The organism is Curtobacterium sp. ODYSSEY 48 V2 (assembly GCF_023712625.1).
Lineage (GTDB): Bacteria > Actinomycetota > Actinomycetes > Actinomycetales > Microbacteriaceae > Curtobacterium.
In genome coordinates this window covers 172134-346312 of the sequence record NZ_JAMAXX010000004.1, presented here as the reverse complement: position 1 = coordinate 346312, position 174179 = coordinate 172134, and the positions used below count along the sequence as shown (strand labels likewise).

The 174179-nt window shown below is 71.9% G+C and carries 158 protein-coding genes, 4 tRNA genes and 1 other RNA gene (1 of these 163 only partly in view); 63 read left to right on the top strand and 100 right to left on the bottom strand.

From position 1 onward, the window contains the following. The first annotated feature begins 144 nt into the window (after nt 1-144). The 6 genes from M3666_RS08610 to M3666_RS08585 all read left to right on the top strand — a co-directional run bounded on the left by M3666_RS08610 (nt 145) and on the right by M3666_RS08585 (nt 4512). On the top strand, nt 145-879 hold the full coding sequence (locus M3666_RS08610) for a hypothetical protein (RefSeq protein WP_251154998.1): 735 nt from the start codon (nt 145-147) through the stop codon (nt 877-879). Between the two features lie 69 nt (nt 880-948). Continuing rightward, nucleotides 949-1470, top strand: coding sequence for a hypothetical protein (locus M3666_RS08605; RefSeq protein ID WP_066654081.1), 522 nt, complete (start codon nt 949-951; stop codon nt 1468-1470). Between the two features lie 127 nt (nt 1471-1597). After that, a complete protein-coding gene (locus M3666_RS08600) occupies nt 1598-1984 on the top strand; it encodes an Imm26 family immunity protein (RefSeq protein WP_251154997.1) in 387 nt (128 codons plus the stop codon). Between the two features lie 140 nt (nt 1985-2124). After that, nucleotides 2125-2529, top strand: a complete 405-nt coding sequence (locus tag M3666_RS08595; RefSeq protein WP_251154996.1) for a hypothetical protein — start codon at nt 2125-2127, stop codon at nt 2527-2529. Then, complete coding sequence (locus tag M3666_RS08590; RefSeq protein WP_209682817.1) at nt 2526-3743, top strand: DUF6188 family protein; 1218 nt, start codon at nt 2526-2528, stop codon at nt 3741-3743. Before M3666_RS08595 ends, M3666_RS08590 begins: the two co-directional genes overlap by 4 nt. A 151-nt stretch (nt 3744-3894) precedes the next feature. Then, nucleotides 3895-4512, top strand: a complete 618-nt coding sequence (locus tag M3666_RS08585; RefSeq protein WP_209682820.1) for a hypothetical protein — start codon at nt 3895-3897, stop codon at nt 4510-4512. A 65-nt stretch (nt 4513-4577) separates the two neighbouring features. On the opposite strand, the gene M3666_RS08580 is transcribed toward M3666_RS08585, so the two are convergent. Then, nucleotides 4578-5801, bottom strand: a complete 1224-nt coding sequence (locus M3666_RS08580; protein WP_209682824.1) for a S9 family peptidase — start codon at nt 5799-5801, stop codon at nt 4578-4580. A gap of 23 nt (nt 5802-5824) precedes the next feature. Here M3666_RS08580 and M3666_RS08575 point away from each other — a divergent pair, with 23 nt between their 5' ends. The 4 genes from M3666_RS08575 (at nt 5825) to M3666_RS08560 (ending at nt 11153) form a co-directional block, all read left to right on the top strand. Next, nucleotides 5825-6406, top strand: a complete 582-nt coding sequence (locus M3666_RS08575) for a DUF3000 domain-containing protein (RefSeq protein WP_374109572.1) — start codon at nt 5825-5827, stop codon at nt 6404-6406. 29 nt (nt 6407-6435) lie between these two features. After that, a complete protein-coding gene (locus tag M3666_RS08570; protein WP_374109574.1) occupies nt 6436-7674 on the top strand; it encodes an HRDC domain-containing protein in 1239 nt (412 codons plus the stop codon). Nucleotides 7675-7800: 126 nt separating this feature from the next. Then, entirely contained in the window at nt 7801-9012 is a 1212-nt protein-coding gene (locus M3666_RS08565; protein WP_081984825.1) for a thiolase family protein, read from the top strand. Nucleotides 9013-9014: 2 nt separating this feature from the next. Then, nucleotides 9015-11153, top strand: coding sequence for a 3-hydroxyacyl-CoA dehydrogenase NAD-binding domain-containing protein (locus M3666_RS08560; RefSeq protein WP_251154995.1), 2139 nt, complete (start codon nt 9015-9017; stop codon nt 11151-11153). Between the two features lie 190 nt (nt 11154-11343). On the opposite strand, the gene dxs is transcribed toward M3666_RS08560, so the two are convergent. The 5 genes from dxs to dut all read right to left on the bottom strand — a co-directional run bounded on the left by dxs (nt 11344) and on the right by dut (nt 18610). Beyond that, complete coding sequence (dxs, locus tag M3666_RS08555) at nt 11344-13278, bottom strand: 1-deoxy-D-xylulose-5-phosphate synthase (protein WP_251154994.1); 1935 nt, start codon at nt 13276-13278, stop codon at nt 11344-11346. A gap of 187 nt (nt 13279-13465) precedes the next feature. After that, nucleotides 13466-16303: an aconitate hydratase gene (locus M3666_RS08550; protein ID WP_066654071.1), complete on the bottom strand. Its 2838-nt coding sequence runs from the start codon at nt 16301-16303 to the stop codon at nt 13466-13468. A gap of 128 nt (nt 16304-16431) precedes the next feature. Next, nucleotides 16432-17133 (bottom strand): DUF3159 domain-containing protein, encoded by a 702-nt coding sequence (locus M3666_RS08545; RefSeq protein ID WP_209682836.1) that lies wholly within the window; start codon nt 17131-17133, stop codon nt 16432-16434. 263 nt (nt 17134-17396) lie between these two features. Further along, nucleotides 17397-18119 carry a DUF3710 domain-containing protein gene (locus tag M3666_RS08540; RefSeq protein ID WP_235426579.1) on the bottom strand — a complete coding sequence of 241 codons (723 nt, stop codon included), beginning with the start codon at nt 18117-18119 and terminating at the stop codon, nt 17397-17399. Continuing rightward, nucleotides 18116-18610 (bottom strand): dUTP diphosphatase, encoded by a 495-nt coding sequence (gene dut / locus M3666_RS08535; RefSeq protein WP_209682839.1) that lies wholly within the window; start codon nt 18608-18610, stop codon nt 18116-18118. The genes M3666_RS08540 and dut overlap by 4 nt, the downstream gene beginning before the upstream one ends. A 77-nt stretch (nt 18611-18687) precedes the next feature. Between dut and M3666_RS08530 the strand changes: the two genes are divergently transcribed. Next, nucleotides 18688-19119: a DUF3093 domain-containing protein gene (locus M3666_RS08530; RefSeq protein WP_251154993.1), complete on the top strand. Its 432-nt coding sequence runs from the start codon at nt 18688-18690 to the stop codon at nt 19117-19119. A gap of 292 nt (nt 19120-19411) precedes the next feature. Here the strand turns inward: M3666_RS08530 and M3666_RS08525 are convergent, their stop codons facing one another. Next, complete coding sequence (locus tag M3666_RS08525; protein ID WP_066658128.1) at nt 19412-19711, bottom strand: DUF4193 domain-containing protein; 300 nt, start codon at nt 19709-19711, stop codon at nt 19412-19414. A gap of 318 nt (nt 19712-20029) precedes the next feature. Here M3666_RS08525 and sepH point away from each other — a divergent pair, with 318 nt between their 5' ends. Further along, nucleotides 20030-21034, top strand: a complete 1005-nt coding sequence (gene sepH / locus M3666_RS08520; protein WP_209682847.1) for a septation protein SepH — start codon at nt 20030-20032, stop codon at nt 21032-21034. 94 nt (nt 21035-21128) lie between these two features. On the opposite strand, the gene M3666_RS08515 is transcribed toward sepH, so the two are convergent. Then, nucleotides 21129-22295 carry an alkaline phosphatase family protein gene (locus M3666_RS08515; RefSeq protein ID WP_251154992.1) on the bottom strand — a complete coding sequence of 389 codons (1167 nt, stop codon included), beginning with the start codon at nt 22293-22295 and terminating at the stop codon, nt 21129-21131. 25 nt (nt 22296-22320) lie between these two features. Here M3666_RS08515 and M3666_RS08510 point away from each other — a divergent pair, with 25 nt between their 5' ends. Continuing rightward, nucleotides 22321-24807 (top strand): DNA topoisomerase (ATP-hydrolyzing) subunit A, encoded by a 2487-nt coding sequence (locus tag M3666_RS08510; RefSeq protein WP_251154991.1) that lies wholly within the window; start codon nt 22321-22323, stop codon nt 24805-24807. Between the two features lie 453 nt (nt 24808-25260). On the opposite strand, the gene M3666_RS08505 is transcribed toward M3666_RS08510, so the two are convergent. Beyond that, nucleotides 25261-27378, bottom strand: coding sequence for a type IIA DNA topoisomerase subunit B (locus M3666_RS08505; RefSeq protein WP_066654061.1), 2118 nt, complete (start codon nt 27376-27378; stop codon nt 25261-25263). Nucleotides 27379-27555: 177 nt separating this feature from the next. Between M3666_RS08505 and M3666_RS08500 the strand changes: the two genes are divergently transcribed. After that, complete coding sequence (locus M3666_RS08500; RefSeq protein ID WP_066654059.1) at nt 27556-27780, top strand: hypothetical protein; 225 nt, start codon at nt 27556-27558, stop codon at nt 27778-27780. Nucleotides 27781-27810: 30 nt separating this feature from the next. Here M3666_RS08500 and M3666_RS08495 read toward each other — a convergent pair whose 3' ends face one another. From M3666_RS08495 to M3666_RS08475, 5 genes are all read right to left on the bottom strand, one after another. Further along, the gene (locus M3666_RS08495) at nt 27811-28584 is read right to left on the bottom strand and encodes a type 1 glutamine amidotransferase (RefSeq protein WP_066654057.1); all 774 of its coding nucleotides are present in this window, start codon (nt 28582-28584) and stop codon (nt 27811-27813) included. Continuing rightward, nucleotides 28581-29840 (bottom strand): MurT ligase domain-containing protein, encoded by a 1260-nt coding sequence (locus M3666_RS08490; RefSeq protein ID WP_209682856.1) that lies wholly within the window; start codon nt 29838-29840, stop codon nt 28581-28583. Before M3666_RS08490 ends, M3666_RS08495 begins: the two co-directional genes overlap by 4 nt. Before the next feature lie 4 nt (nt 29841-29844). Next, complete coding sequence (locus M3666_RS08485) at nt 29845-31137, bottom strand: RNA polymerase sigma factor (RefSeq protein WP_251154990.1); 1293 nt, start codon at nt 31135-31137, stop codon at nt 29845-29847. A 192-nt stretch (nt 31138-31329) separates the two neighbouring features. Then, on the bottom strand, nt 31330-32655 hold the full coding sequence (locus tag M3666_RS08480; RefSeq protein WP_209682862.1) for a nitrate/nitrite transporter: 1326 nt from the start codon (nt 32653-32655) through the stop codon (nt 31330-31332). A 113-nt stretch (nt 32656-32768) separates the two neighbouring features. After that, nucleotides 32769-33701 carry a proteasome assembly chaperone family protein gene (locus tag M3666_RS08475; protein ID WP_209682865.1) on the bottom strand — a complete coding sequence of 311 codons (933 nt, stop codon included), beginning with the start codon at nt 33699-33701 and terminating at the stop codon, nt 32769-32771. Between the two features lie 76 nt (nt 33702-33777). Here M3666_RS08475 and M3666_RS08470 point away from each other — a divergent pair, with 76 nt between their 5' ends. The 3 genes from M3666_RS08470 to sucB all read left to right on the top strand — a co-directional run bounded on the left by M3666_RS08470 (nt 33778) and on the right by sucB (nt 38356). Beyond that, nucleotides 33778-35259 carry a leucyl aminopeptidase gene (locus tag M3666_RS08470; RefSeq protein WP_251154989.1) on the top strand — a complete coding sequence of 494 codons (1482 nt, stop codon included), beginning with the start codon at nt 33778-33780 and terminating at the stop codon, nt 35257-35259. A gap of 153 nt (nt 35260-35412) precedes the next feature. Continuing rightward, nucleotides 35413-36786: a dihydrolipoyl dehydrogenase gene (lpdA, locus tag M3666_RS08465; protein ID WP_066654046.1), complete on the top strand. Its 1374-nt coding sequence runs from the start codon at nt 35413-35415 to the stop codon at nt 36784-36786. Between the two features lie 73 nt (nt 36787-36859). Beyond that, nucleotides 36860-38356, top strand: coding sequence for a 2-oxoglutarate dehydrogenase, E2 component, dihydrolipoamide succinyltransferase (sucB, locus tag M3666_RS08460; RefSeq protein WP_251154988.1), 1497 nt, complete (start codon nt 36860-36862; stop codon nt 38354-38356). Between the two features lie 145 nt (nt 38357-38501). On the opposite strand, the gene M3666_RS08455 is transcribed toward sucB, so the two are convergent. Further along, the gene (locus M3666_RS08455; RefSeq protein ID WP_251154987.1) at nt 38502-39440 is read right to left on the bottom strand and encodes a hypothetical protein; all 939 of its coding nucleotides are present in this window, start codon (nt 39438-39440) and stop codon (nt 38502-38504) included. A 127-nt stretch (nt 39441-39567) separates the two neighbouring features. Here M3666_RS08455 and M3666_RS08450 point away from each other — a divergent pair, with 127 nt between their 5' ends. Beyond that, nucleotides 39568-40281, top strand: a complete 714-nt coding sequence (locus M3666_RS08450) for a DUF4191 family protein (RefSeq protein ID WP_058728606.1) — start codon at nt 39568-39570, stop codon at nt 40279-40281. A 361-nt stretch (nt 40282-40642) separates the two neighbouring features. On the opposite strand, the gene M3666_RS08445 is transcribed toward M3666_RS08450, so the two are convergent. After that, nucleotides 40643-41113 (bottom strand): RDD family protein, encoded by a 471-nt coding sequence (locus M3666_RS08445; protein WP_066654040.1) that lies wholly within the window; start codon nt 41111-41113, stop codon nt 40643-40645. A gap of 141 nt (nt 41114-41254) precedes the next feature. Here M3666_RS08445 and glnA (M3666_RS08440) point away from each other — a divergent pair, with 141 nt between their 5' ends. After that, the gene (gene glnA / locus M3666_RS08440) at nt 41255-42679 is read left to right on the top strand and encodes a type I glutamate--ammonia ligase (RefSeq protein WP_066654038.1); all 1425 of its coding nucleotides are present in this window, start codon (nt 41255-41257) and stop codon (nt 42677-42679) included. 383 nt (nt 42680-43062) lie between these two features. Here the strand turns inward: glnA (M3666_RS08440) and M3666_RS08435 are convergent, their stop codons facing one another. From M3666_RS08435 to M3666_RS08410, 6 genes are all read right to left on the bottom strand, one after another. Further along, on the bottom strand, nt 43063-44487 hold the full coding sequence (locus M3666_RS08435) for a UDP-glucose/GDP-mannose dehydrogenase family protein (RefSeq protein ID WP_209682874.1): 1425 nt from the start codon (nt 44485-44487) through the stop codon (nt 43063-43065). After that, on the bottom strand, nt 44484-46061 hold the full coding sequence (locus tag M3666_RS08430) for a glycoside hydrolase family 26 protein (RefSeq protein WP_251154986.1): 1578 nt from the start codon (nt 46059-46061) through the stop codon (nt 44484-44486). Before M3666_RS08430 ends, M3666_RS08435 begins: the two co-directional genes overlap by 4 nt. After that, nucleotides 46054-47658: a glycosyltransferase family 2 protein gene (locus tag M3666_RS08425; protein WP_251154985.1), complete on the bottom strand. Its 1605-nt coding sequence runs from the start codon at nt 47656-47658 to the stop codon at nt 46054-46056. Before M3666_RS08425 ends, M3666_RS08430 begins: the two co-directional genes overlap by 8 nt. A gap of 503 nt (nt 47659-48161) precedes the next feature. Beyond that, nucleotides 48162-51134 carry a bifunctional [glutamine synthetase] adenylyltransferase/[glutamine synthetase]-adenylyl-L-tyrosine phosphorylase gene (locus tag M3666_RS08420; protein ID WP_251154984.1) on the bottom strand — a complete coding sequence of 991 codons (2973 nt, stop codon included), beginning with the start codon at nt 51132-51134 and terminating at the stop codon, nt 48162-48164. 21 nt (nt 51135-51155) lie between these two features. Then, nucleotides 51156-52493 carry a type I glutamate--ammonia ligase gene (glnA, locus tag M3666_RS08415; protein WP_066654028.1) on the bottom strand — a complete coding sequence of 446 codons (1338 nt, stop codon included), beginning with the start codon at nt 52491-52493 and terminating at the stop codon, nt 51156-51158. 36 nt (nt 52494-52529) lie between these two features. Then, entirely contained in the window at nt 52530-52709 is a 180-nt protein-coding gene (locus M3666_RS08410) for an SPOR domain-containing protein (RefSeq protein ID WP_066654026.1), read from the bottom strand. A 647-nt stretch (nt 52710-53356) separates the two neighbouring features. On the opposite strand from M3666_RS08410, the gene map reads away from it, so the two are divergent. The 3 genes from map (at nt 53357) to rnpB (ending at nt 55600) form a co-directional block, all read left to right on the top strand. After that, complete coding sequence (gene map / locus M3666_RS08405) at nt 53357-54220, top strand: type I methionyl aminopeptidase (protein WP_066658125.1); 864 nt, start codon at nt 53357-53359, stop codon at nt 54218-54220. A gap of 28 nt (nt 54221-54248) precedes the next feature. After that, nucleotides 54249-54998, top strand: coding sequence for a polyphosphate--glucose phosphotransferase (gene ppgK, locus M3666_RS08400; protein WP_066654024.1), 750 nt, complete (start codon nt 54249-54251; stop codon nt 54996-54998). A 245-nt stretch (nt 54999-55243) separates the two neighbouring features. Then, an RNA gene (rnpB, locus tag M3666_RS08395) (RNase P RNA component class A) lies at nt 55244-55600 on the top strand. Nucleotides 55601-55699: 99 nt separating this feature from the next. Here rnpB and M3666_RS08390 read toward each other — a convergent pair. From M3666_RS08390 to M3666_RS08345, 10 genes are all read right to left on the bottom strand, one after another. Next, nucleotides 55700-56434, bottom strand: a complete 735-nt coding sequence (locus M3666_RS08390; protein WP_066654022.1) for a zinc ribbon domain-containing protein — start codon at nt 56432-56434, stop codon at nt 55700-55702. Continuing rightward, nucleotides 56431-57336, bottom strand: coding sequence for a Nif3-like dinuclear metal center hexameric protein (locus M3666_RS08385; RefSeq protein ID WP_066654021.1), 906 nt, complete (start codon nt 57334-57336; stop codon nt 56431-56433). The genes M3666_RS08390 and M3666_RS08385 overlap by 4 nt, the downstream gene beginning before the upstream one ends. A gap of 39 nt (nt 57337-57375) precedes the next feature. Next, entirely contained in the window at nt 57376-58506 is a 1131-nt protein-coding gene (locus tag M3666_RS08380; RefSeq protein ID WP_066654019.1) for a hypothetical protein, read from the bottom strand. A gap of 106 nt (nt 58507-58612) precedes the next feature. Further along, the gene (locus tag M3666_RS08375) at nt 58613-59197 is read right to left on the bottom strand and encodes an alpha/beta hydrolase (protein ID WP_251154983.1); all 585 of its coding nucleotides are present in this window, start codon (nt 59195-59197) and stop codon (nt 58613-58615) included. A gap of 78 nt (nt 59198-59275) precedes the next feature. After that, the gene (locus tag M3666_RS08370) at nt 59276-60241 is read right to left on the bottom strand and encodes an AraC family transcriptional regulator (RefSeq protein ID WP_209682893.1); all 966 of its coding nucleotides are present in this window, start codon (nt 60239-60241) and stop codon (nt 59276-59278) included. A gap of 142 nt (nt 60242-60383) precedes the next feature. Beyond that, nucleotides 60384-60797 carry an ATP-binding protein gene (locus tag M3666_RS08365; RefSeq protein ID WP_066654013.1) on the bottom strand — a complete coding sequence of 138 codons (414 nt, stop codon included), beginning with the start codon at nt 60795-60797 and terminating at the stop codon, nt 60384-60386. Then, nucleotides 60794-61132, bottom strand: coding sequence for an STAS domain-containing protein (locus tag M3666_RS08360; protein WP_066654011.1), 339 nt, complete (start codon nt 61130-61132; stop codon nt 60794-60796). The genes M3666_RS08365 and M3666_RS08360 overlap by 4 nt, the downstream gene beginning before the upstream one ends. 57 nt (nt 61133-61189) lie before the next feature. Then, complete coding sequence (locus M3666_RS08355) at nt 61190-62404, bottom strand: multidrug effflux MFS transporter (protein WP_251154982.1); 1215 nt, start codon at nt 62402-62404, stop codon at nt 61190-61192. A gap of 128 nt (nt 62405-62532) precedes the next feature. Then, nucleotides 62533-65184: a phosphoenolpyruvate carboxylase gene (locus M3666_RS08350; protein WP_251154981.1), complete on the bottom strand. Its 2652-nt coding sequence runs from the start codon at nt 65182-65184 to the stop codon at nt 62533-62535. Between the two features lie 209 nt (nt 65185-65393). After that, a complete protein-coding gene (locus M3666_RS08345) occupies nt 65394-66071 on the bottom strand; it encodes a heme oxygenase (biliverdin-producing) (protein WP_251154980.1) in 678 nt (225 codons plus the stop codon). A gap of 57 nt (nt 66072-66128) precedes the next feature. On the opposite strand from M3666_RS08345, the gene M3666_RS08340 reads away from it, so the two are divergent. After that, complete coding sequence (locus M3666_RS08340) at nt 66129-67025, top strand: siderophore-interacting protein (RefSeq protein WP_209682899.1); 897 nt, start codon at nt 66129-66131, stop codon at nt 67023-67025. A 68-nt stretch (nt 67026-67093) separates the two neighbouring features. Continuing rightward, nucleotides 67094-67675: a GIY-YIG nuclease family protein gene (locus tag M3666_RS08335; protein ID WP_066654002.1), complete on the top strand. Its 582-nt coding sequence runs from the start codon at nt 67094-67096 to the stop codon at nt 67673-67675. Between the two features lie 116 nt (nt 67676-67791). Here M3666_RS08335 and M3666_RS08330 read toward each other — a convergent pair whose 3' ends face one another. The 5 genes from M3666_RS08330 to M3666_RS08310 all read right to left on the bottom strand — a co-directional run bounded on the left by M3666_RS08330 (nt 67792) and on the right by M3666_RS08310 (nt 71821). Then, entirely contained in the window at nt 67792-69381 is a 1590-nt protein-coding gene (locus tag M3666_RS08330; protein ID WP_251154979.1) for a GMC family oxidoreductase, read from the bottom strand. Next, a complete protein-coding gene (locus M3666_RS08325) occupies nt 69378-70715 on the bottom strand; it encodes an alpha/beta fold hydrolase (RefSeq protein ID WP_251154978.1) in 1338 nt (445 codons plus the stop codon). Before M3666_RS08325 ends, M3666_RS08330 begins: the two co-directional genes overlap by 4 nt. Nucleotides 70716-70788: 73 nt before the next feature. After that, entirely contained in the window at nt 70789-71385 is a 597-nt protein-coding gene (locus tag M3666_RS08320; protein WP_251154977.1) for a TetR/AcrR family transcriptional regulator, read from the bottom strand. 38 nt (nt 71386-71423) lie between these two features. Then, the gene (locus tag M3666_RS08315; RefSeq protein WP_066653993.1) at nt 71424-71627 is read right to left on the bottom strand and encodes a hypothetical protein; all 204 of its coding nucleotides are present in this window, start codon (nt 71625-71627) and stop codon (nt 71424-71426) included. Continuing rightward, nucleotides 71624-71821 (bottom strand): hypothetical protein, encoded by a 198-nt coding sequence (locus M3666_RS08310; RefSeq protein ID WP_066653991.1) that lies wholly within the window; start codon nt 71819-71821, stop codon nt 71624-71626. The genes M3666_RS08315 and M3666_RS08310 overlap by 4 nt, the downstream gene beginning before the upstream one ends. A gap of 241 nt (nt 71822-72062) precedes the next feature. Here M3666_RS08310 and M3666_RS08305 point away from each other — a divergent pair, with 241 nt between their 5' ends. Beyond that, nucleotides 72063-73031: an AraC family transcriptional regulator gene (locus M3666_RS08305; RefSeq protein ID WP_209682909.1), complete on the top strand. Its 969-nt coding sequence runs from the start codon at nt 72063-72065 to the stop codon at nt 73029-73031. Here the strand turns inward: M3666_RS08305 and M3666_RS08300 are convergent. The 5 genes from M3666_RS08300 to M3666_RS08280 all read right to left on the bottom strand — a co-directional run bounded on the left by M3666_RS08300 (nt 73019) and on the right by M3666_RS08280 (nt 78057). Next, entirely contained in the window at nt 73019-74029 is a 1011-nt protein-coding gene (locus tag M3666_RS08300) for a hypothetical protein (RefSeq protein ID WP_209682911.1), read from the bottom strand. The genes M3666_RS08305 and M3666_RS08300 overlap by 13 nt on opposite strands. Before the next feature lie 63 nt (nt 74030-74092). After that, entirely contained in the window at nt 74093-74344 is a 252-nt protein-coding gene (locus M3666_RS08295) for a DUF4287 domain-containing protein (protein WP_066653985.1), read from the bottom strand. 58 nt (nt 74345-74402) lie between these two features. Then, the gene (locus M3666_RS17070; protein ID WP_144411287.1) at nt 74403-75371 is read right to left on the bottom strand and encodes a helix-turn-helix transcriptional regulator; all 969 of its coding nucleotides are present in this window, start codon (nt 75369-75371) and stop codon (nt 74403-74405) included. A 156-nt stretch (nt 75372-75527) separates the two neighbouring features. Further along, the gene (locus M3666_RS17065) at nt 75528-77012 is read right to left on the bottom strand and encodes a reverse transcriptase family protein (RefSeq protein WP_066653981.1); all 1485 of its coding nucleotides are present in this window, start codon (nt 77010-77012) and stop codon (nt 75528-75530) included. Between the two features lie 82 nt (nt 77013-77094). Further along, on the bottom strand, nt 77095-78057 hold the full coding sequence (locus M3666_RS08280) for an SDR family oxidoreductase (protein WP_066658122.1): 963 nt from the start codon (nt 78055-78057) through the stop codon (nt 77095-77097). Between the two features lie 98 nt (nt 78058-78155). Here M3666_RS08280 and M3666_RS08275 point away from each other — a divergent pair, with 98 nt between their 5' ends. From M3666_RS08275 to M3666_RS08265, 3 genes are all read left to right on the top strand, one after another. After that, on the top strand, nt 78156-78419 hold the full coding sequence (locus M3666_RS08275; protein ID WP_066653980.1) for a hypothetical protein: 264 nt from the start codon (nt 78156-78158) through the stop codon (nt 78417-78419). A 138-nt stretch (nt 78420-78557) separates the two neighbouring features. After that, nucleotides 78558-79868 carry a SpoIIE family protein phosphatase gene (locus tag M3666_RS08270; RefSeq protein WP_251154976.1) on the top strand — a complete coding sequence of 437 codons (1311 nt, stop codon included), beginning with the start codon at nt 78558-78560 and terminating at the stop codon, nt 79866-79868. Between the two features lie 132 nt (nt 79869-80000). Further along, nucleotides 80001-80879: a family 16 glycosylhydrolase gene (locus M3666_RS08265; RefSeq protein WP_251154975.1), complete on the top strand. Its 879-nt coding sequence runs from the start codon at nt 80001-80003 to the stop codon at nt 80877-80879. 55 nt (nt 80880-80934) lie between these two features. On the opposite strand, the gene M3666_RS08260 is transcribed toward M3666_RS08265, so the two are convergent. Beyond that, nucleotides 80935-81144 carry a hypothetical protein gene (locus M3666_RS08260; RefSeq protein ID WP_126892263.1) on the bottom strand — a complete coding sequence of 70 codons (210 nt, stop codon included), beginning with the start codon at nt 81142-81144 and terminating at the stop codon, nt 80935-80937. 46 nt (nt 81145-81190) lie between these two features. Continuing rightward, nucleotides 81191-81532, bottom strand: coding sequence for a DUF3140 domain-containing protein (locus M3666_RS08255; RefSeq protein ID WP_066653974.1), 342 nt, complete (start codon nt 81530-81532; stop codon nt 81191-81193). A gap of 150 nt (nt 81533-81682) precedes the next feature. On the opposite strand from M3666_RS08255, the gene M3666_RS08250 reads away from it, so the two are divergent. The 5 genes from M3666_RS08250 to M3666_RS08230 all read left to right on the top strand — a co-directional run bounded on the left by M3666_RS08250 (nt 81683) and on the right by M3666_RS08230 (nt 85461). After that, nucleotides 81683-82906 (top strand): zinc-dependent alcohol dehydrogenase, encoded by a 1224-nt coding sequence (locus tag M3666_RS08250; RefSeq protein ID WP_209682923.1) that lies wholly within the window; start codon nt 81683-81685, stop codon nt 82904-82906. After that, nucleotides 82903-83811 (top strand): SDR family oxidoreductase, encoded by a 909-nt coding sequence (locus tag M3666_RS08245; RefSeq protein ID WP_251154974.1) that lies wholly within the window; start codon nt 82903-82905, stop codon nt 83809-83811. Before M3666_RS08250 ends, M3666_RS08245 begins: the two co-directional genes overlap by 4 nt. Nucleotides 83812-83917: 106 nt before the next feature. Further along, on the top strand, nt 83918-84058 hold the full coding sequence (locus M3666_RS08240; protein WP_158407748.1) for a hypothetical protein: 141 nt from the start codon (nt 83918-83920) through the stop codon (nt 84056-84058). A gap of 138 nt (nt 84059-84196) precedes the next feature. Beyond that, nucleotides 84197-85114 (top strand): isoprenylcysteine carboxylmethyltransferase family protein, encoded by a 918-nt coding sequence (locus M3666_RS08235; RefSeq protein WP_066653968.1) that lies wholly within the window; start codon nt 84197-84199, stop codon nt 85112-85114. Nucleotides 85115-85305: 191 nt separating this feature from the next. Further along, nucleotides 85306-85461, top strand: coding sequence for a hypothetical protein (locus M3666_RS08230; protein WP_158407747.1), 156 nt, complete (start codon nt 85306-85308; stop codon nt 85459-85461). A gap of 19 nt (nt 85462-85480) precedes the next feature. On the opposite strand, the gene M3666_RS08225 is transcribed toward M3666_RS08230, so the two are convergent. Further along, a complete protein-coding gene (locus M3666_RS08225) occupies nt 85481-85774 on the bottom strand; it encodes a hypothetical protein (protein WP_209682927.1) in 294 nt (97 codons plus the stop codon). A 141-nt stretch (nt 85775-85915) separates the two neighbouring features. On the opposite strand from M3666_RS08225, the gene M3666_RS08220 reads away from it, so the two are divergent. The 5 genes from M3666_RS08220 (at nt 85916) to M3666_RS08200 (ending at nt 89418) form a co-directional block, all read left to right on the top strand. Beyond that, nucleotides 85916-86473 (top strand): RNA polymerase sigma factor, encoded by a 558-nt coding sequence (locus M3666_RS08220; protein WP_066653961.1) that lies wholly within the window; start codon nt 85916-85918, stop codon nt 86471-86473. Then, on the top strand, nt 86470-87048 hold the full coding sequence (locus tag M3666_RS08215; protein ID WP_251154973.1) for an Asp23/Gls24 family envelope stress response protein: 579 nt from the start codon (nt 86470-86472) through the stop codon (nt 87046-87048). Before M3666_RS08220 ends, M3666_RS08215 begins: the two co-directional genes overlap by 4 nt. Before the next feature lie 69 nt (nt 87049-87117). Further along, nucleotides 87118-87528: a hypothetical protein gene (locus M3666_RS08210; RefSeq protein ID WP_066653959.1), complete on the top strand. Its 411-nt coding sequence runs from the start codon at nt 87118-87120 to the stop codon at nt 87526-87528. A gap of 269 nt (nt 87529-87797) precedes the next feature. Next, nucleotides 87798-88403 carry an HD domain-containing protein gene (locus tag M3666_RS08205; protein WP_251154972.1) on the top strand — a complete coding sequence of 202 codons (606 nt, stop codon included), beginning with the start codon at nt 87798-87800 and terminating at the stop codon, nt 88401-88403. A 46-nt stretch (nt 88404-88449) separates the two neighbouring features. Continuing rightward, entirely contained in the window at nt 88450-89418 is a 969-nt protein-coding gene (locus M3666_RS08200) for an AraC family transcriptional regulator (protein WP_066653953.1), read from the top strand. 9 nt (nt 89419-89427) lie between these two features. On the opposite strand, the gene M3666_RS08195 is transcribed toward M3666_RS08200, so the two are convergent. Further along, nucleotides 89428-89514 (bottom strand) — tRNA-Val (locus M3666_RS08195). A 346-nt stretch (nt 89515-89860) separates the two neighbouring features. Further along, nucleotides 89861-90571: a hypothetical protein gene (locus M3666_RS08190; protein WP_066653951.1), complete on the bottom strand. Its 711-nt coding sequence runs from the start codon at nt 90569-90571 to the stop codon at nt 89861-89863. Between the two features lie 637 nt (nt 90572-91208). Here M3666_RS08190 and M3666_RS08185 point away from each other — a divergent pair. Both M3666_RS08185 and M3666_RS08180 read left to right on the top strand, forming a co-directional pair. Beyond that, nucleotides 91209-93413, top strand: coding sequence for a phospholipase A2 (locus M3666_RS08185; RefSeq protein ID WP_066653949.1), 2205 nt, complete (start codon nt 91209-91211; stop codon nt 93411-93413). A gap of 489 nt (nt 93414-93902) precedes the next feature. Further along, nucleotides 93903-94547 (top strand): hypothetical protein, encoded by a 645-nt coding sequence (locus M3666_RS08180; protein WP_144411285.1) that lies wholly within the window; start codon nt 93903-93905, stop codon nt 94545-94547. Between the two features lie 867 nt (nt 94548-95414). On the opposite strand, the gene M3666_RS08175 is transcribed toward M3666_RS08180, so the two are convergent. Then, nucleotides 95415-95490, bottom strand: a tRNA-Val gene (locus M3666_RS08175). Between the two features lie 221 nt (nt 95491-95711). After that, nucleotides 95712-97307 carry a long-chain fatty acid--CoA ligase gene (locus M3666_RS08170; RefSeq protein WP_251154971.1) on the bottom strand — a complete coding sequence of 532 codons (1596 nt, stop codon included), beginning with the start codon at nt 97305-97307 and terminating at the stop codon, nt 95712-95714. 495 nt (nt 97308-97802) lie between these two features. Between M3666_RS08170 and M3666_RS08165 the strand changes: the two genes are divergently transcribed. From M3666_RS08165 to M3666_RS08155, 3 genes are all read left to right on the top strand, one after another. Continuing rightward, on the top strand, nt 97803-98366 hold the full coding sequence (locus M3666_RS08165) for a MarR family winged helix-turn-helix transcriptional regulator (protein WP_066653947.1): 564 nt from the start codon (nt 97803-97805) through the stop codon (nt 98364-98366). 79 nt (nt 98367-98445) lie between these two features. Further along, complete coding sequence (locus tag M3666_RS08160) at nt 98446-98595, top strand: hypothetical protein (RefSeq protein ID WP_158407746.1); 150 nt, start codon at nt 98446-98448, stop codon at nt 98593-98595. Then, nucleotides 98592-98762 (top strand): hypothetical protein, encoded by a 171-nt coding sequence (locus tag M3666_RS08155; RefSeq protein ID WP_158407745.1) that lies wholly within the window; start codon nt 98592-98594, stop codon nt 98760-98762. Before M3666_RS08160 ends, M3666_RS08155 begins: the two co-directional genes overlap by 4 nt. On the opposite strand, the gene M3666_RS08150 is transcribed toward M3666_RS08155, so the two are convergent. Further along, entirely contained in the window at nt 98735-100489 is a 1755-nt protein-coding gene (locus tag M3666_RS08150; protein WP_251155004.1) for an AMP-binding protein, read from the bottom strand. The two genes, M3666_RS08155 and M3666_RS08150, sit on opposite strands and share 28 nt — an antisense overlap. An 83-nt stretch (nt 100490-100572) precedes the next feature. Between M3666_RS08150 and M3666_RS08145 the strand changes: the two genes are divergently transcribed. The 8 genes from M3666_RS08145 (at nt 100573) to M3666_RS17060 (ending at nt 107378) form a co-directional block, all read left to right on the top strand. Further along, complete coding sequence (locus M3666_RS08145) at nt 100573-101130, top strand: hypothetical protein (protein WP_251154970.1); 558 nt, start codon at nt 100573-100575, stop codon at nt 101128-101130. Between the two features lie 64 nt (nt 101131-101194). Continuing rightward, the gene (locus M3666_RS08140; protein ID WP_209682957.1) at nt 101195-102190 is read left to right on the top strand and encodes an aldo/keto reductase; all 996 of its coding nucleotides are present in this window, start codon (nt 101195-101197) and stop codon (nt 102188-102190) included. After that, nucleotides 102187-102804: a hypothetical protein gene (locus tag M3666_RS08135; protein ID WP_158407744.1), complete on the top strand. Its 618-nt coding sequence runs from the start codon at nt 102187-102189 to the stop codon at nt 102802-102804. The genes M3666_RS08140 and M3666_RS08135 overlap by 4 nt, the downstream gene beginning before the upstream one ends. A gap of 89 nt (nt 102805-102893) precedes the next feature. Continuing rightward, a complete protein-coding gene (locus tag M3666_RS08130) occupies nt 102894-103271 on the top strand; it encodes a holo-ACP synthase (RefSeq protein WP_209682962.1) in 378 nt (125 codons plus the stop codon). Nucleotides 103272-103364: 93 nt separating this feature from the next. Then, entirely contained in the window at nt 103365-103652 is a 288-nt protein-coding gene (locus M3666_RS08125) for an acyl carrier protein (RefSeq protein ID WP_209682965.1), read from the top strand. Next, nucleotides 103649-104863 (top strand): acyl-CoA dehydrogenase family protein, encoded by a 1215-nt coding sequence (locus M3666_RS08120; protein ID WP_209682968.1) that lies wholly within the window; start codon nt 103649-103651, stop codon nt 104861-104863. Before M3666_RS08125 ends, M3666_RS08120 begins: the two co-directional genes overlap by 4 nt. After that, on the top strand, nt 104860-105801 hold the full coding sequence (locus tag M3666_RS08115; RefSeq protein WP_251154969.1) for an amino acid--[acyl-carrier-protein] ligase: 942 nt from the start codon (nt 104860-104862) through the stop codon (nt 105799-105801). The genes M3666_RS08120 and M3666_RS08115 overlap by 4 nt, the downstream gene beginning before the upstream one ends. After that, on the top strand, nt 105798-107378 hold the full coding sequence (locus tag M3666_RS17060; RefSeq protein WP_251154968.1) for an alpha/beta hydrolase: 1581 nt from the start codon (nt 105798-105800) through the stop codon (nt 107376-107378). The genes M3666_RS08115 and M3666_RS17060 overlap by 4 nt, the downstream gene beginning before the upstream one ends. 73 nt (nt 107379-107451) lie before the next feature. On the opposite strand, the gene M3666_RS08105 is transcribed toward M3666_RS17060, so the two are convergent. Together M3666_RS08105 and M3666_RS08100 are read right to left on the bottom strand one after the other, a co-directional pair. After that, the gene (locus M3666_RS08105) at nt 107452-108324 is read right to left on the bottom strand and encodes an alpha/beta fold hydrolase (RefSeq protein ID WP_251154967.1); all 873 of its coding nucleotides are present in this window, start codon (nt 108322-108324) and stop codon (nt 107452-107454) included. 32 nt (nt 108325-108356) lie between these two features. Then, nucleotides 108357-108845 carry a peroxiredoxin gene (locus M3666_RS08100; RefSeq protein ID WP_066653934.1) on the bottom strand — a complete coding sequence of 163 codons (489 nt, stop codon included), beginning with the start codon at nt 108843-108845 and terminating at the stop codon, nt 108357-108359. A gap of 237 nt (nt 108846-109082) precedes the next feature. On the opposite strand from M3666_RS08100, the gene aceE reads away from it, so the two are divergent. From aceE to M3666_RS08070, 6 genes are all read left to right on the top strand, one after another. After that, nucleotides 109083-111827, top strand: a complete 2745-nt coding sequence (gene aceE / locus M3666_RS08095; protein ID WP_251154966.1) for a pyruvate dehydrogenase (acetyl-transferring), homodimeric type — start codon at nt 109083-109085, stop codon at nt 111825-111827. A gap of 34 nt (nt 111828-111861) precedes the next feature. Continuing rightward, complete coding sequence (locus M3666_RS08090) at nt 111862-113064, top strand: CdaR family transcriptional regulator (protein ID WP_200884165.1); 1203 nt, start codon at nt 111862-111864, stop codon at nt 113062-113064. An 89-nt stretch (nt 113065-113153) separates the two neighbouring features. After that, on the top strand, nt 113154-114146 hold the full coding sequence (locus M3666_RS08085; protein ID WP_251154965.1) for an ACP S-malonyltransferase: 993 nt from the start codon (nt 113154-113156) through the stop codon (nt 114144-114146). Further along, nucleotides 114143-115198 (top strand): beta-ketoacyl-ACP synthase III, encoded by a 1056-nt coding sequence (locus M3666_RS08080; protein WP_200884140.1) that lies wholly within the window; start codon nt 114143-114145, stop codon nt 115196-115198. Before M3666_RS08085 ends, M3666_RS08080 begins: the two co-directional genes overlap by 4 nt. A gap of 91 nt (nt 115199-115289) precedes the next feature. Next, on the top strand, nt 115290-115538 hold the full coding sequence (locus M3666_RS08075; protein ID WP_058729431.1) for an acyl carrier protein: 249 nt from the start codon (nt 115290-115292) through the stop codon (nt 115536-115538). A gap of 181 nt (nt 115539-115719) precedes the next feature. Continuing rightward, nucleotides 115720-116964 (top strand): beta-ketoacyl synthase, encoded by a 1245-nt coding sequence (locus tag M3666_RS08070; protein ID WP_066653928.1) that lies wholly within the window; start codon nt 115720-115722, stop codon nt 116962-116964. Nucleotides 116965-117278: 314 nt separating this feature from the next. Here the strand turns inward: M3666_RS08070 and M3666_RS08065 are convergent, their stop codons facing one another. The 6 genes from M3666_RS08065 to M3666_RS08040 all read right to left on the bottom strand — a co-directional run bounded on the left by M3666_RS08065 (nt 117279) and on the right by M3666_RS08040 (nt 122329). Beyond that, nucleotides 117279-117758: a DUF3145 domain-containing protein gene (locus tag M3666_RS08065; protein WP_251155003.1), complete on the bottom strand. Its 480-nt coding sequence runs from the start codon at nt 117756-117758 to the stop codon at nt 117279-117281. Between the two features lie 193 nt (nt 117759-117951). After that, nucleotides 117952-118770, bottom strand: coding sequence for a DUF1684 domain-containing protein (locus M3666_RS17055; RefSeq protein WP_066653927.1), 819 nt, complete (start codon nt 118768-118770; stop codon nt 117952-117954). After that, a complete protein-coding gene (locus M3666_RS08055) occupies nt 118767-119888 on the bottom strand; it encodes an AI-2E family transporter (protein ID WP_200884164.1) in 1122 nt (373 codons plus the stop codon). Before M3666_RS08055 ends, M3666_RS17055 begins: the two co-directional genes overlap by 4 nt. Before the next feature lie 7 nt (nt 119889-119895). Further along, nucleotides 119896-119969: transfer RNA gene (locus M3666_RS08050), tRNA-Ile, on the bottom strand. A gap of 13 nt (nt 119970-119982) precedes the next feature. Next, entirely contained in the window at nt 119983-121203 is a 1221-nt protein-coding gene (locus M3666_RS08045) for a glycosyltransferase (RefSeq protein WP_285841192.1), read from the bottom strand. A 214-nt stretch (nt 121204-121417) separates the two neighbouring features. Next, nucleotides 121418-122329, bottom strand: a complete 912-nt coding sequence (locus tag M3666_RS08040; protein ID WP_174234721.1) for a DMT family transporter — start codon at nt 122327-122329, stop codon at nt 121418-121420. A 39-nt stretch (nt 122330-122368) separates the two neighbouring features. Between M3666_RS08040 and def the strand changes: the two genes are divergently transcribed. After that, a complete protein-coding gene (def, locus tag M3666_RS08035) occupies nt 122369-122944 on the top strand; it encodes a peptide deformylase (protein WP_066653925.1) in 576 nt (191 codons plus the stop codon). Between the two features lie 62 nt (nt 122945-123006). Here the strand turns inward: def and M3666_RS08030 are convergent, their stop codons facing one another. The 11 genes from M3666_RS08030 to dusB all read right to left on the bottom strand — a co-directional run bounded on the left by M3666_RS08030 (nt 123007) and on the right by dusB (nt 137143). Further along, on the bottom strand, nt 123007-123525 hold the full coding sequence (locus M3666_RS08030; RefSeq protein ID WP_251154964.1) for a hypothetical protein: 519 nt from the start codon (nt 123523-123525) through the stop codon (nt 123007-123009). Between the two features lie 224 nt (nt 123526-123749). Further along, nucleotides 123750-123822, bottom strand: a tRNA-Asn gene (locus tag M3666_RS08025). 137 nt (nt 123823-123959) lie between these two features. Further along, nucleotides 123960-124982 (bottom strand): D-isomer specific 2-hydroxyacid dehydrogenase family protein, encoded by a 1023-nt coding sequence (locus tag M3666_RS08020; protein WP_251154963.1) that lies wholly within the window; start codon nt 124980-124982, stop codon nt 123960-123962. Then, complete coding sequence (locus M3666_RS08015) at nt 124979-125917, bottom strand: ATP-binding cassette domain-containing protein (protein ID WP_251154962.1); 939 nt, start codon at nt 125915-125917, stop codon at nt 124979-124981. The genes M3666_RS08020 and M3666_RS08015 overlap by 4 nt, the downstream gene beginning before the upstream one ends. A gap of 143 nt (nt 125918-126060) precedes the next feature. Continuing rightward, complete coding sequence (locus M3666_RS08010) at nt 126061-127746, bottom strand: ABC transporter ATP-binding protein (RefSeq protein ID WP_251154961.1); 1686 nt, start codon at nt 127744-127746, stop codon at nt 126061-126063. Then, nucleotides 127743-128738, bottom strand: a complete 996-nt coding sequence (locus tag M3666_RS08005; protein WP_066653922.1) for an ABC transporter permease — start codon at nt 128736-128738, stop codon at nt 127743-127745. Before M3666_RS08005 ends, M3666_RS08010 begins: the two co-directional genes overlap by 4 nt. A 2-nt stretch (nt 128739-128740) precedes the next feature. Next, nucleotides 128741-129847 carry an ABC transporter permease gene (locus tag M3666_RS08000; protein ID WP_209682997.1) on the bottom strand — a complete coding sequence of 369 codons (1107 nt, stop codon included), beginning with the start codon at nt 129845-129847 and terminating at the stop codon, nt 128741-128743. An 84-nt stretch (nt 129848-129931) separates the two neighbouring features. Then, on the bottom strand, nt 129932-131548 hold the full coding sequence (locus tag M3666_RS07995; protein WP_066653919.1) for an ABC transporter substrate-binding protein: 1617 nt from the start codon (nt 131546-131548) through the stop codon (nt 129932-129934). 905 nt (nt 131549-132453) lie between these two features. Next, nucleotides 132454-134379, bottom strand: a complete 1926-nt coding sequence (gene dnaG / locus M3666_RS07990) for a DNA primase (protein WP_209683000.1) — start codon at nt 134377-134379, stop codon at nt 132454-132456. A 305-nt stretch (nt 134380-134684) separates the two neighbouring features. After that, a complete protein-coding gene (locus tag M3666_RS07985) occupies nt 134685-135974 on the bottom strand; it encodes a deoxyguanosinetriphosphate triphosphohydrolase (RefSeq protein ID WP_066653914.1) in 1290 nt (429 codons plus the stop codon). Next, on the bottom strand, nt 135971-137143 hold the full coding sequence (dusB, locus tag M3666_RS07980) for a tRNA dihydrouridine synthase DusB (protein ID WP_066653911.1): 1173 nt from the start codon (nt 137141-137143) through the stop codon (nt 135971-135973). Before dusB ends, M3666_RS07985 begins: the two co-directional genes overlap by 4 nt. A gap of 47 nt (nt 137144-137190) precedes the next feature. Here dusB and M3666_RS07975 point away from each other — a divergent pair, with 47 nt between their 5' ends. After that, the gene (locus tag M3666_RS07975; protein ID WP_066653909.1) at nt 137191-137673 is read left to right on the top strand and encodes an aminoacyl-tRNA deacylase; all 483 of its coding nucleotides are present in this window, start codon (nt 137191-137193) and stop codon (nt 137671-137673) included. An 8-nt stretch (nt 137674-137681) separates the two neighbouring features. Here the strand turns inward: M3666_RS07975 and M3666_RS07970 are convergent, their stop codons facing one another. The 4 genes from M3666_RS07970 to M3666_RS07955 form a co-directional block, all read right to left on the bottom strand. After that, on the bottom strand, nt 137682-137852 hold the full coding sequence (locus M3666_RS07970) for a hypothetical protein (protein WP_251154960.1): 171 nt from the start codon (nt 137850-137852) through the stop codon (nt 137682-137684). Continuing rightward, nucleotides 137849-138583, bottom strand: coding sequence for a DsbA family protein (locus M3666_RS07965; RefSeq protein ID WP_066653907.1), 735 nt, complete (start codon nt 138581-138583; stop codon nt 137849-137851). Before M3666_RS07965 ends, M3666_RS07970 begins: the two co-directional genes overlap by 4 nt. A 226-nt stretch (nt 138584-138809) precedes the next feature. Next, on the bottom strand, nt 138810-140195 hold the full coding sequence (locus M3666_RS07960; protein WP_066653905.1) for a glycine--tRNA ligase: 1386 nt from the start codon (nt 140193-140195) through the stop codon (nt 138810-138812). A 113-nt stretch (nt 140196-140308) separates the two neighbouring features. Next, nucleotides 140309-141358, bottom strand: a complete 1050-nt coding sequence (locus M3666_RS07955; RefSeq protein ID WP_251154959.1) for an aminotransferase class V-fold PLP-dependent enzyme — start codon at nt 141356-141358, stop codon at nt 140309-140311. Nucleotides 141359-141428: 70 nt separating this feature from the next. Between M3666_RS07955 and M3666_RS07950 the strand changes: the two genes are divergently transcribed. Then, entirely contained in the window at nt 141429-142340 is a 912-nt protein-coding gene (locus M3666_RS07950; RefSeq protein WP_251154958.1) for a LysR family transcriptional regulator, read from the top strand. A 107-nt stretch (nt 142341-142447) separates the two neighbouring features. Here the strand turns inward: M3666_RS07950 and M3666_RS07945 are convergent, their stop codons facing one another. The 15 genes from M3666_RS07945 to hrcA all read right to left on the bottom strand — a co-directional run bounded on the left by M3666_RS07945 (nt 142448) and on the right by hrcA (nt 158004). Beyond that, on the bottom strand, nt 142448-143254 hold the full coding sequence (locus tag M3666_RS07945) for an isoprenyl transferase (protein WP_066653897.1): 807 nt from the start codon (nt 143252-143254) through the stop codon (nt 142448-142450). Beyond that, nucleotides 143251-144084 carry a DNA repair protein RecO gene (gene recO / locus M3666_RS07940; RefSeq protein WP_066653894.1) on the bottom strand — a complete coding sequence of 278 codons (834 nt, stop codon included), beginning with the start codon at nt 144082-144084 and terminating at the stop codon, nt 143251-143253. The genes M3666_RS07945 and recO overlap by 4 nt, the downstream gene beginning before the upstream one ends. Before the next feature lie 372 nt (nt 144085-144456). Continuing rightward, a complete protein-coding gene (gene leuA / locus M3666_RS07935) occupies nt 144457-146226 on the bottom strand; it encodes a 2-isopropylmalate synthase (protein ID WP_251154957.1) in 1770 nt (589 codons plus the stop codon). A 199-nt stretch (nt 146227-146425) separates the two neighbouring features. Further along, complete coding sequence (locus tag M3666_RS07930) at nt 146426-147826, bottom strand: ABC transporter permease (protein ID WP_251154956.1); 1401 nt, start codon at nt 147824-147826, stop codon at nt 146426-146428. Next, nucleotides 147823-148575, bottom strand: coding sequence for an ABC transporter ATP-binding protein (locus M3666_RS07925; protein WP_251154955.1), 753 nt, complete (start codon nt 148573-148575; stop codon nt 147823-147825). The genes M3666_RS07930 and M3666_RS07925 overlap by 4 nt, the downstream gene beginning before the upstream one ends. 136 nt (nt 148576-148711) lie before the next feature. Continuing rightward, entirely contained in the window at nt 148712-149401 is a 690-nt protein-coding gene (locus tag M3666_RS07920; protein ID WP_066653881.1) for a response regulator, read from the bottom strand. After that, nucleotides 149398-150633 carry a sensor histidine kinase gene (locus M3666_RS17050; protein ID WP_144411283.1) on the bottom strand — a complete coding sequence of 412 codons (1236 nt, stop codon included), beginning with the start codon at nt 150631-150633 and terminating at the stop codon, nt 149398-149400. The genes M3666_RS07920 and M3666_RS17050 overlap by 4 nt, the downstream gene beginning before the upstream one ends. A gap of 56 nt (nt 150634-150689) precedes the next feature. Beyond that, a complete protein-coding gene (gene era, locus M3666_RS07910) occupies nt 150690-151670 on the bottom strand; it encodes a GTPase Era (RefSeq protein ID WP_251154954.1) in 981 nt (326 codons plus the stop codon). Beyond that, entirely contained in the window at nt 151667-152989 is a 1323-nt protein-coding gene (locus M3666_RS07905) for a hemolysin family protein (protein WP_251154953.1), read from the bottom strand. The genes era and M3666_RS07905 overlap by 4 nt, the downstream gene beginning before the upstream one ends. Nucleotides 152990-152993: 4 nt before the next feature. Further along, nucleotides 152994-153455: an rRNA maturation RNase YbeY gene (ybeY, locus tag M3666_RS07900; RefSeq protein WP_066653869.1), complete on the bottom strand. Its 462-nt coding sequence runs from the start codon at nt 153453-153455 to the stop codon at nt 152994-152996. Next, nucleotides 153452-154513 (bottom strand): PhoH family protein, encoded by a 1062-nt coding sequence (locus M3666_RS07895; protein WP_235426623.1) that lies wholly within the window; start codon nt 154511-154513, stop codon nt 153452-153454. Before M3666_RS07895 ends, ybeY begins: the two co-directional genes overlap by 4 nt. Before the next feature lie 109 nt (nt 154514-154622). Continuing rightward, nucleotides 154623-154979: a histidine triad nucleotide-binding protein gene (locus tag M3666_RS07890; RefSeq protein ID WP_066653863.1), complete on the bottom strand. Its 357-nt coding sequence runs from the start codon at nt 154977-154979 to the stop codon at nt 154623-154625. Between the two features lie 32 nt (nt 154980-155011). After that, nucleotides 155012-155758, bottom strand: coding sequence for a 16S rRNA (uracil(1498)-N(3))-methyltransferase (locus M3666_RS07885; protein WP_251154952.1), 747 nt, complete (start codon nt 155756-155758; stop codon nt 155012-155014). Beyond that, on the bottom strand, nt 155758-156870 hold the full coding sequence (dnaJ, locus tag M3666_RS07880; RefSeq protein WP_066653858.1) for a molecular chaperone DnaJ: 1113 nt from the start codon (nt 156868-156870) through the stop codon (nt 155758-155760). The genes M3666_RS07885 and dnaJ overlap by 1 nt, the downstream gene beginning before the upstream one ends. A gap of 111 nt (nt 156871-156981) precedes the next feature. After that, a complete protein-coding gene (gene hrcA, locus M3666_RS07875) occupies nt 156982-158004 on the bottom strand; it encodes a heat-inducible transcriptional repressor HrcA (RefSeq protein WP_209683023.1) in 1023 nt (340 codons plus the stop codon). Between the two features lie 108 nt (nt 158005-158112). On the opposite strand from hrcA, the gene M3666_RS07870 reads away from it, so the two are divergent. After that, on the top strand, nt 158113-158556 hold the full coding sequence (locus M3666_RS07870) for a DUF4870 domain-containing protein (RefSeq protein ID WP_235426567.1): 444 nt from the start codon (nt 158113-158115) through the stop codon (nt 158554-158556). Nucleotides 158557-158578: 22 nt separating this feature from the next. On the opposite strand, the gene hemW is transcribed toward M3666_RS07870, so the two are convergent. Then, nucleotides 158579-159814, bottom strand: a complete 1236-nt coding sequence (gene hemW / locus M3666_RS07865) for a radical SAM family heme chaperone HemW (RefSeq protein WP_066658103.1) — start codon at nt 159812-159814, stop codon at nt 158579-158581. Between the two features lie 28 nt (nt 159815-159842). Between hemW and M3666_RS07860 the strand changes: the two genes are divergently transcribed. Further along, nucleotides 159843-160535 (top strand): HAD family hydrolase, encoded by a 693-nt coding sequence (locus tag M3666_RS07860; RefSeq protein ID WP_066653854.1) that lies wholly within the window; start codon nt 159843-159845, stop codon nt 160533-160535. Between the two features lie 70 nt (nt 160536-160605). Here the strand turns inward: M3666_RS07860 and M3666_RS07855 are convergent, their stop codons facing one another. The 7 genes from M3666_RS07855 to M3666_RS07825 all read right to left on the bottom strand — a co-directional run bounded on the left by M3666_RS07855 (nt 160606) and on the right by M3666_RS07825 (nt 168297). Beyond that, nucleotides 160606-161253 carry a DUF1990 family protein gene (locus M3666_RS07855; RefSeq protein ID WP_066653852.1) on the bottom strand — a complete coding sequence of 216 codons (648 nt, stop codon included), beginning with the start codon at nt 161251-161253 and terminating at the stop codon, nt 160606-160608. Between the two features lie 37 nt (nt 161254-161290). Then, entirely contained in the window at nt 161291-162598 is a 1308-nt protein-coding gene (locus M3666_RS07850) for a family 16 glycoside hydrolase (RefSeq protein WP_158407742.1), read from the bottom strand. Further along, on the bottom strand, nt 162595-163533 hold the full coding sequence (locus M3666_RS07845; RefSeq protein ID WP_251154951.1) for a S26 family signal peptidase: 939 nt from the start codon (nt 163531-163533) through the stop codon (nt 162595-162597). The genes M3666_RS07850 and M3666_RS07845 overlap by 4 nt, the downstream gene beginning before the upstream one ends. Further along, entirely contained in the window at nt 163530-164153 is a 624-nt protein-coding gene (locus M3666_RS07840; protein WP_251154950.1) for a hypothetical protein, read from the bottom strand. The genes M3666_RS07845 and M3666_RS07840 overlap by 4 nt, the downstream gene beginning before the upstream one ends. 10 nt (nt 164154-164163) lie before the next feature. Beyond that, the gene (locus M3666_RS07835) at nt 164164-164787 is read right to left on the bottom strand and encodes a hypothetical protein (protein ID WP_251154949.1); all 624 of its coding nucleotides are present in this window, start codon (nt 164785-164787) and stop codon (nt 164164-164166) included. Between the two features lie 338 nt (nt 164788-165125). After that, nucleotides 165126-166973 carry a translation elongation factor 4 gene (gene lepA, locus M3666_RS07830; RefSeq protein ID WP_066653837.1) on the bottom strand — a complete coding sequence of 616 codons (1848 nt, stop codon included), beginning with the start codon at nt 166971-166973 and terminating at the stop codon, nt 165126-165128. A gap of 157 nt (nt 166974-167130) precedes the next feature. Continuing rightward, nucleotides 167131-168297, bottom strand: coding sequence for a pyridoxal phosphate-dependent aminotransferase (locus M3666_RS07825; protein WP_066653834.1), 1167 nt, complete (start codon nt 168295-168297; stop codon nt 167131-167133). Nucleotides 168298-168513: 216 nt separating this feature from the next. Here M3666_RS07825 and rpsT point away from each other — a divergent pair, with 216 nt between their 5' ends. Continuing rightward, nucleotides 168514-168774, top strand: a complete 261-nt coding sequence (gene rpsT / locus M3666_RS07820) for a 30S ribosomal protein S20 (protein ID WP_058729393.1) — start codon at nt 168514-168516, stop codon at nt 168772-168774. Nucleotides 168775-169219: 445 nt separating this feature from the next. Here the strand turns inward: rpsT and holA are convergent, their stop codons facing one another. From holA to leuS, 4 genes are all read right to left on the bottom strand, one after another. Next, nucleotides 169220-170194, bottom strand: a complete 975-nt coding sequence (holA, locus tag M3666_RS07815) for a DNA polymerase III subunit delta (RefSeq protein ID WP_251155002.1) — start codon at nt 170192-170194, stop codon at nt 169220-169222. Next, entirely contained in the window at nt 170103-172673 is a 2571-nt protein-coding gene (locus M3666_RS17045; RefSeq protein WP_251154948.1) for a ComEC/Rec2 family competence protein, read from the bottom strand. The genes holA and M3666_RS17045 overlap by 92 nt, the downstream gene beginning before the upstream one ends. A 9-nt stretch (nt 172674-172682) precedes the next feature. Continuing rightward, nucleotides 172683-173435, bottom strand: a complete 753-nt coding sequence (locus M3666_RS07805; RefSeq protein WP_209683039.1) for a ComEA family DNA-binding protein — start codon at nt 173433-173435, stop codon at nt 172683-172685. A gap of 102 nt (nt 173436-173537) precedes the next feature. Further along, nucleotides 173538-174179, bottom strand: the final stretch of a protein-coding gene (gene leuS, locus M3666_RS07800) for a leucine--tRNA ligase (RefSeq protein WP_374109573.1). 1950 nt of this gene lie beyond the right edge of the window; the window shows 642 of its 2592 coding nt (coding positions 1951-2592); its start codon lies beyond the right edge, outside the window; the stop codon is at nt 173538-173540.

The following is a 174179-nucleotide window of genomic DNA, read 5'->3' as shown; positions in this document are numbered from 1 at the left end:
ACGCGACCCCCCGCCGGCCGGGTGGCGGGGGGCCGGCCGCCACCGCGCCTCCCGTTCGTCACTCTGTCCGTACGCGATATTTCCCCTCCTGGTCATCCGCCCTCCTGCCGTGCCAAGATCGAGGAGTCATCGGGGGGAGACATCATGGCGAAGGTCCACGGCAACGATCCGACTGGGTACTCGTACGGTGACGCCGACGCACTGAAGACCGCGGCGCGCAACCTGGCGTCCGCGATCAACGGACAGACTGCGACGCGTGCCGCTGCGGTGACGAGCGCGGGACGCGAGTTCCGCGGGTACTTCTCGCAGGTGTTCGCCGACAACGCCGGCATCGCCTCCCGCAGCGCGAGCAAGCTCTCGGACGCGCTGTCGTCCCTGGTCGGCTTCGTCGACGAGCTGCGCGAGGCGGCGAAGCAGGAGGACCGACGACGGGCCGACGCCAAGGCGTGGGAGGCTCGGAAGCGCGAGCGCGAGGAGAACTTCTTCGTCGGTGCCGCGCACGAGGTGTCGACGTGGTTCGGCGCCGAGGACGACCCGAAGCCCCCGGAACCCGAGCCGGAGCCCCAGCTCCAGGCCGATGCGGTCTCGGTCCGCAGTCGCACGATCCCGGCGGGCGGTGGCGGCAGCGGGGGCACGTCGTCGGCGGTGCCGGCCGATCTCCGATCGTTCGCCTCGAGCACCCGTGGTGCCGACGACTCCCTGTCCGGCGCGGTGTCGTCGTTCCGCAACGCCCTGGCCGACTACGAGTCGGGGTGCAACACGTGCTGGGGCACGCTGCACGCACAGTCCCTCGTGACGGCGGTGCAGGACTGGCTCACGGACAACGGACACGACGCCTCGTGGGCGTCTCGGCGGTCCGACCAACAAGGGCAATCCTGATGGGTTGCTCGAGAACAAACGACACCAGATGCGCGAGGCGCGCTACCAAGCAGCAGGAGGGGATCCGTATTGAGTGCTTCGAAGGACGTCCTGGAGGTCAGGGTCAGCGACGTCTTCAGTGTGAAGATTGACGACGATCGCGCCTATGTCGGTCAAGTTCTGCATGTCGGCGAGGGTGCGGTCTTCGTCGTTGTCTTCGACCACCTCGTTCGGCATCCGGTCGCGATCCCCGATGCGCTCGCCGCGCTGATGCACCCGCCGATCGTGGCCAGTTGGACCCACGACGCGCGATTCCGGCCGGGAATGTGGGAAGTGGTCACCCAGGCGCAGACCGACAATCGGCGGTATCTGCCCGCTTCCACCTGGGGGCTGCCAGAAACCGGGGGCGTCCGACTTACGAGCTTCGATGAGACGAGGACCCGCGCGGCGACCGCCGAAGAAGCCGCTACCATCCCTCCGAGAACGACGCGATCGCCCATGCTCATCGAGAAGTTCCTGATGATGGCTGCCGGTGTGGCACCCAGAAATCCCGCTCTCGAGAAGGTGCGCTGGGTGCCGATGCCATCATCGTCGGAACTCTTCCCGGACTGAGTTCGGCTTGTACCGGGGCCAGCGTCAACGTCTCGCGATCGCCTCGCCAATGGTACTGGAGAGGGCTTTCGAGGCTCACCACAGCATCGGTCGCTTGATGTTGAACAATGCGAGGAGCGTCTCCGACGTGTCCATCGGCGACGTGTTCACGATTCCCGTCGACGACCAGCGCCGCTCGGCCGGCCAGGTCGTAAGCGAGTACATATCTGCTCTCTACGTCATCATCCTCGACCGAATCTTCGGAACTGACGAGGACCCGTCGCTCAGACTCGACGATCTGACGGGGTCGGAACCGCTGTTTTCCCGGCTGATCTTCGACTCCCGATTTCGACCAGGAATGTGGGAGATGATCGGACACGCTGCCGCCGACTCTGAGCGGTATCTGCCTGCCTTCACCTACGGGGCTGCCGAACTCGATGGCGTCAAGATCACGAATTCAGCGGCTCCGAGGTTCGGCATGCGACAGAATCCGAGTCGAAGGAGATTCCCCGTCGCGCGATCGACTCGCCGCTGATCTTGGAGAAAGCCATCCAGGCACATCACGGCATCCGTCGCTGGCTTCCGGCTTTCGAAGAAGTTCGGCACCGACCGGGGATAGCGTCGGCGAAGCTGTTCGATTGATCGTGTATCTCGGCATCAGACCGGAGTTCTGACATGCAAGAAGTGTTCTTCCTCTCGTCCATGGACAGCCTGCGGTTCTCGTCCGTCTTCCGGTGCGAGGTCGAACGACCGGTCGAGCTCCCGAACGGTCGTCATGCGCTGATGGTCAGCTGCGATCCACCCGTCCACGGTCGGGAGCTCGGTCACCCGCTCGGCATCAGCGAGTTGTTGCTGTGGAGTCGGTTCGAGGACGAAGACCTCTGGACGTTCCCCGCCTTCCCGCACTTCGTGCAGATCTGTCTGCCTGACGTCGACCAGCCTGCCCATGACTCGCCTGCGAGCATCGCCTGGGGTGAGATCTACAAGACTGAGGCGGACGCGCGGATGCACGAGCTGGCCGCTCAACCTTCTGAGCGAGCACGCACGAATCCGGACCGCCCGCGGAAGAGCGAACGATGAGCGAACTGGCCATCGAGGACGTCCCCCTGCTCCTCGTCGGAGAGACGATCGACGCCATCTGGGTCGACTACGCGCTCCGACTCCTGCTCTCGAACGGCGCCACCGTCATCCTCGAGTGTCCGTTCTCCCTTGGTGGGTCACCGGACACCGCAACGATGATCGATCCGGAGGGCGACAAGTCGGGGCTGGTGCCGGCTCTCCGCCTGCACACGCTCGTGGTCACCGAGGCGCACGCCACGGGCTCGACGCTGTCGATGACGTTCTCCGACGGCTCGCGTCTGACCGCCGGACCGCACCCCGAGTTCGAGTCGTGGCACTACATCGGACCGGAGACGCCCCCGACCAGGATCATCATCATGCCGGGCGGGGGCCCTGCCATCTGGCTTCACCACCCAGAGACCGAAAGCGGCCTTCTGTCCTTCCGGACACGGCCGTCGGACGAACACCTGCTCCCCGCGTTCCACGACGTCTTCACATCGCTGACCGTCCCACCGCTCCGGTGGCTCGTCACCGATCTCGACATCGTCGTGCGCTCGGGATCGACGGTGAACGTGCACGAGTGGGACCGTCGTCTCAGAGCAGCACCGCCACCTGGCCTGTGGTTCTCACACGACGAGATGCTGACGCTCGTCCGTGACAACGACCAGCTGATCGACGGCGAGTTCTTCGGCGTCCCGTTCGGCGCCGCGGCTGACCCGGCCCGGGCGGTCCTCCGCATCGACTTCTTCCACAGCGGCGAGGCCTCCGTGGTCCTGGATCCCTCGGTCATCGGCGTCTCGGAAGCGTTCGAGCGACTGTTCGGTCCGGAGGTCGCGGTACCCTCGATCGGCACTCGAGACGCTGACCTCGCCGCGTACCGCGTCCAGTCGCTCCTGCTCGCGTTCCTCGACACGCTCCCCGCGCCGGGAGCGGCGGAACTCCGACAGCAGGCCGAGGCGGTGCGAGCCGTCCAGGAGACAGCTCCGAGGATCTGGGACGTCGTGCTCGCGGAGACACCCCGAGCCGACTTGCCCGACGGTCGTCTGCCGGGATCGCTGGCCTACCGCACGGACGAGGCACCGCTCGCGGGTGAAGTCCTCGTGTGGATGCTCGACGGCCGGATCGACTCCTTCGAGCTCCCGTGGTTCACGACGGAGATGCCGGCCGAACTCCCCCGGCCGGACCAGCTCATCCGCGCCGCGGACGAGGGCGACGGAGGTCACGGTGTCCGGTAGTCGGCACGGCCACAGCCGACACGCTCCGGCTGCTCCCCGCATCCTCGTGGAGGCATGACGTGACGACCTCCGGCACGAGCGTGCCACTGCTCCGCCTGACCCTCCCCAGACGCCTCGACGTCCCACCCGAGCCCACGAGATCCTGGACGCCGTGCCGGACGACGCGGACGTGCTCGGGTACGACGCCCCTGCCGCCGCGATCGCCCGCGCACTCCGCCGGAGCAGACGAGCGGGGACGCCCCGCGACGATGCCCTCGTGACGCCCCTCGACGAGCTCGGGCACGACCCGGTGCTGGTCCGGCAGGTCGACCTCGGCGACGAGGTCCTCACGGTCCTGCTCCGGGCGTCGGACGGCGCGTTCCTGTCCGCTACGGTCACCGACCGTACCGCCGGGGTCGAGACCATCAGCGCCGCTGAACTCGCGACGCTGCTCGCCGCGACCGCGGCACCCGGCGCGGACCGGGCCCTCGAACTCGTCCGACTCCTCGCGCCCGACGACCGCGTCAGACTCTTCGAGCAGGGCGCTCGAGCGGCCGCGGAGACGTTCGCGACCAAGTACGGTCTGGCCGCCGAGCGGGGGTTCACGGTCCTCGACCTCGAGTCCTTCGTCGCCGCAGTGGCACGCTTCGACGCTGACGACCTCCCCTTCTGCGCTCTCGACGCTCCCGGAGTGGTCGCGACCGTCGCGTTCACACCGGACCGCACCGCGGTCCTCGCGACGACGATCGCGCGACGTCTGCGGCACGACCAGGACGACGACCGACCCTGACCCAGGACGGCCTGGAGGCACGGTGCCAGCTGGCACCGTGCCTCCCGTCCGACCATCGTTCGCGTCTACCGCGCGCTGGTCGCGTCCGTCGGCTGCACCACCTCGGTGAGCCACGCGAGGATCCGCGCGTCGAACCAGTCCGCGTCGTGGTTCCAGAGCTTCGTGTGCCGCGCCGTCGTCTGCACCTCGAGCCGGACGATGTCCGGCCGCACCCGCGCCAGCTCGTGCGACGCCGACGACGGCACGAACCCGTCATCGTCGCTGTGCAGGATGAGGATCGGCACGTCGAGCTCGTCGGCTCGGGCGACCATGTCGAGTTCCCGGAGGTCCACCGGGTGGTGCAGCCCGGCGACGTGGTGCAGCACGGGCGTGCGGAGGATGCGTTGGGCGACCTTGCGCACCGGGCGCGGCAGCTTGAGGACCCGGCTCTGCGACTCGAGCACCGCGTGCCAGTCGACGACCGGCGACTCGAGCACGATCCCGTCGACGAGCCCGGCGAAGCGCGACCGCACGAGGGTCTGCAGGACGACCGCGCCGCCCATCGACCACCCCATGAGCACGACGCTCCGGGCCTGCTGCGCGGTGAGCCAGCGGAGCACGCCGTCGACGTCCTCCCACTCGGTGCTGCCGAGGCCGTAGCGTCCGTCCTCGCTGCGCGGGGCGACGCCGTCGTTCCGCCACGACGCGAGGACGACCGAGTAGCCGGCGGCGCGGAAGACCGGGACGGCGCGGATCGTCTCGGCGCGGGTGACCCCGCGACCGTGCACGAGCACGGCCCAGGGCGCGTCGGGGTCGTCGGCGCGGACGACCCACGCCGGTGCGGCGCCGTTCGGTGTCGGGATGTCGACGTCCTCGACGGGCACGTCGAGCTCGCCTGGCGTGAGGTAGAACCACCCGCCCCAGCGCCCGCGCCGAGCCGCGGTCGGGTCGCCGGCGTCGATCGCGATGATGCGACGCGTGACCGTGGTGTCGGTCGTGCCGAGCACCTCGCCGACGCGCATGTGCCCGGTACCGCCGCCGAACCACAGGCTGTAGCGCCCCTGCAGCTCGGTGTCGGCGGTCCGTTCGAGCGTCACGGTCATCCGACCGGTGTCGACCGCGTGGATCGGGACACGCTCGACGCGCTTCCGGTCGGGCGTGACGACCGCCCGGGCGACGGCGGCGACGAAGCCGCCGATGACCGCGGTGGTGACCGCAGCGGCCGCGATGCCCGCGCCGAGCGCGACGACCCCGGCCGATCGTGCGGTCTCCTGGGCCACGTCCTCGGCGGGTCGCGCTGATCGGGACATGGTCCGGAGCCTAGTCTGCAAGCGTGTCCGAATCCCGAGAGCCCGAGGCCTTCGAACGCCTGCGCGCGTTCGTCGCACCGGGCCGGACCCGCACCGAGACGACCGTCACCGAGATCCCCTCGCCGTCACGCATCGCACCGCACTCGATCGCCCTCGCGGCGGACGTGTCGGGCGCCGTGCACGGCATCGACTCCCACCTCGGGACCGGCCGGTTCATCGCCCTGTACGACCCTGCAGAACCGGAGGGCTGGGGCGGCGCGTTCCGCGTCGTGACCTTCGCCCAGGCACCGCTCGAACCGGAGATCGGCGTCGACGAGTTCGTCGCCGACGTGACGTGGAGCTGGCTCGTCGACGCGCTCGCTGCCCACGGTGCGACGTACGACCGGGCGTCGGGCACGGCGACCAAGATCATCTCGCGCGGCTACGGCGACCTCGCGGCCCAGGGCGACGGCGCACAGCTCGAGCTCCGGGCCTCGTGGACGCCCCGCGACGAGGACCTGACCGCGCACGTCGAGGCCTGGGAGGAGATCGTCGCGATGCTCGCGGGGCTCCCTCCGGCGTCCGACGGCGTGACCCTGCTGGCTCCGAGGAGGACCACGAAGTGACCGACCCCGCCAGCCAGGCCCGCGACGCCGTGTCGGGCGCCTCGGCCGACCCCGCGTTCGAGGACGCGCACGCCACCGTGCGCGTGATCGAGGACCGCGACGAGTACCTGCAGGCGGTCGACGCGATCGCCGCCGGACACGGCCCGGTCGCGGTCGACGCGGAGCGTGCGAGCGGCTACCGGTACTCGCAGCGCGCCTACCTCATCCAGGTCTTCCGCCGCGGTGCGGGCGCCTTCCTGTTCGACCCGATCGCGATCGGTGACTTCGCGGAACTGCAGGCCGCGATCGTCGACGAGGAGTGGCTGTTCCACGCCGCCTCGCAGGACCTGCCCTGCCTGCAGGAGGTCGGCCTCGTCCCGACCCGCATCTTCGACACCGAGCTCGGTGCCCGCATCGCCGGGTTCCCCCGTGTCGGTCTCGGCGCGGTGGTCGAGCAGCTCCTCGGCATCACGCTCGCCAAGGCCCACTCCGCCGCCGACTGGTCGACGCGTCCGCTCCCCCAGGCCTGGCTCGTCTACGCCGCGCTCGACGTCGAGCTGCTCCCCGACCTGCGCGACGCCCTCGCCGCGGTGCTCGACGCCGCCGGCAAGTCGCGGATCGCCGCCGAGGAGTTCGCCGCCGTCCTGACCCGCGCCCCGAAGCCCCCGAAGGCCGAGCCGTGGCGTCGCCTGTCCGGCATGCACGCGCTCCGCGGCGCCCGGGCCCTCGCGATCGCCCGGTCGCTCTGGACCGCACGCGACGCCTACGCCCGCCAGGTCGACACCGCCCCGGGTCGCATCGTGCCCGACTCGGCCATCGTCGCCGCAGCGGCGGCGAACCCGACCTCGAAGGCCGAGCTGAGTGCCGTGAAGGCCTTCACCGGCCGAGCGAGCCGGTCGGAACTCGACCGCTGGTGGGCCGCCGTCGAGGAGGGGCGCACGACCGAGGACCTGCCGAAGCTCCGCGGCACCGGCGAGGCCACGCTCCCGCCGCCCCGCGCGTGGGCGGACCGCAACCCCGAGGCCGACCGCCGCTACAAGGCCGCTCGCGCCGCCGTCGTCGCGCGTGCCGAGGAGCTCGACGTCCCCGTCGAGAACCTGCTCACCCCGGAGACCCTCCGGGTGGTGTCCTGGGAACCGCCGACACCGATCGCGACCGAGACCGTCGGAGCCGCCCTTGCCGGGCACGACGCCCGCCCGTGGCAGGTCGAGGAGACGGCGTCGATCATCGCGCACGCCTTTGTCGACGCCGCACAGCAGCCTGCTGCCGAGAGCAACACCGGCTCGTAGGAACACCCCAACCGGCATGCGCTCGCCCAGGCGGCGGGCATAGCGTCGGTACCGTCGCCGGGCTCGGCCCGGCCGGTCGGGGCGGAACGTGCCCCGACTCGATCGAAGAGGATCTGGAGGCCCGGATTGGCCAGAGCAGCAGACGTCGTGTTCGTGGACGGTGTGCGCACACCGTTCGGACGAGCCGGTGAGAAGGGGGTGTTCTGGAAGACCCGCGCCGACGACCTCGCGGTCCACGCGATGCGCGGTCTGCTCGACCGGAACAGCCAGCTCGACGGCGCGGCGGTCGACGACGTCGCCGTGGCCGCCACCACCCAGCAGGGCGACCAGGGCCTGACCCTCGGCCGCACGGTCGGCATGCTCGCCGGGCTGCCGAAGTCGGTCCCGGGCTACGCCATCGACCGCATGTGCGCCGGTGCGATGACGAGCGTCACCACGCTCGCCGGCGCGATCGCCTTCGGCGCCGCCGACGTCGCCATCGCGGGCGGCGTCGAGCACATGGGCCGCCACCCGATGGGCTTCGGCGCCGACGTGAACCCGCGCTTCGTCGCGGAGCGCATGGTCGCGACCGACGCGCTGGTCATGGGCAGCACCGCCGAGCGACTGCACGACCGCTTCCCCGCCATCACGAAGGACCGCACGGACGCCTTCGCGGTCCAGTCGCAGCAGCGCTACGCCGCCGCGTGGGCGGCCGGCAAGCTGCAGCCCGACGTGGTCCCGGTCGAGGTGAACACCGGCGAGGGCTGGGACATCGTCACGGCGGACGAGCCGCCGCGTCCCGGCACCACCCTGGAGGCCCTGGCTGCGCTGCGCACACCGTTCCGGCCCCACGGACGGGTCACCGCCGGCAACGCGGCCGGTCTCAACGACGGCGCCACCATGAGCCTCCTCGCCTCCGAGGACGGCGCGAAGCAGCACGGCCTGCCGACGAAGATGCGCATGGTCTCGTTCGCCTTCGCGGGCGTCGAGCCGGAGGTGATGGGCGTCGGGCCCGTCCCCGCGACCGACAAGGCGCTCCGCAAGGCAGGGCTGACGATCGACGACATCGGGCTCTTCGAGATCAACGAGGCGTTCGCCGTCCAGGTGCTCGCCTTCCTCGACAACTACGGCATCGCCCAGGACTCCGCGAACGTCAACGCCTGGGGCGGCGCGATCGCCGTCGGGCACCCGCTCGCGTCGAGCGGCGTCCGGCTCATGAACCAGCTCGCGGCCCAGTTCGCCGAGCGACCGGACGTCCGGTACGGCATCACGACGATGTGCATCGGCCTCGGCCAGGGCGGCACCGTCATCTGGGAGAACCCGAACTTCAGCAAGAGCGCGGCACGGAAGGCGGCCTGACGATGACCACCACCCCGATCGACCAGCTGACCGAGCTCAGCGCCGACGAGGTCGTCACCCACTCGTACGTCAAGCACGTGCCGCTGCCGTCCGGCGGCACGCTCGCCCTCGTCACGCTCGACAACGGCAAGGACTACAAGCGCCCGTCGACGCTCGGTCCGCGCACCATGCGCGAGCTGTCCGACGTGCTCGACACGCTGCGCGCAGCGGCCTCCGCCGGGAGCATCCAGGCGGTCGCGATCACCGGCAAGGAGTACTGCTTCGCCGCCGGCGCCGACCTGTCGCAGGCGGCAGCGCTCCCCTCGCGCGAGGTCGCCCACGAGCTCGGCGCCCTCGGGCACGCGACGCTCCGCAAGCTCTCCGACCTCGGTGTGCCGTCGTTCGCGTTCGTGAACGGCATCGCGCTCGGTGGTGGGCTCGAGATCGCCCTGCACTGCACCTACCGCGTGTTCTCCTCGGCGGCGCAGGGCATCGGGCTGCCCGAGGTCTTCCTCGGCATCATCCCCGGCTGGGGTGGCGCCACGCTGCTCCCCCGCCTGATCGGTCCCGAGAAGGCGCTCCGCGTCATCGTGGAGAACCCGCTCAAGAACAACCGGCTCATGGACGGCAAGGCCGCCGTCGAGCTCGGCATCGGCGACGCGCTCATCCCCTCCGTGACCTTCCTGCCGTCCGCGGTCGCGTGGGCCGACGGGGTCGTCAGCGGCCGAACGAAGGTCAAGCGCGCGAACGAGCCCGGCATGCTCGAGAAGGCCGCCTGGGGCACCGTGGTCAAGGTGGCGCGACAGCAGGTGGCCTCGAAGATCGGCACCGTCCCGAAGTCGCCCTTCCGTGCGCTCGACCTCGTCGCCGCAGCGAAGTCGGGCTCGCTCGACGACCGCTTCGCCGACGAGGACGACGCCCTCGCCGACCTGCTCGCCGGGGACCAGTTCGCCGCGTCGATGTACGCGTTCGACCTCGTGCAGAAGCGCGCGAAGAAGCCCGTCGGCGCTCCCGAGGGCGTCGAGGCGAAGAAGATCACGAAGGTCGGCGTCCTCGGCGCCGGGCTGATGGCGTCGCAGTTCGCGCTGCTGTTCGCCCGCCGTCTCGGCGTCCCGGTCGTCATCACCGACGTCGACCAGGCCCGTGTGGACGCCGGGGTCGCGCGCATCGCCGGTGAGGTCGAGAAGCTCCGCGAGAAGGGCCGCATCTCCCCCGACGACGCGAACCGCATCACGGCGCTCGTCAGCGGGTCGGTGTCGTACGACGCGTTCGCCGACGCCGACTGGGTGATCGAGGCCGTCTTCGAGGAGATGTCGGTCAAGCAGGACGTCTTCCGGAAGATCGAGCAGGTCATCGCGCCCGACGCGATCCTGGCGACGAACACCTCGTCGTTGTCGGTGGACGAGATGGCGTCGGTGCTCGAGCACCCGGAGCGCCTCGTCGGCTTCCACTTCTTCAACCCGGTGGCCGTGATGCCGCTGCTCGAGGTGGTGCGGGCCGACGAGACCTCGGACGAAGCGCTCGTCACCGCACTCGCGGTCGCGAAGACCCTGAAGAAGACCGCGATCATCACCGCCGACCAGCCGGGCTTCGTCGTCAACCGCGTGCTCGCTCGGGTGCTCGGCGAGGCGATGCGCGGCGTCGAGGAGGGCACGCCCTTCGAGACCGTCGCCGAGGGTGCTGCGCCCCTCGGCCTGCCGATGTCGCCGTTCGAGCTGCTCGAGCTCGTCGGCCTGCCCGTCGGTGCGCACGTGCTCGACTCGCACCACGCGGCATGGCCGGAGCGCTTCTACCCCGGTGACGGCCTGAAGCGGATCGCGGAGCACGGCACGATCCTGACCCGCGACAAGAAGGGCACCGTCACCGGGTACGACCCCGCCGCCGTGAAGCTCGTCGCACCGTCGAAGAAGGACGCGAAGCCGATCGACGCGGCGACGATGCAGCAGCGGTTCGAGGACGCCCTGGCCGACGAGGTGCACCGCATGCTCGAGGACCACGTCGTCGAGCACGTCGAGGAGATCGACCTCGGTCTGATCCTCGGCGCGGGCTACCCGTTCCAGGCCGGTGGCATCAGCCCCTACCTCGACCGCTCCGGCGCCTCGGAGCGCGTCTTCGGCAGCACGTTCCACACCCCGGCGATCGTCGGCCCCGCCTCGCGCTAGCCGCCGGCTCGGCCACTCCGCACGACCGGAAGCACCTCGCGCCACGGGAACCCGTGGCGCGAGGTGCTTCCGGTCGTGCTGCGGCACGCCGAACCACGCGCCGGCAGGCCGGCACACCGAACCACGCGCCGGCACGCCGAACGGTGCCGCGACTCGCGCCGGTGCCGCGCCGACCGGCGCCGCACGAGCCTCAGTGGTCGGCCGACTCCCGCGTCCGCGCCGGCTTCGCCTGGGGCAGCTTCGTGCCGACCACCTGGTCGATGACGTCCCGCGCGATCGCCTGCGCCGTGAGCCCCACGTCCGACAGGATCTGCGACCGCGAGGCGTGGTCGATGAACTCGTCCGGCAGCCCGAGCTCGTTCACCCCGGTGTCGACCCCCGCGGCACGCAGGTCCTGCCGCAACCGGGTCCCGACTCCACCGACGCGGACGCCGTCCTCGATCGTGATGACGAGCCGGTGGTCGCGCGAGAGGTCGATGAGCGAGGTCGGGATCGGCACGACCCACCGGGGGTCGACGACCGTGACGCCGATGCCCTGCGATTCGAGCAGCCCGGCGGCTTCGAGGGCGACCGGCACCATCGAGCCGACGGCGACGAACAGGACGTCGGGTTCCTGCCCCTCGGACGGGTCCCGCAGGACGTCCACGCCGTCGTGCAGCCGACGGAGCGCCGGGACGTCCGGTCCGACGGATCCCTTCGACCAGCGCAGCACCGTCGGGGCGTCGTCCACGGCGACGGCCTCGCGGAACTCCTCGCGCAGCGTCGCGGCATCGCGCGGTGCGGCGATGCGGATCCCGGGGACGACCTGCAGCAGCGCGAGGTCCCACATCCCGTGGTGCGACGGCCCGTCCGGCCCGGTGATGCCCGCGCGGTCGAGGACGAACGTCACGCCGGCACGATGGAGCGCCACGTCCATGAGCACCTGGTCGAACGCCCGGTTGAGGAAGGTCGCGTAGAGCGCCACGACGGGGTGCAGCCCGCCGTAGGCGAGCCCCGCCGCGGTCGTCACGGCGTGCTGCTCCGCGATGCCGACGTCGATCACCCGGTCGGGGTGCTGCTCCTGGAAGCGGTGGAGCCCGGTCGGCCGCAGCATGGCCGCGGTGATCGCCACGATCCGCTCGTCGGCCGCACCGACCGACGCCAGCTCCGAGGCGAACACCGACGTCCACGAGGGCCCGGACGACACGTCGAGCGACTCCCCCGTCTCGGGGTCGATGTGCCCGACGGCGTGGAACTGGTCCGCCTGGTCGCGGAGCGCCGGCTCGAAGCCGTGGCCCTTCTCCGTGATCGCGTGCACGATGGTCGGCGCGCCGTAGGCCTTCGCCTGCCGGAGCGCCGCCTCGACGGCCCGCTGGTCGTGACCATTGACCGGCCCGACGTACTTGATGTCGAGGTTCGAGTAGAGCGCCTCGTTGTTGGTGAACCGCGCCAGGAACCCGTGGAGTCCGCCACGGACCCCCCGGTAGAACGCACGACCCGGCGCACCGAACCGCGAGGCGACGGCCTGCGACTTCTCGAACAGCGCCCGGTACTCACGGCGGGTGCGCACCGAGCTGAGGAAGCGCGCCATGCCCCCGATCGTCGGCGCGTAGGACCGACCGTTGTCGTTGACCACGATCACCAGGCGGCGGTCGTTGCTGTCCGAGATGTTGTTGAGCGCCTCCCACGTCATCCCGCCGGTGAGGGCGCCGTCGCCGACGACCGCCACGACGGTGCGGTCGTCCTGCCCGGTCTGCCGGAAGGCGCGGGAGATCCCGTCGGCCCAGGACAGCGACGAGGACGCGTGCGAGGACTCGACGATGTCGTGCTCCGACTCGCTCCGCTGCGGGTAGCCGGCCAGCCCGCCGCGCTCGCGCAGCTTCGAGAAGTCCTGCCGCCCGGTGACGAGCTTGTGCACGTAGGACTGGTGCCCCGTGTCGAAGACGAACGGGTCGTGCGGCGAGTCGAACACGCGGTGCATCGCGAGCGTCAGCTCGACGACCCCGAGGTTCGGTCCGAGGTGCCCGCCGGTCTTCGCGACCTCGGCGACGAGGAACCGTCGGATCTCGGCGGCGAGCTCCGTCATCTGTGCGTCGGACAGACGCCTGAGGTCGCGCGGCGACGTGATGCTGCTCAGCAGGCTCACGGGCGCTCCTTTCGTGTGGCAGGTCCCCACACTATCCGCGCGACCGGGACACGGACGGGAGGCGCGTGGCGGCCCCGCCACGCGCCTCCCGTCCGTCCGGTCGCACTCCGCAGAACGCAACGAAGGCGGTGCCGCACAGCGCTGTGACGCTGCGCGGAACCGCCTCGGTTGCGTTTCGTGGAAGGGATCAGACGAGCGAACGGAGCACGTACTGCAGGATGCCGCCGTTGCGGTAGTAGTCCGCCTCACCGGGGGTGTCGATGCGGACGACCGCGTCGAACTCGACCGTCTGCTTGCCGGCCGGCGAGTGCTCGCTCGGCTCCGCGGTGACGTGCACGGTCTTCGGCGTGCGGCCCTCGTTCAGCTCGGTGAGCCCCGAGATCGAGACGACCTCGGTGCCGTCGAGACCGAGCGACTCGACCGTCTCACCCGCCGGGAACTGCAGCGGGACGACACCCATGCCGATGAGGTTCGAGCGGTGGATGCGCTCGAAGCTCTCGGTGATGACCGCCTTGACGCCGAGCAGGTTCGTGCCCTTCGCCGCCCAGTCGCGCGACGAACCGGAACCGTACTCCTTGCCACCGAAGATGACGAGCGGGATGCCCTGCTCCTGGTAGTGCTGCGAGGCGTCGTAGATGAACGACTGCTCGCCGTCGGGCGTCGTGAAGTCGCGGGTGTAGCCGCCCTCGACGCCGTCCAGCAGCTGGTTCCGCAGGCGGATGTTCGCGAACGTGCCGCGGATCATCACCTCATGGTTGCCGCGACGCGAGCCGTAGGAGTTGAAGTCCTTGCGGTCGACGCCGTGCTCGTCGAGGTACCGACCGGCCGGGCTGTCGGCCTTGATCGAACCGGCGGGCGAGATGTGGTCGGTCGTGACCGAGTCACCGAGCTTCGCGAGCACGCGGGCACCGGAGATGTCGGAGACCGCGTCGGGCTGCATCGTCATGCCCTCGAAGTACGGGGGCTTCCGGACGTAGGTCGACTCGGTGTCCCACTCGAACGTGTCGCCCGTCGGGGTCGGCAGGTTCTTCCAGCGGTCGTCGCCCTCGAACACGGAGCCGTACTCGTGGGTGAACATCTCGGTGTCGATCGACGTGTCGATCACGTCCTGCACCTCGGCCGCGTCGGGCCAGATGTCCTGCAGGTAGACGTCGTTGCCGTCCTGGTCGGTGCCGAGGGCGTCCTTGTCGAAGTCGAAGTGCATCGACCCGGCCAGGGCGTACGCGATGACCAGCGGCGGCGAGGCCAGGTAGTTCATCTTCACGTCGGGGTTGATGCGGCCCTCGAAGTTGCGGTTGCCCGAGAGCACCGCGGTGACGGCGAGGTCGTTGTCCTGCACGGCCTGCGAGATCTCCTCGGGCAGCGGGCCCGAGTTGCCGATGCAGGTGGTGCAGCCGTAGCCGACCGTGTAGAAGCCGAGGTCCTCGAGGTAGCTGGTGAGCCCGGCCTTCTCGTAGTAGTCGGTGACGACCTTCGAGCCCGGCGCGAGGGTGGTCTTCACCCACGGCTTGGCCTTGAGGCCCTTCTTCGCGGCGTTCCGCGCGAGGATGCCGGCGGCCATCATCACCGACGGGTTCGACGTGTTCGTGCACGAGGTGATCGCGGCGATCGCGACGGCACCGTGGTCGATCGTGAACGTGTCGCCGTCGGCCACGGAGACCGACGTCGGCTTCGACACCGTGCCGGGCGCGCTCGAGGCGTGCACGGGGACCTCGGACGCGGGGGCGTCCTGCAGGTCGTCGACGGCGTGCTCGTCACCGGGCGCGGCGGCGACCGGGTCGGACGCCGGGAAGGTGTCCGCCACGGCCTTGTCCTCGTGCGTGTGGTCGATGCTCGCGTAGTTGGCGAGGTCGACCTCGAACTGGTCCTTGGCCTTCGACAGCTCGATGCGGTCCTGCGGGCGCTTCGGGCCGGAGATCGACGGCACGACCGTCGAGAGGTCGAGCTCCATGTACTCGGAGTACGCGGGCTCCACCGACGGGTCGTGCCACAGGCCCTGGGCCTTGGAGTACGCCTCGACCAGGGCGATCTGGTCCTCGGACCGGCCGGTCAGGCGCAGGTAGTCGAGCGTGACGGAGTCGACGGGGAAGATCGCGGCGGTGGAGCCGAACTCCGGCGACATGTTGCCGATGGTCGCGCGGTTCGCGAGCGGGACTTCGGAGACGCCCTCGCCGTAGAACTCGACGAACTTGCCCACGACGCCGTGCTTGCGGAGCTCCTGGGTGATGGTCAGCACCACGTCCGTCGCGGTGACGCCGGCGGGGATCGAACCGGACAGCTTGAAGCCGACGACCTTCGGGATGAGCATCGACACGGGCTGGCCGAGCATCGCTGCCTCGGCCTCGATGCCGCCGACGCCCCACCCGAGCACGCCGAGGCCGTTCACCATGGTGGTGTGCGAGTCGGTGCCGACGAGGGTGTCCGGGTACGCGTAGAGCTCACCGTCGAACTCGCGGGTGTACGTGACCTTCGCCAGGTACTCGATGTTGACCTGGTGCACGATGCCGGTGCCCGGCGGGACGACCTTGAAGTCCTCGAACGCGGTCTGGCCCCAGCGGAGGAACTGGTAGCGCTCCCCGTTGCGCTCGTACTCGAGGTCGGTGTTGCGCTGGAGGGCGTCCTCGCGGCCGAACAGGTCGGCGACGACGGAGTGGTCGATGACCATCTCGGCCGGCGAGAGCGGGTTGATCTTGTTCGGGTCGCCGCCGATCTGCGCCATCGCCTCGCGCATGGTGGCGAGGTCGACGATGCACGGGACGCCCGTGAAGTCCTGCATGACCACGCGGGCCGGCGAGAACTGGATCTCGGTGTCCGGCTCGGCCTCGGGCTTCCAGGAGCCGAGCGCGCGGATCTGCTCCTCGGTGACGTTCGCGCCGTCCTCGGTGCGGAGCAGGTTCTCGAGCAGCACCTTCAGGCTGTACGGGAGCTTCTCGTGCCCCGGCACCGTGTCGATCCGGTGGAACGCGTAGTCGACACCCCCAACCGAGAGCGTGTCCTTCGAGCCGAAGCTGTTGACTGCAGCCACTGTGCCGCCTCCCTACTGATCGGTGTGCCCTCATCATCGCGGGCGTCGGAACGTCCCACCAGCAAGGCAAACCTAATCCCGACGATGCTGGCGCGCCCCCGGGAAACTGTCTCGATGTCGAGACAACTCTACACCGCGGCGGTGTCCTCCCGACGCACGAACACCGTGCGGACGAGCAACCACGTGACCCACAGCACGGCCGCGTAGAGCGGGACGCCGAGCACGAGCTTCACCGCGGCGAGGAGCTCGACCTGCGCGGTCAGGTACAGCGGTACCTCGACGGCCAGCCGGAGCGCGAAGAGCCCGACCCAGATCCACGTCGCCACCGTGAGCACCCGGCGCTTGGTGGGGTCGGCACGCCAGTCGACGTGGGAGCCGTCCTCGTCCGGCGGGAGCAGGAAGCCGACCACGACCCCGATCAGCGGCCACCGGATCGCCAGGGTGACGAGCAATCCGACGAGCCACACCGAGTTGATGACGATGCCGGGGATGAAGTTCGTCTCGGCCCGGCCGGTGACCAGCGCCAGGACCGCCGAGACGACCACGCCGGCGATGCCCGCGAAGGACATCACGAGCGACTGCCGCTGCGCCAGACGGACCACCACGAACACGAGCCCGACGAGCACCGGGATCACGACGCTCGGCACGAGCTCCTTCGTGATCGCGTAGACGACGAGGAACGCGAAGCCGGGCAGCACCGACTCGGCGAGCCCGCGCACGCCGCCGACCGCCCCGAGCAGCGCACGGCCGGAGGGTGCCTCACCCGGCGCGACCCGGGCGATGCCGGCGTTCTGCACGGCCGCGCGGAACTGCGCCGAGAAGGACGGCACGGCGCCCTCGTCCACGGAGTCGTCACCAGCCGGCCGGGCCGGGGCCGTCCGTCCAACCGGGACCGTCGGTCCGGACGCGGTCGGCCCCGCGCCCGCACCGGGCGTCGGCGGGCCCGCGACCGGGCCGGCCGGCACCGCACCCGCGGCCGTCCCGTCGACCGGAGCCGCGCCCTGGTCGCTCGCGTCCGCGGGACGGGGGGTCTCGTCGTGCTCCGGCACCGTGCCTCCAGGCCGTGTCGTGGGTCGTTCGTCTCGGACGGTCGTCAGACGGCGGTCTGCGTCGACTTGGGCATGTGCAGCGGGATGAGGTCGCGCGGCGGCATCGGCGTCGTGCCACGCACGACGACCACGCTGCGGAAGAGCTCCTCGATCTCTGCGGCGTCGTCCGGCTGTTCCGCGGCCTTGCCGGCGATCACGCCGCGCAGGAACCAGCGGGGGCCGTCGACACCGACGAAGCGTGCGGCGCGTGCACCGTCGGTCGCGCCGGAGCCGTCGACGACGACCGGCACGAGAGCGCGGAGCTCGGGACCGAAGGGGCCGTCGACCTCGTCCACGCGGCCGCCCTGCCGCTCGATCTGGTCGGCGATCTGCGCGCGGATCTCGTGCCACAGCCCGGTGGACCGGGGCGCGGCGAAGGGCTGGACCTGGAGCGTGGACTCGTCGTAGTCGAGCCCGACCGCGACGACGCGCTGCGAACCCTCCTCGACCTCGAGGCGCAGGTGCAGGCCCTCTCGCGGGAGGACCTTCACGCCGCCCAGGTCGACGTACGGGCGGACCAGGTTCGCCTCGGTCTCGTCGTGCGGGCCGTTGTCGGCACGGTCGGCCGGAGCCGACTTGTCGGTCGGTGCGACCGCGTCCACCTCGTCGAGGTCGGCGTCGGCATCGGTCGCGATGTCGACCTCCGGCGTCGTCCCCGCGATCACGGCGTCGTCGGCGACGGCGTCCGCCACCTCGACCTCGTCACGCTTGCGTCGACCGAACTTCATGCGCCCGTTCCTTCCTGGAAGTCGTCGGCGGCACCGTACAGTGCGCCGCTGCGGTGGTCACCGTAGCCCGAGGAGCCGAAGCCGCCCTCGCCGCGGACACTGTCCGGCAGCTCCTCGACGCGGGTGTAGGTGACCCGCGGCACCGGCATGACGACCACCTGCGCGATGCGGTCCCCCACGTGCACCTCGTACGGCTCGGACGCATCGGTGTTGAGCAGGGCGACCTTGACCTCGCCCCGGTAGCCGGAGTCGACGGTGCCGGGGGCGTTCACGATCGTGATGCCGTGCTTCGCCGCGAGGCCGCTCCGGGGCACCACGAAGGCGACGTGGCCGTCCGGCAGCGCGATCCGGAGCCCGGTGCCGACGAGACGGCGCTCCCCGGGCTGCAGCACGAAGGCCTCGGTCGAGACGAGGTCGGCTCCGGCATCACCGGGGTGGGCGTGGACGGGGGCGTTCTCCCCGGTCCAGAGCACGTCGACTGGTTCGGTCACGAGACGAGGGTAGTGCACGAGCGTGGTCGTTCCGTGACCGTTCCGTGACCTGCCCCGACTCGTGGTGGGATGGAGGGGTGACCGTGTACCGCGAACGACTCTGGGCCCCGCCCGCCCTCTACCTGGCGACGGCGCTCGTCATCCCCGCGAGCCTGCTCGTGTTCCTGCCGATCAGCGTCCTGGCCGGCGTCCTCGTGGCGATCGGCATGTACCTCGGCGTGGTCGTGCTGCTCTGGGCGCTCGCCCCGACGATCGAGGTCACCGACACCGAGTTCCGCGCCGGCCGTGCACACCTGCCGCGGACGCTCGTCGGCGAGGTCACCGCACACACCGGCGCCGAGGCCACGACCCAGCGCGGTCCGGCGCTCGACGCCCGCGCGTGGACGCTCTTCCGCGGGTACGTGCGCGGGGTCGTGCGCGTCGAGGTGACGGACCCGGCGGACCCGACGCCCTACTGGCTGGTCAGCGCGCGCAACCCGCAGGCCGTGGTGGACGCCCTGCGTTCCTGACGCGCGGGCGCGCGGGCCGGGAGGCTCGCGCCGCCCCCGCCCCGCCCGTTCCTTCCCACAACGGGTGCAGGAGGAAGCGGTTCCGGGCACACCTGGCCGTTCCGGAAGACCGGGTACGCCCGATCCCCCCAGGTACGCCCGAGCCGACCAGGCACGCCCGATCCGACCAGGCACGCCCGATCCGACCAGGCACGCCCGCCCCCGCCAGGCACGCCCGCGCCCGCCCTGCGCCGCAACGCGGAACGGCCCGCCACCCACGAAGGGTGACGGGCCGTCCCGGTGGAGCTGCGACTCAGAGCGCCGCGCACTCCGCGCACACGGGGCCGAGCTTCGACTCGTGGTCGAGCTGCGAACGGTGCTTCACGAGGAAGCACTCGACGCAGGTGAACTCGTCCACCTGCGGCGGCAGCACGACGACGTCGAGGTCGACGTCGCTGAGGTCCTGTCCAGCGAGCTCGAAGCTGCCGGGGTTGTCCGAATCATCGTCGACGACCCCCGACATCTTGTCGGGAACGCGCTCCTTGAGGGCCTCGATCGACTCCGAGTCAGAGGATTCGTCGGTCTTCCTGGGGGCGTCGTAATCGGTGGCCATGCCCATCCGTTTCTCGTGTCGAGAGGTCGTCGCCGGTGATCGGCGGCGACAGTTTGCACCACGACCCGCGAGAGCGCAAACCGAACGCCGTGCGGGATCGTCAGGCCGTGCAACCCACCGTGGTGGTCGGACATTCCCGGCGGCCGGGAGCGGACGAGGACGGTGCGCGGGGCCGGCAGCGGACGAGGACCGTCCGCGGGCGAGCGGGAGTCCGCGGCACGCCCGTGCGCCTCCGCGGCAACGGGGATGCACCGCTGCATACTCCTGGGGTACGAGCACGACCGTACGCAACGCTCGGGAGGCGCAACCATGCAAGACGTGAGAGTCATCGGAGTCGAGTCCGGGGCACTCCTGCTCGCGACCGACGGCGGCACCGAGTACCGGTTGCCGGTCACCGCGTCGCTGACGAGCCAGGTCCGCCAGGCCAACCCCGACGCCGGCCCCCAGAAGCGCGTGTCGCCGAAGGACGTGCAGGCCCGCATCCGTGGTGGCGCCGACGCGGCCGACGTCGCAGCGGCGCTCGACGTCGACGTCGAGTACGTCCGGCGGTTCGAGGGTCCGGTGCTCGCCGAGCGTTCCTTCGTCCTCGACGCCGCACGACGTGTCCCGGTCACCCCGACCGACGCCGAGGCGCCCGACACCTTCGGCGAGGCCATCGAGGCCAAGCTCGAGGCCGGCGACGCGACCGACATCGCGTGGGCGTCGTGGAAGAACGCCGAGCAGGGGTGGCAGGTCCGGGTCCGCTACACCGCGTCCGAGGTCGAGCACGACGCGCAGTGGTCCTTCGACCCCAAGACGTCGACGCTCACGCCCGACAACGGCGACGCCCACCGCCTCTCCGACACCGACGACGAGGGCATCGCTCCGCGCCTGCGTGCGGTGGAGAACGACCACCACGACGCCGACGGCACGCGCTTCGACTCCGGTGCCTTCCGCGTCGAGCAGACCGAGGACGCGCCGGCCCCCGAGGCCCAGGAGCGTCCGCTCCGTGCGCCGCTCCCCCGCATCGGTGCCGCGCCCGTCGAGGAACGCTCGCCCGGCAACGAGACCGCCGACCTGCTCGAGGCACTCCGCCGTCGGCGCGGTGAGCGCGAGGCGGCATCCTTCACCGAACAGCAGGACGAGCCCCGCGGGACCTCCATCAGCGTCGTGGACGTCCCCCTCCAGGGCTGGGACTCGCCGGCCTCCGCCCCCGAGCGTGACGACCGTCCGGCATCGGCTCCCGAGACCGACGGCCGCTCCGAGCGCAAGAAGCGCAACCGCCGGTCGATGCCGAGCTGGGACGAGATCGTCTTCGGCACCCGCCCGGAGGACCCCGCCTGATCCAGCCTCCTCGGTCCGGTCCGTCCGGCCTGGAGGCCCGGTGCAGCCCCGCCACGCTCGTCGCGTCGCGGGGCTGCTCGCGTTCCCGCCCGGGTCAGCCCGCGAAGGCGCCCGCCAGCCGCAGGGGCACGAAGACCTCGTCGTCCGTCATGGCACCGTGCTGCCCGATCATCCGCTTCGGCTCCTTGCGCGGGTCGAGGTCGCGGTCGTCGTTGAAGGCCCACGACCCCCTCGCGACCACGACGACGTCCCCGATGCGCGGGAGCACGCGGTCGTCCACGGCACCGAACCACCCGGCGGCCACGGCCTCGTCGCGGCTGGCGACGTACGCCTTCTTGCCGTAGCGGGTGCGCCAGGCCTCGACCAGCGCCGGGACGTCGGTGCCGGGGCGCACGACCAGCTGTCGGCAGCGGGGGTCCCCGGCGATCCCCACGACGTCCACGAGGAGCGCGGGGTCCATCGCGATGTTCGCCTCGGTCGGCACGTCGAGCACGCCGTGGTCGGCCGTCACGAGGATGCCCACGTCGGCGGCGCCGCGGGTCGCGAGCCGGGCGAGCTCGCCGTCGAGTGACTCGAGCGCCGCGGTCCAGCGGTCCGACTCCCACCCGTGCTTGTGCCCGATCGAGTCGAGCTCCGGCACGTAGAGGTAGACGAGCGATCGGCCGGACGCCGTCGCCGCCAGTGCGGCGTCGACCCGCTGCGCGATGCTGTCGGCTGCGGTGTACCGGGCACCGCCGAGCACGTTCGCGGTCATCCCCGAGGACTCGTAGCGGGCCGGACCGACCACCACGGGCTCGATGCCGAGCGCGCTGGCCTCGGTGAAGACGGTGTCGGCGAGCAGCCACCCCGTCGGCACCTCGGAGTCCCAGCCGGAGAGCAGGTTGACCACCCGCTCGCCCTCGGGCTCCCACCCGCTGTAGCCGACCACGCCGTGCGTGCCGGGCGAGCGGCCGGTCGTCAGGGTGCTGAGCGCCGCGGCGGTCGTCGTCGGGAACCCGCTGCGCAGGCGCTTGAGGGTGCCGCCGCCGGTGGCGGCGGTGAGCCAGCGGGCGTGCCCGGCGCGGGCCGACAGGGCGGACGACCCGAGGCCGTCGACCAGCACGACGACGACCGAGCGGGCGGGACGGAGGGTGATCCGTGCCTCCCGGCCGGTGGTGCGCAACCACGTGTTGTCGGCGGCGCCGAGCGCGACGAGGCAACTCGGCAGCACGTCGGCGAGGTTCGCGGTGGTGTCTGGGGCGCTCGGTACGCTGGGGGGCACCCCACGATCCTCCCAGAAAGGTCCCATGGCACGCACGGAAGCAGTCGGTCTGCCCGACGGTGAGCGCATCGAGGACGTCGACGTCTCCGAGGAGATGCAGGGTTCGTTCCTCGAGTACGCGTACTCCGTCATCTACTCGCGAGCCCTGCCGGACGCGCGCGACGGCCTCAAGCCGGTGCAGCGACGCATCCTCTACCAGATGGCGGAGATGGGGCTCCGACCGGACCGTGGGCACGTGAAGAGCGCCCGCGTCACCGGCGAGGTGATGGGCAAGCTGCACCCGCACGGCGACGGCGCGATCTACGACGCCCTCGTGCGCCTGGCGCAGCCGTTCACGATGCGTGTGCCGCTGGTCGACGGGCACGGCAACTTCGGGTCGCTCGACGACGGCCCCGCGGCCGCCCGGTACACCGAGGCCCGTCTGGCCGAGCCGTCGATGGCGATGACGGAGGGCCTGGGCGAGGACGTGGTCGACTTCGTCCCGAACTACGACAACCAGATCATGCAGCCGGGCGTGCTGCCGGCGGCGTTCCCGAACCTGCTCGTCAACGGCGCCTCGGGCATCGCGGTCGGCATGGCGACGAACATGGCGCCGCACAACCTGGGCGAGGTCGTCGAGGCCGCGAAGCACCTGCTCCTGAACCCGACGGCGACCCTCGAGGAACTGATGGAGTTCGTGCCGGGCCCGGACCTGCCGTCCGGTGGCACGATCGTCGGGCTCTCCGGGGTGCGCGACGCCTACGCGACGGGCCGCGGCTCGTTCCGCACCCGGGCGAAGGTGTCCGTCGAGAACCTCACGCCGCGCAAGGTCGGCCTCGTCGTCACGGAGCTGCCGTACCTGGTCGGCCCCGAACGCGTGATCGAGAAGATCAAGGACGGCGTCCAGGCGAAGAAGCTCGTCGGCATCTCCGACGTCAACGACCTGACGGACCGGAACCACGGGCTGCGGCTGGTCATCGGCATCAAGTCCGGCTTCAACCCGACGGCCGTGCTCGAGCAGCTCTACAAGCACACCCCGCTCGAGGACGGCTTCGGCATCAACAACGTCGCGCTCGTGCAGGGGTCACCGCGCACGCTCGGCCTGCGCGAACTGCTCGACGTCTACGTGCAGCACCGGCTCGACGTGGTCACCCGGCGCTCCCGGTACCGGCTCGCCCGTCGGAAGGAACGGCTGCACCTCGTCGAGGGTCTGCTCATCGCGATCCTCGACATCGACGAGGTCATCGAGGTCATCCGCTCGTCCGACGACTCCGAGGCCGCACGGACGAAGCTGCAGGACGTCTTCGACCTGTCCGAGGTGCAGGCCGAGTACATCCTCGAGCTGCGTCTGCGGCGCCTGACGAAGTTCTCGCGCCTCGAGCTCGAGGGCGAGCGCGACCAGCTCCTCGCAGACATCGCCGCGCTCGAGGAACTGCTGGCGTCCGATGCCCGGCTCCGTGCTCAGGTTGCGGTCGAACTGACCGAGGTCTCCGACCGGTTCGCCACGCCGCGCCGCACCCTGCTCACCGAGGCGGATGCCCCGGTGCGCGGTGGTCGCAAGGCTGCGGTCGACCCCGAGTCGCTGCAGATCGCCGACGCTCCGTGCCGTGTGCTGCTCTCCACGACCGGTCGACTCGTGCGGGTGGACATCCCCTCCTCGGACCTCGGGATCGTGCGGGTGCCGAAGCGGTCGAAGCACGACGCGGTCCGCTCGACCGTCGTCTCCACCGTCCGTGGGCAGGTCGGTGCACTGACCTCGACCGGCCGCGTGCTGCGGTTCTCCCCCGTCGACGTCCCCGCGGTGCCGCCGGCGTCCGTCCGGCTCGACGCCGGCGTGCGGGTGTCCGACTACCTCGGGATCGCTCGCACCGAGTCCGTCGTCGCGCTCGTCGACCTGTCCGCAGGGGCGGGCGACTCGCTCGCCATCGGTACCGCGCAGGGCGTCGTGAAGCGCGTCGCCACCGGCGCATGGCCGGACAAGGACGAGTTCGTCGCCATCGGGCTGAAGCCGAAGGACACCGTCGTCGGGGCCGCGCAGGCGCCCGAGTCGGACGACCTCGTGTTCATCACGTCGAACGCGCAGCTGCTGCGGTTCCCGGCTTCGGGCGTCCGGCCGCAGGGGCCGCCCGCGGGCGGCGTCGCCGGGGTCTCCCTGGCTTCCGGCGCATCGGTGATCTGGTTCGGGTCCGTGGCGCTGTCCGAGGACGCAGTGGTCGCCACCGTGTCGACGGCGTCGGGGGCGCTGCCCGGCACGGACCCCGGACGGGCGAAGGTCTCGGCGTTCTCGGAGTTCCCCGCGAAGGGCCGTGCGACGCAGGGTGTGCGGGCGCACGCGTTCCTCAAGGGCGAGGACGGGCTGACCGTGGCGTGGGCCGGCATCGCGCCGCCGCACGCCGTCGGGTCGGACGGAGCCGCGCGGACCCTGCCCGACTGGCTGTCGAAGCGCGACGGGTCGGGAGCGCCGCTCGAGGCCGTGATCGGCTCGATCGGCGGCAGCGCAGCAGCCCTGGACGGTACCGCGGGCGAGGCGTAGGCGGGGTCCCGCCCGCCGCTGCGCGCGAGTGTGCGGCCGCCGTGTTCCCGCCCTGGTCGCACGACTTGCCGTCCCGTGCCGCTGGTGACGGCGTGTCGTGCGACCGGAACGTCAGCACGCGGCGTGTCACGCGCCCGCAGGGTCGACCCGTCGGCCGGGGGGCGCGGTGGCAGTCAGCGCGTCACCTCCCGTCCGCCAGCTGGTCCCTCGACACGTCCAGGATGCCGCGAGACGCCGTGGGATCCACGAGACGGGGCCGAGTTCGCGAGACGCCGCCGGATCCGGCGGCGTCTCGGCACGACGACGGCGTCTCGTCCGGCCGGCGGTGTCTCGGCCAGACAGCAGAGGGCGAGAACCGTCGGCCAGCGCGAGTCTCGGGCCGTGCGCCGCCGACAGGCGCCGCTTCGCGTCGCTGTCCGTGCGCCGCTCCGCGTCGCCGCCGGGCCGCCGCCCCTACGCGTCGATGCGGTCGCGGTCGAGGCCCTCGCCGGCCAGGATGAACTCCTTGCGCGGCGCGACGTCGTTGCCCATCAGCAGCTCGAACACCTTCGCGGCGCTCTCGGCATCGGTCACGTTCACCCGACGGAGCGTGCGGTGCGCCCGGTCCATTGTCGTCTCGGCGAGCTGGTCGGCGTCCATCTCCCCCAGGCCCTTGTACCGCTGGATCGGCTCCTGGTACTTCTTGCCCTGCTTCGCGAGCTTCTTCAGCACCGCCTGCAGCTCGGCCTCGGAGTAGGTGTAGAGCGTGTCGTTCGGCTTGCCGCGGTTCACCACGACGACCCGGTGCAGCGGCGGCACGGCGGCGAACACCCGGCCCTGCTCGATCATCGGCCGCATGTACCGGAAGAACAGCGTCAGCAGGAGCGTGCGGATGTGGGCACCGTCGACGTCGGCGTCCGACATGATGATGATCTTGCCGTAGCGGGCCTGGTCGATCTCGAACGAGCGGCCGGAGCCGGCGCCGATGACCTGGATGATCGAGGCGCACTCGGTGTTGGACAGCATGTCCGACACCGAGGCCTTCTGCACGTTGAGGATCTTGCCGCGGATGGGCAGCAGCGCCTGGTACTCGCTGTTGCGGGCGAGCTTGGCGGTGCCGAGCGCGGAGTCGCCCTCGACGATGAAGAGCTCCGTACCCTCGGCGTCCTGCTTGCGGCAGTCGGCGAGCTTGGTCGGCAACGAGGAGTTCTCCAGCGCGTTCTTGCGCCGCTGCGTCTCCTTGTGCGCCCGCGCCGAGATGCGGGTCTTCATCTCGGCGACGACCTTCTCGAGCAGGGTCGCGGCCTGCGCCTTCTCGGTGCGCTGTGTCGAGGTGAGGACGTCGGTGAGCTGCTTCGCCACGACCTGGTCGACGATCTTCCGGACCGCGGGGGTGCCGAGGACCTCCTTCGTCTGCCCCTCGAACTGCGGCTCGGGCAGGCGGACGGTCAGCACGGCGGTGAGGCCTGCGAGCACGTCGTCCTTCTCGAGCTTGTCCTGCCCGACCTTGAGCTTGCGGGCGTTCGCCTCGACCTGCGTGCGCACGGCCTTGACGACGCCCGACTCGAAGCCGGTCAGGTGCGTGCCGCCCTTCGGCGTCGCGATGATGTTGACGAAGCTCCGCTCGACGGTCTCGTACCCGCTGCCCCACCGCATCGCGATGTCGACCTCGCAGGTCCGCTCGACCGAGGTGGACACCATGTGGCCCTTGTCGTCGAGCATCGGAACGGTCTCCGTGAAGGTCCCGGTGCCCTGGATGCGCCAGACGTCGGTGACCGCGGAGTCGACCGCCAGGTGCTCGACGAACTCGCTGATGCCGCCCTCGTACCGGAAGCGCTCGATGACCGGACCGGGCGCGACCGTCGTCCCGGTCGCCTCGGCACGCTGGGCGGCAGCCTCGATGGACGCGGCCCGTTCGTCGGTGATCGTGATGCCGAGCCCGGGCACCAGGAAGGCGGTCTGACGGGCGCGGTTGACCAGGTCGCCCGTGCTGAAACGGGCGTCCGTGGTGAAGATCTGTCGGTCCGCCCAGTACCGGATGCGGGACCCGGTGACCCCCTTCTTCACCTTGCCGACGACACGGAGCTCACTGCCCGAGGTGAACGGGGTGAAGGGCGCATCCGGCCCGTCACCGGCGAAGGTGCCGGGCTCGCCCCGGTGGAAGGACATCGCGTAGGTCTTGCCACCGCGGTCGACCTCGACGTCGAGGCGCTCCGACAGCGCGTTCACGACCGAGGCACCCACGCCGTGCAGGCCACCGGAGGCCGCGTACGACCCGGACCCGAACTTGCCGCCGGCGTGCAGCTTCGTGAACACGACCTCGACCCCGGTCAGGCCGGTCTTCGGTTCCACGTCGACGGGGATGCCGCGGGCGGTGTCGCGGACCTCGACGGAGCCGTCGGCGTGCAGCACGACCCCGATCTCGTCGCCGTGACCCGCGAGCGCTTCGTCGACGGAGTTGTCGATGATCTCCCACAGGCAGTGCATGAGCCCGCGCGAGTCCGTCGAGCCGATGTACATGCCCGGACGCTTCCGAACCGCCTCGAGCCCTTCGAGGACGGAGAGGTGTCGTGCAGAGTAGTCGGAGCTCACGTCCCGATGGTACCGAGGGGCACTGACAGCCAGACCGCCGGACAGCGGCGCGGCTCGGACTGGGGACAACCGCTCCGCGCTCAGCGAAACAGGCGGTCCGGGATGCACGGCTCCCAGCCACCACGTGTTCAAATGGTGGTCCACCCGCACCACCTGCGATCCGTGAGGAGCACAGCAATGACCCAGACCGTGCAGGACCTCTCCATCGACGAAGCCAGCAGCCACCAGCTCACCGCCGCTGACCGCTGCGACAGCTGCGGAGCGCAGGCGTACATCCGCGCCACCATGGCCAGCGGCGAGCTCTACTTCTGCGCCCACCACGGCGCCGAGTTCAAGGAGAAGCTCGCAGCTACCGCGCTCGAGTGGCACGACGAGAGCAGCCGACTCCACGAGTCGAAGTAGTCGTCACCAGACGGACGAACGGGAGGTCGACTAGGCGATCCGCTTGAAGGCCTTGTCGACGTAGCGGTCGACGGTCGCGCGCGCTTCGCGCGCGTACCGGTCGACGGTCGCCGTCCGCTCCGGGTCCGGCGCGTACTCGCGCCCGAGGCGCTTGGTCGCCGCAGCGAGCACCGCATCGGTCAGCTGCGGGTTGAGCGGCAGGATCGGCCCCTGGGTGTGCGTGCCGAAGGACGAACCCGTGATCGCCCCCTCGACGGCGGACCCGGCCTGGTTGCCGCCACCGGACACGACGTCGGCGAAGGGCTCGACGCCCGGAGCCAGTTCGATCCGGGTCGCGTGGTCCTCGAAGCCGGCGAGACGCTTCGGTGCGCCGGGCAGCAGGGGGTACCGCGTGTCGAGCACGAAGTAGTTCACCCGACGCTCGGCACCGCGGACGGCCCGCGCGTCGAACACGCCGAAGCCCGCGACGGGTGATCCCTCGGTGGGGACGACCTCGTTGGTCGCGAGGTCGAAGCCCCCGCCGACGGCCACGACGGGCACGCCGGCAGCGGCGAACTCGCGAAGGGACGCCCCGACACGCGTGACGTCGGCCCCGAGCGAGCGCATGGCGCTGAGCGGCCCGTTGCCCACGACGACGACGTCGGCCGCAGCAGGGAGCTGGTCGCCCGGCGCGTACGTGACGACCTCCGTGGCGATGCCGGCGGCCTCGGCACGGCGGGTGAGGGCCACGACGTTGCCACGGTCGCCCGAGACCCCCATCTGACGCGGGTAGACGTGCAGGATGGTCAGCCGGTCGGCCGTCATGCGGTCTTCTCCATGTCGCCGTGGCCGAGGGCCTTGCGGGCGATCATCATGATCTCGTAGTTGACGATGAAGTTCTTCGTCCCCGACGTCGTCGAGCCGAGCTGCTCCATGTGCCGGATGGCAGCCTCGACGTCGGGCTCGACACGGCCGATGCGGACACCGGCGTGCTCGAGCGCGATGGCGATCTGCCACGCCTTGTCCCCGGACACGACGTCCACGTGGTCGAGCTTCGAGAAGTCGATGTCGTAGATCCAGGAGATGTCCGGGGTGCCCTCGTCGATCGCCATGAGGACCTGCTCCGGGCGGTCCGGCAGGGCGTCGAGGTTGAGCTGCAGGCTCGCCGCGTTCTTGAACATCGTGAACTCGGCGGACTCGCCAGCGATCGGCAGGCGCTCGCCTCGCCCGTACGCGGGCTTCATCGTGCCGAAGGCCCTCGTGACGGCGTCGGCCCGGAACTGCGCACCCAGTGCGGCGCTCGCAGTCGCGGTCGCAGCCGCCGCGTCCACCGCGTAGTGCAGGCCCCGTGCCGGCAGCCGGACGGGGATGTCGGTGCCGTCGAACCGGATCGTCGCTCCGTCGCCGGTGTTGGCGACGACCTCGGACTCGGCAGGGTTCGGCTCGCCGGCGGTCCGGTCGAAGTCGTCGGCGTTCTGCAGCCCGTTCGGGGCCGCAGCGACGACCTCGGCGCTCGCGCCGAAGCGGAGCACACGCTGGCCCGAGCGGCCCGCGTACGCGTCGAGGAACTGGTCGTCCCGGTTCGTGATGACGTTCGCCGTGGACAGCGCCGCCGTGTCGAGCATCATCGTCGCGACGCGCTCGGTCTCGAAGAACCGGTAGAGCTGGTCGACCTGCACGTTGAGCATCGTCACCGTCGACGGGGACAGGATGCCGGCGAGCTCGACCGCGAAGGCCTCGTCCACCTCGAGGATGCCGATGTCCGCCTTGAGCCTGCCGGTCAGCGACACCTCGGACAACAGCGCCGAGGCGATGCCCTGCGGCAGGTTCGCACCGGACGGGTTCGTGAAGACGCGGAGGCCGTGTGCCCGGACGATGTCCGAGATCATGTGCGTCGTCGTCGACTTGCCGTTGGAGCCGAGCACGAAGACGACGCCGTTCGGGAACTGCTTCGTCACGTGCTGGAGGAAGTCCGGCACCAGCTTGAGGACGATGTAGCCCGGGTAGGCGGACCCGCCGCCCCGCGCACGTGCGAGGGCACGGAGGACCCGCCCGACCAGGATCGGGATGAGGAAGCGCATCGGCCTACTCGAGGTAGTCGCGGAGCGACTGCGACCGGGACGGGTGGCGGAGCTTCGCCATCGTCTTGGACTCGATCTGCCGGATCCGCTCGCGCGTCACGCCGAACGTGTCCCCGATCTGGTCGAGGGTCTTCGGCTGACCGTCACCGAGGCCGAAGCGCATGCGGATCACGCCCGCCTCGCGCTCGGACAGGGAGTCGAGCAGGCTCTCGAGCTGCTTCTGCAGCATCGTGAAGCCCACGGCGTCGGCCGGCACGACCGCCTCGGTGTCCTCGATCAGGTCGCCGAACTCCGAGTCGCCGTCCTCACCCAGCGGGGTGTGGAGCGAGATCGGCTCGCGACCGTACTTCTGCACCTCGACGACCTTCTCCGGGGTCATGTCGAGCTCGCGGGCGAGCTCTTCCGGAGTGGGCTCGCGACCGAGGTCCTGCAGCATCTGGCGCTGCACACGGGCCAGCTTGTTGATGACCTCGACCATGTGCACCGGGATGCGGATGGTGCGGGCCTGGTCGGCCATCGCGCGGGTGATCGCCTGACGGATCCACCAGGTGGCGTACGTCGAGAACTTGAAGCCCTTGGTGTAGTCGAACTTCTCGACCGCACGGATCAGACCGAGGTTGCCCTCCTGGATGAGGTCCAGGAACTGCATGCCGCGGCCCGTGTACCGCTTGGCCAGCGAGACGACGAGGCGCAGGTTCGCGCCGAGCAGGTGAGACTTCGCGCGCTGCCCGTCACGGGCGACCCAGCGGAGCTCGCGCTCCTCCGGCTTGGAGAGACCGGTCGAGTGCTGCAGCCTGTCCTCGGCGAACAGGCCGGCCTCGATCCGCATCGCGAGCTCGACCTCCTGCTCGGCGTTGAGGAGCGCGACCTTGCCGATCTGCTTCAGGTAGTCCTTGACCGGGTCGGCGGTGGCGCCGGTGATCGTGGTCGAGTAGACCGGTGCCTCGTCGTCGTCGGACTGCGAGATGACGAGCGCGCCCGCGGCGACCGCTGCTGCGGCGTCCGGCTTGGCGTCCTTCTCCTCGGTCTCGGTGTCCTCGGCGTCGTCCGTCGAGTCGACGGCGTCGTCCGCGGGCTCGACGGCCTCGTCGTCCTCGTCCTCGTCGTCGGCCTTCTTCTTCGCGCGCGTGGCCGTCTTCTTCGGCGCTGCCTTCGCAGCGGGCTTCTTCGCGGCGGTGGTCTTGGTGGCGCGCTTCTTCGGCGCAGCCTTCCCCTCGGCCGCGTCGGCGTCGTCCGCCGCGACGGCCTCGGGCTCGGTGTCCTTCGTGGGATCGATCGTCGTGCTCCGGGCAGCCATGCGATCACCTCTCTCGTCGTGCCACGTTCGTGGGGTCGTGGCTTCCCTCGCCGCCCAGGGCCTGGGCCGCAGTCCCCCGCGTCGTCAGGTCCTACCGTTCCGGGCAGCATGAGGACCCATGTCAAGTCCCCCGACCCCCGCGGCGCAGCGAGGCGACGCGGTCGTGAGGGGCCCGAACGGGTCCGTCCTCCATTATTGCACGGCCTGCTTCCGCAGGCGCGCAACCAGTGCAACCCAGAGCGGCCCCACCCGTATTCCGTCCTGCGCGTGCATCTGTCGCCGGGTCCGTCGGCGCGCGAGCAGCAGCATCACGACGCCGAACCCGACCACCACGTACTGCACGGTGAGCGCGATGCGGAAGTTGTCCCAGGCGAACACCGTGCGCCCCGTCGCGCCCGACACGACGTCGAGCAGCGTCCCGATGAGGAACATCATGACGAAGGCCGCCAGGAACCCACCGACGTTCACGACGCCGTTCGCCGAACCGAGCGACCCGACCGGGTTGAAGCTGCGCGCGAAGTCGAAACCGATGAGGGATCCCGGGCCGCCGACCCCCATCGCGACCACGAGCAGGACGAGCAGCCACGTCGGCGGGTGCCCCGGCCAGAGCAGCACCGCCGTCCACACCACCCCGAGCGCCAGGACGATGCCGAGCACCAGGTTCGACCGCCGGAGCGGGAACCGGGCGCAGAGCACGCCGAGCACCGGACCCACGACGAAGCCGGTGACGACGACGACGGTGAGGAAGCCAGCCGCCTCGGACGGGCTGTACCCGAGGCCGCGCAGCATCGGGACGCCCCACAGCAACGAGAAGACCGTGCCGGACGACTGCGTGACGTAGTGGGACCAGAAGCCGAGCTGCGTGCCCGGCCGCCGCAGCGCGTGCCCGAAGGTGTGGAAGGCGCCGCGCCACGAGTGCGGCAGGGGCAGTGGGATGGTGTCGGTCCGCACCGCGACGGGGCCGTTGCGGACGAAGACGACCGCCAGCACGAGACCGCCCAGGCTCGCGGCCGCGGCGACCCCGAACGCCGGGGTCCACCCGGCGGTGTGCAGGAGCACGGCGAACGGGAAGGCCGACAGGACCTGTCCGACCTGGCCGAGGTTGCCCGTCCACTGCGAGATCTGCGGCAGGATGCGGCCCGTGAACCACATCGGGACCAGACGGATCACCGAGATGAACGTCATCGCGTCGCCGGCCCCGACGAGCACCCGGCCCGCGATGGCCGGGCCGATCGTCGGCGAGAACGCGACGACGACCTGGCCGACCACGAGCAGCGCGGCGCCCAGCAGCACCAGCCTGCGCGGCCCCACCCGGTCGAGCGCGATCCCCACCGGGATCTGCAGCCCGGCGTAGACGGCGATCTGCACGACGGCGAGCGTGGACAGGACCGCGGCCGAGACCGCGAAGCGGTCCTGCGCGTCGACGCCGGAGACCCCGAGCGATGACCGCTGCACCACGGCGAGGACGTAGGCGAGCACCGCGACGCCCCAGACGAGGAAGGCACGGCGGGAGTTCACCCGACAAGGCTACCGACGCGCGGCCCGCGCCCGACACGTGCTGTGGAGGACGGGAGGCGCGGTGCGGGCTGTGGAGGAGCCTCCAGGCCGCGAGCGGCGCGGCACACTCCCCGTCAGTCGGTCGACGCGTCGCCGTCGGACCGCCGGTCGGCCAGGAAGCGCTCGAGCTCGGCCGCGATCGCATCGGCGGTCGGGACCTCGCCGTCCTCGTTCGTCAGGGGCGACGCGACCGGGTTGCCCTCCATGTAGGTGTCGTGCCGTTCCTCGAGCACCCCGACCAGGCGCTGGAGCTCGGGGTTCCCCGCGACCTGCTCGTCGACGCGTGTGCGGAACTCGCGGTCGGACGCACGCAGCGCGTCGGTCGGGAAGATCAGACCGGTGGCCGCCGCGATGCTCGACAGTGCGGTGACCGCGGCGTCGGGGAACTCGGTGTCGCCGAGGTAGTGCGGGACCAGCAGGACGAGCCCGGTGACCGATGCACCCAGCTGCGTCAGCCGGTGCTCGACCAGGTGCAGGACGTTCGCGGGCGCCTGCGTCTCCGGCTTCCACACGCTCAGCTGCTCGACCAGGTCCGCGCGGGTCCCCGACACCGTCAGACTGATCGGACGGGTGTGGGGGACGGGCATGGGGATGGACTGGACCCACGTCGTGTCCGCGACCTGCAGGCGGTCGGCGAGGCCGGTGACGGCGTCGACGAACCGGTTCCACTGGAAGTCCGGCTCGTACCCGGTGAGGAACAGGAACGGCTGCCCGAGCTCGTCGCGCACCAGGTGCAGCGCCAGGCGCGGCGGTTCGACGGCCGTGATGTGGTCGTGCTCGAAGGTGATGACCGGCCGGCGGGCGCGCCAGTCGAGCAGGACGTCCGGGTCGAACTCCGCGACGAGCTCGTGGTCGAGGCCGTCGAGGATCGACGTGGCCACCTGCGCGACGGCGGACCCCGCGTCGACGAAGCCGGTCAGGCCCGCGACCAGGTGCAGCCCGGCCGGGACGGTCGGCGCGCCGTCGGGAGCGGAGTACAGGTCCTCGGGGTGGTTCACCGTCCCCATGCTAGGCGGCACCCCCGACCCGACCCCTGCGCCGGCCCGACGCTCTCGGCGAACACGTGCTGGCTAGGCTGGGCGCATGGTCCGACCGACGCTCTCCACCACCACCTCGACCCCCTCCGACGTCGACGCCGACGTCCTCGTGCTCGGCGTCCGCTCGGGCACCGGCGGCGGTGCCCCCACGATCGCTCCGAGCGCTGCCGGCGCCCTGGACGCGCTCGCCGACCTCGACCTGGGCTCCGTCGGTGTGACGGGTGCGAAGGACCAGCTGGTCCGCCTCCCCGGTACCGGCGTCGCCGCGGCCGGCATCGCGCTCGTCGGCCTCGGCGCCACGATCGACGCGGCGTCCGTCCGCGCGGCCGCCGGCAGCGCGGTCCGCCAGCTCCCCCAGGCGGCGTCGATCGCCCTGGCGCTGCCGGCCGACTCGGCCGAGCTCGTCGACGCCGCGCTCGAGGGTGCGGCGCTCGGCTCCTACGCCTTCACCCGGCACAAGGGCACCGGCACGACCGCTCCGGCCCGGGGCGATCAGCGCATCGCGGTCGTCGCGCCGGCCGACACCGCCGCCGACGCCACCGTCCGGCCCGCGATCGTCGCCGACGCGGCTGCGCTCGTCCGTGACCTCGTGAACACCGCCGCCGGCGACCTCGGCCCGGCGGACGTCGCCGACGTCGCCGTCGCGCAGGCCGAGGGCCTCCCCCTCACCGTCGAGGTCCTCGACGAGCAGCAGCTCGAGGAGCAGGGCTTCGGGGGCATCCTCGGGGTCGGCCGCGGCTCCGAGCGTCCCCCGCGCCTGGTCGTCGTCCGCTACGAGCCGTCGTCGGCGTCCAAGCACCTCGCGCTGGTCGGCAAGGGCATCACCTTCGACTCCGGCGGCCTCTCGCTGAAGCCCGCCGCGTCGATGCTCGGCATGAAGACCGACATGACCGGCGCCGCCACCGTGCTCGCCGCGACGATCGCCGCCGCGCGCCTCGGCCTCGACACGAAGGTCACCGCCTGGCTGTGCCTCGCCGAGAACATGCCGTCCGGCTCCGCGACGCGCCCCGGCGACGTGCTCACCCTGAAGAACGGGAAGACCGTCGAGGTCACGAACACCGACGCCGAGGGCCGACTCGTCCTCGGCGACGGCATGGTCGCCGCCTCGCTCGAGCAGCCCGACGCCCTCGTCGACGTCGCGACGCTCACCGGCGCACAGGTCGTCGCCCTCGGCGACCGGACCACCGGCCTGATGGGCAGCGACGACCTGGTCGCACGGGTCCGCGCGGTCGCCGACGCCGTCGCCGAGCCGATCTGGCCGATGCCCCTGCCCGAGGAGCTCGACGCGCGACTCGCCAGCGACGTCGCCGACATGGTCAACGCGACCGTGGGCAACCCGGCCGGTGGGATGCTCCTCGCCGGCAAGTTCCTCGAGCGGTTCGTGGGCGACGGCGTGCCGTGGGCGCACCTCGACATCGCGGGCCCCTCGGAGCACAAGGGCGGCGGGTACGGCTGGCTCGGCAAGGGCGCGACCGGCGTCATGGTCCGGACGCTCATCGGGCTCGCAGAAGAGCTCCAGTCCAGGTAGTAGGTTGGTGTCCGGCGGGCTGCGCACCGACGCGCGTCCGCCGGAACCAGCGGGACGGGACCGGAACCATGCGGTCCGACCGTCGGACGCCGCCGCCGCGGTGTCCAGTGGGGTCCGACCGGGATCCCGACACGCACGAGGGAGTTGCACCAGGTGACGGAACAGACTTACGACGTCGTGGTCCTCGGTGGCGGCAGTGGTGGCTACGCCGCTGCGCTCCGGGCCGCCGAGCTCGGTATGAGCGTCGCGCTCATCGAGGGAGACAAGCTCGGGGGGACCTGCCTGCACCGCGGCTGCATCCCGACCAAGGCGCTGCTGCACGCCGCCGAGGTCGCCGACGCCACCCGCGACGCGGAGAAGTACGGCGTCATCGCCGAGTTCGCCGGTGTCGAGGTGCCGAAGGTCATCGACTACCAGCAGGGCGTCATCAACTCGAAGTACAAGGGCCTGCAGGGCCTGGTCAAGGCGCGCGGCATCACCGTCGTCGAGGGCTGGGGCCGTCTGACCTCGCAGAACACCGTGCAGGTCGGCGACCAGACCGTCACCGGCAAGAACGTCGTGCTCGCCACGGGTTCGTACTCGAAGTCCCTGCCGGGCCTCGAGATCGGCGGACGCGTGATCACGTCCGAGACCGCGCTGAAGATGGACTACGTCCCGAACAAGGTCGTCATCCTCGGTGGTGGCGTCATCGGCGTCGAGTTCGCCAGCGTGTGGAAGTCGTTCGGCGCCGACGTCACGATCGTCGAGGGCCTGCCCCACCTCATCCCCGCCGAGGACGAGTCGATGTCCAAGCAGCTCGAGCGCGCCTTCCGCAAGCGCGGCATCGAGTTCTCGCTCGGCGTGCGCTTCGACCACGTCGACCAGCACGAGAACGGCGTCGTCGTGACGCTCGAGGACGGCAAGACCTACGAGGGCGACGTGCTCCTCGTCGCGGTCGGCCGTGGCCCGCTCACGCAGAACATGGGCTTCGACGAGGTCGGTGTCGCGATGGACCGCGGGTTCGTCACGACCGACGAGCGCCTCGCCACCAACCTGCCGAACGTCTACGCCGTCGGCGACATCGTCCCCGGCCTGCAGCTCGCGCACCGCGGCTTCCAGCAGGGGATCTTCGTGGCCGAGGAGATCGCGGGCCTGAAGCCCGTCGTCATCTCCGACACGAACATCCCGAAGGTGACCTACTCCGACCCCGAGGTCGCCTCGGTCGGACTCTCCCAGGCCAAGGCCGAGGAGGAGTACGGCAAGGACAAGGTCGACTTCTACGAGTACAACCTCGCGGGCAACGGCCGCAGCCACATCATCGGGACCTCCGGCGCCGTCAAGGTCGTCCGGGTCGTCGACGGACCGGTCGTCGGTGTCTCGATGATCGGCGCGCGCGTCGGCGAGCTCATCGGTGAGGCCCAGCTCGCGGTGAACTGGGAGGCGCACCCGGAGGACGTCGCACCGCTCGTGCACGCCCACCCGACGCAGAACGAGGCCCTGGGCGAGGCCTTCCTCCACCTCGCGGGCAAGCCGCTGCACGCGCTGTGACGACCACGTCCACCGTGCACACCGAGACAATGACAACCACCACCACAGCAACCCGCGAACAGGAGCCCACCCGATGAGCGAATCCGTCAACCTCCCGGCGCTCGGCGAGAGCGTCACCGAGGGCACGGTCACCCGATGGCTGAAGAACGTCGGTGACCGCGTCGAGGTCGACGAGCCGCTGCTCGAGGTCTCGACCGACAAGGTCGACACCGAGATCCCGTCGCCGATCGCCGGCGTCGTCGAGGAGATCCTCGTCCAGGAGGACGAGACCGTCGAGGTCGGCACCGCGCTGGTGAAGATGGGCGACGGGTCCGGATCGGACTCCGGTTCGTCGGACGACCAGGGTGCGGACCAGGACGCCGCAGCCGCCGAGGAGAGCGAGCCCGAGACGGCTCCGAGCACCGAGCAGGGCGAGGAGCAGAAGGCTCCGGAGCCGCAGCAGGCCGAGCCGGCGCCCGGTGGCCAGACGCAGCCCGCCGCCCCGCAGGCACCGTCGGCTCCGCCCGTCCCGCAGGCCGCTCCGGTCCCGCCGCCCGCCGCCGTGCCGGCAGCGGTCCCCGCGCCCGCCGCGGCTCCGGCTCCGGCCGCTGCTCCGGCGCCGGCCGCAGCCGGTTCCACCGCGTCGGCGTCGGTGCCGAACCCGAACCAGGACGCGTCGGCCTCCGGCTACGTCACCCCGCTGGTGCGCAAGCTCGCCAACGAGCAGGGCGTCGACCTGTCGACGGTCTCCGGCTCCGGGGTCGGTGGCCGCATCCGCAAGGAGGACGTGCTCGCCGCCGCCGCGAAGGCGTCGTCCGCCGGTTCGTCGGCTCCGGCCGCCGCGGCGTCCGGCCCGTTCGTGGCCGAGACCTCGCCGCTCCGCGGCACGCGCGAGAAGATGACGCGCCTCCGCAAGGTGGTCGCCGAGCGCGCCGTGCAGTCGATGACCTCGACCGCACAGCTCACCAGCGTCGTCGAGGTCGACGTCACGAAGGTCGCGCAGTTCCGCGACGCGAACAAGGCCGAGTTCCTCGAGAAGACCGGTTCGAAGCTCAGCTTCATGCCGTTCTTCGCCCTCGCGGCGTCCGAGGCGCTCAAGGCCCACCCGAAGATCAACTCCACGGTCGAGGGCGACGAGATCGTCTACCCGGACCACGAGAACGTGTCGATCGCGGTGGACACCGAGCGCGGCCTGCTCACCCCGGTGATCAAGGACGCGTCGGGGCTCTCGCTCGCCGACTTCTCGAAGGCGATCGCGGACCTGGCCGAGCGCACGCGCAACAACCAGCTCAAGCCGGACGAGCTCGCGGGTGGCACCTTCACACTGACCAACACCGGTTCGCGCGGCGCGCTGTTCGACACCCCCGTGGTGTTCCTGCCGCAGTCGGCGATCCTCGGCACGGGCATCGTCACCAAGCGTCCGGCGGTCGTGAAGGTCGACGGGCAGGAGGCGATCGCCGTCCGTTCGTTCGTCTACCTCGCACTGTCGTACGACCACCGGATCATCGACGGCGCCGACGCGTCGCGGTACCTCGTCGCGGTGAAGAACCGCCTCGAGGAGGGCAACTTCGGCCCGAACCTCGGCTACTGAGTCGTCGCTCCGATCCGCACCGGACGGCCCCGGTCCCCTCGTGGGACCGGGGCCGTCCGGCGTTCCACCGGGAGCGGCGGAGCCGGCCCGGTGCGTCGCGGGCCGGGGCGGTCCGGCGATCCTGCGGCCGCGGGCACGGGCACGGTCAGCGCAGACCGGTCGCTGCGGTCACGAGACCGCCCGCGACCACCGCGCCCACGAGGACGTGCCGGACCGGCACTCGGCGCTCCCGTCCCAGGGGGATCCCCTGCTCGACCAGGTCCCGCACCACCCGGGCGACCGAGTCGATCGCGTCCGTGGTGTCGTCCGGCAGACGCCCGACGCCGACGTGCTCCTCGTCGGGGAAGGCCAGGCCCGGTCTGCTCCAGCGCACTGGTCGGGGTGGCGCGACTCCGACGACGAGGTCGAGCGCGTCCGAGATCGTCCGAGCGTCCCCGTCCCGCGCGGCGTCGAGGACCGGGTCGAGCGTGCCGCGGGCGGGTGACCGCGCGTCCACACGGTCCCACACGCAACGGGCGGCGGTGACGAGCTGGCGGGCGCCGTCGAGGTCACGGGGAGACGGGAGCGGGTGCGCCGGCGGCGTGCACGCGACCCGCGAGGAGGCTGCTGCTGCCTCGGCCCGAGCGGCCGCCGTCGCCCGGGAGAGGATCCCGGCGGCAGGGGCCGTCGCCCGGGCGTCCGCACCGGGGTCAGCCGACGTGCGTGTCGTGCAGGCGACCGACGCCCCGGGAGGACGGTCGGCGACGACGATCGCTCCCGCTTCGTCGACGCGCACGGCGTCGAAGGGGACGGCTCCGAGCACGACCGCACCCGATCGTGCCCGCGCAGCGAGTTCGAGCAGGGGCACCGTCAGGGTGACCGCCACGCCCTCGGTCGGCGTGCCGAGTGCCTCCAGTGCGTCCTCGAGCGCGCGGGTCGACGGGTCGAGGACCTCGGCGGCGAGGTGGCCCTGCGGGCACCTGCCGACCCGGGTCACCGGAACGAGGTGCGGGCCGGCGCCGGCGGCGCGGTCGGCGACCCACCCCGAGAAGTCGGCGGGGTCCTGTGCACCGCACCACCGTCTGCTGCCCGCTGTCGTCGTCATGGTGACGAGCTTCGCGGAGGCCGGACGGGCCTCCCGGCCGGAGTGCGGTACCTGTGGACGGCGACGTTCGCCCACAGCCTGGGCACCAGCGGTCTGCGAGCGATGGTCGAGGCCGTATCCTGGTCGCATGGCACGCAGCACTCCCCAAGCAACGACGGCGAAGGAGCCGGGTCGTCTCAAGCAGATGTACCAGGTCTTCACCATGACCCGTCGGGCCGACCCGAAGTCCGTCTGGTGGTTCCTGCTGGCGTTCGTCGGCCCCGTCGTCGCGGGTGTCCTGCTCGCGCTGCTCCTGCCGGGCCAGAACTGGCTCGCGATCACGCTGTGGATCGTGGCCGGCGTGCTGCTCGGTGTGCTGCTCTTCCTCATCGTCCTCGGTCGGCTGGCGGAGCGTGCCGCCTACTCGCAGATCGCCGGGCAGCCGGGCGCCGTCGGCGCCGTGCTCTCGAACTCACTCCGCCGCCAGTGGCGATCGAGCGAGATGCCCGTCGCCGTGCACGGCCGGTCCCAGGCCGCCGTCTACCGCGCGGTCGGCACCCCGGGCGTGGTCCTCATCACCGAGGGGCAGCGGGGCAACCTCAAGCGCCAGGTGGACGAGGAGCGCCGCAAGGTCCAGCGGATCGTCCCGAACGTCCCCGTGCACGTGGTCCACGTCGACGACGACGAGGACGGCGTGACGCTGCACAAGCTCCCGCGGGCGATGAACAAGTACAAGAAGGCGCTCAACCGCAACGAGGTCCTGGCGGTCGCGAACCGTCTGGACTCCCTCACGCACAGCCCGGCGGCCGCGATCCCCAAGGGCATGGACCCGATGCGTGCGCGCGCCGGGCGTCCGCGCTGATCGTCTCCCCCGCGCTCCGAGCGACGACGCCCCCGACCGTGCCAGGTCGGGGGCGTCGCTGCGTGCGAGGCGCGTGCTCCTCGTGACTGTGGTCTCGTCGGAGCGCCGAGCTTGCCGGTGGTGCTGACAGGCAGAACGACACCGCCGCTGTCGTACGACAGCGATCTCGTCGTTCTCCCCCCGCCGCCGGGCGACCGCGGGCTGAACGACACCGCCGCTGTCGTGCGACAACGATCTCGTCGCTCCGCCCGTACCCGCCGGACCCGCGGGCAGAACGACACCGCCGCTGTCGTACGACGTCGACGATGTCGTTGCGCGTCGTTCGCACGCCACCGGCTCCGCGCGCGTCCGGCCGCGCCGGTCAGCGCCGGACGAGCACCGTCCCCGCGATGCGGTCGTGCGCACCACGGCTGTCACGGTCGATGATGAGCGCCGGGACGACCAGGCAGAGCAGCACGGTACGGACGACCGGTCGCCACACCCCGACGTAGCCGCCGCGGATCGGGACGACCCGCAGGCCGACGCACACGTGACCGAAGGAGCCCGAGAGCGTGCAGATGAACAGGACCTGCAGCACCGCGAAGATCGCGAGCTGGATCCACGTGTGCGCGATGTCGCCGGATCCCTCGAGCGGCGACCACACGCCGGTGACGTACGCCACGAGGTCGGCCAGGATGCCGTCGATGAGCAGCCCGACGACCCGGCGACCGATGCGGCCGACGCTGCGCGGCCCGTCCTCGGGGAGCCCGAGGTCCTTGCCCGGCCACCCGTCCGGGTGCTCCCCACCGGGGTGTGCGGACGACGCCGAGGGCGGGGTGGTGCTGCGGGCCATGCTCCAAGGGTAGGCGACTCCGTGCCCGTAACACGCACGAAACAATGCAGTCATGTCCGGGAAACCCGGTGTCAATAGCCTCGTCGGAGGGTGCACCCGCGGCACCTCCGACATCACCTACCCCCCAGGAGATCGACACACATGTTCACCGATTCCTCCGAGGTGCTCGCCTTCATCAAGGACACGGACGTCAAGTTCCTCGACATCCGCTTCACGGACCTGCCCGGTGTCCAGCAGCACTTCAACATCCCGGCGTCGACGGTCGACGAGGACTTCTTCTCGGTCGGACAGCTCTTCGACGGCTCCTCGATCCGCGGCTTCGCGTCGATCCACGAGTCGGACATGCAGCTCATCCCGGACGTGACGACGGCGTACATCGACCAGTTCCGCGCCGAGCGCACGCTGATCATGATCTTCGACATCTACAACCCGCGGAACGGCGAGATCTACGGCCGCGACCCGCGCCAGGTGGCGAAGAAGGCCGAGAAGTACCTCGCGTCGACGGGCATCGCGGACACCGCGTTCTTCGCGCCCGAGGCCGAGTTCTACATCTTCGACGACGTCCGCTACTCGGTGACCCAGAACAAGTCGTTCTACTCGGTCGACTCGGAAGAGGGCGCCTGGAACACCGGTCGCGAGGAAGAGGGCGGCAACCTCGCCAACAAGACCCCCTACAAGGGCGGGTACTTCCCGGTCTCCCCCGTCGACAAGACGGCCGACCTGCGCGACGACATCACGCTCAAGCTGATCGAGGCGGGCTTCGAGCTCGAGCGCTCGCACCACGAGGTGGGCACCGGCGGCCAGCAGGAGATCAACTACAAGTTCGACACGATGGTCCACGCCGCGGACGACATCCTGAAGTTCAAGTACATCGTCAAGAACACGGCCGACCAGTGGGGCAAGGTCGCCACGTTCATGCCGAAGCCGCTGTTCGGCGACAACGGCTCGGGCATGCACACCCACCAGTCGCTCTGGAGCGACGGCAAGCCGCTGTTCTACGACGAGAACGGCTACGGCGGCCTCTCGGACGTCGCGCGCTGGTACATCGGTGGCATCCTGAAGCACGCCCCGGCGCTGCTCGCCTTCACGAACCCGTCGATCAACTCCTACCACCGTCTGGTCAAGGGGTTCGAGGCTCCGGTCAACCTGGTCTACTCGGCCGGCAACCGCTCCGCCGCGATCCGCATCCCGATCACGGGCACGAACCCGAAGGCGAAGCGCATCGAGTTCCGCGCGCCGGACGCCTCGGGCAACCCGTACCTCGCCTTCGCGGCGCAGCTGATGGCCGGCCTCGACGGCATCCAGAACCGCATCGAGCCGCACGAGCCGGTGGACAAGGACCTCTACGAGCTCCCGCCGGAGGAGGCCAAGGGCATCCCGCAGGTGCCGGGCTCCCTCGATGAGGCGCTCGAGGCGCTCGAGGCGGACCACGAGTTCCTCACGAAGGGCAACGTCTTCACCGAGGACCTCATCCAGACGTGGATCGACTACAAGCGTGAGAACGAGATCCTCCCGCTCGCGCAGCGTCCGCACCCGTTCGAGTACGAGCTGTACTTCGGCGTCTGATCCTCGCTGACACCACGAAGGCCCCGCTCCGGTTCCGGTGCGGGGCCTTCTGCGTGCGGGGCGCGTCGTGCCGTCGTGGTGACCGCCTGGAGGCCCGGTGCCGGTCCGGCGGACCGACACCGGGCCTCCAGACAGTCGCCTGCTGTGCGCCCGTTCCTTCCCATGACGCGCGCGATGGCGGGCGGGAACGGGCGTACCTGGTCGGAACGAACCACCTGGTACGCCCGGAAGGACCAGCCACGCCCGGAAGGACCAGGTACGCCCGGAAGGACCAGCCACGCCCGGAAGGACCAGGTACGCCCGGAAGGACGAGGCACGCCCGGACGCACAGGAGCGGGGTCCCTGCCGCCCCCGGCACGGACCCCGCTCCTGCGCGGTGACGACTAGCGCGCTGCGGCCAGCACGTCGTTCGACCCCGCCGCCACGCTCACGGCCGAGCTCGCGACCGGTGTGGGCCGCCCCAGGGAGCGGACGGACCACCCGGCCTCGACCCAGTCGGCGACCGGGAGGCAGTTGCGGGCGTCGATGACGGTGCGACGGCCGACGATGCCGCCGAGCGACACCGGCGACGCCTGCACGATCTCGTCCCACTCCGTCAGGACGAGCACCACGTCCGCACCCTCGACCGCGTCCTCCTTCGTCGCCGCGTAGGACAGCGTCGGGAAGGAGCGACGAGCGGTCTCGTTCGCCTCCGGGTCCCACAGCGTGACCTGCGCGCCGCGGAGGTGCAGCGCCGCAGCGACGTTGAGCGCCGGCGAGTCCCGGACGTCGTCGGTGAGGGGCTTGAACGCGGCTCCGACCACGGCCACGCGGCGGTTCAGCACGGAACCCCCGAGCGCCTCGATCGTCATGTCGATGACCCGTTCGCGCTGCCCCATGTTGATCTCGTCGACCTGCTGCATCAGTCCGACGACCCGACCGGCGCCGATCTCGTTCGCACGGTGCATGAGCGCACGGATGTCCTTCGGCAGGCAGCCGCCGCCGAAGCCGAGCCCGGCGTTCAGGAACTTGCGCCCGATGCGGACGTCGTGCCCGAGAGCGTCGGCGAGCGTGGTGACGTCGGCACCGGTGATGGCGCACATCTCGGAGATCGCGTTGATGAAGGAGATCTTCGTCGCGAGGAACGCGTTCGCGCTGACCTTCACGAGCTCGGCGGTCGCGAGGTCCGTCGTGATGACCGGCGTGCCCTCGGCGATCGGTGCCGCGTAGACCTCGCGGATCACCGCGTCCGCCGCCGCCGACGCGCCGCCCCAGACCAGACGGTCGGGGTGCAAGGTGTCGTCGACGGCCTTGCCCTCGCGGAGGAACTCCGGGTTCCAGACGAGCTCCGCCTGGATGCCGGACGGGCTGAACTCGCGGACGATCCCGCGCAGTCGCTCCGCCGTCCCGACGGGCACCGTGGACTTGCCGACGATGAGCCCCGGGTGGGTGAGGTGCTCCGCGACACCGCGGGTGGCGGCCTCGACGTAGGTCAGGTTCGCAGCGTGCGACCCGGCCTTCTGCGGCGTCCCGACGCAGACGAAGTGGACGTCCGCGGCGGCGACGGCCTCGGCCAGGTCGGCGGTGAACCGGAGCTTCCCGGTGGCGACGTGCTTCGTGATGAGCTCGGGCAGGCCGGGCTCGTAGAACGGCACCTCGCCGGCGGACAGGGCGGCGAGCTTCGCGGGGTCGACGTCCACGCCGATGGTCTCGAAGCCCATCTCGGCCATGGCGGCCGCGTGGGTGGCGCCGAGGTATCCGGTGCCGATGACACTGATGACGGGAGCCGGCCGCACGTCGGCGGCGTCGGTCTTCTTCTGAGCGGTCACTGCTTGACCTCCTGCAGGTCGTAGTCGGTGTCGGTGCGGGCGATGCCCTCGGCGAAGGTCGCCAGGCTGTCGGCGCGGGAGTCGAGGCGCCAGTCGTTCGTGGTGCGGGCGCCGTCGACGATGGTGGTGGCCACCTGGCTGAAGTACGCGAAGCCGATGACGTCGCGGTTGGCGGGGTCGGCGAGGGCGTCGAAGAGCGAGTCGATCCACTGCGACTTCTGGCTGTCCGAGACGCTGCCGCCGGTCTCGGTGGCGCCGATCTCGTTGAGCAGGACGTGCTTGCCCGGCGCGACCTGCCGGAGCTGCGCGAGGGTCGCTCCGAAGGTGTTCTGGAAGGTGGGCTGCTCGGTGGCCGTGCGGTAGTAGCCGCTCATGCCGACCCAGTCGACGTAGTCGGCGCCCGGGTAGTACTGCCGCATGTAGTCGAGCGTCTGGTACTTCGGGTTGCCGAGCTTGTCGATGCGCGACGGCGACCAGTTCCAGATGACGTAGTCGTTCGCTCCGTTGGCCTGGAAGACGTCGTGCACGTGCTGCCACATGGCGACGTACGACCCCGGCGCGTTCTGCTGCTTCGACCCCTCGGACCAGTTGTACCACTGGCCGTTCATCTCGTGGTCGAGGCGGATGACGACGGGCATCCCGTTCGCCTTCAGCGCCCTCGCGTAGGACGCGAGGTAGTCGTCGAACTTCCCGGAGACGATGTCCTGGTTCGTGTAGCCCTCGACGTACGGCTGGTCGTTCCCGGTCTTCGCGGGCACGGTCTCCCACGTCATCATCGGCAGGCGGCCGTTCGCCCACGACCGCTGGACGGCGCTGGCATTGAAGTCCTGGTCGAACCCCTGGAAGTAGCCCACCATGTTCGTGGCCCGGCCGACCTCCTGCGAGACGCGGTCGTACTCGGCCCAGTTGAAGGGCGACTGCGTCGTGTAGAGCCCGTACCAGCGGGACTGCTGACCGAGGATCTGCGCCTTGGTCGGGGTCGTGATCGGTTCGGACGCGACCGGGTCCTTCGACGGGCCCGCGGTCCCGCCGCTCCCGCCCGTCCCGTCGGAGGCGCCCGAGCCCGCGCCCGAACCGGAGCCGGAGCCCCCGCCCGAGCCGGCGCCGGAGTCGGAGGCGCCGGCGGCCGTCCCCGCAGCGCTCCCGCTCGGACCGGACCCGCCGGAGGAACCCGCCGGGCCCGACCCCCCGGCGGACGCCTTGCCGCCGCTCGTCGCAGCGCCGAGGTCGGACTGCAGCGAGGCGATCTGCGCCTTCAGGCGGGTGATCTCCTCGGCACGCGACCCGGCCTGCGCTCCCGAGGAGTCGAGCTTGCCCTCGAGCTTCCAGATGGTCTGCTGCGCCGCGTCGAGCTTCGCGCTGAGTTCGGCGGCTGTGGGCTGCTTCGCCTTCGGCGGGGTGACGCCGAGGGCGGTCTGCACCGCGCTCGACACCGGGCCGGCCGGCGACACCCACACGGTCCAGGTGATCAGGCCGAGCACCAGGACGATCGCGACCGTACCGATCGCGGTGCGACGGGCGTGCTTGCTCGACTGGGCCCACCACGTGCTGGTGGAACGGATGAGGTCAGACAATGAGGAACGCCTCCAGTGCGAGGATCGCGAACCCGATGAGGTACGGGATCGCGGCGTACGGGTTGCGACGGCGGGCCTTCGCCGACGCCGGACGGACAGGCGCGGCGGGGGCCGCAACGGCCGCCGCCGCCGATCGCCGGGTGGCGAGGACCGTCGCGGTCGAGTTGGTCGTGGCGTCGGCGCCGAAGAGCTCGTCGAACGCGCGGTCGGCCGCGGCCTGGTCGCCGACGTCGACCCGGGACCGGGCGACGTCGGTGCGGTCCGCCGGTGGCAGCCCGGCGTCGACCGGGCTGACCGGCGTGCCGGTGGCGGTCGGCTGGACGGCGGCCGCCGGGTCTTCCTCCATCGGTCCCCCGGCGTACGCGCCGGCGCGGGTGCCCCAGCCGCTGGCGTGCGCCAGGCGGAAGAAGCCGATGAGCCGGATCGGCATGAGGAAGAACGTCGACACGATGATGAACATCGGCAGCCGGAAGAAGTCGCTCGGCTTCTCGGCGAGGTGGCGCATCTGGCGGACCGCCATGCTCAGCACGCTGGAGACGACCATGAGCCCGGCGACGTAGACGAAGCCCGTCGAGAAGCCGTACTGCTGCAGGATGCCCTGGTACAGGTTCTCGCCCTGCCCGGTCACCGCGCGGTAGATCCAGCCGGCGATCACGCCGAAGAGCATGAACGGCAGGATGATGTCGGTGAGGAAGAACACCGCCAGGATCGGCGCGTGACCGAGCATCCACGGGAGCATGCGCAGCGTGTTGTACTGCGAGCCGCGGGCCCAGCGCAGTTGCTGCTTGAACAGCTTCTTCACCTGCAGCGGTGCGTCCGTGTAGACCAGCGACGTGTACTGGTAGACGGTCCGGTAGCCCTCCTTGAGGGTCAGGTTCGTCAGGGTGCGGTCGTCGGACACCTCGAGGAAGACACCCATGAACTCCTCGTGCATGAACCGGTCCATGACACGGGCGAGGATGTTCCGGCGGAAGGCTATGGTGCGCCCGGGCAGGCACCCGATCTGGCCGAGCACGCTCTGCGCCGGCATCGAGTAGAGCGCCCGCGAGTTCTCGAGCCAGTCGGCCCACCGGGTGATCCACGAGCGCGTCGGCTCGAGGATGCGCTGGCGGGTGGTGACCCCGCCGACGGACTCGTCGGCGAAGGGCTTGAGCAGCTCGGAGAGCGTCCCCGGGGTCCACACCGTGTCCGAGTCGACGAGCACGGTGATGTCGCCCGTCGACATCTCGGTGCCGACCTTGACGGCGTTGCGCTTGCCCGGGATCGGCGTGTGGGTCCAGCGGACGAGCGGGGCGAACTCGTCGCAGACCTGCTCCAGCGCCTCGTTCCTCGCGCCGTTGATGACGACGATGATCTCGCCCGGCCCCTGCTCGACCATGCGGCCGATCACGTCACGGAAGAGGTCGATCGGCTCGTCGACGACGGGGACGACCACGCTGGTCGTCCCGACGAAGGTGCCGGTGTAGGGGCGGTAGCGGGCGGACAGGACGACCTTGAGCAGCCAGAGCAACCAGATCACCGCGGAGTACACGGCGAACAGGTAGAACTCGGGGTGCCCTTCGACCATCTGCCGGATCTGCAGAATGAAGGTGAACATCGATCCCTGCTTCAACGTTCGAGGTGGGGATTCCGCTTCATCGAGGAACCGTGGGCGGTTCGGGTGAGCCCATTGAGGCAGAAGCTGGGTGGCACCGCAACGCGACCCCTGTCCGGGGGTGTTTCCAGGAGGTCACGGGGTACAACGCAGTCCCCCTCGCGGCAGACCGCGGCTGTCCGCACTGCTGCTGACAGCAGGAATGTGGACCGGTCCACCGCCGTCCGGAGCGCAACAGCAGCCGATGACGGCCCGGGAGGCGGGGCTCCTCAGTGTAGGAAACCCCAGGTCGAAGGGCATGTACCCCCGTCCGGGGGGTGCCTGGCCGGGGCCGCTGCCGCCCCGGTCCGCAGCCCCCGATCACGGTCCGGTCTCGACGGGTGGGCCCGTGCCGGTCGGGGTACAGCGCGGCAGCCGTCGGGGGACGGCGGACGACATCAGGAATTCATCGACGACGACGTGTCACGTTCCCCCGCGGACGTCGGTCCGGGCGTGTCGCCCCACCCTCAGGCGCCGTAGAACTCCCGCTCGAAGACCTGGCGAGCGCGCCGTGTGACGCCGAGGTAGTCGTCCTCGAGCCGGGACGCCGATCCGGGCGGGTACTCCATCAGGCGCGCGATGCCCTCGAGCTGCACCCGGTCGACGGGCAGCACGTCGGTCGTCTTCCCGGACCAGAGCACGAGGGCGCTCCGGGTGCGGGACGCGAAGCGCCAGGCGGCGCCGAGGCGGTCGGCGTCCTCCGCCGCGACGAGTCCGGCGGCGGTGGCGGCGTCGAGCGCCTCGAGCGTCGAGGTGGTCCGGAGCCCGGGCACCGTCGTCGCGTGCTGCAGCTGCAGCAGCTGCACGAACCACTCCACGTCGCTGAGGGACCCGCGGCCGAGCTTCAGGTGCCGCGCTGGGTCGGCTCCGCGTGGCAGCCGCTCGGACTCGACGCGGGCCTTGATGCGCCGGACCTCGCGGACCGCCTGCTCGTCGATGTGCTCCGGGTACCGGGTCCGGTCCGCCAGGTGCTCGAAGTCCCGCAGGAGTCCGTCGTCGCCGACGGCACCACGGGCCCGGAGGAGCGCCTGCGCCTCCCACGTCAACGACCACCGGGCGTAGTACGCGCCGTACGATTCGAGCGTCCGCACCACCGGTCCGTTCTTCCCCTCCGGACGCAGGTCGATGTCGAGCTCGAACGGGTGGATGGCGTCGTCGGTCAGCCGCGACAGCTCACGGACGATGCGCTGCGCCGCCCGCGAGGCCTGCTCCGACTCGAGGCCCTCCGGCGCCCGGTACACGTAGAGCACGTCGGCGTCGGACCCGAAGCCGAGCTCCCGGCCACCGAAGCGTCCCATCGCGACGATGCCGAACGCGAGGTCCTCGGGAGCGTCCCGCCGCGCGAGGGTGAGCGCTCCGGTCAGGGTCGCCTCGGAGACGTCGGACAGCGCCGGACCGAGTGCGTCCACGTCGAGGTGGCCCAGCACTGCGGCCATGCCGAGCCGGAGCGTCTCGCGACGTCGGGCGGACCGGACGAGGGCGGCGGCACCGTCGACGTCGTCACCGTGTCGGGCGGTCGTCGCGGCGTGTTCGGCGAGCAGGGACGCCAGCGGTCGGGGCCGGAGGAGCGTCTCCGGTTCGTCGAGCCACGCGACCGCTTCGGGGAAGCGCTCGAGCAACCCGGCGAGGAACGCCGACTCGGACAGCACGGTCGTCAGGGAGTGCGCGGCGCCCGACGAGTCGCGGAGCATGCGGAGGAACCAGCTCGACTCCCCCAGCGTGTCGCTGAGGCGCCGGAACGCCAGGAGCGCCCGGTCCGGAGCCGGCCCCTCGGCCATCCACCGCAGGAGCACGGGGAGCAGGTTGCGCTGGATCGCGGCCCGCCGGCTCGTGCCCTGCGTGAGCGCGCGGATGTGGCCGAGCGCGCCCGAGGGGTCCGCGAAGCCGATCGCGCCGAGGCGGTCGGCCGCCTGGTCGTTCGTCAGGACGATGTCACCGTCGGTCGCGGCCACCGCCGAGAGCAGCGGTCGGTAGAAGAGCCGCTCGTGGAGCCCGCGGACCTCGAGCTTCACACTGCGCCACCGCTGCTCGAGCGCCGACGCCGAGGTCGCGAGCCCGGTCGAGCGTGCGAGCACCCGGAGCTCGTCCTCGTCGGAGGGCATGAGGTGCGTGCGCTGCAGTCGTCGGAGCTGGATGCGGTGCTCGAGGAGGCGCAGCAGGGCGTAGTCGGGGCCGAAGCGTGCGGCCTCGGGTCGGCCCACGTACCCGGCGGCGGCCAGGGCGTCCATCGCCTCGAGCGTCGAGCGGACCCGCACGGTGTCGTCGTCGCGGCCGTGCACGAGCTGCAGGAGCTGCACGGTGAACTCGACGTCGCGCAGCCCGCCCGGCCCGAGCTTGATCTGCCGGTCGACCTCGTCGTCCGGGATGTGCTCGGTGACGCGTTCCCGCATCCGCTGCACCGACTCGACGAACCCGGGCCGGCCGGCGGAACTCCAGACGAACGGGGCGACCGCTGCGGCGTAGCGCTCCCCCAGGTCCCGACTGCCGGCGATCGGCCGCGCCTTGAGCAGCGCCTGGAACTCCCACCCCTTCGCCCAGCGCTCGTAGTACGCCACGTGCGAGTCGAGCGTCCGGACGAGCGCGCCGTCCTTGCCCTCCGGCCGCAGGTTGGCGTCGACCTCCCACAGTGCCGGTTCGGCCGCGAGGTCGGTGATGGCGTGCGTCGCCGCGATCGCCAGCCGCGTCGCGATGAGGACGGCGCGGTCGGTTCCGACGCCGGAGCCGGTCTCGTCGTCACGGGTCGACTCGGTGACGAAGATGACGTCGACGTCGCTGACGTAGTTGAGCTCGCGTGCGCCGGCCTTCCCCATGCCGATCACGGCGAGCGGGGTGGCCTCGACGTCGGCGGCGGGGAACGGGACCTCGCGCCGGGCGACGGCGACCGCCGCCTCGAGCGCCGCGCCGGCCAGGTCGGCGAGCCCCGCGGCGACCGCCGGGAACGCCTCGGTCGGGGCGGGGTGCAGCACGTCGAACAGGGCGATCTGCGCCAGGTGCCGCCGGTAGCGCACCCGCAGCCGGAGGCGGGCGTCCTCACCGGTGGCGTCCGCGACCGCCTCGGCCAGCGACTCCGTGTACGCCTCCTGCGACCACGGCGGGGTGACCGGCTCGAGCAGCAGCGCGATCTCCGCCGGACGACGGTGCAGGAACTCCCCGAGCCCCGTCGACGCACCGAGCAACCGGACGAGCCGCTCGGTGGCCGCCCGGTCCGACAGGACCGGCCGCAGCTCGTCCGGCGCACGCTCGAGGAGCCGCTCGAGCAGCCGGAGCGCACCGTCGGGATCGGCCGTGGACTCCCACAGGGCCGGGGCGTCGGCGACCGGCACCCGTAGGTCGGGGCCGAACCGGGCCTCCAGGCCGGCGATCCGCTCCAGGCTCTCCGACAGCTCCGCGAAGCCCAGGCGGGCCATCTCGGAACGGGACGTCTTCGTCCGACCGGTCATGGGTGGCGCACCGGGCGGCTGCTAGAGCGCGCCGAGGTTCGTGCGGAGCTCGAACGGCGTGACCTGGTCGCGGTAGGCCTTCCACTCCTGCCGCTTGTTGAGCAGCACGAAGTTGAAGACCTGCTCGCCCAGGGTCTCGGCGACGAGCTCCGAGTCCTCCATCAGACCGAGCGCGTGGTCGAGGCTGGCCGGGAGCTGCTTGTAGCCGAGGGCCTTGCGCTCGGCGTCGGACAGGCTCCAGACGTTGTCCTCGGCCTCCGGCGGGAGCTCGTAGCCCTCGTCGATGCCCTTGAGGCCCGCCGCGAGGAGCAGCGAGTACGCCAGGTACGGGTTCGCGGCGGAGTCGATGCCGCGGTACTCGACGCGGGCGGACTGGCCCTTGTTCGGCTTGTACAGCGGCACGCGGACCAGGGCCGAACGGTTGTTGTGGCCCCAGGTCACGAAGGACGGGGCCTCGTCACCGCCCCACAGGCGCTTGTACGAGTTGACGAACTGGTTCGTCACGGCGGTGATCTCCGGCGCGTGCCGCAGCACACCGGCGATGAAGTGCTTCGCGGTCTGCGACAGCTGGTACTCGCCGCCGGCCTCGTAGAAGGCGTTCTGGTCGCCCTCGAAGAGCGACACGTGCGTGTGCATGCCGGAGCCGGGCTGCCCCGACAGCGGCTTCGGCATGAAGGTCGCGTAGACGCCCTGCTCGATCGCGACCTCCTTCACCACCGTGCGGAAGGTCATGATGTTGTCCGCCATCGTCAGCGCGTCGGCGTAGCGGAGGTCGATCTCGTTCTGCCCGGGGCCGGCCTCGTGGTGGGAGAACTCCACCGAGATGCCGAGGTCCTCGAGCATGCGCACCGAGCGGCGGCGGAAGTCGTGGGCGCTGCCGCCGGGGACGTTGTCGAAGTAGCCGGCCTGGTCGACGGGCTGCGGGCCGCCGTCCGCCCAGTCGCGGCTCTTCAGCAGGTAGAACTCGATCTCGGGGTGCGTGTAGAAGGTGAACCCACGGTCACTCGCCTTCGCCAGCGTCCGCTTCAGCACGTTGCGAGGGTCGGCGACGGCGGGCTGGCCGTCGGGCGTCGTGATGTCGCAGAACATCCGCGCCGTCGGGTCGACCTCGCCCCGCCAGGGCAGGATCTGGAACGTCGAGGGGTCCGGGTGCGCCAGGACGTCGGCCTCGTAGGAGCGCGTGAGGCCCTCGATCGCGGAGCCGTCGAACCCGATGCCCTCCGCGAAGGCCCCCTCGACCTCGGCCGGGGCGATCGCGACGGACTTCAGCGTGCCGATGACGTCGGTGAACCAGAGTCGGATGAACTTGATGCCCCGCTCCTCGATGGTGCGGAGCACGAAGTCCGTCTGCTTGTCCATGGACGCCCTTTCCGTGGTGCTGCTGGGGCTCCCAGCCTATTGGTCCGCGTCGTCCCAGCGCTCGTTGTTCGCCTTGATGCGGTCCAGGGCGTGTTGCGCGTCCTCGCGGGTGTCGAACGGGCCGATGCGGTCGCGCTGCGGCGACTGCGGGCCCTGCTCCACCTCGTGCGTCTTCTCGTTGAACCACCACTGGGACTCGATGCGTTCGTCGCTCATGGCGCCACCGTACCCACGGCGGTCGGGCGGTGCCCGCGCGCGACGGGTGCGGGGTCCGCAGCCGAGTCTCGGGCTTGGCGACGGTCCTCGGGCACCGGGGCGCGCGATCGGTCGCTCAGCTCGAGACTCGCGGGGTCGCGGACCGGGGACGGTCGCGGGGAACGGCCGGGCGGTGGGGGTGACCGGCGTGGAGGCGCGGTGCCGGTCCGGCGGGCGGGCACCGCGCCTCCAGGCCGTCGCGTCGGGCGCGGGGCGCTGGGCGGGCGGTCCTGAGGGCGGGTTCGAGCCGGGGCGTCGCCGGTGCCCCGCGCGGCGCCGCGAGACGCCGGCGTCACCGCCGGACGCCCTCGGCACCGCGAGACGCCGCCGGATCTCGCGGCGTCTCGGCACGGACGGGGCGTCTCGCACCGACGCCGGCGTCTCCCGCACGTGCCGGTGGGCGCGGCGTCTCGGCACCGGCGAGGGCGGCTCGCGCACGTGTCGGTCGGCGCGGCGTCCCGGCACCGGCGAGGCGTCTCGCACCGACGCCGGCGTCTCGCGCACGTGCCGCGTCTCGCGCACGTGCGGGGCGTCTCGCGCGGCCGCCGGCGGCTCGGCGCCGACGCCGGCGGGACGGCGGCCTGCCGCACCCGGTTAGAGTGGTCGGCATGCCCCGGGACGAACACGGACACCTGACCGCCGGCCGGATCTCCCCCCAGCGCCCCGTGCCGAAGGACATCGAGCGTCCCGAGTACGTCGGGCGCGTCGAGCCCCACGAGCACGGACTCGGTGACACGTACACGCCGGACGAGGTCGAGCTGATCCGGGCCGCGGGACGCATCGCCTCGCAGGCAATCGACGCCGTCGGGGACGCCATCCGCCCCGGGGTCACCACCGACGAGCTCGACCGGATCGGCCACGAGTTCGTCGTGTCCCACGGGGCCTACCCCTCCACGCTCGGCTACCGCGGGTACCCCAAGTCGCTCTGCTCGAGCCTGAACGAGGTCATCTGCCACGGCATCCCGGACGACACCGTGCTGCAGGAGGGTGACCTGGTCAACATCGACATCACCGCCTACAAGGACGGCATGCACGGCGACACGAACCGCACGTTCGTCGTCGGGCAGGCGTCGCAGGAGGTGCAGGACCTGGTCGATCGCACCCGCACCGCGCTCGAGCGCGGGATCAAGGCCGTGGCCCCCGGACGGCAGGTCAACGTCATCGGACGAGCGATCGAGGCCTACGCGAAGCGCTTCGGCTACGGCGTCGTCCGTGACTACACCGGTCACGGCGTCGGTCGGGCCTTCCACTCCGGGCTGATCATCCCCCACTACGACGCGCCGCGCTTCGACGACGTCATGGAGCCGGGCATGGTGTTCACCATCGAGCCCATGCTCACGCTCGGCGGCATCGAGGCCGACATCTGGTCGGACGACTGGACCGTCAGCACCCGCGACAAGTCCTGGACCGCACAGTTCGAACACACCCTCGTCGTCACCGAGCGCGGCGCGGAACTCCTCACCGTCTCCTGACGGACACTCTCGAAAGGCACCGCTTCTCATGACCTCCCTCGCAGTCGGCGTCGACATCGGCGGTACGGGCATCAAGGGCGCGATCGTCGACGTCGCCACCGGCGAGCTCACGACCGACCGGATCAAGAAGGCCACCCCCGAGGGCGGCAAGCCGCACGACATCGTCGCGGTCGCCAAGTCGATCCTCGACGAACTCGCTCCGGCGGCCGACGTGCCCGTCGGGGTCTGCTTCCCCGCGATCGTCCGTGACGGCAAGACCATGTCGGCTGCGAACGTGTCGAAGAAGTGGATCGGCTTCGAGGCCGAGGCGCTCTTCGAGAAGGAGCTCGGTCGTTCCATCCACTTCGTCAACGACGCCGACGCCGCCGGGTTCGCCGAGCAGCAGTTCGGCGCGGCGAAGGGCAAGGACGGGCTCGTGGTCGTCACGACCCTGGGGACCGGGATCGGCACGGCGCTGATCAACGACGGCGTGCTCATCGTCAACTCCGAGCTCGGCCACCTGGAGATCGACGGGCACGACGCCGAAACGAAGGCCTCGTTCGCGGCCAAGGAGCGGGACGAGCTGTCCTGGAAGCACTGGGCGAAGCGCCTGCAGAAGTACTACTCGACGCTCGAGGCCCTGCTCTCCCCCGAGCTCTTCGTGGTCGGCGGCGGTGTGTCGAAGCACCACGAGGAGTTCCTGCCGCTGCTCGACCTGCAGGCGGACATCATCCCCGCGACCCTCCGGAACAACGCCGGCATCATCGGGGCAGCGACCCTGGCGGCGCGCAGCAAGTAGGCTGCGCTGCCGACAGCGCTGCTCCTGCCCGTCCGCCGGCGGCCGGCTCCGGCTGTCCGGCGAGCGAGCAGGACATGCCGCGCGTGCTCCGACGACCGGGTGCGATCGGTCGGGTGTCAGCGTCGAGCGTGACAGATCTGGCCCGCTCGGCGAACGACGGCGGGACAGGAGGAGGCCGGACGGCGGAACCGTCGGCAGCAGGCGGGCGCGGGACGGGGTCGGCAGCGGTAGACTCGGGGGTGCGAACGGGTCGGTGAGACGGTCGCGTCACTCCCCCGGGAGTGCCGAGGAACGTCCGGGCTCCACAGAGCAGGGCGGTGGGTAACACCCACCCGGAGCAATCCGCGAGACAGTGCCACAGAAAGCAGACCGCCGGCGGCGACGTCGGTAAGGGTGAAACGGTGGTGTAAGAGACCACCAGGGGTCCGGGTGACCGGATCCGCTCGGTAAACCTCGCCCGGAGCAAGGTCAGACAGAGGACGACGAGGCTGCTCGCTGAGTCCTCGGGTGGACCGCTGGAGGCCGGCGGCAACGTCGGTCCGAGAGAGATGGCCGTCACCGCGAGAGCGGGACAGAACCCGGCGTACGGCCGGCCCGTTCGCACACACGACACCACGAGCGCGCCCCGCGCGTCCCCACCGACGACGGACGGGAGGCTCGTGGCGGTGTCGCCACGAGCCTCCCGTCCGGTGGTCCCGCGTCTACAGGCCGGACTCGGCCGTGCGCACCAGGATCGCGTCGCTGTCGGGGCAGAGAACGACGTCGTCGGGCGCGGCCCGACGGATGTCCTGCAGGTCCGAGTTCGTGAGGGTCACGCCCGAGGCGGTCGAGACCCCGCCCTGCAGCAGCGACGCACCGAAGCCGTAGCGGGCACGCTGCCGGTCGTACAGCGCCAGCAGGTCCGCGGGCACCTTCGTGGCGACGGCCGCACGGCTCTGGACCGCCGACTCGCGGTCGGCCTCGGCACGGGCGATCTCGGAGTCACGTTCCGCGACCAGGGTGGCACGGTCCGCCTCGACCCCGGCGAGCTTCGCCTCGATGTCCCCGACGCGAGCGCGGTGCACGTCGAGCTGCTCCATCACCTCGAGCTCGGCGGTCTCCAGGTCGCCGATGCGGCGACGGAGGGACTCCATCTCGCTCTCGAGCCCGGCGGCGTCCTTCGCGCTGGAGACGTTCTGCAGCATCGTCGTGTCGCGCTCGATGCGGGCCTGCGCCGTCGCGGTGTCCGACTCGAGGCGTGTCCGTTCCCGTTCGGCGTCCTCGACCTGGCCGGTCGCGGCGGCGAGTTCGGCGCGCAACGAGGCGGCGGTCGTGCCGAGCTCCGTGAGCCGATCGCCCTTCTGCAGGGCGGTGATGCGGTGCGACAGACGGGTCACGTCGTTGTCGAGGCGCTGGAGGTCGAGGAGGACGACCTGGTCCTCGGGTGCTGCCTTCACGGTCGGTCTCCTTCGGGGGCGGGGGTGGGAGCGGCGGTACCGGTCGAGCCGGAGCCGTCCGCAGCGGTCGGTCCGGGTGTCGGCTCGGCCGCGGGCAGGACGGCGAAGTCCCAGGGGTCGGTGCGCAGGTCGCTGACGGTCACGCGGACGCCGGCGAGTCGTCGGAGCTGCTCGGCGGCGACGTCGAGCCAGAGCCACTCGGTCGCCCAGTGCGAGGTGTCCACCAGCGCCGGGCCGTCGACGAGCAGGGCCTGCTCGCGGAACTCCGAGGCGGGGTGGTGCCGGAGGTCGCTCGTGACGTAGACGTCGGCGGTGCGGACCGCGGCGTTGCCGAGGTAGGCGTCGCCGGCCCCGGCGCACAGCGCGACCGTGCGGACGGGCCGGTCGAAGTCGCCCGAGACCCGGACCCCGGTCGCCGTCGGCGGCAGGAGGTCGACGAGCTGCCGGGTGAGCGCGCCCAGGGTGGTCCCGTGCGGCAGGACCCCGACACGACCGATGCCGGTGCCGGGATCGGCGCCCGGCTCGAGCGGCCGCTGCTCGGAGAGGCCCAGCCGGTCCGCGAGCACGGCCGAGGTACCGGTCGTCACGACGTCGGCGTTCGTGTGCGCGGCCAGCAGGGCGGTCCCGCCCCGCACGAGTGTCGCGAGGACCCGTCCCTTGGCGGTCGTCTCGTCGATCGTGGTGACGCCGCGGAGCAGGAGCGGGTGGTGGGTGAGGAGCAGGTCGGCACCCACGGCGACCGCCTCGTCTGCCGTGGCCGGCACGGCGTCGACGGCGAGGTGGACGTGCTCGACCGGCTGGTCCGGGTGCCCGGAGACGAGCCCCACGGCATCCCAGGACTCGGCGCCGGCGGAGGGCCACAGGTCCTCGATCACGGCCTGGAGTTCGCGGAGCGTCGGCATCCCGTCAGTCTACCGAGCCGCAGGCGGGGTCCGGGTCGCTCAGCGGCGGCCGAACAGGGACCGCAGACGTGCCACGAGGCGAGCCCACCAGCCGGGTCCGGTGCTGTCCGTCGCCGGCGCGTGCTCGTCGTCGTGGCTCGCCGTGGTCTCGCTCGCGGGCAGGGCCACCGCCTCGGGCAGCACGACCGGCGTGCTCGCCGTCGCACCGGTGTGCGCGGTCAGCGCGGCCGCGAAGGCAGCCCGGTCGATGACGGTGGGCCCGGTGGCCGGCTGGACGAGCGGAGCGGGCCGGGTCGCGGCCGACAGGGGCGAGCCGACCGGGAGGCCCAGCACCGGCCGGACCGGCAGCTCGCGGCCCGGGGTGGTCGCCGCAGCGTCGACGGCACCCGAGCCCGTGGTCGCGAGGACCCCGGTCGTGGTCGGTGCGGTCGTGGCCCGCTGGACGGGTCGCGTCGGGGTCGCGACGTCGGTCCGGGGTGCGGCGGCGCGCGGGGCGGCTGCTGCACGCACCGGCGTCGGCACCGGTGCTGTGGCGGCGCGTCGGGCGGCGGCACGATCACGGCGCGCGACCTCGTCCGCTGCGTCGGCGAGCAGGTCCGCGAAGACGGCGCGGGCGAACGCGCGCGCGGCGTCGACCTCGGCGTCGTCGAGGTGGGCGACGGTGGCCTCCCAGGCGGCGAGGCGCGCGAGGTCCTCGTCGCGGCGGCGGACCTCGTCCTCGAGCAGCACGATGCGGTCGATCGTGGTGCGGCCGCTCGTGGCGGAGACCTCGACCGCCAGGTCCTCGATGCGCAGGGCGATCCGGGCGGGCGGCTCGGGGAACGACGGGGCGCAGGCCGCCACGTGTCGTGCACGGTCACGACGACGGAAGGCGGTGGGCTCCGAGTGCTCGGCGGCGGGCGCGGCAGCGGCGGGTACGAGCGCGGGTGCGGGTGCGTCCGACGCCGACCCGGGCTCGGGCTCGGCAGCAGCCGTACCAGGGCCGACGGGCACGGCAGGCTCGGCGACGGCGTCCGTGGTCACCGGGCGCTGCACCGGACCCGTGACCGGCGGCACCACGAGGTCCGCCAGGTACGGCGTACGGGTGGCCGGGACGTCTCGGAGCCACTCCTCGAGCTCGCGACCGAACGGGTCGACGAGGGGGGTGCGCGCACCGGGCTGGGTCTCCATGTGACGCAGGATAGATATCACGCGCGCCGGATGCGGGGAGATCCGCGGTGTGTCGCGCATCCCGCACTCTCGGACGTGACGTACCGGGTCGGAGATGAGCGGCGTGTCAGGGCCTCGGGAGCGACTCCGCGAAGTCGTCGAGCAGGCGCCGACCCTCGTCCCAGGCACCGACACCGCTCGCGACGTTCACGTGCTGCCGGTCCCCCACCCGGACCACCCGGGACCCGAGCGTGCCGGCGAACGCGACGGCTCGGTCGACGGAGCAGTACGGGTCGTCGTCGCTGACCACGAGCACGGTCGGTACCGCGACGGGTCGGCGCGGAGCGCGGAAGCCGGCAGCCTCGGCGGGGAACACCGGCGCCCCGGGGTCCGGGGGTGCCACCAGGAACGCGCCGACGACCCGCTCGTGAGCGCCGTCGACGACGTGCTCTGCCAACCAGTCGGCCACCGCCAGGACGCCCAGGCTGTGCGCGACGAGCACCGGCGGCCGGGAGCAGGCGTCGACGGCCTCGGTGATCGCCCGGCTCCAGTCGCCGGGCTCCGGGTCCGACCAGGACCTCGGTGCGATGCGTACCGCACCGTCGGCGCGCTCGTCCTGCCAGCGGGACTGCCAGTGCTCGGGGTCAGACCCCCAGATGCCCGGGACGACGACCCAGGGGTGCCGGTCCGCCGGGCGCAGCTGCTCCTCCATCCGGGCAGCGTAGCGGGCATCCGGGCAGCGGAGCGGGCATCCGGGCAGCGGAGCGGGCAGCCCTGGCGGCGACGGCCGTCAGCTGTGCAGGGTGTCGCGCGGGTACTCGCCGAACCGCGCCGAGTAGGCAGCCGAGAACCGACCGAGGTGCGCGAAGCCCCACCGGACCGCGACCGCGGCGACCGTGAGCTCCCCCGGGGTGCCCCGGTGGAGCTCCTCGCGCACGCGGTCCATCCGGATGCCACGGAGCATGGCGTTCGGGGCGGTCCCGACCTGCCGCTGGAACGCCTGCTGCAGCCCGCGGACGCTGAGTCCGACGTGTTCGGCCACGTCGGTGGTCGTGATCGGGGTGTGCGCGTAGGCGTGCATGTACTCGACCGCTTCGCGGACCCGGCTCGTCGCACCCTGCGGCATCGGGACCTCGGGCGCGATCTGCTCGTGCGGGAAGGTCCGCAGCATCGCGAGTGCGGTCTCGCGTGCGGTCTCGGCCATGACGAGCGGTGAGGGAGCCGCGGGGCCGAGGACGACCTGCGCGGCCCGTCGGACCTGTGCGTTCCACACCCGCAGGTCCTCGGCGTGCGGTCTCGCGGTGTGGTCGAAGACGATCGCGCCCGCCTGCCCGCCGTGCTCCTCCGCCGCGATGCCCTCGAGGAACCTCCGGTCGAAGTGCACGAGGTTCTGCCGGACGTCCTCGACCTCGAAGACGAAGGGCCGACCTGCCGGGAACACGAGCGCGTGCCCGGGAGCGAAGGACGCCTCGTCCCGACCGACGTCGACCGTGCCTCCGCCGTCGGTCGCCCACATGACGGCGTAGTCGTCGCCGGAGGACGCCTCACCCGTCGCGTGCGCGTCGAAGTGGGTCGACCGGAACGACATCGACGCGTCACCGACCGCCTTGAAGCGGTACCCGAACGACCGCGCGGTGTGGCGCGCAGCGAAGTGCGCGCCGTCGTACGCGTCCGAGAAGAGCTGGAGCGCCGCGCCGAGGTCGGTCCCCACGGCTTCGTAGCGCATCCGGGTGTCAGCGCGCGTCTCGGTCGTCACCGGACCGAGCGTGACACGACATCGCCGGTCCCGCATGCGCACCGTCCCGGGGTGCGCGGACCGGCTCCTCCCGTGCGGGAAACGGATGATGCGCGGGCCGGACGCGGAGACCGGTCAGCGGCGACCGGTCAGCGGCGGCCGGTCAGCGGCGGCCGCGCCGGACGACCCATCGGTTCCGGTCGTCGACCCGCTCGTAGCGCAGGTCGTCGACGACCATCTGCACGAGCGCGAGCCCGCGGCCGCCCTCGGCCAGCGCGTCCGGCAGGTGCGCCGCCGACGGGTCGACCAGGACCGGCACACCGTCGTCGGACAGCGACACCGTGACCTCGTCCGGGCCGACGTCCATCCGGAGCGAGCAGGACACCGGACGACCGCCGGCTCCGTGCTCGATGACGTTCGAGGCGAGCTCGACGAGGGCGAGTTCGAGCGCCATGCGGTCCTCGAGGGACAGCTCGGGCTCGTGTGCCCACACCGAGGACAGGAACGTGTGCACCGCCGTGACGTCGTCGGGCGGGCAGGCGAGGTCGAGGACGTGCTCGCCGGTGGCCACGGTCATGCCCAGTTCGTCACCGCGGCGTCCCCGTCCGGGTACGTCCGCAGGATCTTGTCGATGTTGGAGAGCTTGAGCACCATCTGCACCTGCTCGGAGGGGGCGGCGAGCCGCAGGTCTCCCCCGGCCTGGCGCGCGGTCTTCAGGCAGCCGACCAGGGCGCCCAGTCCGGACGAGTCCATGAACTCGACGCCGGAGAGCTCGACGACGAGACGCGAGCGTCCGCCCTCGACGACCTTCGCCACGGTCTCGCGGAAGGCTCCCGCGCTCACCATGTTGAGTCGTCCGCTGCACTCCAGCACGGCGGTGTCGTCTGTCGCCTCGTGTACGACGATGTCCATGCAGGGGCCTCCTCGGTTCGGTGCGGGTGCACCCTGCAACCTACCGGGTGTGAGCCGTCAGGCGGTACGGCCTCGCCGCGTCGCGAGGACCTGGACGACGACGGCGGCCGCCATGAGCGTCGCCATCACGGCGCCCATCGCGGTCGCGGTCCCGCCGAGCGCACCCGCGAGCGGCGTCCCGAGCCCGCCGAGTCCGAAGGTGAGACCGCCCTGCAGTGCGGCCGCGGTCCCCGGGTGGGCAGCGCCGACGTGCTGCGTCCGGGTCATGGCCGCGGGCAGCACGAACCCCCAGGCCCCGGTGACCACCGCGAGCCCGCACCAGACCGGCACGGGTCCCGCTCCGGCGAGGGCGGCGACCAGGACGACCGCGCTGCCGAGGGTCCCCGTGGCGAGCCCCGCGGTCAGCAGGGAGTCCTCGGAGAACCGGCCGACGACGCGGCGGAACACGAGCGTCGTGACGACCATCACCGAGGCGTTCGTCGCGAACACGAGCGTGTAACGCTGCTCCGAGAAGCCGTACTGCTGCTGGAACACGAACGAGCTCGTCGCGATGTAGGCGAAGAAGCCGATAGTCGAGAGCACCCCGGTCAGGACGTAGGCCCGGAAGCGCCCGATCGCGAGCAGGTCCCGGATGCGACGCCCGTTCGCCCGGAAGCCGGTCCCGCCCCGGGCGGCCGGCGGGAGGGTCTCACCGAAGCGCAGGACGACCGTGACGGCGAACGCCACCCCGAGCACGGCGAGGACGACGAACATCAGGCGCCAGGACCCGACGGTGAGCACGGCGCCGCCGGCCAGCGGTGCGACGACCGGCCCGACGGCGTTGATCGCGGCCAGGGTGCCGAACACCGTCGCCGCCCGTGGCCCCGAGGCCGTGTCGGAGACCATCGCACGACCGGCGACGGCTCCGGCCGCACCGGCGAGTCCCTGCAGCACGCGGGCGGCCACCAGGGTGCCCGCGTCCGGTGCGAGCGCACAGCCGACGGACGCCAGCGCGAAGCCGACGGTCCCGACGAGGAGCAGCGGTCGCCGTCCGGTGCCGTCGCTCACGGGCCCGGCGAGGAGCTGGCCGACCGCGAACGCGACGAGGAAGGCCGTGAGCGACAGCTGCACGACCCCGGGCGTGGTGTCGAGGTCGCGGGCGATCGTCGGGAGCGCCGGGATGTACATGTCGGTGGCGAAGGGCGAGACGCCGACGATCAGTGCCAGTGGGACGATCGGCGGCAGCCGGGTCGTCGCGGTCGTCGGTCCGGTCCCCGCGCGCTCCGTCGTCACCGACGCCACGCTACGCCTGCGCGGACCGATCCGCGACGGCCGTCGGGCACCACGCTGACCCGTGACGGACGGGAGGCGCGGTGCCCGCCGGCACCGCGCCTCCCGTCCGTGACGCGGTCGTGGGCGGATCAGCCCGTGTTCTGCAGACCGGCCGCGACCCCGTTGACGGTGAGCAGGAGCAGGCGGTGGTCGCCGTCCGTCGGGTCGGTGCTGCCGGAGGTCCGGATCGCCCGCAGGGCGCGCAGCTGCAGGTGCGACAGCGCGTCGACGTACGGGCTGCGCAGCCGCACGGCACGCGCGAGCACCGGACGGTCCTCGAGCACGTCGCTCCCGCCGGAGACCCGCAGCACCCAGTCGCGGGTGCGGAGCATCTCGTCGAGCACCTTGGCGGCCAGGTCGTCGCGGTCGGCGAGCTCGAGGTAGCGGCGGGCGATCTGCTCGTCGGTCTTCGCGAGCGACATCTCGACGTTCTTGATCATCGCGCCGAACAGCGGCCACTCCGCGTACGCGGCGCGCAGGGCATCGACGTCGCCGACGGCCTCGAGCGCGGAGCCGAGGCCGTACCACCCGGCGAGGTTGATGCGTGCCTGCGTCCACGAGAACACCCACGGGATCGCTCGGAGGTCCTCGAGCGACTCCACGCTCAGGCCGCGTCGGGCCGGGCGGGAGCCGAGCGGCAGGAGTCCGATCTCCTCCATCGGGGTGACGCGGGCGAACCACGGCGCGAAGCCGTCCGCCTTGACCAGGTCGTAGAACGCGCGGCGCGAGACGTCGTCGAGCTGCTGCGCGAGGTCGGCGAAGCGGGTCGCCGCGACGGCCGTGCGCTCCTCGTTCGACGGCGACGACGCGAACAGCGTCGCCGAGGCCATCTGCTCGAGGTGCCGTGCCGCGATGTCCTGGTCGCCGTACTGGGCGAAGATGACCTCGCCCTGCTCGGTGAGCTTGAGCCGCCCGTCGATCGACCCCGGCGGCTGTGCGAGGACCGCCTCGTTCGCCGGGCCACCACCGCGGCCGAGCGATCCGCCGCGGCCGTGGAACAGCGTCAGCTGGACGTCCTGCTCGCGCGCCCAGTCGGCGATCCGTGCCTGTGCGTCGTAGAGCGCCAGGTTCGCCGAGACCGGGCCGACGTCCTTCGACGAGTCGGAGTAGCCGAGCATGACCTCGAGCCGACGCCCGGTCGCCGCGAGCCGCCGCTGGAAGGGCTCGGTGCGCACGGCCTCGTCGAGGATGTCGACGCTCGCGTGCAGGTCGGCGAACGTCTCGAACAACGGGATGACGTCGAGCACCGGGGCCGCGTCACCGCAGGCGGCACGGGCGAGCTCGTGCACGTTCGCCAGGTCGGCGGCCGACTGCGTGAAGGAGACGATGTAGCGGTGCGCGGCACGGACGCCGTAGCGCTGCTGCAGGTCCGCGACGGTGCGGAACACCGCGAGGACCTCCTCCGTGGTCTCGCTCAGCTCGCCGCCGGCCCGGATCTCCGCCAGGGCGTTCCGGTGCACCTGCGAGTGCTGACGGACCTCGAGCTCGGCGAGGTGGAACCCGAAGGTCTCGACCTGCCAGACGAGGTTCTGCAGGTCGCCGTTCGCGGTCCGGACGGCACCGGCGGCGACGAGCGACGCCTGGATCACCCGGAGGTCGGCGAGCAGTTCCTCGGGGTCGCCGTACGCCAGGCCCTCCTGGCCGCGGCGCGTCGCGCGGATGCGGGCGGCGACGAAGAGCAGTGCGCGACGGTGCGTCTCGTTCGGGGCACGGACGCCGATCCGCTCGGCGATGCCCGGGTCGAGCTGCTCCTGCGCTGCGACGAGGGCCTGCAGTCCGGCGTCCGCGGGGGTCTCGGCGGCGTCGAGCGTCAGTGCCGAGCCGATGCGGGTGGCTGCGCGGGAGAGGCCGAGCAGGATGTGCTCGGCGGCGATGTCGGCGGCCTGCTTGGTGACGCCGGCGGTGACGTGCGGGTTGCCGTCGCGGTCGCCGCCGATCCAGGTGCCGAAGCGCACGAAGGCCGGTGCGGTCACCGGGACCCGACCGGCGTCGTCGCCGAGCAGCCGGTCGTCGAGCAGGCGGTAGACCTGCGGCACGATCTCGAACAGGGTCTGGTCGAACACGCTCATCGCCGTGCGGACCTCGTCGAGCGGGGTCGGCCGGGTCGTGCGCAGCGGTGAGGTGCGCAGGAGCGTGGTGATCTCCTCGAGCAGCCGCCGCTCGTTCTCGGCGCGGGCGGTGGCGTTGCGGGAGCGGTCGCGCTCGTCGATGAGGTCGGTGATGCGCCGGACGGCCGTGGTGACCGCGCGACGGCGGGCCTCGGTCGGGTGGGCGGTGAGCACCGGGTGGAACCGCAGGTCGGCCAGGCGCGCGGCGGCCTCGTCGGCGCCGACCTGCTCGACGAGCGAGGCGTACGTCGCGGGGAACGAGTCGCCGGGCAGGCCGCCGTCGTCGCCCCGGGCACGGAGGACGCGCACGCGGTGGTGCTCCTCGGCCAGGTTCGTCAGGTGGAAGTACGTCGTGAACGCCTGGGCGACGGCCTCGGCCCGCTCGGCGGACATGCCGGCCACGATCGCCTCGGCACGGGCGGCGCCCTCGGCGTCGGAGCCCTCGTAGGCGTCGATGACGGCGGCGCGCAGGCTCTCGACGTCGTGCAGCAGCTCGTCACCCCCGGTCTCCCGCAGCACCCGCCCGAGCAGGTTGCCGAGGTACCGGACGTCCGCGCGCAGGTCGCTGTCGACCGCGCCGCTGACGTCGTCCCGTGCGCGCCCGTGGCGCGTCGATCCGTCGATCGCCGTCATGGGTTCCTCTCACGTTGCGCCGGGACCGCGTCCCGGGTCCCCAGCACTGTACCGGCGGACGCGGGCACGTGACGACGACCGTCCGGACGGACCGCGGACCGCCCAGGGCACGGCCCGCCAGCGCGCCGACGGACGCGGCGGTGGACGCGCCGGCGGTCGATCTGCCCCGTCGTGCCCGGAGCCCGATCAGGCGGGGAGCACCGGCACGGTCAGGCGGGGAGCAGCGGCACGGTCCGACCATCGCCCGCCGTCGGGCGACGCACCGAGGCCACGAGCGCCCGGTCGAGGCCTGCGGCCAGCTCCACCTCGGCGAGCACGGCCTCGCGCTCGGCGTCCGACCACGGGGCCGCGTCGAGCTGGGCCCGGTAGGTGTCCTCGAAGGCGGCGGGGTCGGCCACCTGGTCGAAGATCGTGAAGAGCACGCCGTTCGTGTCGAACCCGAACCGGTCCTCGAGCATCCGGGCCAGGGTGGGGCCGCCCGTCAGGTCCCCGAGGTACCGCGTGTAGTGGTGCGCGACGAACGCCCCGGGCGAGGTCGCCGCGACGGCGCACAGGCGACGGACGTACGCGGTGGTCGCCGCGGTCGGACAGCAGAGCTCGGACCAGTCCGGACCGACGAGGTACTCGAGGTCGGCGCGGATCGCGGGCATCCGGGTGAGCTGCGTCGTGACGAACGGTGCGGCGACCGGGTGGTCCGCCATCCGCTCGGCGGCACGCTCGAGGGCGTCGTACACGACGGCGTACTGGCCGAGCAGGTCGGCGTAGTCGGCGACGTCGCACTCCCCCGCGAGCAGGTCGTGGGCACCGCCGATCCACACGGCCGGGTCCGCAGCGGTGCGGGAGCGCCGGCGCAGGAGCTCGGAGAACGGCGTCACGGTCGGACTCATGAGGTGAGGCTAACCTCAGTAGCTGGCAAGGTCGAGCACCGGAAGAGGAATCCCAGGATGAGTCCCAAGCGCACCCAGCACGTCTTCGTCGTCGACCGCACGGAGCACCTGTCCCCGCACATGGTGCGCGTCCACCTCGGTGGTCCGGCCTTCCGGGACTTCGTCGACGGGGCCGACCCGGACCGCCTCGCCGCCACGGACAAGTACGTCAAGCTCCTGCTCGCGCCGCCGTCGAGCGGCCTGACCCCGCCGTACGACCTCGAGGCGCTGCGCGAGACCCTGCCGAAGCACCAGCGGCCGGCGCGCCGCACCTACACGGTCCGGTCCGTCGACCACACCGCAGAGACCATCGCGATCGACTTCGTGCTGCACGACGACCACGGGCACGACGACCACGGGCGAGACGACCACCGGCCCGAGGACGGGCCCGGCGACCGGGGCCTCGCCGGCCCGTGGGCCGCCGCCGCACAGCCCGGCGACCTGCTCGCCCTGTCCGGGCCCGGCGGCGGGTACGCGCCGTCGACGGACCCGACCGTCACCCACGTACTCCTCGGCGACGACAGCGCGCTGCCCGCGATCGGCGCGGCCCTCGCCGCGATGCCCGACGACGCCCGCGGCGTCGCGCTCGTCGAGGTCGGCGGCGCAGCCGACGAGCAGCCGCTCGAGCACCCGGACGGGGTCGACCTGCGGTGGCTGCACCGCGACGCCACCGGCGCCGAGCCGGGCGCGCTGCTGGTGGCCGCCGCTCGGGCGCTGCCCCGTGCCTCCCGACCGGTGCAGGTCTTCGCGCACGGCGAGCGGACCGCGGTGAAGGCGCTCCGCCGCGTGCTGCAGGACGAGTGGTGCCTCGAGAAGGCGGAGATGTCCCTGTCCGCGTACTGGGCGCTCGGACGGGCCGAGGACCGGTTCCAGGAGGAGAAGCGCGAGCCGGTCGGCGTGATCTTCGCGGACTGAGCGACCCCGCTCCGTGCGTCGGCCGGGAGGCCCGGTGCGCGTCGGTGGCGCACGCTAGCGTCCGCCGGGTGGTCACCCCTCCTGCCGTCCTCGCCTGCTGCGTCCCCGGTTGCGACGCGCCGTCCGCGGACGGCTTCGCCGCCGTCCTGCCGCTCTGCGGCGGACACGTGACCCTGGTCGCCGAGGTCGCGGCGGAGCACGTCGGCACGGAGGACGCGCTGCCGGGCCCGTGCCCGGTCTGCGGGTCGCGCGTGGGCGTGCGCTGGCCGAGCGCCGTGCTGTGCGGGACGTGCGAGTGGCGGTGGGGCGACGTGCCCGACGGTGAGCTGCCACCGCCGCGCGTCGACGTCGTCTACTACCTGCGGCAGCGCGACGACTTCGGCGACCGGGTGAAGATCGGCACGACCGCGAACCCGCGGCGACGGCTCGCAGCGGTGCCGCACCAGGAGCTCCTGGCGTTCGAACGCGGCGACCGGTCCGTCGAGCGACGACGGCACACGGCCTTCGCCGACGACCGGTTCCCGAGGACGGAGTGGTTCCGGACCACGCCCGCGCTGCTCGAGCACGTCGCACGGGTCGCCGCGGGCGTGGACGACCCGTGGGCGCTGCACGCCCGGTGGACGAGCGAGGCACTGGCGCTGCGCGGCTGAGGCCGGCTCCCGGTCCCTGCGCGGCAAGGACCGGCTCCCGTTCCCTGCGCGGACGTGTGCCGTGCGCGACGCGGGTCGTGGAGGTGCTGCGCGGCGGTGCCGCGCAGCACCTCGGGTCAGGCCGCTGCGGCCGTCGCGCGCTGCCGGTCTGCTGCCGGGTCGTCCCGCAGGAACCGGTCGGCGGTGCGCAGGGACAGCGCCATGATCGTGAGCGCGGGGTTCGCGATGACGGCACTCGGGAACACCGAGTTGTCACACACCCACAGGTTCGGCACGTCCCACGACCGACCCGCCGGGTCGACGACGGACGACCCGGCGTCGGAACCCATGCGCGCCGTGCCGATCGTGTGGGCGGTGCGCTCGAGCACCCGGACGTCGGTCCCGCCGGCAGCCTCGACGATGGCGGTCATCGTGCGGACGGCGTGGGCGCGGATCGCGTCCTCGTTCGAACCCGGCGAGAACGTCACGCGGGCCCGCGGCACGCCGTGCTCGTCGAGGTCGTCGGAGAGCACGAGCCGGTTGTCGTCGTACGGCAGGCACTCGGCGTTGATGCCGACGCCGGCCGTCCGCGGGTAGTCGCGCATGGCCTTGACGAGCTCGGCACCGCGCAGCCCCCCGCCACGGACCAGGGTGGTCGCGAAGGTCAGCGGCTGGACGCCGAGGCTCTGGATCAGGTACCCACCGGCGAAGTCGGCGTCCGCGGGCCGGACGAAGTCCTCGGTGATGATCGACGACGGGTAGCCGCGGTACGACCGCATCGACTCGTCGAAGGTCGCCCACACCTGGGTCGCCCCGTGCGCCGTGAAGTTCCGACCGACCTGGCCGCTGCTGTTGGCCAGCCCGGTGTGCAGGAGCAGACGCGGCGTCTCCACCCCACCCGCGGCCAGCACGAGGGACCGGCACCGCTGGCGGCGCTCACGGCCGTCGCGCGTGTAGAGCACGGCGCACACCCTGCCGTCGGCGTCGAGCTCGATGCCGTGCACGAACGACTCCGGACGGATCTCCGCGCCGAAGGCGACGGCGGCGGGCAGGTAGGTCGTGTCCATCGACACCTTCGCCCCGTTGCGGCAGCCCTGGTGGCACGACCCGCAGGACACGCACGCCTGACGCAGCCCGTGGTGCTCCTGCACCCGGTCCTCGGTGGTCAGGGCGACCGGTGCGTCCGTCGCGGTGATGCCGAGCGCCGCGGTGCCGCGCATCATCATGTCCGACGAGGCGTTCCGCGCGGGCGGACCCATCCGGTACCGGCGGTCCGGGTCCCACGGGTAGTGCGCGGGGCCGGCGACGCCGACCTCGTGCTCGACGCGCTCGATGTACGCGGTGAGCTCGGCGTGGTCGATCGGCCAGTCCTCGCCCTGCCCGCTCTCGGTGCGCAGACGGAGGTCGTGCGTGCTCGGGCGCGGGGTGAAGGCGCCCCAGTGCAGGGTGGAGCCGCCGACGCCGGTCCCGCTGTTGTTCGGACCGAAGGCGGTCGGAGCGGCACCACCGCTGAAGCGTTCGTCCATCCAGTTGATGTCCGCCGGTGCCTCGACCTCGTCGGGCGTGTGGTCGCCGGGCTCGGTGTTCCGACCGGCCTCGAACGCGACGACGCTCAGGCCCTCGCGGGCGAGGCGAGCGGTCAGCGGGGCGCCGCCGGCACCCGTCCCGACGACGACGACGTCCACGACCTCGTCGTCCTGGTGGTGGCGCTGTGCGTCGAGTCTCATCGTCCTGCTCCCTCGGGTTCCCACGCTTCCCGCTGCCCGGCTCCGAGCAGCTGGAAGCCCTGCTTCCGGACGCCGTCGCCACCGTTGGCGAAGCCGTCGTAGTCGATCTCGGACATCGTGGCGGGGTGGGCGAGCCACTGCTTCACGAGGTCCACGCTGGCGTCCTCGAACCAGACGCGCAGCTGTTCCGCCCCGAGCGGGCCGTCCGACCGGTACCGGCCGGCGGCGACGTCCTCGAGCACCGCGGGCAGGTCGCCGGAACCGACCGTCGCGAGCACGTCCAGCGCACCGCGGTAGGCGTCGGCGTCCTCCGGCATCCCGTCGGGGCGCCATCCGTCGCCCTGCCCGGCGGCGAGCTGACGGTCGACACGGAGCGCGACGTCCACCTCTCCCGGCCCTGCCTGCGGGACGACGATCCGAGCCACCGCCCGGAGCACGTCGAGCTGCTGCGGGGACAGGGCCTCCGGCGTCGCGGCGGGGTCGTCGGGCAGCGCACGCACCGCGAGCACGCCCCGGGTCCGAGCACTCACCCGCGGCGAGGCGATCACCCGGGCCTGGTCGGCGGGGACGACCGGTCCGTGGGCGACACGCCGCTCCCAGAAGCTGCGCACGAGCGCGGCGACCTCCTGCGGGCGCTCCCACGGCAGCAGGTGCGCGGCGCCAGGTACCTCGTGCAGCTCGGCGGCGGGCCAGTGCGGCATCGTGAGGCGACGCTGCGCTCCGGCCGCCAGGTCGCCGTCCTCGGCGCCGGCGAGCACGAGCGCCGGGACGGGGTTCGGCTCGGCCGTCGTCGACCAGTCCTCCCGACTACCGCGGAGCAGCCAGTCGCGCCAGGCGCGCGGGTCGGTGCGGCGCACGTCCTGCACGGCCTGCTCGTGCCGGTCCGGGGGCAGCACGTCGGCGGTGTTCGCGTCGACGAACTCCGCCGCGTGGTCCGGCTCGATCGGCCCGTCCGCGGCCCACGAGAGCATCGCGTCGCGGCGGTCCTCGTCCATCGGCTCGGGAGCGAGGGGCGAGGCGGCGAGGAGGACGACGGCGCGGAGTCCGAACAGGCCGTTCGCGCCCGAGACCGTGCGGTCGGCGACGACCGTCGCGACCTTGCCACCCATCGAGTGACCCACGATCGCCCACTCGGTGGCGCCGCTCGCCCCGATCGCCCGCTCGACGAGCACGGCCATCTCCTCGACGGTCGTGCCACCGGAGGCGGGGCTCCGCCCGAAGCCCGGCAGGTCGATGCCGACGAGGTCGAGGGTGCCGGCGAGCTCGGAGCGGAGGAGGGCGAACTCCTCCGAGCTCGAGCCCAGCGCGTGCAGGCAGAAGGCGGTCGCTGTCATCCTTCGTTCCTACCGTCCGGATCGCGCGGGACCCAGGCTCCTGTACCCCTGCGACGTACCCCGACGGGCGGTGTCAGGAGGACGTGCGCGGTTCGTAGACCGAGAGGAGCATCGCGGCACCCAGGCGAGCCACCCGTGCGGGCTGCGCCGACCGCTGCACGGCGGACTCCACCCGGGCACCCTCGACGAGCAACGAGAGTGCCTGCGCCACGTGCGACGGCACGCCGGCACGCGCGCAGAGCTGCGTCAGGTGTGCCTCGACGTCGGCGAAGTGCGCTCGCGCGAGCTCGGCGACCGCCGGGTCGGTGCGCCCGAGTTCCGCGTGCCCGTTGATGAACGCGCAGCCGCGCCAGCCCTCGTCGGCGAAGCACTGCTCCAGGTACCCGAACACCCCGAGGACCTCGTCCCGCGGATCGTCGGCGTCCCGAGCGATGCCGTCGAGTGCCCGTCGCCACGCGCCGTGCCAGCGCTGGAGCACGGCGATGACGAGCTCCCGCTTCGACGGGTACGCGGCAGTGAGCTCGTCGCGCGTGAGTCCGGCCTCGTCCGCGACGTCGTCGAGCGTCACCGGGGTGACGCCGTGCCGTGTGAACAGGGTGTCCGCCGCGGTCGACGCCCGGCGTTGTGTCGGGGACTCACGGACGGTGGGGGTCAGGGTGAGGAGGGTCATGTGCCTTCTGCAGGGTCGGGACCGCGGGTGGCGCGAGCCTACTGGCCCGACACGCGAGCGGCGTCGAGGGCCTCGGCGAGCAGGGCTCGCATGTCGATCGGCTGCGTCGGTGCGTCGGCGGCGGCCGACCGTCGGACCGGCAGCACGGTGTCGGCGACCGAGTGGTCCGCCCCGGGCAGCGCGCGGGTCCCGCGGGAGAGCCGCGACCCGCGGATGCCGAGTTCGTTGCGCGGGATGCTCATGCGGACAGTCCCAGCAGGATCGCTGCGGACGCGGCGACGGTCACCGAGAGCAGACCGGTCGACACCGCGGCGATCTGGAGGCCACGCTGTCGGCGGGCCTCCACCACCTCGGCGAACCGCGGGGTCGTGCGACCGATCCCGGCGGCGCGGGCGGTGGTGGGTCCGGTGTCCAGGTCGGTGGCGATGATGGTCACGGTCGTCGTCCTCGGGTCTCCGGGGGGCCGGCCGATCCGGCACCCGTCCACCGAGGACGCTAGGAGACCGCGGCGCCGGGCGGACGCCGACCGGGCGACGACGACGAAAGACGGACGTCCGGCAGTCCTCGTCCGACGATCTCCGGACATCCCTGCTGTGCGGACCACGTCGTCCACCCCCGGACCGGGGACACCGGTGTCCGGACAGCGCCGCGTCCGGCGGACAGAATGCACGGGACCCATGAACCCGATCACGCCGCCACGCATCGACGTCGAGACCCAGAGCTCCGACCTCGACGAAGCCCGCGACTTCCTCGCGACCGCCTACGCGGGGAACGAGTGGAGCGCCGACGCGACCGGACAGCCGTTCGCGTTCCGCTACTCGGCGGTGGGGGACGCCGCGATGTCGCTGCGGTCGATCCGCTTCGACGGCCACCTCGAGGGCGTCATGACGCCGTCCGACGACTTCGTGGTGCAGTGGACGACCCGCGGCACCGCTGCGATCGGGTCGGGAGACGCCCGGATCGTGATGGAGCCCGGTCGACCGCAGCTCTGGCCGCAGCAGGGCGCCGCGTTCTCGTACGACGACTACGACCAGCGCATCGTCCAGGTCAACCGGAGCGCCCTCGAGGAGGTCGCCGGTGAACGCGGGACCGCGCCCGGGCAGCTCGTGCTCGACCACACCGTCCGACCGGACGAGCGGGGGATGCGCGTCTGGCGGAGCAGCGTCCAGCTCATCTCGCACACCGTCCTCGACCGCCGTGCCTCCCCGCTGCTGCAGGCCGAGATGGGTCGGCTCGGGGCGCTGGCACTGCTGGAGCTGTACCCGATCGTCAGCGCCTCGCTGCCGGACGAGCTGCTGCTCCCCCGCAACGCGCACGTCCGACGAGCCGTCGAGTACGTCCACGAGCACGCGCACCTGCCGATCACGAGCACCGACCTGGCGCGGGTCGCGTCACTCAGTCTCCGCGCCCTCCAGACGGCGTTCCAGCGGACCTTCGAGCTCTCGCCGAACGCGTACATCCGACAGGTCCGGCTCGACCGCGTGCGCGAGGCGCTGCTCGCCGGCGACCCGGCGACGACGAACATCGCCGAGGTCGCGCGCGAGTGGGGGTTCGCCCACGCGGGCCGCTTCTCCGCGACCTACCAGCAGCGCCACGGCGAGTACCCGCGTCAGACCCTGCGCCGATCCGGCCGTCAGCGCGCGTAGGCGTCGACGAAGAGCGCTCCGCGGAGGTCCCGCAGGGTGTCGACGAGCCGCTCGATCGTGCGCCCGGAGATGCCGGACACCTCGAGGTCGTACGGACCGAGCGCCGGCAGGCGGCCGGTGCGGATCCGTACGACCTCCCACCCGACGGCGCGGACGGCACGGTCCTTCCGCCGGTCGGTCTCCTGCCGGGGTCCGACGTGCTCGAGCCCGTGTCGGCCCGTGCTGTCGTACTCGATCGCGACGCGCAGCTCCGGGAGCACGATGTCCGGCCAGGCCTCGACGTGGTCGAAGAACGGGCGGTCGAGCCGGATGGCCGTGTGGTCGAACGTGAAGGCGAACCGGTCGCGCAGCGCCTGCCGCAGGTCGGCCTCGACCGCCGACGCCGGCGCGGGGGCGCACACGCTCGTGAAGGAGTCACCCGACGGGACCCTCGGGGTCTTCGGGCAGATCGACCGCGGGACCGGCTGCGACGACCGTGCACCGCTCGCCCGTGTCGAGCGTGCGCCCGACCGTCCCGCAGCACGAGCCCCCGATCGGGACGACGCCACCGCACCGGTCGGCACCCGGCCCACGCCGGGGACCGGGCCTCGCCCCGGAGCCGACGGGAGCGTCCGGCGGCCGCTGACCCGCTCCGCCCGCTGCGGCGGCGGGATCGCTGCCGGCCAGTCCTCGGGGAGCACCGGCCACCGCTGCGGTGCCGCCTGCAGGTGGCACTCGGGGCACCAGACGGACCGTCGGCGCTCCCGCCCGGGTCGCGACCGCTGCTCGGCAGGCGTTGCGACGAAGACGTGACCGACGTCGCACTCCCACGTCAGCAGCACCTCGGCCGCGGGCGGCACCTGCGTGAGCACCACGCCGTGGTTCCACTCCGGGTGGTACTGCCGCACGAGCACCGGGTACGACGCCCACGCCGAGCGGAACTCGCCGACGGCGTACGGTACGGCGGTGCCCCGCGACCACTGTCGCCGTCGCCACCACGCGTCCACCGGTTCGACCACGCCGTCACCGTAGGGAGCACCTCCGACACCGCGACTGCCGAGCCGTCGAACGCCCGGGCCGGGTCAGCCGTCGAGCGCGTTCCGGACGTACCCGACGACCGCGTTCGCGTGCCCGTGGCCGAACCCGTGCTCGTCCTTCAGCCAGGCCACCACCTCCGCGTGCCGGTGCCCGTCCAGCTGCTCGGCGACCAGGTCGAGCCAGTCCTGCACGGGGCGCCCGTAGGTCCGCTCGATGCTCGGGAAGTACGAGGCGGGGCCCTTCGGCTTCGACCCGTCCTCCGGCGGCTCCGGAGCGGTCACGCGGCGTGTCGTCATGGCCGCCAGGGTAGCCGTGGTCGCAGGACGTGCGGACGCCGGCGCCGCCGCCGTGGCCTCAGCGGAACCCGTCGTCCCGCCGGCTGCGGTGCAGGGTGTCGCTCGGGTGCTCGCCGAAGCGGTCGGCGTACGCGGCGGCGAACCGACCGAGGTGCGCCCACTGCCACCGGCGCGCGACGTCGGCCACCAGGAGGTCCCCGCCGGACGTCTCGAGCTCCCGTCGGGCACCGTCGAGCCGCTCCGCCCGGAGCCTGGCCATCGGCGACTCCCCGAACCGACGGTGCATCGCGTTCTGCAGTCCCCGCTCGCTGATCCCGACGGCGTCCGCGATGTCCCGGAGCGTGACCGGCTGGTCGGCGTGCGCGCGGATCCACTCCGCTGCGCGCGCGGCGGAGCCACGGCCGGTCGGCGCGACGGCCGGCAGGACCGGGAAGGCCGCCACGACGGCGTCGGCGATCTCCGCGTTGATCGTCTGTCGGACGGCGTCGGCGAGCGCGGCGTCCATGACCGGTCCACCGTGCGCACGGATCACGGCACGCAGGGCCCGCCGCGCGGACTCGTCCGGGGACTCCGGCGCGAGGACCACCGGCCCGGTCGGCAGGTGTCCCCTGCGCACGAGCGCGCGACGGAGCACGCGGTCCGACAGGTGGACCATCGTGATCGTGCGGACGTCCGCCGTGAAGGCGTAGCGACGCGAGGCGGTGAGCAGGACCGGTGCACCCGGCTGCACGGCGAGCGGGTCGCCGCCGTCGAGGTCCTCGATGGTCGCACTGCCGTCCCCGATCCAGAAGACGATGTGCTCGTCGCGCGGCTGCATGACGCCGGCCCGCGTGCCCTGGACCTCGGCCCGGCGGACCGAGACCTCGGCGTCGCCCGCGCCGAGGTAGCGGAAGGTGTCGAGCGCGCTGTCGATCCCGCCGGCGGTCCCGTAGATCTCGTCGAGTTCGTCACCCCGGTGCTCGCTGACCGCCTCCACGCGGAAGCGTCGGAACGTGGGGTGCTCCGTCCCTCGTGCCTGCCCAGTCACGATCGCATGGTCTCAGGACCGGCGGCCGGTGTGCGCTTCCCGGACAGCGTGTCCCGGTGTCGGAGTCGCCGTCCGTGCACCTCCGGACGGCCGAGGGCGGACGGCGGACGGCGGACGGCGGACGGCGGACGGCGGACGGCGGAGCGTGCGGACGGGTCACCACCGGATGCGGGCGAACTCCTCGCGCAGTCGCCGCGCGCGACCGGGGTGCACCTGCTCGACCCAGCCGATCCGGCCGAGCAGGTGCGCGCGGAGGTCGGGGTGCCCGGCGCGGTCCTGCGACGCCGGGCCGTGGACGACGCAGTTGTGCAGGACGGCGTGCAGCCGGTCGACCTCACGGCGACCGGGCGACGGCCGCTCGTTGACGACGACCCCCGTGACCGACTGCCGGCTCCCCCGCCTCCGGACCCGGCTCTTGCGGGGGTTGAGCCGGTACCCCTGCTCGGTCACGATCCGCTCGACGCCGCGCAGGAAGGCGTCGGGTCGGGCGGCCAACCGGTGGTCGCCGCTGAAGGTCAGGTCGTCGGCGTAACGGGTGTACCGGGCACCGGTCGCTCCCGCCCAGCCGGCGAGGCGGGCGTCGAGGTGCCGCAGCGCCGTGTTGGCGAGGGCCGGCGACGAGGGCGCGCCCTGTGGCAGGTGGGCGACGGCGAGGGCCTCGCGCAGCGCGGCTCGTTCCTCGGGACTCCCGCCGGCGGGCATCGCGGTGAGGACGTGGGGCGGGACCCGGTGGGTGCAGAGCCCGGTCAGGACGTGCGCGAGCGGTTCCGCGTAGCCGGCGGACCGGAACACGCCGTAGACCGTCGGGGCGGTGACGCTGGCGAAGAACGTGGTCAGGTCGGCGCTGAGCACGACGTGCTGCCCGGTGTGCACCGCGGCGCCGGTGACGACGCTCCGTCCCGCCACGAACCCGTGGGCGGCGTCGTGCACCGGGAGCCGGACCAGCAGGCCGTCCAGGACGGTGCGCTGCGTCCGGCGGAGCAGGTCCATCGGCTTCTCGAGCAGGCGCGGTACCCGTCCGGGCCGGACCACCCACTCGTGCCGGACGTGGTGGAGCGGACTGCCCGCCGGGGCGTGCCGGTTCCACGCCCGGGTGTCGGCGAGCCAGAGCAGCCGACCGACGGTGACGTCGAGCGCCCGGGCGAGCTCCGGGAGCGTGTCGACGAGCAGCGGGCTCTCGGTTGCGGGGCGTGCGCGGACGGCGGTGACCGGACGGGCGAGCACGCGGACCGGACGCCGGGCCTCGCGGGAGCGGTGCAGGGCGGCGAGCCGGGGCGCCGCGGCGAGCACCCGGGCGAGCTGGCGGGGTGCGTCGACGGGCGGTCGCGGGTAGGTGTCGAGCGCCGCCCCGACGGCTCGTCCCACGTAGGCGCGGTCGACGCCGACCACGGCGTAGCCGGCGGCGGTCAGGTCGTCGACGGCCCACGAGTCGGCGGTGAGGAAGGCGTCGGCGAGCGCCGTCGCCACGACCTCGAGGGGCGTGGGGTTCCCGGAGGACCCGTCGGTGCCTCCGTGCGGCGTCGCGCGCGGAGCGCGCCGTCCCGCTCGGGGCGTGTCGTCCTGCTGGTCCTGCGTGCCCCGGGGTGACCCCGGAGAGGTCGACGCGTCGCGCGCGTCGGCCGCCTCCCCCGGGAACTCCACGCGGTCACCCTACGGTGTGCGACCGACGGACGGGAGGCGCGCGGCCGGACCGCCACGCGCCTCCCGTCCGGCTCCGGTCCCGCTAGCGACGTGGGCGGCCGAGCAGGACCGTGCCGACCACCGCGGCGATGCCCGCCCAGACGAGCGGACGCGTCACGCGGCGGCGCTTCGCCACCCAGCCGCCGTCGGTCGCGTTGTGGGCGTCGGCGGGCTCGTACAGGTTGCCGTCGCTCGGCACGCCCTTGCCCCGGAGCGCGAACGTCTCCACCATCGGCTTGGTGATCTTGTGGAACAGTCCCGGGAACACGTACTGCAGCGGCACGAGCGACGCCTGGATCCGCCCGACGAAGCGGTAGCGCTTCGGGTGCAGCGCGGCGCGGACGACGGCCCGACCGGCGCGCTCGACCGACACGGTGGGCGGCAGGGGGTGCGAGGTCTTGCCGGTGTAGTTCGCCCCGTTCTGGTAGATCGGGGTGTCGATCGTCGAGGGGAGCAGGGCGGTGAACCGGATCCCGGTGCCCGCGTACTCGTCGCCGAGGACGTCGACCAGACCGAGTGCGGCGTGCTTGCTCGTCACGTACGCCGACTGGTACGGCGCGGAGAGCAGCGACTGGATCGACCCGACGAGCACGTACGTCCCCGTGCCGCGCTGCTTCCAGTGCGGCAGCAGCGCGGAGATCGCGTGGAGGTGCCCGTACAGGTTCGTGTCGACGACGCGCTTGAACGCCTTCGTCGGGGTCTGCTCGAAGAGCCCGTAGACGAAGAGCGCCGCGTTGCCGACGAAGACGTCGATCCGGCCGAACCGTGCGGTGGTGGTGGCGACGAGGTCGCGCACGGCGTGCTCGTCGGCGACGTCGGTCGGGATCGCGACCGCCTCGGCGCCGAGTGACCGGCACTCGGCCGCGGCGGCCTCGAGGCTGTCGTGGCTGCGAGCGGCGAGCACGAGGGTGGCCCCCTGTCGGGCGAACTCGTGCGCCGCGGCCCTCCCGATGCCGCTCGATGCTCCGGTGACGACGACGATCTTCCCGCGGAACCGTTTGGTCATGACCTCGTTGCTACCCGCGACCGGCTGCGACGACGCCCAGGCCGGGTGCGGTCGCCCCACGGCTTCCCGGACGTGCCCGGGGGTGCGACGATGGGCGCATGCCGAAGGACGAGCTGACGGTCGAGGAGGCGACGGCGATCGCCGAGCACGCCCGGTCCGGGGCGCTCCCGCTCGAGGACCCCGAGGTGCGCCGCGTCGTCGAGCAGGCGAACCGGACGCTGGTCCGGGCGCAGATGTGGGGCGAGGACCGCAGCCCGAGACTGCGCCGGCGTCGGCGGTGGCTCGCCGCGGGCGCGCTGGTGATGGTCCTCGTCTGGGTCGCCGGGCTGCTCGTCCCCCTCGCCTTCCGTCTCGGCCTCTGAGACCGGCGGTCGACCGACGCGCGAGCGCGGGCGCGTCGACCGATCGTCGCGTGAGCCGCGTCGCGTGAGCGCGGCTCAACACGCCCGGCCCTCGGAGTGGGGTTGCCCGGAACACCCCGTCCGGGTTGACTCGACCGCGTGACGAGCACCGCGGACCGCCCCTCGTCGACGCCGACGTGGACGATCAGCGTGCGCGACGACACCGGTCCGATCGTGCTCGGCGGCCTCCGGACGTCGTGGGCTCCGCTGGCGAAGCAGACCATCATCGCCGCGCTGATCGTCGGGGCTGCCGTGGGGAGCACCTTCTCCCCGTGGCTCGAGGTCACCGACGCCCCGCTGATGTGGAGCGGGGTCGCGATCGCCCTCCTCGGCCTGGTCTTCGCCGCCGTGGCCGTGCGCTCGTCCGCGGCGATGCGGGTCGAGCTGCTCGTCCCCGCGATCGACTTCTTCGCGGTCGGCTTCCTGCGCTTCGGCACCGGCGACGCCGCCTCGGTCTTCACCGCGATCGTGGTGCTGCCCGTGGTGTGGGTCGCCGCGAACCCCGGGCGACGGCACGTGGTGTGGCCGGTGCTCGGCACGACCGGCACGCTGCTGCTGTCCTACGCGATCTCCCCGACCGAACCGCGGCCGAGCGAGCTCGTGCGGCTGTTCATCGTCGTGTTCGTGTTCGGGGCGACGGCTGCCGTGACGAACGAGCTCGCGCGGCAGGCCGGCCTCCAGCTCGCCGCGGTGCAGCGCCGGCGTCGGGTGGCCGAGGGCGAGATCGACCGCGCGGCCCTCGTGCAGCAGTCGCTCCTGCCGACGACCGCCGCGGGGCTGCCCGGGGAGCTCCGCGCGGTGGGCGTGTGCATCCCCGCGCGGACGGTCGGCGGCGACTTCTACGACTGGTTCCCCACCCCCGACGGCGCCGCCTTCACCCTCGGCGACGTGATGGGCAAGGGCGTCGGCGCCGGCATGATCGCCGCCGCCGTGCGCTCGCTCATCCGCAGCACCGTCGACGAGTCCGACCCCGCGGTCGCCGTCCGCCGCGCCGCGACCGGGCTCGCGACCGGGACGTCCGACCTGACCAGCGGACAGTTCACGACGTGCTTCCACGTGCGGGTCGACCGTGACGGGCACGCCCGGTGGGTGGACGCCGGGCACGGGCTGACGGTGCTGCGGAGCGTCGACGGCACCGTCCGCCCGCTGCGGTCGGCGCACCTGCCGATCGGTGTCGGCACGAGCTGGACCGCCGAGGACACCGTCCTCGAGCCCGGCGACGTCATCGTGGCCGTGAGCGACGGCGTGCTCGACCTGTTCGGCGGCGACCTCGACTCGCTCGACCGCTTCGAGGCGTGGGTGGCGGAGCGGGACCACCCGCAGCAGGTCGTCGACGGCATCGCCGAGCTCGCGCACGCCGACGAGCACCCCGACGACGTCACCGTGCTGTGCGTCGGCTACGTCCCCTGAGCGGACCGACCCCTCGTCGCGACCGCGGTCCGGCGCGCGTGTCCCTCGAAGTGTGGACTGGTCACCGGACCGATCACGGGGGATGATCGTGCGTCCCGTCCACCGACGGGCACGAGGACAGGGATCCCCCGGATGCTGCACGACCACACGCCGACCGACGCCGCCCACACCGTCGACCGACGCCGCTTCCTGGCGCTCGGGCTGGGCAGCGCCGCAGCCACGACGGCCGCCGTCGGAGCGGCACTGACGCCGGACGACCACGCCGCTGCGGCCACCACGACGTGGTCCGGAGGGGTGCTCCTCGCCGCTGACGAGTTCGACGGCGCCGCCGGCAGCGCCCCGAACCCGGGGATCTGGCGGTTCGACACGGGCGCCGGCGGGTGGGGGAACGCCGAGCTGCAGACCTACACCGACTCGCGACGGAACAGCGCGCTGGACGGCGCGGGCAACCTCGTCATCACCGCACGACGCGAGGCCGACGGCACGTACACCTCCGCGCGGCTGAAGACCGAGGGCACCTTCACCGCGCAGTACGGCCGGATCGAGGCACGCATCCGGATCCCGCGCGGGCAGGGGATCTGGCCCGCGTTCTGGATGCTCGGCGCGGACATCGGGCAGGTCGGATGGCCGGCCTGCGGCGAGATCGACGTGATGGAGAACGTCGGGTACGAGCCCGGTGTCGTGCACGGCACCGTGCACGGACCCGGCTACTCGGGAGCGCAGGGGCTGTCGGCCGCTGCGACCCTGCCGAACGGTGCGGCCTGGGCGGACGCCCACCACGTCTTCGGGGTCGATTGGCGCCCGGGATCGGTCACGTGGCTCGTCGACGGCGTCGCGCAGCGCACGGTCACCCGGGCCGACGTGGGGACGTCGCCGTGGGTCTTCGACAAGCCGTTCTTCGTGCTGCTCAACGTCGCCGTAGGCGGCACCTGGCCCGGGTCGCCGGATGCGACCACGCGGTTCCCGCAGCAGATGCTCGTCGACTGGGTGCGGGTCTGGCAGCAGTCCTGACGGCGAACGGGACCCGCGGGGCGAGCCCGCCACGCTCCTCCCCTCCGTCCAGTGCTCAGCGCCTCGCGCGTGCCAGCAACCAGAGGTACGTCGCGTGGCCGACCAGCGCCAGGCCGAAGAACACCGCGGCGACCGCGTAGACGCGGTCGAGCTCGCCCTGGCCGATGACGAGCATCACGACGCAGAACACCACGGCCGCGGCGAGGACGCCGACCTGGATCGTCGACCAGATGCGGCGGAAGCGGGGCATGCCGGAGTCGTCCACGGCCCCATTCTGCCCGACCGGCGCGACGGACCCGGGTCGCCGCGGCCTACTTCTCCGGGTCGTGGCCCCAGTTCATGAGCGAGTACCGCCACTTCGAGTCGTGGGAGTCGCCCTTCGGTTCCTGCTTCGAGTGCCGCGCCACGTAGCCGACGACCTTCCGCATGTGGGCGTAGTCGTCGTCGGTGTAGTCGCCCTGCTTCTTCTCGAGGATGCGGACGATGTGCCGCCCGCTCTCGTGTCCGGTGGACTCGCCGCCGCCGTCGGACTTCTGTCCGACCTCCTTCGACTCGTCCGTGTCGAGCCACTTCCGCAGTTCGGACGCGGTCATGTTCACCGCGTCGGCGAAGTCGTCGCGCGTCTGCTTCTCGTCGTGCTGGTCGTCGCTCATGGCGGCCAGCGAACGCGCCGGGCCTGGGTGTCCACGCAGCGCTGCGTGTCCCCCGTTCCGGTGCGCTGATCGGACGCCGCTCCGCGTCCGTCCAGCACTGGTCGGGTTGTGTGTCCCCCGAACACCCCCACGACAGGAAGCGAGAGCAACATGCGCGCAGTGGTCTGGCACGGCATCGGGGACATCCGTCTCGACGAGGTCCCGGAGCCCACCATCCAGCACCCGGAGGATGCGATCGTCCGGATCACCCGCAGTGCGATCTGCGGCACGGACCTGCACTTCGTCCGCGGCACCATGGCACCGATGGAGGAGGGCACCATCCTCGGGCACGAGGCCGTCGGCGTCGTCACCCAGGTCGGTGACGCCGTCCGCGGGTTCAGCGCCGGGGACCGCGTCGTCATCAACTCGACGATCTCGTGCGGCGCGTGCCGGTACTGCCGGATGGGCAAGACCGCGCAGTGCGACGTCGCGAACCCGAACGGCCCGCAGGCCGGCACGAGCTTCTTCGGCGGCCCGCAGTCGACCGGGCCGGTGAACGGTCTGCAGGCGGAGTACGTGCGCGTGCCGTACGCCCGCAACACGATGCACCCGCTGCCCGAGAACGTGAGTGACGAGCAGGCGATCCTGCTCTCCGACATCTTCCCGACCGGCTGGTTCGGCGCCGAGCTCGCCGGGGTCACCCGCGGCGACGTCGTGGTCGTGTTCGGCGCCGGCATCGTCGGCCAGTTCGCCGCCGCCTCCGCCTACAAGCTCGGCGCAGCCCGCGTGATCGTCGTCGACGGCGAGGAGACCCGGCTCGCCGCGGCGCTCGCGCAGCACTGCGAGGTCGTCGACTACAACCGCGAGGACCCGGTGCAGGCGATCATGGACCTGACGAACGGCATCGGCGCGGACGCCGTGATCGACGCCGTCGGGGTCGACGCGGAGCGCCCGAAGCAGGGCCCCGCAGCGGTGTCCGACGAACAGGCCCAGCAGTTCGACGCCGAGGTGCAGCAGGTCGCGCCAGACGCCTCGCCGGACGGCTTCGGCGAGCAGCAGCAGTGGAAGCCCGGTGACGGCCCGTCGCAGGTCGCACAGTGGGCGGTCGCGTCGGTCGCGAAGTACGGCCGCATCGGCATCATCGGCGTCTACGGTCCGACCGCACAGTCGTACCCGATCGGCGAGGCGATGAACAAGAACCTGACGATCCGGATGGGCAACTGCGACCACCACTCGGTCACCCCGCCGCTCATCGACCTGGTGGCATCGGGGCAGTTCGACCCGACCGCGCTGATCACCGAGCACGAACCCATCGGCGACGCGATCGCCGCGTACGAGGCCTTCGACCGCCGCGAGCCCGGCTGGGTCAAGGTCGAACTGGAGGCGACACGATGACCACCGCACCGAGCGACCAGTACGCCTTCGGCGACCCGCGCAGCCGCTACCCCGACGTCTCTCCGGAGCCGCAGGCCCAGGACGAGCCAGGCCTGCAGTCGCAGATGACCCCCGTCCCCGACCTCGGCGAGTCCAGCTACCGGGGCACGGGGCGCCTCGAGGGCCGGAAGGCCCTCATCACCGGAGCCGACTCGGGCATCGGCGCCGCCGTGGCGATCGCCTTCGCCCGCGAGGGGGCCGACGTCGTCCTGGCCTACCTGCCCGAGGAGCAGTCCGACGCCGACCACGTGATCGAGCAGATCGAGGCGGCCGGGCGGAAGGCGGTCGCGGTCCCCGGTGACCTGCGCGACAATGCCTACGCGGGGCAGCTCGTCGAGCGCGCCGTCGCCGAGCTCGGGGGCATCGACGCGCTGGTCAGCGTCGCCGGCAAGCAGCGGTGGCAGCCCGACCTGCTCGACATCACCGACGACCAGTTCGAGGCGACGTTCGACGTCAACGTGTTCGGGCTCTTCCGCCTGGTGAAGGCAGCCCTGCCGCATCTGCAGCCGGGGTCGACGGTCACGACGACCGCGTCCATGGAGGCCTACCAGCCCGCGCCGGACCGCCTCGACTACGCGGCGTCGAAGGGCGCGATCAACAACTTCTCCAAGGGGTTGTCGCAGCTGCTCGTCGAGCGCGGCATCCGGGTCAACATCGTCGCCCCGGGTCCGACCTGGACCGTCCTGCAGCCGAGCGGCGGCGTCGACCCGGAGTCGCTGCCCGAGTTCGGCAGCAGCGAGTCGCCGATGGGCCGCGCGGCCCAGCCCGCCGAGCTCGCGCCGGCGTACGTGTTCCTCGCGTCGCAGGAGTCGAGCTTCGTGGCCGGCGAGACCCTCAACGTCAACGGGGGCATGGTCACGCCCTGACCCCGGACCGCCTCGGCTCGTGGAGCGGACACGCTGCTCCCCGAGCGGGAATGCCCGCGCAGCCGCCGACGTCGAACCATCCACACACCACGCGAAGGAGCACACCATGACCCTCGACCTCCACAAGGGGAACAGCGTCGACACCGAGCGTCACTGCCTGCCGACCAGCACCCTGCACGCCCTGCACGACGACCAGCAGGAGCAGACGTTCGGACGCTGGCTCGGCCAGATCAACGGACAGCGCTGAGCGCGTTCGCTGCGCGCTGACGGACGGGAGGCGCGGTGCCGGCTGGCACCGCGCCTCCCGTCCGTTCGTGGTCACGCCGGACACCGCCGGTCACGGCGAGACGCCGTCACGTCGGCGCGGCGCTGCTAGGTTGCAGCTGTGTCGTGGGGTCGGTGGTGGTTCGCGCTGCAGGCGTCGGGCGGCGCCGTCTGGTGGCTGCTGGTCCCCACCGTGCCGATCGTCCGGACCGCGACGCTCGGCTCGCTCGACCCCGTGCCGGTCGCCGCACTCGACGTCCCGCTCTTCGTCGTCGCCTCGGCACTGGCCGCCGCGGGCCTCCGCTGGTCCGCCGTCGTCGCCACGGGGTGGACGGTGCTCGTGCTGCTCGGGACGGCCGCCTGGGCGACGGTCACCCGTGAGGCGGGCTGGGGTGTCGTCGCGATGACCGCAGCGACCGTCGGCTCCGTCCTCGCGCTGTGCCACGTGCTGCTCGGGCGGGTGCCGACCGAACTCGTCACGTCGGGTCCGCTGCGCTTCCGGACCGCCGACCCGGACGCGGGACCCGTCCGGCACCTCCTCGGGACCGCGGTGCAGATCGTCGTGTTCTGGGGGCTCTTCCTCGGCGTCCTCCCGCTGCTGATCGCCGCCGCCGAGACCCGGTGGCGGCTCCGTCCCCCGCTGCCCGACGCCGTCGTGCAAGTGGTCAGCGGGACCGGTCTCGTCGTCTTCGTGTTGGCGAGCCTGCTCGGCCTCGCCTCGGCAGTGTCGATGTCGACGCGTGGCGGCGGGACCCCGTTGCCGTCGGCGATGCCCAACCGGCTCGTGGTCGCCGGCCCCTACCGGGTGGTGCGGAACCCGATGGCCCTCGCCGGGCTGACCCAGGGCGCTGCGGTGGGGCTCGTCGCGGCGTCCTGGACGGTGCTCGTCTACGCGGTCGCGGGCTCCGTCGTGTGGAACTGCGTCGTGCGCCCGCTCGAGGAGCGCGACCTGGAGCAGCGGTTCGGTGACGACTTCCGCCGCTACGCCGCAGCCGTCCGGTGCTGGGTGCCGCGGTTGCGCCCGGTACCGCGGAGCTGAGCGCGCGCCACGGGACGCAGCACGAGCGCGCGAACCGGATGGTCCGCCCGTCCGCGTCCGGAACACGACCGGACCCGCCGGGTGCCCCGGAGCGCGTGCAGTGTGGACGGAGCCGTCCGACCGGGCGGCACCCCGCTCGCGCAGACCCGCCGGCGAGGACGGCCGGCGGGACGACGCGGGAGGTGCAACGGGTGCGATCGAGACTCTCCGACCTGCACGAGGAACCGGGCGAGTGGCACCGGCGTGGGCTGCGTCACCCGGACGAGATCGCGTCCCTCGTGCACACCCGGCTGCTGGAGAACGTCCCGGCCGACCCCGCGTACCGCGACTTCTTCTCCGCCGAGTGAGCGTCGTGCGTTCCTCCGCTCAGAGCTCCCGGAGCATGCGGCCGGCTACGGCGTCGTTCCAGGACGTGGTGGCCCCGACCTCGGTCGCGGTGTGCAGTCCCCCGTGCCCGTCCTCCAGCCCGCACCGCCACCGGTCGAACACGCTCATGCAGAGCGTCCGTGCCGTGCGCACCGCGCCGGCGACGGGCCGCTGCGGCGCTGCGTGGCGGAGCGGACGCTGCGGCGTCCTGTCGCCGAGCGGGTCCGTGGTCGCGTCGTCGGTCGGCTCCGGTTCGACAGCGGGCAGGGGGGTCGTGGTGGTGTCGTCGTGCATCTCACCAGTGGGACGTCACGAGCAGCGGATCCGTCACGAACTGACGCACCCGACACCATGCGGGCACTCTCCACGCTGCCGGTGCATGCTCGGTGGAGACCGGTCCACCGACCGGCAGCCCGAGTCGGACGGAAGGCGGGGATGAGCGACGGCACCGCGCTGCAGCACGCGTCCGACGCGACGCTCGTCGCCCGCGCGGCCGACGGCGACGTGCTGGCCTTCGAGGTGCTCGCCCGCCGGCACGGACCGCTGATGCGCGTCTACGCGGAGCAGGTGCTCGGCTCCAACGTCGAGTCCGACGACGTCGTGCAGGAGGCCTTCCTCACGGGGTGGCGGAAGCTCGCGGACCTCGAGGACGCCGAGCGGTTCCGCCCCTGGATCATGCAGATCGTCACCCGCCGGGCCCTCGACCGTCTCCGGCGTCGACGTCACCACGACGACCTGGACGACCACGACGAGGCGGCCGACCCGTCGCAGGCCCCGGAGCGTACCGTCGAGACGCGCATGCAGCTCGACGCGATGTGGGCTGCTCTGGACCGGATGCCGATCGACCAGCGTCGGTGCTGGCTGCTCCGGGAGACCGCCGGGTACAGCTACCAGCAGATCGCCGAGGAACTCGAGCTCCCGACGTCGACCGTGCGGGGCCTGCTCGCACGGGCGCGACGGTTCCTCGCCGCGGAAATGGAGGGATGGCGATGACGACCGACGACCTCCCCCTGCCCGACGACGACCTCGACGGCCACACGATCGAGGAGATCGCGGACTACCTCGACCGCGGTCGGGACCCGATCGACCCGTCCATCGAGGGCTCGGCGGTCTGCCGACTCGCGATGACGAACTTGCAGCGCCTGCGCGAGCTCTCGCTCGGCGCGCTCGAGCAGCGCGCCGGTGCCGAGCCCGACCGGGAGACCGCCTGGGTCGACCGCTTGCTCGGGGCGATTCGCGCCGAGGTGCGGCCCGGTCGCGACGTCCCGGTCGCCCACCCCGATCCGCGCCTGCGCCTGGCGGTCACCGAGGCGGCCGTGCGCGGACTCGTGCGCCGTGCCGGCGACACGATGGGCGGCGTCGTGATGGGCCGCTGCGTGCTGCGGGGCGACGTGGAGGAGCCCGGAGCCGCGGTCAGCATCGACGTGACTGCCGGGCTCGTGTACGGCGGGTCGGCCCTGGAGACCGCCGAGCGCCTGCGGGGCACCGTCGCCGAGGCCGTCGAACGGCACACCGAGCTGCGCGTCGAGGCCGTCGACGTCCACTTCGACGACGTCTACCTGCCCTGACGACCACCGCCTGACCACGACCTGCCCGACCGGCGGCGAGACGACCCACCAGCAGCGAGGAGCGCGACCATGGACGACGAAGCGATCTCACGCACGGTGACGGCCGGCATCCGACACGTCCCCGGGGTCACCGGGGTCTACCCGCCCCGCCCCGTCGCCGCCGCGGCCGAGACCGTGGTCGACGCGGTGGTGCCCGTACCGCTCCGTCTGCACGACCCCGACGTCCTGGTCGACGTGGACCGACGCGGCGGCCGCGTGCACGTCGTCACCGGCATCAGCGTCGACGGCGGCCGTCCCGCCGCGGACACCCTCCGCGCGGTGGGCGAACGGGTCCGCGACCTGCTCGACGCGGACACGACCGCGACGGCGGACCTCATCAGCGTGACCGTCCGGCTGGTCGAGGACCCGGTCGACGCGGCCGTGGCGCCTCCCGAGGGCGGGCCGTCGGACGCGACCGCGCTGCCGACGAGCGATGTCTGAGCGCTTCCGCTCGGAACTCCCCCCCCCCCGTACGGTCGTACCGACGCGCCGGGACCGTACACGCTCGTGGTCGGCGAGCACGAGCTGTCGTCCTGGGACCTCGGCCCCACCGGCAGGGCCGGCAGCGCACCGGACGGGAGGCGCGTGGCGGATCAGCGCCACGTCGCGCGTCCGACGCCGCGCCGGTCCGGAGGCACGTGGCCGGCCGGCACCGTGCCTCCCGTCCGCCGCGTCACCGGTGCGAGCGGTGAGCATGCCATGATCCGGAGGTGCGCATCGACGACTTCCCCGTCCCGGAGACCCCGGCCGCCCGAGCGGCTGCGTCGCTCGCCACGCGCTACCAGTCGACGGCGATCACGGCGCACGCCGTCCGGTCCTGGTACTGGGCAGCGGGCTTCGCGGCGCTCGACGGGCTCGACGGCGTCGACCACGAACTGCTGTGGGTCGCGGCCGTCCTGCACGACATCGGCACCGTGACCGAGTTCGACAACCACACGGTGTCCTACGAGCACGCCGGTGGGCACGTCGCCGTCGCCCTGACGACCGGGGCGGGTTGGGCCGTCGAGCGGCAGCAGCGCGCGCTCGACGTGATCGTGCGGCACAACTGGCCGGACGTCGACGTCCTCCTCGACCTCGAGGGGCACCTGCTCGAACGCGCGACCGGGCTCGACGTCTCCGGTGCGGGGGCCGAGCTGCTGCCGGAGTCGTACCTGCGCGAGGTGCTCGCACGGCACCCCCGCGGCTCGCTGGCTGCGGAGTTCGGCGCGTGCGTCGCCGACCAGGCCGCTCGCAAGCCCGACACCGCAGCGCGGCGCCTGGTCGACGGCGGTGTCGTCCGGAAGCTCGCGCAGAACCCGCTCGAGGCGCTGTCCTGACCACGACGCGCGCGCGAGGCTCAGCCGGACGTGTCAGCATCGGATCATGACCACCGCCGAACCCGACGTCCGTCACGTCGTCGAGGCGTCCGGCGACGACCTCGACGCGGCCCGAGCGGTGTTCGAGTCGGCGTACGGTGCCGCCGGGTTCCTGCCCGAGCGGACCGAGCGGGACTTCGGCTACCGGTTCCGATCGGTCGGTGGCGAGGGGATGTCGCTGGACTCGAAGCGCTTCGACGGTCGGATGGCCGGCGAGGTCGACGCGACGAGCCACTACTTCGTGACGTGGGTCAGCGACGGCGGCGGACTGCTGGACATCGACCGCGACGAGGTGGCGCTCGCGCCCGGACGCCCGATCGTGTTCCCGAGCGAGCGCCCGTACCGCTTCGACCTCGCCGACGTCCGGCAGAACGTGGTGCAGTTCGACCGCCGCACGCTCGAGCGCACCGCCGCCGAGCTGCACGGCACGGAGCCGGCGCCGCTCGTGTTCGACCACGCCGCGCTGCCCCGACGGGAGGACGTCCGGACGTGGAACGCCGAGCTGCGGGCCTCCGCGCAGGTCGTCCTCGGTGCCACGCCGCTGTCCCCGCTCGCGATGGCCGAGGCCACCCGGCGCACCGCGCTGGCGATGCTCCGGACCTTCCCGCACACGACCCTCGCGCCGGCCGCGCCGGTGCCCGTCGGCGCACGGGGCCGGGTGCAGCAGGCGATCGAGTACATGCACGCCAACGCCGACGTCCCGATCACCACGACCGACGTCGCCGAACACGTCGGGCTCAGTGTCCGCGGGCTCCAGCAGGGCTTCCAGCGGCAGGTCGGGATGTCACCGAACTCGATGCTCCGCGGGATCCGCTTCGACCGGATCCGGACGGAGCTCCGGTACCACTCGGTGGGCGAGACGACCGTGGCGGACACCGCACGACGGTGGGGGTTCGCACACGCCGGGCGGTTCTCCTCCGCCTACGCGAAGCGGTTCGGGGAGCTGCCGAGCGAGACCCTGCGCGCGCGTCGCTGAGCGACTGCGTGGGCCCTGCCGGGATCGAACCGACGACATCCACGGTGTAAACGTGGCGGACCGCGCAAACGTCCGCAGCGATACGCAGCGCTTCCCAGTGATGGCGCGGAAGTAGCTTGCGGACAACTGCGAACAAAAGCACCCGGCTGCGCGTGGTCACCGGCAGCACACCGGCAGCTTGTGCCGGTCGTCCTCGAGTTCCCCGCCGTGGCGCCGGCCTCCCCTACGCCGACGACACGCACCGCTACCGCCTCGGCCGCCGATATCGCCGCCCAATGAAACGGCGGCTGCCTGGCGACGCTCGGCAGGCGGCGCGAGCACGGCGTACTCCCCCCCCCCCCCCGCGGCAAACCGCTAACGTGTGTCGCGCCGTGCACGTAAAGGTCCGCCGCCGAGCAGCTGCTGATGCTTCCGGCCGAGACGACAGGCGCCCACCTCGGAACTACTGGCCGAGCTGTCCGAGCGCCGCTGCGACACCGTCATAGCCGAGAGTGGCCGCGTGTGTGATGGCACCCGTGACCGCAGGGACAATCAGCTTGGCCGCGGCGTCCCGCCATCGGGGACTACGCTCCTCGTCCGCCTGTCCGGCTGCAGCCTGCATGGCAACCCAGAGCCGCTCAGCAGCGCTCGCATAGTCGAAGCCCCCAGCGAGCGTCTCATCCTCCATCGCATCGCGAATCTCGCGCACCAGCTTCACCAAGTAGTAGCGAAGCTCCGCGCTGATGGTCTGGTCTTCCTCAAGGAGGCCAATCGCTTCGTCGACGACGGCACTGAGCCGGTCGAGTCCGCCCGGCGCGATCCTCCCCTTGGTCGCTTCAATGAGGGTGCCCAGCATCTGCAGCTGCCCCATCGCTGCTGAAGGGAATGCCGCGCCAGGGTCGGACTGCTGACCCCAAGTGGTCCCCGCATTGGCCGCCATGCGGCCCCATTGCGGGAACGACTCCCTCGAGACGTAGACGTTGAGACCGTCCGCCTCCATCTCGCTGAGCGCACGATCGATAGCCGTGAGCAGAGCGCTGGTCTCGAGCATCTTTGTAGTCGCAACCATCGGGTCAGCGTTCCAGCCTCGGGCGTCATTTGCGACCACGCCGGCTGCGGCCGCCTCGCGCCACTCAAGGAAGATGTCGTACAGCGCGTATGCGGCGTTGATCATGAGAAGAGCCTAGGTCTCGCGTGGAAGAGAGGCTCGATCGCCGGCATCGGCTTCGGCGCTTACTTCAACATCAATGTTGTCGAACCCGCCGGCTGTGACCCGGACACGATGGGTCGTCACTCCTTGCGGGCTCGTGGGTCTTGAATCTGGAACCCACTGGTACCGGGTCAGGCCTTGCGATGGTGCGCGTCCTTGTGCCCTTGATCCGCGTCGTTCCGCGGTTCTGGCTGGTGTGGAGCATCGTAGCGTTCGCGTCGCTACGCCCTTGATGTGCCCTTCCTGCGCATCGTTTTAGGACCCAAAACGGACCCTGCGGCCCCCCGGCGCGTCGCGGCGTTGTGGCTGTTCACGCTGACTTGCGTGAGAATGCCCCACCCTCTCTTGCGTTCGATCAGCCCAGAGCTCCAACTGGACAGCTGTTCGGCGCTAGCCATTTGGCGCTAGCCGACTGGCTGGGATCATCAGCTCGCAGGTTGACATAGACTGAGAGAACGCTCAGCCCATTCCGGAACTATTACCTCTGAACTGGGATTTTTCTGGCGAGCCCCTCTTCGGGGGACCTGTGCCGGTATTCAGACTTCTTCTAGCCTTCGCGAACTGACGGCAACCCGTGCTGTCAGCTGACCTAGGGGGTCTCGTGCGCACGCTGCTGCACAGGCCGCGCCAGAGGAAGCGCAGCATCGCTGCCGCAACCCTGAGCGCGCTCGCAATCCTTGGCTCGCTGCTGGTCGCAACGCCAGCGCAAGCCCTCAACGACACCGGAACCGGCGGCGTATTCGTCCCGGCAACCGGACGCTTCCTCGACACGGGGAGAAACATCGGCGGCTTCGACACCCCGATGCCTGCCAAGGGCTGGCGCACCGTCCAGGTGACCGGCAAGAACGGCGTCCCGGACGACGGTTCCGTTGGAGCTGTATCCGTCGTTGCGACCGCGGCGAGCATCTCGCATCAGGGCATCCTCTACGGGCGCCCGAACGCAGCCGCGAAGACGACGCTCATGGGTATCTACGGTGGTGAGAGCGAGCAAAACACCTCGTTCTCCGCTGTCCTCGCGGTGAATCCCGACGGCACGATTCAGGTGCAGGCCGAGACCAGCATCCGGCTCATCCTCGACGTGCAGGGCTACTACACCGCCAGCGACGACGGTACTGCCGCCGGCGGCTTCGTCCCGCTGAACGGCTCGCGCATCGCTGACACCCGCTCCGGGCTCGGCTTCCCACAGCAGACCATCGGCGCCGGCGAGCGTGTCGACCTGCAGGTCTCCGGACGCGGCGGCATCCCGAAGGGTGCTTCCGGCGCGATCATCAACATGATCGCCGTCAACCGCACCGCCTCCGTCGGGTACCTCACCCCGTACGCCACGGGCGACACCCGTCCGTCGAACTCCTTCAACTACGCCGGCAACGTGCCGACCTCGATGCAGGCGCAGGTCAAGCTCTCCGCTGACGGCAAGATCACCATCTACAACAACAACAGCACCACCGACCTCGTCGTCGACACCCAGGGTTACTTCACCGCCGCTGGGAAGGGAGGCGCCGTCTTCACTCCCGGTGCTGGCCGTGCGTACGACACCCGCTCCAGCGGCAACACAGTCATGGGAAAGAACGAAACCCGTTCCATCCAGATCGCCGGCAAAGCAGGCGTCCCCGTCATGGGCTCTGGTATCAAGGCCGTTGTCCTCTCGCTCACCTCGCTGAAGTCGACCGCTGGTGCCGGCAATGCGACGGTGTGGGCAGACGGCACAACCCGCCCGAACACGACGTCGATCAATTTCGACGAGACTACGATCCGCACGAACACCATTACGGTACCGCTCGGCGCGAACGGCAAGGTCGCAATCAACAGTGTCGCTGACCCGACCGACTACGTTTTCGACGTCCAAGGCTGGTACAGCAATCCTCAAGCCCCTCGTCTGACTTGCGCCGCTCCGTTCGGGGCTGGAACATGGACCGCTACCACGGGAAGCGATGATATTGCGGCGTCTTGCACTGTAAGCGCGCCTGCTGCAGTCGAGGCTGGGCAAACGGTCGACGTGTACCTGAACGACCTTCCGCTCGAGTCTTATTCACTGAATGACACTACGACGTCCTCGTTCACCTTCACGACTCCACCCTTGTCTGGGCTAGTGAAGCTGCGTGCAGAACTGTCCAGCAGCACGGGGTTGGCGCCCTCCGTGGCCTACGAATTTGGGGTTGGTCAGTGGCAGAACGAGGCATTACAGCCAAGTCTTGCGAACGGGGCAGTGGTGAACCCGGAAGTGGTTTCCCTTTACCCGCTTCCCCAGTCAGGGCTCCTACCTGGCGATGCTGCGATCGCTTATGAGCTCCGCGACCTGACAACCGGCGTCACGCAGGCGACCACTACTGGTAACGTCCCGCTCGGCCTTTACGACCTTCCCCGAGGGCACTCCTACTCATGGAAGGCGAAAGTTTCGGCTGCCACCGCATGGGACGAACGAGGCGATATTCAGACCGCAGATTGGTCGTTCCGAGTCGCGAACGAGGGGGAGGACGTTCCTGACGCCACCGACCCCGAGCCGACCGCGAGTGGGGAGATGACCACTTTCGCTGCACCCAACGGTTGTAGCTATTCGCCCGACACGTGGGGTAAGGCGAAGTTCAGGCCCGCTTGCGACGCCCACGACATCTGCTATGGCAATAAGAAGAAGATTAACCGCCTGACCTGCGACGTCGCGTTCCTCGGTAACCTTACGTATGCTTGCAACAAGGCTTACCCCAAGGGTGCTACGCGAAACTCTTGTGCTGGTGTCGCTGGTGGCTACTACACCGCTGTTCGTGGCGCTGGCTGGGCCTTCTATAAGGGAAACGGACGTAATAACTGATGAGAATGCCAGGGGTAGTCGTTGCTGCAATCGTTCTTCTTGCGGTCGGTTTCGTTGCAACTGCAATCGGCTCTGTATGGACCATACTGAGTCCTCCCGGTGGGGGCGTTAACTTCGCTGCAGGATTGATTTACAACGGAGGAATGCTGGTCGGTCTAGCTGGCCTCGGTTTTGGAGTTGCCGCTGCTGTTACTGCACGTCGTAGGTGAGGTCGTAGGCGCTGATCCGGACGGCGACTAACGACAGGTACGCGTAGATCCTCGAGCATGCCCGATCTTTTCGTAAGTCCCCTCAATACAAGCACCCTCAGCCACTGGACTGAGGGTGCTTGCTTTGAGGGGTGTTCGGTGGACCTAGAGGCTCTTCTTCACTGGGGAAGACAGCGCGATGGCAAACCTGCTGCTGACCTGATCGACCAGAGGCCTACCGGCGCCCCGGACGGCGCGGTCGTGATGCCGATCGACGGCGGTCGATGCAAGACTCCCACGCATGACACTTCCTCTATGGCTGCAAATCGTCACCCTTGCCGTCCCCGTCGCCGTCGCCGTGATCTCCAGCATTCTGGCGTCGCGGGCCGCGGGCAGAGCGCAACACGCAGAGGCGGAGGCTGCACGTCTTAGAGCGCTTGAGGAGCGCACAGCGCAGAAAAAGTTCGAGCTGTATCAGCCCTTCCTCACAACGCTAAACGACCTTCTCACTCCGAATCGGAGCGCGGCCGCTCTGGCCGGTATGGAAGACGTCATTACGAACTTTCAGGGCTTCGTGACGGTTTGGGGTTCGGACGAAGTGATCGAGACATTTTACCGGTGGCGCACTTCAGCCAACTTGAATCCGCCGAACTTGGTGACGATGCGACTCATGGCTGATCTTCTCGTGGCAGTGCGTCGCGACATCGCTTGGCCTGATACCAAGGTGCCGACGCTTTACATGATCGGTCACCGAATCAAAGACATTCACGAACATCCCGAGATGGTAAAGGCGATGACACTGCCACTAGATCAGTTTTTGGCGAGCCAAGATTGGACGCCGCCGTTCACGGTCCCGACAGGCACGGCAGGAAGAAGCCAGCGGTCAGCAGCTAACCCCAAGCGTCTGACTGTTCACGAGTCCAGTAGTGGTCGGGACGAACAGTGAGCCGGCGCTGGCCAACGAAGGAGACGGGGCCTTGCGTCCAGCGGAACTGCACTCGCCAAGACGAACGAGCTGGCTCCGACGCTAACGCGGCGTACTCCTCTTCAGTAAGTGGCACCCTGTGGCCGACCTCACTCTTGGCATCCAAGACCGGAGCGAGGCTCGTCCAGGGCGTCCATCGGGCCTTGCCCTGTCGAGTTCGTACCTTGACGTGCCGCGCTGACCCTGCCCCGAGGTTACGGAAATACAGCGACCAGTAGGGCTTTCCGTACTCGGCCGACACATCGTTACGGATCACGTGCATAAGCGGCACTGGCTCTTTGAAGTAGTTGAACAGCAGCGCGAAGGTCGCAACCAAAGCCGCATAGATGGAGAGAACGAGGGAGAGCATGCCTAGATTCTGGAGGTTGTAGGGTCAACGCAAGGGGCGCCGCTCCGATGCATCATCTGTCGAACCTGACCTTAGCGCGGCTTGCACGGTGAAATTCGATAGGGCCGGGATTGGACCAAGGTCTAGCCAGTAGACCGCCTGTATGACGCGGCTCACCGTCATGGAACTCGATTGTCGACGTACTCGCCCGACTTACACTCCAAGTTCGGCGACTCTTCGCTACCCCTGGCTTGGCACAGCGTCGCTGCGAAGAGGCCATCAGCGTGCAGTCATTGGAGGGCACGATCGCGGCACAATCTCAGGCACCACTTCAAGCGGGCCGAGCGGCGTGCATGCTTCTCCCAGCGTCAACCGCGGCGCGCACACCTCAATCCCCCAGCTCCCAGGTTAGACACCGGCAGCTCACCGGCAGCTGCCCGGATTCTCCTCCCGTCGGCCACACATTATTTCCGCATGGTGGGGCCTGAACTGGGTTTTTCTGGTGGGCCCTGCCGGGATCGAACCGACGACATCCACGGTGTAAACGTGGCGCTCTACCAGCTGAGCTAAAGGCCCCTGGAGTCGATCCTAGACGCTCGGTGGGAACACCCTGTCCACGGTCCTGCGGTGATCGGGGCGGTGTTCCTCGTCGTGGCCACGGCTGACGAGCAACGCCGCCGCCGGGCGGCGCCCGGTCCACGCGCCCGCTGACGTCGGCGACGGTCGGCCGCGAGCACGATCGCGACCGGTCCGGAGCGCGAGCCGCGCTCCGGACCGACGACCCCGCCGCGGGGCGCTCAGCCGAACCGCTCGACGAGCTCCCGCTTGAGCACCTTCCCGCTCGGCCCCAGGGGCAGGGCGTCCACCACGTGCACGACCCGCGGGTACTTGTACACGGCGATCTCGTCGGCGACGAAGCGGATCAGCTCCTCCGAGGTCACCTCGGCGCCCTGACGGAGCACGACCGCCGCGGCGACCTCCTGCCCGTGCACCTCGTGCGGGATCCCGAACACGGCGGCCATCGTGACGTCCGGGTGGGCGGCGAGGACCTCCTCCACCTGCCGGGGGTACACGTTGTAGCCGTTGCGGATGATCATGTCCTTCGTGCGGTCGACGATGGTGAGGTACCCGTCGTCGTCCTTCCGCCCGAGGTCGCCCGTGCGGAACCACCCGTCGACGATCGCCTCGGCCGTGGCCTCGGGTCGGTTCAGGTAGCCGTTCATCAGGTTGTGGCCGCGGATCACCAGCTCGCCGATCTCGCCGCGCGGCAGCAGGACGGTGCGGTCGGTGACCTCGGGGTCGGCGATCTCGATGTCGACACCCCAGATCGGCGTCCCGATGGTGCCCGGGCGCGGGGTGGCCCCGACGTGGTTGAACGACGCCACCGGCGAGGTCTCCGTGAGCCCGTACCCCTCGTGGACCGGCGCGTCGAACACCTGCTGGAACCGTTCGAGCACGGCGAGCGGCAGCGATGCCCCGCCGGAGATCGCGTACCGCAGGTGCGGTCGGGCCTCGGACCGGGTCGCGGCGTCGAGCAGCGCGATGTACATCGTCGGGACGCCCATGAAGATCGCCGTGTCGTGCTCGACCATGGCCGCGAGTGCGGCGTCGCCGTCGAACCTCGGCAGCATGACGATCGTCGCGCCGGCGCGGAACCCGGTGTTCATGGTGCAGGTCTGCCCGAAGGTGTGGAAGAGCGGCAGCGCACCGAGCAGGACGTCACCCCGACGCATGTCGAAGGTCGTGAGCAGGCACGTGTTGACCTGTTCGAGCAGGGCGAAGTGGGAGCCCTCGGCGCCCTTCGGCTTCCCGGTCGTCCCGCTCGTGTACAGGATCGTGGCGGTGTCGAACGGGTGGCGCGGGACGTAGGTGTCGAGCGGTTCGCTCATCGCGGCGACGGTCTCGAGTCGGTCCGGAGCGCCCTCGGCGTCCGCCGGGGCGAGCACGCTGAGCACGTCGACGCCGGCGGCTGCCGCCCCGGCGCCACCCTCGCCGAGCAGGGGGGCCGCGCAGACGAGCAGTCGGGCGTCGCTGTCGCGGAGCACGAACTCGATCTCCCCGCGCTTGAGCAGCGCGTGCACCGGCACGACCACGGCGCCGAGCGCGAGGACGGCGTAGTAGACGCGCGGGAAGTCGGCGACGTTCGGCACGAGCATCGCGACGCGGTCGCCCTCACGCACACCGCGCGCGCGGAGGCCGCCGGCGTAGGCGAGGGTCTGCTGCCACAGCTCGGCGTACGTGGTCCGCTGGTCGCCCACGACGACCGCGACGTCGTCCGGGAACCGCGCCGCGGACTCGGCGAGGATCGCGGCGACGGAGGCGGTGGCCTGGGTCGTCCGGGCGCCGTGTGCGGCGCCGGGTGCGGGGTGGCTGCTGGTGGTGGTGCTGGTCATGCCGGCCTTCCGTCTCCCGTGACGAGTTCTCCTCACGGAGCCTACGGCGCTCGGGCCTCCTCGGCCCGGACGCGCGATCTCCGGCGCGCCCCGGCGACCGCGTGTCTGGACGTCGGCTGCACGCAGTGCGCGCAGCGGCTGTGGGCCTGCGCTCACAGCAGGATCGTGTTCAATCGAGACGTCGTGGTGCGGGTCAGGCACCACGGCACGGGCGGCCGGTCTGTGTTCGGGTCACGGATCGGCCGCCGCACCCGGTCCTCGTCCGCGCATCGGGACGAGACCGCTGCGGGACGAGCCGCTCCGCGGCAGTGAGCCGGTGCGTGCCGGACGGGAGGCCCGCAGCCGACCCGCCTCGCGCCTCCCGTCCGCCGGGTGGTCCGGTCGTGAGCGTCGAGACCGGTGACACGGGTCGCCGACCCTCGTCACGTACCCCGCTGCTCCCCGCGCGCCCGGACCGGCTCGGTACTGTCGGGCGGACGAGGTGAGGAGGCTGCGATGACCGAGGACGGCACGCACGGGACGTCCGGGTACTGGTACCCGGACCGGCCGGCGAGGACCGGTGTCGAACTGCTCACCGCGATGCGGCGCTACCGCGCCGCCGAGGTCGCGATGCGCGAGCGCAAGCGCCGGTCGATGGGGATGAACGCGACCGACATGGAGGCGGTCCGCTTCCTGCTGCGCGCCGCGGAGCAGGGCCGCGCGGTGCGGCCGGGCGACCTGACCGCGCACCTCGGGATCACGTCGGCGTCGACCACGGCCGTCGTCAAGCGACTCGTCGCCAGCGGGCACGCCGAACGCCGGCCGGACCCGGCGGACGGCCGCGGCGCCCTGCTGGTCGCGACCGTGCACAGCGACGACGAGGTCCGGTCCGAACTCACCGACGTGCACGCCCGGATGATCGCCGCGGCCGACCGGCTGTCGCCGCAGACGGTGGTCGAGATGCAGGCGTTCTTCGCCGAGGTGATCGACGCGATGGGCGCCGACTCACCCGCGGACGAGGCCGACGGCGCCGCCCGCCCGGGTGCGATGGCCGATATGCGTACGCATCCACTTCGGTAGTTAGACAAACTAGAGAAATCGGAGCAAGCTGGCCCCAGTCGCCGATCGGCGGCGACCCACAGCACGGGAAGGGCCGGCCATGAGCACCATCGACGCGACGCACTCGCAGTTCTCCGAGGTCCGGGAGGCAGCCCGTGGACGGGTCCTCGCCACCCTGGCGACCAGCCTCGGCATCGTCGCCGTGACCGTCGCCACCGCTGCCGTCACCGTCGTCACCCTCGGGGCGTGAGCACGGTGCGCACCGCGAACGACCTCCGCGAACTCCAGCGCCACCCCCACGAGTGGCACCGCCGCGGCCTGCGGCACCCCGACGAGATCGACGCCCTCGTGCACCACCGCACGCACGGCGACGTCCCGCCCGAGCCGACCTACGGCGACTTCTTCCGCGTCGCCTGAGCCCGTCCCACCGAACGGAGCTCCGGGAACTGGTCGTCCCGCCACTCCCCCTCGACCGACACACCGCCCGACGCCGCGGACTCCTCGCGCTCGCGGAGCTCGACCCGTCGGATCTTGCCCGAGATCGTCTTCGGCAGCTGCCCGAACTCGACCCGGCGGACCCGGGCGTACGCCGGGAGCGCGACCCGTGCGTGCTCGAGCACCGCACGAGCGGTCTCGGCCGTCGGCTCCCACCCGGCCGCGAGCGTGACGTAGGCCTTCACGACGTTCAGCCGTGCGTCGTCCGGTGCGGGGACGACGGCGCTCTCGGCCACGGCGTCGTGCTGCAGCAGGGCGCTCTCGACCTCGAACGGCGACACCTTGTAGTCGGAGGACTTGAAGACGTCGTCGGTCCGGCCGATGAAGGTCAGCTGCCCGTCCGCGTCGCGGACCGCGATGTCGCCGGTGTGGAAGAAGCCGTCCCGCATCGCGTCGGCGGTGCGCTCCGGGTCGCCGAGGTACCCGGCCATCAGGTTCGTCGGCCGCTGGGTCAGGTCGAGGCAGACCTCGCCCTCGTCCCCGACGCGCCCGGTCAGCGGGTCGAGCAGCGTCACGGCCACCCCGGGCAGCGGACGACCCATCGCCCCGGGTGTCACCGCCCCACCGGGCACGTTGCCGATGATCGCCGTCGTCTCGGTCTGGCCGTAGCCGTCGCGGATCGTCAGGCCCCAGGCCGCCTGGACACGGGCGATCACCTCGGGGTTGAGCGGCTCGCCCGCGGACACCACCTCGCGCAGCGCGCGCGGCCTCGGTCCGAGGTCGGACTGCAGGAGCATCCGCCAGGCCGTCGGCGGCGCGCAGAACGTGTCGACGCCGGCCTCGTCGAGCTGCGCGAGGAGCCCTGCCGGGTCGAAGCGCGGCGTGTCGTACACGAAGACGGTCGCCTCGGCGATCCACGGCGCGAAGAAGCAGCTCCAGGCGTGCTTGCCCCACCCGGGTGAACTGATGGCCAGGTGCACGTCGCCGGGCCGGAGTCCGAGCCAGTGCATCGTGCTGAGGTGGCCGACCGGGTACGACGCCTGCGTGTGCACGACCATCTTCGGCCGCGAGGTGGTGCCCGACGTGAAGTACACCAGGCAGGGGTCGTCGGTGCTCGTGGTGACCACGGGCCGCACCTCGTCCGCCGGCGCCGGGGTACCGAGGTCATCCGGGTAGGACGTCCAGCCGTCGACCGCTCCCCCGACCACGATGCGCGACGGAGCACCCGTCACCCCGTCGAACTTCGGCGTCTCCCCGTGGTTCGTGACGACGTGCGCGACGCCGCCGCGGTCGATGCGGTCCTGCAGGTCGGCGGTGTCGAGCATGGTCGAGGTCGGCAGGATGACCGCGCCGAGCTTCATCACCGCCAGCATCGTCTCCCACAGCTCGAGCTGGTTGCCGAGCATCAGGAGCACGTGGTCGCCCTTCCGGACCCCGAGCCGGTCCAGGCGGACCGCGAGCCGGTCGGAGCGGGCGGCCATCTCGGCGTACGTCGTGCGCGAGCCGCCGTCCTCGTCGACGATCCACAGCGCCACGCGGTCGTTCCCACGGGCGACCACGTCGAACCAGTCGGTCGCCCAGTTGAAGGTCCGGCCGAGGTCGGGCCAGCGGAACGCACGTCGGGCGGCCTCGGCACGCTCGGTGTCGTGCTCGTCGAGGACCGCGAGCAGTTCGTCACGGGCGGCGCGGTACACGGCGGTCGGGTTCAGGGAGGACACCGGTCGATCATGCCCCACCGGGCACCCCGCGCGCTCGCAGCGGACGGTCGTCCGTCGCGGGTAGCGTCGTCCTCGTGGACGGTGTCGGTGTGGTGGACGAGTCCGGGCGGCTGCGGCTCCTCGGCAGCGCCGTGGCCGGCGCGGCCTTCGGCGTGGTGCTCGCGGTGCTCGTCGCGTCGTCCTGGCTGACGACCACGACGGCGCTGCTCGTCGGGGTCGGTGTGCCCGCGGGGATCGCCGGTGCGACCATCGGCGTCCGGACGCAGCTGCGGGCCTGGCGAGCCGCCGGCGGCTACGAGCGATCGGCGGCCGTGCAGCGATGGGTCGCGGAACAGCGTGTGCCGCCGGGGGTCACGGCCGACGAGTGGGTCCCGGCGCTGCAGGCGCAGGCCGACCGCGAGGGCGCCGGTTGGGGCAAGATCGTCCTCTGCGTGCTCTGGACCGCGATGACGCTCTCGATGGCGGACCAGCACGGCCCGCTCCTGACGGGGTTGCTCGTCGCGCTCTGGGTCGGGATCGGCGCGTGGTCCGCGCTCTGGGTCGTCCCCCGCGCCCGCGCAGCACGGGCACTGCTCCGTCGCGGGGTCGGGACCGAGCCGTACCCGACGGAGTCCCGACCGACCGAGTCCTGAGCCGGCCCTGCGCCCCGGGGATCGTCACGGGACGTCCGCGGCTGCCGTGACTACGCTCGTCCGCATGCAGAGTCGCACCCTCGGCCGCACCGGCCGCTCCGTGTCCGTCGTCGGCCTCGGCACCTGGCAGTTCGGCGGTGACTGGGGTCCCGTCAGCGAGCAGGACGCCGCCGCCGTGATGGACGCCTCGGTCGAGTCCGGCGTCACCCTCTTCGACACCGCCGACGTGTACGGCGACGGTCGCAGCGAGCAGCTCATCGGGGCATGGCGACAGGCCAACCCCGACGTGCCGCTCACCGTGACGACCAAGATGGGTCGACGCGCCGACCAGGTCCCCGCGAACTACGTCGCGGCCAACTTCCGCGAGTGGGTCGACCGCTCCCGGCGCAACCTCCGGCAGGACACCCTCGACCTCGTGCAGCTGCACTGCCCGCCGACCGCGGTCTTCGAGGACGACGCCGTGTACGACGCCCTCGACGCCCTCGTCGCCGACGGGTCGGTCGCCGCGTACGGCGTCTCCGTCGAGACCGCGGACCAGGCGCTCACCGCGATCGCCCGCCCGCACGTCGCGAGCGTGCAGGTCATCCTCAACGCGTTCCGGCTCAAGCCGCTGGACCGCGTGCTGCCGGCCGCACGAGAGGCAGGGGTCGGGATCCTCGCGCGCGTGCCGTTGGCATCGGGACTGCTCTCCGGGAAGTACACGACCGAGACCACGTTCAGCGAGGGCGACCACCGCAACTACAACCGTCACGGCGAGGCCTTCGACCAGGGCGAGACGTTCAGCGGCGTCGACTTCGCGGACGGCGTGCAGGCCGCCCGGGCGTTCGCGGCGGCGCTGCCCGAGGGCATCTCGGTCCCGCAGGCGGCGCTCGCGTGGATCGTCGCGCAGGACGGAGTCACCGCCGCCATCCCGGGCGCCAGGAACCCCGAGCAGGCCCGCTCGAACGCCGGAGCACCGGACCTGGTCGACGGCGGCGCACTCGACCTCGGCGCCCTCGACAGCACGGTGCACGAGCTCTACGACCGGTGGTTCCGCGCCACCGTGCACGACCGGTGGTGAGCCGCCGGCCCGGCACGCGAACCGGCCGGGCCCCGCGGACGGGCGGTGCGCGGACGGCGCCCCGGAGCGTCGTCGTCACGCTCGTCGCGGCGCTGGCCGTCCTCCTGCTCGCCCTCTGCACGGCGCCGGCGGCGGGGACGACCCGCACCGCGCCTCCCTGGCCGGCACCGACCGACCTGCAGACGCGCGCCGAAGCGGCGGGCCTGCGGAACGTCTGGGGCGAACCGCTCGCCGAGCACGTGCACACGCACCTGACGATCCTGGACGGCTCGACACCGGTGACGGTCCCGGGCGACGTCGGGCACTCGTCGCGGGAGCGGTTCGCCGCCGAGCTCCACACCCACGACACCTCCGGCATCCTGCACGTCGAGTCGCCGACCCGGCAGACGTTCACACTCGGGCAGTTCTTCGACGAGTGGGACGTCTCGCTCGGCGCGGGGCACGTCGGCGGGCTGCACGGGGAGCTGACGACCTGGGTCGACGGACACCGGTACCTCGGCAACCCGCGGTCGATCGCGTTGACGAACCGTCGCGAGGTCGTGCTCGTCGTCACCACGATCGGCGAGGTGCCGCACCTGCCGGCGCCGTTCGACTGGCCGCCGCAGTACCGCTGACGGGGGTCGTCACCGGGGTCGGGGGCGGCTCGCGGCCACGCGGCGACGCCGTGGTGCCACCGCGTGGCTGCGAGCCGTACGCTGCACCCGTGACGACGATCCGGACCGGTACCGACCTCGCGGCGGTCGAGGACGTCGTCGCGGGCATCGCCACACACGGCGAGCGCTACCTGTCGCGGGTGTTCACCGACCGCGAGCGCGCCGACTGCGGTGACGACCCCGAGCGTCTGGCCGCCCGCTTCGCCGGCAAGGAGGCCGTGCTGAAGCTGCTGCGACCCGCGCCGGGCGACGCGGTCCCCCCGACGGACGTCGCGGTGGTGCTGGACGCCGCCGGCGCCCCGGTCGTCGAGCTCTCCGGCCGCGCCGCCGAGCTCGCCGCGGCGGTCGGCTGCGGACCGGTCGCGGTGTCGTTGTCACACGAACGGGGGCTGGCGCTGGCGACCGCCGTGGCGCTGTCCCGACGCTGACCGACCCGGTCCCGCGTTCCTTGCGGCGCACGTGCGGGATCACGCACGTGCACGGCGGTTTTCCGGGCCCGCATGCTCCCTATCGTTGCTCGCATGCACCAGGACCCGACCTCCGCACCCGCCCCCGTCGCCCTCGCCGCGCCCGGCGCCGAGCAGGCCGTCCGACGGGCCCTCGCCGACCACGGACACCTCACCGTCGACGCGTCCGACATCGCCTCGATCGCCGACCTGTACGCGCTCGGCCTGACCTCGCACGCCACCGTGAACGTGATGCTCGCGGTGGAGAACGAGCTCGACGTGGAGTTCCCCGACGCCGTGCTGCACCGCTCGACCTTCGCCACGATCGAGTCGATCGCGGCCGCCGCGGAGGCAGCAGCGTGAGCACCCCCGTCCTGGACGACCCGTCGGTCCCCGTCGGCCCGGACACGACCGGAGCGACCACGCCCGTCGACCGCTTCGCCCTCCGCGCCGCACTCGTCGCCGAGGTCGCCGCCCGGCACGCCGACGAGGTCGACCGCGACGCCCGTCCGCCCCGCGAGGCGATCGCGGCGATGAAGGAGCACGGCCTCCTGGCGGCCGCCGTCCCGACCGCACTCGGCGGCGAGGGAGCCACCCTCGCCGAGCTCTCGACGATCGCCACGGCCCTCGGGCGGGCGTGCGCCGCGACCGGGATGGTCTTCGCGATGCACCACGGACAGGCGATGGCGCTCTGGCGGCACGGCGGCGTCGGCCTCGGTGTCACCGCGATGACCGAGGCCGTCCTGGCCGGAGCGCTCGTGGCGTCCTCGACGACCGAGAAGGGCATCGGTGGCGACGCGCGCCGGAGCACCTGCGCCATCGAGGTCTCCACCGCTGGTCGCATCCACCTGCACAAGGAGGCGCCCGTCATCTCCTACGCGACCGAGGCCGACGCGGTGTTCGTCACCGCCCGTCGCGACCCCGACGCCGCGCCCTCGGACCAGCGTCTCGTCGTCTGCCTGCCCGAGGACACGACCCTCACGCAGACCTCGACCTGGGACACCCTCGGTCTCCGCGGCACCTGCAGCAACGGCTGGGTGCTCGACGCCGACACCCACGAGGACCGGGTGCTCCGCGACGACTACGCGACGATCTCGGCGCAGACGGTCCTGCCGGTCTCGCACGTGCTGTGGGCGTCGGTCTGGACCGGCATCGCCGCCGGCGCCGCCGAACGCGCCCGGCAGGCCGTGCGGAAGCAGGCGCGGGCCGCGGTCGGGACGACCCCGCCGGGAGCCCTCCGGCTCGCCGAGCTCCTGGTGGAGCTGCAGACCCTCGCGGACGCGGTCCGCCACGCCGCGGAGCGCTTCGACCGGTCCGCCGACGACGCGACGGTGCTCGGCTCCCCCGCGTACGCACTCGCCGCCAACGCCCTGAAGATCGCCGCATCGGAGCGGGTCGTCGACATCGTGACGACCGCGATGCGCATCGTCGGCATCGCCGGGTTCGCCGCGACCGGGCCGCTGAGCATCGCCCGACACCTCCGGGACGCCCACGGAGCCGCCGTCATGGTGAGCAACGACCGGCTCCTGCAGAACGACGCCGCACTGGCACTCATGAGCGGAGCACTCCTGTGACCATCACCGACCACACCACCACGTCCGACCTCGACGCCGCGCGCGCCGACCTGCGCGGACGTCTGCTCACCGACCGGGTCCTCGTCGACCTCGGCTCCCCCGGGCTCTACGGCCGCACCGGCGTCTTCGAGCGCGTGTACGGCGCGGTCGACGCCGCCGTCATGCGGAGCCAGGCCGACCTCGACGCCGAGGTCCTGCGCTTCCCGCCGGTCGAGCCGCTCGCCGCGTTCGAGCGGACGGACTACATCGCGTCGTTCCCGGACCTCGCCGCGTCGATCTCCGGCTTCACCGGCGACGACCGGACGCACCGCGCACTGCTGGCCGCCCGGGGTCGCGGCGAGCGCTGGGAGTCGTTCCTCGAGCCCGCCGACCTCATGCTGACCCCGGCCGTCTGCCACCCGCTGTACGGGCTGATCGGCGACACGGTGCCGGCCGGTGGTCGGACGTTCGACATCGTCGGCGACTCGTTCCGCCGCGAGCCCTCGCTCGACCCGATGCGACTGCAGGCCTTCCACATGCACGAGTTCGTGCACGTCGGCACCCCCGAGTCGGCGAAGGCGCACCGCGACGGCCGCATCCCGGGCATGCGCGCCCTGCTCGAGTCCTTCGGCCTGGCGATCGACGTCGTCCCGGCGAACGACCCGTTCTTCGGTCGGGTCGGCCAGATGCTCGCCCGGAACCAGGTCGAGCAGTCGCTGAAGTACGAGTTCGTCACCCCCGTGTACGGGCCCGAGCACGAGGCGACGGCGATCTCGTCGGCGAACCTGCACGAGGACCACTTCGGCACGTCGTTCGGTCTCCGCACCGCCGACGGCGAGGTGGCCCACAGCGCCTGCACCGCGTTCGGCCTCGAGCGCATCACGATCGCCCTGTTCGCCGCGCACGGCACCGACCCGGACCGCTGGACGACCGACGTCCGCGCGGCCCTGGCGCTGTGACCACCCACCACGGCTGGTCGGGGTCGCCTGCGCTGCGCCTCGCCGTGCAGCTCCCGCCGACCGCACGCGCCGGCGTGGTCCTCTGCCCGCCGCTCGGGCAGGAGGGCGTCATCGCCTACCGCACGCTGCGGCTGCTGGCGGACGGCCTGGAGGCCCGTGGCGTGGCCTCGGTGCGCTACGACCCGTCCGGACGTGGGGACTCCGCGGACGACGGCGACCCCGACGCGCAGGTCCGGTCCGCTCGCGCCGCCGCGGCGGTGCTGCGCCGGTCGGGGGTCGAGCGCATCGCGTTCGTGGGTCTCGCCTCGGCAGCCCTGGTCGCGGCCGCCGCCGTCGGTGACGACGACGCCCTGGTCGTCTGGGACGCCCCGGCGTCCGGACGTGCCTGGCTGCGACGGCAGCGGGCGCTCGCGACGATCACGATCGGCCCCGACCGGATCGTGGACGGGGTCGAGTCGCTCGTGGGCATCGACCTCGGACCCGCCGAGACCGCCGTCGTCGGCGCCCTGGCGTACGCGCCACGCTCCGCGACGACGGTCGCCGTCGTCCGCCCTGGTGCCGTCCCGCCGCGCGGACTCGGCCCGGTCGAGGTCCTCGAGGTGGACGGCACCGCCGAGCTCCTCGACGGCACGAGCATCGACGCCCGGATCCCGGCGGACGCCGTCGACGCCGTGGTCGGTCGGCTGGACGCCTGGGCACCCGCCACCGCTGCTCCGACGACCCCGCCCGCGCTCGACGAGGTGCTGGACGTCGACGACCGCGTGTCCGAGCGGGTGCTCCGCATCGGCCCGGACGGGCTCTTCGCCGTCGAGACCGTGTCCTCCGCCCAGGACGAGGACGCCCCGGTGGTGCTGCTCCACAACGGCGGCGCCGAGCACCGGACCGGCGCCGTCGACTACCAGGTCGCCCTCGCGCGGACGCTGGCCCGTGACGGCGCCCGCGTCGTGCGCGTCGACCGGCGGGGTACCGGGGAGAGCTCGGACGTGCGCGCCGACGAGGACGCCTTCCTGTTCGCGCAGGAGTGGGTCGACGACCAGCACGAGGTGGTCGCGGCGTTGCGGGTCCCCTCCGAGCGGCTCGCCATCGTCGGCATGTGCGCCGGTGCGTGGCTCGCCGGCCGCGCGGTCGACGAGCACCCGCGGCTCGTGGTGGAGATCAGTCCGAACGACTACCGCCGCACGCCCGCGGCTCCGGGCTCGTACGCCGGGTCCGCGCAGGCGGTGGCCGACGCGTCCCGGCTCCGTCGCGCGCTCCGCGCTCCCTACAACCGCCTCGTCCCGGCGCGGGTCCGCGACGCGATCGCCCGCCGCGGGGCGCTCGGCGGCGTCGTCGGCCACCTCGGCCCGATCGTCGAGCACGGCACTGACGTCGTCGTGGTCGCGGCGCCGGAGGACATCGAACGCTTCGAGCGGTACGGCGGCCGTCGCGCCGTCCGCCGCTGGGGTGCGAAGGTCTCGGTCGTGGAGGTCCCGGACGGCGACCACGCGCTGTTCTCGCCGGCGATGCGACGCGCGGTGGTGACCGAGGTGCGGTCCCGCATCGCGGAGACGTTCCCCGCCGGGGCAGTGGCGGGCTGAGCAGGGCCGCGCTCGCACGGCCGCGCTGGGGGCGCGGCGCCGTCGGACGACCGCTGCGGAACGGCCCGACCCGTCAGGCCGGTGCGGAGGTGAGTCCGAGGAACGCCGCCACGGCACCGGGGTGCTCGACGTGTGCGAAGTGCCCGCAGTCGTCGAGCACGGCCGTCCGGGCTCCCGGCACCAGGCCGCGCAGGTCGTCGAGGTCGGACACCCGGGCGAAGACGTCCCCGCGGCCGAGCACCGCAGTCACCGGGCAGCCGACCGAGCGCCAGCGGTCGACGTCGTAGCCGGCGGCGTCCCGGGCGGCAGCCGTGAAGCGCTCGGGCCGGAACTCGTCGACGAAGGCGTCGAGGACACTCGGGTCCAGTCGACGGACGTGCGCGAACACGGGTGCGGCGACGAGCGGCAGGAGTCCGACGCGGGCGGTGCCACGGAGGATCGCCCTCGCCCGACGACCCGTCACGAGGAGCCCGGCCCGCAGCAGCGTGAACGCGGGGAGGGACGCGAGCGCACGCCAGGGTCGGCCGGAGGCCCGCACGGTCGCGGTCGTCGTGCCCGACACGAGCCCGAGCGACCCGACGCGCTCGGGAGCGACCACGGCGAGGTGGAGCGCGACGAACGCGCCCATCGAGTGCCCGACGACGTCGACCGACCCCACGGCGAGGGCGTCGAGGACCTCCAGCAGCACGCGGACGCCGTCGTCCACGGTGAACGGCCCCGCGGGCGCCGCCGAGGACCCCCACCCGGGCAGGTCGACGAGCACGAGACCCCGCGCGCCGACACCACCGGCGGCGGCCAGCAACGGCGTCCAGGTCGTCCACGACCCCGCCACGCCGTGGAGCAGCAGCACCGGGTCGGCACCGGGACGGTGGTGCACCACCACGGGCCCGCTGCTGGTGGGCACCGTGGTGCTCCGGAGCGACCACGCGGCGGCCGCGTCGGTCACCGGCCAGGGTGCGTAGGGGCTCGCGGGGACGGTCAGGCGACCGGGACCGGCGCGGTGCACGCGGCGAGACGGTCGAGCGCCTCGCGGTACTCGGCGACGTCGCGCTGCAGCCCGGGCTCGGTGATGATCGACGCCTTGATGCGACCGTGCACGTCGATGACGAACGTCGCGCGGGTCGCGAAGCCCTTCTTGTCGAGGAACACGCCGTACTCCTTCGACACCGCGCCGTGCGGCCAGAAGTCGGCGAGCAGCTCGAAGTCGTAGCCGTGCGTCTCGGCGAACGAGCGGAGCGTGGCCTTCGAGTCGACGGAGATGCCGATCAGCTCGACCCGCTGGTCCTCGAACATCGCGATGTTGTCCTGCAGGGTGCAGAGCTCGTTCGTGCAGCCGGACGAGAACGCCAGCGGGAAGAAGACGAGGGCGACCGGGCGGACGCCACGGAAGTCGCTGAGGCGGACGTGCTCGCCGAACTGGTTCGGGAGCTCGAAGTCCGGCGCGAGGGAGCCGATCTCCAGGGCCATCGGTGCGCTGCTTCTTCCTCGGGCGTGGGGTGTGCCCGTGTCGCGTGCGCACGTGCGGGTCGTCCGTGCACGATCGGCAATCGTACGCCGACCGCACCAGGACGCAAGTACCACCTGCACGACACCATCAGCGAAGGCGTCGGTCGTGGGGCCTAAGGTGGTGTGGGCTCCGACCGGTCGTGACCCGACCATCGGTGGCCCCCATGTCCACCACCACGAGAACGAACGAGGTCAAGGGTGACGGTGAACGACCAGGACCCGCGCAGCACCGCAGGGACCGACCAGGACCCGGAGGAGACCGCAGAGTGGCGTGAGTCGCTCGACGGACTCGTCGCGACGCACGGCCACCAGCGGGCCCGCGAGATCATGCAGAGCCTGCTGAAGCGCTCGAACGAGCTGCACCTCGGCGTGCCGATGGTCCCGACGACCGACTACGTCAACACGATCGCGCCCGAGGACGAGCCGGAGTTCCCCGGTGACGAGGAACTCGAGCGCCGCTACCGCCGGTGGATCCGGTGGAACGCCGCGATCACGGTGCACCGCGCCCAGCGCCCCGGCGTCGCGGTCGGTGGGCACATCTCGACGTACGCGTCGAGCGCCGCGATGTACGAGGTCGGCTACAACCACTTCTTCCGCGCGCAGGACCACCCGTCCGGCGGTGACCAGGTCTTCTTCCAGGGCCACGCCTCCCCCGGCATGTACGCCCGCGCCTACATGGAGGGCCGCCTCAGCGAGGACCAGCTCGACGGCTTCCGCCAGGAGAAGTCGCACGCGGGCGGCGGACTGTCGTCCTACCCGCACCCGCGCCTCATGCCGCACTTCTGGCAGTTCCCGACCGTGTCGATGGGCATCGGCCCGATCAACGCGATCTACCAGGCCCAGCAGGCCAAGTACCTGTCCAACCGCGGCATCAAGGACGCCTCCGACCAGCAGGTCTGGGCGTTCCTCGGCGACGGCGAGATGGACGAGGTCGAGTCGCGCGGGCAGCTGCAGGTCGCGGCGAACGACGGGCTCGACAACCTGAACTTCGTCATCAACTGCAACCTCCAGCGCCTCGACGGACCCGTCCGCGGCAACGGCAAGATCATCCAGGAGCTCGAGGCGTTCTTCCGCGGCGCGGGCTGGAACGTCATCAAGGTCGTCTGGGGCCGCGAGTGGGACGACCTGCTCGCCCGCGACACCGAGGGCGCGCTCCTCAACCTGATGAACGCGACGCCGGACGGCGACTACCAGACCTACAAGGCCGAGAACGGCGCCTACGTCCGCGAGAACTTCTTCGGGCGCGACCCGAAGGCGCTCGAGCTCGTCGAGGGCTACACGGACGACCAGATCTGGAACCTCAAGCGCGGCGGGCACGACTACCGCAAGGTCTACGCCGCGTTCAAGGCCGCGACCGAGCACAAGGGCCAGCCGACGGTCATCCTGGCGAAGACGGTCAAGGGCTACGGCCTCGGCCCGAGCTTCGAGGGGCGCAACGCGACCCACCAGATGAAGAAGCTCACGCTCGACAACCTCAAGCAGTTCCGCGACGAGATGCGCATCCCGATCTCCGACGCACAGCTCGACGAGGACCCCTACACCCCGCCGTACTACCACCCCGGTCACGACGACGAGGCGATCCAGTACATGCACGAGCGTCGCCGCAAGCTCGGCGGGTACGTGCCGGAGCGTCGGACGAAGTACACGCAGTTCACGCTGCCGGAGGAGTCGAAGTACCAGGTCGTGAAGAAGGGCTCCGGCAAGCAGGAGGTCGCCACGACGATGGCGTTCGCCCGCCTGCTGAAGGACCTGCTCCGCTCCCCGGACTTCGGCAACCGCGTGGTGCCGATCATCCCGGACGAGGCGCGCACGTTCGGCATGGACGCCTACTTCCCGACCGCGAAGATCTACAACCCGAACGGCCAGCACTACACGTCGGTCGACCGCGAGCTGCTCCTGGCCTACAAGGAGAGCCCGCAGGGCCAGATCATCCACGTCGGCATCAACGAGGCGGGCGCCCTCGCGGCCTTCACCGCCGTCGGGTCCTCGTACTCGACGCAGGGCGAACCGCTCATCCCGGTCTACGTCTTCTACTCGCAGTTCGGGTTCCAGCGCACCGGCGACGCGATCTGGGCCGCCGGTGACCAGATGGTCCGCGGCTTCATGATCGGTGCCACCGCAGGGCGCACCACGCTGACCGGCGAGGGCCTGCAGCACGCCGACGGTCACTCGCCGCTCCTCGCGGCGACGAACCCGGCGGTCGTGTCCTACGACCCGGCCTACGGCTACGAGATCGGGCACATCGTCCGGTCCGGCCTCGAGCGCATGTACGGGACGAACGAGGACGGTTCGCCGTCCCACGACGACCCGAACGTCATGTACTACCTGACGGTCTACAACGAGCCGCTCGTGCAGCCCGCCGAGCCCGAGGGCGTCGACGTCGAGGGCATCGTCAAGGGCATGTACCTGCTCAAGCCGAGCGAACACGACGGCCCGAAGGCCCAGCTGCTCGCGTCCGGCGTCGCGGTGCCGTGGATCCTCGAGGCGCAGCAGCTCCTCGCCGAGGACTGGGGCGTGTCCGCCGACGTCTGGAGCGTCACGAGCTGGGGCGAGCTCACCCGTGACGGTCTCGACGCCGAGCAGCAGGCGTTCCTCAACCCGAACGAGCAGCCGCGCACCCCGTACGTGACCGAGCGCCTGCTCGGCACCGAGGGGCCGGTCGTGGCGGTGAGCGACTTCATGCACGCCGTGCAGGAGCAGATCCGTCCGTTCGTCCCGACCGACTTCGCGACGCTCGGTGCCGACGGCTTCGGCTTCTCGGACACCCGTCCGGCGGCACGCCGCTTCTTCCACATCGACGGTCCGTCCGTCGTGGTGCGCACGCTGCAGCAGCTCGCGAAGCAGGGCAAGGTCGACCACGCCGTCGTCCAGCAGGCGATCGACAAGTACCGCCTGCACGACGTCAACGCCGGCACGACCGGCAGCGCGGGCGGAGAGGCCTGATCCGCTGGTGAGCACACCCCGCACCGACGCTGCCGTGGGCCAGGAGAGGGACCGCGAACGCGCGCTCTCCTGGCTCCGGCAGGTGTCGGGCGAACTCTCGACCGCCACGATCAAGCGGCTCGAGGACACCCTGCCCTGGTACAGCGAGATGCCCCCGGGGCGGCGGTCCGCTGTGGGCCTCGTCGCCCAGGCGGGGATCACCTCGTTCATCTCCTGGCTCGAGGGCACCGCGTCGACCCCCTGGATCGCCGCCGCCGACGTCTTCGGGTCCGCCCCGCGCGAGCTCCTGCGTTCGGTGAGCCTGCAGCAGACGCTGCAGCTCATCCGCGTCGTGGTGACCGTGGTCGAGGAGCGCGCGAAGGACGACGAGATGCTCCAGGAAGCGATCCTGAAGTACTCGCGGGACATCGCCTTCGCAGCGGCCGACGTCTACGCCCGCGCCGCCGAGGCCCGCGGCCTGTGGGACGCCCGGCTCGAGGCACTGGTCGTCGACTCGATCCTGTCGGGCGAGTACGACGACGAGCTGCCCTCCCGCATCGCAGCGCTCGGCTGGCACGGCCACGGCGAGGTCGCGGTGCTCGTCGGGAACGCACCGAAGCAGCTCGAGGTCGACCAGATCCGCCGCACCGCGCGCCACATGGACGCCGACGTGCTCATCGGCGTGCAGGGCTCTCGGCTCGTGGTCGTCATCGGGCGGGCCACCCCGCGTGACGACGTCCCCGAGGGCGAGGAGCCGGTGTCCTTCACCGCCATCGCCCAGGCCCTCGAACCGTCGTTCGGCGAGGGGCACCTGGTGCTCGGCAACGAGGTCCCCGGGGTCGTCGACGCCTCGACCAGCGCGAAGGGCGCCCTCGCCGGGTTCGCCGTCGCACGGGCGTGGCGCGGTGCTCCCCGTCCGGCACTCGCCGACGACCTGCTGCCGGAGCGGGCCCTGGCGGGTGACCCGCTCGCTCGGTCGGCACTGGTGCAGCGCATCTACGTCCCCCTCAAGGACCAGTCGACCGAGCTCCTGCAGACGCTCTGGTGCTACCTCGACACCGGCCGGTCGCTCGAGGCGACGGCGCGCGAGCTGTTCGTGCACCCGAACACCGTGCGCTACCGGCTCCGCCGCGTCGCCGACGTCATCGGGTGGGACGCCACCCACGCGCGTGACGCCCTGATCGTGCAGTCGGCGCTCATCCTCGGCGCGATGTCCGAGTCGAACGCCGGTCGACGGCGCCTGCCGCCGCGTCGCTGACCCGACGGTAGGGATCGCACAACGTCCCCGCCGGATCGCTGTCGGATGTCCACACGGGCCGACGGCGGCGCGGCGACGAGGATTGACCGGTGATCGTCGTCGTCGCGCCCGGACAGGGCTCCCAGACCCCCGGCTTCCTCGCCCCCTGGCTCGAGGACTCCGCCGTCCGTGACCGCGTCGGAGCGTGGTCCGAGGCGATCGGCGTCGACCTCGTCGAGCACGGCACGAACTCCGACGCGGACACCATCAAGGACACCGCCCTCGCGCAGCCGCTCATCGTGGCTGCCGGGCTCGTCACCGCCGACGCTCTGCTCGCCGACGGCCGTCGTGCCCTGGTCGGCGGCGTCGCCGGACACTCGGTCGGCGAGTTCACCGCCGCCGGTGTCGCCGGGATCCTCGAGCCGACCGACGCCGTCGCGCTGGTCGCCGAGCGCGGCCGGGCGATGGCGGACGCCGCAGCGCTGGAGCCGACGTCGATGGCCGCCGTGCTCGGCGGCGACGCCGACGCGGTCGCCGCAGCCCTCGAGCAGCACGGGCTCGTGCCGGCCAACCACAACGGCGGCGGCCAGACCGTCGTCGCCGGTCCCGCCGACGCCGTCGCAGCACTGGCCGCCGATCCGCCGGCTCGCGCCCGGGTCGTGCCGCTCGCCGTCGCCGGCGCCTTCCACACGCGGTACATGGCCCCCGCGGTCGACCGGGTCGGACCGGTCGCGGCCGGGGCGTCGGTGCAGGACCCGACGCTGCCGATCTGGACGAACGCCGACGGATCGCGCGTGGACGACGGCCGACGGTTCGTCGACCTGATGGTCCGCCAGATCGCGAACCCCGTGCACTGGGACGCCGTCATGGCGTCCTTCTCCGCCGCCGGTGTCACCGGCATCATCGAACTCGCGCCGGCGGGCGCGCTCGTCGGGCTGGCCAAGCGTGGCCTGCGCGGCACGCCCACCGTCGCCGTCAAGACCCCCGACGACCTGCCCGCCGCCGTCGAGCTCCTCGAGCAGGACGCGCGCGCAGCAGCCGTCCCGGACGATCAGCCGGTGGGCGAGCAGCCCGCAGGCGAGGAAGCAGACGCAACCGCATGACCGACGCCACCACGCCGTCCCCCGCAGCCGACGGGACCGACGCGCCCCGCGCCTCCCGTCCGGTGCTGCAGCAGCGTCGCGGCCACGAGTACACCCGCATCATGGCGTTCGGTGCCGCCCGCGGTGAGCACGTCGTGCCGAACGAGGACCTCGTCGGTCCGATCGACTCCTCCGACGAGTGGATCCGCCAGCGCACCGGCATCGTGACGCGCAAGCGTGCCGGCGCCGACGTCGAGGCGGTCGACCTGGCCGAGGCCGCGGCGCGCGAGGCCATCGAGAAGGCCGGCATCACGCCCGAGCAGGTCGGCGTCGTGCTCGTCAGCACCGTCACCCACACCGTGGCGACGCCGTCGATGGCGTCGTTGCTCGCGGAGCGCATCGGCGCGACGCCCGCGGCGGCCTACGACGTCAGCGCGGCCTGCGCCGGCTACGCGTACGGCATCGCCCAGGCCGACTCGTTCATCAAGTCCGGGCTCGCCGACCACGTGCTGGTCGTCGGGGCCGAGAAGCTCAGCGACGTCGTCGACCCGACCGACCGCTCGATCTCGTTCCTGCTCGGTGACGGTGCGGGTGCCGCGATCGTCGGCCCGAGCGACTTCCCCGGCATCGCCCCGACGATCTGGGGCTCGGACGGCTCGAAGTGGGACGCCATCGGCATGACGGCGACGTACAACGAGTGGGCCGCCGGAGCCCCGCGTCCCACGATGCGCCAGGCCGGTCAGACGGTGTTCCGCTGGGCCGTCTGGGAGATGGTCAAGGTCGCGCGGCAGGCGCTCGAGACCGCTGGCGTCCGTCCGGAGGACCTCGCCGCGTTCGTGCCGCACCAGGCGAACATCCGCATCATCGACGAGTTCGCCAAGCAGCTCGGCCTGCCCGAGACGGTGACGATCGCCCGCGACATCACCACCACCGGCAACACCTCCGCCGCGAGCATCCCGCTCGCCACGCACCGCCTGCTCGAGGAGCACCCCGAGCTCTCCGGCGGTCTCGCGCTGCAGATCGGCTTCGGTGCCGGTCTCGTGTTCGGCGCGCAGGTCGTCGTCCTCCCCTAGTCCCCCATCCCGGCTCGGCTCCGGGCACCCGTACCACTCGTGCCCTAGGCTGGTCCACGGTCAAACGACACCCCCCTCAAGGAGAACACCCATGGCCCTGTCCAACGAAGAAGTCCTCGCCGGCCTGGCCGAGCTGATCAACGACGAGACCGGCATCGCGACCGACACCGTCGCCGCCGACAAGTCGTTCACCGACGACCTCGACATCGACTCGATCTCGATGATGACCATCGTCGTGAACGCCGAGGAGAAGTTCGACGTGAAGATCCCGGACGAAGAGGTCAAGAACCTCAAGACCGTGGGCGACGCCGTCGACTACATCACGAAGGCCCAGGCCTGACGCGAGCTTCCTGAGCGCCGCGGACCGCGCACATCCCGCGGGCCGCGGCGCTCACCTCGTCCACCAGCGGTGGAGCTCCCACCGGCGCTCGACCACACCGGACGGGCGCCCACCGGCGCTCGACCACACGGACGGGCGTCCACCGGCGCTCGACCAGTCCACACGAAAGACACGTCGTTCCATGACCAAGAAGACCGTCGTCGTCACCGGGATCGGTGCGATCACACCCCTCGCCGCGACCGCCCCGGAGACCTGGGACGCGCTGCTCGCCGGCGGGTCCGGCATCACCCGCATCGAGGACGAGCGCTACTCGTCGCTCGAGATCCCCGTCGAGTTCGCCGGCCAGGCACGCCGCTTCCTCACGGACCAGCTCACGCGCCCGGAGACCAAGCGCCTCGACCCCTCGTCGCAGCTGTCGCTCGTCGCCGCTCGTGAGGCCTGGGCCGACGCCGGCATCGACCCCGAGACCGTCGTCCCCGAGCGCCTCGTCGTCGACTGGGCGACCGGCATCGGCGGCGTCAACACGCTCCTCGACGCCTGGGACACCCTGCGCGAGAAGGGTCCGCGTCGCGTCATGCCGATGACGGTCCCGATGCTCATGGCGAACGGCCCCGCCGCCGCCATCGAGATGGAGTTCGGCGCGCGCGGCGGTGCCCGCACGTACCTCTCCGCCTGCGCCTCGTCCACCGAGTCGCTGGCCGAGGCCTACCGCCACATCGCCGACGGCGACGCCGACATCGTCATCACCGGTGGCGCCGAGGCCGCACTGCACCCGCTGCCCCTCGCCGCGTTCGCCGCGATGCAGGCACTCTCGCGACGGAACGACTCCCCCGAGACGGCCTCGCGTCCGTACGACGTCACGCGCGACGGCTTCGTGCTCGGCGACGGCGCCGCAGCGCTCATCCTCGAGTCGAAGGAGCACGCGGAGGCCCGCGGCGCGACGATCTACGCCGAGGTCGCCGGTGCCGGGATCACCTCGGACGCCTTCCACATCACCGCGCCGGACCCCGAGGGCAGCGCCGCCGCCCGCGCGGTCATCACGGCGCTCGAGCACGCCGACGCCGCCCGCGAGGACGTCGTCCACGTCAACGCCCACGCCACCTCGACCCCGGTCGGCGACGTGGCCGAGTACCACGCGATGCGCCGCGTCTTCGGCGACCACCTCGACAACGTGGTCGTCTCGGCCACCAAGGCGTCGACGGGGCACCTGCTCGGCGGTGCGGGTGCGATCGAGGCCGCGTTCACGGTCATGGCGCTGCACCAGCGCGTCGCGCCGCCGACGATCAACCTGACCGAGCAGGACCCGGAGATCGTGATGGACGTCGCGACCGCGCCGCGCGAGCTGCCCGCAGGTGACCTGCTCGCGGTGAGCAACTCGTTCGGGTTCGGCGGACACAACGCCGTGGTGGCGTTCCGCACGGCCTGATCCGTCGTCGCCGACCCGTCGTCGACCTGGAGGCCCGTCCTGCGTCCGCAGGGCGGGCCTCCGTCCGTCACGGGGCGCCGCCCGTCCATCGGCCGCCGGTGCCCGGGCCGTTCCGGTCCCACGACCTGCCGCTCATGTTCCGCGACGACGGCGTGTCCTGCGACCGGGACGTCCGCAGGCGGCACGTCGTGCGACCTGAACGAGGCCAGGGCACAGCTCCTCGACGACAGGCGTGCCGCACGCGGGGACGACGGACGCCGCCGACTCCGGAGGGAGCGGGCGGCGTCCGAGTGGTGCGGAGGGCGCGAGAGGGGTCAGCCGACGCGGTGCAGCCAGACGACGGGGTTGCCCTCGGCGGCGTGCCGGAAGGGCTCGAGCTCGTCGTCCCAGGCCTGCCCGAGGGCGAGACGGAGTTCGCGGTGGAGTTCGAGGGCGTTGCTGCCGGCGACCTCCATGGCGTAGCGCACACGGTCCTCGGGGACGACCATGTTGCCGGACACGTCGGTCTGCGCGAAGAAGACGCCGAGGTCGGGCGTGTGCATCCACCGCCCGCCGTCGGACTGTGCGGTCGGTTCCTCGGTGACCTCGTAGCGCAGGTGCTCCCACCCGCGCAGGGCAGAGGCGATCGCCGCACCGGTGCCGACCGGGCCCGTCCACGTGAACTCCGTCCGGCGGGAGCCGTCGAGTGCGGGCTGGTCGAGCCACGAGAAGTTCACGGCGCGGCTCATCGCGCGACCGGCCGCCCATTCGACGTGCGGGCAGAGCGCGCGTGGTGAGGAGTGCACGTACAGCACCCCTGTCGTCGTTCCGTTCACGATTCCTCCGCTTCGTCAGGTGCGACTTCCCCATCGACCTGTGGTGCGGAGTCCCGGTAGCGGAACCATCGGTATCAGATTGTGATGTCCCTGCGGACACGCCCATTATGCAGCGTCCGCGCTGGGAACGCCACACCCGGCGAGCAGACCGCGCGGGCGGACCGGGCGGGCCTCAGTGCAGGACGGCGCCCTGCTCGTCGACGGGGTGCCGCTCCCCCGCGGTGAGTGCGACCGGGAGGCGGTTCTCCTCCGGGGGCACCGGGCAGGCGTACTGGTACGAGAACGCGCAGGGCGGCAGGACGAGCCGGTCCCAGTCGAGCGCGACCTCGGCCGCGCCGTCGGGCTCGGGCAGGTACAGGAAGCGTCCCATCGAGTACGAGCTGCCCGGGTCGCCCTCGGGCAGGGCGCTGGTGGTGTCCTGCACGATGAGCTGCAACCGCGGCCGGCCCTGGAACGGCGCGGACCGCACCGCGGTGAGCCGCACGGGAACGTCGTCCACCGTGGTCTCGATCGTCCCGGTGACGGGCAGGGGGTCGCCGGCGGCGTCGGTGAGGTGACCGGGTGCCTCCTGACCGGACCAGGGTTCGTACCTGCCGGCCGTGACCCACCCGCCCGGCCGCGGGGCGAACCGGGCGATGCGTGCGAAGCGGGAGACCGCGTCGGAGGCCGGGTCCCAGACGCGCAGCGTGGAGCCGTGCACCGTGCCGGCGAGCCCGTCGGCGAAGGCGACGGTCGACGGCACGACGGCGGTGTCACCCGCGACCAGCACCGTGCCGTCCACCGGGACGCCGTCGACCACGACGCCGTCCGCCGCCGCGGCGGTGACGGTGAGACCACCAGGGACCGGTGCCCACTGCCCGGCGACCGGCCACACGGGCTGCGGGCGGTCGACGTGCTGCGCGTTCACCAGGGCGAGCGGGCCGCGCGCGCTGCGGGCCCAGGCATCGCGGGCCGCGACGTGCTCGGCCAGGTCCGGGTCGACGGTGCTCACGACTGCTCCTGGCGGGGGTAGATGACCTTCTGCACGATGATGATCACCGACGCGGCGACCGGCACGGCGACGAGCGCCCCGAGGACCCCGCCGATCGTGCCACCGGCGACCGCGGCGATGACCACCAGGGCGCCCGGCACCTGCACCGCGCGCGACATGATGCGCGGGGAGATGAGGTACGCCTCGACCTGCATGTAGACGAGGTAGTAGATCGCGGCCGCGAGCGCCGTGGCCGGCGAGGCGAACAGGCAGAGCAGGGAGATGACGACCGCCGCGGCGAGGGTGCCGACGAGCGGGATGAGCGAGCCCAGGAACGCGAAGGTCGCCAGCAGCACGGGCAGCGGTGCACCGATGATGAGCAGGAACACGAGGCTGAGGATGCCGTTGATCAGCGCCTGGCTGATCTGTCCGACGACGTAGCGGCCGACGGCCTGGGTGATCTGCTCGCTGACGTCGACGAAGTTCTGCCGACGTGTCGCCGGCACGAAGCGGTAGGCCATCGACTTCAGGCCCCGCATCGACGCCAGGAAGTACAGCATCAGGATGATGACGATGATCGCGCCGGTCAGGCCGGACAGGATACCGCTGCCGACCGCCAGGATCCCGCCACCGAGGCTGAGGAGGTTGCCCGGGTCCTCCACGAAGGACTGCAGCGACTCCAGCGCGTGGTTGACGTCGACGGCGCCGGCGAACTGCTGTGACAGGTCCTGGACCCACTCCTGCTGCGAGATGTCCTGGACGATCTCCGGGAAGTTCTGGACGAGGTTCGTCGCCTGCTGGATGAGGATCGGGACGACCGCGAACACGACGCCGGCGAAGGCGGACAGGACACCCACGACGACGATCGTGATCGCCGACCAGCGCGGGATGAACCGTTCGAGGAAGGACACCAGCGGGTCGATGCCGAGCGACAGGAAGAGCGCGACGCCGATGTAGACCAGGACCGTGCTGAGCTGCTGGACGATCACGCCGGCCAGCAGGGCGATGAGCACGCCCAGGGCTCCCATGAAGCCGATGCGGAACGCGTTCACGCGCACGCCGGTGCCGACCCGGGTCGCCTCGAACGTCACGTTCGGGGTCGGCGCGTGGTCGTCGGGGGTCTCACGTCGTCGCGGCAGGTGCACGTAGGGCGGGCGGGACTTGAACCCGCGATCGTTCGGTTATGAGCCGAGTGCCTTGACCAGCTTGGCTACCGCCCCTCGTCGGGGACCGTCAGGCCACCGACTCCCCACGATACAGCGACTCGAACGTCGCGAGCGTGCGGTTGATGTCGTGTGCCTCGATCATGGCCAGGCTGCGCTCCCGCATCGCCTGGTAGTCGTCGTCGGACGCCTGCAGCACCTGTGCGAGCTTCGCAGCGAGGTCCTGCACGTCGCCCGGCGTGAAGAGGTACCCGTTGCCGTCGATGAGGTGCGGCAGTGCCATCGAGTCCGCGGCGACCACCGGCAGCCCGGACGCCATAGCCTCGAGGGACGAGATGCTCTGCAGCTCGGCGGTGGACGGCATCGCGAAGACGGTGCCGTTCGTCAGCGCCTGGCGCTTCGCCTCGTCCGACACGAAGCCGGCGAAGCGCACCCGGTCCTCGAGTCCGAGTTCCTGCACGAGCGTCTTCAACTTCGGGATCATCTCGCCGCCACCGACGATGGTGAGCGTCGCGTGCAGCTCACTCGGCAGCAGTGGGAGCGCTCGGACGAGCACGTCGAGGTTCTTCTCCGGCGCGACCCGGCCGACGAACACGATGTCGTTCCCCGCGGGGCGACCACTGCGGGCGCTGTAGCGCGACGCGTCGATGCCGCAGGAGATCGCGAGGACCTGCTGCCCGGCGATGGCCTCGCGGAGGTAGTCCGCGGCCAGCACCGTCGGCGTCGTGATGGCGTCGGCGAGCCGGTAGGTCTTGGCGGCGTCGTTCCACGCGATCTTCAGCGCGATCGGCAGCGTGCGACGGCCGAACGGGACGTACTCGAGCAGGTTCTCGGGCATGAAGTGGTTGGTGCCGACGATGCGGATGCCGCGCTCGTGGGCCTCCTGCACGATGCCGCGCCCGATGACGATGTGCGACTGGATGTGCAGCACGTCCGGCTGGACGGCGTCGAGGATCGGACCCGTCCACTTGCGGACGCTCCACGGCCACACGAAGCGGAGCCACGCGTGCCACGGCCACTTGTACGACTTCAGCCGGTGGACGGTGAGGACGACGCCGCGGTGCTCCTCGTCGAACGTGCCGTGGTGGGCGCTCGACGCCGGGGCCACGACGTGGACCTCGTGGCCGCGCTCCGCGAGCCCGACGGCGAGCTGCTCGGCGAAGGTCGCGGCGCCGTTGACGTCCGGCGGGAAGGTGTCGGCCGCGATCATGACGCGCAGCGGTCGGGACCCGCCCGTCGCACCCGTCGACTCGGCGGTGGCGGTGGTGGCGTCCTCTGACACGGCTGGCATCGTCCTCTCGTGGGCGGTTGCTGGTCGGGCCTCGACGGTACCGCACGGGCCCGAGCGCCCGCGTCAGCCGCGCGGACGACGCCGATGGCCGACAGCGACCACCGACGCCGTCAGCAACCGCGTCAGCCGCGCGGACGACGCCGACGGCTGACAACGACGACCGACGCTGTCAGCAACCGCGGACACGACCGCCCACGCCGCGAGCCGACCGCGGTCAGCGCCGCGTCTCGGGGTGGTGCTTCGCGAGCAGGAACACGCCCGTGATGGCGATCACCGCAGCGACCAGGAAGCCGACCACCGCGATCCACGGCGCCCCGGCAGCCTCGCCGAGCACGATCACGCCGATGCCCACGGCGACGATCGGGTCGATGACGGTGAGGCCGGCGATCACCAGGTCGGCGGACCCGCTCGAGTACGCGTTCTGCACGAAGTACCCGCCGAGCACCGCGGCGACGATCACCCCGACGACGGCGATCGCGGTCAGCCAGTCGAACGTGCCGTGCAGGAACCGGTTCAGCACGACCTTGGCCAGCGTCGCGACGAAGCCGTAGAGCACCCCGGCCACGACGATGTAGTACATGGCGCTCGCCCGCTTCGCCGCGAAGCGGAACGACAGGAACACGGCCACCAGGACGATCGCCAGCACCACCAGGATCGTCACGAGCTGCTCGTGGGTGATCGCGCTCTCGCGGCCGACGACGGCGGCGATGCCGACGAAGATCCCGACACCGATGATGCAGGTCCAGACCGCCCGTCGCGCCTGCTGTCCGAGCGGCACCCCGGAGGACCGTGACGAGAACCACGTGGTGATGACGAGCGCGACGGCGCCGAGCGGCTGCACGACGATGAGCGGGGCGTTCGTGATGCTGATGAGCTGGAGCACGACGGCCAGACCGAGCATGAGCGTGCCCAGCACCCACCAGCCGCTGCCGAGCAGCCCGAGGACGTGCCGCACCGACAGCCCCTTCGACTGCCGACCGAGCCGGGCCTCGACGCGCTGCACCCCGCGGCTCTGGAACTGCGCTCCGAGCGACAGGAAGACCGCACCGACGAGCGCGACGGGGATCATCAGGGCCTGGAACGGGGTCAGGTTGACCGCGTCCGGGATCGGGAGGTCCGTCGTCACGCGACGAGGCTACCGGTCCTCGCCGGATAACCTGGGTGAATGCCCGTCCTCCCCATCCGCATCACCGGCGAACCCGTCCTCCACGAGCGCGCTGCCGAGGTCACCGCGTTCGACGACGACCTCCGCGCACTGGTGCAGGACATGTACGAGACGATGGACCTCGCCCCCGGGGTCGGTCTCGCGGGTCCGCAGGTCGGGGTCGGCAAGCGCCTGTTCGTGTACTCGTGGACCGACGACGACGAGGTCCTGCACCGCGGGGTCGCGATCAACCCGGTGCTCTGGACCACTCCGCCCGTGCCGGAGACGGTCGAGGAGCTCGACGAGGACGAGGAGTCCGAGGGCTGCCTCTCGATCCCGGGTGAGCGCTTCCCGCTGCGTCGGGCCGAGGGCGCCCTGCTCCGTGCGGTCGACGAGCACGGGGAGCCCTTCGAGGTCGAGGCCCACGGGTGGCTCGCCCGCGTCTTCCAGCACGAGTACGACCACCTGGACGGCTACCTGTACGCCGACCGGCTCGTGCACCCGTACGGCAAGCAGGTCGCGAAGGCGATCCGCAAGAGCAGCTGGGGCGGCCCGGGCAAGTCCTGGCTCCCCGGTCGCGACCACCCCGAAGGCTGACCGCGCGGTCGGCTCCGGCGCACGTCCCAGGGCGGCACCGGCGGTCGGCCGGGAGGCCCGGCTCAGCCCCGGTAGGCCGTCAGCGACTCCTGCAGGCGGTCCCGGTCGGGGTGACCGGGGCAGTACGCGACGAGTCCGGCCGCCAGCTCGGCCTGGTCCGGCGTCGAGACGCCGTCACGCCACGGCGACGCTCCGCGCTCCGCGCAGGTCGCCGCGAGCTCCTCGAGCGTGGCGGTACCGTCGGCCGCCCGGACCGCGGCCCGCTGCTGCGCCGACATCTCGGTGCCGGTGATGCGCTCGGCCCGGCAGTCGGTGCGCTCGGCCTCCCACACGGCGGCGTACGTCGTGTACGTCTCCCCAGTGCCGTCGGCGTCGACACCCGTCGTGTCGCTGCTGCCGTCCGCGGCGCCGCTGCACACGAACGCGAAGACGATCGGCGCGCTGCCCGTCGCGGAGACCTCGGACCGTGCTGCGGAGTCGAGCGAGTCCTCCGGCTCCGGTTGCCCGGCGGTGCACGCGGTGAGCGCCACCGCTCCGAGGACGACGAACGCCGCGGCGAGGGTCCGGCGCACGGTGATCACCTGTGAACGCTAACAGCTTGCGACCGGGCGGCGCCTGCGAGCCAGCCGGAAGCCGAACACCGGCCGCCGCCCAGCGCCGGCTCCGCGCGAGACTCGGCCGTGCGGACACGTTCGTGGTCCGGTGCCCGAGAAACCGTCCGCGGAGCCGAGTCTCGCGGTAGCGGCAAGGGCGCCGAACCCCGGGAACGCAAGAGGCCCCCACCCCGGAGGGTGAGGGCCTGTCGCTCCCCGAGTTGGACTCGAACCAACAACCTGCCGGTTAACAGCCGGCTGCTCTGCCAATTGAGCTATCGAGGATCACTGTCCGCTGGCGAATGTGGTGCGAACAACGGGTAACAGCATAGCAGCACCCCGAGCCCGCTCCGCGCATCGGCCGCGCATCCCGGGCGTGCCGCGTCGTCGAGCTCCCCGGCCGGGCCCGGCGCCGTCGGTGCTCAGTAGCCCGCGACGGGGTCCACGACGCCGACGAACCCGTCACCGGAGCCGGACAGGAACGCGGCGGTGTTCGCCCGGACGCGCTCGGCCAGCAGCGGCGCGACCATGTCCGGGGTGTCGGCCTGGTGCGGCGTGACGACCACACCCGGCTCGTCCCAGAGCGGGTGGCCGTCGGGCAACGGCTCCGGGTCCGTCACGTCGAGGCCGGCGGCGGCGATCGTGCCCTCGCGCAGCGCCGCGACGAGCGCGTCGGTGTCGACCAGTCCCCCGCGCGCGATGTTCACGAGACGCGCCGAGGGCTTCATGAGTCCGAACCGACGCGCGTCGAGCAGCTTCGCCGTCCCCGAGGTCATGGCTGCCGCGACCACGACCACGTCGGCGTCGGGCAGCACCTCGTCCAGGGCGTCGGTCGTGACCGTGCGGTCGGCTCCCGGCACCGGGTCGTCCGAGCGGCGCACGACCGTCACGGAGACCTCGAACGGGGCGACGAGCCGGATGTACTCCAGGGCGATCCCGCCCGCGCCGATCACCACGACGTTCCGCCCGTAGAGCGACACGCCCTCCGGCTCGGTCGCCCAGGACGTCGCGCGGGCGCGCTTCTGCAGCACCCGGAGCGTCGCGAGCGTCAGCGCGAGGGCGTGCTCGGCGACGGGTTCCGCGTAGGCGCCCTTGGCCGACGTGAAGAGCACCCGGTCCCCGTGCTCCTGGATCAGGTGGGCGAAGGCGTCGACGCCCGCGAAGGGCAGCTGGACCCAGCCGACCGAGGCCCCCTGGTCCAACGCCGCCGCGAGCCCGTCGGGGTCACGGGCGTCGAGCCAGACGATCCCCCGCGTGTCCGCGCCGAGGTCGCCGACCGTGCCGCCGGCGGCCCGCACGGCGTCCGCGTGCAGGTCGGCCGCGGTCGGCAGGATCGCGACCGGTCCGGCCGTGGGTGCGTCGACGGGGAGCGGGGCGCCCGCGTCGGTGACGACCGCGCGGTGTCCGCGGCTGCTCGCCGTGTCGTGTGCGGTCGTGGTGCTCATGCGTTCTCCTGACGCTCGGTCCGGGGAGCGGTGCCCGCCCCGGCACCGACCGGACGACGGGGGGCGGACGAGCGCCGCGGGGCGGTGGTCGCGGTCGGACGACGCTTCACGGGGCGTGACGCGGTCGCGGCGAGCGTCTGCACGTAGGGGTCGACGGGGTTGTCGAGGACCTCGTCGAAGGTGCCGAGCCCGACCAGGCGGCTCTCGGCGAGCACACCGACGCGGTCCGCGAGCGCGCGGGCCTCGCGGAGGTCGCTCGACACCACGACGGCCGAGAACTGCCGACCGCGCTGCAGGTTCGTCAGGGCCTCGAGCACCGACTGACGGACCAGGACGTCGACGCCGCGTGCGGGTTCGTCGGCGACGAGGAGCTGCGGCTCGAGGATGAGCGCGCGTGCGAGGGCGACACGCTGCCGCTGCCCGCTCGACAGCTCCCACGTGTTCAGGCGCATGATGCCGAGGGGCAGGTGCACGGCGTCGACCAGTCGCGCGACCATGAGCCCGGCCTCCTTGCGGTCGAACCGCCGGTCGCGCAGGTAGATCGGTTCGGCGATCGCCTCGCCCACGGTCAGGTCGGGGCTCAGCCGGTCGGCGCCGTCCTGCGGCAGGTACCCGATGCGGCCGGTCAGCCGCTGCGCCTTCCGCGAGGACGGGCGGAGCCCGCGCACGTGCTGACCGAGCACGGTGAGCTCACCGCCGACGATCTGTCGCCGGTGCGCACCCTCGCCCTCGCCGGTCGCGCCGAGCTGCCCGGCGATCGCGGCGGCGAAGGTGCTCTTGCCGGAACCGGACTCACCGATGAGCGCGAGGATCTCGCCCTGGCGGACGGTCAGGCTGACCCCGTCGACCGCGCGGATCGGCTCCGATCCGCGGACGCCCCGGTACTCGATCGAGACGTCGTCTGCGACGACCGCCGGGCCGTTCACCGCGATCATGGGTCCCCTTCCGCGCCGCCCCCTGGCGGCGGTTGCGCGACGGACCGGTGTCGCGTCGTCGGTGGTTCGCCGGAGGTGACCGGCCGGGAGGCGCGGCGTGCGTCGACGACGCAACGCCGTGCCTCCCGGCCGGTCGCGTCGGGTCAGGACCCGGCGTTCTCCAGTGCCACCAGCGTACGCCGTCGCTCCGCCTGTTCCGCCGGGTCCGGCACGGGCAGCGACGCGAGCAGCCGCTGCGTGTAGGGGTGCTTCGGCGCACCGAGGACCTCGGCGGTGGTGCCCGTCTCCACCAGGTCGCCGCGGTACAGCACCGCGATGCGGTCCGACAGTGCGCCGACGACCGCGAGGTCGTGGCTGATGAACAGCGACGCGAACCCGAGGTCCTGCTGCAGCTCGAGGAAGAGCTCCAGCACGCGGGCCTGCACCGACACGTCGAGCGCGCTCGTCGGTTCGTCCGCGATGAGCAGCTTCGGCCGGAGTGCGATCGAACGCGCGAGCGAGGCGCGCTGCCGCTGGCCACCGGACAGCTCGTGCGGGTACCGGTCGCCGTAGGACGCCGGGAGCTGCACCATCTCGAGCAACTCGCCGACGCGCTTGCGGGCGGCTCGGGGGTTCCGCACCTCGCCGTGCACGACGAGCGGCTCGGCGACGCACTCGGCGATCGTGAGCAGCGGGTTGAACGAGGTCGCCGGGTCCTGGAACACGAACCCGATGTCCTTGCGGTGCCGCTTGAAGTCCCGCTCGCGGTACCCGAGCATCTCGGTGCCGAGGACCTCGAGCGACCCGCCGGTGACGCGGGTGAGCCCCGCGATGGCCCGACCGATCGTCGTCTTGCCGGAGCCCGACTCCCCCACCAGCCCGAGCACCTCGCCGGGACGGACGTCGAGGTCGACGCCCTTCACGGCCCTGAAGGCGGGCGAACCGAGGCGGCCCGGGTACTCGATCTCGAGCCCCTTCGCGCTGACGAGGGGCTCGACGTCGGTCGCGATCACCGCTCGGCGGGCCGTCCCGGTCGAGGCCTCCAGCCGGGGCACGGCGGCGAGCAGGCGCTTCGTGTAGTCGGCCTGCGGGTCCGCGAAGAGCTGCGCGACCGGTGCCTCCTCCACGACCTCGCCCTGGTACATGACGGCGACCCGGTCGGCCAGGTCGGCGACCACGCCCATGTTGTGCGTGATGATGACGATGGCGGCGCCGAACTCGTCGCGGCAGCGCCGGAGCAGGTCGAGGATCTCGGCCTGCACGGTGACGTCGAGTGCGGTGGTCGGCTCGTCGGCGATGATCACGCTCGGCTCGAGGGCCAGTGCACTCGCGATGACCACGCGCTGCTTCTGCCCGCCGGAGAACTGGTGCGGGTAGTGGTCGACCCGCGTCTCCGGGTCGGGGATGCCGACGCGGCGCAGGTAGTCGATCGCCTTCGCGCGGGCGTCCTTCTTCGAGACGCCGCCGTGCGCCCGGAGGCCCTCGGCGATCTGCCACCCCACCGTGAAGACCGGGTTGAGCGCGGTCGACGGCTCCTGGAAGACCATCGCACCGGCCGTGCCGCGGAGTTCGCGGAGCTTGGCCGACCCGACGCTGACCACGTCGGTGCCGTCGAGGTACACCGCACCACCGAGCGTCGCCGTCTCGGGCATCAGCCGCAGCATGCTGCGGGCCGTGACCGACTTGCCGGAGCCGGACTCGCCGACCAGCGCGAGGACCTCGCCCGGACGGACGTCGAGACTGACGCCCTTGACCGCGTCGACGGCACCGCCGTCGGTCGCGAAGGTGACGGTCAGGTCGTCGACGACCGCGACCGGTCGGTCCTGCTGGTCGTTCCCTGCGTCGGTCATGCCGTCGCCCCTTCCGTGCTGGCGGCCTGCTTCCGCGAGACCAGCTGCTTCAGCCTCCTGCGGGCGCGCAGGCGCGGGTCCGAGATGTCGTTGAGGCTCTCGCCGATGAAGGTCACGCCGAGCACGAGCACGACGATCGCGACGCCGGGGAACACACCGGTCCACCAGACGCCCGACGCGACGTCCGACAGCGCGCGGCTGAGGTCGTAGCCCCACTCCGCGCCGCTGGTCGGGCCGATGCCGAACCCGAGGAAGCCGAGGCCGGCCAGGGTGAGGATCGCGTCGGAGGCGTTCAGCGTCAGGATGAGCGGCAGGCTCCTGGTGCTGTTGCGCAGCACGTGGCGGGTCATGATGCGCCACGGGTTCGTGCCGATGACCCGCGCGGACTCGACGAACGCCTCGTTCTTCAGGCGCACCGCCTCGGCACGCACGACCCGGAAGTACTGCGGGACGTAGACGACGGTGATCGAGATCGCCGCCGCGACGATGCCGCCGGTGTAGCTCGAGTTGCCGCCGGAGATCACGATCGACACGACGATGGCGAGCAGCAGCGAGGGGAACGCGTAGATCGCGTCGGCGACGACGACGAGGACCCGGTCGAGCCAGCCGCCGACGTACCCCGAGACCATGCCGAGGATGACCCCGATCGTGATCGACACGACGACCGCGACGATGACGACGAGCACCGCGGTGCGCGCGCCGAAGACGACGCGGCTGAACACGTCGAAGCCACCGACCGTGGTGCCCCAGACGTGCTCGGCGCTCGGCGGGGCGGTGCGCGGGAAGCCCTGGCCGTCGGCGCCCTGCAGCTGACCGAAGCCGTACGGGGCGATGAGCGGCGCGGCGAGGGCGACGATCAGGTACAGGGCGCAGATGACCACGCCGGTGATGAGCATGGCGCGCTGCCAGCCGGTGCTCCTGCGGAGCTGGACCACCACGGGCAGCCGCTTCCAGAGCGGCTCGTGGCGGTCGACGAGCGAGGTGTCGGCCATCGCTAGAACCTCACTCTCGGGTCGATCAGCGCCGCGACGACGTCGACGACGAAGTTCGTCACGGCGACGATCACGGCGAGCATCGCGACGATGCCCTGGACCGCGACGAAGTCGCGGGCCGACAGGTACTGGTTGAGCTGGAAACCGAGCCCGCGCCAGCCGAACGTGGTCTCGGTGAGCACCGACCCACCGAGCAGCATGGCGATCTGCAGACCCATCACGGTGATGATCGGGACCAGCGCCGGACGGAAGGCGTGCGTCCGGACGAGCCGGGCCTCCCGGACGCCGCGCGAGCGGGCCGCGTCGACGTACTCGGACCCGAGCGAGCCGATCATGTTGGCACGCACCAGACGCAGGAAGATGCCGGCGGTGAGCAGACCGAGCGTCAGCGCGGGCAGGACGGCGTGCGACAGCACGTCGCCGATCACCTGCGCGTTGCCGGTGCGGAGTGCGTCGATGAGGTAGATGCCGGTCGCACCCGGGATGTTGTCGAGGATGAGCGACACCCGGGTGGAGGCGCGGTCGCCGAGCGGCAGCCAGCCGAGCCAGACCGAGAAGACGAGCTTGAGGAGCAGACCGCCGAAGAACACCGGCGTCGCGTACGTCAGGATCGCGAGCGCTCGGAACAGCACGTCCGGCCACTTGTCGCGGACGTACGCCGCGAGCATGCCGAGCGGGATGCCGAGGACGAGGGCGACGATGAGCGCGTAGAAGACCAGCTCCGCGGTCGCGCCGCCGTACGTGACGATGACCTCGGTGATCGGACGGTTGTCGGTCGACGTCGTGCCGAAGTCCCCGCGCACGATGCCGCCGAGGTACTCGAGGTACTGGACGATGACCGGCCGGTCGTAGCCGGCGGCGTGCAGACGTTCCTGGAGCTGCGAGGGCGTCAGACGGCCACCGACCGAGGCGGTGATCGGGTTCCCGATGACGCGCATCAGGAAGAAGACGAGCGTCACCAGGATGAACACCGTCGGGAAGATGAGGAGGAAGCGGACCAGGATGTACCGACCGAGCCCGCCGCCCTGCCCACGGGCACGTCGCTGTGCCTGGGGCTTGGTGGGGTCGGTGGCCAGCTCCGGTGTCGCCTCGGGGGTGCTGAGGGTCACGGGGACGGGTGCCTTTCGGTGCCGTTCGGGACGTGGCCACGGGGGCGCTCCTCGTGGGAACGCCCCCGTGGGCCGACGCCGGTGTTACTTGGAGAGGGTGGCGTAGCGGAACTTGTACGAGGAGTCGAGGGTCAGGCCCTTGACGTCCTTGCCCGCGACCGCCACGGACTTGCCCTGCAGGAGCGGCAGCGTCGAGATCTGCGTGGCCTCGCGCTCCTGCGCCTGCTCGATGAGCTGCGCGCGCTTGTCCTTGTCGGACTCCTGCTGCTCCTCGGAGATCAGCTTCTGGATCTCCGGGTCGTCGTAGTGGTTCTGCACGAAGTTGTCCTTCGTGAAGAACGGCGACAGGTAGTTGTCGGCGTCCGAGAAGTCCGGGAACCACCCGAGCTGGTACACCGGGTAGGAGTCCTTCGTCCGCTCCTGCGCGTAGGTCGTGTAGACCGTCGACTGGATCTTCACGGAGAACAGGCCCGAGTTCTCGAGCTGCGTCTTGAGCTCGGCGTACTCGTCGTCCGACGTCGAACCGTAGTGGTCGGGCGCGTACTGGATGTCGAGCTGCACCTTGCCGGTGACACCGGCCTTCGACAGCGTCTCCTTCGCCTTGTCGACGTCGGGGCCGCCCTTGCCGTTGCCGTAGAGCTCCTCGAACGGCTTCGCGGCACCGGTCAGGCCGTCCGGCACCATCGAGTAGACCGGCGAGTACGTGTTGTTGTAGACGTCCTTCGCGATCTTCTCGCGGTCGACGACGTCGGCCACGGCCTGGCGCACGGCGAGGGCCTTCGCCTCGTCCGCGTCGGACTGGCTCGCGCCGAACGGCTGCGTGTTGAAGTTGAAGACCAGGTAGCGGATCTCGCCACCGGGGCCGTCGGTGACCTTGACGGAGTCGTCCTTGCGCAGGTCGGCGATGTCGGTCGGCGTCAGCGAGCGGTACGCCACGTCGACGTCGCCCTTCTGCACGGCGAGCTTCAGGTCGGTCTCCTTGGTGTAGTAGCTGGCGGTGACCTCCTTGGTCTTCGCCTTGCCGAGGAGCCCGTCGTACTCGGGGTTCGCCGAGTACTGGATGGTGTCGTTCTCCTTGTACGAGGTGATCTCGTACTGCCCGGCGAACGCCTTGCCCTTGACGATGTCCGCCGCCGGGGTGAGCTCGTCCGCCGAGAAGACCTGCTCGTCGACGATCGGGCCTGCGGGGCTCGAGAGCACCTGCGGCCAGGTCTGGTCGGCGTGGTCGAGGTTGAAGACGACCGTGGTGTCGTCCGGGGTCTCGATGCTCTTGAGGTTGGCGAGCAGCGACTGCGGACCGTTCTCGTTGTTGATCTTCAGCTCGCGCTCGAACGAGAACTTGACGTCACTCGAGGTGAGGTCGTTGCCGTTCGCGAACTTCAGCCCGCTCTTGAGCTTCACCGTGTAGGTCGTGTCGTTCGTGAACTCGCCGCTCTCGGCGATGTCCGGCTTGACGTCGGGGCTGCCGACGGGGGTGTTCATCAGGAACGGGAACACCTGGTTCTGCACGGCGAAGGAGCCGTTGTCGTAGGACCCGGCCGGATCGAGGGACGTGACCTTGTCCGTCGTGCCGATGCTCAGGCCGTTGAGGTCGGTGTCGGAGACGCTGCTGCTCGCGCAGCCCGTCAGCACCAGCGCCGTCGCTGCTGCCCCGGCGCCGAGCGCGATGCCGCGCCTGCCCCACTTGGATACGGATGCCATGTCCGCTCTCTCTCTCGGTGATGGTTCGCAAGGGGTCCCGCGGAGGGCGGTGGATCGACTGTGAGGCCCGCCGGGAACGCTCATTGGTACCACCCTGACACGGAAGTCCACGATTCGAGGGACATTTGTTTACACCCTTGTAATGCACGACCGCGTCGCGTGGCGCATGATGCGCGCGTCACGGAGCGGCGTGTCGCGCACGAAAGTTGCGTGGTGCAACGGGGACGGGGTCGGGCCGCTGCCTGCCACCGGGCGGGCGGGCGAGCGGCTGCCGGCTGCCGGCTGCCGGCTGCCCGCTGCCCGCTGCCTGCTGCCCGCTGCCGAGCGGGCGAGATCCGTCACGCTCGACCTCCCCGGCCGACACATCCCACCCACCCGACGTCACGCGCGCGGCACGTCCTGCCCGCCCGGCGCCGGTCGGTGGCGCTCGCGTTCGGGTTGCACGACTTGCCGCTCAATTCGGGCCGCGGCGGCGGGTCGTGCGACCAGGACGACCGCACACGGCACGTCGTGCGACCGGAACGGCCAGTGCGAGTGGCCGGGCCACGGCGGGACACCGAGCGGGCGGACTACGTCACCCTCGGCGTCTCCGGGCACCGATCCCCACCCGCTCGACGTCGTCCACGCGGCGATCCCTGCCCGCTGCGGCGGCTGCGGTGGATGACGCTCGCGCCCTGGTCGCGTGACCTGCCGCTCATTCCGGGTCGCGGCGGCGAGTCCTGCGACCAGATCGACCGCACGCGGCAGGTCGCGCGACCCTGGGGTCCAGCACGAGTGGTCGCGCGACCCTGGGGTCCAGCACGAGTGGCCGCGCGACCGTGCGGGCCAGCACGAGTGGTCGCGCGACCGAGCGGGCCAGCACGAGTGGCCGGGCGACGACGCGCTGCCGCCCCTCGCGGGACGGCTCAGCCCTGCGCTGCCGCCTCGGCGTCGGCGCGGAGGCGCATCCGCTGCGCGTCGATGTCGACGAGCTGGCGCTGGATCTCGGCGCGCCGGTCGGACTGCTCGTGCGGGTCGGCCCGCTGCAACTGCCCGAGCAGCGAGGCCTTGCGGGCGAGCAGGTCCCGCTCGACCAGTGCCACGACGATGCTCCGGGCGTAGAGCGCCAGGTCCTCGTCGGTGCGAGCCGGGATCGGTGCGAGTGCGAGCTCCTGCACGAGACCGCGGAACGGCGCCGGCACGTCCTGCAGCAACCGGTCGAGCCAGTCCCCCGCGCCGATCGAGTCGACGTTGGCGACCACGGCGTCCCGCACGACCGACAGCATCGGCGCCGAGAACGTCGCGCCGGCCGCGAGCCAGATGAGCGGTGCGCCCACGTACCCGGGCTGCTGCACCATCGCCATCACGGCGTCGCGCTCCATCCGGGTGATCGGGTCGTTCGGCAGCAGCCGCAGACCGGCCACGGGCTCCTCGGGCGGGGCGACCAGCTCACCACCGGGACCGGCCTGACCGACCGGCACCGGGCCTCCCGTCCGGTCGGTGCGCGCTGCGGACGCGCGCTGACGCGCCGAGTCGACCGCCCGCCGGACGTCCGGGATGTCCATGCCGAGCCACCCGGCGAGTTCGCGGACGTACCCCTGCGTGAGGGAGCGGTCGCGGATCCCGGCGAGGACCGGCGCGGCGGCCCGCAGTGCGCTGACCCGCCCCTCGACGGTCTCGAGGTCGTGGCCGTCGAGCGTCCGACGGATCATGAACTCGAACATCGGGCGCTTCGCGCTGACGAGCCGGCGGATCGCGTCGTCGCCCCGCGCGAGTCGGAGGTCGCACGGGTCGAGTCCGCCGGGAGCCACCGCGACGTAGGTCTGCGCGGCGAAGCGCTGCTCCTCGGCGAACGCCCGCGAGGCGGCACGCTGCCCGGCCTCGTCGGGGTCGAACGTGAAGACCACCTCGCCGTTGGCGTTCGGGTCGGCACCGCTGACGTCGCCGAGCATCGGCCGGAGGACCTTGATGTGGTCGACACCGAACGAGGTGCCGCACGTCGCGACGGCGGTCGTCACACCGGCGAGGTGGCACGCCATGACGTCGGTGTAGCCCTCGACGATCACGACCTGCTTGCCCTTGGAGATGTCCTTCCGGGCGAGGTCGAGCCCGTAGAGGACCTGGCTCTTGTGGTAGATCGGCGTCTCGGGGGTGTTGAGGTACTTCGGGCCCTTGTCGTCGTCGAGCAGTCGACGCGCGCCGAAGCCGATCGTCGCACCGGTCACGTCGCGGATCGGCCACACGAGGCGTCCGCGGAACCGGTCGTACGGCGAGCGGTCGCCCTGTCCGGCGAGTCCCGCCGCGAGGATCTCGTCCATCGAGAACCCACGGCCCCGCAGGTGCTCACGCGTGGCGTCGTACGACTGCGGCGCGAAACCCACGCCGAAGTGCTGTGCTGCGGCGGGGTCGAAGCCGCGCTCCCCGAGGAAGCGTCGCGCGGGCTCGGCAGCCGCCGAGGTGAGCTGCGACTGGTAGAACTCGAGCGCTGCCTCGTTCGCGGCGATCAGCCGCGCGCGCTGGTTGTAGTCGGTGCGCGGGCCGTCGCCCTCTTCGTAGTGGAGCGTGAAGCCGATCTTCGCGGCCATGCGCTCGACCGCTTCCTGGAACGTCGTGTGGTCCATCTTGATGATGAACTCGAAGACGTCGCCGTCCTCGCCGCACCCGAAGCAGTGGTACCGGCCGACCTGCGGCCGCACGTGGAACGACGGGGAGCGCTCGTCGTGGAACGGGCAGAGCCCCTTCAGCGAGCCGACGCCCGCCGACTTCAGCGTGACGTGGTCGCCGACGACGTCGGCGATGTTGACACGCGAGCGGACCTCGTCGATGTCGTTCCGCGCGATCCTGCCAGCCACCCCTCGATCCTAGTTCGTGCGGCCGGTGCCGGAGGACGGTCCGTGTCCGCCTGTGGAGAGCACGACGGCCGGGAGGCGCGGTGCACGATCAGCACGCGCCCCACCTCGGTCGGTGCGCACGTCGACACGCGCGGCGGCCGGGCAGGAGCCGCTCCGGTCCCACCGAGACGGCGCCGTCCGCACGAGACCGTGCCAGGTCGGCGAACCGGACCCAGATCCGGCGGCGTCTCGCCCTCACGGCGGCGTCTCGCACGGCGGCGTCCTACGCGGCGGCGTCCCGCACGCCGGCGTCCCGCACGCCGGCGTCAGACCGCGATGTGCGTCGTCTCCCGGTCCCCCACCACGAGTCGCTTGTGCCACGCCAGCGCCCCCTGGTCCGTCAGGCTCGCGACCTGGTCGACCACGGCCCGCAACCGCCCGGCGTCGTCGGACGCCGAACGCCAGTCCGCCGCGAAGCCCGGCTCGAGGTCCGCACTGCCCGTCGCCGCCAGGGCGTCGAGCAGCTCGGTGAGCACGCGACGCTGGTCCTCGTACACGGGCTGCCGGTCGCCGTGGGTCATGACGAACGCCGCGACGATGCCCTTGAGCACCGCGATCTCGCCGATGATCTCCGGCGGGGTGACGACCGAGGCCGCGAACCGCACGAGGGACCCGGACGCGTAGGACTCGCGCGTCGCCGCGGTCGCCGTCCGCGCGAACCGCCCGATGAGCTGCGAGGTGAGGTTCTTGAGCCGCGCCATGTCCCGCCGCGACCCGTCGTAGGACGTCATCCAGAGCGGCAGCGACCGGAGTCGGTCGAAGGCCTCGAGCAGTTCGTCACGACTGAGGTCCGACCCGACCCAGGCGTGCATCGCGGTGACGATGTCGTTCTCGCCGACCCGGTCGCCCAGGGCCGCGACGTCGATGAAGCCCGCGACGACGGCGTCCTCGAAGTCGTGCACCGAGTAGGCGATGTCGTCGGACAGGTCCATGACCTGCGCCTCGATGCACCGCTGCCGACGCGGAGCACCGCGCCGGAGCCACGCGAAGGCGTCGTGGTCGTCGTCGTAGAACCCGAACTTGGTGCGCCCCGACGATGCCTCGGCGACGCCCTGCGCCGCCGGCCACGGGTACTTGCAGCTCGCGTCGAGCGAGGCCCGGGTCAGGTTGAGCCCGTACGGGCGCTCGTCGTCGGGTCCGTCGCCGTAGACCTTCGGCTCGAGGCGGGTCAGCAGCCGCAGCGTCTGGGCGTTGCCCTCGAAGCCGCCGATGTCCGCCGCCCAGGCGTTCACGGCGGTCTCGCCGTTGTGCCCGAACGGCGGGTGCCCGATGTCGTGCGCCAGGCACGCGGTGTCGACGACGTCGGGGTCGAGCCCGAGGGAGTCGGCGAGCTCGCGCCCGACCTGCGCGACCTCGAGCGAGTGCGTCAGGCGGTTGCGGGCGAAGTCGAGTCCGGTGGTCGGGCTGAGCACCTGGGTCTTCGCGGCGAGGCGTCGGAGCGCGCTCGAGTGCAGCAGGCGGGCGCGGTCCCGGGCGAAGTCGGAGCGACGGTTGCCGTGGGTCTCGGGCAGCCAGCGTTCCGCGTCGGCCGGCCCGTACGAGGCGGTGGCGCTCATCCGCCGCTGTGGTGCAGCTCGGCGGCGGCGAGGACCTTGCGGAACTCGGCGTCCACGTCGCGCGACTCGAGCCAGCGGTCCGGCAGCGCCGTGCGCTTCGGGTGCCCGGCGCGGCCTCGCGGGCCCTCGACGTCCGCACCGGGGTACGGCGCCGACCAGTCGAGCTGCCCGAGCAGGTCGTCGATCTCCTGCAGGCTCGAGGCCATGGAGAGCGCCGAGCGGACGTCGCCGCCGATCGGGTACCCCTTGAAGTACCAGGAGACGTGCTTCCGGGCGTCGCGGCACCCGTGGTCCTCGGACCCGAAGAACTCGACGAGCAGCTCGGTGTGTCGACGGAAGGCGGTCGCGACGTCGCCGAGCGAGGGCATCGCGCGCACGTCCTCACCGCGGAACGCCGCCGCCAGGTCGCCGAACAGCCACGGCCGACCCAGGCATCCGCGGCCGACCACGACACCGTCGCAGCCGGTCTCGTCGACCATGCGCAGGGCGTCGGCGGCGGACCAGATGTCGCCGTTGCCGAGCACCGGGATGTCGGTGATCGTCTCCTTCAACGTGGCGATCGCGGACCAGTCCGCCTGCCCCGAGTAGTGCTCGTTCGCGGTGCGGGCGTGCAGCGAGATCGCGGCGACACCGGCGTCGCGGGCGATGCGTGCCGCGTCGAGGTAGGTCAGGTGGTCGGCGTCGATGCCCTTGCGCATCTTCACCGTGACCGGGACGTCGCCGGCGGCCTTGACCGTCTTCTCGACGAGGTCCTTGAAGAGGTCGGTCTTCCACGGCAGGGCCGCTCCCCCGCCCTTCCGCGTGACCTTCGGCACCGGACACCCGAAGTTGAGGTCGATGTGGTCGGCGCGGTCCTCGCCCACCAGGATCGTCGCCGCCTCGGCCACGGTGTTCGGCTCGACGCCGTACAGCTGGATGGACCGCGGCGTCTCCGACTCGTGGTGCTGGATGAGCTGCATCGACACCGGAGTCCGTTCGACCAGCGCCCGCGAGGTGATCATCTCGCAGACGTACAGTCCGGCGCCGTACTCGCGGCAGAGCCGGCGGTAGGCCATGTTCGTGATGCCCGCCATCGGCGCGAGCACGACCGGCGCCTCGACCTCGATGGGGCCGATGCGCAGGGGCTTCGCCGTGCGGGGCGCCGTGGTGGGCGCGTCGGTGATCGTCATACGTGCTCCATTCTCCCACGCGTGTCCGCGCCGGTAGCGTTCTCCACATGACCGACTCCGCGATCGCCCGGTTCGACGCCGACGCCGCCGCCCGAGGGCTCGCGGTGGACGTCGTCCAGCGCCCCGCCGCCGACTCCCTCGAGGGTGCCGCCGCCCTGCTCGGCATCGACCCGAGCGACATCGTGAAGACGCTCGTCGTCAAGCGTCACGACGGTGGCTTCCTGCTCGCGCTGGTGCCGGGCGGCCGCAGCATCGCCTGGAAGAAGCTCCGCACCGTCGTCGGCGTCAACAAGCTGTCGATGCCCGACGCAGCGACCGCGCTCGAGGCCTCGGGCTACGAGCGCGGCACGATCACGCCGATCGGCGCGACCGGCGACCTGCCGGTGTACGCCGACGAACGCGTCCTGGGCCGCCGCATCGCGCTCGGTGCCGGCCGGCACGGCGCGAGTGCCTTCGTCGACGGCGACGCGCTCGTCGCCGCCTACGACGCGACCGTCGCCGACATCACCGACGAGGAGCCCGTCCGCTAGCGGACGGCTCAGTCAGGGACCTCGGTCCAGTCGCCCTCGGCACCGGGGACGAAGCAACTGTCACCCTCGCAGACCGGCGCACCGCCGGGCGTGATGAGCGTGAGCAGGGCGGGTCGCGCCTCCCGGTCGTCGGCCTGGAGGCCCGGCTCGACCGGGCCGGTCGTCGTCACGCCGGTCACCGGGTCGCCTCCGCGTCCGCGGTCGCGTCGTCCGCGGCGCGCTGCTGCTGCGCCGCGAGCTCCTCGGGCGTCACGTCGCGGAGCGCGACGACCTGGCGGAGCACCTGCTCGAACGCCGCCGGGTCCTGTGCGCCGGAGACGCCGTACTTGCCGTCGATGACGAAGAACGGGACGCCGTTGATCCCGAACGCCTGCGCCTGGGCCTGGTCGGCCCGGACGGCGGCGAGCTGGGCGTCGTCGCGCAGGGTCGCCAGGACCTCGTCGCGGTCCAGACCGATCGAGGCGCCGAGGTCGGCCAGGGACTCGTCCTGTCCGACGTGCTCGCCGCGCTCGAAGTACGCGGTGAAGAGGCGCTCGACCATCTCGAGCTGCTTGCCGTGCTGCTTCGCCAGGTGGATGACCTGGTGCGCCTTGACGGTGTTCGTGTGGCGCAGTGCGTCGTAGTCGTAGTGCAGCCCGACGGACGAGGCGATGCCGGCGACCTGGTCGATCATCTGCTGTGCCTGCTGCACCGGCAGGCCCTTGTGCTGCGAGAGGAACTCGGCCTCGGTGCCCTCGAAGTCGACCGGGGTGTCCGGGCTCAGCTCGAACGAGTGGTACTCGACCTCGACCGGCTGGGCCTCGGGCGAGGAGGCGAACGCGGCGACGCCGGCCTCGAACTTCCGCTTGCCGATGTAGCACCAGGGGCATGCGATGTCCGACCAGACATCGACCTTCACAGACTCGTTCACACGAGGTGCAAGCCCGGCCCCTGCCCGCGCATTCCCGCGGTCACGACCCGCTCCTCGCGCACCGTGTCTCGTGCGCCGTGTCTCGTGCGCCGTGCACAACGAGAGGCACCCCGAACAACGGGATTCCGTGGTCCGGGGTGCTTTCGGTTGTGCAGCGGCAGGTCGCACCGGCGATCGCTGACCGCGGCAGCGGCAGCGGCAGGTGCTGCCGCAGCAGCCGCGCGCGCTACGCGCCGAGGAGGCGCTGCGCCAGGTAGCCCTGCAGCTGGTCGAGCGAGACGCGCTCCTGCGACATGGTGTCGCGCTCACGCACCGTGACCGCCTTGTCGTCGAGCGTGTCGAAGTCGACCGTGATGCAGAACGGCGTGCCGATCTCGTCGTGGCGACGGTAGCGACGACCGATCGCGCCGGCGTCGTCGAAGTCGACGTTCCAGTGCTTCCGCAGGTCGTCGGCGAGCCCGCGCGCCACCGGCGACAGCTGCTCGTTGCGGGACAGCGGGAGCACCGCGGCCTTGACCGGCGCCAGCCGCGGGTCGAGGCGCAGGACGGTGCGCTTGTCGACGCCGCCCTTCGCGTTCGGGGCCTCGTCCTCGTGGTACGCGTCGAGCAGGAACGCCATGAGCGCACGGGTGAGCCCGAACGACGGCTCGATGACGTAGGGCACGTACTTCTCGTTCGCGGCCTGGTCGAAGAAGCGCAGGTCCTTGCCCGACGACTCGATGTGGTTGTTCAGGTCGAAGTCGGTGCGGTTCGCGACGCCCATGAGCTCGCCCCACTCGGAGCCGGCGAACCCGAAGCGGTACTCGATGTCCGCGGTGGCGTCCGAGTAGTGCGCGCGCTCGCCGTCGGGCACGTCGAAGCGTCGCAGGTTCTCGGGGTCGATGCCGAGGTCGGTGAAGAACGCCACCGCGTCGGCGATCCACTGCTCGTAGTGGGTGTCGACGTCGGCCGGCGGCACGAAGTACTCGATCTCCATCTGCTCGAACTCGCGCGTGCGGAAGATGAAGTTGCCGGGCGTGATCTCGTTGCGGAACGCCTTGCCGACCTGGCCGATGCCGAACGGGGGCTTCATGCGGCTCGTCGTGACGACCTGCGCGAAGTCGACGAAGATGCCCTGCGCCGTCTCCGGGCGGAGGAAGTTCAGCCCTTCCTCGGACTCGACCGGGCCGAGGTAGGTCTTGAGCATGCCGGAGAACTCGCGCGGCTCGGTCCACTCACCGCGGGTGCCGCAGTTCGGGCACGGCACCTCGGCCATGCCGCCCTCGGGCGCTCGACCCTTCTTCGCCTCGAACGCCTCGAGCAGGTGGTCTTCGCGGAACCGGTGGTGGCAGTGCAGGCACTCGACGAGCGGGTCGGTGAAGGTGGCGACGTGACCCGAGGCCTCCCACACCTTGCGGGGCAGGATCACGGCGGAGTCGAGGCCGACCATGTCGCCGCGGCCGCGGACGAACCGCTGCCACCACTGGCGCTTGATGTTCTCCTTCAGCTCGACGCCGAGAGGCCCGTAGTCCCACGCGGAGCGGGATCCGCCGTAGATCTCCCCCGACTGGAAGACGAAGCCACGGCCCTTGGCCAGGGCGATGACGCTGTCGAGACGGGAGGACGGTGCCAAGAGGACTCCTGAGTTCGCCGGACTGGGTGCCCGGTGCGGGAACGGTACCGGGCAAGCGTACCGGCCCCGCGGCGACCGACGGACGCCGGTCGCGCACCCGTGGACGGCCCGGCTCACCCCGCGGGACGGAACCCCTCCGCCGCACCCAGCACCGCGACGACCCGGTCGACGTCGGCGTCGTCGTTCCACAGGTGGAAGGCCAGGCGCAGCCGGCCCGCCCGTCCGCTCGCCGTGACCCCCGCCGCGGACAGGGCGCGGAGGGCCGACCCGTCCGGGTCGGGGAAGGTCGTGATCGCCTGACCGGACCGGGGCGTCCCGAGCGCGTCGGCGAGCCGGTCCGTGCGGCCGGTGGCGTGCCTCCAGGCCGAACCGGCGTCGACGGACGCGAGGTGTCGCAGGGCGGCGACCGCCCCCGGCCACGCCTGCCATGCCGGGGACACGTCGAAACGGCGGGCGTCGTCGGCGAGCTGCATGGTCGGGCCGTAGCACGAGGACCAGACGTCCGCTCCCGCGTACCAGCCGGCCTGCACGGGGCGGACGCGCTCCAGCGCCGCGTCGGAGAACGTCGCGAAGGCGACGCCGCGCGGTGCGCACAACCACTTGTAGGCGTGCGTGACCGTGACGTCGAACGGCGCGGCGGACACCGGCAGGACGCCCGCGGCCTGGGTGAGGTCGCAGAGGGTGAGGGCACCGGCGGCGCGCGCCGCGTCGAGGACCGGGGCGGGGTCGGTCACCACGCCGGTGGCGGACTGCACGGCGGACCAGGCGACGAGCGCGGTGCCCGGGCGGACGGCGTCGGCGAGTCGCTCGAGCGGGACACTGCGGACCGTGACGCCGCGGTGCGCCTGGACGAGGAACGGGAAGACGACGGACGAGAAGTCGCCGTCGGGGACGACGACCTCGGCACCGTCCGGCAGTGACGCAGCGACGAGTGCCACCATCGCCGAGGTCTGCGACCCCGTCGCCACCCGTGCGGCGTCCACGCCGACGATGTCGGCGAAGAGCGCGCGGCCCTCCTCGACCAGGGCACCGTACGTCGCGGGCGAGGTCTCGGCGCGCGACCACGCATCGAGGTCCGACCGCTGTGCGGCGAGGGTGCCGAGCGTGGGGAGCCCGGCGGTGCAGGCGGCGAGGTAGCCCGATCCGTCGACGAAGGAGTCCATGCCCCCAGGCTCCGACGGCCAGCACCATCACGCCAGGGCAGGCTTCTTCGGGGACCCATAACATCGTGTTGTGGAGTCCATCGAACCGCAGCTGCTCCGGGTCCTGCTCGCCGTGCGTGACGGCGGGTCGATCAGCCGTGCGGCCGCGGCGCTCGGCTACAGCCAGCCCGCCGTCAGCCAGTTGCTCACACGCGCCGAACAGCGGCTCGGGCACGACCTCGTGCTCCGCGGCGGCCGCGGCGCGACCCTGACGGAGTCCGGGCGCGTCCTCGCCGACCACGCCCTGCACGTCGAGGCGGCCCTGGCCGCAGCACGAGAGGACCTCGACGCGGTCGGCGGTCTCGCCCGCGGGCGGGTGCGGCTCGCCGGCTTCCCGAGCGCGTCGTCGACCCTCGTGCCCCCGGTGCTCGCGGCGCTGGCGACGGACAGCCCCGGGGTGGTGACGTCGTACGTCGAGGCCGAGCCCCCCGAGGCCGTCGAACTGCTCCGGCGCGGCGAGGTCGACGTCGCCCTGACCTTCTCGCACGCACTGCAGGACGACTCCGCGAACGATCCGACCCTGACCACGCGCGTGCTCGGGCGCGATCCGCTCGCGCTCGTCACCGCCGCGGGTGCGGTGCCGACCGGGGACCGGGCAGCCGACCTCGCCGCGTTCCGGGACGCCCGGTGGATCGGCGGTTGTCCGCGGTGCCGCGGGCACCTGCTCGCGTCGTGCGCGGCGTCCGGGTTCACGCCGGAGATCGTGCTCGAGACCGACAACGCCGCGGCGGTCGTCGGGCTGGTCGCGGCCGGACTCGGCGTCGCGCTGCTGCCCCGGCTGGCGCTGTCGACCACCGTCGTGCCGTCCGGTGTGGCGGTCACGCCGGCCGACGACGCGCTGGCACGACGGGTCGAGGTCGTGGTCGCCCGCGGCGCGGACCGCGTGCCGAGCGTGCGGGCGGCGCTGGAGGCGGTCCGTGGGGTGGCGCACCTGCTCACGTGAGGCGCGGCGCGCTGTCCGTGGCACGGGTCTCGTGTCGGCACCGACGGCCGCCCGGCCGGCCACGGGTCGGACGGGAGGCCCGTGGCGGCGCCGCCACGGGCCTCCCGTCAGGCGGTCGGTGCGTCCACCGCGCCGCCGTAGCGTCGGTCGCGGCGCGCGTACTCCTCGATCGCTCCCCACAGGTCGGTGCGGCGGAAGTCCGGCCAGAGCTGGTCGAGGAACACCATCTCCGCGTACGCGGACTGCCACAGCATGAAGTTCGACGTTCGCTGCTCGCCCGAGCTCCGCAGGAACAGGTCCACGTCGGGCAGCTCGGGCACGTAGAGCCGCTTCGCCAGGGCCTTCTCCGTCACCTGGCTCGGCTTCATCCGACCGGCGGCGACGTCCTCGGCCATGCCCCGGACCGCGTCGACGATCTCGTTCCGCCCGCCGTAGTTGACGCACATCGTGAGGGTGCAGACGTCGTTGTCGGCGGTCATCCGCTCCGCGGTCTGCAGCTCGTCGACGACGCTCCGCCAGAGCCGGGGTCGCCGGCCCGCCCACCGCACCCGGACACCCCACGCGTGCAGCTGGTCGCGACGGCGGTGGATGACCTCGCGGTTGAAGCCCATCAGGAAGCGGACCTCGTCCGGCGACCGCTTCCAGTTCTCGGTCGAGAACGCGTACGCCGACACGTGCTTGACGCCGATCTGGATCGCGCCGGCGACGACGTCGAGCAGCGAGGCCTCGCCGGCCTTGTGCCCCTCGACCCGCGTCAGGCCGCGCTGGTTCGCCCAGCGGCCGTTGCCGTCCATGACGATCGCCACGTGCTCCGGGACGAACTGCGCCGGGATCGCCGGCGGCTGCTCCCCCGTCCAGTCGACGGGTCGCAGTCCCTCGGACACGGCTTCGGACGCGGACCGGCGTGGGCTCATGCAGGTGTTCCTTCGTGATCGGACGTGACGGGCACGGCGGGCGCCGGGGTGGCGGCCACGGCTGCCGGAACCCCACCGGGGGTCGGTGCGACCGGAGCGGGGTGTTCACTGCGGTCCACGTGGGGCAGTGACCGGAGCGATCGTTCCAGGTGCCACTGGGCGTAGGCCGCCACCACGCCGGAGGCCCGCGACCGCGTCCGCTCGTCGGAGGCGTCGACGGTCGACCAGTCCCCGGCGAGCAGTGCCCCGAGCAGGCCGAGCGTGTCGGTGTCGAGCCGGGGCGTCCCGGGCGGCGCTGCACGGTCCGCCACCACCCCGCCGAGCTGCACGACGAAGGCGGTGTGCGGCCCGGGCTCCCCCGTCACCGCACAGTCACCGAACGACGGCGCCCACCCCGCGATGCTCATCGCCCGGAGCAGGTACGAGTCGAGCGTGGCGCTGACGACGTGCTCGTGCCTGGACAGTGAGCGCAGGGCACCGACGAGCAGCAGGTACTGCTGGAGCCCGGCGTCCGCCTCGCTCAACCGGTCCGCCGTCTCGACCATGGCGCTGGCCGCCGTGTAGGCGCCGTAGTCGGTGACGATCTGGGCGCCGTACGAGCCGAGGCTCTCGGCCTGGGTGACGATGTCGAGCGACCGACCCTCGTAGAACTGCGCGTCGACGACCATGAACGGCTCGAGTCGCGACCCGAACTTCGACGCCGTGCGCCGTACCCCCTTGGCCACCGCCCGGATCTTGCCGTGCTGCCGGCTCAGCATGGTGACGATGCGGTCGGCCTCGCCGAGCTTGTGGGTGCGCAGCACGACGCACTCGTCCCGGTACAGCGGCATTGCCCCAGTATCCCCCGCGGCGCCGACAGCGGGTGCCGGCGGAGCGGCCGGCGCGGAGCGCGGCGCGGCGTCGCCCGAGCGGCGAGCGCGGAGCGCCGAGCGCCGAGCGCCGAGCGGGCAGGACATGCCGTCTGAGTTCCGTCCGGCGGGCAGATCCCGTCGCCGGACGACGCCGAGCGTGACCGAACCCGCCCGCTCGACGCACCGCCGTCGACGGACGGCACCGAGCGTGACCGAATCCGCCCGCTCGACGCACCGCCGTCGACGGACGACGCCGAGCGTGACGGGATCCGCCCGGTCGACGACGCGTCCACAGACGGGAGGCGCGGTGCGGGACGGACCCGCACCGCGCCTCCCGAGAGCGCTGGCGTCCTACGCCGTGACCAGCTCCGGCGTCCCGGTCGCGGCTCCGGCGCGTACGGCCCGGTTCACCGCGGAGACGATCGCCTTGAGCGAGGCGGTCGCGATGTCGGCGTCGATCCCGACGCCCCACAGCCGGGTGCCGTCCACGTCGAGCTCGACGTAGGCGGCGGCCTTCGCGTCACCCGAGGCGCTCATCGTGTGCTCGGAGTAGTCGTACAGCGTGACCGCGACGCCCTGCTCCCGCATGACGGTGAGGAACGCGTCGACCGGACCGGTGCCGACTGCATCGGCGGCGACGGACCCCTCGTCGACACGCATCGCGACGTGGAGCTCCGTGGTGCCGTCGAAGTCGCTCGACGTCGCCGTCTTCGTGATCTCGTACCGGCCCCACTTGTCCGACTCGTCGTCGGCGGGCAGGTACTCGTCGCGGAACAGGTCCCAGATCCGGTCGGACGAGAACTCGCCGCCCTCGGTGTCGGTGCGCTGCTGCACCACGCCGGAGAACTCGATCTGCAGCTTGCGGGGCAGGTCGATCGCGTGGTCGGTCTTGAGCAGGTACGCGACGCCGCCCTTGCCGGACTGCGAGTTGACGCGGATGACGGCCTCGTACGAGCGGCCGATGTCCTTCGGGTCGACGGGCAGGTACGGCACCGCCCAGGCGATGTCGTCGACGGACTTCCCCGCGGCGGTGGCCTTGGCCTGCATCGCCTCGAAGCCCTTGTTGATGGCGTCCTGGTGCGAACCGCTGAACGCCGTGTAGACCAGGTCGCCGGCCCAGGGCTGCCGCTCGGGCACCGGCAGCTGGTTGCAGTACTCGACGGTGCGCTTGACCTGGTCGATGTCCGAGAAGTCGACCTCGGGGTCGATGCCCTGCGTGAACAGGTTCATGCCGAGGGCGACGAGGTCCACGTTGCCGGTGCGCTCGCCGTTGCCGAACAAGCACCCCTCGATGCGGTCCGCCCCGGCCATGTAGCCGAGCTCGGCGGCGGCGACGGCGGTGCCGCGGTCGTTGTGCGGGTGCAGCGACAGGATGACGTCCTCGCGGTGGTCGAGGTTGCGCGACATCCACTCGATCGAGTCGGCGTAGACGTTGGGCGTGGCCATCTCGACCGTCGCCGGGAGGTTGATGATCACCTTGCGGTCGGGGGTCGGCTCGAAGACCTCCAGCACGGCGTTGCAGATCTGCGCTGCGACCTCGAGCTCGGTGCCCGTGTAGGACTCCGGCGAGTACTCGTAGAACACCTGCGTGCCGTGCTGCAACCGGGCCTCGGCCGCCTTGCACATCCGGGCGCCCGCGACGGCGATGTCGACGACGCCCTGCACGTCGGTGCGGAAGACGACCTCGCGCTGGACGATGGACGTCGAGTTGTAGAGGTGCACGATGGCCTGCTTCGCCCCGTCGATCGCCTCGTACGTGCGGTCGATGAGGTGCTCACGCGCCTGGGTCAGCACCTGGATCGTGACGTCGTCCGGGATCGCGCCGTCCTCGATGAGCGACCGGACGAAGTCGAAGTCGGTCTGCGATGCGCTCGGGAAGCCGACCTCGATCTCCTTGTAGCCCATCCGGACGAGCAGGTCGAACATGGCCCGCTTGCGCTCGGAGTCCATCGGGTCGATCAGGGCCTGGTTGCCGTCGCGGAGGTCCACGGCGCACCACCGAGGCGCCCGGTCGATGCGCTTCGTCGGCCAGGTGCGGTCGGGCAGGTCGACGCGGATCTGCTCGTGGAAGGGAACGTACTTGTGGATCGGCATCCCGGAGGGGCGCTGGGTGTTCTGCATGGTCGTCGCTTTCGTCGTCTCGCCGGCATCGGCGCTGTGGGGGGCCACGACGGACTCCGCGACGAGGTGGGCCGTGTGTCAGGCCTCGTCGCGGCAGCGAAGGAGGAGGAGCGCCGAGTACATCGCTGCCACCGTAGCACTGGTACACCAGCGCGGTGCAAGTGGATGACGTCCCGGACGCTCCTCCCGACCCGTGCGATCAGTCGACGGCGAGCGCCTCGGTCGGCGACACCCGCATGGCCCGCCGGACCGGTGCGACCGTGGCGACGACCGCGAGCACGAGGGCCCCCACCACCACGACCGCGACGGTCAGCGGCGGCAGCACGGGCGTGACGACCGTCCCGAGCGAGCCGAGCATCGTCTGCCCGCCGACCCAGCCGTACAGGGTGCCGAGGACGAGTCCGGTGACGACCGCGGCGACGACCATCTGCACGGCCTCGGTCACGATCATGCGTCGGACCTGCGCTCCGGTCAGCCCGAGGACGCGCAGCAGGCCGAGCTCACGACGACGCTGGAGCACGCCGAGCGCGAGGGCGTTCACGACGCCGACCGCGGCGATCACCGCGGAGAACCCGACGATCACGCTCACGACGGCGTTCAGCTGCACGAAGAAGTCCCGCTGCGCCTGGACCGCGTCCGCCGGCAGGGAACCGTCGCCCATCGCCGCCATCTGGGTCTCGACCACGTGCTGCATGATCCCGAGCGCGACCGCGAAGGTGACGAGCAGGGTCACGCCGATGACGAGCCCGATGGTGGCCCGTGACGACCGGCCCGGAGCCCGCATCGCGTTGCGACCGGCGAGCAGGACGACCGGGTCACGGGACCCGATCCGACCGATGAACTGCAGGACCGGGGGCATCACGATCGTCGCGCCGACCGCGACCCCGGCGAAGGAGACGAACCCGCCGAGGGCCGCCGGCAGGACGGCCGCGGGCGTGGCGGGGCTGAGGACCAGACCGAGCACCATCAGCAGCGCACCGACCGTCATGAGCAGGACCGCCCAGACCGTCCGCGCCCGGCCCGACCGGACGTCGGCGTGGCTCGGCTCGACGGTCGATGACAGCGCCTGCAGCGGCGTGACCGTCAGCACCCGGCGGGACCCGGCCGCGAACGCGCCCCAGGTCGCCAGGACCACGGCGACGAGCGGCAGCACGAGTTCCCACGGGACGAGCGTGTAGGTGGTGTCGGGGATAAAGCCGGTGCTCCGCAGGACCGCGACGAAGCATGCGGCCAGCCCGGTGCCGACGACGGTGCCCACCGCGCCGCCCACGGCACCGACGACGAGGCCGGTGCGGGTCGTCCGGGCACGCAGGGTGGCGCCCGTCGCCCCGATCAACCGCTGGAGTGCGATCGTGCGGGTCTGCCCCGCGATGATCGTGGCGCAGGTGTTCGCCGTCACGATCGCACCGACGTAGAGGGCGATGCCGAGGAAGAGCCACCCGACGACGGACAGGATCGCCCGGACGGGTGCGAGGCCGTCGAGACCCGCGGCAGCCATCGCCTGGGTCACGATGCCGGGAGCGATGACGAGGGCGGACCCGAACGTCGTGCCGAGGGCTGCGACGAGGACCGTCGGGGCGAACGTGCGCAGGCCGGTCACGCGGCTGCCTCCATCCCGAGCATCGTCGCCGAGATCTCGGCGGCGGTCATCGACGGGCGGTCGTCCACGATCCGCCCGTCGGCGAGGAAGAGGATGCGGTCCGCGTTCGCGGCGGCCGTCGGGTCGTGCGTCACCATGACGACGCTCTGCCCCCACTCCTGCACGGCGCCGCGGAGGATCGCGAGGACGTCACGCCCGGTGCGCGAGTCGAGGGCGCCCGTCGGCTCGTCCGCGACCACCACGGCGGGACGCGACGCGAGCGCACGCGCGATCGCGACGCGCTGCTGCTGTCCGCCGGAGAGTTGGTGCGGCCGGTGGGTCAGACGGTCACCCAGGCCGAGCAGGTCGACGAGCCGGTCGATCCACGCCGACTCGTCCCGGCTCGGCTGGTGCCCACCGAGCAGGAACGGCAGCCGGATGTTCTCCCGCACGTCGAGCGTCGGGACGAGGTTGAAGGACTGGAACACGAACCCGAGCCGGCGACGGCGCAGTTCGGTGAGCTCGCGGTCCCCGAGGCCGGTGATGTCGACCCCGTCGATCGTGATCCGCCCGGTGCTCACCGCGTCGAGCCCCGCGGCGACGTGCATGAGCGTCGACTTGCCGGAGCCCGACGGCCCCATCACGGCGGTGAACTCCCCCGCCCCGATGTCGACGCTGACGTCGTCGAGCGCGGTGACGCGGCGGGCGGCGTCGCCGTAGTGCTTGGACACGTGGTCGAGCCGGATGATCGGGGTGTGGTTGGTGGTCATGCTCCGAGCCTGGCGGCCGGGAGGCGCGTCCCGCGTCCGTCGCGCGGCTCCTGTGGATGGTCCGCTCGGCTCGACGTGCTGTGGAGGGGTCATCCTGTCGGATGACAGCGGGTCGCTCCGCCGGTCGACGCCGGGGTCAGTCGGCCCTGGGCACCAGCCCGTGCTCGTGCGCGAACACGACGAGCCGGACGCGGTCCCGCAGGTCGAGCTTGCTGAGCACGCGCGAGATGTGCGTCTTCACCGTCGCCTCGCTGACGTACTCGTGCTGGGCGATCTCGCTGTTGCTGTACCCGCGTGCCGCGAGGTCGAAGATCTCCCGCTCACGGGGCGTCAGCTCGGCGAAGGCGGCGGGCACCGCGGCGGCCTGGGCCGCGCCGTCGTCGTACCGGCGGAGGAGCTCGCGGGTGGCGGAGGCGGCGAACACGGCGGTGCCGGCGTGCACGGTCCGGACCGCGGCGAGCAGGAACTCCGGGTCGGCGTCCTTGAGCACGAAGCCGCTCGCGCCCGCCCGGATCGCCTTCGCGGCAGCCTCGTCGAAGTCGAAGGTGGTGAGCACGAGCACCTTCGCGGCGTCTGCCCCGCCCTGCTCGACGATCCGTGCGGTCGCGGTGATCCCGTCCATCACGGGCATCCGGACGTCCATGAGCACCACGTCCGCCCCGGTGCGCCGCACGAGCTCGGCGCCCTCGGCCCCGTCGCCGGCCTCACCGACGAACTGCAGGTCGGGCTGTGAATCGATGAGCATCCGGATCCCGGTGCGGAAGAGCGCCTGGTCGTCGACGAGGGCGACCCGGATCGGGCCACCGGTCGGCTGGGACGTGGTCATCTGGTGCGCTCCTGCTCCATCTGGGTGATGCGGCCGCGGGGGAACTGGCCGCTCGCGGGGACCGCGGGCATGCGCACGGCCACCACGAAGTCGTCACCGCGGTGCCCGGCCGTCATCGACCCCCCGGTCATCGTGACACGCTCGCGCATGCCGACCAGTCCGTGCCCGGTGCCGGGGCCGCTGGAGCCGTCGTCGGCGCGCCGGTTCACGACGGTGATCTCGACGGTGTCGGGACGGTAGGTCAGCGCGGTGTGGACCGGTGTCCCGCTCTCCCCGTGCTTCCACGCGTTCGTCAGGCTCTCCTGGACGATCCGGTACACGGCGAGCTGGGTCGTCGTGGGCAGACCGGTCGGGTCGCCTTCCCGGTCCACACGGACGTCGAGGCCGACCTCGCGCATCTCGGCCACGAGCACCTCGAGGTCGGCTGCCTCGGGCGTCGGGGCGGTCCCCTGCTCGTGCCGCAGGGCGCCGAGCAGCTCGCGGACGTCACCGAGGGCACTGCGAGCGGTGCTCGAGATGGTCTCGAGCGCCTGGTCCGCGATCGCGGGGTCGGTCTTGGCGGCGTAGCGTGCCCCGTCCGCCTGGGCGATGACGACAGCCAGCGAGTGCGCGACGATGTCGTGCATGTCGCGGGCGATCCGCACCCGCTCCTGCTCGACCGCGACCGCACGGTCGGCGCGTGCGGCATCCCGTTCGGCGACCAGCTGGGCCTCCCGGCTCATGCTCGCGGACCGGCGGGCGCGGCGGACGAGTCCGGCGAGCCACGGCAGCAGGAGCAGCAGCAGGACGCCGGCGAACGTCGCGAGCACGACCTGCAGGGTCTCGAGCGTGGGCGACGAGGCGGTCTCGATGCCGGAGCGGCGCTGGTGGTCGTACAGCCCGACGTACGCCGCCGCGACCGCGGATCCGCCGATGGCCGAGACCAGGCCGGCGATGCGGACGCGCTTGCTGCCGTAGGCGCTCGTGGTGAAGAGCACGCCGGCGAGCAGCGCGTTCGAGTAGTCCGGCACCTGCATGGTCACCATCTCGAAGACGGCGATCACCCACGAGAGTGCGAGCGACAGCCCCGGCGACAGGCGACGGATCGCGAGGGCGATGCTCAGTCCGACCACCGTCACCAGCCAGAGGGACGGCAGGTCGGCGGACGCACGCAGGAGCGTCAGCAGCCCGCCGAGCAGCACCGCTGTGGTGACGTCGGTGACGAGCTGCGCGCGCAGCAGGGGGCGGAACACCACCCCACGGTACGACGCGGCCGGAGGACGCGCGTCCGACCAGGGGATGACCCGGATCAGAAGCCCAGACGGCCGAGCTGCTTCGGGTCGCGCTGCCACTCCTTGGCGACCTTGACACGGATGTTCAGGTAGACGTGGCGACCGCCGAGCAGCGACTCGATCTCGGCCCGGGCACGTGATCCGACGTCCCGGAGCCGCTCGCCGCCCCGCCCGATGACGATCGCCTTCTGGCTGTCGCGCTCGACGAACAGGTTCGCGAAGATCCGCAGCGGTCCGTCGGGGTCGTCCTCGTCGTCGGGCTCGACGACGTCCTCGATGACGACCGCGAGCGAGTGCGGCAGCTCGTCGCGGACGCCCTCGAGCGCGGCCTCGCGGACGAGCTCGGCGATGCGGTCCTCGTCGGTCTCCTCGGTGACGGTGGAAGCGTCGTACAGCTGCGGCGACTCGGGCAGCAGCTTCGTGATCTCGGCGAGCAGCACCTCGAGCTGCAGGCCCTTCGTCCCCGACGTCGGGATGATCGTGTCCCACTCCCGCAGCTGGGACACCGCGAGGAGCTGCTCGCCGACGCGGTCCTTCGGGGTGCCGTCGATCTTCGTGACGATCGCGATCTTCCGCGCCCGCGGGTACTGGTCGAGCGACTCGTTGATGAACCTGTCGCCCGGCCCGATCGGCTCGTCGGCCGGCACGCAGAAGCCGATCACGTCGACGTCACCGAGCGTCGACTGCACGAGGTCGTTGAGCCGTTCGCCGAGCAGGGTGCGGGGGCGGTGCACACCCGGGGTGTCGACGATGATGACCTGGCCGTCGGGCCGGTGCACGATGCCCCGGATGGCGCGTCGCGTGGTCTGGGGCTTCGACGAGGTGATCGCGACCTTCTCGCCGACCAGGGCGTTCGTCAGCGTCGACTTGCCGACGTTCGGACGCCCGACGAAGGAGACGAAGCCGGCGCGGTACGGCCGGCCCGGTGTGTCGGTGCCCGTGGCCGCGTCGGTGTCGGTGTCCGTCTCGGTGCCGTGGTCGGGTTCGTGGTCGGTCATGCGTTCGGGGTTCCCGTCGTGCTCGGAGTGGTCTCGTCGAGGGCGTCCTCGGCGTCCTGCAGGGCGGCGCTCCGCTCGGCGAGGACGGTGATCAGGTGGCGGCGCTTGCCTTCGACACGGTCGGCGGTCAGCGCGACCCCGGAGACGGTGGCCTGCTCGCCGCGGACCGGCAGCCGGCCGAGCTCCTTCGTCAGCAGGCCACCGGCGGTGTCGACGTCGTCGTCCTCGAGCTCGACGCCGAAGAGGTCGCCGAGCTCGTCGATCGGCATGCGGGCGGAGATGCGCCAGACGCCCGGGCCGACCTCGGTCCGGTCGACCACGGTGCGGTCGTACTCGTCGGAGATGTCGCCGACGAGTTCCTCGATGAGGTCCTCCATCGTCACGAGCCCGGCGACGCCGCCGTACTCGTCGACCACGAGCACCAGGTGGTTCTTGGCGACCTGCATGTGCCGGAGGGTGTCGTCCGCGGGCTTCGACTCGGGGACGAACTCGGCCGGTCGCAGCAGCGCCGTCACCGGTTCCCGCTCGCTGCCGGGCTGCTCGTACAGGGCGCGGGAGACGTCGCGCAGGTAGAGCACGCCGAGCACGTCGTCGCTGTCCTTACCGGTGACCGGCATGCGCGAGACGCCGGCGACCAGGAACCGTTCCATCCCCGCGGCCAGGGTGGCCTCCCCGTCGACCGTGAGCATGTCGGTCCGGGGCACCATGACCTCGCGCACCAGGGTGTCGCTGAACTCGAAGACCGAGTGGATGAGCTCGCGGTCGTCCTGTGCGAGCACGTTGCTCTCGGTCGCCTCGTCGACGAGCGAGAGCAGTTGCTCCTCGCTCGACACCGTCGATGCGCTGCGGCCACGGCCGGGGGTCACCCGGTCCCCGATCGCGACGAGGAGCCCGGCGAGCGGACCGAGCACGATCCGGACGGCGCGCACGAGTCCTCCGGTGGCGCCGATGAGGCGCTCGGCGTGTGCGCGTCCGACGCTGCGCGGGCTCGACCCGACGAGCACGAACGACACGGCCGTCATGATCGCAGCGGACACGACCAGGGCCACCCACCAGGTGTCGAACACCGTCACGAGGGCGATCGTGACGAGCACCGCGGCGGCGGTCTCGGCGAGCACGCGGACGAAGTTCAGGGCATTGACGTGCGCGCCGACGTCGTCGGCCACGGCCTCGATCGCACGACGGTTACGGCTGCCACGGGCGATCTCGTCGAGGTCGGCGCGGGACAGCACGGTGAGCGCGGCGTCGGACGCGGCGAGCAGACCGCCGACGACGACCAGGACGAACGCCGCCGCGAGCAGGACGGCGACGAGCACCATCAGGTCACCGCCCGCGTCGCTGTGCCGCGAAGGCGGAGAGGATCTCGCCCTGCAGCCCGAACATCTCGGCCTTCTCCTCCGGCTCGGCGTGGTCGAAGCCGAGCAGGTGGAGGATGCCGTGGCACGTGAGCAGCAGCATCTCGTCGGTGGTGGTGTGCCCCGCGGTCTTCGCCTGCTCGGCGGCGACCTGCGGGCACACGACGATGTCGCCGAGCAGCCCGGCCGGTGTCGGCTCGTCCTCGGTCCCCGGACGGAGCTCGTCCATCGGGAAGCTCAGGACGTCCGTCGGACCCGGCTCGTCCATCCACCGGACGTGCAGCTGCTCCATCGCGCCCTCGTCGACCAGGACGATCGCGAGCTCCGCGTCCGCGTGGACGTGCAGCGCGTCGAGCGCGAAGGCGGCGAGGCGCTGGACGGCCTGTTCGTCGACCTCGACACCCGACTCGTTGTTGAGCTCGATGCTCACCGGTTGCCTCCTCGGGCGTCGTTCTGGGGGTACGGGGACTGCTGGCGGTCCTGCGGCGGGCGCCCGCGACGCTCGGCTCGGTTCGCTCCGGCGGGGTTGCCCGTCGGCGCGGTCCCCCGGCCGGCGGGACGGTGCCCGGCCTGCTCCGCCAGACGTTCCTCGTCGTACACGGTGTAGGCGTCGACGATCCGTCCGACCAGGGTGTGGCGGACGACGTCCTCGCTGCCGAGCCGGGCGAAGTGGATGTCGTCGACGTCGCCCAGGATCCGCGTGACGAGCCGGAGACCCGACAGGTTGCCGGGCAGGTCGACCTGCGTGATGTCACCGGTGACGACCATCTTCGAGCCGAAGCCGAGGCGCGTCAGGAACATCTTCATCTGCTCGGGCGTGGTGTTCTGCGCCTCGTCGAGGATCACGAACGAGTCGTTCAGCGTCCGACCGCGCATGTACGCCAGCGGTGCGACCTCGACGGTGCCGGCTGCCAGCAGCTTCGGGACCAGCTCGGGGTCCATCATCTCGTTGAGGGCGTCGTACAGCGGGCGCAGGTAGGGGTCGATCTTGTCGGTCAGCGTGCCCGGCAGGAACCCGAGCCGCTCGCCCGCCTCGACCGCGGGACGGGTCAGGATGATGCGGGTGACCTCGCGCCGCTGCAGTGCCTGGACGGCCTTCGCCATCGCCAGGTAGGTCTTGCCGGTGCCCGCGGGGCCGATGCCGAAGGTGATGGTGTGCTGGTCGATGGCGTCGACGTAGGCGCGCTGCCCGTCGGTCTTCGGCCGCACCGACTTGCCGCGGCTCGCCACGATCGGGGTGCCGAACGTGTCCGAGGGCTTGCGGTCCTCGTCGAGGATCCGCGCCGACGTCGGGATGTCGGCCGGACCGATGTCCTGCCCGCGCTTCACCATGCCGACGAGCTCGTCGACGAGCGCGTGGGCACGGGCGACGTCGCGCTCGGGTCCGGTGAGCGAGACCTCGTTGCCGCGGACGAGCACCCGGACGCCCGGGTACTGCCGCTCGACCGTCTTGAGCAGGCGGTCCTGCGGGCCGAGGAGCTGGACCATCGCGATGCCGTCGACCCGGATGTCGACGACGACGTCGGACGGGTCGGACACGGGTCGGGTCGTGGGTCGGTCCGGTGCGGGCGCGTCGGACGCGGGGTGGACGGAGTCGTCAACCGGCAAGGAGATTCCCTTCGTGCAGATCACCTGCGAGGACGTGCGCGTGCACGTGGAACACGGTCTGACCGGCGGCTTCGCCGGTGTTGAAGACGAGACGGAACTGGCCGCCGGCCCGCTCGTCCGCGATGCGGCGGGCGGTCGCGACGACGTGCGCCAGCAGCTCGGGGTCACCGGCGGCGAGCTCGGTGACGTCGCGGTACTCCTCGGTCTTGGGCACCACGAGCACGTGGACGGGTGCCTTCGGGGCGATGTCCTCGAACGCGATCACCCGGTCGTCCTCGGCCACGATGGTCGCGGGGACCTCGCGCGCGACGATCCTCGAGAAGATGCTCGGCTCGCTGCTGCTCATGGAGACCATCGTAGGACCCGCCTCCGACGCCGCTACCAGCGCCCGAGCATGGTCTGCAGGACGGCCAGGGCGGACGGTCCGGCGGTCGAGGTGCGGAGCACGGTGTCCCCGAGCCGCACGCGGACGGCGCCGGCGGCCTCGAGCCGGTCGAACTCGGGACCGTCGATCCCGCCCTCGGGTCCGACGACCAGGACGATCTCGTCGACGTCGGCCGGCGGCTCCCACGCCGAGAGCCGCACCGCGCCGACCGGGTCCAGCACGACCAGCGCACGCCGCGCCTCCCGGCCGACCGCGGCCAGCTGCGCCGTCGTCACCGGTGCGTCCACCGTCGGGACGCGCGACCGGACCGCCTGCTTCGCGGCCTCCTGCGCGATCGCCGCCCACCGGGCGCGTCCCTTCTCGACCTTCGCGCCGTCCCACCGCGACACGCTGCGCGCTGCCGCCCAGGGGACGATGCGGTCGACGCCGATCTCGGTGGCTGCCTGCACCGCCATCTCGTCACGCCCGCCCTTCGCGAGCGCCTGCACGAGCACCAGCGCCGGACGCGGTTCCGCCTCGACGTCGACGTCGGCGACCGTCAGGGTCAGCGTGTCCTTGCCGGTCGACGCGACCGCGCCCGTGACGACCGTGCCCCGGCCGTCGGAGAGGCGCAGCGTCTCGCCGACGCGGACCCGCGCGACCGAGACGGCGTGTCGGCCCTCCGCGCCGTCGAGCGACACCGCGTCACCGGCGCCGAGGTCGTCGAGGGTCCCCGGACCGACGAGGTAGAGCGATGCCATCAGAAGTTGAAGAAGCGGTCGCGGAGCTTGCCGAACATGCCCTGCTGGAAGCGGGCGAGCTGCGGTCCCGGTGCCTTGTGCGTCTTCGCGAGCTGCTCGACGAGCCCACGTTCCTTGTGCGAGAGCTTGGTCGGGGTCACGACCTGCACGCCGACGCGGAGGTCGCCCCGGCCGGTGCCGCGCAGCTTCGTCACGCCGCGGTCCTTGATGACCAGGACGTCGGCGCTCTGCACGCCCGGACGGATCTCGAGCTCGACCGGCCCGTCGAGCCCGTCGATCGTCGTGTGCGCGCCGAGGATCGCATCGGTCATCTGGACCTCGAGCGTCGCGAGCAGGTCGTCGCCGTCGCGGCTGTAGACGTCGTGGTGGCGCACCTTGACCTCGAGGTACAGGTCGCCGGACGGGCCGCCCGCGGGTCCGACCTCGCCCTGGCCCGGCATCTGCAGGCGCAGCCCGGTCTCGACGCCGGCGGGGACGTCGACGGGGATGGTCCGGCGGGCGCGGACGCGCCCCTGGCCCTGGCACGTCGGGCAGGGGCTCGGGATGACGGTGCCGTAGCCGCGGCACGTCCCGCAGGGCGCGCTGGTCACGACGTTGCCGAGGAGCGAGCGGACCTGGCGCTGGATGTGCCCGGAGCCACCGCAGATGTCGCAGGTGCGGGGGCTGGTCCCCGGCGCACAGCACGAGCCGTGGCACGTGTCGCAGACGACGGCCGTGTCGACCTCGACGTCCTTGTGGGTGCCGAAGACGACCTCGTCGAGGTCGACCTCGATGCGCAGCAGGGCGTCCTGCCCGCGCTCGGCACGGCTGCGCGGACCGTTGCCGCGTCCGCCGCCGCCACCCCCGCCGAAGAAGGCGTCGAAGATGTCGCTGAAGCCACCGGCGGCACCGCCGCCGAAGGGGCTCTCCTGCGGGCCGGCGTCGTAGCGTCGGCGCTGCTCCGGGTCGCTCAGCACGTCGTACGCGTGCGTCACGTCCTTGAAGCGCTCGGCCGCGTCCGGGCTCGGGTTGACGTCCGGGTGGAGCTCGCGCGCCAGCCGTCGGTAGGCCTTCTTGATGTCGGCATCGGAGGCGTCCGGCTGGACGCCGAGGACGTCGTAGTGGTCTGCCACGGTTCCCTCAGTCGGTTTCGGTTCGGTCGGTGGGTCGCGGCGGTCGCCGCGGTCCGGTCTGGAGGCGCGGAGCCGGTCCGCTGGACACCGCGCGTCGGGCGCAGGGTCCGGTCAATGTTCGCCCAGCAGCTTGGACAGGTACCGTGCGACCGCACGGACGGCCGCCATGTTCGTGCCGTAGTCCATGCGGGTGGGGCCGAGGACCCCGAGTCGGGCGACCGCTCCGCCGCCGGCGAGGTAGCCACCGGCGACGATGCTCGTCGCGTCGAGGCCGTACTCGGCGTTCTCGACGCCGATGCTCGCGGCCACGGCCACGTCGTCCACCTGCATCTCGCCGAACAGGCGGAGCAGGGTCACCTGCTCCTCGATCGCCTCGAGCACGGAGAACAGTCCGCCGGAGAAGTCGCGTTCGCTCTTCGCCAGGTTCGCCGCGCCGGCCATGACCAGGCGGTCCTGCCGGTTCGCCGCGACCTGCTCGATGAGCGTCGCGACGACGACGCCGCCGAGGGTCTGCGCGTCCGGACGGAGCTGCTGCGGCACCTCGCGCAGGGCACGCGGGACGTCCTGCAGCAGGAGCCCGACGCTCGCCCCGTTCACGACGGTGCGGAGCTCGGTGAGCGACCCCTCGTCGAGGGGGACGTCCGTCTCGACCACGCGCTGCTCGACCCGGGCGGTGTCGGTGATGAGCACGACCATCAGGCGGGTGTCACCGAGCCGGACGAGCTCGACGTGCTGCACGCGTGCGCGCACCATCGACGGGTACTGCACCAGCGCGACCTGGTTGGTGAGCTGGCTGAGCAGGCGGACCGTGCGACCGAGGACCTCGTCGAGGTCGTTCGGCGTGCCGAGGAAGGTCTCGATGGCGTGGCGCTGCGCGCTCGACAGCGGCCGGGCTGCGGCCAGGTGGTCGACGAAGAGTCGGTACCCCTTGTCGGTCGGCACCCGCCCCGACGAGGTGTGCGGCGCCACGATCAGCTGTTCGTCCTCGAGCTGCGCCATGTCGTTGCGGATCGTCGCGGCGCTGACCCCGAAGGCGTGACGCTCGACGATCGTCTTCGAGCCGACGGGCTCGCGCGAGGCGACGTAGTCCCGCACGATCGCCTTGAGGACCTCGAGGGAGCGTTCGCTGACCATCCGGACCCCTTCCGTTCGATGCTGGCACTCGGACGTGTCGACTGCTGATCCTACGCCCGACCGCCGACCGACCGGGACCGCCGGGGCCCACGCCGGTACGCTCACGGCATGAGCTACGGACAGCAACCGGGCGGCCCGCAGGACGGCCGCTACGGCCAGCAGCAGGGCGGACCCCAGAACCCGCAGGGACCGCAGTACCCGGCCGGCTTCACGCCGCCCCAGCCGATGTCGCCGGAGGACCAGCGACTCTGGGCGACGCTGACGCACGTCGGCGGCATCTTCTTCAGCCTGGTCGTGCCGATCATCGCCTACCTGGTGCTGCGCGACCGCGGGCAGTTCGTGAAGGAGCACACCCGTCAGGCACTGAACTTCCACATCACGATGGCGATCGCCGGGTTCGTGTGCAGCCTGTTGGCGTTCGTCGTCATCGGACTCGTGCTGCTGCCGATCCTGTACGTGATCGTGATCGTCTTCGCGATCATGGCCGCCCTCGCGGCGAACCGCGGTGACTTCTACCGCTACCCGCTCACCATCGAGTTCATCAAGCAGTAGCGCGCGAGCGACCGCCGGCGCGTCAGTCGAGCAGCTCGCGGACGACCGCGTCCGCGAGCAGCCGGCCCTGCAGGGTGAGCTCGATGCGTCCCCGCACCGCGGCCGTGCCGTCCACGAGGCCACGCGCGATGAGACCGGCGACCCGGCCACGTGCCTCCCGGCCGAGCTCCGCGGTGGTGAGCTCGCCGCGGACGCGCGCGGCGAGCAGCACCCGTTCGACGTACCGGGTGTCGGCGTCGAGCGTCTCGCGCCCCGCCGCGGGCGACTCGCCTGCCAGCACCCGGTTCGCGTACGCGGCCGGGTGCTTCACGTTCCACCAGCGGGTGCCGGCGACCGCGGAGTGCGCACCCGGGCCGACGCCCCACCAGTCGTGGCCCTTCCAGTAGGACAGGTTGTGTCGGCTCGCGTGGCGCTCCGGACCACCGGCCTCGTCGGTGCGCGCCCAGTTCGAGACCTCGTACCAGGAGTACCCGGCGTCGGCGAGGGTCCGGTCGGCGAGCTCGTACATGTCGGCGGCGAGGTCGTCGTCCGGGGCCGGCAGGTCGCCGCGGGCCACCATGCGCCCCATCGCCGTGCCGTCCTCGACGATGAGCGAGTACGCCGACACGTGGTCGGGCGCGCAGGCCAGCGCGGCCTCGAGCGAGGTGCGCCAGTCGTCGAGCGACTCCCCCGGGGTCGAGTAGATGAGGTCGAGGCTGACGTCGAGGCCCTGCTGCTTCGCGAGGTCCACCACGACCGGAACCCGCTCGGGGTCGTGGGTCCGGTCGAGCGTCGCGAGGACGTGCGGGACGGCCGACTGCATGCCGTAGCTCATCCGGGTGAACCCGCCGCGCTGCAGGGTCGCGATCGCGTCCGCGTCCACGGAGTCCGGGTTCGCCTCGGTGGTGACCTCCGCCCCCGGCAGGATGCCCCACGTGTCGTCGATCGCCCGGAGGATCATCACCAGGTCGTCCGCCGGCAGCATCGTCGGCGTGCCACCGCCGAAGAACACCGTCGAGACCGGGCGTCGCGGCACCCCGGAGCGGTCGAGGACCTCGGCCGCCCACCGGATCTCCTGCACCGCGTGGCCGGCGTAGTCGTCACGGCGCACCCCGCGCAGCTCGGACGCCGTGTAGGTGTTGAAGTCGCAGTAGCCGCACCGCACCCGGCAGAACGGCACGTGGACGTAGACGCCGAAGGGGACGTCGCCGGCGCCGGGGCCAGGGGTGAGCAGGCCGTCCGCGGGAGCGGGATCGGCGATCGGGAGCGCACTCGGCATGGACTCCATTCTCGGCCATGATGGAGCCATGGAGCACCACACCGTCCCCACCACGGTGCTGTGGGACATCGACGGCACCCTCGTGCTGAACGCGGCGTCGCCCGGCAACCTGTACCACCTGGCCGTCGAGCGCGCGGTCGGCCGCGACCTCGTGCTGAAGGTCGGACACCAGCACGGCCGGACTGACGCCGGGCTCATCGCGGACCACGTCCGGGCACACGACCTCGACGACGCGCTCATCCCCACGGTCAGCCGGCACCTGCGCGACCTGACCGACGAGCGCTACGGCCGGGGCGAACGCCGCTCCCCCGCCCCCGGAGCCGCCGCGCTCGTCCGCCGGTTCGCCGGACTCGGCTGGCGGAACGGCCTGCTGACCGGCAACTCCGAGCACCGGGCCCGCGTGAAGCTGGGCGGGGCGGGCTTCGACCTCGGCGCCTTCGACTGGGAGCACTCGTACTTCGGGGACGCGGAGGTCGAGCGCACCGGCGTCACCGCACGCGCCGCCGCCGCCCTGTCCGGGGAGCGAGCCGTCATCGTCGGCGACACCCCGCGGGACGGCGAGGCGGCCGACGCGGTGGGGATCCCGTTCGTCGCGGTCGCGACCGGGGTCTACGAGGTCGACGCCCTGCGTGGGACGAGCGCGGTGTGCGTCGCGCGGGACTGCGTGCAGGACGCCCGACTGCTCGAGGAGGCGATCGCCGCGCTGCCGCCGCTGCGCTGAGCGGCGGCGGCGGTGGCGGTCGGTCGGTGCGCCGTACCGAGCACGCGGTCGGACGCCTCGTGTCGACCGGTCAGTCGCCGCGCAGTGCGCTGAGGTACTTCGCTGCCATGACCCGCTGCTGTCGACGGAGCAGCGGCGCCACGAACGCCCACTTCCGGCTCGACGGCTGCGAGAACTGGCGGACCTGCAGCCACACCGAACCGTCGCTCGTGCGCTCGACCACGAAGGACTCCTCGCCGGACAGCGGGTGCCCCTCGAGCGTGCCGTAGGCGAAGCCCTTGCGGTCGGTCTCGTCGATGATCGACACGACGCGGACCGGCGCGTGCACGGTCTGCCCGAACGCGTGCATCTCGAGCGTCGCCGTGGTGCCCGCCGTCAGCAGCGGGGTGCCGTCGGCGGCGAACTTCTCCACCCGGGGCGTGCCGATCGAGGCCGGTGCGATCGGGACACCGTGCTCGTCGAACGTCACCGGGTTGTAGCGGACCTCGTCGTCGTCGGGATGGTCCTCGACCTGCACCCGGATGCCGCTGCGCTCCTGGATCTGCCAGGTCAACGCCTGCGTCACCGCGGTCTCGAACCGGGCGTCGCCGTGGCCGATGCGCGCCCGCGACTCCGCCGGGGTGAAGCCCTCCGGCGGGTAGGTCATGAGGTCCGCCGCCTGCGTGGCACCGACGGCACCGTAGGTCAGGGCGGTCCGGTAGCTGCCGCGGGAACTCATGGAGCCATCGTACCGGGGCCGCTCGGTCCGACCTGTGTCAGCGTGGCGTGACGGCGAGGTTCCGCCACTCGGCCTCGGTGCCCTGCTCGCGGATCCCGACCGCGCCGCTCGTCGACGAGCAGGCACCGAAGGACACGCGACCCTGGACGGGTGTCCCGCCGTCGGCCGGTGACGCGGTGGCCGTGATCGTGCAGCCGACCGCCTCGACGGTGAGGTGCCACCACTCCTCGGCCTGCACCGTCCGACCGAAGGACACGAACGACCCGACGAACCCGGGCGACCGGTGCTCGCCGATGGTCATCCCGGTCGCGGTGATGCCGACGGAGTAGGCGCGCATCGAGTCGATCCCCGTGGACGGGTCGTTCACCCGGACGACGAGACCCGCGTCGCTGCCCGACCTCGGGGTGCGCATCAGGCGCACGTCGCCCGTCAGGGTCATGTCGCCCCAGACCCGGTTCAGGACCTGCTTGTCCCCGGTGTTCGCGTAGGCCGTGCTGCGGATCCGTTCCTCCTGCTGGTCGATCGCCCACGTGCCCCCGAACACCCGCGCGGGCGCTCCGTCCTCGAACCGGCCCGTGGCGAGGGTCGAGTTGTACGGGTCCGCCGCGAGCGAGGGTGCGAGGGCACCCGCTGTGGCCGTCACGAAGCGGTAGCCGGCTGCGCTGCCGTTGCCGCGCAGCCCGATCGCGCCCGACGTCAGGCAGTCGGCCGACGACTCCGAGACGCTCGCCCGCGTCCAGTCGTTCGCGCCGACGGTGGTCGACCAGGCGGTGATGCCGCACCCGGCGGCCTGCACGACCACGTGGTAGAACTGTCCGTTCGCGAGCCTGCCGGGGATCGTCGCGGACGCCAGTCGGGTCGTCGCACCGTGCTTCGTCCGGCTGATCGACAGCGTGTTGTCCGTCCGGTCCAGACCGATCGAGTACCCCGTGAACGCATCGGCACCCGGAGCGGGATCCGTGACGCGGACCAGGAGCCCTGCGTTCGTCCCGCTGTTCACCTGGACGTCCGCCTGCATCGTGTAGTCCGTCCACGACGGGTCACCCGTGACGGCCTTGGGCCCGTCGGAGGAGCCTGCCGTCTCGGTGAACGTGCCGTAGCCGAACTGCGTCCGGGTCGTCCAGGAGCCGCCGTAGGTCCTCCACGCCCCCTGCCCTCCGGCGAAGGAGTCACGGAACGGCAGGCCCGTCAGGGCGTAGTCACCGACCGTGCTCGCGGTGCTCCGGTTCGACGACGCCGCCGTGTACGCGGCGAGGGTGGGATCGGCCGTCGTGGTGACACCGGTCGCCACGGTGAGCGCCACGACGAGCGCCCCGGTGAGCACGCCCGCCGTCCTGGCACTCACGACGACACCGCCGGGAGGTCCGTCGCAGGGTCCTCCGTGTGCCCGGGATCGGGGACACGGAGGCTCTGCGACCGGGCCAGGAGGGCCCCGACGACGAGGGGTGCGGCGCAGAGCAGGGCGAGCACCGCCCAACCGAGCGGGGAGAGGTCGAGTCGAGCGGCGAGCGCGACCGCGCCGTCCGACCCCGGAGGCAGGGGCACCTGACCGACGGCACCGCTGACGAGCCGGTCGGACGCACCGGACGGTCCGACCACCCGGATCGGCAGCAGACCGGTCGAGACCACGTGTGCCACCGGCCGCGTCCCCGGGTCGACGCCGGTCACGACGAGGGCGGCGAACGGTCGGAAGACCGTCACCACGCCGGCCAGCACCGCGGCCGAGCCGAGCAGGCGAGCGGCGGTCCGCGGAGCGCCCGCGCCGAGGAGCCCGGTCAGGAGCCAGACGAGACCGACCCCGCCGACGGACCACGGCAGCATGCGGAGCGCCCACCCCGCACCGGGCAGGACTGCGACGACCCTGCCGACCACGTCAGCGCGGCTGACGGTCCAGCCGTCGGCAGCACCGTTCGCGTCGCCCTTGGTGGTGAACGCGCCGTCCCCCACCGCGCTGATGCGGTGCGTGTAGGGCAGTCGAGGCGCCGTCCCCCCGCCCTCGGCGACCGGTGGGACGAAGGTGATGACGTCGCCGACGGCCAGCCGGTCCGGTCCGGGCGGCAGGGTGACGACGAGCGAGCCGACGGGTGCCGTGCGGCCCATCGAGGGCGTCCGGACGTCGAACGTCCGGACGCCCGCGGCCGTCGCGGCCCCGACACCGAGCAGCACGAGCAGGACGACGGCGACGGTGACGACGAGCCGCACCCGCACCGCGCGGCCGGGAGCACGCCGGCGACCAGTCGCGGGGACGCCGATCGCGTCCCCGGTCTCCGCCACCGTCATGCGGTGAACGTCCACACGAGCGACTGGCTCATGCTCTGCGCCTGCGAGTCGTTCGGAGCCGCCGGGTCGAGGGCGACCGACACGACGGCGGTACCGCCCTGACCGGCCGCAGGCGCCGGGCTGATGGGGAAGGTCCGCCCGCCGACCGCCGCGGCGCTCTCCCCCGAGACCACGGTCGTGGTCCCCGTCGGCGTCGTCCACGTCACGGTGACGCGCAACCAGGAGCAGATGCTGTTCGACGTCGAGACGGTGCCGATGCAGGTGCCGGGGGTGAGCGAGAAGGCGGACGCGGCGACCCCTCCGGTGTTCCTGATCACCGTGGAGGTGCCGCGCGTCGTGTCCCCCGGCCGGAGGTCCTTGCCCGCGTAGAGGTCGGTCGAGCAGGTCGTGGTGGCCGTGGCGGTGCTCCTGCACGCCACGGTCGAGGCGTCAGGGCCCTGCGTCATCTCGATCGAGACGGTGTTGGCGGTGTTCGTGGTGTTCGAGATCGACGCCGTGTACGCCGACGTCGTGCCGGTCGCCGTCAGTGCGAGGGCGACCGAGGCGACGAGTCCCGCCGCCGTGAGGAGCCAGCCCGTGCGCACCGAAGCCCGCGGGACGATCGTCGAGTGCCTTCCCACGACGGCACCGTCAGGCCGAGAACGTGAACGTGAGGGCCTGTGAGAGGGTCACACCCGACGTCGGCGCGGTCGCCCCGTCCGGGAGCGAGACCTGCACGGCCAGCGGGTAGCGCTCGCCTGCGGCGGGTGGGTAGGGCAGCGTGATCGCGTTCGCCGCGAGGTACGCGGGCGTCGTGGACGCGGGCAGCACGTCGGCGCCGCGCCAGGTCATCTTCACGACGAGCTGGCGGCACAGGTCCGACCCGCTCTCGGGCGTGGTCGCGCACGGTCCGCCGGTCAGCCGGAAGCCGGTGGGCGTCGCCGTCCCGGTGTTCTCGAAGAAGATCGTCCGGGGTTCCGACCGGCCCCCTGGTCGCAGGGACTGGCCGCCGTAGAGGTCCGGGTCGGTGCAGCTCGCCGTGCCGTCGGCCGCGGTCGTGCACGCACCCGGCGAACCGTCCGCCGTCGTCTCCACGATCTGGATGGTCGAGGTCGCGACCGTGTTGGTGCCGTGCAGGAAGGCCTGCGTGAAGACCGACAGCGTGCCGCTGAAGCTCATGGCGAGCACCACCGCAGCAGCGACGCCGGCGGCGACCAGGACGAGTTCGGACCGTCGGCGCCGTGCGCGGGGGACGGTCGTTGCGTGACGGGACATCGTGGTTCGCACCTCCGTGTGCACCCCGGGTCCTCGAGCGCCGTGGCGCAGGAGCACGCACGGTCCGGGCGGCCGGGTCCACCCTGAACTGAGGGGTCTTCAGTCGCCCTCGGTACAGATGCGACCGTACAGATCGGGTGACCTGCCCGGTCCCCCAGAGTGCGGGCAGACTGCCCGGTCCACCCACCGCATCCGCGGAGGACCAGGCCGGCCGCCCCCGAACCCCCGGCGGACTGCGCCCCGATCTCGTCCGCTTACCGCACCGGGACGAGCGGATCCGGGAACGACGGAGCCCCGCTCGTGGCGGGGCTCCGTCGTGCTGCTCGTGCTCGCTGCGGCTACTTCTTCTTCTCTTCGACATCGCCCGAGAGCGCTGCGATGAAGGCTTCCTGCGGGACCTCGACGCGACCCACCATCTTCATGCGCTTCTTGCCCTCCTTCTGCTTCTCGAGGAGCTTGCGCTTGCGGGTGATGTCACCGCCGTAGCACTTCGCCAGGACGTCCTTGCGCATCGCACGGATGCTCTCGCGGGCGATGATCCGCGCACCGATCGCGGCCTGGATCGGCACTTCGAACTGCTGCCGCGGGATGAGCTTGCGGAGACGCTCGGTCATCAGCGTGCCGTACGCGTACGCCTTGTCGCGGTGCACGATCGCACTGAACGCGTCGACCTGCTCGCCCTGCAGCAGGATGTCGACCTTGACGAGGTCGGCGGCCTGGTCGCCGGTCGGCTCGTAGTCGAGCGAGGCGTAGCCCTGCGTCTTGCTCTTCAGCTGGTCGAAGAAGTCGAACACGATCTCGCCGAGGGGCATCTCGTACCGGATCTCGACGCGGTCCTCACCCAGGTACTCCATGCCGAGCAGGGACCCGCGTCGCGACTGGCAGAGCTCCATGATCGCGCCGACGTAGTCCTTCGGCGCGAGGATCGCCGCACGGACCATCGGCTCGCGGACCTCGACGATGCGACCGCCCGGGAACTCGGAGGGGTTCGTGACCTCGGTCACGGTCGTGTCCTCGTTCGTGACCTCGTAGATCACGCTCGGGGCCGTCGTGATGAGGTCGAGGCCGAACTCCCGCGACAGGCGCTCGGTGATGATCTCGAGGTGCAGCAGGCCGAGGAAGCCGCAGCGGAAGCCGAAGCCGAGCGCCACCGAGGTCTCGGGCTCGTACACGAGGGCCGCGTCCGACAGCTTGAGCTTGTCGAGCGCCTCGCGCAGGTCCGGGTAGTCGGAACCGTCGATCGGGTACAGCCCCGAGAACACCATCGGCTTCGGGTCCGTGTACCCGGGCAGTGCCTCGGTCGCCGGCTTCTGCGCCGTCGTGACCGTGTCACCGACCTTCGACTGCCGGACGTCCTTCACACCGGTGATCAGGTAGCCGACCTCGCCGACCGACAGTCCCTTCGTCGGCTTCGGCTCGGGCGACGACACACCGATCTCGAGGATCTCGTGCGTCGACCGGGTCGACATCATCTGGACCTTCTCGCGCGGGTGGATCGTGCCGTCGATCATCCGGACGTACGTCACCACGCCGCGGTAGCTGTCGTAGACCGAGTCGAAGATCATCGCGCGGGGGGCCGCCTCGACGTCGCCAACCGGCGCCGGCACGGTCCGGACCACGCGGTCGAGGAGCTCGGCGACACCGACACCGGTCTTGCCCGAGACGCGGAGGACGTCCTCCGGCTTGCCACCGATGAGCTGCGCGAGCTCGGCGGCGTACTTGTCGGGGTCGGCCGCCGGCAGGTCGATCTTGTTGAGGACCGGGATGATCTCGAGGTCGTTCTCGAGCGCCAGGTACAGGTTGGCGAGCGTCTGGGCCTCGATGCCCTGCGCCGCATCGACGAGCAGGATCGCGCCCTCGCACGCCGCGAGCGAGCGCGAGACCTCGTACGAGAAGTCGACGTGCCCGGGGGTGTCGATCATGTTCAGGGCGAAGGTCTGTCCGTCGAGCTCCCACGGCATGCGGACGGCCTGCGACTTGATCGTGATGCCGCGCTCGCGCTCGATGTCCATGCGGTCGAGGTACTGCGCACGCATCGCCCGCTCCTCGACGATGCCGGTGATCTGCAGCATGCGGTCGGCCAGCGTGGACTTGCCGTGGTCGATGTGCGCGATGATGCAGAAGTTGCGGATCGCCTCGGCCGGGGTCGCGGCGGGCTCGAGCGGCGCGGATGCTTGTGGGCTCACGGTTCCTCAGGGGGTCGGTGCGGTCGAACGATTGTCCCACGGTTGCACACGGGCAGCGCGCACCGCAGGCCGACCTGTGGAGGCGCGCCGGGGCCCTGGACGGTGTGCAGGACGGACCGGAGGCGCGTGGTCGTGCCCGTCACGGGCCTCCCGTCCGTCAGACGGTCACGCTGGCGGGCGCCGGCAGCGCTCCCAGGCCACGACGGAGGTCGTCGACGGTCGCCGCCAGGCAGACCCGGATCCACCCCTCACCGGACCGACCGAAGGCGCTGCCCGGGGCGACCGCGACGTGCTCGCGGTGCAGGAACGCCAGCGCCCACTCGGCGACGTCGCCCTGCGACGCGTGCGAGACGTCGATCCACAGGTAGAAGGCGCCGCGCGGGTCGAGGTAGCGGATGCCCGCTGCGTCGAGGACCTCCTTCGCGACGGCGAGGTTCGCTCGGTAGTGCTCGCGTGCGTCCTGCACCGCCTGGTGGTCGCCCACGATCGCCGCCAGCGCGGCCCACTGGTCCGGCTCCGCGACGCAGCTGATCATCGCCTCCTGCGTCGTGCGCATCGTGGGCCCCATGCCCTTCGGCGTCACCAGGTAGCCGACCCGGACACCGGTCATCGCGTACGTCTTGCTCAGCGAGAAGGCGGTGAAGACCCGGTCGTCGTCATCGAGGGCCGCGATGCTCACGTGACGCGTGCCGTGGGTGAAGTACTCGTAGACCTCGTCGCTGATCACCCACAGGTCGTGCCGCTTCGCCAGGGCCAGGAGCGCGCGCAGGGTGTCCTCGCCGAACACCGAGCCGAGCGGGTTCGACGGCGAGTTCACCACGATCGCACGGGTGTGCTCGGTGACGCTCGCCTCGAGTGCCGCGAGGTCGGGTTCGAAGTCGTGCTGCGGCTCGAGCCGGTACGGCACGGGGGTGGCACCGATGATGTGCGCGTTCATCGTGAAGGTCGTGTAGCCGGGGTCGGGCACCAGGACCTCGTCCCCGGGGCTCAGCACGAGGGTCATCGCCTGGAACAGTGCCTGGGTCGCGCCGATCGTCGTCCAGACCTGCTCGACGTCGACCTCGATGCGGTTCTCGCGACGGAGCTTGTCGCGGATCGCCGCACGGAGCGGTGCGATGCCGCCGTTCGGCGTGTAGTCCGTGCGGTCCTCGGTCCACGCGCGGCGCGCGGCCTCGCCGATGTGCGGCGCGACCGGGACGTCGGGCTCACCGATCACGAGCATCGCGACGTCGGTGTCGTCGGCTCGCAGCAGGGCCGCCTGCTCGTAGACGCGACGGATGCCGGAGGCGGGGACGGAGTCGATGCGTGGAGCGAGGGATGGCACCTCGTCACGGTAGCCCGTCCGTGTTGCGGGGGCGTTTCCGCCGTGCGGCCCTGGCACGGAGCACGGCGCGTCGGGGCTTTGGCGGTCCGTGGGTCTGCTGGTAGGGTTGGTGGCTGGCTTCCGCGTTCCCCGCCCACGGGTGGAACGCGATGCGACAGAGGGCCCCTCTACCCGACGTCGCGACCACCCGTAGCAGACGAACAAGGAGCAACACGCATGGCGAACATCAAGTCGCAGATGAAGCGCATCAAGACCAACCTCAAGGCCCAGGAGCGCAACAAGGCCTACCGCTCGGAGCTCAAGACGGTCATCCGCCACACGAACGAGGCCGTCGTCGCCGGCGACAAGGACAAGGCCGTCGCAGCGCTGGCCCTCGCGTCGAAGAAGCTCGACAAGGCCGTGAGCAAGGGCGTCATCCACAAGAACCAGGCGGCGAACCGCAAGTCGGCCATCGCCAAGAAGGTCTCCGCGCTCTGAGCGTCTGACACCTGCACGAGAGCCCCGCACCGATGGTGCGGGGCTCTCGTCGTTGCGGGGCGTGTCCGGGCGGGGCGTGGCGGCGCGGCGCGCTCGTGGCGGCGGCGGCTGCGGCGCCGCGCTCGTGGCGGTGGCGGCGGCAACGCGTGGTCAGCCGCGGCACGACTCGCTCGAGAACAACCGGAAGCACCTCGCGCCACGGAGATCCGTGGCGCGAAGTGCTTCTCGTTGTGCCGCAGCCTCGTCGCGGCGCGCGGTACCCCGTGCGGATCGAACCACGGATCCGACATCGAACCAGCCGATGGTGCTGGTTCGATGTCGGATCCGTGGTTCGTCCCGTGCGAGAACGAGCGGGCGCGTGCACGGGCGCCGCACCGGCACGAGCGGGCACGGGCACGGCGGCCGCGGCTCGGCGTCCGGGTGCGGCCTGGAGGCGCGCCCCGCCTCAGCGCTCCTCGCCGCGACGGGCGATGGTGCGGACCATGACCTCGAGCGCGTAGTGCGCGTCGCGCGAGCCGCCCTTCACCGCCGTGTCCGCAGCCGCGATGCTCGTGATCGCGTTCGCCAACCCGGCTTCGCTCCACCCGGCGACGTCGCGCTGCGCGCGCTGCACCTGCCACGGCGCCATGCCGAGTGCAGACGCCGCCTGGCCGCTCGGCCCGCGGAAGGCGCTGATCTTGGCCATCGTGCGGATCTTGCTCGCGAACGCCGCGACGATCGGCACCGGCGCCTCCCCCGTCGCGAGGGCGTGCCGCAGCTCGACGATCGCCGGGGCCGAGCGTCCTGCGAGCGCGATGTCCGCGACCTTGAACGCGTTGGTCTCGACGCGACCGCCGTAGTACTTGTCGACGGTGCGGTCGGTGATCTCCTCGGCCTCGTCGGCCAGCAGCTGCCGGCACGCCGCCGCGAGCTCCGCGAGGTCGTCGGAGAACGCCGCGACGAGCGTGCGGACCGCCGACGGCGCGATCTTCCGCCGGGCGGCCCGGAACTCGGCGTTGACGAAGTCGATCTTGTCGGTGTCGCGCTTGAGCTCGTCGCACTGGACCTCGACGCCGCCGCCGACCCCGCTGCGGATGGTGTCGAGCAGCTTCTTGCCGCGCATGCCCCCACCGTGTCGCAGGACCAGCGTGACGTCGTCCGCGGGCGCCTGCAGGTAGGAGATCGTCTCGGTGATGAAGGCGTCGGTGCACTTCTCGACGTTCGTCACCCGCACGAGCCGCGGTTCGCCGAAGAGCGACGGGCTCGCGAGCGTCGCCAGGAGGCCGGGGGCGTACTGGTCTGCCTCGAGGTCGTGCACCTCGAGCGCCGGGTCCTCGCCGACGAGCAGGTCACGGAGGACGCTGCTCGCCCGCTCCGCCAGGAACTGCTCGGGACCGGTGACCAGCACGACGGGCGCCGGCCGGACACCGGACCACGGCACCTGGTCGATCTTCGCGGCGGCGCGCGTGGGCTTCTTGGCGGGCATGCGTTCCTTCCGTCGGCTCCGGAGCGAGCTGGTCGGGGGCTGTTCCGATCCTACGGGCCGCCACAGACGGACCTCCCGCCGGACGGACCCCCGTCGTCGTGGCCGGCGCCGTCCGCTCGGTCCAGACCTGCAACGACCCGTCGGCCGATCGCGAGACCACGACGGTGCCCTGCTCGTCGGTGCGGAACGCGGTCGTCCCCGCGGCGCGGAGGGCGTCGAGCGCCGACGCCGTCGGGTGCCCGTAGGTGTTGTCGGCGCCGACGCCGATGAGTCCGATCGGCGCCGCGAGCTGTCGGTACAACGCCGGGTCCTGATCGGCCGATCCGTGGTGGGCGACCTTGACGACGTCCGGGTGCGCCTCGACCAACGGTCGGAGCCGGCGCTGGGCCTGTTCCCCGAGGTCGCCGAGGAACACCCCGGACACACAGGTCGGGCAGGGTCCGTCGGCGGTGGTCTCGAGGACGACACTCGCGTCGTTGCCCGATGCTGACGATCCCGCGCGCGGCCACACCACCCGCCAGCGCAACGCGCCGAGGGTGCCCGACGTGCCGTCGTCCGCGGTCCGGACCTCGACCCCGGCCCGCTCGAGCGTCCCGACGACCCGCTCGTCCTCGGGCCGTCCGACGGGACCGACGAGCGCCCTCGCCACCCGGTCCGCCACCGCCCCGACCGCGCCGACGTGGTCACGGTCGAAGTGGGTCAGCACGAGCAGGTCGACCCGGTCGACACCGACCAGGTCGAGGCACCGCAGCAGCAGTTCCTCGTCGTCCCCGGTGTCGACGAGGGCGACCGGACCGGCGCCGTCGCGCACCAGGACGGCGTCACCCTGCCCGACGTCGCACGCCACCACCGACCAGTCCCCCGGCACGGTCGAGCGCACCACGAGCCGCGGGACGGCCACGAGTCCGAGCCCGATCGCGACGACGGTCCCCGCCGCGACCAGCGCCCACGTCCGTCGCGGAGGATCCACGAGGACGGCACCGGCGACCGCCAGGCTGACCAGCCCCGCCGTCGCGGCTCCGACCGGTCCGGCGGGCCAGTCGAGCGTCGCCGCCGGCAGTGCGGCCGCCCCGTGCGCGACGGCGCCGATGACCGCCGCGGGAGCCCAGGCCACGTGCGCGACGACCGCGGCGCCCCAGGGCCAGACGGGAGCGAGCACGCACGCGGCGAGCCCGCCGACGGTGACGACGGGCGAGAGGGGCTCCGTCAGCATGTTCGCCGGGACCGCGTAGGTCGGGAGGGTCGGGGCGAGCACGACCGTCACGGGCCAGCAGGCGAGCTGTGCGGCGACGGGGATCGCGACCGCCGCAGCGAGGGGCTGCCACCACCGCCGCGCGAGCAGGGCGGTCAGGCGCGGTGCCAGCACGATGATGCCGCCGGTGGCCAGGACCGACAGCGCGAACGCGGGCGCCCGGGCGTACCAGGGGTCCACCACGAGCATGCCGAGGACGGTGAGCGCCAGGAGCGGCACCCCGCGGAGCGGGCGGCCCGACAGCCGGACCGCCAGGACCACCACCGCCATCACCGCGGCACGCACGATCGACGGGTCCGGTCGCACGAGCACCACGAAGGCCACCAGGAACCCGACGGCCGCGACCGCCCGGAGGACCCGAGGGAGCCCGAGCGCCCGGCACCCGGCAACGACGAGCGCGACGACGACGGCGCAGTTCGAGCCGGAGACCGCCGTGAGGTGGGTCAGCGCGGTCGTCTCCATCGCGGACTCCGTCGCCGGGTCGAGTCCGCTGCGGTCCCCGATCGCCAGCCCGCGCAGCAGCGCGCCGCCGGGTTCGGGCAGGTCGCGCGTCACCGCCGTGAAGTCCTGCCGCACGCGCTCCGACGCTGCCAGCAGACCGGTCGGCGGCAGGCTCGTCGGACGTCCGCGCAGGAACACCACCGCCGCGGTCGGTGCGCCGCCGTCGTCGGTCTGCACCGTCGCCCGGGCGTGCAGCACCGCTCCGGCCGACGCACGGAGACGCCCGGCCGGGACCACGCGCACGGGGACCTCGAGCCCGCCCACGTCACCGATCGCCCGCAGCGTGCCCGTGGTCGACCGGTCGGAGGCGGCGAGGTCCCGGGTCAGCACGACCTCGACGGCCACGGTCCGTCCGGCACGGTCGGCGAGCGCCTGCGGCGACCGCGCCGCCGCGCCCACCCCGACCGCCACCGCGACGAGCAGGCAGCACGCTGCCGCGACGAGCACGCCGCCCAGTACGTCGCCCGGCACGCCACCCAGCAGACCACCGCGACCGCCGGACAGCGCTGCACGCCCACGCCGGCCCCGCACCACGAGCGCCAGGACGACCACGGTGCCGGCGGTCGCCGCGGTCGTCGCGCACCACCATGCGAGCCCCGGCGCCCCGACGAGCAGTGCCGCCTCGACCCACGCGGCGGCCACCGGTCCCGCCAGGCGCAGGTCGACGAGGCTCGGCTGCACGTCCACGATTCAGACCCGGACCCGGTCCCGCAGCTCGGCGAGGCGGGTGTCGCCGATGCCGCTGACCTCGAGCAGGTCGTCCACCGACGTGAACCCGCCGTGCTCCTCGCGCCACGCCAGGATGCGGGCCGCCAGTGCCGGGCCGATGCCGGGCAGGGTCTCGAGTGTCGGCTGGTCGGCGGTGTTGAGGTCGACGACGGCCGCGCCCGTGTCGTCCGCGCCGCCGGCACCACCCCCGACGGCGGCACTCCCGCCCCCGGCACCCGGCGCGTCCGGCCGGAGCGCCTCGGGCACCTCGGTCTCCCCGACCCGCGGCACGTACAGGCGTTCTCCGTCCACCACCGGACGGGCGAGGTTGAGCCGGGCGAGGTCGGCGTCGGCCGTGGCTCCCCCCGCTCGCTGCAGCGCGCCGTCCACGCGGGTCCCGGCGGGGACCTCGACGACCCCGGCCCGGACCACCGCGCCGAGCACGTACACGGTGACCGCCGCGGCACTCGCCGATCCCGAGCGCGATCCGGACCCGGGAGCGCCGCCCGTGGCGTCCGTGCTCGGACCCGGATCCGGTCGGCCGGGCGCCGTCGAGGGCGCGCTCGTCACCGTCACCCCGGCCGTCGATCGCGTCCCGAGGGTCCCGATCGCGACGACCACGAGCGCGAGCCCGACCACCACGGCGGCCAGCACCACGGCCGCTCGGGGCGAGAGCGCGAACCGGGACGCCCACGACCCGTCGGCACCGGGTCCTCCAGGAGACGAAGCAGTCATGCCCGGCACGGTAGGTCCCGCCACGGGGACGACGACGGCCCGGCGGCCCCTCCTGTGGAGGGACCGGCCGGGCCGGTCAGGTGGGGAGGACTCCGGGAGCCGTCAGCCCTTGATCGCGATGTTCACGAGCTTCGGCGCCCGCACGATGACCTTGACGATCTCGCGGTCACCGATGTACCGCTGCACGTTCGCCGAGGCCCGCGCGAGCTGCTCGAGCTCGTCCGCCTCGATCGACTTCGACACCTCGAACGAGTCGCGCACCTTGCCGTTGACCTGCACGACCGCGGTGAGCGTCTCCTGCACGAGCAGCGTCGGGTCCGCCTTCCGCCAGCCGTACGTGGCGACCGTGGCCTCGTAGCCCAGCTTCTCCCACATCTCCTCGCCGGTGTACGGGGCGAAGACGGCGAGGGCGAGGGCGATCGTCTCGACGGCCTCGCGCACGGCGGGGTCACCGGCGCCGGGGCCGCTGTCGATCGCCTTGCGGGTGACGTTCACCAGGTCCATCAGTCGCGCGATCACGACGTTGAACTTGAAGGCCTCCATCATCCCCGGCGCGTCGGCCAGGAAGCGGTGCGTCACCTGGCGCAGGGCACGGTCACCGTCGGCCCAGACGGCGTCCGGTGCCGAGGTGACGTCGAGCGCCAGGCGGTAGGCGCGGGCGAGGAAGCGTGCCGACGCCGACGGCGACACGTCCTCCCAGTTGATGTCGTCCTCCGGCGGCCCGGCGAAGCCCATCACGAGGCG

What these genes read in the sequence shown, in the direction of transcription:
- M3666_RS08610 (WP_251154998.1), top strand. Translation starts at nt 145, where the DNA reads ATGGCGAAGGTCCACGGCAACGATCCGACTGGGTACTCGTACGGTGAC.
- M3666_RS08595 (WP_251154996.1), top strand. Translation starts at nt 2,125, where the DNA reads ATGCAAGAAGTGTTCTTCCTCTCGTCCATGGACAGCCTGCGGTTCTCG.
- M3666_RS08590 (WP_209682817.1), top strand. Translation starts at nt 2,526, where the DNA reads ATGAGCGAACTGGCCATCGAGGACGTCCCCCTGCTCCTCGTCGGAGAG.
- M3666_RS08580 (WP_209682824.1), bottom strand. Translation starts at nt 5,801, where the DNA reads ATGTCCCGATCAGCGCGACCCGCCGAGGACGTGGCCCAGGAGACCGCA.
- M3666_RS08560 (WP_251154995.1), top strand. Translation starts at nt 9,015, where the DNA reads ATGACCACCACCCCGATCGACCAGCTGACCGAGCTCAGCGCCGACGAG.
- M3666_RS08540 (WP_235426579.1), bottom strand. Translation starts at nt 18,119, where the DNA reads ATGAAGTTCGGTCGACGCAAGCGTGACGAGGTCGAGGTGGCGGACGCC.
- M3666_RS08525 (WP_066658128.1), bottom strand. Translation starts at nt 19,711, where the DNA reads ATGGCCACCGATTACGACGCCCCCAGGAAGACCGACGAATCCTCTGAC.
- M3666_RS08510 (WP_251154991.1), top strand. Translation starts at nt 22,321, where the DNA reads ATGGCACGCACGGAAGCAGTCGGTCTGCCCGACGGTGAGCGCATCGAG.
- M3666_RS08500 (WP_066654059.1), top strand. Translation starts at nt 27,556, where the DNA reads ATGACCCAGACCGTGCAGGACCTCTCCATCGACGAAGCCAGCAGCCAC.
- M3666_RS08495 (WP_066654057.1), bottom strand. Translation starts at nt 28,584, where the DNA reads ATGACGGCCGACCGGCTGACCATCCTGCACGTCTACCCGCGTCAGATG.
- M3666_RS08490 (WP_209682856.1), bottom strand. Translation starts at nt 29,840, where the DNA reads ATGCGCTTCCTCATCCCGATCCTGGTCGGGCGGGTCCTCCGTGCCCTC.
- M3666_RS08485 (WP_251154990.1), bottom strand. Translation starts at nt 31,137, where the DNA reads ATGGCTGCCCGGAGCACGACGATCGATCCCACGAAGGACACCGAGCCC.
- M3666_RS08475 (WP_209682865.1), bottom strand. Translation starts at nt 33,701, where the DNA reads ATGGGGACGGTGAACCACCCCGAGGACCTGTACTCCGCTCCCGACGGC.
- M3666_RS08470 (WP_251154989.1), top strand. Translation starts at nt 33,778, where the DNA reads ATGGTCCGACCGACGCTCTCCACCACCACCTCGACCCCCTCCGACGTC.
- sucB (WP_251154988.1), top strand. Translation starts at nt 36,860, where the DNA reads ATGAGCGAATCCGTCAACCTCCCGGCGCTCGGCGAGAGCGTCACCGAG.
- M3666_RS08455 (WP_251154987.1), bottom strand. Translation starts at nt 39,440, where the DNA reads ATGACGACGACAGCGGGCAGCAGACGGTGGTGCGGTGCACAGGACCCC.
- M3666_RS08450 (WP_058728606.1), top strand. Translation starts at nt 39,568, where the DNA reads ATGGCACGCAGCACTCCCCAAGCAACGACGGCGAAGGAGCCGGGTCGT.
- M3666_RS08445 (WP_066654040.1), bottom strand. Translation starts at nt 41,113, where the DNA reads ATGGCCCGCAGCACCACCCCGCCCTCGGCGTCGTCCGCACACCCCGGT.
- glnA (WP_066654038.1), top strand. Translation starts at nt 41,255, where the DNA reads ATGTTCACCGATTCCTCCGAGGTGCTCGCCTTCATCAAGGACACGGAC.
- M3666_RS08425 (WP_251154985.1), bottom strand. Translation starts at nt 47,658, where the DNA reads ATGTTCACCTTCATTCTGCAGATCCGGCAGATGGTCGAAGGGCACCCC.
- M3666_RS08420 (WP_251154984.1), bottom strand. Translation starts at nt 51,134, where the DNA reads ATGACCGGTCGGACGAAGACGTCCCGTTCCGAGATGGCCCGCCTGGGC.
- glnA (WP_066654028.1), bottom strand. Translation starts at nt 52,493, where the DNA reads ATGGACAAGCAGACGGACTTCGTGCTCCGCACCATCGAGGAGCGGGGC.
- M3666_RS08410 (WP_066654026.1), bottom strand. Translation starts at nt 52,709, where the DNA reads ATGAGCGACGAACGCATCGAGTCCCAGTGGTGGTTCAACGAGAAGACG.
- map (WP_066658125.1), top strand. Translation starts at nt 53,357, where the DNA reads ATGCCCCGGGACGAACACGGACACCTGACCGCCGGCCGGATCTCCCCC.
- ppgK (WP_066654024.1), top strand. Translation starts at nt 54,249, where the DNA reads ATGACCTCCCTCGCAGTCGGCGTCGACATCGGCGGTACGGGCATCAAG.
- M3666_RS08385 (WP_066654021.1), bottom strand. Translation starts at nt 57,336, where the DNA reads ATGCCGACGCTCCGCGAACTCCAGGCCGTGATCGAGGACCTGTGGCCC.
- M3666_RS08380 (WP_066654019.1), bottom strand. Translation starts at nt 58,506, where the DNA reads ATGGAGACCCAGCCCGGTGCGCGCACCCCCCTCGTCGACCCGTTCGGT.
- M3666_RS08375 (WP_251154983.1), bottom strand. Translation starts at nt 59,197, where the DNA reads ATGGAGGAGCAGCTGCGCCCGGCGGACCGGCACCCCTGGGTCGTCGTC.
- M3666_RS08365 (WP_066654013.1), bottom strand. Translation starts at nt 60,797, where the DNA reads ATGACCGTGGCCACCGGCGAGCACGTCCTCGACCTCGCCTGCCCGCCC.
- M3666_RS08360 (WP_066654011.1), bottom strand. Translation starts at nt 61,132, where the DNA reads ATGGACATCGTCGTACACGAGGCGACAGACGACACCGCCGTGCTGGAG.
- M3666_RS08350 (WP_251154981.1), bottom strand. Translation starts at nt 65,184, where the DNA reads ATGACGGCGATCGACGGATCGACGCGCCACGGGCGCGCACGGGACGAC.
- M3666_RS08345 (WP_251154980.1), bottom strand. Translation starts at nt 66,071, where the DNA reads ATGAGTCCGACCGTGACGCCGTTCTCCGAGCTCCTGCGCCGGCGCTCC.
- M3666_RS08340 (WP_209682899.1), top strand. Translation starts at nt 66,129, where the DNA reads ATGAGTCCCAAGCGCACCCAGCACGTCTTCGTCGTCGACCGCACGGAG.
- M3666_RS08330 (WP_251154979.1), bottom strand. Translation starts at nt 69,381, where the DNA reads ATGAGACTCGACGCACAGCGCCACCACCAGGACGACGAGGTCGTGGAC.
- M3666_RS08325 (WP_251154978.1), bottom strand. Translation starts at nt 70,715, where the DNA reads ATGACAGCGACCGCCTTCTGCCTGCACGCGCTGGGCTCGAGCTCGGAG.
- M3666_RS08320 (WP_251154977.1), bottom strand. Translation starts at nt 71,385, where the DNA reads ATGACCCTCCTCACCCTGACCCCCACCGTCCGTGAGTCCCCGACACAA.
- M3666_RS08315 (WP_066653993.1), bottom strand. Translation starts at nt 71,627, where the DNA reads ATGAGCATCCCGCGCAACGAACTCGGCATCCGCGGGTCGCGGCTCTCC.
- M3666_RS08305 (WP_209682909.1), top strand. Translation starts at nt 72,063, where the DNA reads ATGAACCCGATCACGCCGCCACGCATCGACGTCGAGACCCAGAGCTCC.
- M3666_RS08295 (WP_066653985.1), bottom strand. Translation starts at nt 74,344, where the DNA reads ATGACGACACGCCGCGTGACCGCTCCGGAGCCGCCGGAGGACGGGTCG.
- M3666_RS08280 (WP_066658122.1), bottom strand. Translation starts at nt 78,057, where the DNA reads ATGACCAAACGGTTCCGCGGGAAGATCGTCGTCGTCACCGGAGCATCG.
- M3666_RS08275 (WP_066653980.1), top strand. Translation starts at nt 78,156, where the DNA reads ATGCCGAAGGACGAGCTGACGGTCGAGGAGGCGACGGCGATCGCCGAG.
- M3666_RS08265 (WP_251154975.1), top strand. Translation starts at nt 80,001, where the DNA reads ATGCTGCACGACCACACGCCGACCGACGCCGCCCACACCGTCGACCGA.
- M3666_RS08255 (WP_066653974.1), bottom strand. Translation starts at nt 81,532, where the DNA reads ATGAGCGACGACCAGCACGACGAGAAGCAGACGCGCGACGACTTCGCC.
- M3666_RS08250 (WP_209682923.1), top strand. Translation starts at nt 81,683, where the DNA reads ATGCGCGCAGTGGTCTGGCACGGCATCGGGGACATCCGTCTCGACGAG.
- M3666_RS08245 (WP_251154974.1), top strand. Translation starts at nt 82,903, where the DNA reads ATGACCACCGCACCGAGCGACCAGTACGCCTTCGGCGACCCGCGCAGC.
- M3666_RS08240 (WP_158407748.1), top strand. Translation starts at nt 83,918, where the DNA reads ATGACCCTCGACCTCCACAAGGGGAACAGCGTCGACACCGAGCGTCAC.
- M3666_RS08225 (WP_209682927.1), bottom strand. Translation starts at nt 85,774, where the DNA reads ATGCACGACGACACCACCACGACCCCCCTGCCCGCTGTCGAACCGGAG.
- M3666_RS08220 (WP_066653961.1), top strand. Translation starts at nt 85,916, where the DNA reads ATGAGCGACGGCACCGCGCTGCAGCACGCGTCCGACGCGACGCTCGTC.
- M3666_RS08215 (WP_251154973.1), top strand. Translation starts at nt 86,470, where the DNA reads ATGACGACCGACGACCTCCCCCTGCCCGACGACGACCTCGACGGCCAC.
- M3666_RS08210 (WP_066653959.1), top strand. Translation starts at nt 87,118, where the DNA reads ATGGACGACGAAGCGATCTCACGCACGGTGACGGCCGGCATCCGACAC.
- M3666_RS08200 (WP_066653953.1), top strand. Translation starts at nt 88,450, where the DNA reads ATGACCACCGCCGAACCCGACGTCCGTCACGTCGTCGAGGCGTCCGGC.
- M3666_RS08190 (WP_066653951.1), bottom strand. Translation starts at nt 90,571, where the DNA reads ATGATCAACGCCGCATACGCGCTGTACGACATCTTCCTTGAGTGGCGC.
- M3666_RS08180 (WP_144411285.1), top strand. Translation starts at nt 93,903, where the DNA reads ATGACACTTCCTCTATGGCTGCAAATCGTCACCCTTGCCGTCCCCGTC.
- M3666_RS08170 (WP_251154971.1), bottom strand. Translation starts at nt 97,307, where the DNA reads ATGACCAGCACCACCACCAGCAGCCACCCCGCACCCGGCGCCGCACAC.
- M3666_RS08165 (WP_066653947.1), top strand. Translation starts at nt 97,803, where the DNA reads ATGACCGAGGACGGCACGCACGGGACGTCCGGGTACTGGTACCCGGAC.
- M3666_RS08160 (WP_158407746.1), top strand. Translation starts at nt 98,446, where the DNA reads ATGAGCACCATCGACGCGACGCACTCGCAGTTCTCCGAGGTCCGGGAG.
- M3666_RS08140 (WP_209682957.1), top strand. Translation starts at nt 101,195, where the DNA reads ATGCAGAGTCGCACCCTCGGCCGCACCGGCCGCTCCGTGTCCGTCGTC.
- M3666_RS08125 (WP_209682965.1), top strand. Translation starts at nt 103,365, where the DNA reads ATGCACCAGGACCCGACCTCCGCACCCGCCCCCGTCGCCCTCGCCGCG.
- M3666_RS08100 (WP_066653934.1), bottom strand. Translation starts at nt 108,845, where the DNA reads ATGGCCCTGGAGATCGGCTCCCTCGCGCCGGACTTCGAGCTCCCGAAC.
- M3666_RS08080 (WP_200884140.1), top strand. Translation starts at nt 114,143, where the DNA reads ATGACCGACGCCACCACGCCGTCCCCCGCAGCCGACGGGACCGACGCG.
- M3666_RS08075 (WP_058729431.1), top strand. Translation starts at nt 115,290, where the DNA reads ATGGCCCTGTCCAACGAAGAAGTCCTCGCCGGCCTGGCCGAGCTGATC.
- M3666_RS08070 (WP_066653928.1), top strand. Translation starts at nt 115,720, where the DNA reads ATGACCAAGAAGACCGTCGTCGTCACCGGGATCGGTGCGATCACACCC.
- M3666_RS08045 (WP_285841192.1), bottom strand. Translation starts at nt 121,203, where the DNA reads ATGCCAGCCGTGTCAGAGGACGCCACCACCGCCACCGCCGAGTCGACG.
- def (WP_066653925.1), top strand. Translation starts at nt 122,369, where the DNA reads ATGCCCGTCCTCCCCATCCGCATCACCGGCGAACCCGTCCTCCACGAG.
- M3666_RS08020 (WP_251154963.1), bottom strand. Translation starts at nt 124,982, where the DNA reads ATGAGCACCACGACCGCACACGACACGGCGAGCAGCCGCGGACACCGC.
- M3666_RS08015 (WP_251154962.1), bottom strand. Translation starts at nt 125,917, where the DNA reads ATGATCGCGGTGAACGGCCCGGCGGTCGTCGCAGACGACGTCTCGATC.
- M3666_RS08010 (WP_251154961.1), bottom strand. Translation starts at nt 127,746, where the DNA reads ATGACCGACGCAGGGAACGACCAGCAGGACCGACCGGTCGCGGTCGTC.
- M3666_RS08005 (WP_066653922.1), bottom strand. Translation starts at nt 128,738, where the DNA reads ATGGCCGACACCTCGCTCGTCGACCGCCACGAGCCGCTCTGGAAGCGG.
- M3666_RS07995 (WP_066653919.1), bottom strand. Translation starts at nt 131,548, where the DNA reads ATGGCATCCGTATCCAAGTGGGGCAGGCGCGGCATCGCGCTCGGCGCC.
- M3666_RS07985 (WP_066653914.1), bottom strand. Translation starts at nt 135,974, where the DNA reads ATGAGCGCCACCGCCTCGTACGGGCCGGCCGACGCGGAACGCTGGCTG.
- dusB (WP_066653911.1), bottom strand. Translation starts at nt 137,143, where the DNA reads ATGACGATCACCGACGCGCCCACCACGGCGCCCCGCACGGCGAAGCCC.
- M3666_RS07975 (WP_066653909.1), top strand. Translation starts at nt 137,191, where the DNA reads ATGACCGACTCCGCGATCGCCCGGTTCGACGCCGACGCCGCCGCCCGA.
- M3666_RS07955 (WP_251154959.1), bottom strand. Translation starts at nt 141,358, where the DNA reads ATGGACTCCTTCGTCGACGGATCGGGCTACCTCGCCGCCTGCACCGCC.
- M3666_RS07945 (WP_066653897.1), bottom strand. Translation starts at nt 143,254, where the DNA reads ATGAGCCCACGCCGGTCCGCGTCCGAAGCCGTGTCCGAGGGACTGCGA.
- recO (WP_066653894.1), bottom strand. Translation starts at nt 144,084, where the DNA reads ATGCCGCTGTACCGGGACGAGTGCGTCGTGCTGCGCACCCACAAGCTC.
- leuA (WP_251154957.1), bottom strand. Translation starts at nt 146,226, where the DNA reads ATGCAGAACACCCAGCGCCCCTCCGGGATGCCGATCCACAAGTACGTT.
- M3666_RS07925 (WP_251154955.1), bottom strand. Translation starts at nt 148,575, where the DNA reads ATGACCACCAACCACACCCCGATCATCCGGCTCGACCACGTGTCCAAG.
- M3666_RS07920 (WP_066653881.1), bottom strand. Translation starts at nt 149,401, where the DNA reads ATGACCACGTCCCAGCCGACCGGTGGCCCGATCCGGGTCGCCCTCGTC.
- era (WP_251154954.1), bottom strand. Translation starts at nt 151,670, where the DNA reads ATGACCGACCACGAACCCGACCACGGCACCGAGACGGACACCGACACC.
- M3666_RS07905 (WP_251154953.1), bottom strand. Translation starts at nt 152,989, where the DNA reads ATGGTGCTCGTCGCCGTCCTGCTCGCGGCGGCGTTCGTCCTGGTCGTC.
- M3666_RS07895 (WP_235426623.1), bottom strand. Translation starts at nt 154,513, where the DNA reads ATGGTCCAGCTCCTCGGCCCGCAGGACCGCCTGCTCAAGACGGTCGAG.
- M3666_RS07890 (WP_066653863.1), bottom strand. Translation starts at nt 154,979, where the DNA reads ATGAGCAGCAGCGAGCCGAGCATCTTCTCGAGGATCGTCGCGCGCGAG.
- M3666_RS07885 (WP_251154952.1), bottom strand. Translation starts at nt 155,758, where the DNA reads ATGGCATCGCTCTACCTCGTCGGTCCGGGGACCCTCGACGACCTCGGC.
- hrcA (WP_209683023.1), bottom strand. Translation starts at nt 158,004, where the DNA reads ATGGTCAGCGAACGCTCCCTCGAGGTCCTCAAGGCGATCGTGCGGGAC.
- M3666_RS07870 (WP_235426567.1), top strand. Translation starts at nt 158,113, where the DNA reads ATGAGCTACGGACAGCAACCGGGCGGCCCGCAGGACGGCCGCTACGGC.
- hemW (WP_066658103.1), bottom strand. Translation starts at nt 159,814, where the DNA reads ATGCCGAGTGCGCTCCCGATCGCCGATCCCGCTCCCGCGGACGGCCTG.
- M3666_RS07860 (WP_066653854.1), top strand. Translation starts at nt 159,843, where the DNA reads ATGGAGCACCACACCGTCCCCACCACGGTGCTGTGGGACATCGACGGC.
- M3666_RS07855 (WP_066653852.1), bottom strand. Translation starts at nt 161,253, where the DNA reads ATGAGTTCCCGCGGCAGCTACCGGACCGCCCTGACCTACGGTGCCGTC.
- M3666_RS07845 (WP_251154951.1), bottom strand. Translation starts at nt 163,533, where the DNA reads ATGACGGTGGCGGAGACCGGGGACGCGATCGGCGTCCCCGCGACTGGT.
- M3666_RS07835 (WP_251154949.1), bottom strand. Translation starts at nt 164,787, where the DNA reads ATGTCCCGTCACGCAACGACCGTCCCCCGCGCACGGCGCCGACGGTCC.
- rpsT (WP_058729393.1), top strand. Translation starts at nt 168,514, where the DNA reads ATGGCGAACATCAAGTCGCAGATGAAGCGCATCAAGACCAACCTCAAG.
- M3666_RS07805 (WP_209683039.1), bottom strand. Translation starts at nt 173,435, where the DNA reads ATGACTGCTTCGTCTCCTGGAGGACCCGGTGCCGACGGGTCGTGGGCG.